The sequence below is a fragment of the Pedobacter paludis genome (assembly GCF_003173575.1).
Lineage (GTDB): Bacteria > Bacteroidota > Bacteroidia > Sphingobacteriales > Sphingobacteriaceae > Pedobacter > Pedobacter paludis.
The window spans coordinates 286,608-517,293 of record NZ_QGNY01000003.1 but is presented as its reverse complement, the minus strand read 5'-3'; the positions used below and the strand labels follow the sequence as shown (position 1 = coordinate 517,293).

The 230,686-nt window shown below is 36.6% G+C and carries 224 protein-coding genes and 4 tRNA genes (1 of these 228 running past the window's edge); 113 read left to right on the top strand and 115 right to left on the bottom strand.

All coding sequences use genetic code 11. The features are described from left to right. The 10 genes from DF947_RS10475 to DF947_RS10430 all read left to right on the top strand — a co-directional run. Positions 1 to 451, top strand: partial view of a hypothetical protein gene (locus tag DF947_RS10475; protein WP_109929789.1) — the 3' portion only. Its footprint begins 197 nt before the window's first position; 451 of the gene's 648 nt are visible here — the last part of the coding sequence; the start codon falls outside the window, past its left edge; the stop codon is at positions 449 to 451. A gap of 4 nt (positions 452 to 455) precedes the next feature. Further along, positions 456 to 1,694, top strand: coding sequence for a conjugative transposon protein TraJ (traJ, locus tag DF947_RS10470; RefSeq protein ID WP_109929634.1), 1,239 nt, complete (start codon positions 456 to 458; stop codon positions 1,692 to 1,694). A 107-nt stretch (positions 1,695 to 1,801) separates the two neighbouring features. After that, positions 1,802 to 2,422, top strand: coding sequence for a conjugative transposon protein TraK (traK, locus tag DF947_RS10465; protein WP_205940778.1), 621 nt, complete (start codon positions 1,802 to 1,804; stop codon positions 2,420 to 2,422). Positions 2,423 to 2,426: 4 nt separating this feature from the next. Continuing rightward, positions 2,427 to 2,888, top strand: a complete 462-nt coding sequence (locus tag DF947_RS10460) for a hypothetical protein (protein ID WP_109929632.1) — start codon at positions 2,427 to 2,429, stop codon at positions 2,886 to 2,888. 21 nt (positions 2,889 to 2,909) lie between these two features. Beyond that, on the top strand, positions 2,910 to 4,205 hold the full coding sequence (gene traM / locus DF947_RS10455) for a conjugative transposon protein TraM (RefSeq protein ID WP_109929631.1): 1,296 nt from the start codon (positions 2,910 to 2,912) through the stop codon (positions 4,203 to 4,205). 24 nt (positions 4,206 to 4,229) lie between these two features. Continuing rightward, positions 4,230 to 5,069 (top strand): conjugative transposon protein TraN, encoded by an 840-nt coding sequence (traN, locus tag DF947_RS10450; RefSeq protein ID WP_109929630.1) that lies wholly within the window; start codon positions 4,230 to 4,232, stop codon positions 5,067 to 5,069. A gap of 31 nt (positions 5,070 to 5,100) precedes the next feature. Further along, positions 5,101 to 6,015, top strand: a complete 915-nt coding sequence (locus DF947_RS10445; RefSeq protein WP_109929629.1) for a hypothetical protein — start codon at positions 5,101 to 5,103, stop codon at positions 6,013 to 6,015. A gap of 46 nt (positions 6,016 to 6,061) precedes the next feature. After that, positions 6,062 to 7,138: a hypothetical protein gene (locus DF947_RS10440; RefSeq protein WP_109929628.1), complete on the top strand. Its 1,077-nt coding sequence runs from the start codon at positions 6,062 to 6,064 to the stop codon at positions 7,136 to 7,138. Between the two features lie 11 nt (positions 7,139 to 7,149). Next, positions 7,150 to 7,434 carry a hypothetical protein gene (locus DF947_RS10435; RefSeq protein ID WP_109929627.1) on the top strand — a complete coding sequence of 95 codons (285 nt, stop codon included), beginning with the start codon at positions 7,150 to 7,152 and terminating at the stop codon, positions 7,432 to 7,434. A gap of 25 nt (positions 7,435 to 7,459) precedes the next feature. Continuing rightward, positions 7,460 to 7,738: a helix-turn-helix domain-containing protein gene (locus tag DF947_RS10430; RefSeq protein ID WP_167398009.1), complete on the top strand. Its 279-nt coding sequence runs from the start codon at positions 7,460 to 7,462 to the stop codon at positions 7,736 to 7,738. 322 nt (positions 7,739 to 8,060) lie between these two features. On the opposite strand, the gene DF947_RS10420 is transcribed toward DF947_RS10430, so the two are convergent. The 5 genes from DF947_RS10420 to DF947_RS10400 all read right to left on the bottom strand — a co-directional run bounded on the left by DF947_RS10420 (position 8,061) and on the right by DF947_RS10400 (position 12,788). Further along, complete coding sequence (locus DF947_RS10420) at positions 8,061 to 9,446, bottom strand: site-specific integrase (RefSeq protein ID WP_109929624.1); 1,386 nt, start codon at positions 9,444 to 9,446, stop codon at positions 8,061 to 8,063. Positions 9,447 to 9,881: 435 nt separating this feature from the next. After that, positions 9,882 to 9,966, bottom strand: a tRNA-Ser gene (locus tag DF947_RS10415). A gap of 22 nt (positions 9,967 to 9,988) precedes the next feature. Beyond that, positions 9,989 to 10,708: a hypothetical protein gene (locus tag DF947_RS10410; RefSeq protein WP_109929623.1), complete on the bottom strand. Its 720-nt coding sequence runs from the start codon at positions 10,706 to 10,708 to the stop codon at positions 9,989 to 9,991. A gap of 79 nt (positions 10,709 to 10,787) precedes the next feature. Then, positions 10,788 to 12,218 (bottom strand): pyruvate kinase, encoded by a 1,431-nt coding sequence (gene pyk, locus DF947_RS10405; RefSeq protein WP_109929622.1) that lies wholly within the window; start codon positions 12,216 to 12,218, stop codon positions 10,788 to 10,790. 150 nt (positions 12,219 to 12,368) lie between these two features. After that, positions 12,369 to 12,788, bottom strand: coding sequence for an IPExxxVDY family protein (locus tag DF947_RS10400; RefSeq protein ID WP_109929621.1), 420 nt, complete (start codon positions 12,786 to 12,788; stop codon positions 12,369 to 12,371). A gap of 158 nt (positions 12,789 to 12,946) precedes the next feature. On the opposite strand from DF947_RS10400, the gene DF947_RS10395 reads away from it, so the two are divergent. The 3 genes from DF947_RS10395 to rnc all read left to right on the top strand — a co-directional run bounded on the left by DF947_RS10395 (position 12,947) and on the right by rnc (position 15,280). Beyond that, positions 12,947 to 13,183, top strand: a complete 237-nt coding sequence (locus DF947_RS10395; protein ID WP_008508386.1) for an acyl carrier protein — start codon at positions 12,947 to 12,949, stop codon at positions 13,181 to 13,183. Between the two features lie 21 nt (positions 13,184 to 13,204). After that, complete coding sequence (fabF, locus tag DF947_RS10390; RefSeq protein WP_109929620.1) at positions 13,205 to 14,458, top strand: beta-ketoacyl-ACP synthase II; 1,254 nt, start codon at positions 13,205 to 13,207, stop codon at positions 14,456 to 14,458. Positions 14,459 to 14,551: 93 nt separating this feature from the next. Beyond that, a complete protein-coding gene (gene rnc / locus DF947_RS10385) occupies positions 14,552 to 15,280 on the top strand; it encodes a ribonuclease III (protein ID WP_109929619.1) in 729 nt (242 codons plus the stop codon). A gap of 60 nt (positions 15,281 to 15,340) precedes the next feature. Here the strand turns inward: rnc and DF947_RS10380 are convergent, their stop codons facing one another. After that, positions 15,341 to 16,057, bottom strand: a complete 717-nt coding sequence (locus DF947_RS10380; protein ID WP_109929618.1) for a hypothetical protein — start codon at positions 16,055 to 16,057, stop codon at positions 15,341 to 15,343. A 1-nt stretch (position 16,058) separates the two neighbouring features. After that, entirely contained in the window at positions 16,059 to 16,775 is a 717-nt protein-coding gene (locus DF947_RS10375) for a hypothetical protein (protein ID WP_109929617.1), read from the bottom strand. Between the two features lie 130 nt (positions 16,776 to 16,905). On the opposite strand from DF947_RS10375, the gene DF947_RS10370 reads away from it, so the two are divergent. The 6 genes from DF947_RS10370 (at position 16,906) to nadD (ending at position 20,346) form a co-directional block, all read left to right on the top strand. Continuing rightward, positions 16,906 to 17,592 (top strand): lysophospholipid acyltransferase family protein, encoded by a 687-nt coding sequence (locus tag DF947_RS10370; RefSeq protein ID WP_158526255.1) that lies wholly within the window; start codon positions 16,906 to 16,908, stop codon positions 17,590 to 17,592. Positions 17,593 to 17,641: 49 nt separating this feature from the next. Next, the gene (locus DF947_RS10365; RefSeq protein WP_109929615.1) at positions 17,642 to 18,505 is read left to right on the top strand and encodes a YicC/YloC family endoribonuclease; all 864 of its coding nucleotides are present in this window, start codon (positions 17,642 to 17,644) and stop codon (positions 18,503 to 18,505) included. 69 nt (positions 18,506 to 18,574) lie between these two features. Further along, a complete protein-coding gene (gene gmk, locus DF947_RS10360; protein ID WP_109929614.1) occupies positions 18,575 to 19,144 on the top strand; it encodes a guanylate kinase in 570 nt (189 codons plus the stop codon). A 39-nt stretch (positions 19,145 to 19,183) separates the two neighbouring features. After that, complete coding sequence (gene vapB / locus DF947_RS10355; protein WP_109929613.1) at positions 19,184 to 19,387, top strand: type II toxin-antitoxin system VapB family antitoxin; 204 nt, start codon at positions 19,184 to 19,186, stop codon at positions 19,385 to 19,387. Further along, complete coding sequence (locus DF947_RS10350) at positions 19,387 to 19,770, top strand: type II toxin-antitoxin system VapC family toxin (protein ID WP_109929612.1); 384 nt, start codon at positions 19,387 to 19,389, stop codon at positions 19,768 to 19,770. Before vapB (DF947_RS10355) ends, DF947_RS10350 begins: the two co-directional genes overlap by 1 nt. A 3-nt stretch (positions 19,771 to 19,773) precedes the next feature. Continuing rightward, positions 19,774 to 20,346: a nicotinate (nicotinamide) nucleotide adenylyltransferase gene (nadD, locus tag DF947_RS10345; RefSeq protein ID WP_109929611.1), complete on the top strand. Its 573-nt coding sequence runs from the start codon at positions 19,774 to 19,776 to the stop codon at positions 20,344 to 20,346. A gap of 110 nt (positions 20,347 to 20,456) precedes the next feature. Here the strand turns inward: nadD and DF947_RS10340 are convergent, their stop codons facing one another. Next, positions 20,457 to 21,158: an SAM-dependent methyltransferase gene (locus DF947_RS10340; protein ID WP_109929610.1), complete on the bottom strand. Its 702-nt coding sequence runs from the start codon at positions 21,156 to 21,158 to the stop codon at positions 20,457 to 20,459. 278 nt (positions 21,159 to 21,436) lie between these two features. On the opposite strand from DF947_RS10340, the gene DF947_RS10335 reads away from it, so the two are divergent. After that, the gene (locus DF947_RS10335; RefSeq protein WP_205940777.1) at positions 21,437 to 23,113 is read left to right on the top strand and encodes a DUF6600 domain-containing protein; all 1,677 of its coding nucleotides are present in this window, start codon (positions 21,437 to 21,439) and stop codon (positions 23,111 to 23,113) included. Between the two features lie 47 nt (positions 23,114 to 23,160). On the opposite strand, the gene DF947_RS10330 is transcribed toward DF947_RS10335, so the two are convergent. Next, entirely contained in the window at positions 23,161 to 23,784 is a 624-nt protein-coding gene (locus DF947_RS10330) for an HAD family hydrolase (RefSeq protein ID WP_158526254.1), read from the bottom strand. A 78-nt stretch (positions 23,785 to 23,862) separates the two neighbouring features. On the opposite strand from DF947_RS10330, the gene DF947_RS10325 reads away from it, so the two are divergent. From DF947_RS10325 to DF947_RS10315, 3 genes are read left to right on the top strand one after another with little or no spacing between them, the layout of a single operon-like run. Then, positions 23,863 to 24,090 (top strand): YtxH domain-containing protein, encoded by a 228-nt coding sequence (locus DF947_RS10325; protein ID WP_109929608.1) that lies wholly within the window; start codon positions 23,863 to 23,865, stop codon positions 24,088 to 24,090. A gap of 60 nt (positions 24,091 to 24,150) precedes the next feature. Continuing rightward, positions 24,151 to 25,593: an MBL fold metallo-hydrolase RNA specificity domain-containing protein gene (locus DF947_RS10320; RefSeq protein ID WP_109929607.1), complete on the top strand. Its 1,443-nt coding sequence runs from the start codon at positions 24,151 to 24,153 to the stop codon at positions 25,591 to 25,593. Positions 25,594 to 25,625: 32 nt separating this feature from the next. Next, positions 25,626 to 26,369, top strand: a complete 744-nt coding sequence (locus DF947_RS10315; RefSeq protein WP_317046762.1) for a class I SAM-dependent methyltransferase — start codon at positions 25,626 to 25,628, stop codon at positions 26,367 to 26,369. Positions 26,370 to 26,420: 51 nt separating this feature from the next. Here the strand turns inward: DF947_RS10315 and DF947_RS10310 are convergent, their stop codons facing one another. The 8 genes from DF947_RS10310 to DF947_RS10275 form a co-directional block, all read right to left on the bottom strand. Beyond that, entirely contained in the window at positions 26,421 to 27,497 is a 1,077-nt protein-coding gene (locus tag DF947_RS10310; RefSeq protein ID WP_109929605.1) for a DUF5694 domain-containing protein, read from the bottom strand. 179 nt (positions 27,498 to 27,676) lie between these two features. Further along, positions 27,677 to 28,816, bottom strand: a complete 1,140-nt coding sequence (locus DF947_RS10305) for a M28 family metallopeptidase (RefSeq protein ID WP_109929604.1) — start codon at positions 28,814 to 28,816, stop codon at positions 27,677 to 27,679. Between the two features lie 39 nt (positions 28,817 to 28,855). After that, a complete protein-coding gene (locus DF947_RS10300; protein ID WP_109929603.1) occupies positions 28,856 to 29,053 on the bottom strand; it encodes a hypothetical protein in 198 nt (65 codons plus the stop codon). 121 nt (positions 29,054 to 29,174) lie between these two features. Continuing rightward, the gene (locus tag DF947_RS10295; protein ID WP_146202896.1) at positions 29,175 to 30,113 is read right to left on the bottom strand and encodes a DUF6607 family protein; all 939 of its coding nucleotides are present in this window, start codon (positions 30,111 to 30,113) and stop codon (positions 29,175 to 29,177) included. 26 nt (positions 30,114 to 30,139) lie between these two features. After that, entirely contained in the window at positions 30,140 to 31,345 is a 1,206-nt protein-coding gene (locus DF947_RS10290) for a PepSY-associated TM helix domain-containing protein (protein ID WP_109929601.1), read from the bottom strand. 69 nt (positions 31,346 to 31,414) lie between these two features. Further along, positions 31,415 to 32,125 (bottom strand): DUF4198 domain-containing protein, encoded by a 711-nt coding sequence (locus DF947_RS10285; protein ID WP_109929600.1) that lies wholly within the window; start codon positions 32,123 to 32,125, stop codon positions 31,415 to 31,417. 62 nt (positions 32,126 to 32,187) lie between these two features. Next, the gene (locus DF947_RS10280) at positions 32,188 to 34,608 is read right to left on the bottom strand and encodes a TonB-dependent receptor (RefSeq protein ID WP_109929599.1); all 2,421 of its coding nucleotides are present in this window, start codon (positions 34,606 to 34,608) and stop codon (positions 32,188 to 32,190) included. 190 nt (positions 34,609 to 34,798) lie between these two features. Then, a complete protein-coding gene (locus DF947_RS10275; RefSeq protein WP_109929598.1) occupies positions 34,799 to 35,506 on the bottom strand; it encodes a DUF4397 domain-containing protein in 708 nt (235 codons plus the stop codon). Positions 35,507 to 35,807: 301 nt separating this feature from the next. Between DF947_RS10275 and DF947_RS10270 the strand changes: the two genes are divergently transcribed. The 12 genes from DF947_RS10270 to DF947_RS10215 all read left to right on the top strand — a co-directional run bounded on the left by DF947_RS10270 (position 35,808) and on the right by DF947_RS10215 (position 47,070). After that, on the top strand, positions 35,808 to 36,350 hold the full coding sequence (locus DF947_RS10270; RefSeq protein ID WP_109929597.1) for a hypothetical protein: 543 nt from the start codon (positions 35,808 to 35,810) through the stop codon (positions 36,348 to 36,350). 367 nt (positions 36,351 to 36,717) lie between these two features. Beyond that, entirely contained in the window at positions 36,718 to 37,419 is a 702-nt protein-coding gene (locus DF947_RS10265; protein ID WP_109929596.1) for an N-acetyltransferase, read from the top strand. Next, the gene (argG, locus tag DF947_RS10260) at positions 37,419 to 38,612 is read left to right on the top strand and encodes an argininosuccinate synthase (RefSeq protein ID WP_109929595.1); all 1,194 of its coding nucleotides are present in this window, start codon (positions 37,419 to 37,421) and stop codon (positions 38,610 to 38,612) included. Before DF947_RS10265 ends, argG begins: the two co-directional genes overlap by 1 nt. Before the next feature lie 83 nt (positions 38,613 to 38,695). Continuing rightward, positions 38,696 to 39,025, top strand: a complete 330-nt coding sequence (locus DF947_RS10255) for a four helix bundle protein (RefSeq protein ID WP_240615362.1) — start codon at positions 38,696 to 38,698, stop codon at positions 39,023 to 39,025. A 44-nt stretch (positions 39,026 to 39,069) separates the two neighbouring features. Then, positions 39,070 to 40,047: an N-acetyl-gamma-glutamyl-phosphate reductase gene (gene argC / locus DF947_RS10250; protein WP_109929594.1), complete on the top strand. Its 978-nt coding sequence runs from the start codon at positions 39,070 to 39,072 to the stop codon at positions 40,045 to 40,047. Positions 40,048 to 40,072: 25 nt separating this feature from the next. Further along, on the top strand, positions 40,073 to 40,441 hold the full coding sequence (locus tag DF947_RS10245) for a four helix bundle protein (RefSeq protein WP_109929593.1): 369 nt from the start codon (positions 40,073 to 40,075) through the stop codon (positions 40,439 to 40,441). A 30-nt stretch (positions 40,442 to 40,471) separates the two neighbouring features. Beyond that, positions 40,472 to 41,602, top strand: coding sequence for an aspartate aminotransferase family protein (locus tag DF947_RS10240; protein ID WP_109929592.1), 1,131 nt, complete (start codon positions 40,472 to 40,474; stop codon positions 41,600 to 41,602). 193 nt (positions 41,603 to 41,795) lie between these two features. Continuing rightward, positions 41,796 to 42,773, top strand: a complete 978-nt coding sequence (locus DF947_RS10235) for a Rossmann-fold NAD(P)-binding domain-containing protein (RefSeq protein WP_109929591.1) — start codon at positions 41,796 to 41,798, stop codon at positions 42,771 to 42,773. 94 nt (positions 42,774 to 42,867) lie between these two features. Continuing rightward, a complete protein-coding gene (locus DF947_RS10230; RefSeq protein WP_205940776.1) occupies positions 42,868 to 43,956 on the top strand; it encodes a PDDEXK nuclease domain-containing protein in 1,089 nt (362 codons plus the stop codon). Next, positions 43,946 to 44,740: an acetylglutamate kinase gene (argB, locus tag DF947_RS10225; protein WP_109929590.1), complete on the top strand. Its 795-nt coding sequence runs from the start codon at positions 43,946 to 43,948 to the stop codon at positions 44,738 to 44,740. Before DF947_RS10230 ends, argB begins: the two co-directional genes overlap by 11 nt. A gap of 365 nt (positions 44,741 to 45,105) precedes the next feature. Then, the gene (proC, locus tag DF947_RS10220) at positions 45,106 to 45,918 is read left to right on the top strand and encodes a pyrroline-5-carboxylate reductase (protein ID WP_109929589.1); all 813 of its coding nucleotides are present in this window, start codon (positions 45,106 to 45,108) and stop codon (positions 45,916 to 45,918) included. A gap of 81 nt (positions 45,919 to 45,999) precedes the next feature. After that, complete coding sequence (locus tag DF947_RS10215) at positions 46,000 to 47,070, top strand: M20 family metallo-hydrolase (RefSeq protein WP_205940775.1); 1,071 nt, start codon at positions 46,000 to 46,002, stop codon at positions 47,068 to 47,070. Between the two features lie 100 nt (positions 47,071 to 47,170). Here the strand turns inward: DF947_RS10215 and DF947_RS10210 are convergent, their stop codons facing one another. Beyond that, positions 47,171 to 50,002: an alpha/beta hydrolase family protein gene (locus DF947_RS10210; protein ID WP_109929588.1), complete on the bottom strand. Its 2,832-nt coding sequence runs from the start codon at positions 50,000 to 50,002 to the stop codon at positions 47,171 to 47,173. Between the two features lie 188 nt (positions 50,003 to 50,190). On the opposite strand from DF947_RS10210, the gene argH reads away from it, so the two are divergent. From argH to DF947_RS10185, 5 genes are all read left to right on the top strand, one after another. Then, positions 50,191 to 51,522 (top strand): argininosuccinate lyase, encoded by a 1,332-nt coding sequence (gene argH, locus DF947_RS10205; protein ID WP_109929587.1) that lies wholly within the window; start codon positions 50,191 to 50,193, stop codon positions 51,520 to 51,522. Between the two features lie 21 nt (positions 51,523 to 51,543). After that, positions 51,544 to 51,732 carry a hypothetical protein gene (locus DF947_RS10200; RefSeq protein WP_109929586.1) on the top strand — a complete coding sequence of 63 codons (189 nt, stop codon included), beginning with the start codon at positions 51,544 to 51,546 and terminating at the stop codon, positions 51,730 to 51,732. Next, positions 51,732 to 52,064, top strand: a complete 333-nt coding sequence (locus DF947_RS10195; RefSeq protein WP_109929585.1) for a type II toxin-antitoxin system RelE/ParE family toxin — start codon at positions 51,732 to 51,734, stop codon at positions 52,062 to 52,064. Before DF947_RS10200 ends, DF947_RS10195 begins: the two co-directional genes overlap by 1 nt. A gap of 29 nt (positions 52,065 to 52,093) precedes the next feature. After that, the gene (locus tag DF947_RS10190; RefSeq protein ID WP_109929584.1) at positions 52,094 to 53,347 is read left to right on the top strand and encodes a pyridoxal phosphate-dependent aminotransferase; all 1,254 of its coding nucleotides are present in this window, start codon (positions 52,094 to 52,096) and stop codon (positions 53,345 to 53,347) included. A gap of 87 nt (positions 53,348 to 53,434) precedes the next feature. Continuing rightward, positions 53,435 to 54,289: a hypothetical protein gene (locus DF947_RS10185; protein ID WP_109929583.1), complete on the top strand. Its 855-nt coding sequence runs from the start codon at positions 53,435 to 53,437 to the stop codon at positions 54,287 to 54,289. A gap of 133 nt (positions 54,290 to 54,422) precedes the next feature. On the opposite strand, the gene DF947_RS10180 is transcribed toward DF947_RS10185, so the two are convergent. The 4 genes from DF947_RS10180 to DF947_RS22225 all read right to left on the bottom strand — a co-directional run bounded on the left by DF947_RS10180 (position 54,423) and on the right by DF947_RS22225 (position 58,450). After that, a complete protein-coding gene (locus DF947_RS10180) occupies positions 54,423 to 55,847 on the bottom strand; it encodes an RtcB family protein (protein ID WP_109929582.1) in 1,425 nt (474 codons plus the stop codon). An 11-nt stretch (positions 55,848 to 55,858) separates the two neighbouring features. Further along, positions 55,859 to 56,689: a hypothetical protein gene (locus DF947_RS10175; protein ID WP_109929581.1), complete on the bottom strand. Its 831-nt coding sequence runs from the start codon at positions 56,687 to 56,689 to the stop codon at positions 55,859 to 55,861. Positions 56,690 to 56,882: 193 nt separating this feature from the next. Further along, positions 56,883 to 57,980, bottom strand: coding sequence for a slipin family protein (locus DF947_RS22505; protein ID WP_109929580.1), 1,098 nt, complete (start codon positions 57,978 to 57,980; stop codon positions 56,883 to 56,885). A 408-nt stretch (positions 57,981 to 58,388) separates the two neighbouring features. Next, positions 58,389 to 58,450 (bottom strand) — tRNA-OTHER (locus DF947_RS22225). Positions 58,451 to 58,965: 515 nt separating this feature from the next. Between DF947_RS22225 and DF947_RS10165 the strand changes: the two genes are divergently transcribed. Then, on the top strand, positions 58,966 to 59,991 hold the full coding sequence (locus tag DF947_RS10165; RefSeq protein WP_109929579.1) for a helix-turn-helix transcriptional regulator: 1,026 nt from the start codon (positions 58,966 to 58,968) through the stop codon (positions 59,989 to 59,991). Positions 59,992 to 60,011: 20 nt separating this feature from the next. Further along, positions 60,012 to 61,532, top strand: a complete 1,521-nt coding sequence (locus DF947_RS10160; protein ID WP_109929578.1) for a glycoside hydrolase family 32 protein — start codon at positions 60,012 to 60,014, stop codon at positions 61,530 to 61,532. A 233-nt stretch (positions 61,533 to 61,765) separates the two neighbouring features. Here the strand turns inward: DF947_RS10160 and DF947_RS10155 are convergent, their stop codons facing one another. Beyond that, positions 61,766 to 63,346, bottom strand: a complete 1,581-nt coding sequence (locus tag DF947_RS10155) for a peptide chain release factor 3 (RefSeq protein WP_109929577.1) — start codon at positions 63,344 to 63,346, stop codon at positions 61,766 to 61,768. Positions 63,347 to 63,966: 620 nt separating this feature from the next. Here DF947_RS10155 and DF947_RS22640 point away from each other — a divergent pair. The 5 genes from DF947_RS22640 to DF947_RS10130 all read left to right on the top strand — a co-directional run bounded on the left by DF947_RS22640 (position 63,967) and on the right by DF947_RS10130 (position 67,995). Continuing rightward, a complete protein-coding gene (locus DF947_RS22640; RefSeq protein WP_205940774.1) occupies positions 63,967 to 66,234 on the top strand; it encodes a helix-turn-helix domain-containing protein in 2,268 nt (755 codons plus the stop codon). 41 nt (positions 66,235 to 66,275) lie between these two features. Continuing rightward, positions 66,276 to 66,680 (top strand): GxxExxY protein, encoded by a 405-nt coding sequence (locus tag DF947_RS10145; RefSeq protein ID WP_109929576.1) that lies wholly within the window; start codon positions 66,276 to 66,278, stop codon positions 66,678 to 66,680. Between the two features lie 77 nt (positions 66,681 to 66,757). Further along, positions 66,758 to 67,366, top strand: coding sequence for a SprT-like domain-containing protein (locus DF947_RS10140; RefSeq protein ID WP_205940773.1), 609 nt, complete (start codon positions 66,758 to 66,760; stop codon positions 67,364 to 67,366). Between the two features lie 48 nt (positions 67,367 to 67,414). Beyond that, the gene (locus DF947_RS10135) at positions 67,415 to 67,651 is read left to right on the top strand and encodes a DUF433 domain-containing protein (protein WP_109929575.1); all 237 of its coding nucleotides are present in this window, start codon (positions 67,415 to 67,417) and stop codon (positions 67,649 to 67,651) included. Continuing rightward, positions 67,651 to 67,995, top strand: a complete 345-nt coding sequence (locus DF947_RS10130; protein WP_109929574.1) for a DUF5615 family PIN-like protein — start codon at positions 67,651 to 67,653, stop codon at positions 67,993 to 67,995. Before DF947_RS10135 ends, DF947_RS10130 begins: the two co-directional genes overlap by 1 nt. A 1-nt stretch (position 67,996) precedes the next feature. Here DF947_RS10130 and ade read toward each other — a convergent pair whose 3' ends face one another. The 19 genes from ade to pdxA form a co-directional block, all read right to left on the bottom strand. After that, on the bottom strand, positions 67,997 to 69,634 hold the full coding sequence (gene ade / locus DF947_RS10125; protein WP_109929573.1) for an adenine deaminase: 1,638 nt from the start codon (positions 69,632 to 69,634) through the stop codon (positions 67,997 to 67,999). 91 nt (positions 69,635 to 69,725) lie between these two features. Beyond that, positions 69,726 to 71,702, bottom strand: a complete 1,977-nt coding sequence (locus DF947_RS10120; protein WP_109929572.1) for an alpha-ketoacid dehydrogenase subunit alpha/beta — start codon at positions 71,700 to 71,702, stop codon at positions 69,726 to 69,728. Between the two features lie 39 nt (positions 71,703 to 71,741). Then, positions 71,742 to 73,130 carry a LutB/LldF family L-lactate oxidation iron-sulfur protein gene (locus tag DF947_RS10115; protein ID WP_109929571.1) on the bottom strand — a complete coding sequence of 463 codons (1,389 nt, stop codon included), beginning with the start codon at positions 73,128 to 73,130 and terminating at the stop codon, positions 71,742 to 71,744. 91 nt (positions 73,131 to 73,221) lie between these two features. Then, positions 73,222 to 73,608 (bottom strand): type II toxin-antitoxin system VapC family toxin, encoded by a 387-nt coding sequence (locus DF947_RS10110; protein WP_205940772.1) that lies wholly within the window; start codon positions 73,606 to 73,608, stop codon positions 73,222 to 73,224. Next, positions 73,608 to 73,835, bottom strand: a complete 228-nt coding sequence (gene vapB, locus DF947_RS10105; RefSeq protein WP_205940771.1) for a type II toxin-antitoxin system VapB family antitoxin — start codon at positions 73,833 to 73,835, stop codon at positions 73,608 to 73,610. The genes DF947_RS10110 and vapB (DF947_RS10105) overlap by 1 nt, the downstream gene beginning before the upstream one ends. A gap of 95 nt (positions 73,836 to 73,930) precedes the next feature. Further along, positions 73,931 to 75,568 (bottom strand): M28 family peptidase, encoded by a 1,638-nt coding sequence (locus DF947_RS10100; RefSeq protein ID WP_109929568.1) that lies wholly within the window; start codon positions 75,566 to 75,568, stop codon positions 73,931 to 73,933. A gap of 31 nt (positions 75,569 to 75,599) precedes the next feature. Next, complete coding sequence (gene rpiB, locus DF947_RS10095) at positions 75,600 to 76,037, bottom strand: ribose 5-phosphate isomerase B (RefSeq protein ID WP_109929567.1); 438 nt, start codon at positions 76,035 to 76,037, stop codon at positions 75,600 to 75,602. Between the two features lie 45 nt (positions 76,038 to 76,082). Then, positions 76,083 to 76,964 (bottom strand): twin-arginine translocase subunit TatC, encoded by an 882-nt coding sequence (tatC, locus tag DF947_RS10090; protein WP_109929566.1) that lies wholly within the window; start codon positions 76,962 to 76,964, stop codon positions 76,083 to 76,085. Between the two features lie 179 nt (positions 76,965 to 77,143). Beyond that, positions 77,144 to 78,352: an LVIVD repeat-containing protein gene (locus DF947_RS10085; RefSeq protein WP_109929565.1), complete on the bottom strand. Its 1,209-nt coding sequence runs from the start codon at positions 78,350 to 78,352 to the stop codon at positions 77,144 to 77,146. A gap of 214 nt (positions 78,353 to 78,566) precedes the next feature. Next, complete coding sequence (accC, locus tag DF947_RS10080; RefSeq protein WP_109929564.1) at positions 78,567 to 79,910, bottom strand: acetyl-CoA carboxylase biotin carboxylase subunit; 1,344 nt, start codon at positions 79,908 to 79,910, stop codon at positions 78,567 to 78,569. Positions 79,911 to 79,952: 42 nt separating this feature from the next. Beyond that, positions 79,953 to 80,426 (bottom strand): acetyl-CoA carboxylase biotin carboxyl carrier protein, encoded by a 474-nt coding sequence (gene accB, locus DF947_RS10075; protein ID WP_109929563.1) that lies wholly within the window; start codon positions 80,424 to 80,426, stop codon positions 79,953 to 79,955. Between the two features lie 146 nt (positions 80,427 to 80,572). Continuing rightward, on the bottom strand, positions 80,573 to 81,568 hold the full coding sequence (locus tag DF947_RS10070; protein WP_109929562.1) for a beta-ketoacyl-ACP synthase III: 996 nt from the start codon (positions 81,566 to 81,568) through the stop codon (positions 80,573 to 80,575). 9 nt (positions 81,569 to 81,577) lie between these two features. Beyond that, positions 81,578 to 82,516 (bottom strand): phosphate acyltransferase PlsX, encoded by a 939-nt coding sequence (gene plsX, locus DF947_RS10065; RefSeq protein ID WP_109929561.1) that lies wholly within the window; start codon positions 82,514 to 82,516, stop codon positions 81,578 to 81,580. 101 nt (positions 82,517 to 82,617) lie between these two features. After that, positions 82,618 to 82,809 carry a 50S ribosomal protein L32 gene (rpmF, locus tag DF947_RS10060; RefSeq protein WP_025143959.1) on the bottom strand — a complete coding sequence of 64 codons (192 nt, stop codon included), beginning with the start codon at positions 82,807 to 82,809 and terminating at the stop codon, positions 82,618 to 82,620. Between the two features lie 15 nt (positions 82,810 to 82,824). Then, positions 82,825 to 83,355 carry a YceD family protein gene (locus tag DF947_RS10055; protein WP_109929560.1) on the bottom strand — a complete coding sequence of 177 codons (531 nt, stop codon included), beginning with the start codon at positions 83,353 to 83,355 and terminating at the stop codon, positions 82,825 to 82,827. A 193-nt stretch (positions 83,356 to 83,548) separates the two neighbouring features. After that, a complete protein-coding gene (locus tag DF947_RS10050; protein ID WP_109929559.1) occupies positions 83,549 to 84,388 on the bottom strand; it encodes a sulfurtransferase in 840 nt (279 codons plus the stop codon). Beyond that, a complete protein-coding gene (locus tag DF947_RS10045) occupies positions 84,357 to 85,574 on the bottom strand; it encodes an MFS transporter (protein ID WP_109929558.1) in 1,218 nt (405 codons plus the stop codon). Before DF947_RS10045 ends, DF947_RS10050 begins: the two co-directional genes overlap by 32 nt. Positions 85,575 to 85,660: 86 nt before the next feature. Next, positions 85,661 to 86,161 carry a DUF3828 domain-containing protein gene (locus DF947_RS10040; protein ID WP_109929557.1) on the bottom strand — a complete coding sequence of 167 codons (501 nt, stop codon included), beginning with the start codon at positions 86,159 to 86,161 and terminating at the stop codon, positions 85,661 to 85,663. A gap of 357 nt (positions 86,162 to 86,518) precedes the next feature. After that, positions 86,519 to 87,598, bottom strand: a complete 1,080-nt coding sequence (gene pdxA, locus DF947_RS10035) for a 4-hydroxythreonine-4-phosphate dehydrogenase PdxA (RefSeq protein ID WP_109929556.1) — start codon at positions 87,596 to 87,598, stop codon at positions 86,519 to 86,521. 156 nt (positions 87,599 to 87,754) lie between these two features. On the opposite strand from pdxA, the gene rsmA reads away from it, so the two are divergent. Continuing rightward, positions 87,755 to 88,534 (top strand): 16S rRNA (adenine(1518)-N(6)/adenine(1519)-N(6))-dimethyltransferase RsmA, encoded by a 780-nt coding sequence (rsmA, locus tag DF947_RS10030; protein WP_109929555.1) that lies wholly within the window; start codon positions 87,755 to 87,757, stop codon positions 88,532 to 88,534. Between the two features lie 419 nt (positions 88,535 to 88,953). Here the strand turns inward: rsmA and dapF are convergent, their stop codons facing one another. Further along, positions 88,954 to 89,736 carry a diaminopimelate epimerase gene (gene dapF / locus DF947_RS10025; protein ID WP_109929784.1) on the bottom strand — a complete coding sequence of 261 codons (783 nt, stop codon included), beginning with the start codon at positions 89,734 to 89,736 and terminating at the stop codon, positions 88,954 to 88,956. A gap of 245 nt (positions 89,737 to 89,981) precedes the next feature. On the opposite strand from dapF, the gene DF947_RS10020 reads away from it, so the two are divergent. The 11 genes from DF947_RS10020 (at position 89,982) to DF947_RS09970 (ending at position 101,880) form a co-directional block, all read left to right on the top strand. Continuing rightward, positions 89,982 to 91,532: a trypsin-like peptidase domain-containing protein gene (locus DF947_RS10020; RefSeq protein ID WP_109929554.1), complete on the top strand. Its 1,551-nt coding sequence runs from the start codon at positions 89,982 to 89,984 to the stop codon at positions 91,530 to 91,532. 363 nt (positions 91,533 to 91,895) lie between these two features. Then, entirely contained in the window at positions 91,896 to 92,402 is a 507-nt protein-coding gene (locus tag DF947_RS10015) for a hypothetical protein (RefSeq protein ID WP_109929553.1), read from the top strand. A 58-nt stretch (positions 92,403 to 92,460) separates the two neighbouring features. Beyond that, entirely contained in the window at positions 92,461 to 93,648 is a 1,188-nt protein-coding gene (locus tag DF947_RS10010; RefSeq protein WP_109929552.1) for a sensor histidine kinase, read from the top strand. A 17-nt stretch (positions 93,649 to 93,665) separates the two neighbouring features. Continuing rightward, the gene (locus tag DF947_RS10005; protein WP_109929551.1) at positions 93,666 to 94,370 is read left to right on the top strand and encodes a LytR/AlgR family response regulator transcription factor; all 705 of its coding nucleotides are present in this window, start codon (positions 93,666 to 93,668) and stop codon (positions 94,368 to 94,370) included. A gap of 6 nt (positions 94,371 to 94,376) precedes the next feature. Further along, on the top strand, positions 94,377 to 94,619 hold the full coding sequence (locus tag DF947_RS10000) for a PqqD family protein (protein WP_109929550.1): 243 nt from the start codon (positions 94,377 to 94,379) through the stop codon (positions 94,617 to 94,619). 20 nt (positions 94,620 to 94,639) lie between these two features. After that, a complete protein-coding gene (locus DF947_RS09995; RefSeq protein WP_109929549.1) occupies positions 94,640 to 95,707 on the top strand; it encodes an ATP-grasp domain-containing protein in 1,068 nt (355 codons plus the stop codon). Positions 95,708 to 96,380: 673 nt separating this feature from the next. Further along, positions 96,381 to 97,688: a type III PLP-dependent enzyme domain-containing protein gene (locus DF947_RS09990; RefSeq protein ID WP_205940770.1), complete on the top strand. Its 1,308-nt coding sequence runs from the start codon at positions 96,381 to 96,383 to the stop codon at positions 97,686 to 97,688. Positions 97,689 to 97,695: 7 nt separating this feature from the next. Next, positions 97,696 to 99,846, top strand: a complete 2,151-nt coding sequence (locus DF947_RS09985) for an urea transporter (RefSeq protein WP_109929547.1) — start codon at positions 97,696 to 97,698, stop codon at positions 99,844 to 99,846. Continuing rightward, positions 99,825 to 100,967: a hypothetical protein gene (locus tag DF947_RS09980; RefSeq protein WP_109929546.1), complete on the top strand. Its 1,143-nt coding sequence runs from the start codon at positions 99,825 to 99,827 to the stop codon at positions 100,965 to 100,967. Before DF947_RS09985 ends, DF947_RS09980 begins: the two co-directional genes overlap by 22 nt. After that, a complete protein-coding gene (locus DF947_RS09975; protein WP_109929545.1) occupies positions 100,955 to 101,578 on the top strand; it encodes a tetratricopeptide repeat protein in 624 nt (207 codons plus the stop codon). The genes DF947_RS09980 and DF947_RS09975 overlap by 13 nt, the downstream gene beginning before the upstream one ends. A 110-nt stretch (positions 101,579 to 101,688) precedes the next feature. Further along, positions 101,689 to 101,880 (top strand): cold-shock protein, encoded by a 192-nt coding sequence (locus DF947_RS09970; RefSeq protein ID WP_010599638.1) that lies wholly within the window; start codon positions 101,689 to 101,691, stop codon positions 101,878 to 101,880. 105 nt (positions 101,881 to 101,985) lie between these two features. On the opposite strand, the gene DF947_RS09965 is transcribed toward DF947_RS09970, so the two are convergent. Genes DF947_RS09965 through DF947_RS09955 form a run of 3 tightly spaced genes read right to left on the bottom strand, consistent with a single transcriptional unit; the run spans position 101,986 to position 103,321 of the window. Then, positions 101,986 to 102,252, bottom strand: coding sequence for a hypothetical protein (locus DF947_RS09965; RefSeq protein WP_146202895.1), 267 nt, complete (start codon positions 102,250 to 102,252; stop codon positions 101,986 to 101,988). Between the two features lie 34 nt (positions 102,253 to 102,286). Next, entirely contained in the window at positions 102,287 to 103,096 is an 810-nt protein-coding gene (locus DF947_RS09960; RefSeq protein ID WP_109929543.1) for a DUF695 domain-containing protein, read from the bottom strand. Positions 103,097 to 103,099: 3 nt separating this feature from the next. Then, the gene (locus DF947_RS09955; protein WP_109929542.1) at positions 103,100 to 103,321 is read right to left on the bottom strand and encodes a hypothetical protein; all 222 of its coding nucleotides are present in this window, start codon (positions 103,319 to 103,321) and stop codon (positions 103,100 to 103,102) included. A gap of 382 nt (positions 103,322 to 103,703) precedes the next feature. Between DF947_RS09955 and DF947_RS09950 the strand changes: the two genes are divergently transcribed. The 3 genes from DF947_RS09950 to DF947_RS09940 all read left to right on the top strand — a co-directional run bounded on the left by DF947_RS09950 (position 103,704) and on the right by DF947_RS09940 (position 107,235). Beyond that, positions 103,704 to 104,384, top strand: a complete 681-nt coding sequence (locus tag DF947_RS09950) for a succinate dehydrogenase cytochrome b subunit (protein ID WP_109929541.1) — start codon at positions 103,704 to 103,706, stop codon at positions 104,382 to 104,384. A gap of 17 nt (positions 104,385 to 104,401) precedes the next feature. Next, on the top strand, positions 104,402 to 106,381 hold the full coding sequence (locus DF947_RS09945; protein ID WP_109929540.1) for a fumarate reductase/succinate dehydrogenase flavoprotein subunit: 1,980 nt from the start codon (positions 104,402 to 104,404) through the stop codon (positions 106,379 to 106,381). 83 nt (positions 106,382 to 106,464) lie between these two features. Then, positions 106,465 to 107,235, top strand: a complete 771-nt coding sequence (locus DF947_RS09940; protein ID WP_109929539.1) for a succinate dehydrogenase/fumarate reductase iron-sulfur subunit — start codon at positions 106,465 to 106,467, stop codon at positions 107,233 to 107,235. A 400-nt stretch (positions 107,236 to 107,635) separates the two neighbouring features. Here the strand turns inward: DF947_RS09940 and DF947_RS09935 are convergent, their stop codons facing one another. The 9 genes from DF947_RS09935 to DF947_RS09895 all read right to left on the bottom strand — a co-directional run bounded on the left by DF947_RS09935 (position 107,636) and on the right by DF947_RS09895 (position 114,440). Further along, a complete protein-coding gene (locus DF947_RS09935) occupies positions 107,636 to 108,334 on the bottom strand; it encodes an energy transducer TonB (RefSeq protein ID WP_109929538.1) in 699 nt (232 codons plus the stop codon). 119 nt (positions 108,335 to 108,453) lie between these two features. Next, positions 108,454 to 108,849 carry an energy transducer TonB gene (locus tag DF947_RS09930; protein WP_109929537.1) on the bottom strand — a complete coding sequence of 132 codons (396 nt, stop codon included), beginning with the start codon at positions 108,847 to 108,849 and terminating at the stop codon, positions 108,454 to 108,456. A gap of 22 nt (positions 108,850 to 108,871) precedes the next feature. After that, positions 108,872 to 109,522, bottom strand: a complete 651-nt coding sequence (locus DF947_RS22410; RefSeq protein WP_109929536.1) for a TonB-dependent receptor plug domain-containing protein — start codon at positions 109,520 to 109,522, stop codon at positions 108,872 to 108,874. 25 nt (positions 109,523 to 109,547) lie between these two features. After that, positions 109,548 to 111,518 carry a M56 family metallopeptidase gene (locus tag DF947_RS09920; protein ID WP_109929535.1) on the bottom strand — a complete coding sequence of 657 codons (1,971 nt, stop codon included), beginning with the start codon at positions 111,516 to 111,518 and terminating at the stop codon, positions 109,548 to 109,550. Beyond that, positions 111,515 to 111,892, bottom strand: a complete 378-nt coding sequence (locus DF947_RS09915) for a BlaI/MecI/CopY family transcriptional regulator (RefSeq protein ID WP_109929534.1) — start codon at positions 111,890 to 111,892, stop codon at positions 111,515 to 111,517. Before DF947_RS09915 ends, DF947_RS09920 begins: the two co-directional genes overlap by 4 nt. 112 nt (positions 111,893 to 112,004) lie before the next feature. Beyond that, positions 112,005 to 112,646 carry a response regulator transcription factor gene (locus DF947_RS09910; protein WP_109929533.1) on the bottom strand — a complete coding sequence of 214 codons (642 nt, stop codon included), beginning with the start codon at positions 112,644 to 112,646 and terminating at the stop codon, positions 112,005 to 112,007. A gap of 2 nt (positions 112,647 to 112,648) precedes the next feature. After that, the gene (locus tag DF947_RS09905; protein WP_109929532.1) at positions 112,649 to 113,440 is read right to left on the bottom strand and encodes a sensor histidine kinase; all 792 of its coding nucleotides are present in this window, start codon (positions 113,438 to 113,440) and stop codon (positions 112,649 to 112,651) included. Next, complete coding sequence (locus DF947_RS09900) at positions 113,407 to 114,060, bottom strand: hypothetical protein (protein ID WP_109929531.1); 654 nt, start codon at positions 114,058 to 114,060, stop codon at positions 113,407 to 113,409. The genes DF947_RS09905 and DF947_RS09900 overlap by 34 nt, the downstream gene beginning before the upstream one ends. A 2-nt stretch (positions 114,061 to 114,062) precedes the next feature. Then, entirely contained in the window at positions 114,063 to 114,440 is a 378-nt protein-coding gene (locus DF947_RS09895; protein WP_109929530.1) for a hypothetical protein, read from the bottom strand. A gap of 226 nt (positions 114,441 to 114,666) precedes the next feature. Between DF947_RS09895 and DF947_RS09890 the strand changes: the two genes are divergently transcribed. After that, entirely contained in the window at positions 114,667 to 114,930 is a 264-nt protein-coding gene (locus tag DF947_RS09890) for a response regulator transcription factor (RefSeq protein WP_109929529.1), read from the top strand. A gap of 89 nt (positions 114,931 to 115,019) precedes the next feature. Here the strand turns inward: DF947_RS09890 and DF947_RS09885 are convergent, their stop codons facing one another. The 4 genes from DF947_RS09885 to DF947_RS22220 all read right to left on the bottom strand — a co-directional run bounded on the left by DF947_RS09885 (position 115,020) and on the right by DF947_RS22220 (position 118,739). After that, positions 115,020 to 116,585 carry a M28 family metallopeptidase gene (locus DF947_RS09885; RefSeq protein ID WP_167398008.1) on the bottom strand — a complete coding sequence of 522 codons (1,566 nt, stop codon included), beginning with the start codon at positions 116,583 to 116,585 and terminating at the stop codon, positions 115,020 to 115,022. A 273-nt stretch (positions 116,586 to 116,858) separates the two neighbouring features. Continuing rightward, a complete protein-coding gene (locus DF947_RS09880; RefSeq protein ID WP_109929528.1) occupies positions 116,859 to 117,659 on the bottom strand; it encodes an ABC transporter permease in 801 nt (266 codons plus the stop codon). A 1-nt stretch (position 117,660) separates the two neighbouring features. Continuing rightward, on the bottom strand, positions 117,661 to 118,569 hold the full coding sequence (locus tag DF947_RS09875) for an ABC transporter ATP-binding protein (RefSeq protein ID WP_109929527.1): 909 nt from the start codon (positions 118,567 to 118,569) through the stop codon (positions 117,661 to 117,663). A gap of 5 nt (positions 118,570 to 118,574) precedes the next feature. Continuing rightward, positions 118,575 to 118,739, bottom strand: a complete 165-nt coding sequence (locus tag DF947_RS22220) for a hypothetical protein (RefSeq protein ID WP_158526253.1) — start codon at positions 118,737 to 118,739, stop codon at positions 118,575 to 118,577. Positions 118,740 to 118,984: 245 nt separating this feature from the next. Between DF947_RS22220 and DF947_RS09870 the strand changes: the two genes are divergently transcribed. Both DF947_RS09870 and DF947_RS09865 read left to right on the top strand, forming a co-directional pair. Continuing rightward, positions 118,985 to 120,016, top strand: a complete 1,032-nt coding sequence (locus DF947_RS09870; protein ID WP_109929782.1) for a sensor histidine kinase — start codon at positions 118,985 to 118,987, stop codon at positions 120,014 to 120,016. A 59-nt stretch (positions 120,017 to 120,075) separates the two neighbouring features. Further along, complete coding sequence (locus DF947_RS09865) at positions 120,076 to 120,825, top strand: LytR/AlgR family response regulator transcription factor (protein WP_109929526.1); 750 nt, start codon at positions 120,076 to 120,078, stop codon at positions 120,823 to 120,825. A gap of 14 nt (positions 120,826 to 120,839) precedes the next feature. Here DF947_RS09865 and DF947_RS09860 read toward each other — a convergent pair whose 3' ends face one another. From DF947_RS09860 to DF947_RS09835, 6 genes are all read right to left on the bottom strand, one after another. Further along, positions 120,840 to 121,721, bottom strand: a complete 882-nt coding sequence (locus tag DF947_RS09860) for a TraB/GumN family protein (RefSeq protein WP_109929525.1) — start codon at positions 121,719 to 121,721, stop codon at positions 120,840 to 120,842. Next, positions 121,708 to 122,457, bottom strand: coding sequence for a lysophospholipid acyltransferase family protein (locus DF947_RS09855; protein WP_109929524.1), 750 nt, complete (start codon positions 122,455 to 122,457; stop codon positions 121,708 to 121,710). The genes DF947_RS09860 and DF947_RS09855 overlap by 14 nt, the downstream gene beginning before the upstream one ends. A 61-nt stretch (positions 122,458 to 122,518) precedes the next feature. Beyond that, on the bottom strand, positions 122,519 to 122,980 hold the full coding sequence (gene tnpA / locus DF947_RS09850; RefSeq protein ID WP_109929781.1) for an IS200/IS605 family transposase: 462 nt from the start codon (positions 122,978 to 122,980) through the stop codon (positions 122,519 to 122,521). Between the two features lie 944 nt (positions 122,981 to 123,924). Continuing rightward, entirely contained in the window at positions 123,925 to 124,479 is a 555-nt protein-coding gene (locus DF947_RS09845; RefSeq protein ID WP_109929523.1) for an NUDIX domain-containing protein, read from the bottom strand. A 248-nt stretch (positions 124,480 to 124,727) separates the two neighbouring features. Next, positions 124,728 to 127,109: an outer membrane beta-barrel protein gene (locus DF947_RS09840; RefSeq protein WP_240615361.1), complete on the bottom strand. Its 2,382-nt coding sequence runs from the start codon at positions 127,107 to 127,109 to the stop codon at positions 124,728 to 124,730. A 98-nt stretch (positions 127,110 to 127,207) separates the two neighbouring features. Beyond that, the gene (locus DF947_RS09835) at positions 127,208 to 129,700 is read right to left on the bottom strand and encodes an outer membrane beta-barrel family protein (protein ID WP_109929521.1); all 2,493 of its coding nucleotides are present in this window, start codon (positions 129,698 to 129,700) and stop codon (positions 127,208 to 127,210) included. A gap of 231 nt (positions 129,701 to 129,931) precedes the next feature. Here DF947_RS09835 and DF947_RS09830 point away from each other — a divergent pair, with 231 nt between their 5' ends. Together DF947_RS09830 and DF947_RS09825 are read left to right on the top strand one after the other, a co-directional pair. Next, a complete protein-coding gene (locus DF947_RS09830; RefSeq protein ID WP_109929520.1) occupies positions 129,932 to 130,855 on the top strand; it encodes an NAD(P)-dependent oxidoreductase in 924 nt (307 codons plus the stop codon). Positions 130,856 to 131,991: 1,136 nt separating this feature from the next. Beyond that, positions 131,992 to 132,468 carry an OsmC family protein gene (locus tag DF947_RS09825; RefSeq protein ID WP_109929519.1) on the top strand — a complete coding sequence of 159 codons (477 nt, stop codon included), beginning with the start codon at positions 131,992 to 131,994 and terminating at the stop codon, positions 132,466 to 132,468. A 57-nt stretch (positions 132,469 to 132,525) separates the two neighbouring features. Here DF947_RS09825 and DF947_RS09820 read toward each other — a convergent pair whose 3' ends face one another. After that, a complete protein-coding gene (locus tag DF947_RS09820; RefSeq protein ID WP_109929780.1) occupies positions 132,526 to 134,406 on the bottom strand; it encodes a M1 family metallopeptidase in 1,881 nt (626 codons plus the stop codon). 269 nt (positions 134,407 to 134,675) lie between these two features. Here DF947_RS09820 and greA point away from each other — a divergent pair, with 269 nt between their 5' ends. Next, positions 134,676 to 135,149 carry a transcription elongation factor GreA gene (gene greA / locus DF947_RS09815; RefSeq protein ID WP_029276724.1) on the top strand — a complete coding sequence of 158 codons (474 nt, stop codon included), beginning with the start codon at positions 134,676 to 134,678 and terminating at the stop codon, positions 135,147 to 135,149. Between the two features lie 86 nt (positions 135,150 to 135,235). Beyond that, positions 135,236 to 135,634, top strand: coding sequence for an HIT family protein (locus DF947_RS09810; protein WP_109929518.1), 399 nt, complete (start codon positions 135,236 to 135,238; stop codon positions 135,632 to 135,634). Positions 135,635 to 135,699: 65 nt separating this feature from the next. Here DF947_RS09810 and DF947_RS09805 read toward each other — a convergent pair whose 3' ends face one another. After that, positions 135,700 to 136,548: a hypothetical protein gene (locus tag DF947_RS09805; RefSeq protein ID WP_205940769.1), complete on the bottom strand. Its 849-nt coding sequence runs from the start codon at positions 136,546 to 136,548 to the stop codon at positions 135,700 to 135,702. Between the two features lie 183 nt (positions 136,549 to 136,731). On the opposite strand from DF947_RS09805, the gene DF947_RS09800 reads away from it, so the two are divergent. Next, a complete protein-coding gene (locus DF947_RS09800; RefSeq protein WP_240615360.1) occupies positions 136,732 to 137,376 on the top strand; it encodes an RNA polymerase sigma factor in 645 nt (214 codons plus the stop codon). Then, on the top strand, positions 137,373 to 138,569 hold the full coding sequence (locus DF947_RS09795) for an outer membrane beta-barrel protein (protein ID WP_109929515.1): 1,197 nt from the start codon (positions 137,373 to 137,375) through the stop codon (positions 138,567 to 138,569). Before DF947_RS09800 ends, DF947_RS09795 begins: the two co-directional genes overlap by 4 nt. Before the next feature lie 15 nt (positions 138,570 to 138,584). On the opposite strand, the gene DF947_RS09790 is transcribed toward DF947_RS09795, so the two are convergent. The 4 genes from DF947_RS09790 to DF947_RS09775 all read right to left on the bottom strand — a co-directional run bounded on the left by DF947_RS09790 (position 138,585) and on the right by DF947_RS09775 (position 141,630). Then, positions 138,585 to 139,055, bottom strand: a complete 471-nt coding sequence (locus tag DF947_RS09790; protein WP_109929514.1) for a hypothetical protein — start codon at positions 139,053 to 139,055, stop codon at positions 138,585 to 138,587. A 1-nt stretch (position 139,056) separates the two neighbouring features. Beyond that, on the bottom strand, positions 139,057 to 139,947 hold the full coding sequence (locus DF947_RS09785; protein WP_109929513.1) for a pirin family protein: 891 nt from the start codon (positions 139,945 to 139,947) through the stop codon (positions 139,057 to 139,059). 265 nt (positions 139,948 to 140,212) lie between these two features. Then, positions 140,213 to 141,313, bottom strand: a complete 1,101-nt coding sequence (locus DF947_RS09780) for an NADH:flavin oxidoreductase (protein WP_109929512.1) — start codon at positions 141,311 to 141,313, stop codon at positions 140,213 to 140,215. Between the two features lie 14 nt (positions 141,314 to 141,327). Then, positions 141,328 to 141,630, bottom strand: a complete 303-nt coding sequence (locus tag DF947_RS09775) for an ArsR/SmtB family transcription factor (RefSeq protein WP_109929511.1) — start codon at positions 141,628 to 141,630, stop codon at positions 141,328 to 141,330. 174 nt (positions 141,631 to 141,804) lie between these two features. Here DF947_RS09775 and DF947_RS09770 point away from each other — a divergent pair, with 174 nt between their 5' ends. From DF947_RS09770 to DF947_RS09745, 6 genes are all read left to right on the top strand, one after another. Next, positions 141,805 to 142,383, top strand: a complete 579-nt coding sequence (locus tag DF947_RS09770) for an RNA polymerase sigma factor (RefSeq protein WP_109929510.1) — start codon at positions 141,805 to 141,807, stop codon at positions 142,381 to 142,383. A gap of 1,119 nt (positions 142,384 to 143,502) precedes the next feature. Then, a complete protein-coding gene (locus tag DF947_RS09765) occupies positions 143,503 to 144,678 on the top strand; it encodes a FecR family protein (RefSeq protein WP_109929509.1) in 1,176 nt (391 codons plus the stop codon). 150 nt (positions 144,679 to 144,828) lie between these two features. Next, positions 144,829 to 148,248: a TonB-dependent receptor gene (locus DF947_RS09760; protein ID WP_109929508.1), complete on the top strand. Its 3,420-nt coding sequence runs from the start codon at positions 144,829 to 144,831 to the stop codon at positions 148,246 to 148,248. Positions 148,249 to 148,256: 8 nt separating this feature from the next. Next, positions 148,257 to 149,768 carry a RagB/SusD family nutrient uptake outer membrane protein gene (locus DF947_RS09755; RefSeq protein ID WP_158526252.1) on the top strand — a complete coding sequence of 504 codons (1,512 nt, stop codon included), beginning with the start codon at positions 148,257 to 148,259 and terminating at the stop codon, positions 149,766 to 149,768. Positions 149,769 to 149,779: 11 nt separating this feature from the next. Then, positions 149,780 to 151,201, top strand: a complete 1,422-nt coding sequence (locus DF947_RS09750) for a PKD domain-containing protein (protein WP_109929506.1) — start codon at positions 149,780 to 149,782, stop codon at positions 151,199 to 151,201. Positions 151,202 to 151,273: 72 nt separating this feature from the next. Continuing rightward, positions 151,274 to 152,158 (top strand): glycoside hydrolase family 16 protein, encoded by an 885-nt coding sequence (locus tag DF947_RS09745; protein WP_109929505.1) that lies wholly within the window; start codon positions 151,274 to 151,276, stop codon positions 152,156 to 152,158. A gap of 540 nt (positions 152,159 to 152,698) precedes the next feature. Here the strand turns inward: DF947_RS09745 and DF947_RS22405 are convergent. From DF947_RS22405 to DF947_RS09730, 3 genes are all read right to left on the bottom strand, one after another. Next, positions 152,699 to 153,235 (bottom strand): hypothetical protein, encoded by a 537-nt coding sequence (locus DF947_RS22405; RefSeq protein ID WP_205940768.1) that lies wholly within the window; start codon positions 153,233 to 153,235, stop codon positions 152,699 to 152,701. Positions 153,236 to 153,354: 119 nt separating this feature from the next. Then, positions 153,355 to 153,738: a winged helix-turn-helix transcriptional regulator gene (locus DF947_RS09735; protein ID WP_109929504.1), complete on the bottom strand. Its 384-nt coding sequence runs from the start codon at positions 153,736 to 153,738 to the stop codon at positions 153,355 to 153,357. Between the two features lie 114 nt (positions 153,739 to 153,852). Beyond that, a complete protein-coding gene (locus tag DF947_RS09730; RefSeq protein ID WP_109929779.1) occupies positions 153,853 to 154,047 on the bottom strand; it encodes a hypothetical protein in 195 nt (64 codons plus the stop codon). 157 nt (positions 154,048 to 154,204) lie between these two features. Here DF947_RS09730 and DF947_RS09725 point away from each other — a divergent pair, with 157 nt between their 5' ends. Both DF947_RS09725 and DF947_RS09720 read left to right on the top strand, forming a co-directional pair. Next, positions 154,205 to 155,080 (top strand): oxidoreductase, encoded by an 876-nt coding sequence (locus tag DF947_RS09725; protein ID WP_109929503.1) that lies wholly within the window; start codon positions 154,205 to 154,207, stop codon positions 155,078 to 155,080. A 619-nt stretch (positions 155,081 to 155,699) separates the two neighbouring features. Beyond that, a complete protein-coding gene (locus tag DF947_RS09720; protein ID WP_109929502.1) occupies positions 155,700 to 156,503 on the top strand; it encodes a helix-turn-helix domain-containing protein in 804 nt (267 codons plus the stop codon). Position 156,504: 1 nt separating this feature from the next. Here the strand turns inward: DF947_RS09720 and DF947_RS09715 are convergent, their stop codons facing one another. The 3 genes from DF947_RS09715 to DF947_RS09705 form a co-directional block, all read right to left on the bottom strand. Continuing rightward, on the bottom strand, positions 156,505 to 158,766 hold the full coding sequence (locus tag DF947_RS09715) for a T9SS type B sorting domain-containing protein (protein WP_146202894.1): 2,262 nt from the start codon (positions 158,764 to 158,766) through the stop codon (positions 156,505 to 156,507). Positions 158,767 to 159,034: 268 nt separating this feature from the next. Further along, on the bottom strand, positions 159,035 to 160,963 hold the full coding sequence (locus tag DF947_RS09710) for a carbohydrate-binding domain-containing protein (RefSeq protein WP_109929500.1): 1,929 nt from the start codon (positions 160,961 to 160,963) through the stop codon (positions 159,035 to 159,037). Between the two features lie 138 nt (positions 160,964 to 161,101). After that, positions 161,102 to 161,548 carry a GNAT family N-acetyltransferase gene (locus DF947_RS09705; RefSeq protein ID WP_109929499.1) on the bottom strand — a complete coding sequence of 149 codons (447 nt, stop codon included), beginning with the start codon at positions 161,546 to 161,548 and terminating at the stop codon, positions 161,102 to 161,104. 25 nt (positions 161,549 to 161,573) lie between these two features. Between DF947_RS09705 and DF947_RS09700 the strand changes: the two genes are divergently transcribed. Next, entirely contained in the window at positions 161,574 to 161,753 is a 180-nt protein-coding gene (locus tag DF947_RS09700; RefSeq protein WP_109929498.1) for a hypothetical protein, read from the top strand. 62 nt (positions 161,754 to 161,815) lie between these two features. Here the strand turns inward: DF947_RS09700 and DF947_RS09695 are convergent, their stop codons facing one another. Both DF947_RS09695 and DF947_RS09690 read right to left on the bottom strand, forming a co-directional pair. Further along, complete coding sequence (locus DF947_RS09695) at positions 161,816 to 162,268, bottom strand: hypothetical protein (RefSeq protein WP_109929497.1); 453 nt, start codon at positions 162,266 to 162,268, stop codon at positions 161,816 to 161,818. After that, positions 162,268 to 162,897 carry an alpha-ketoglutarate-dependent dioxygenase AlkB family protein gene (locus DF947_RS09690; RefSeq protein ID WP_109929496.1) on the bottom strand — a complete coding sequence of 210 codons (630 nt, stop codon included), beginning with the start codon at positions 162,895 to 162,897 and terminating at the stop codon, positions 162,268 to 162,270. Before DF947_RS09690 ends, DF947_RS09695 begins: the two co-directional genes overlap by 1 nt. Positions 162,898 to 163,208: 311 nt before the next feature. On the opposite strand from DF947_RS09690, the gene DF947_RS09685 reads away from it, so the two are divergent. Beyond that, positions 163,209 to 164,099 carry a DUF4349 domain-containing protein gene (locus DF947_RS09685; protein ID WP_109929495.1) on the top strand — a complete coding sequence of 297 codons (891 nt, stop codon included), beginning with the start codon at positions 163,209 to 163,211 and terminating at the stop codon, positions 164,097 to 164,099. A gap of 26 nt (positions 164,100 to 164,125) precedes the next feature. Next, entirely contained in the window at positions 164,126 to 164,455 is a 330-nt protein-coding gene (locus tag DF947_RS22215; RefSeq protein WP_109929494.1) for a hypothetical protein, read from the top strand. On the opposite strand, the gene ruvC is transcribed toward DF947_RS22215, so the two are convergent. Further along, positions 164,445 to 165,032: a crossover junction endodeoxyribonuclease RuvC gene (ruvC, locus tag DF947_RS09675; RefSeq protein WP_109929778.1), complete on the bottom strand. Its 588-nt coding sequence runs from the start codon at positions 165,030 to 165,032 to the stop codon at positions 164,445 to 164,447. The genes DF947_RS22215 and ruvC overlap by 11 nt on opposite strands. A gap of 41 nt (positions 165,033 to 165,073) precedes the next feature. Between ruvC and DF947_RS09670 the strand changes: the two genes are divergently transcribed. Genes DF947_RS09670 through DF947_RS09660 form a run of 3 tightly spaced genes read left to right on the top strand, consistent with a single transcriptional unit; the run spans position 165,074 to position 168,307 of the window. Beyond that, positions 165,074 to 166,051: a lysylphosphatidylglycerol synthase transmembrane domain-containing protein gene (locus tag DF947_RS09670; protein ID WP_109929493.1), complete on the top strand. Its 978-nt coding sequence runs from the start codon at positions 165,074 to 165,076 to the stop codon at positions 166,049 to 166,051. After that, positions 166,029 to 167,165 (top strand): glycosyltransferase family 2 protein, encoded by a 1,137-nt coding sequence (locus DF947_RS09665; RefSeq protein ID WP_109929492.1) that lies wholly within the window; start codon positions 166,029 to 166,031, stop codon positions 167,163 to 167,165. Before DF947_RS09670 ends, DF947_RS09665 begins: the two co-directional genes overlap by 23 nt. After that, positions 167,165 to 168,307 (top strand): ABC transporter permease, encoded by a 1,143-nt coding sequence (locus DF947_RS09660; protein WP_109929491.1) that lies wholly within the window; start codon positions 167,165 to 167,167, stop codon positions 168,305 to 168,307. Before DF947_RS09665 ends, DF947_RS09660 begins: the two co-directional genes overlap by 1 nt. On the opposite strand, the gene DF947_RS09655 is transcribed toward DF947_RS09660, so the two are convergent. Next, entirely contained in the window at positions 168,304 to 168,675 is a 372-nt protein-coding gene (locus DF947_RS09655) for a TfoX/Sxy family protein (protein WP_109929490.1), read from the bottom strand. The two genes, DF947_RS09660 and DF947_RS09655, sit on opposite strands and share 4 nt — an antisense overlap. After that, the gene (locus DF947_RS09650) at positions 168,672 to 169,271 is read right to left on the bottom strand and encodes a hypothetical protein (protein WP_146202893.1); all 600 of its coding nucleotides are present in this window, start codon (positions 169,269 to 169,271) and stop codon (positions 168,672 to 168,674) included. The genes DF947_RS09655 and DF947_RS09650 overlap by 4 nt, the downstream gene beginning before the upstream one ends. An 88-nt stretch (positions 169,272 to 169,359) precedes the next feature. Here DF947_RS09650 and DF947_RS09645 point away from each other — a divergent pair, with 88 nt between their 5' ends. The 4 genes from DF947_RS09645 to DF947_RS09630 all read left to right on the top strand — a co-directional run bounded on the left by DF947_RS09645 (position 169,360) and on the right by DF947_RS09630 (position 173,235). Next, complete coding sequence (locus DF947_RS09645; protein ID WP_109929488.1) at positions 169,360 to 169,968, top strand: ribonuclease HII; 609 nt, start codon at positions 169,360 to 169,362, stop codon at positions 169,966 to 169,968. A 22-nt stretch (positions 169,969 to 169,990) separates the two neighbouring features. Beyond that, positions 169,991 to 171,193: a glycosyltransferase family 4 protein gene (locus tag DF947_RS09640; RefSeq protein ID WP_109929487.1), complete on the top strand. Its 1,203-nt coding sequence runs from the start codon at positions 169,991 to 169,993 to the stop codon at positions 171,191 to 171,193. 183 nt (positions 171,194 to 171,376) lie between these two features. After that, on the top strand, positions 171,377 to 172,456 hold the full coding sequence (gene gcvT, locus DF947_RS09635) for a glycine cleavage system aminomethyltransferase GcvT (protein WP_109929486.1): 1,080 nt from the start codon (positions 171,377 to 171,379) through the stop codon (positions 172,454 to 172,456). Between the two features lie 62 nt (positions 172,457 to 172,518). Beyond that, positions 172,519 to 173,235, top strand: a complete 717-nt coding sequence (locus DF947_RS09630; RefSeq protein ID WP_109929777.1) for a 2-phosphosulfolactate phosphatase — start codon at positions 172,519 to 172,521, stop codon at positions 173,233 to 173,235. A 76-nt stretch (positions 173,236 to 173,311) separates the two neighbouring features. On the opposite strand, the gene DF947_RS09625 is transcribed toward DF947_RS09630, so the two are convergent. Next, positions 173,312 to 174,115, bottom strand: coding sequence for a patatin-like phospholipase family protein (locus tag DF947_RS09625; RefSeq protein ID WP_109929485.1), 804 nt, complete (start codon positions 174,113 to 174,115; stop codon positions 173,312 to 173,314). Positions 174,116 to 174,219: 104 nt separating this feature from the next. Then, the gene (gldB, locus tag DF947_RS09620; RefSeq protein ID WP_109929484.1) at positions 174,220 to 175,254 is read right to left on the bottom strand and encodes a gliding motility lipoprotein GldB; all 1,035 of its coding nucleotides are present in this window, start codon (positions 175,252 to 175,254) and stop codon (positions 174,220 to 174,222) included. Positions 175,255 to 175,280: 26 nt separating this feature from the next. Here gldB and DF947_RS09615 point away from each other — a divergent pair, with 26 nt between their 5' ends. The 3 genes from DF947_RS09615 to DF947_RS09605 all read left to right on the top strand — a co-directional run bounded on the left by DF947_RS09615 (position 175,281) and on the right by DF947_RS09605 (position 178,405). Continuing rightward, the gene (locus DF947_RS09615; protein WP_109929483.1) at positions 175,281 to 175,961 is read left to right on the top strand and encodes a porin family protein; all 681 of its coding nucleotides are present in this window, start codon (positions 175,281 to 175,283) and stop codon (positions 175,959 to 175,961) included. A gap of 36 nt (positions 175,962 to 175,997) precedes the next feature. Beyond that, entirely contained in the window at positions 175,998 to 177,638 is a 1,641-nt protein-coding gene (locus DF947_RS09610) for an NAD+ synthase (protein WP_109929482.1), read from the top strand. 80 nt (positions 177,639 to 177,718) lie between these two features. Further along, on the top strand, positions 177,719 to 178,405 hold the full coding sequence (locus DF947_RS09605; RefSeq protein ID WP_109929481.1) for a helix-turn-helix transcriptional regulator: 687 nt from the start codon (positions 177,719 to 177,721) through the stop codon (positions 178,403 to 178,405). Positions 178,406 to 178,450: 45 nt separating this feature from the next. Here the strand turns inward: DF947_RS09605 and DF947_RS09600 are convergent, their stop codons facing one another. From DF947_RS09600 to rsmI, 5 genes are all read right to left on the bottom strand, one after another. Continuing rightward, a complete protein-coding gene (locus tag DF947_RS09600; protein WP_109929480.1) occupies positions 178,451 to 178,867 on the bottom strand; it encodes an OsmC family protein in 417 nt (138 codons plus the stop codon). A gap of 103 nt (positions 178,868 to 178,970) precedes the next feature. Continuing rightward, positions 178,971 to 179,504: a signal peptidase II gene (gene lspA / locus DF947_RS09595; RefSeq protein ID WP_109929479.1), complete on the bottom strand. Its 534-nt coding sequence runs from the start codon at positions 179,502 to 179,504 to the stop codon at positions 178,971 to 178,973. A gap of 10 nt (positions 179,505 to 179,514) precedes the next feature. Continuing rightward, a complete protein-coding gene (lnt, locus tag DF947_RS09590) occupies positions 179,515 to 181,146 on the bottom strand; it encodes an apolipoprotein N-acyltransferase (protein ID WP_109929478.1) in 1,632 nt (543 codons plus the stop codon). 102 nt (positions 181,147 to 181,248) lie between these two features. Next, a complete protein-coding gene (locus tag DF947_RS09585; protein ID WP_109929477.1) occupies positions 181,249 to 181,899 on the bottom strand; it encodes a PH domain-containing protein in 651 nt (216 codons plus the stop codon). Positions 181,900 to 181,944: 45 nt separating this feature from the next. Further along, the gene (rsmI, locus tag DF947_RS09580; RefSeq protein WP_109929476.1) at positions 181,945 to 182,664 is read right to left on the bottom strand and encodes a 16S rRNA (cytidine(1402)-2'-O)-methyltransferase; all 720 of its coding nucleotides are present in this window, start codon (positions 182,662 to 182,664) and stop codon (positions 181,945 to 181,947) included. Between the two features lie 109 nt (positions 182,665 to 182,773). On the opposite strand from rsmI, the gene serS reads away from it, so the two are divergent. Continuing rightward, entirely contained in the window at positions 182,774 to 184,045 is a 1,272-nt protein-coding gene (gene serS / locus DF947_RS09575; RefSeq protein WP_109929475.1) for a serine--tRNA ligase, read from the top strand. Positions 184,046 to 184,154: 109 nt separating this feature from the next. Here the strand turns inward: serS and DF947_RS09570 are convergent, their stop codons facing one another. The 5 genes from DF947_RS09570 to fabV form a co-directional block, all read right to left on the bottom strand. After that, on the bottom strand, positions 184,155 to 184,466 hold the full coding sequence (locus tag DF947_RS09570; protein WP_109929474.1) for a hypothetical protein: 312 nt from the start codon (positions 184,464 to 184,466) through the stop codon (positions 184,155 to 184,157). 98 nt (positions 184,467 to 184,564) lie between these two features. Further along, complete coding sequence (locus DF947_RS09565; protein ID WP_109929473.1) at positions 184,565 to 185,251, bottom strand: SIMPL domain-containing protein; 687 nt, start codon at positions 185,249 to 185,251, stop codon at positions 184,565 to 184,567. A 489-nt stretch (positions 185,252 to 185,740) separates the two neighbouring features. Beyond that, complete coding sequence (locus DF947_RS09560; protein WP_109926476.1) at positions 185,741 to 186,193, bottom strand: cold-shock protein; 453 nt, start codon at positions 186,191 to 186,193, stop codon at positions 185,741 to 185,743. Between the two features lie 172 nt (positions 186,194 to 186,365). After that, the gene (locus tag DF947_RS09555) at positions 186,366 to 186,899 is read right to left on the bottom strand and encodes a GNAT family N-acetyltransferase (protein ID WP_109929472.1); all 534 of its coding nucleotides are present in this window, start codon (positions 186,897 to 186,899) and stop codon (positions 186,366 to 186,368) included. Between the two features lie 109 nt (positions 186,900 to 187,008). After that, positions 187,009 to 188,202, bottom strand: coding sequence for an enoyl-ACP reductase FabV (gene fabV / locus DF947_RS09550; RefSeq protein ID WP_109929776.1), 1,194 nt, complete (start codon positions 188,200 to 188,202; stop codon positions 187,009 to 187,011). 214 nt (positions 188,203 to 188,416) lie between these two features. On the opposite strand from fabV, the gene DF947_RS09545 reads away from it, so the two are divergent. Both DF947_RS09545 and DF947_RS09540 read left to right on the top strand, forming a co-directional pair. Then, positions 188,417 to 189,163, top strand: a complete 747-nt coding sequence (locus DF947_RS09545) for a DUF2490 domain-containing protein (RefSeq protein WP_109929471.1) — start codon at positions 188,417 to 188,419, stop codon at positions 189,161 to 189,163. A gap of 84 nt (positions 189,164 to 189,247) precedes the next feature. Further along, positions 189,248 to 190,138, top strand: coding sequence for a hypothetical protein (locus DF947_RS09540; protein WP_240615359.1), 891 nt, complete (start codon positions 189,248 to 189,250; stop codon positions 190,136 to 190,138). A 350-nt stretch (positions 190,139 to 190,488) separates the two neighbouring features. On the opposite strand, the gene DF947_RS09535 is transcribed toward DF947_RS09540, so the two are convergent. The 4 genes from DF947_RS09535 to DF947_RS09520 form a co-directional block, all read right to left on the bottom strand. Beyond that, positions 190,489 to 191,637 carry a sensor histidine kinase gene (locus tag DF947_RS09535; protein ID WP_109929470.1) on the bottom strand — a complete coding sequence of 383 codons (1,149 nt, stop codon included), beginning with the start codon at positions 191,635 to 191,637 and terminating at the stop codon, positions 190,489 to 190,491. Between the two features lie 4 nt (positions 191,638 to 191,641). Then, positions 191,642 to 192,385 (bottom strand): LytR/AlgR family response regulator transcription factor, encoded by a 744-nt coding sequence (locus DF947_RS09530; RefSeq protein ID WP_109929469.1) that lies wholly within the window; start codon positions 192,383 to 192,385, stop codon positions 191,642 to 191,644. A 464-nt stretch (positions 192,386 to 192,849) separates the two neighbouring features. After that, positions 192,850 to 193,725: an alpha/beta fold hydrolase gene (locus DF947_RS09525; protein ID WP_240615358.1), complete on the bottom strand. Its 876-nt coding sequence runs from the start codon at positions 193,723 to 193,725 to the stop codon at positions 192,850 to 192,852. Between the two features lie 108 nt (positions 193,726 to 193,833). Beyond that, positions 193,834 to 194,280 carry a DUF1569 domain-containing protein gene (locus tag DF947_RS09520; RefSeq protein ID WP_109929468.1) on the bottom strand — a complete coding sequence of 149 codons (447 nt, stop codon included), beginning with the start codon at positions 194,278 to 194,280 and terminating at the stop codon, positions 193,834 to 193,836. Between the two features lie 193 nt (positions 194,281 to 194,473). Between DF947_RS09520 and DF947_RS09515 the strand changes: the two genes are divergently transcribed. Continuing rightward, entirely contained in the window at positions 194,474 to 194,779 is a 306-nt protein-coding gene (locus tag DF947_RS09515; protein WP_109929467.1) for a hypothetical protein, read from the top strand. A gap of 3 nt (positions 194,780 to 194,782) precedes the next feature. Here DF947_RS09515 and DF947_RS09510 read toward each other — a convergent pair whose 3' ends face one another. Both DF947_RS09510 and DF947_RS09505 read right to left on the bottom strand, forming a co-directional pair. After that, a complete protein-coding gene (locus DF947_RS09510; RefSeq protein ID WP_109929466.1) occupies positions 194,783 to 195,964 on the bottom strand; it encodes a glycosyltransferase family 87 protein in 1,182 nt (393 codons plus the stop codon). A 207-nt stretch (positions 195,965 to 196,171) separates the two neighbouring features. Next, a complete protein-coding gene (locus DF947_RS09505; protein WP_109929465.1) occupies positions 196,172 to 196,387 on the bottom strand; it encodes a hypothetical protein in 216 nt (71 codons plus the stop codon). A gap of 251 nt (positions 196,388 to 196,638) precedes the next feature. Here DF947_RS09505 and DF947_RS09500 point away from each other — a divergent pair, with 251 nt between their 5' ends. After that, positions 196,639 to 196,959, top strand: coding sequence for a hypothetical protein (locus DF947_RS09500; protein WP_109929464.1), 321 nt, complete (start codon positions 196,639 to 196,641; stop codon positions 196,957 to 196,959). Between the two features lie 61 nt (positions 196,960 to 197,020). Here the strand turns inward: DF947_RS09500 and DF947_RS09495 are convergent, their stop codons facing one another. The 4 genes from DF947_RS09495 to DF947_RS09480 all read right to left on the bottom strand — a co-directional run bounded on the left by DF947_RS09495 (position 197,021) and on the right by DF947_RS09480 (position 202,821). Further along, positions 197,021 to 197,752, bottom strand: a complete 732-nt coding sequence (locus DF947_RS09495) for a head GIN domain-containing protein (protein WP_109929463.1) — start codon at positions 197,750 to 197,752, stop codon at positions 197,021 to 197,023. Between the two features lie 77 nt (positions 197,753 to 197,829). Next, the gene (locus DF947_RS09490; protein ID WP_109929462.1) at positions 197,830 to 198,927 is read right to left on the bottom strand and encodes an AI-2E family transporter; all 1,098 of its coding nucleotides are present in this window, start codon (positions 198,925 to 198,927) and stop codon (positions 197,830 to 197,832) included. Positions 198,928 to 199,132: 205 nt separating this feature from the next. Then, on the bottom strand, positions 199,133 to 200,788 hold the full coding sequence (locus DF947_RS09485) for a M1 family metallopeptidase (protein ID WP_109929461.1): 1,656 nt from the start codon (positions 200,786 to 200,788) through the stop codon (positions 199,133 to 199,135). A 161-nt stretch (positions 200,789 to 200,949) separates the two neighbouring features. Continuing rightward, a complete protein-coding gene (locus tag DF947_RS09480; RefSeq protein WP_109929460.1) occupies positions 200,950 to 202,821 on the bottom strand; it encodes a CocE/NonD family hydrolase in 1,872 nt (623 codons plus the stop codon). Between the two features lie 197 nt (positions 202,822 to 203,018). Here DF947_RS09480 and DF947_RS09475 point away from each other — a divergent pair, with 197 nt between their 5' ends. From DF947_RS09475 to DF947_RS09460, 4 genes are all read left to right on the top strand, one after another. Then, complete coding sequence (locus DF947_RS09475) at positions 203,019 to 203,912, top strand: DUF6515 family protein (RefSeq protein ID WP_109929459.1); 894 nt, start codon at positions 203,019 to 203,021, stop codon at positions 203,910 to 203,912. A gap of 234 nt (positions 203,913 to 204,146) precedes the next feature. Further along, positions 204,147 to 205,169, top strand: a complete 1,023-nt coding sequence (locus DF947_RS09470; protein WP_109929458.1) for an esterase-like activity of phytase family protein — start codon at positions 204,147 to 204,149, stop codon at positions 205,167 to 205,169. A gap of 107 nt (positions 205,170 to 205,276) precedes the next feature. Beyond that, on the top strand, positions 205,277 to 206,683 hold the full coding sequence (gene lpdA / locus DF947_RS09465; protein ID WP_109929457.1) for a dihydrolipoyl dehydrogenase: 1,407 nt from the start codon (positions 205,277 to 205,279) through the stop codon (positions 206,681 to 206,683). Between the two features lie 443 nt (positions 206,684 to 207,126). Then, a complete protein-coding gene (locus DF947_RS09460) occupies positions 207,127 to 208,329 on the top strand; it encodes an MFS transporter (protein ID WP_109929456.1) in 1,203 nt (400 codons plus the stop codon). Between the two features lie 135 nt (positions 208,330 to 208,464). On the opposite strand, the gene DF947_RS09455 is transcribed toward DF947_RS09460, so the two are convergent. The 5 genes from DF947_RS09455 to DF947_RS09435 form a co-directional block, all read right to left on the bottom strand. Beyond that, the gene (locus tag DF947_RS09455) at positions 208,465 to 209,268 is read right to left on the bottom strand and encodes a hypothetical protein (RefSeq protein WP_109929455.1); all 804 of its coding nucleotides are present in this window, start codon (positions 209,266 to 209,268) and stop codon (positions 208,465 to 208,467) included. Between the two features lie 414 nt (positions 209,269 to 209,682). After that, complete coding sequence (locus tag DF947_RS09450; RefSeq protein ID WP_109929454.1) at positions 209,683 to 212,877, bottom strand: efflux RND transporter permease subunit; 3,195 nt, start codon at positions 212,875 to 212,877, stop codon at positions 209,683 to 209,685. Between the two features lie 66 nt (positions 212,878 to 212,943). Beyond that, the gene (locus DF947_RS09445; RefSeq protein ID WP_109929453.1) at positions 212,944 to 214,011 is read right to left on the bottom strand and encodes an efflux RND transporter periplasmic adaptor subunit; all 1,068 of its coding nucleotides are present in this window, start codon (positions 214,009 to 214,011) and stop codon (positions 212,944 to 212,946) included. Between the two features lie 2 nt (positions 214,012 to 214,013). Further along, a complete protein-coding gene (locus DF947_RS09440; protein ID WP_109929452.1) occupies positions 214,014 to 215,354 on the bottom strand; it encodes a TolC family protein in 1,341 nt (446 codons plus the stop codon). A gap of 204 nt (positions 215,355 to 215,558) precedes the next feature. Then, a complete protein-coding gene (locus tag DF947_RS09435; RefSeq protein ID WP_109929451.1) occupies positions 215,559 to 216,164 on the bottom strand; it encodes a TetR/AcrR family transcriptional regulator in 606 nt (201 codons plus the stop codon). Between the two features lie 165 nt (positions 216,165 to 216,329). Between DF947_RS09435 and DF947_RS09430 the strand changes: the two genes are divergently transcribed. From DF947_RS09430 to DF947_RS09415, 4 genes are all read left to right on the top strand, one after another. Then, positions 216,330 to 216,767 carry a sterol desaturase family protein gene (locus DF947_RS09430; protein WP_240615357.1) on the top strand — a complete coding sequence of 146 codons (438 nt, stop codon included), beginning with the start codon at positions 216,330 to 216,332 and terminating at the stop codon, positions 216,765 to 216,767. A 51-nt stretch (positions 216,768 to 216,818) separates the two neighbouring features. Further along, a complete protein-coding gene (locus DF947_RS09425) occupies positions 216,819 to 217,451 on the top strand; it encodes a DUF4369 domain-containing protein (RefSeq protein WP_109929450.1) in 633 nt (210 codons plus the stop codon). A 165-nt stretch (positions 217,452 to 217,616) separates the two neighbouring features. Beyond that, a complete protein-coding gene (murB, locus tag DF947_RS09420; protein ID WP_109929449.1) occupies positions 217,617 to 218,633 on the top strand; it encodes a UDP-N-acetylmuramate dehydrogenase in 1,017 nt (338 codons plus the stop codon). 134 nt (positions 218,634 to 218,767) lie between these two features. Further along, positions 218,768 to 219,298 (top strand): RNA polymerase sigma factor, encoded by a 531-nt coding sequence (locus DF947_RS09415; protein WP_109929448.1) that lies wholly within the window; start codon positions 218,768 to 218,770, stop codon positions 219,296 to 219,298. 456 nt (positions 219,299 to 219,754) lie between these two features. Here the strand turns inward: DF947_RS09415 and DF947_RS09405 are convergent, their stop codons facing one another. Beyond that, complete coding sequence (locus DF947_RS09405) at positions 219,755 to 221,236, bottom strand: phytoene desaturase family protein (protein WP_109929446.1); 1,482 nt, start codon at positions 221,234 to 221,236, stop codon at positions 219,755 to 219,757. 250 nt (positions 221,237 to 221,486) lie between these two features. Here DF947_RS09405 and DF947_RS09400 point away from each other — a divergent pair, with 250 nt between their 5' ends. The 3 genes from DF947_RS09400 to DF947_RS09390 all read left to right on the top strand — a co-directional run bounded on the left by DF947_RS09400 (position 221,487) and on the right by DF947_RS09390 (position 223,232). Further along, positions 221,487 to 222,020, top strand: a complete 534-nt coding sequence (locus DF947_RS09400) for a hypothetical protein (protein WP_146202891.1) — start codon at positions 221,487 to 221,489, stop codon at positions 222,018 to 222,020. Further along, entirely contained in the window at positions 222,021 to 222,758 is a 738-nt protein-coding gene (locus DF947_RS09395; RefSeq protein ID WP_109929444.1) for a lycopene cyclase domain-containing protein, read from the top strand. Between the two features lie 240 nt (positions 222,759 to 222,998). Next, positions 222,999 to 223,232 carry a cytochrome b5 domain-containing protein gene (locus DF947_RS09390; protein ID WP_109929443.1) on the top strand — a complete coding sequence of 78 codons (234 nt, stop codon included), beginning with the start codon at positions 222,999 to 223,001 and terminating at the stop codon, positions 223,230 to 223,232. 83 nt (positions 223,233 to 223,315) lie between these two features. Here DF947_RS09390 and DF947_RS09385 read toward each other — a convergent pair whose 3' ends face one another. Beyond that, positions 223,316 to 224,236, bottom strand: coding sequence for a PfkB family carbohydrate kinase (locus DF947_RS09385; protein ID WP_109929442.1), 921 nt, complete (start codon positions 224,234 to 224,236; stop codon positions 223,316 to 223,318). Positions 224,237 to 224,381: 145 nt separating this feature from the next. Here DF947_RS09385 and DF947_RS09380 point away from each other — a divergent pair. The 3 genes from DF947_RS09380 to DF947_RS22675 all read left to right on the top strand — a co-directional run bounded on the left by DF947_RS09380 (position 224,382) and on the right by DF947_RS22675 (position 225,441). Then, positions 224,382 to 224,455: transfer RNA gene (locus DF947_RS09380), tRNA-Asn, on the top strand. 334 nt (positions 224,456 to 224,789) lie between these two features. Next, positions 224,790 to 224,866, top strand: a tRNA-Asn gene (locus DF947_RS09375). A gap of 278 nt (positions 224,867 to 225,144) precedes the next feature. Beyond that, on the top strand, positions 225,145 to 225,441 hold the full coding sequence (locus tag DF947_RS22675) for a GIY-YIG nuclease family protein (protein WP_109929441.1): 297 nt from the start codon (positions 225,145 to 225,147) through the stop codon (positions 225,439 to 225,441). A 2-nt stretch (positions 225,442 to 225,443) separates the two neighbouring features. Here DF947_RS22675 and DF947_RS09365 read toward each other — a convergent pair whose 3' ends face one another. Both DF947_RS09365 and DF947_RS09360 read right to left on the bottom strand, forming a co-directional pair. Beyond that, entirely contained in the window at positions 225,444 to 226,328 is an 885-nt protein-coding gene (locus DF947_RS09365; RefSeq protein ID WP_109929440.1) for an alpha/beta hydrolase family protein, read from the bottom strand. 195 nt (positions 226,329 to 226,523) lie between these two features. Then, positions 226,524 to 227,090 carry a dihydrofolate reductase family protein gene (locus DF947_RS09360; RefSeq protein WP_109929772.1) on the bottom strand — a complete coding sequence of 189 codons (567 nt, stop codon included), beginning with the start codon at positions 227,088 to 227,090 and terminating at the stop codon, positions 226,524 to 226,526. A gap of 178 nt (positions 227,091 to 227,268) precedes the next feature. Between DF947_RS09360 and DF947_RS09355 the strand changes: the two genes are divergently transcribed. Together DF947_RS09355 and DF947_RS09350 are read left to right on the top strand one after the other, a co-directional pair. Further along, the gene (locus DF947_RS09355; protein ID WP_109929439.1) at positions 227,269 to 228,150 is read left to right on the top strand and encodes a helix-turn-helix domain-containing protein; all 882 of its coding nucleotides are present in this window, start codon (positions 227,269 to 227,271) and stop codon (positions 228,148 to 228,150) included. A gap of 79 nt (positions 228,151 to 228,229) precedes the next feature. After that, positions 228,230 to 229,354, top strand: a complete 1,125-nt coding sequence (locus tag DF947_RS09350; protein WP_109929438.1) for an FAD-dependent monooxygenase — start codon at positions 228,230 to 228,232, stop codon at positions 229,352 to 229,354. A gap of 68 nt (positions 229,355 to 229,422) precedes the next feature. Here DF947_RS09350 and DF947_RS09345 read toward each other — a convergent pair whose 3' ends face one another. Together DF947_RS09345 and DF947_RS09340 are read right to left on the bottom strand one after the other, a co-directional pair. Further along, positions 229,423 to 230,028, bottom strand: coding sequence for an HD domain-containing protein (locus DF947_RS09345; RefSeq protein ID WP_109929437.1), 606 nt, complete (start codon positions 230,026 to 230,028; stop codon positions 229,423 to 229,425). A gap of 37 nt (positions 230,029 to 230,065) precedes the next feature. Next, positions 230,066 to 230,566 (bottom strand): GNAT family N-acetyltransferase, encoded by a 501-nt coding sequence (locus tag DF947_RS09340; protein ID WP_109929436.1) that lies wholly within the window; start codon positions 230,564 to 230,566, stop codon positions 230,066 to 230,068. Positions 230,567 to 230,686 lie beyond the last annotated feature (120 nt).

Genomic DNA, 230,686 nt, shown 5'->3' with positions numbered 1-230,686 from the left:
TGTAACGCAGGGGAATTTCAGCCTGCACAAAGTTTTTCTTGATGGACTGATGGAAGTAAGCCCTAGCGTAAAGAAATACTACAAAATTCCAAAAATCATCGAGAACCAGATTTTCCTGGTCGAGGAGTATAAAAACGCCAATAGGAAATTCCGTTCCTGGGACAGCTTCACAGTTGAAGAGTTAAGCTACATCGCCTCGGTATATAATAACCTTTTTGATGAAAGCCTACAGAATCTCGATGAGCTGATCACGGTTACCACCGCAGGAAAGCTCAGGATGTCTGATGATGAGCGGCTAAAGACCATTGATAGGATCGATGCCGACATGCAGGACAAACTGGACTTTCTCAGAAGTTTTAACCAGCGTGCATCTCTGTTGGCTGTAGAACGGGTCAAAGAAAAAAGAGAAATAGAATCGGCAAAACGTTTAAGGGGGATTGAAAAACAATAAGTAAATGAAAACGAACATAATATGCAAGGGATTGGTCGCAGCTGTGCTGATCACCCTTGGCAGCACAACTATTCTGCATGCACAGGGAGTTGCGGACAACATCAAAGGGCTATCACCGGTGCTTGAAAAATTATACACGACCATGATGCCCAAATGCGAACAGTTGAGTAAAGCTGGCCGCGCCATTGGGGGATTTGCCGCGTTATGGTATATCTCTTCAAGGGTATGGAAGTCCTTGGCCAATGCCGAGGCTATAGATTTTTACCCACTCTTCAGGCCCTTTGTACTTGGTTTCTGCATCACATTTTTTCCCATGGTCATGGCGCTTATCGATGGCATACTTCAACCAACTGTCTCCGCTACAAATGAAATGGTCAAGAACTCTGACGACGCAATTGCCAAGATGCTGTTAGAAAAGGAAAAAGCACTGAAGTCCAGTAAAGTGTGGCAGATGTATGTAGGACAGAATAGCGAAGGCGACAAGGAAAAATGGTTGCGTTATACGCATAACGTCAAAGATGGGGAGGAAACACCGGAGGAGTCTATCATTGGAAGCCTGGGTTCTGACATCAGCTTTTCCATGGCTAAGGCGACCTACAGGTTCAAGAATTCGGTAAAAGAGTGGTTGAGCGAGATATTGAGGATTTTATTCGAAGCGGCTGCGTTGTGCATCAATGCGATCAGGACTTTTCAAAGGGTAATCCTTGCCATACTCGGGCCCTTTGTATTTGCGATCGCCATCTTCGATGGGTTACAGCACACATTAACGGCCTGGCTGGCAAAATACATCAACATTTTTCTTTGGCTTCCTGTCTGCAACATATTAGGGTCGATGCTGAACGAGGTCCAGGTAGAGATGCTCAAGCATGATGCGTCTCAGATCTATGAAACTGGCGATACTTTCTTCTCGCCAACAGACAGCGCGTTCCTGATATTCATGGTCATCGGCATTGTCAGTTATATGACCGTCCCCACTATAGCTGGATATATCGTGCAGGCAGGGGGCGGCGGCGCCTTGACCTCCAAAATTACCAGTCTTGCATCATCAACAGCAAGCGGAGGGATGTCCCGGGTCGGCGGCGGTATGGGCAACATTGCAAATGCTCCTGGTGATATGCTTGACGGATATCGCGGCAATACAAAGCCAAGTGGCATTAGCGGCGCAATGGGCACTGCTCTAGGTAATATCGGGAGCCCTTCGATGGCGGATAAGCTGAGTGGAAAGACTGATGAGAAATCTTAGGGTGATTCATCGAGCGGAGGAAAAATTATTCCGATGAAGCTGACTTAGTCTGTTTACCGCCATTAGCCCAAATAAATAGAGTGTAAAATTAATTCAACAACATTTCAATGAAGTTTACGAAAATGAAAAATATCGACGGTGCCTTTCGGTCGATCCGTTTGTTCACCCTCGCCGTAATTGTCGGCTCGCTGCTATTTTCTGGGCTGGCGCTGGTCAAAAGTTTCAGCGCTGTTACCCAATCACAGCAACGCGTGTATATTCTTGCTAACGGAAAGGTCTTGGAGGCCTATGCAAGTGATCGTAGGGATAACATCAGTGTTGAGGCAAAAGATCATGTCAAAACATTCCATCAGTTATTCTTCACTCTCTCACCAGATGAAAAAGCGATTGACGAGAATATCAAAAGATCATTATATCTCGCAGATATATCTGCAAAGCGGGCTTATGACAATCTGAGGGAAAGCAGTTACTACAGCAACATCATCAGTGGGAATGTTAACCAGACGATACACGTCGACAGCATTTATCTGGATACCAATAAGAGCCCTATCTACTTCCGGTGCTATGCAACCCAACGATTAACAAGGCCAACTTCGCTTGCGGTCAGGAGTCTGGTAACAGAGGGCTACCTGCGAAATGTGATGAGATCTGAAAACAACGCTCACGGATTTCTGATCGAACGCTGGAACACAATTGACAACCGCGACATATCTGTCTCGAAAAGATAAAAACATGAACAACCCTTTTAAAAGAAAATCTGGAGCAACAAAGTCGTCGGGAAGGGAGCGTATGGCAAACGCAGTTGTCGGTTCCGTCCTAAAGATGCAACGTGCATGGGCAGCATGGATGGATAAAAGCATCAACAGGTACTCGGTGCGGAAACGAAAATTTTTCCTTGTCTTGTTCTGCGCTTTGGGCACAAGTTATTTTTCCAGTCAACTCGTGATGCTTTTTGTATCAGATAGTCCTTTGTCAGTGCCCGCAAAAACTTCCCTCCAGGTACAGGTTGAATTGAAGCCCAATACCAGCAACTCGGAAGACCAAATTAAGCTAAAAGCAAAGATCGAACGGTTTAAAGATTACCTGAGGACACTCGATTCAACAAGCCAGGGAAGGCAAAAAAAAAGCGACCTGCTGAAACGCAGACCGGGCCTTCTGGACAGTATTGCAGCCTATGAGAAAATGAACCAATAACAGTTAAATAAATACCACATTATGGAAATTACAGAAAAGCAGCCCCATACAAGGGCTTATCAAAATCAAAGGAAGCTGATGGTGATGCTTCCCATCATCATTGTTCCGTTTATGACAATCCTGTTCTGGCTTTTCGGAGGTGGAAGTGGCGAGGCTTCGGCCAAGGCCGAGAAACACGTCGGCATCAATACTTCCCTTCCTGGGGCGGAGCTTAAAACAGAAGGTAAACTCGATAAGATGGCTTTCTACAAATTGGCCGAAAAAGATTCTGCCGATCAGGAAAGCATCAGTAAACGTGATCCATATATGGACATGTTCAATAACCGTTACGCAGCTGATTCTTCCATGTCGGGCCAAGCAATTCCAGAGCGCCCCGTAGGACCATACATCTCTCCTTCACCGTACGGTAATAGGTTTGGCGAACAAAACGAGGCGAGGATTCAGGAAAAGCTCAACGCATTGAGTATTGCTCTTAATACTCCCCCGCAAGCCTCCCAGAACGCTCTTGGCGAACAGGCATACAGGCCCGCTTCGCCAGTTATGAACACAAGCGATATTGACCGGCTAGAGGCAATGATGAACCAAGCGAACGCAGGGGGTGAGCGGGATCCGGAAATGCAACAGATCAGTACCATGTTAAACCAGATCTTGGACATACAGCATCCCGATAGAGTGAAACTCAAAATTCAGGAAGCCTCCTCCAAGGAAAGGGGAAAAGTTTTTCCCGTGAGCGCCTCGGCCAAACCGATAAACGTATCAGTTTTGGAAGCCAAGGAAAAGGATAGCGGCACAATCAGAAACGGTTTTTATTCCCTGAACGAGCAGATCGAATCCGCAGGGGATCAAAATGCTATCCAAGCAGTGATCCATGAGTCACAAACATTGGTCAATGGCGCAACCATCAAGCTTCGGCTATTGAACGATATATACATCAATGGGCAATTGGTGCCCAGAAACACCTTTGTATACGCCATAGGCAATATAAGCGGCGAACGAATGACCGCAGAGGTTGCCAGTATCAGAAGCGGTAATTCGATTTTTCCTGTAAGGCTTTCGGTCTTTGACTTGGATGGCATAAACGGAATGTATATCCCAGGGGCAATATCCCGTGACGTTGCAAAAGGCTCAGCTGACCAGGCTTTGCAAAATATAACCCTCGGGGCCAACACGATTGATCCATCCATGGGAATGCAGGCCATGAGCATGGGAGTCGAAGCTGCCAAAGGCCTGATGAGCAAAAAGGTGAAGCTTATAAAGGTTACTGTCAAGGCCGGGTATAAAGTGCTTTTGAGAGACCAAAATAACAAGACTGAGTAATGGCAAACAATTAATAAATAGAACATGAAAACAATTAAAATTATCTGGCTTTTTTGGGCGCTGCTTTTTGCATCCACAAGATTATTTGCACAGGAGGCAAGTATCACAATCAAAGACGATCAAGCTGCACTTCCGCTGCAGATCGCATTTACGAAAACAACGAACCTGATTTTTCCTTATGCCATAAAAAGTGTGGACAAGGGAAGCCGAGAAGTATTGGTACAAAAGGCACCCGGGGTTGAAAATGTTATGCAGGTAAAGGCTGGCAAAGAAAACTTTCAACAGACTAATCTCACTGTCATCACCGCAGACGGGCAGCTGTATTCCTTTATTTTGAATTATGTTGCCCAACCATCGATCCTAACCATCAGGCTGGAAAAAAACGGCTCTGAAAAACCTCTTGTCCAGTTTTCCCAGGAAAACGACAATGAGGCGGTCATGAAAGAAAGTGCCTTCAAAATCAGCTCTAAAGACCCGGTAATGGGCCATTTAAGGTCAAAGAAATTTGACGTTGGGCTAAGGCTCAACGGTATCTATATCAAAGACGATAAATTTTATTTCCAATTACAGCTCAATAACTGGTCGAATATCGGTTATGATGTCGAGCAGCTTCGGTTTTTCATCAGAGATTTGAAAAGATCCCGCCGAACAGCATCCCAGGAGAATGAGGTCATTCCAGATTACGTGAATGGAAACAGCAAGGTTATCTATTCCAGATCCGGCCAGGTGGTGGTTGTGGCAGTTCCAAAATTCACCATTCCAGATCAGAAAGTCCTGATGATACAACTAATGGAGGCCAATGGAGGACGTAATCTGGAGATCAGGATCAACAACCGCGATCTTATAATGGCAAGACGTTTCTAAAATAGATTTATTCACAGTTAATGTTAAAGTTATGGATGAAAATAATTTAAAGTACCTGAGCAACAAACTTTTTGGCATTGGTATGGACGATGATTTAGAAGGCCAGCTGAAGGTTGGTGTTCAAGCAGGACATAAAGAATTCTTTGTATCAAAGGAATTCAATAATGAAGGAGATAAACAAAAGGTGAATGTAAAATTGGAAAGGAAGGAGAACCTGGGTCATGAATTCTATAGTATAAAAAACATTCATCACCGCTTCGAAAACCAAGGGCAAGCGGTTTTGGAGTATACGTTCCCATATATTCCGCAAATGGATTTCAAAAACGGCGAAAAGCCGTCGAAAAGCAGGACGGTAACGGTTAAGGAAGCCTATAACCTTTCCAAAGAAAGGTCGGTGCTAAAGCAGGACGACTTTGGCAATCCCAAGTGGATGGTAGGCTCAATCTATCAAAAGGAGAATGTACCTGCCCTAGGCATACAAAGTTATACCGGATACAACCACCGCGAAGTTTTAAAGAACTTTCCGCTGGACGTATTTCAAAACAAGGAAAGGGAAGAACGGTTCTTTAACTCTATTGAACGTGGAAATCAACAGAGCGTGAGTTTTATGGTGGGGAATGAAAAGATTCCAGTGTATGTCGAAATAGCAGCAACCTACAAATCACAAAACTTCTTTGATGAAGGGAAGAATAGGTTATATAAGGAAGATCTTGAAAAGATTCTTGGAACAGCTATCCCTTTGGGCCCCCAGAACTTACGGGAAAATAAGGAAAACAATGTCTCTAAAAATATTTCAGCTGATGGGCAAAGTGTCGTCAACGAAAAAAAAAATAGTCAAGTAAATCCTGTTGATGCGATTCCCCAAACCAAAGAAAATTCGGCAGCACAAACGGAGAAAACAACCCGGATACCAATAAAACGGAATAAGAATAATAGGGGCATGTAACTATTTCATTGGGAGAAATTCCCAATGAAATTTTAATAAGTACGTTATGAAAGCAAATATAGATGAACCGGTTAACCGAATAGCAGATGCACTGTCCATAATCACTGAAAGGGAAGCAAGAGTCAGAACGATATTCGAAGGCGTCGATAGCAAAAGGATAACTGAAACAAACCTATTGAAGGAACGGCGTAATTTTTACAATAAAGTAGAAACAAAGTTCTCCCGTCCAGGTGTGGTACTCAATGCTGATGAAAAAGCGTCACTACGTAATTTAAGGACCCTCCGTAATAAGCTGGACAAACAGGTTTGGGGAAATACCTTCGGCAAGATCGCCACTTTTTTTAGAAGAACATTTGCCTCAACACGACATCGTCGAATGGAAAAAGCTGTTAACACCGACATGGCTAAGTTATCCAAACAGTTGATCGTTATGGGCATACCTAGCGCTTTAAACCAGATGAAAGAAAAGTTGGCTGGAGGTTATTCAAACTTCGAGGTTAATGTTTTTGAATATGATAAAGGTAAGCTGATCAACTACAACCTGAAATATAAAACCGGTAATGATGGGAAGGTGGCTTTACATCAGACCCGCATAATTGTAAAATCCCGCTTGGGGGGCGCGCTTATTCAGGATCACAGATTTGATTCACTTAAATATGAAGGCCTTAACAGAAATCAAATGCTTAGCCTCATGGCGGGCCGTCCGGTGTTCATGCCTACCGGCGCTGTCGGGATCGAGGGGCCTACGGGAAACTGGCTCAAAGTAGATTTTAACGACAAGGACATTAATAGAGTGCCCAAGATTATGGAATTTCAGGGCAATAACCTGGCACAATTGAGTATGCAGTTTACTGCATTGCCCCACACTGTTCCAATAAATTCTTCCTCGCACGCCAGTATGATGCGCATGGTTCTAGATGGTATCAGGGTACCATTGAACTTGACGATCGATGGCCAACCTCAGATGGTTTCAATGGAAATAGGTGATACACTGGACAATTTAAAATTCTACAATGCAAGGGGGGAGAAAATTGATATCAACGGTAAGGCAAAGCAGGAGCCTAAAATTAAGAAGATTATTGCCAACAAACGCCAGATTATGCGTCGGGCATCCAAGATTTAAAGCTATTTAAGATGGACACAGCACAATTACTTGCCGATTTTTTCAAGGCCATACGTACCGATCCAAGAATCAATACAGCCCATATCGGTCTGTACATCTCGATCGTACATTACTGGCACACGCACCAATCTGTTAATCCAATCAGGGCCTTTAGCAGGGAACTGAAAGAGCTGGCCAAAATATCTGGAAACCATACGTACCATAAATGTATGCGCGATCTACATGATGGAGGCCATATCCGTTACGAGGCATCCTACAACAGGCACCTGGGCAGCAGGATATATCTAAAAATTTAATACGCAACAAAACGTGAGGTTGACTATGGAGCAAGGGATAACAAAAGAAGATCTACATCAATTTGGAATGTTGCTAATGAACAACATTCGCGAAGAAGTTAAAAAGGTTGCCGGTCAGACTGGAAATGTCGACCCATTACAGGAGTGGATTAAAACAACTAAGGTCCGCAAACTCCTGGATATGTCTCCAGGAACGGTACAGAATTTAAGGATTGAAGGAAAAGTAAGATATAAGAAAATTATGGGAACCTATTATTACAACCGTAGTGATCTTGAAAATTTATTCAAGCAGCAAAAGGGATGAGCAGTAAGGAAATGGTGGAAAAGATCAGTATTGTTATTTCCGACACTCGCTTGAACGTATGGCATCTTGCCATTATCATAGCCATAATTCAACTTGGCCACGATCAACTGAAAACGGACAATATCAGGGTAAGCAGAGGTAGGATTATGACTTTGGCACATATCACCAGTGTACCAACCTACCATAAATATTTTAAACAGCTGCAATCATTGGGGTACATCGAGTACTATCCATCCTACCATCCTGGATACAGGAGCACGGTCAGAATAACCTTTTAAAGGAAAAGCCAGGACATAAATCCGGGCTTTTCCATTTCACTAGCCTACACCGCTTTTGCAAATAACAGGCGATCAAGTTTTTTCTGCAGTACTGCCATCTCCATCATTATCTCTTCGATGGTGTTTTCTTTTTCCACAGTTGCCTGTTGCTGATTGTCGCGCTTGATCCGCTCATCTATTTTTTCCTCAAGTGTCTGCATTGATGAATGCACATACTCTCTTTCCGTTATAGCATAATCCTCTGTCTGTTGTACGGTTGAATGACCGAGCATTTCCTTTACCACCACTATAGGTACCCCGTTGTTTAGTGCGACGGTACTGGCAAAAGTCCTTCTTGCCATGTGGGTATTCAACTCCGGGAATACATATCGGATACCTAACGCTGTACTTAATGCTGATCCGCAAAGATCCCCAATCTCCTTTAAATAAGCGTTCATCTTTTGATTGGAAATCACAGGAAGTACTTTATTTGAAGCCAAAGTATCTGGATGGTTGGCATATCTATTCATTATCTTTATAGCGGTCGGCAGCATCGGTACGATGAAGTCGGATTTACTTTTAACCCTCCTTCCTGCAATGTAAAGTTTTCCGGTATTGTCTCTACGAATGTTATCTCTTGTTAGCCCCCTTACATCGGCATATGCTAGGCCTGTATAGCATTGAAAGATAAAGATGTCTCTCACAAGCGCTAAGCGTTCGACATTGAAGGCATAATCCTCGATTACCCGGAGCTCTTCCCATGTAAGGGCTTTCTTTTTTATTTTTTGCCTTTTTGGCTTATATCTGGCAAAAGGGTTGTCCTTGATAATTTTTTTCTCAATCGCGATCAGTACAATCTTTTTGAAATTTGCTATGTACTTCAAAGTCGTATTGTGGGCACAGCTTCTAACCGTTTTCAGATAGAATTCATAATCTTTTGCGAATTGGTAATCCAATTGCGAAAAGTGGATATCATCCCTATTATATTTGAACTTGATAAAATCCTGCACATGGGATCGGGCTGTTACATAACGTTCGTGTGTTCCTTTGGCATAATCTAGGTCAGTTTTATCTTCGGAACGCAATAAAGCCTTCATTTGATCATTATGAATCTTAAATTCTTCTAGCACTGTAGTTTTACAGGTTCCCCGCCCATCAAGGCGTTCAAAAATTTCTTGGGCCGTTATCGGCATGCTTTCATTCAAAAGGTCCAGACGCGCTTTATGCACCTCTGCTTCCTTGGAATCCAGATAGGCGTTAAGTATTTTTGCATCTTCCTTAGTACCTGTTGCCCTTCCTAATTTTTGATCCCAACGGTCTGCGGACCACTTTCGCTTAGTAGATTTCTCTCTTGGGGTTCCATCAACGGTAATGCGTAAGTACACATACCTGATTTTTTGTGGAGTTTTGGGTGTTTTCTGGAAAAAAAACACGCTTACATCATTTGACATACATTCTAATTTATAGGTGAATAAAGTTAGAATTATGTGCATTGAACGTCAAGATGTTAACCTCAATTACGGGTTGGTAATCAATGGATTACAGTGTATTTTGTGGCACTTTTTTATCATTTTCCAGAGTGCCACAAATATGCCACAAACTTTTTGAGTGATTTTACAAATTTTGAAATGCTTGGGATAAATAAAAACAGCCTGCAAATTCACATTTGCAGGCTGTTAGCATGTTTCATGATGTCTTTTTGAAGATTCACACGGGAAATTGCAAATTTTCAAATCGTTCTGCGGAGAGAGAGGGATTCGAACCTTACCCTCTAATGCCGCTAAAACCAAGCAATTTTAACTTCATTTTCGTGTGTGCCACAAATATGCCACAAAACTAAAACGCTTCGAACCTTTACTTTTTAAAAAGCCTAAAAAGTTGAGATGCGGAGAGGGCGGGATTCGAACCCGCGGTACCTTGCAGTACACACGCTTTCCAAGCGTGCTCGATCGACCACTCTGACACCTCTCCGAATGGACGGCAAAGATAATTATTACCATCGAAACTGCTCATCTGGCAAATACTTTTTTTCATCAGGGATTTCGAAGTCTTTAAAATCTCTTAAGTTATCCGCATTGTAAATAATCCGCTCGCTAAGGGGCACAAATTTTAGTTTATAAATGTATAATACAATGTTTTCTTTAAACTGTCGAATCATTGAAGCTTCACCAAGTTCTTCTTTGGGAGCATAAAAATCGCTTTGCTTAACAATTAATTTAATTCTTTTTCCAGATTTGGCCCAAAAGTAATTAAAAGGAACTTTGCTAGAATCAAGGTTTTTATGCGCACCAAAATCTTTGGTTATGTTTGCAATTAATTTATCCGTTTCGATTGGATTAATCTTTTTAGCTGTACATCTAATAGCAAGTACGCTATCCTTCTCACTCTCAAATAAATTAAAAGAAGTAAAATTTAAATTTCCCCATTTTGCTAGTTCTTCTGTTTTGAATTTCTCATTGCCTATACTAATGCTATTATATTCTCTACAAATAAGAGAATCTTGTGTAAATGAGTTGGCTCTAAAATCATAGGTATCCGTTGTGTATGGAACATGCAGTGAGTCTCTGGGATTTGCCGGATAAAATGTTTTTGCATTGATTTCAAAATCAAATCTTTGCAGATCATAAGGTTTGTCTCCCAGGTTCTTGGGCTGGCTACATGTGGATAAAAATATTAATAGGATCAGGGATGAAAAGATATGTAATCTGTTCATGCTTTAAAGTTAATCGAAATCTTTTGAACAAAAAAAGCCGACACATAAGCGTCGGCCTTAAATTTATATTCGTTTATAATTAATCTATAACCGTAATTTTTAACATGTTGGTTTTACCTTTAGCTTCCATTGGAATTGCTGCGGTATTGATGATGATATCACCCTGTTTAACCAATTTCTTGCTTTTCAGGAATTCGTTAACCTCGATAATCGTGTTGTCTGTACTTTCGAATTTATCGTAGTAAAAACCTCTAACACCCCAAAGCAAACTTACCGCATTTAACAAAGCTCTGTTACTGGTGAAGATGAAAGTTAAGGCTTCTGGTCTGTGGCTCGAAATTTCAAAAGCAGTGTAACCGCTCAATGTCATCGAAACGATACCAACAGCATTGGTTTGTTTAGCTAAGAAACAAGCAGAATCGCAAATTGCGTCACTTAAGAAAGATGGAGATTTTGGTTTTAAAAATTTATCAGGGTTGAAAGGATAGTTGTTCTGTTCAATGTTCTGAATAATTTTTTGCATGGTTTCAATAACGATTAATGGAAATTCTCCAACTGAAGTTTCACCGCTTAACATTACTGCATCTGCGCCGTCTAATACTGAGTTTGCCACATCATTTACTTCCGCACGTGTTGGGCGTGGTGTGGTAATCATGCTTTCAAGCATTTGAGTTGCAACAATTACAGGTTTCGAAGCCGCTCTACATTTAGCAACAATCATTTTCTGTAATAACGGAACTTCTTCCATCGGGCATTCAACACCTAAATCGCCACGGGCAACCATAATACCATCCGTAACAGCAATAATTTCATCAATGTTGGCAATAGCTTCTGGTTTTTCTATTTTGGCAATTACACGAGCAGTTTTACCACGCTCTGCAATTATTTTTTTAAGTTCGATAATATCTTCAGCCTTACGAACGAAAGATAAACCAATCCATTCTACATCATTTTGCAAAACAAATTCTAAATTCTCACGATCTTCTGGGGTTAGCGATGGAATAGAAACTTTTGTGTTTGGAAGGTTTACACCTTTTCTTGAAGTTAAAATACCACCGTGAACAATTTCGCAAACTACTTCGTCTTTTAAATTTGTAGAAATTACCTTCATCTGCAGTTTACCATCATCCAAAAGAATGATTTCGCCAGCCTGAACATCCTGAGGGAAGTTTTGGTAAGTAATATAAATACGTTCTTCATTACCAATGCACTCTTGGGTAGTAATGATGGTTGTTTTTCCGTTAATAAGGTTAATGCCACCTTCTTTTACTAAACCGATGCGAATTTTTGGGCCTTGCAAATCGGCAAGAATACCTACATTATAATCGTATTTTTTATTGAGTTCGCGGATGGTATCCAAAACCGCTTGATGATCTGCTTGTGAACCGTGAGAAAAGTTTAAGCGGCAAACATCTAAACCTGCGTTAAACATACTATATAATACATCTGGTTTAGCGGATGCTGGGCCTAAAGTGGCAACAATTTTAGTTCTAGAATGAAAAGGTTTCATTTAATAATTGATTTTAGCAATGCAGTTTAAGAAAACGCCAATTAATTATCTAAAATAATCAAACTGCATTAATATTTATATATTTTGTTTTTTTGTTCGTTGTTTGTAACCCTCAAATATAGTGTATTTAATACACCAAGTATATAATTTTTATATTACCAAATTTTCCCTGCTCTTTAACTTAGCTGGGTCTATTTTTGCAGCTACTTGTATATCAGGTAGTTTGTTTAAGCCAGAGAGCAAATAATCCAAATCTTCCTTATCAATAAATTCTTTTATGATCATGAAAAAATCAACATTTCCCATTTCAGGGATCAGAATTCCATCGCTACTTCTGTTGCTGATTAAGTAATATTCTACCTCGCCTTGCTCAACAAAAAAATAATATTTCGAAAAAGACCATGCAGGTTCATCAATGTTAAAAAATATTTCGTGGTCTTCTATTTTTTCAAAATGTAAATTTAATCGCGTATTAATTTTGTGGCAAAGTACATAGTCTTTTAGGGGCGCAGTGATCGCAATCAGTATAAAATCAAGGTCTAAGGTTAACTTTAGGTAAGTTCTATTCAAGGCGAAATAAATTATTTACAGAACGAAATTAAAAAACTAATTCTATATTCGCTGTGTTATTTAGATACCAAAAATACGTGTCGAAATAAAAACATTTGAAAATTGTAAGAATTTATTTTTCTTTGCACAGAATTATTTAACCATTAAATTATAAAATTATGTCTGATATTGCTTCAAGAGTTAAGGCTATTATCGTAGAAAAACTAGGTGTTGACGAAAGCGAAGTTACGCCAGAGGCTTCATTCACCAACGATTTAGGTGCAGATTCTTTAGATACCGTAGAGTTAATTATGGAATTTGAAAAAGAATTTAATGTAGCTATTCCTGACGATCAGGCTGAAACCATCGGTACAGTTGGTCAAGCGATTGCTTATTTGGAAAAAAACGTTAAATAGAATTACGCTTTTTCAGTATAAATGGAATTAAAAAGAGTAGTAGTAACAGGGTTGGGTGCGCTCACTCCTATAGGCAATAATGTTCCCGATTTTTGGGAAGGATTGACTAACGGGGTGAGTGGCGCTGCTCCTATTAAGGGTTTTGATACTGAAAAGTTTAAGACCAAATTCGCTTGTGAGGTAAAAAACTTTAATCCAGAAGATTTTTTGGAGAAAAAGGAAGCCCGTAAGCTAGATCCGTTTGTACAATATGCTTTAGTGGCTACAGATGAAGCTGTGAAGGATGGTGGTTTTGATTTTGAAAAATTGGATACCAACCGAATCGGTGTAATTTGGGGTGCGGGCATAGGTGGATTGAAAACTTTCTTGGATGAAATTTCGAATTTCGCTAAGGGAGATGGTACGCCAAGATACAATCCATTTTTTATTCCTAAAATGATTATTGATATTGCTCCAGGGCATATCTCAATCAAGTATGGCTTACGTGGGCCAAATTTTGCAACTGTTTCGGCATGTGCTTCTTCAACCAATGCAATGATTGATGCATTTAACTATATCCGCCTGGGTATGGCTGATGTAATTATTAGTGGCGGTTCTGAGGCAATTATTAACGAAGCAGGTATGGGTGGATTTAACGCCATGCATGCATTATCTACACGTAATGATGATCCGGCTACGGCTTCCCGCCCTTTTGATAAGGATCGTGATGGTTTTGTGGCTGGTGAAGGTGCAGGAACCATTATTTTAGAAGAACTTGAACACGCAAAAGCAAGAGGTGCAAAAATTTATGCCGAACTTGTAGGTGGTGGAATGAGTGCTGATGCAAATCACATCACAGCTCCACATCCTGAAGGTTTAGGTGCTAGAATGGTAATGACAAACGCACTTAAAGATGCAGGGTTAACAACTGCAGATATCGATTACATTAATGTTCACGGAACTTCTACACCGCTAGGTGATATTAGTGAAACAAAAGCGATTGGCGCATTATTCGGAGAAGATGCTTATAGATTAAACATTAGCTCAACGAAATCAATGACTGGTCACCTTTTGGGTGCAGCTGGTGCTATCGAAGCAATTGCGGCAATTTTAGCTGTTCAAAATGATATTGTTCCTCCAACAATTAATCACTTTACAGATGATCCTGCTTTTGATCCTAAACTGAATTTTACTTTTAACCAAGCTCAAAAACGTACCGTTAGAGCTGCGCTAAGTAATACTTTTGGCTTTGGTGGGCACAACGCTTCGGTAATTTTCAAAAAGTACGAAGATTAATTAAACAGCCTTGCTATATAATTTTGTATGCTAATTAAAAATAGATAACTTAGTTAAATATGCTAGTTAGCCGTTAATTGTGTTATTTATTTAATGCCGATCTTAAAATTATATAAACTTTATCTATCTCCCGAAAAGGAGTTTGTTAAAAAGCTGAAAAACATTTTGGGCTTTGTGCCAGGCAATGTTACGTTATATAAAATGGCGTTTAGGCATCGCTCTGTTGCCAAAGTTTTAAAAAATGGAAGTCGAAGCAGTAACGAACGCCTAGAGTTTTTGGGCGATGCTGTTTTGGGATCGGTTATTGCCGAATTGCTTTTTAAGCATTATCCGTATAAGGAAGAAGGTTTTCTAACAGAAATGCGCTCTAAAATTGTAAATAGAGCCAATTTAAATCAGCTTGCAAAAAAGATCGGCTTTGATAAAATGATTCAATTTGATCAAAGATCGGTTAGCATTCAAACCAAACACAACTCTATGTTGGGCGATGCTTTCGAAGCCATTATTGGCGCAATCTATATGGATAAGGGTTATAACTTTACAAAAGAATTCCTGCTTCGTAGAATCGTTAAACCGCATATAGATATCCATACATTAGAACTTACCGAAACCAACTTTAAAAGTAAATTGATAGAATGGTGCCAACGCCATGGCAAGGATATTCTTTTTGAACTTGCTGAAAATGGAGAAGGAGAAAGTGCTAAATTGTTCACCATCAGCGCAGTTGTAGAAGGTGAAAAAGTTGGAACCGGTAGAGACTATAATAAAAAGAATGCCGAAAAATTAGCGGCCGAAAAGGCTTGCGAAACACTGTCTATCTAAAAACAAAATGTTTATTTGATTAACTGTTAAATCGGTTAATTGAGAAGCACTAGCCAAAATTTACTTTCCTTTTCCAAGCGTATCCGTGAAATTTTTGGAAGATTCCTTAATGTATTTTATGTAATCGTAACTGTTCCAGTATTGTGCCTTTTCAAATTCAGGACGGCAGTTTAACATGTATTTTTCCAGCGTATCGCCTCTTAATTCAGTGTTGTTTTTAATGATACTTTGATTGAAATACACATCGATTTGAGATTGTTTAATCTCGTTATCTGCATATCTTCCAAATCGGCGGGCATTTTTGGGATCTTTCCCAATTAAATTATATAAAGCATTTAACGGACTAAAAATTGAAGAAAGTATGGAAGATTTTCCGCCATTGTAAACACCCTTATTTTGAAATTCGCGTCTTATTTCATCAAGATCCTGTTTTTTGGTATTTCCTCTAATCGTTACATCATCTAACATTGTTGTTCCTCTAATTAGGTAAACAATAATATCCTGAGGCCCTTTAACCACGACTTCTTGATCAATCAAACTTCTTTTCGTAATAAGCAAGGTGTCGCCAACACTGGCTTTAATCTGGAAAAAACCTAAATCATTACTTCCAACTCCGAGTTTTGTGCGTTTATTGGTAATCTCAGCTAATGCAATCCGAATATTGGATCCTTTTTCTATAATTACTCCCTTGGCAATAAAATCCTGAGCCTTTAAACCAAAGCCGATTAAAATTAAAATGATTTGTATTGTCGCGAATTTTAAAAATTTCATCTGCATATTAATTTTTCAAGGTATCGGTATATTTTTTGGCTGAAACCCTGATGTAATTTACGGCATCGTAATTGTTCCAATTTTTAACCATTTCAATAGTTGGGGAATAATCTAGCATAAACTTATCTAAATTCCTGCCTTCGAAATCCGTGTATTTTTGAATTAAGGTTTTATTAAAAAATCGGTCAATTTGCATTAATTTTATTTCGTTGTCGTAGTATTTTCTAAAACGCCGAGCTTTTGCTGGGGTTTTCCCAAAAAGCTCGTAAAAGAATGTTAATGGACTTCCGCTTATGGGATTAAGCAACATTAGTGGTGGCTTTCCTTCATAAAATGATCCTTGTCGCTTAAATTCTCTTCTTATTTCATCCAAATCCTCTTTTTTGGTTTTGCCTTTTATTGTTACTTCATCTAGCGTTGTACTGGCTCGAACAAGATAAACAATAACATCCTTGTGGTCTCTAACAATAATTTCCTGATCAATAAAATTTCTTTTTTCAATTAACAAAGTATCGCCCACTTCAGCTTTGATTTGATACATGCCCAAATCGTTACTTCCTACGGCTTTTTTTGTGCGCTTATTGGTTACAACACACAGGGCTATTCTAATGTTCGTTCCTTTTTCAATTATAACACCTTTTGCTAAAAAATCTTGGGCATGAGAGAAATTTGCTCCAAAAATCAAATAAATGAAAAGTATAATTGGCAAAGAGAAAGCTTTCATATCTATCAGATATTTTTTGTAAAATTAACATTTGTTAACCTTTTTAATTGTTAAATAAACGTTAATGCGAATTCGAAAACTTATAGGGATACTTTATTTGTTGTACTCTGGAATAATTTTTTTCGTGTTAATGCTATTCGTTTGCCCTTTTATCATTCTGTCCACTGCGGTATTTAAAGAAAAAACAGGCAGAAAGATTTCTTTCTTCTTTCTTAAACTGTGGGCTTGGGGTTTCAGTATTTTCACATTATTGTGGTTTACAAGCAAAGGTGATGATCGAATCGATACATCGAAGGCATATATTTATGTGGGCAACCATGGCTCTTTTTTAGACGCTGTTGCTATTGTAATCTGTATACCGCAGGCATTTAGTCCATTGGGTAAAATAGAAATGCTCAAAATCCCTGTTTTTGGTTGGATTTATAAACGGTTGGTTGTTATGATAGATAGAAGCAGCAGAACAAGCAGAGATCATTCGGTGGCCGAGCTTCGAAAAGATTTAGCAGAAGGACAATCAATATTGATTTTTCCGGAAGGAACGATGAACAAAACTTCTGAGCCTTTAAATCCATTTTTTGATGGTGCATTTCGCTTGGCGATAGAAACGCAAACACCAATTCTGCCATTCGCAATTTTGAACAGTAAGGCACATTTACCCAGAATAGATCCTTTACTTGTAAAACCCGGGATAATAAAAACTTCTTTTGGAGAAGCAATTAACGTAAAGGGAATGGTTGCCGAAGATTTAGAAATGTTGAAACAGAAAACATTCAGTTCTATCCTTTCCTTGTTAGAGAAGCGCAAAACTCCAACCTAGCAACTTAAACTCCAAACTTATTTTTCTATCTTTGCGCATGATAAAATCCATGACAGGATACGGCTTAGCAACAGCCGATTATGCAAATGCAAAGTACAGTGTCGAAATCAAATCGCTCAACAGTAAATTTCTGGAGCTAAATTTAAAATTTCCAAAAGCTTTTTCTGATAAAGAAATTATTCTGCGCAACGTGTGCAGTAAAGATATAGAGCGTGGCAAAGTTAGTTTAAGTATCAATGTAGAACGCTCTGCTGCGGAAGTTACAGGTGCAACTATCAATACAGCCTTATTGGCTCATTATTACAATCAATTAATAGCCGTTAATGATGAATTAAGCGCAAACAGCAGTAACCTATTGCAAACAGCCTTAACCTTTCCCGATGTTATAAATTACAAAGAGGAAAGCGTATCTGAAGATGAATGGAATCATTTATATAAAATATTTACCCAGGCCGTTGTAAGTTTCAACAAATTTAGAGAAGACGAAGGTTCTGTTTTAAAATCCGATCTAGAATTACGAATCAAAAATATTCTTTCTTATTTCAAATCGGTAGAAGAATTAGAACCCAAAAGAATTTCGGCCATTCGTGATAAATTTACCCAGTTTTTAGATGATGCAGTAGGTAAAGTAAATATCGACCAAAACCGTTTTGAGCAGGAATTAATTTATTACATCGATAAGATTGATATTACCGAAGAAAAAACACGTTTAAAAAGCCATTGCGATTACTTTTTGCAAACGTTAACCAGTAAAGAGGCCAACGGTAAAAAGCTAGGTTTTATCTCACAGGAAATTGGTCGAGAAATTAACACCATGGGTGCAAAGGCGAATGATGCACAGATGCAACAATTCGTAGTTGGTATGAAAGAAGAGTTAGAGAAAATTAAAGAACAGTTATTAAACGTATTATAGAAAGCTTAAAGCTTAAGGCTCAAAGACTAAAGCTTTGGACTTTCAGCTTTAGCCTTTAGTCTTATTAAAATGAAACAAGGCAAATTAATTATATTTTCAGCCCCATCTGGAGCAGGTAAAACAACTATAGTACATCATTTACTATCTAAATTCCCTGAGCTCAGCTTTTCTATTTCTGCTACCACACGCGAATTACGTGGTGCAGAAACGCACGAAAACGATTACTATTTCATCAGTAAAGAAGAGTTTTTGCATAAAGTTGCACGCCAGGAATTTGTAGAGTTTGAAGAGGTTTACAATGGCACCTTCTACGGAACCTTACGTTCTGAAATTGAGCGGATTTGGAATGAGGGAAAGCATGTAATTTTTGATATTGATGTAGAAGGTGGAATAAGATTGAAAAGAAAATATGAAGAAGATGCTTTGGCAATTTTCGTTCAACCACCATCTTTAGAGGTTTTAAAAGAGCGTTTAAGTGGGAGAGGAACAGACAGTGCAGAAAAATTGCAAGAGCGTTTTATTAAAGCTGAAAAGGAGTTAACCTACGCCGATAAATTTGATGTAATTTTAAAAAACTACGATTTAGAAACGGCTTGCGCTGAAGCTGAAAAGTTGGTTGGAGATTTTTTGGGTAAGTAATCCCAAACTTATCCATCAAAAAATCTTATATTTACTTCTATGACTGATATTCAATTATATAGCCAAATTTCTTCGTTACCTTCTGAAATGAAAAAACAGGTTTCGGATTTTGTTGCGTCTCTGAAAAAAAAGTCAGCATCAAATAAAAAGATAAAGGAAAGAAGCTTTGGGTACGCTAAAGATTTTTTTAAAACGAGTGCAGATTTTGATGAGCCTTTAGAAGATTTTAAAGAATATATGTAATGCCCTTTTTATTAGATACGCATACATTTATTTGGTTTATTAATGGCGATTCTACCTTACCAAAGGAAGTTATCGCTAAGATCAAAAATTTAGATAATCAATGTTTCCTAAGTATTGCTAGCATATGGGAAATTGCAATAAAGATTGAGCTAAATAAGTTAGCGCTTATTTCGGGTTTCGATAAAATTGAAGATTTCCTTACCGAAAATCAAATTGAAATTTTACCAATTACATTCGAGCACATTCTCTCACTTAATAATTTAGAGCTTCATCATCGCGATCCTTTTGATAGGATAATTATTGCTCAAGGTATTTCTGAAGAATTAATAATACTAACTAAAGATCAGAACTTCTCTTTATATGAAGCTAAAATATTCTGGTAAATTATGAAAACTGGACTCTTCTTCGGCTCATATAATCCCATCCACACCGGGCATTTAATTATTGCCAATTATATGGCAAACCATACCGAACTTGACGAAGTTTGGCTGGTGGTTTCTCCCCACAATCCCTTAAAGGATAAAAGCGGATTAACCAATATGTACGATCGATTGGAAATGGCCAAGTTGGCTACCGAAAATGCCGAACACATTCGGGTTAGCGATATCGAATTTGCGTTGCCTCAGCCATCTTACACCATTGATACATTAACTTATTTGCACGAAAAATATCCTGAAAAAGAATTCGTGTTGATTATGGGCGCAGATAATTTGGTTTCTTTTAAAAAATGGAAGAACTATGAAGTGCTTCTGAAAAATTATCAGATTTACGTTTATCCCCGTCCAGAGGCCAATGTTTCAGAATGGGAAAACCATCCATCAATTACCTTTACCAAAACGCCTTTAATGGAAATTTCTTCAACTTTTATCCGCAAGGCAATTAAGAAGAATAAAAACATTCAGTTCTTTTTGCCAGACAAAGTAATTGATTTTATTGAAGGAAAAGGAATGTATAGATAATATAAACCTCGCAGGTTTTTAAAACCTGCGAGGTTTCAGCTAGTTGTACGCATATGTTAGTCGGGGTTTGTAATCCCGTCTTCTGAGGTAAGGATTTGTAATCCTTTTACTTAATACAACAAAAATATTGTTGGCTTTTTATGCAGATCTATCGTTTCCTTGCGCCATAAATAAATGGTTTGGGTTTTAATAAATTCATCTTCGCCCGTTAGGTTACTTGCAATACAAAGCTGAGAACTTGGCTTGCAACTTTTCAAAATTTCTTCGAGCATTTGGTTGTTGCGAAAAGGTGTTTCAATAAAAATTTGAGTTTGTTTATAACGACTGGCCGATAAATCTAAGTCTTTAATCCTTTTGGTTCGTTGTTCTTTATCAATGGGCAAATAACCCCAAAATGCAAAACTTTGACCGTTAAAGCCTGATGCCATAAGTGCCAACAAAATAGAACTCGGACCCACCAATGGTACCACCTTAATTCCTCTTTTATGCGCTTCGGCAACAATATCTGCCCCTGGATCTGCAATGCCCGGACAACCGGCTTCGCTCATTAAACCAACATCTTTCCCTGCTAAAAGTTCAACAAAAAACTGACCCAAGTCTGTACGATTATGTTTGCCATAATCATGAACAATTAAATCTTTTTGAGGCGTTTTTAAACCTGCCTCTTTTAAAAACCGACGAGCTGTTTTACTATTTTCTACAATATAAGTATCAATCTGGTTAATGGTATCAACCAAATACGGTGTAAAAGTTTTGTGTGCTACCTCTTCAGCAAGAGGAACAGGAATTAAATATAAAGTGCCGTTCTGCATGTTGCAAAAATACTTACAATAAATAGAATTTAAGTTCTAAAGTTTGATGGAAGTACGATATTATCTTTTTTGTAAACACTTGTGTAGCAAATTTTATTTCCAGTTGACTCATTTTCTGCACAATTATATCCTACTTAAAACGTTAAATAATAGTTAAATATGCCATTTGAAGCAATATTTGGCATAAATGAGAAAAACTATGCAAGCATATTAAACCTTGGATAATTTTGGTTCTCTAATTGATACACACAAATCAGGTTATTAAAATAAACACACAAATGAAAACACTGAAATTTACGGCTATTGTGCTGGGGCTTTTTAGTCTCCTTGCCGGAACCACAACCCTAGTCAGGGCACAAGACTACCAAGACAGTTACCAGGATGATGGTTACAGCACTGGAAACGTTTCTTTACAAACTTTTTATGATGAGCTATCGCCTTATGGTACATGGATTCAAGATCCACAGTATGGTTATGTTTGGCGCCCCGATGTAGATCAAAACGAATTCCGTCCTTATTATACCAACGGGCGTTGGGCGATGACGGAATATGGTAATACCTGGGTTTCTAACTACGATTGGGGATGGGCGCCGTTTCACTACGGCCGTTGGGTAATTAATAGTTACAGACAATGGATTTGGTTACCGGATACCAATTGGGGACCAGCCTGGGTAGACTGGAGAAGTGGAGATGGTTATTATGGTTGGGCTCCAATGGCACCAAGCATTAGCATTAATTTAAGCTTCGGCCGTCGTTACTCGGTGCCAGAATTCTGCTGGAACTTTATCCCTCAGGCAAGTATCTATGTTAATACTTTCCCAAGGTATGATTATGGCCGTAACAATGTTTATATCCGCAACACAACCATTATTAACAACACTTATGTTTACAACAGAAGAAGTTATTACGGTGGACCAAGAATGGAAGACATTAGACGCGCAACCAATCGCGATGTAAGGGTTTACAGATTCGACCAAAGCAATAGACCAGGTGCAAGTAGAATTGACAGTAGAGCGGTTTCTATTTACAGACCAAGACCAGAACGTAATGCGGTAGATAATCGCAATGCAGCACCAAGAAAATTTGAACAAGGCAATGCTGGTTTTGCTAGAAACGGACGAGGAAACGATAATGCAACCCGTGGAGGAAACAATAATACCGATAACAGATTTGGAAACAGGAACGATAATAGAACTGGCCAAGCTGATGGGCGTAATAACGGGACTGTAGATAATAGAGGCAATAATAATAATCAGCCAAATACCAGAGGTGGCGTTTATAATAGAGATGCAAACGGTAGAGGCGATAGAATAGGCCAAAACAATGGTCAAGCTAATGTTGATAGAAATCAAGATCAGCAACGTGCCCAGCAAGCACAGCAACAAAGAGCAGAGCGTGGTGGTCAACAGGATCGTATGGGTCAGGATCAACAACGTGCTCAACGTGGTGTGCAAACGCAACAACAACGTGGCCAACAAGCAGATCAACAACGTGTTGCACAAATGGAACAACAAAGAGCGCAAAGAGATGCTCAAATACAGCAACAACGAGGTCAGCAAGCAGATCAGCAACGTGCACAACAGGCACAACAACGTTCTGCGCAGATGGAACAACAAAGAGCTCAACGCGATGCGCAGGCTCAGCAACAACGAGGTCAGCAAGCAGATCAGCAACGTGCACAACAGGCACAACAACGTTCTGCGCAGATGGAACAACAAAGAGCTCAACGTGATGCTCAAGCGCAACAACAACGCAGTCAGCAGGTAGAACAGCAACGTGCACAACAAGCACAGCAGCGTGAAGCACAAGTTCAACAACAAAGAGCTCAGCAACAACAGCAGCAACAACAACGTACAGAACAACGAAGAGTTGAAGCACCACAACAACAGCAACAAAATCGTGGAGGCGAAAGAAGCGGCTCTGAAGGAAGACCATCAAGAGGTGGTAGAGGATAGATTGAAAAGTCCCGATGAAAATCGGGACTTTTATTTTTTATTCCCCATTATTCCCCGGCTGCGCTTGGTAAATTACTTAAATCTATTCCTTTATAGGTGCTTTCGGCATTAGGGTGTAAATTTTCCGGATCTAAAAGAAATGTTTCGATTCCCAATTCTAGCCCGAATTTAATTTCTGAATCAGCATCATCGCCAATTATCAAAATTTCTTCCTTACTCAACTTATATTTTTCAATTAAATATAAAAATGCTTCCTTTTTGTTTGATGATCCTGCATCTACTACAAAAACTTCTTCAAAATCTTCGGCTATGCCCAACATGGCTACTTTTGAGTTTTGTTGTTTTGGAAAGCCGGCTGTAACAATAAATTTTCTGCCTTTTAAGTTTTTAATATAATGATAATCTTCGCTTGGAATTAATGGCGCAGTAACAGACCTATTGCTTAAATAGGCTATGGCTTGTTCTGTAGCTTCTGGTTTAAATCTATATTTTTTGGCCACCTTTTGAAAAGGTGTTCTTAACATTTCTTTTTTGGCGAGTTCTTTCTCCTCTTCCGCAATTCCTAAGTCCAACTTATCGAGTAGACTGTAAATACCATTCATTAATTGCGCTTCGTTGGGTTTTGTAAAATAAATGGTATTGTCTAAATCAATAAAAAATGTGTGCTTCATTGTGGATTGGTTTTTGTAAGATAAAAAAAAGTAAAACACCATTAGTTTAAATATGTTTATTAACTAAAGATCAAGATCATGAAGAAAGAAACAAAAATTATAGTAGGCGTATTAGCCGGAGCAGCACTAGGAGCAACAATCGCATTGGCATTATCATCAGATTCTACCAGCGATCTTAAAGGTAAATTATCAGATTTTCTTGCTGATTTGCTAGATTCATCGAAAGATAAACTGGCTGGCTTGGCAGATAAAGCCTCTAGCGTAGCGGATAAGGTTAAAGATAAAATAGCAGATATTAATGCTTAAAGAATAGGAAATGCCGGAAATATCCGGCATTTTTATTCTAATAACTTCTAACCATCACAAATGAAAATTGCTTTTCACGGTGCAGCCCGTACAGTTACAGGCAGCAAGCACCTCATCACATTAAAAAACAACACCCAAATATTATTAGATTGCGGCCTTTTTCAAGGCATGGGGCATGTTACCGACAAGTTAAACGGTTATTTTGGCTTCAGCCCAGAAAAAGTTACGTATCTCATATTATCACATGCACATATAGATCATTGCGGTTTATTGCCCCGTTTGGTTGCAGAAGGCTTTAAGGGGAAAATTTTCTGTACGTCGGCTACTATGGATTTGGCTCGCATCTTAATGATGGATTCTGCTAAAATTCAGATGCAGGATGCAGAATTTTCTAATCGCCATTTACGCAATGGGGAAGAAAAAGAAGAACCGCTGTACACAGACGAAGATGTTACGCAAACTGTTGGCCAGATGAAAATTGTAGAGTATGAGGAAGATTTCGAAATCGAACCCAATATCAGGTTAAAATTTACTGATGCTGGCCACATTTTAGGAAGTGCTGCAGTTCATTTAACCATTACCGAAGATGATCAGCCCACGCGAATTACCTTTAGTGGTGATGTTGGGCGATATGGAGATTTGTTGCTGAAAAGTCCACAGCAATTTGACCAGGCAGATTATATTTTAATGGAATCTACTTATGGCGATTCCCTTCATAAAGATCTTGATCCGATTGAAGACATGCTGTTGGAAATTATTAGCAACACCTGCAATATTAAAAAAGGTAAGGTTATTATTCCGGCTTTTAGCGTAGGCAGAACTCAAGAATTGTTGTATGCTTTAAACGGATTGGAGCTTAAGGGCAAATTGCCCGATGTACCATATTATGTTGATAGTCCCTTATCATCAAAAGCCACCGAAATTTTAAAAAATCATCCAGAGGTATATAATAACGGAGTTAAAGAAACTCTAAAAATTGATCACGATGTTTTTGCATTTACGGGTTTGCGCTTTATAGAAAGTGTAGAAGAATCTAAGGCATTAAACGATGACCCTAGACCCTGTGTAATTATTTCTGCTTCGGGAATGGCTGAGGCGGGAAGAGTAAAACATCACATTAGGAACAACATTAGCAATCAAAAAAATACAATTCTAATGGTTGGTTATTGCGAGCCAAATTCACTTGGTGGAAGATTAATGGCCGGGCAAAAAGTTGTAGAAATTTTTAGAGATGAGTATGATGTGAAAGCTGAAGTGAGATCTATAAAATCTATGAGTGCGCATGGCGATTACGAAGATCTACTTAAATTTTTATCCTGTCAAAATCCAGAAAAAGTTAAACAGTTATTTTTGGTTCATGGAGAGTATGAAGTGCAGCAACATTTTGCAACAACATTAAAAGAACATGGGTTTAAACATGTTGCTATTCCAGAATATCACCAAGAGTATAGCCTCAATTCTGCCCTTTTCGAAGGCGAAGGAGCGCAAACAGTAATGGTCTAATAGCTTATTTTGGGTGTTTAACTTTGAGTTTAGTGTTTGCCATTGGTATTTTGCTTTGGGCTTTCAGCTTTCTCTCTATCTTTGTAGCTATGGACGTTTTTGGGAAAGCGCTTACTGATATTTATAGAACTGGCGAAGCCGATGTGCTTTGGCTGCATAATTCTTACGGCGAACCGGAAGAAATGCCTTTAGAATTTTTCTTTCGTGATGATGAAGATATGCCCGTGCTGGAACTTCAGGCTTTACACATGTGTGAAGGAAAAGTTTTAGATATTGGTGCAGGCGTTGGTAGCCATGCTTTACTTCTACAGGCTTTTAATATTGATGTTACGGCGATAGATATATCGGAAGCTGCGGTAAACATTATGAAGGATCGCGGCGTAAAAAAAGCCCATGTACAGGATATATATACTTATAAGGAAAAATTCGATACCATTATTATGTTAATGAATGGAATTGGTTTAACTGGCACATTGCCTGGCTTTAAAGATTTTTTGATTAAAATAAAAGATTTGTTAACTCCAAGCGGACAGGTAATTTTCGATTCATCCGATATATCCTATCTATATGAAGATTTACCAAAACCTCAGAATCAATATTATGGCGAGGTTTCATACCAATATGAGTATAAAGGTGAAAAAGGAAATTGGTTTAACTGGATTTATATAGATGAAGAAACAATTAAAGCCATAGCAGAAGAAACTGGGTGGAATTGCGAACTTATTTTTGATGATGGCGAAGACCAATATTTAGTTAGATTGACTCAAAAGACATAACAAAATTTCAAAAAAGAGAGAAGCTTTATTAAGGGCTTCTCTCTTTTTTATTTAATGTAAATTATTGTAATTGATGATTTTAACGTTTGGATTTTTGGCCAAGATTTCTTCCATCCAAATTCTGTGTGATGCACCAACACCTACAACAATTCTTTTCGCATCTTTTGCTTTGGCCTGATCTATTATGTTTTTGCACATTCCTTCATTTCTTAAAACCCATTGCGCAACCATTTCTTTTAATGCATCTGTAGGGAAACCAGGGTATCCATAAAAATGACGGCCTCCATACAAATTCCATGCTTCATCAAGTTCTCCATATTTTTTAGAATTCATGCCAGCGTAGGGATCGGCATTAAATGTTTTTGCTTCTTCTGGCGTAAAATTCCAATATAAATCTATCGCTTTAACGGTTTTCGCTTCATCCGAGGTAGAATCTGCCTTGGCTTTTGCCAGCATAATTTTATATAACGAATCCATTTTTCCCCATGCCTGTCCCCAAGGTTTATCATAGGTCTGGCAGTCCATCTTGTAAATTTGATCTTGTTTTAATTGATAGATTAAAGGGAAATAAATTTTACTGTATTCGGTTCCTGGACGATATAATCCAGCTTTTTTTAGTGAATCGACACTCCCGAACATTTGATTGTATTTTGCAGTTTCTTCTTTGCCAAACTTGCTTTTCATATAATTTTCTAAAAGAAAAATCTGATATTCTGCGTTTCCTCTATCCCAGATTTTAGCATAGTTTACTGCCAAATCCATTCTGGTTTTATGATAATAATCAAAAGATGCTAAAGCGTTTTTATCTCTTTTGATCTGTAATAAAGGATTTTTGACAGCTTCAGAATTTAATTTCTCTAAATAATCATGTCCCTTTTTAAATGCCTTTTTTGCCCAATGATTATCTTCTAATTTAGCATAATCGGTTTCTGGTAAATATTCGCCAAAAACCATATCGGGTTTAAAGTTTTCCAGTTTATCAATAATAGCTTGAAAATTTTGAGTAGAATTAGAATTGTCGTGACTCGAGCCAACAACTACAATTTCGATTTGATTCTGAGCATTTGATTTTATTGCGATACTGAATAAAATTAATAAGGCTAGGCTGATTTTTTGTATAGTTTTCATAATGAATCTTGTTTTCGTTTTTGTTGATTCAAAGATGGTTATACAGACATGGGTGATAAATTTAATTATCCCAATGGCTTAAAATATTATCCCAATAAATGGATTAAGAAATATGGTGTTGGTCATTTCAAATGCAGGCTTTAGATTCTGTTTTAAGGCTTTCGTCCTAAAAACCTAGGCTACTCCATTAATTTTTTATTAAAATCAATAATCAATTTAAACAGATCATTGTATTCTGTAAGAGGCAAAGTTTCAGGCCGATCAAATACATCGTGATAGGCAGTTGGACCACCTTGCGTATATATAAAAAATGCCGGAACATCTTTTTCGGTAAAGAAATAATGATCGCTGTTGGCTGCTTTACCACGAGAATTAATCTTGGAAATATACTTATGCTCGTTGTTTATTTTATTTAAAATCGCGAAAGCTTTAGGGTAAACACTTGCATTTACAACGGTTATTCCACTTTCTCCAGTGCCAACCAAATCTAAATTAATTAAGAATTTAATTTTGTTTAAGGCAACTAGCGGGTGCTCTGTAAAGTATCTAGAACCCAATAGCCCTGCTTCTTCTCCAGCAAAACAGATAAAGCCGATAGAATAGGGTTGTGGCTTGTTGGCGTAATATTTGGCCAGGCTTAATAAGGTTGCTACACCTGCAGCGTTATCATTTGCGCCAGGGAAATAGGTTTCAGCACCCATTCCACCCAAATGATCGTAATGTGCGGTAATAATTAAAATCGAATCTGGATATTTGGTTCCTTTTACAAATCCGCAAATATTCGAAGCATCGAAATTCGGCACAAATTTGTTTTCGATTTCTGCATTTATACTTTTGGGTGTTTCGGTAAAATTTTTTCTATTAACCTGAACAGTTGTATAATCTGCAACTTCTGTAGCTACAGACCAAGTGAGTTTATCTTTTAAAACAACCTTTAAATTTGAATTGCCCTGAAAATTAAGGCTATCAATTTTTTCCAGATTCGAACTTATTTTTAATCCTGCACTTTCATTATCAACAATAAAATCTTTTCCAGGAATAAGTTTTCTGCCATTTACCTCAACCATCATTTTGCCTGGGAACGTATTGACAGGAAAACTAAAGTGCTGTTTGTAATCTGTAGAGAAAGGAATTAAGCCCAGCTTTTTATATTCAGCAAAAATATAATCTGCGGCCTTCTCCATTCCATTTTTAGTGTAGCCTCTTCCCCAAAAATTTTTGGAGGTTAAAACATTTATTATTTTTCTGGTATAGGTAGAATCTTGTGCGAAACCATTAATAGAAAAAAATAAAATGAAAATTAAGACAAATCTCTTCATTCGGAAATAATAAGTCTTAAAGTTAAGATTAATTGGTAATTATAATTTTTCGGTATTCACACCTTTCGCATTATCAAAAAGTCTGACAATTGCATAAGCCAATGGCAAAATGAGTGTAATGATAATTTCTTGACGCTGAAAGTTTAATCCAAAAGCAAGTATCGAAAAAGCCGATAATAACCAGATAATTCCTGTAGCCAGAAAAAAGTTTTTTAGAAAATTTAAGGAAGAGCTCATTTAGTAGATTTTAGGTGATGATTTATAACAAATATAATATTTATAAGCTGAGTTAATAATCTGTATAATCAAAAAGCCATTTAGTTTTTAGGCTAATGGCTTAGGATGTGATCTTGAGCGTTTATTTTACTAAATATGGTTGTAAAGCTGTTTTAATTTTTTCTTTGTTTTGAGCAACTGTCCATTTTTCTTTAATAGATTGATCGCCTAAGCTGAATAGTGTTTCGTAAAGCAGTTTTCCATTTGCCATTGTTTGAACTTTGAAAGTGTTGTTAGAACCAATTACATCAGCCCAAACCGAGCGTACATCTGCCCAATAAGTATGCTGGCTTGCCCACCATTTTTGTGCATAAGCAAAAGTTTTCGGGTCTATTTTGGTAAATTCTTCATAACCTTTTTCCACTGCCAATAATTTATCGCCAGTAGGAGTCCGCACAATTTTTTTGTTGTCTTGTTCAAACATCCAGCCATCTTTTGTAATGGTAATCCGGCTTCTGCGGTTTAAAACATTATAATCTTTACGTACGGTAGATTCTCTTCTTGGTAACGGCGAATCGGTTTCGCTTTGCCAAGAATCATGGCCACCAACATGGCTCCAAGTTCCATAACCCTGATAACGCGGACTATCATCAACCTGATAAACCTTTTGCGTCCATTTGCCTTTTACATCAGCTGCAGTTAAATTGCCTTTTTTCCATGCATTATCCTGTGTATACAGCATAATATTGGTGTCTTCATAAGTCCAATCCTGGCGCCAGTGCTTAATAACAGTAGTATCATTAATAGCCAGCATATGCTGAATGACAATTTTTTTAGGCTCATCTACAATAATTTCTGCCCATTCGCTCCCATGGCTTTCGTAAGGTTTGCTAAATTTATAATCAGGATTTGGAGCGGTAACTTCCCCATAATTGAAGTTTACTTCATAAAACCCTGCGAGCGATTTTATTGCTTTTCTATCTTTTTCAAATTTTTCATCTGCACTTTCTATTTTTGTTTGTGCACTTGCATTAAGGGCAACCAAGCCTGTTAATACTAAGATTAGGTTTAAAAATCTCATTTTGTTTATTTTTATTGAGGTATTATTTAATTTTCCGCAATTGCGGGATTTTTCTTTTTCTTCTTCTTGCCCCACCAAATGATAAATCCGGTAATGGGTAAACTTGCTGCGATAAAACTTGCAAAAAAGGCCATAATTTTTCCGGGTAAGCCTAAAACAGCACCAACATGGATATCATAATTCATCGCCACTACAACTTCTCCAGCATTCTTCTCTGATTGATTTCTGCGGCTAAGTAATTTTCCGGTGTATTGATCAAATTGCAGAGCATCAAAATTCCAATAGGTTTCATCTCCACGGTATCCGGTGGCATATATTACCCCGTCGCCCGTTCCCGATGCTGGCGACATACCAATTCTATCGGCGTTTTTAAATTCTTTTTGAGCGGTAAAAAAGGCAATGTCAAATGGATTTGCAAGAATTGCTTTTGTTGAATCTGATTTGCCCGTAACGTTTTTAGGTGGGGTAATACTTCTAGAAGCCACAACATACACCGTTGCCTGAAACCACTGAAAGGCGAACACCATCCCGGTTAAAGCCAGCATTAAACAAATGATCATAACATAAAAGCCCAAAACGTTATGCATATCATAATTAATCCGCTTAAATTTTGCCTTCCACTTTATTTTAAAGCTCTTATCGAAATTAGATTTTTTAAGGTTTTTTGGCCACCACATAATCATTCCGGAAATCAAAAGAAAAACAAAAATGAATGTAGACCATCCCACAATTTGTTGCCCGATTGGATGGTTAATCAAGAAGCTCCAATGCAACATTTTAATCACTGCAAAAAACTCATATTTGTGATCTGCAACCAGAGTTACTTTTCCTGTGTACGGATTAACGAGTACCAGATCGTAGTAATCAATGGAGTCGAAATACCAAAATGCTTTTGGATTTCCGGCTTTATAAGTTCCAAATTCCCAAGCTCGATCTGGCACTTTATAAGTTGAAATGAACGAGACTTTTTTCTTTCCGCCTAAGGCTTTTTCTGCATTAGCGGTTAAAGTACTTAAGGGTAAAGTTTTGAGGTTGGAAGGCACTTCAACATAGATTTCTTTTTTATGAATCAGCTCCGTAATCTCTTTTTGAAAAGCAAAAATGCAGCCTGTTACACCCAGCATAAAAACAACCAGACCAGATGCAATCCCGAGCCATAAATGCAACCAATCGCTAACTCGTCTAAGCTTCGTTTTTTTAGGTTTTTTCTGAATAGGTTTTGTTAATGCCATCAAGCTTGCTTTAATAAAAGAACCAATTGGAAACTAAATCCAATTGGTTAAATGTTTTAATCTATTAAACTACTTAACTTCAGTAGTGTAAGTTACTAAATGCCAAACTTTTTCGTAGTCTTTGCCATTTAGTTGTCCTGGTGTTTTATCTTCTGTAAAAGCTTCTATAAAGTAATTGCCTTTTTGTTCTGGCTTAAAAGTAAACTTCCCATCTGCATCAGTTTCAGGTTGTTGTGCTTTTCTATCTGGTCCAACTAAGGTTAGTTTTTGTTTGGCAAATGGTGCTTTGTTATAAATTACCTGATGGACAGAGGCATCACCGGTTTTTAAAGCATTTTTATCTGGTCTTACCGTTAATGCAGCAGCAACAGGATAATTTGAATTTACTTTTCCATTTCCTACTGAAACATCGGCAAATGCATAATATTCGATTTTAGCATGTTCAAAAACTGCCGCAACTTCGTGTACGATTGATAGTTTATAAGTTCCATCTTGATCTGGCGTAAACGTGGTTTTAAAGAAATGTACATCAGGCGAAGCTTTTAAAATTTGCGTTTTACCATCTGGAGCAGTTAAAACCAAACTGAACTCCTTCAAGTTACTAAACCATTTTGCTGCAGAATCTGGCTCATTACTTTCGTATTCTCCAAAAAATACTTTTACTTCTTGTGCTTGCCCTTTTTTTCCGTTGGATAATGTTTCAATCCATAAGGCATGAGCAAAAGCGCTCGATACACTAAAAGCTAGAAAGAAAAATAATAGGGATAATTTAGTTTTCATGGGTTTTTATTTAGGGTTAAAACGGGCAAAAGTTATCTGACTACCTTCTGCCCATTTGTAAATTAGAATTTATAGGCTACGCTTACTCTGTAGTTTCTTGGTGCTTCGGCTTGCCAAGAATATACTGCTTGCGTATAATCCGGAGCATTAAAATAACCTGTATAATATGCACCGCTGTATAGATATTTATCTAAAACATTAAACACATTTGCGGTTACTTTAACTTTCTTGTTCCCCCAGAATAAACCTCCATCTAGTTTAAAATAATTTGGCAAGTTTTCGTTCGCATTTACGCTGCTGTAATTTTGAACAGCTCTTCCTGCCAAATAGGTAAAACCACCAGAAATTCCAGCGCCTTTTAGCGTACCATCCTGAATTGAATAAGTAAGCCAAGCGTTAGCAGTATGTTTTGCAAAGCCTGGAACAACCTGGCCAACATATAAAACATCAGAAGAAACACCATCAGCCACTTTAGTTACCTTTCCATCGGTATAAGCATAGTTGGCAATTAAGTTTAGGCCTTTAGCCAATTCGCCACGCAAATCAAATTCCACGCCTTGTGCTCTTTTTTCTCCAACAACGATACTGTAAACTTCTCCTGCCTTATTGCTAGGATCAGATGTAAGCTCATTCTGTTTCATTATTCTGTAAACAGAAAGGGTGGTATTCCATTTACCATCAAACCAATCTTTTTTAAATCCAATTTCCTTATTGTTACCTGTAATTGGTTTTGGGGTTTCACCAGAACGCAATAAGCCAGATTGTGGTGTAAAGGCTTCATCGTAAACGGCGTAAAGTGAAGTGTTTTTATCAATTGAAACACTTAGGCCAACTCTAGGCGTAACGTGTTTTGCCTTATCAGGTGAGCCACCCCAAGATGATTGACTTACATATGTATACCTACCTGCTAAGGTTAAACGTACAATGTTATTGAAAAACCCTAATTCATCTTGAACATAGGCACTTAAATACTTTTGATCCATTAATCCGCCAGCAGCAATTGCTCTTTGTTCTAGTGAAGTTGTACGATCAAAATTCGGGTAACCATTTGAAGGGAAACCGTAATTAGGGCTATTTACATTAAATGGTGCGCTTGCTAAATCCAAATCGTGAGATTGACCCCAATCAGCAATGTAATTTTTCTTTCCTCCATCAAAACCAGCCAAAATGCGGTGCGCAATGCTTCCTGTTTTTACTGTTCCGTTAATAAATAATTGCGCCAGTTTCATTGTACTTTCTGCATCCCAGATACCAACATTACGGATAATTGTACCATTAGAATAAACAGCTGAAGGCCAAGAACTAGAACCGGTTTGCAGATACTTATAGTAAGCCGCTTGACCAGTTAATTTCCAGTTTTCGCCAAGTTGTTGTGTTACATTTAATGTTAAACTGTGGTCGTTTATTCTAGTAGGGTCTACGCCAGGTTGTGTAAAAGTAAATTCTCTGGGCAGTGAAGCATAACCATTAGTGCTAAAAATATAGTATGAACCAACTTCGGTCATTTTTGCATTCTGCAACACATATTCTGCTGAAATTTTTGTACTTGGCGTTAATTGATAGCTTAATACGGGAGCAAAGCTATAACGATCATTGTGCTCAAACGCTCTAAAAGATGCTTTGGTTTGTGCTGCTGCATTTAAGCGAAGCAAAAATTTGCCATCGGCAGTAAGTTTGTGATCTAAATCGATAGCTGTACGATATAAATCATAACTGCCCGCTGTGAAGGAAACCTCACCTTGATTTAATCCGGTAGGTTTTTTAGTCACCACATTATACATTCCGCTTGGGTCGCCATTACCGAGCATAAAACCTGCAGGGCCTTTTACAAACTCAACGTGATCTACAAAACTCATGTCTTCTGTTAATGGACCCCAATATGATGAAACCACATTAAAACCATTACGCATGGCTTGTATCTGCGATCCACGCATTTGAATATTGGTGTACATATCGCCCCAATGTTCTAATCTAACAGCACCACTAACATTTCTGATTAAACCATCACTCATGCTAATAATTTGCTGATCTTTTAGAATCTGACTACTTACGATTTGAATATTTTGAGGTGCTTCTAAAAGAGGTTCGTTAAGCCTTAAAGTAGCTGATGGTAAACTAATTTTATACTTTTCGTTTTTCCCTGCAATGGTTACTTCTTCTAAAGCCTGATCGTTTTCTACCAATATAAAATTAATAACTTTTGTTTCTCCTGCAGCAACCGTAACGGTTTTCTCGCTAGCATTTATGCCAACTGCTGATGCTTTAATGATATAAGTTCCTGGTTTTACACGGTGAATGGTGAAATTCCCATTATCATCGGTTGTGTTTCCCAAGCCCTTATCTTTAAGTCCAATAGAAATAAATGCAGCAGGTTTGCCATTTGACGTTGTAACCGTTCCCTTAATTGTGGCAAATTGCTGTGCAAAAGAATGGTAGCTAAAAACTGATAATAAAATTGATAGGCTAATAAATATTTTATTCATTGTAAATTTATTTGGATTAATTCTAAACAGCGCAAAATAACGGCGTTAAACTTTATAATCCAAATTATTTTTAATTATTCTAAATAAGAAAGTGTTAAATCTACAATAAGTACCTCTGTGCGAAGAGATGAGGAAAAATAAAAGCCAATCTCCGTTGTCGAAAATTGGCTTACAGTAGAATTTTAAGATTTTACTTAATTAATAGCGATTGAAGAGATAATGCTCTTTCTGTATCATTTGCTGGGTTTACTAAGCCTCCACAAATTACATCGTAATGGTAGCCGGCAATAAAAGTTGCACTGCTTAAAGTGGTTTTAACCAATCCGGTCGAAGTGTCTTTTGCATCGAATGAATATGTTCCGGGATCAATAGAGATAAAACCGCTTGCTACTTTAAAAGCCTTATTGGTAATTAAAGCGCTTGTTGCACCTGTTTTTGCAAGATCTAATGCCGGAGCATCGGGAGATAGATTTACAAACCTGATGTAAGCTTTATCTGCTGAAGCAACACTCAAGTCATCGTTCACATATAAACCATCTAAGGCACCTGGTTTATTAATCAGGAAGAACGATTGATAAATACTTTGACTCATCGTAATGCTCTTGGTTAATAAACTTTCTACTGAACTGCCGGTTGTAAATTTTAAACTATATGCCCCTGCGGTTTTTTGCACATAAGAAAGTGATCCGGCAAAAGGAAGTTCTGCTGAGTTTATCTGGCTGCCACTTAGATATACATTATAGGTAGCAGCACTCGGCGATGCGTTTACAACACGTAGGGCAGAAAGTGTTGGATCTACCGTATCCGTTTTTTTGCAGGCACCAAATGAAAGTGCAATAAAAGCTGCAACTATAAAATGTAGTCTGAAAGGTAGAAATTTGGAGTTAAAATTGTTCATAATAGTTTGATGATTATTCTTTTGTGAATGAATTGAACTTTAGTTTTTTTTAAGGCAAATATTGTATTTAAAGCGTAAAACAGAGTGTTAAATGATGTTAAAGGCATGTTAAATATTGTTTTGGAATTTAACAATGTTAAAATATCGATTGGTAGAGATTGTAATAACGACCTCATAGTTAAGCCGAAGCAAACAAAAAATTAATTCAACTGTTCGATAAAAGTTTACAAATTCAATCAAAAATCTTAATGATTAGATAATAAGTAGACCTCTATATTTGAAAACCTTTAAACCTAGAAAAATGATTAAAAACAGTTTGAATTTCGCTTTAATGTCAATAGGTATTATAGCCATCTCATCTTGTGGTTCATCTAAAAAAGATCAACCGGCAGATACTACGATTACTAAAACAGAAACTACGGTAACCGTACCCGCAAAAACAGAAAATGCACCAGAAAGTGTTGATTATTTGGTTAGTCCTGATACTGCAATTCTTGGAAAAAATAAAGAGGCATTAGTTAAAGTAACAGAAGCAAAATCCGTTGTTTTGCAAGATGCAGATGGAAAAGCTACCGGTGCAGAACTTACTGTTAAGTTATTGGTAACAAACAAAAGCACCCTAGATGCCAAAAAATATTTTTCAGTTTCTGCTTCCGATGCAAGATTAGAATTGGATAATAAAACTTCTATACCAGGTAGAAAAGATACAGGAAGTACCGAGCCAGAAGCCGAAGCCTCTACCGAGGCGGTTTGGATCTTTCAGCTTCCAGCTGGAACCAATCCAAGTAAACTCAACTTCTTTTTAGATGGAACTAGAGTTTCAGTCGGACTAGCAAAAAAATAATTTTTTAAAGCCTTCTCCATTTTTGAGAAGGCTTTTTACATTTTACAAATAGTATAAAAATGTAAAAAAGTTAAAAAATATTGTGTAACTCGATTATTATTTAAACCTTTGCACCTCAATAGAGTTAAAGCCGTTTTAATACGCAAGAAATGATTAAACAATTTTTATATAAACTTTCTGATTTCACAGCACAATTAGTGACTGGGAAAAGTTTGTTTATTAATCGTTTTCAGCCTGTATTTTACTATCCCACAAGTCGGCAAAATTTTACTCCGCGTATTTAGTACATCTTACTAATACTATGAGGAATTGATCCTCTCTAAAAACCCAATTAACAAGAATACCTTAATTTTTCGTTAGAAAACGAATGGATATTAATGAATTTATAGTACAAGTCGCAATTGCTGAGCATCATGTCTTTGCAGAGCAGATTGTTACTGAGATGGCAGAATCGGCTAAAGCTCGTGGAACTGGCATTGCCAAGCGCTCTCCTGAATATGTTGCAAACAAAATGAGGGAGGGAAAAGCTGTTATTGCTTTTCATAAAGACGGCACTTGGGCAGGTTTTTGTTATATCGAAACTTGGAGCCATGGCCAGTTTGTAGCCAATTCTGGCTTAATTGTAGCGCCTGAATTCAGAAAAGCAGGCTTGGCACATGCCATAAAGGAGAAGGTTTTCGAGCTTTCCAGAACACTTTATCCGAAAGCTAAAATTTTCGGGCTAACTACTGGTTTGGCTGTTATGAAAATAAATTCTGATTTGGGCTACGAACCCGTTACTTATTCTGAATTAACACAGGATGAGGAATTTTGGAAAGGTTGCCAAAGCTGTGTAAACTTCGAGATTTTGAAAATGAAGGAGCGTAAAAACTGCATGTGCACCGCTATGCTTTACGATCCGGCTACTCAAAAACACGATGCAGCTAAAAAATTTGCCGAAGAATTACAAAAAAGACCGAAGTTATATGAGCGTTTTATGCGCATTAAACAAAGTTTAGTTGTTAAACCAAAGCCGAAATCTGGCTTAAAAGTATTGATGTTTTTATTCACCCTGTTATTTAATAAGTAATGAAAAAAGTTGTTTTAGCTTTTAGCGGAGGTCTTGACACCTCATTCTGTTGTATTTACCTTGCTCAAGATCGTGGGTTAGAAGTTCACTCTGTAATTGTAAATACTGGTGGCTTTTCTGATGAGGAGCTTCAGGAAATAGAAAAACGTGCTTACGCTTTGGGTGTTAAATCTCACGCAGTTGTAGATGAAACGGAAAGCTATTATGAAGGATGTATTAAATATCTGGTTTTTGGCAATGTATTAAAAAACGCTACATATCCACTTTCTGTTAGTGCAGAACGTGTTAGCCAAGCTACGGCAATTGCCAATTATGTTAAAAAAATTGGTGCAGATTACGTTGCACATGGAAGTACCGGTGCAGGTAATGATCAAGTACGTTTCGATATGATTTTCAATATCCTTATTCCGGGTGTTGAAATTATTACTCCCATTAGAGATTTAAAACTATCTCGCGAAGCTGAAATAGAATATTTAGCTGAGCATGGTGTTGAATATAGCGCAGAAAAGGCTAGATATTCAATTAATAAAGGTTTGTGGGGAACTTCTGTAGGCGGAAAGGAAACTTTAACGTCCCACGAAACTTTACCAGAAAGCGCTTGGCCAACTCAGGTTTCAGAAACAGAATCGCGTAAATTAGAATTAACTTTTGAAAAAGGTGAATTGGTGGCTATAGATGGCGAGCAATTAGATCCAGTTAAAGCGATTCAAAAATTGCAAGCTATTGCCCAGCCTTTCGGCATAGGCAGAGATATTCATGTTGGCGATACAATTATTGGAATAAAAGGCCGCGTTGGTTTCGAAGCTGCAGGACCAATTATTATCATTAAAGCACACCATACTTTAGAAAAACATACACTCACCAAATGGCAGTTGAGCTGGAAAGAGCAGTTATCTTCTTTCTATGGCAATTGGTTGCACGAAGGTCAGTTCCACGACCCAATTATGCGGAATATCGAGGCTTTTTTAGCTGATACACAAAAAGTGGTAAGCGGTAAAGTATTTGTAGAATTATTGCCTTATCGTTTCCAGATCATTGGTATAGAATCTAACCACGATTTAATGAGCAATAAATTTGGCAGCTACGGCGAAATGAACAATGCTTGGAGCGGAGAAGACGTAAAAGGATTCTCGAAAATTTTTGGCAACCAGGTAATGATTTGGCATAAAGTTAATTCTGAAGTTGGGAGTTAAAAGTTTAAAGTTTAAAGTGAAAAGTCTTAAGTGGAAAGTTTAAAGTAGAGCAGTGCCATGCAGAATTATAAAGATTTAATGGTTTGGCGAAAAAAGCACATGAATTTACATTAACAATTTATGCAGTTGTAGCTACTTTCCCTAAAGAAGAAACTTATAACTTAACAAGTCAGATTAAAAGATCCTCTTCTTCAATCGGAACTAACATTGCTGAAGTTTGTGGAAGATTTACACAAAAGGATTTTGCAAACTTTTTACAAATAGCTTTAGGCTCAAGCCTCGAATTAGAGTATCAATTATTATTAGCAAAAGACTTGAAATTTATTCAAGAAGAAAAATATTTAGAATTAGAAAAGGAAGTTGGAGAAATAAAAGCGATGTTAATTTCCTTAATTAAAAAGGTTAGAATTTAGCATTTGCTTTAGAACTTTATACTTTCAACTTTACACTTTTAACTATGATTAAAGCCGGAATAATTGGTGGCGCAGGATATACAGGTGGCGAAATGCTCCGTATTTTGGTTAACCACCCTAATGTTGAAATTGCTTTCGTAAATAGTACCAGTAATGCTGGCAATTTAATTTCTGATGTGCACACCGATTTAATTGGTGATACTGATTTGAGGTTTACAAATGAAATCCCTCAGGACATTGATGTGCTTTTCCTTTGCGTTGGGCATGGAGATGCCAAAAAGTTTTTAGAGGCAAACCCAATTGATGAGCATATTAAAATCATCGATTTATCTCAGGATTTTAGATTAAACCGTAATTCATCAATCAATAATCGTCAATTTATTTACGGACTGCCGGAGCTAAATCGTGACGCGATAAAGTCTGCAAAAAATATTGCAAATCCGGGCTGTTTTGCAACCTGTATTCAATTAGGTTTATTGCCATTGGCAAAAGCTGGATTAATCAAGAATGAAGTTCATATTAATGCAACAACTGGCTCTACTGGTGCCGGACAAAGTTTATCTACAACATCTCATTTTAGTTGGAGAAACAATAACTTGTCAATTTATAAAGCATTTGAACACCAACACTTAAATGAGATTGGAGAAAGTTTATTGCAATTGCAACCCACACTTTCAGATGCTTTGAGCTTTATTCCACAACGTGGAGATTTTACTCGAGGAATTTTAGCCGCAATGTATTTGGAAAGCGATTTAACTTTAGAGGAAGCACAAAAACTTTACGAAGATTACTATTTTGAACATCCTTTTACACACGTTAGCCGGAAAAATATCGATTTAAAACAGGTTGTGAATACCAATAAAGCGCTGGTTCATGTAGAAAAGCATGAAAATAAATTGTTCATCATCAGCATTATTGATAACCTATTAAAAGGCGCCAGCGGACAAGCGGTTCAGAATATGAACTTAATGTTTGGCTTGGACGAAAATAGTGGTTTGCGCTTGAAAGCGATAGGGTTCTAAGTTTTAAGTAATACGTTATAAGTGTATGCAAAATTTTAAAGATTTGAAAGTTTGGGAGAAGGGGCATCAGCTAACACTTGGTATTTATAAAGCTAGTGCTAACTTCCCAAAAGAGGAGATTTATAGTCTCACGAATCAATTACGGCGGGCATCGGCATCAATACCTGCTAACATTGCTGAAGGTTGTGGCAAAAAATCACAAGCAGACTTAGCAAATTTTTTAAATATTTCTTTAGGCTCAGCTAATGAAACTGAATATTTTTTGATTTTATCAAAAGATCTGAACTACCTGACTGAAGAACAATTCATAATTTTATCAAACAGTATCAATGAAGTTAAGGCAATGCTGATCAGTTTAATTGGAAAAGTTAGAACTAAGCATCCAAACCTATAACTTAAAACGTACAACTTATAACTCATTACCATGCAACTATTCGACGTATACCCGCTTAACAATATAGAAATTACCAAAGCATCCGGCAGCAATGTTTGGGATGCCAACGAACAAAAATATTTAGACTTATATGGTGGCCATGCTGTGATCTCAATCGGTCATACCAATCCACATTATGTAAATCGATTAACCGATCAATTAAACAAAGTTGGTTTTTACTCAAACTCGGTAAAAATTCCTTTACAGGTTCAATTGGCTGAAAAATTAGGACAGGTTTCTGGTAAAAGAGATTTCCAGTTGTTTTTGGTAAACTCTGGTGCAGAAGCAAACGAAAATGCTTTAAAATTGGCATCTTTTTACAATGGCAGAAAGAAAGTAATCGCTTTTTCGGGCGCATTTCATGGAAGAACCTCTTTAGCTGTTGCGGTTACTGATAATCCTAAAATTGTTGCGCCTGTTAATCAAACCGAAAATGTAATCTTCTTGCCTTTTAACAATGAAGTAGCTTTAGAAGAAACTTTCAAAGCGCAGGGCAATGAAATCTCTGCGGTAATTATCGAAGGCATTCAAGGTGTTGGCGGTATTAAAGAAGCTTCAAAAAGTTTCTTACAAAAAATACGTTCACTTTGTGATGAATATAATGCCGTTTACATTGCAGATTCCGTTCAGTGTGGTTACGGCAGAACAGGTTTGTTTTATTCGCATGATTATGCAGGCGTTGAAGCCGATGTTTATACCATGGCAAAAGGGATGGGCAATGGGTTTCCGGTGGCGGGAATCTCGATCGCACCAAAATTTAACCCTTGGCATGGCGAATTGGGTACTACTTTTGGCGGTAATCACTTGGCTTGTGCTGCGGCTTTAGCCGTTTTAGAAGTTATGGAAAAAGATAACTTGATGAAAAACGCTGAAGAAGTAGGCAATTACTTAATAGCGGAATTAAAGAAATTTGAGCAGGTAAAAGAAGTTCGCGGTCGCGGGTTGATGATTGGTATAGAACTGCCCGAAGAACTGGCACACGTTAAAAAAGAATTATTATTTAAACATTTTATCTTTACCGGAGAAGCAAAACCAAACGTAATTCGTTTGTTGCCAGCCTTGAATCTAACCAAAGCACATGCTGATGAATTTTTGGCTGCGTTTGGTAAGTTGGTGAAATAGCATAATACACTCGTCATTGCGAGGCACGAATCAATCTTAATGCGGTAACCACCCATAGTTGTTAGATTGCTTTGTGCCTAGCAATGATGGAAAAAATTGAAAAATTGAGGCAATGCTGATTTGTCTCTTGAAAAAAATTAGAAAATAGAACAGGAAAAGCTTTATACTTTCCACTTTTAACTTTCCGCTTAAAATGAAACTTTTCACTTCCGTACACGATGTGCCTAGCATCAAACAATTTGTAAAAGATGCGCTCGAATTAAAGGCGAATCCTTATGCGCACCAAAGTTTGGGCAAAAACAAAACTTTAGGTTTGGTTTTTATGAATCCTAGTTTACGTACCCGTTTAAGCACTCAAAAGGCCGCTTTAAATCTAGGTATGAATGTGATGGTAATGAATTTGGATAAAGAGGGCTGGGCTTTAGAAACTCAGGATGGTGTTGTGATGAATGGCTCAACTGTGGAGCACATTCGCGAAGCAGCTGCCGTTATGGGTCAATATTGCGATATTTTAGGATTACGTTCCTTCCCGAAATTAAATAACCGTGAGGAAGATTATAGCGAAGATTTCTTTAACAAGTTTGTAAAATATTGTGCAGTTCCCGTAGTCAGTTTAGAAAGTGCAACACGCCATCCGTTGCAAAGCTTTGCCGATATTATTACCATCCACGAAACTTGGACGAAAAAACCCGATGGCAAAAAACCAAAAGTAGTTCTGGCTTGGGCACCACATGTTAAGGCGTTGCCACAAGCTGTTCCAAATTCTTTTGCAGAATGGATGTGTAAAGCACAAGCAGAAGGCATGATTGATTTTACAATTGCGCAACCAGAAGGTTACGAACTTTCAGAAGATTTTACGCCCGGTGCTGATATTCAATATAATATTGAGGAGGCTTTGGCTGGTGCTGATTATGTTTATGTGAAAAACTGGAGCAGCTATAAAGAATACGGTAAAGTTTTAACCTATCCTGATGGCTGGATGATGAACAACGAGAAGTTGAAATTCACTAACGACGCAAAAGTAATGCACTGTTTGCCTGTGCGTCGCGATTTGGAACTTTCTTCTGAAATTTTGGATGGACCCAACTCATTGGTTATTCATGAGGCCGGAAACAGACTTTGGGCAGCGCAGGCCGTAATTAAGGCAATGTTGGAGGAAATGAATAAATAAAATCGTCATTGCGAGGCACGAAGCAATCTTTCAATAAAGCTTAGTTCGTGTCCAAATAAAATATTTGTGTAAGAATTAATAGTTAGTTTTATACATGACTAAACCAATTAAAAATATAAATACTGATTTTGAGCAAGTAATTTTGCTCATTACTGATGCCCGAAATAGGGTTTACAGTAAGGCAAATGCCGAATTGGTAATGTTGTATTTTAATATTGGAAAAATTGTTTCTGAAAAAGTTTTAGCAGGAAATTGGGGTGATGGAACTGTTAACGATCTGGCAGATTACATTACCGAAAATCAACCGCTTTTAAAAGGTTTCAATCGCCGTGGACTTTATAGAATGAAGCAGTTTTATGAAGTTTATAGTGACGTAAAATTACTTCAATTATTTAATGCCGAGCATAAGAATCTAATTGTGTCACCAGTGATGACACAATTGCAAGATACTGAAGAGCAGGTTATTAAATTTGTGTCAACAGTGTTGACACAAATACCATGGTCTTCTCATTTGCATATTTTATCTAAAACAAAAACCATTGAAGAAAAAATTTTTTATCTTCATAATTCGATTAAAGAAAGGCTTTCGGTAAGAGAATTCGAACGCCAATTAAACTCCGCTACCTTTGAGCGTACCATGCTCGGAAATAAGTTTAGTACAGCAATAACTTCAAAATTACCTGCAGGAATTTTTAAAGACCCTTATGTTTTTGAATTCTTGGCATTGCCAGAACTTCATTCTGAAAATGATTTGCAACAAGCATTGATTAAAAACCTTCAAAATTTTATTTTGGAAATGGGAAAAGGTTTTACTTATATGGGTAGCGAATACCGTTTGCAAGTTGGAAATAAAGATTATTATACAGATTTGCTATTTTACCACCGCGATTTGCAATGCATGGTTTTATTTGAGTTAAAGATTGAAGAATTTCAGCCTGAGTTTTTAGGTAAACTAAATTTTTATCTTGAAGCTTTAGATAGAGATGTAAAAAGACCGCATGAAAATCCAAGTATCGGTGTATTATTATGCAAGGGTAAAGATGAAGAAGTGGTAGAATATGCGCTATCTAGAAATGTTTCCCCTGCATTAATAGCCGATTATGAAACCAAGTTGATTGATAAAAAACTGCTTGCGGAAAAATTGAATCAGCTTTCAGAAATTTTTTATAAAAATGAACAATAAACAACTCACAATCATAAAAATCGGCGGAAACGTAATTGATAACTCAGCCAACCTACATCAATTTTTGTTAGATTTTACAGCCCTACCAGGCGATAAAATTTTGGTTCATGGCGGTGGTAAAATTGCAACCGAACTTGGCGAGAGCCTAGGCGTTGAAGCCAAAATGGTTGAGGGCAGGCGAATTACCGACATAGAAACCTTACGCATTGTAACCATGGTTTATGCTGGATTAATCAATAAAAATATGGTTGCCCAGTTACAGGCTACAGGCAGCAATGCAATTGGTTTAACAGGTGCCGATGGAAACATAATCAAAGCAAAAAAACGCCCTGTAAAGGAAATTGATTACGGTTTCGTGGGCGATCTTGATGAGCATTCCGTTTCTGCTGAAACTTTAGATAGTTTGTTAAAAGCAGGTTTGGTCCCGGTTTTATGCGCAATTACCCATGATGGAGATACACAACTATTAAATACCAATGCAGATACCATTGCGTCGTCTGTTGCGGTCGCCATGTCTCAATTATATGAAACGCGTTTGGTATATTGCTTTGAGAAAAAAGGTGTATTGAAAGATGTAAATGATGATGATTCTGTTGTTAGAGAAATTAAAACGAGTGAATTTGAAGCTTTGAAAGCCGATGGAACCGTACAGGGTGGAATGATTCCGAAATTGCACAATGCTTTTGAAGCAATAAAAAAAGGTGTTTCTGCAGTTTATATTGGCAAAGCCAATGAGCTTAATGAACTTGCAGGCGGAACTTTCGGAACGAAAATGAACCCCTAAATCCCCTAAAGGGGACTTGGCATAGAGCATAGGCTTATTACAAAATACAAAGTGCAAAGAAAAAGTATAGCTTGGTGTTCTTAGTCCCTTTATGGTAAAATAGTTTAGCGCTGGATGATTTTGCTTCGTTCTTAGCAATGACGAGAGTTATTTAAACCTGATAGAAACGGAAATACTTTTTATTGAGCAGAGCGAGAAAGATTGCCACGTCGTTTCTCCTCGCAATGACGACATGGGAGCACACGACAAGCTTAAAAAGATTGAAGTGAATAGCAGGACTGACATTAATAGTATTGCTGAAACTGCTTTTCAAATAAATATTAATTGATTAAAATCGGTGAAATCACCAAAATCTTTATAATCAAATGAATAAAAAAATAGCCATAATTGGTAGCGGAAATATCGGTTTATCTTTAGCCAAAGGATTGGTGAAAGCCGATTTTGCTCAGGCAGGCGACATCATACTTACCCGAAGAAATATTAATCATTTAAAGTCTTTCGCCGAGGCAGGATTTGTGGTGAGCAACAATAATAATCAGGCAGTATCGAATGCAGATGTGATAATTCTTGCTGTTTTGCCACAGCAGTTAAATGCGGTTTTGGATGAAATCAGCTCATCGATTGACTCTAAAAAACATTTGGTAATTTCGGTTATTTCTGGCGTAAGCTGCGTTGCGGTTCGGGAGAAGTTAGGCGATGATGTGGAAGTGATTCGCGTGATGCCAAATACGGCAATCGCGATTGGCCAATCGATGACTTGCCTAGCCAGCGATAATGCATCGGATGAAAATATTATCAGTGTGACCAAAATGTTTGAAACCGTAGGTTCGGTAGTGAAAATTAATGAAGATTTAATGACTTCGGCTACGGCACTTTGTGCGTGTGGAATAGCCTTCTTTTTAAGGGCGATTAGAGCCGCGTCACAAGGCGGAGTAGAAATAGGTTTCCATGCGGATGAAGCATTGAAAATGGCCGTTCAAACGGCAAAAGGAGCCGCCGATTTACTTTTATTACATGGCACACACCCAGAATCAGAAATAGATAAGGTAACTTCGCCGAAAGGTTGTACCATTGCTGGTTTAAACGAAATGGAACACAATGGCTTTAGTTCATCATTAATTAAAGGAATTAAACTTTCGGCCTTAAAAGCCGGGAATTTATATACTAAGGAGAGCTAAGAGCTGAAAGACAAGAGCAAATTAAAAAGTGGCAAGTTTAAGGCTAAATGTCTTGATACTTGATACTCAGTACTTGATACTATGTTGTTAGAAAATATACAAAAAGAGAGTTTAGATTTATTGCGCCAGTTGATTCGCATTCAGTCTTTTAGTAAAGAAGAAGATAGAACAGCGAATTTAATTGCGCAGTTTTTAGAAGAACGCGGCATTAAAACGCAACACAAAATGAATAATGTTTGGGCTTATAACAAGCACTTCGATGCGAGTAAACCTACAGTTTTATTGAATTCGCACCACGATACCGTTAAACCAAATTCGGGCTATACCCGCGATCCGTACGATGCCGCAATTGAGGGCGATAAATTGTTTGGCTTGGGCAGTAACGATGCGGGTGGCTGTTTGGTTTCGTTAATCGGAACGTTTTTATATTATTACGAACAGGAAAATTTAAAATATAACATTTGTTTGGCAGCAACTGCCGAAGAAGAAATTTCGGGTAATAATGGATTAGAATTGGTGTTGCCAGATTTAGGTGAATTAGAGTTTGGGATTGTAGGAGAACCAACTGAAATGCATTTAGCCATTGCAGAACGTGGTTTATTGGTTTTAGATTGTGTTTCTCATGGTAAAGCTGGCCATGCCGCTAGGGAAGAAGGCGAAAACGCAATTTATAAAGCTTTAAAAGATATCGAATGGTTTAGAACGTATCAGTTCCCAAAAGTATCAGAAGTTTTTGGTCCGTTGAAAATGACAGTTACCATTATTAATGCGGGCTCTCAACATAATGTGGTTCCGGCGAATTGTACTTTTACAGTAGATGTTCGGGTAACGGATGCCTATACAAACGAAGAGGTTTTAGAAATTATTCGAGCAAATGTCGATTGTGATGTTGCTCCCAGATCTATTCGTTTAAAACCATCATCAATTGATAAAAATCATCCTGTGGTTTTGGCTGGAGTTGCGCTCGGAAAAACAACTTATGGCTCTCCAACTACCTCCGATCAGGCTTTGTTAGATATTCCATCGGTAAAATGTGGTCCTGGTTTTTCTGGTCGCTCACACATGGCTGATGAATTTTTATATGTTCGGGAAGTGGCAGAAGGTGTAGAAGGTTATGTAAATATGTTAAAGCCAGTTATAAACGGAAAATAGATTAAAAGTAAACCACAAAAGAAACAAAAAATGACAAAATTGGGGTATAAAATTGCGTTCTTTGTTCCTTTTGTGGTCAACCAAGCGAGATGACTATAGCCTAGTTTTCTTCATCTTCATCAAAGGCTCTTGTTTCTAAGTGTTTTTCCATATCCAAACGGTTAACCCCTTTGCTCCACCATTCTGGTGCTGGTTTTCCTTTTAACATATAATCGAAATATTCCATCATCCGTACTGCGTAATCCTTACGATTGGGCAGTTTTGCAATTCCATGATTTTCACCTCGATAAGTTATCATCACCACGGGTTTATTCAATCTCCTTAAACCATTATAATATTCAATTCCTTGAGTAAAATCTACTGCACCATCTTTATCATTGTGCAACAGTAATAAAGGTGTTTGTACTTTTTTGATGTGGTATACTGGCGAGTTTCGGGCAAATGCATCCCAATTATCCCAGTAACCTGGCGTTAGTCTGCCTTGACTGGCTTCGAAAATCGCTTGGTTAGTACCACCGCTATTCCAATAGATTAAACTGTACATACTAATCATGTTGGTTAATGGTGCACCAGCTGCGGCCGCTTTAAAAATATTGGTTTGTGTAATTAAAAATGAAGTTTGATAACCTCCCCAAGAGTGACCATGAATGGCTACATTCTTTTCATCAACTATTCCAGTTGCAATTGCGGCTTTAACAGCAGGAACAACACAGGCAACTGCAGACATGCCCGGATCGTTCAATTTGTATTTAATATCTGGCATTAATACAGCATAACCGTTGCTTAAATACATGGCTTTATTAAATCCACCGCCAGGAAATGTGGGCATGGTATACGTATTCAAATCATCGGTTAATCTTTCGTAAATGTAAGTAATGGTTGGATAAGCTTTTCCGGGAACATAATTAGCCGGTAAATAAATTGCAGCTTGTAAGCTGTCGCCGTTTGCACTAACGTAATCAATTAATTTTACACCTGAAGTCCATGCATATTTGCTTTGGTCAGGTGTATTGGCTGTCACTTTTTTTGGCGCATTCAAATCACTCACCGTACTTACATAATAATCTGGAGCCTGTGCAAAATTGCTTTTTGTGTAGGTAAAAACTTTTCCCTGTTCAGCTTTTGCAAAATTGGAATACGCATTATCATCCATAAACAAAATGTTTATTTTTGATTTTCCAGCCGGTAGTAATCCAATACCGCTTTTTTTATCTTTAGTATTGAAAACACCAAAGTATTGATCTTTACTCAAATCGGCTCCTTTTTCGTTAACATCTGTACGGAACCTTATTGTAACTTCTACTTTTTTGCTTTTCCAGTTATCAGATAATGCGGTAACACTGCTTCCATCAGAAGAAATTTTCCAAAGATCGTAATTGTCTTTGATCATGGCATATTTAGAATCAGCAGACCAGCCTAAATTCTGAGTTGCAGGTTTTAACACATTATGGTCGTCCAGTTCATCAACAAAAGAAGCTTTTATTTTTCCTGTTAAATTGGCTGTTTTTCCGGTTTCTAAATTAATTCTGTAAAATACTCCATCTACATAATAGCTCGCTAAAGTTCCATTTGGTGCCACCACCAATCTGCCACCGTTTGTGGCATACATTTTTTCGAAAAGCAATTTCTTGGCAAATGTTTTCAAGTTAATTAAATAAACATCTACATAACTTTGTCCATCTAAATTGCCCATTAATTCATACTTGGAGTTATCGTAACCGATAGCATATAAACTTTTAGGGTTAACGTTTACCGATCTCATGTTACTATCTGCAAGCTGAAAAAACTTTTTATCGGCTATGCGATAAGCGCTTAGATAGCTGAAGTTTTTATCTCTTGTTTCCTGTGTTTGCTGAGCAGATTGTAATCTTTTATCCTGCCAGTTCCAGATAATCATATCGGGTTTTTCGATGTCATCTTTTTTAACTTCGGGTTTAGCTTTTGCTAAAGAATCAGTTTTTTTCTCTTCTTTCTTTTCTTCTTTTTTGGTTAAGGTATTAATTCCGATAAATAAAATGCTTTGATCATCCGACCAAAATGGGGTTGCATTAGTATTAATTCCCATGTTTTTTGGAAAAATTGAATCGTCAATTCCATTGTAAACAACCTTATTTGTTAAGTCGCCATTAATTTTATTGAAGCCGAGCATGCTGTACACTTCATCTTTGTATTTATCATTTTTATTCGCCTTAAGTAAGGCAAATGCAGTTCCTTCTTCATTCCAACCTAGCTTTTGGTAAACAGCCTGATCATTATCTAAAGCCGTTGTAACACCAGTTTTCATATCCCGAATAAAAATGCCATTTCCGTTTTGCCCGGCAGCATCAATAATATAAGCCAGTTGAGTTCCTGCTTTATTAAAGGCAAATTCTGAAACATTTCCAATATTATAGCTTTTTTTGGTGATCAAGTTATATAGCAGCACATCGGTACCTTTTGGCGCATCTTTTTCTTTCGATGCATTTTCTGCAGGCGCAAATTGGATGGCAATCCACGTAGGAGATTTTTCTGAGAAGTTAAAGCTCTTAACCTTCTCAAAAGTGGTTTGTTTATTATCGCCTAGGGAAACCAAAAGCAATTTGTCATAAACAGGCTTATTGGTTTTTTTGGCTAGCTTGGCGTCAGCATCTTTAAGCGCAACTTTAAAAGCCGCAAATTTCGAATCATCAGAAAATGAAATTGTGTTCGCAATAGCCCCAATGGGGTAAGTTCGAGATAACGTATCATTCGTTTTTCTGATGGTCATTTTTAAATCGCCCTCAACAGGTCCGCTTGCTAAAGCGATCCATTCTCCATTTGGCGAGAGTGTTGCATTTCTATTGAAGTTCCATTTGGAGACGTCTTTCCAGCTTAAAGCCGGCTTTTCTTGAGCTTGCAGATTCTGTAGAAATAGCAAGAAGAAAACAGTTGAAAATAGTTTGAGAGATTTCATAATAGGGTCTTAGTTTCTACTAAAATAATGTTTTAAAGGAAGAATAATTAGATCCTTTGAAAAAATGATTTCAATAAGGCGTAAAAGTCTTTTGATGAGCTAATCTCATTGCCAATTCTAATCTATTTATTGTATTTTTGCGGTTATTTAAATAGCCTTTGTTTGGGCATAAAAACAGCAAATCAAAAATGAAAATCTGGCAGAAAAATATAGATGTGAACCAATTTGTAGAAACATTTACCGTTGGTAAAGACCGCGAATTGGATTTGCAAATGGCGAAATTTGATGTATTGGGCTCTTTGGCACATACTCAAATGCTAGAAACCATCAATTTATTAACTGCAGAAGAATTGAAAACCGTTCAACAGGAGCTTAAAAATATCTATGCTGAAATCGAAGCCGGAAATTTTACGATAGAAAACAGTGTTGAAGATGTACACTCGCAGGTAGAATGGTTATTAACTCAGCGAATTGGCGAAGCAGGTAAGAAAATCCACAGTGGGCGTTCGCGTAACGATCAGGTTTTGGTTGATTTGAAATTATTTTTCAGAGCATGTATTCAAGACATGGTCGAACAAACTTCAACTTTGTTTAATCTACTAATTAAATTGAGCAATACGCATAGAGATAAATTGATGCCAGGTTATACGCATTTGCAAATTGCAATGCCATCATCTTTCGGTTTGTGGTTTGGTGCCTATGCAGAAAGTCTTGCCGATGATATGGAACTGATGCTTGCTGCCTGGAAAATTACCAATAAAAATCCATTGGGTTCCGCAGCGGGTTATGGCTCATCTTTTCCGTTAAACAGAACTTTAACAACAAAATTATTGGGCTTTGAAAGCTTAAACTACAATGTTGTTTATGCCCAAATGGGTCGTGGAAAAACGGAAAGAATTTTAGCACAAGCCATGAGTGCCGTTGCGGCAACTTTAGCCAAAATGGCAATGGATGTTTGTTTGTTCATTAATCAGAATTTTGGTTTTATTAGTTTTCCTGCCGAATTAACCACAGGTTCTAGTATAATGCCACATAAGAAAAACCCTGATGTTTTTGAGTTGATTCGCTCACGATGCAATAAAATTCAGGCTTTGCCGAATGAAATTGCCATGATGATTACCAATCTGCCATCAGGCTACCACCGCGACTTGCAGTTATTGAAAGAAAATCTTTTTCCTGCAATCACCTCATTAAATGAATGTTTGGAAATCGCAACTTTTATGTTTCAGAACATTACGATTAAGGATGATATTTTAAAGGATAAAAAATACGATTATTTATTTAGCGTAGAAGTGGTTAACGATTTGGCTTTGCAAGGTGTTCCGTTTAGAGAAGCATATAAAATTGTTGGCGAACAAATAGAAAATGGTACTTTTGCCCCATCAGGCCAAATACATCATACACACGAAGGAAGCATTGGCAACCTTTGCAACGAGGAAATTTCTGCATCAATGCAAGCTGTTTTAGCTCAGTTTGGTTTCGAAAAAGTGAACAAAGCAATAGAAGAATTGGTTAAATAAAATTTTGCTAATTTTGTAATTATGACAACTTTAACAATTGAAATTAAGGATAAGGATGCTGGATTCGTCAAGGAATTCCTTAGCAAAATAGGTGCTAAAGTTAAAGCTGAACCAACCAGTCAAATTACTTCAGAAATTGCTCAGGCTTTGAAAGAAATTAAAGAAATGCAACAAGGTAAGCGCAAGCCATTGAGTTTAAATGATATTTAATGGTTAACAGCATCATTTATTCTTCTGTCTTTATCAAGAAAGCCAAAATTTATAAAAAGAAATATCTTTCCTTAGTTGAAGACCTTCACGAATTAGAAGAAAAACTTCTTGAGAATCCAGAACAAGGGAATGATTTGGGATCAGGGCTTTTTAAAATTAGATTAGCCATTAAAAGTAAAGGAAAAGGCAAAAGTGGTGTGTTTAGAATTATTACCTATTTAGTTTCAAATACCGTCGAAGGAACTATTATCAATATGTTGACGCTTTATGATAAATCTGAAGAAAGCAGCATAGATAAGAAAGAACTTCAAAAAATAATAAAAGGACTTTAATTGCTGATTTCAGCATTCAATTTACATATATGAAAGTTTCAGTATTAGCCAGCGCATTAGTTGGCTCAGAAATTATAAAAATCGGTAACGAGGTTAACGAAATGAAACGCAAAGGCGCATCAATCGCTAACTTAACCATCGGTGATTTCGATTCGAATATCTACCCCATTCCAACCGAATTAAAAGCTGGAATTGTAGATGCTTACAATGCAAATCAAACCAACTATCCACCTGCAGACGGCGTTTTACAATTGAGAGAAACTGTTTCTGAATTATTGAAAGATAGATTTGGGCTAGAATATAATACCAATAGTATTTTGGTTTCTGGTGGTTCTCGTCCGTTAATTTACGCTACATTTTTAGCGTTGATAGATCCGGGTGATACCGTTGTTTTCCCGGCACCATCTTGGAATAACAATCATTATTGCCATTTAACTTCTGCAAATGCAATAGCTGTAGAAACGGATGCAGCTCATAATTTTATGCCAACGGCTGCGCAGTTGAAACCGCATTTAAAAGGCGCAACTTTATTGGCTTTGTGTTCTCCACTAAACCCAACAGGAACCATGTTTGATGCAGATTCTTTAACTGAAATCTGCGATGTAATTTTAGAAGAAAATGCATCTCGCAGTGCAAACGAAAAGCCTTTGTACTTAATGTACGATCAGATTTATTCTCTTTTGACTTTCGGTAAGGAGCATGTAAACCCAGTATCATTGCGTCCTGCGATGCGAGAGTTTACTGTTTTTGTAGATGGAAGTTCGAAGTGTTTGGCGGCTACTGGAGTTCGTGTAGGCTGGGGTTTTGGTCCAGAAGATATCGTAAACAGAATGAAAGCATTGGTTGGCCACATGGGCGCTTGGGCACCAAAAGCTGAACAGGTTGCTATGTCGAATTACTTCAATGATAAAGCACAGGTTGATACTTTCTTAAATGGTTTTAAAGGTCAGATACAAGATAGCTTAAATGCCCTTTACAATGGGTTTAACGAATTAAAAGGTGAAGGTTTTAATGTTGATGCCGTTGAGCCAATGGGTGCAATTTACTTAACCATTAAAATTGATTATATCGGGAAAACTACACCAGATGGTCAACTTTTAAAAGACAGTGCAGATGTAAATTTTTATCTTATTAAAGAAGCTGGGGCTGCTTTGGTTCCTTTTTCAGCTTTTGGAAACAAACATAGTATGCCATGGTTTAGGGCTTCTGTTGGAGCTTGTACCTTACAGGATATTAAAGACATGTTGCCAAGAATTAAAACAGCATTGAGTAAGTTAAAATAATTTTATTTCTTCCGAAAGTTTTAATATTCTTCGGAAGAAATCTCAATCATTCCTAGTATTAAACAAGAAATTAAAATCCAATACTATATGAATGATCTTTACTACAAACCATCTGGCACAGTGCCCATCGCAGGAATTATTACAGCTGTTGTAATCAGCCTAATAACATCAATTGGTTTAACCATTGCCTATATTGCTTTACAATGGTTTATCCCTTTTATTTATTTTAACTTTTTTATAACCTTTGGTTTAGGTTTCTGTATTCCCTTGGGCGTAAACTTAGGCTTAGGCATAGGAAAAGTACGCAGTCCGAAAACGGCAACAATATTGGCAACCATCTGCGCACTATTTGTTTTTTATGCGCAATGGGTATTGTTTATCTCACTTATGTATAATGCCTCGGGCAGTATGGGTGGTGGCACATGGGTTCGTTCCTCGTTTAATCTTGATGGATTTCTCTATGCTTTTTCACACCCAGAAATTATATTTAAGGCCATACTCGAGCTAAATGAAGTAGGTACAATCTCTATTAAACACAATATTATTTCTGGTGGGTTTTTATGGTTTATATGGGTGATTGAAGCCGTTTTAATCATTTTTATTCCAATGCTAATGGCCAGTTCGGGCAAAGCATCCCAACCTTTTTCTGAGCAAAACAACAAGTGGATGAAAAAACGCGATTTAGATGGTAAAATCAAATTCGTAGAAAATAAAGGGGAACTGGAACGCGAATTAAGTAGCGGAAATTTTAAAATTTTAAAAGAACATTTAACCGAAGTTGGTGATGCTTACGCAACTGTAAGTATTCATGAATCACCCGGCGACCAAAAACGATATTTAACAGTTACCAATATCTCACATACTGTAAATTCTAAAGGCGAAACCAAGAAAAACGATAAAGTGATTATAGAACATTTTTTGATTACGGATTTGAGCTTTTAATTGTTTTGAAAAGCTCAATTGTGCTAATTTACTATTATAGTTTTGTAATGATATTAGATTAAAAAACCACGCAGCTATTGAAAACCTGCGTGGTTAAACTTCGTAATTAAAATCTATGTTAACAGTTTGAGGTTTAATCTTCCCTACTTCCATCATCAGCCATTCTTACCATTTTTGGTTCAAATTTGGCAATTACATCTACAAGTTCGGTTTGTGCAGACATCACTTTATTAATATCCTTATAAGCCATCGGTGCTTCATCTAAACCTGCTCCAATTAAGGTAACATTATGATCTTTCAAAATTGCTTTCATATCCGATTTTGTAATCGATTGAATGGCTTTCGTACGACTCATTTGTCTGCCCGCACCATGCGATGCAGAATTGATTGCGCTTGTCTCGCCTTTTCCTCGAACCAAAAATCCCGGTGCTGTCATACTTCCAGGGATAATTCCCATTACCCCTTTTCCAGCTGGTGTTGCGCCTTTTCGATGAACAATTACTTCTTCGCCATTTAGCATTTCTTTCCATGCAAAATTATGATGGTTTTCTACTTTAGCCAAGACCTTTGCCCCAATGGCTTTGGTTAATCGTTTATGAATTACCTCGTGACAGGCTGAAGCATAATCGCCTGCTAAATTCATGGCAATCCAATATTCCTGTCCCTCCGCAGAATTCAAATCCAGATAAGCCAAATTCAAAGCCTCTTTCGGAAGTTTGCAAATGTCTTTCGCCAGTTTGGTATAATGCCCTGCAATGGTTGCACCAAAACCACGGGAACCCGAATGCGTTAACAAAGCCACATAACGACCTTTATCTATATTCAGGATTTCATCTCGCTCTGCGAAATCGATAATGCCCCATTCTACAAAGTGATTTCCACCACCAGATGTACCCAATTGTGCCCAAGCTTTACCGTGTAAATTTTTAAGAAAAGGCGTCGAATTAAAAGCTTCATTTTCTAAAACTTCATGGTCGGCACGTTCTAGATTTCGAAATTCTTTTCCAGCACCAAATTTGGTGAAGGCAATCAGTTCGCGTTTGTACATGGCATCTTTCCCGAAATAATATTTTTCCGGAATATCGAAAATACTCAAAGCCATTCTGCAACCAATATCAACACCTACACCATAAGGAATAATCGCATTTCGGGTGGCTAAAACACCACCAATCGGCAATCCATAACCTTGGTGTGCATCGGGCATTAATGCTCCAGCAATTGAAACTGGTAGTTTCATGGCAATATCCATTTGGTTTCTGGCGCCTTCTTCAATATAATCTTCACCGAAAATGGTATAATCTTTTGCGTTTTCAACCAGTTCTATTGTTCCATTCGATTTAGGATTTGCCTCTTCAATAATGGCAGTTGCTAATTCGCTCAATACCTTATCATCCAAAAAACTTTCTGGATAGTCTTTTACCTTTTTAAGTAACATTTGGACTTCATTGTCCTCCACATCTTTGAAGTTTTCTTTTAAAATGTCGAGTGCCAATCCTAATATTTTTCCTTCGGTATACCCTAATGCAATTAAGGTTTTACCTGTTATGTTGTGTTTCATTTTTTAATCTTTTAATTCATTCCCAAGAATTTTAAATCATTTTCATCAAACATGCACTGAACAATGTGTAATGAAAGCGAATTAAAGTAACTTATAAAACCTGCATATTGTTGGTTATTTGGTTGTAGATGCCAAAGTCCGATTTCATCCTGGTTGATTGAAAAATGTCTTTGAAATATATCTTTTGCTTTTGATTTTATTTCATTTTGCGTGTCGAGACTAACGATGGTTCCTTGATGAGCAACTACGTTTCTTAATATTGAAATCAGTTCAAAAAAATTTTCCCAGTTGGTGGTAATGTCAATATTCATTCGATGCTCTAAAAATATAGTAACATTAGATGACTTGTTTTTAAGGAATTGAATAATATGTCTATTGTTTTTTGTGTCAATGCTCAAATTATTATCCAATAGATAAGTTTTAATTTCATTATTCAACTTATCAATAGCTTTTTTACTTCCTACTGCATGTTTGTTTTCAGGGAAATATCTAATATGGATTGCTTGTAGAATAAAGTTTTCTAAAGCATTATATATTTTCAATATTGCAAGATTAGATATCCAAGAAATAAAATCATTTTTATATGTTTCAAGATTACTTGTTTCAATTGAACGACTTTTTTGGTGCCCCTTTAAAAGACCATTGTACTTGGAATTGTATTCATATACATAGAATCCAGCTTCGTATAACCCAACTTGATTTGGATTATTTATTTTATAACTATTAATTGATGTATCCAAAAATGATTTCCAAAAACTCAAATCTGTATCTGTCGCAAATACAATATTTCGATAAATATCAAAAGCTTTTAATATTTCAGTTTTGTTTTCGTCTATTTTCATTATTCTCTAACTAATCCTCGGCAGGCATCATTCACCTAGCCGAGGGGTTTCTAAATTTAATTTATTTTAAGTGATTTTTCTCACCATTTCCGTCATTGCGAAGCACGAAGCAATCTTAAAGCGATAGTTTTTCTAGCCTAGCGATAGTAGTAGGATTGCTTCGTGCCTCGCAATGGCAATACGCTTAAAATGTTTACTTTACGAAGATTTGCTTCAATTGATCTACAATTTGACCGCTTCCAGATAAACTGATGGTATTGATTTTTTCTGCAATTTTCTCCACGTATTCCATTTCTTTCAATTTGTACAACATGGCATTCTCTTCCATTAATTTGGCGGTATTCAACAAACTTCTGGTTGATGCAGTTTCCTCTCTTCTCGTGATCATGTTGGCTTGAGCTTTTTTCTCAGCAATTAAAACTTGGTTCATAATGTCCTTAATCTCACCAGATAAAACGATATCTTTAACACCACAGTTTGCCAATTTCACACCTAACTCTTCGGCTTTGTTAATTGTGCTTTCTAAAATTGTAGCTCCAATTTTTTCTTTGCTCTCCATTAACTCATCAAAAGTTAATAAACCTACAGCTTCTCTTAAAGCCAATTGAATAATGATATACAATTGTTTCTCAAAATCTTTATTTACCAATAACGCTTTAACAATGTCTTCTACCTTGTATTGAATGGTAAAGTTCATTCGTAATTGTGCTTTATCTCTTGTTAAAATCTCCTGACCGATAATCTCCATATTTAATTGTCTCATATCGGTTTTTAAAACTTGGATATCAATGTTGTTTTTCCAGAACACATAAGTTCCTGCGGTTAATAATTGTCTGAAAGCGCCATTAACAAATAACAATCCTTGCTCTTGAGCCTCTACTTTATAAATTCTGATGTAGTTCATTAATGTGGCTTTTAAGAATAAATTTTCATCTATAGTTTCATCAATTTCTATTTTGCTGATATCAGCTTTAATAAACTCATATTCAGACAAGCCTTTCCAAATTGCATACCTGCCTGCTGTTAAAACATTTTTGAAGTTTTTATTTTGATAAACCAATGCCAATTCATTATCGGCAACGCTTACCAAATAAATTAATTTAGCAAATTCGGCATTCAACAACAATACATCTAACTCTGCAACAGTGTAGTAATATTCTTTACTCATGTCGTAAATGGTGATGGTTTCGCTAAAACCCAACCAGTAACTACCTGCTGTTAATACTCTTTTTAATTCTCCGTTTTTAAACACCAATCCAACATAATTGGTGTTAATGGTTACTCTTTTCATGTTTTTTTGATGTTAAACCCCACCTAAATTCTCCCCTTAAAAGGAGGATTTTAATGAGTATGGTTAATAATTATTTAATTTTATACTTTACAAAGCACTGCGAAAAACATTAATTTGTTTTCTGCGGAAGTAAATTGAATCTTGATGTTTTTAAGAATGAAATCTACTTTTAGTTTCGGCGATATTCTTTGTCGAATACTGCTTTCTCCTGCCAGAAGACTTGATTTTTAAATCAGCTCTTTCATCGTTTTTACTTTCAAAGCAAAAGGCAAATTTGCTTTTGAAGATTTTACAATCCTTTAAGCCGAATGCATTTCGCAATGCTAATTTTAATGAGAAATTTGAAGTATCTCTTCTTTCTAAGATGGAACCCTAATCCATTGCATTACCATTTTGCTATTCCAGTTTTGGTTGGAAGCAGGATTCGAACCTGCATATTGGTGTTGTTACTCTACCCCTGAGCTATTCCGGCCTTGGCCGGAAGTGGGATTCGAACCCACGACACACAACGTGTTTTAGACAATCTATCATAATTTCCATCAGAATATTCTGCGCAACGGCGTGAATACTTTGGAGCCATTTCGAAACCCACAACTTTGGATAGTCGTTATTTAGTATTGCCATCCCTTTCGGGATTTCTTTATAATAATTTTATTGCTCAAAGAACTATTCCTCAGCAGGCATCAATCACCTGCCGAGGGGCCTTAATCATGAGAGCGATTTAACAATCTCATTTGAGTTATGTACCTCATAACCAACATTACAAAGATGCTACCACCACTACGCGAACGATTTGCGCAGTAAAAAATAATTTTTAGATAAAATATTAACTGTTTTATTATCAATTAAATAAAATTTTAAAATCACAATAATAACAATGTCGTTGTTTCAATTGCGCAATTGTATTGCGTAGTTGCTAAAGACTTTTCTATATTTAGGTGAGCTAAACCATCAGATTTTTAGCTGAAAACCAAATTCATTAAAAATGGCTGTAAATAAATTAGCGCTTATCCGATACAAAACCATAGATGATTGCTTGAAAAACCGTTACAGAAAATGGACTTTAGACGATATTATAGAAAAGGTTTCGGCAACGCTTTATGAGTTAGAGGGCATTACTTCTGGCGTAAGCAAACGAACCATTCAGGCTGACATTCAATTGATGCGAAGTGATAAGCTGGGATACAATGCACCTATTGTGGTTCAGGATAAACGCTTTTACGCTTATGAAGATTCGAGTTTCAGTATTACAAAAGCACCAATTAATAATGCCGACGTAGATAAAATGAAAGAAATTGTAGGTGTATTGAAGCAATTTAACGCCTTTAATTATTTCGATGAGATGAGCGATATGATTGCCCGTTTGGAGAATAACCTGTATAAATCGACCAAGCAAAGTGGCAATAACATCCAACTGGAAAGCAATAAGCTAGTAAAAGGTTTAGAATGCATTCCGCCATTGTATCAAGCGGTTTTAAATAAACGTTCGCTGTTAATCGAATATAAATCGTTCAAAGCCCAACAGGCACAACAGGGAATTTACTATCCTTATTTGTTAAAGGAATACAGAAACCGTTGGTTTTTAATCTGCAAAGCCAAGAAACGACCTGGAATTTTAAATTTAGCCTTAGATAGAATTGAAGAATTTCAAGAACTGCCAAATGAAGAATTTGTTGGTTATCAAGGTGTAGACTTTGACAGATATTACGATGATTTAATTGGTGTAACAAAGACTGAGCGAGATCGGGCACAAAAGGTAATTTTAGAGTTTACCAACGAACATGCACTTTATGTTGTAACTAAGCCCCTACATTCATCGCAAGTGGTGTTAAGTAAAAACGAAAAAACCACTACCTTTAGAATTGATGTTGTGCTAAATTATGAGCTGGAAAGAGAAATTTTAGGCTTTGGAGAATGTGTTAAAGTGCTTTCGCCAAGGTTACTGATTTATAAGATCAAGAAAAGACTGGAGCAGACTTACAGTCAATATCAAAGCAAAGAAGAACAATAACGCCAACCAAATATACCCTTATGAAAAAAATTAAAATCATCACTGCTTTTTTATGGTTAATTACATTAAACGTTTTAGCCCAGCAACCAACACCACAGTGGCGACCGGTTTATCATTTTACTTCGCCTACCAATTGGCTAAATGATCCTAACGGTTTAATTTACCTAAACGGAGAATTTCATCTCTATTTTCAGTATAACCCCTTCGAAAATAAATGGGGCCATATGAGTTGGGGCCATGCAACGAGCAAGGATTTGGTGAATTGGAAAAATCTACCTGTTGCGATTCCTGAAAAGATCACAAAGGATACAACAACCATGATTTTTTCTGGTTCTGCAGTTTTAGATAAAAATAATGTAAGCGGTTTGGGGAATGGTAAAGCACCAATTTTGGCTTTTTATACAGCCGACTTGCCTAAACAGCACAACGAATCGCAATATATGGCCTACAGCAATGATGGCGGTTTAACTTTTACCAATTATGCCAAAAATCCAATAATCGATTTAAACAAAAAGGATTTCCGCGACCCAAATGTTTGGTGGCATGAGGCCTCTAAACAATGGATTATGACGGTGGCAATGGTAGATGAACATCAGGCAAGATTTTATGGTTCAAAGAATTTAAAAGATTGGACGATGCTAAGCGATTTCGGGAAACAGGGTAGCCAGGGAAGCGGTTGGGAATGTCCTTTTATGGTTCCTCTAGCTGTAAATGGAAATAAAAGCAATACCAAATGGATCTTGGTTATTTCATTATTTGGTCCTAAAGGCCCTACAATGCAATATTTTATAGGCGATTTTGATGGCAAAACTTTCAAAAATGATAATGATGCAAAGTTGACCTTATTAATTGATGAGGGTGATTCTTTCTATGCCGGAATCCCATGGAATGATGCACCGAAAAACCAAAGAATTTTATTGGGCTGGTTACAGCCGGGTGGAAAGGAAACTTTTCCATGGAAAGGCCAGATGTCCATCCCAAGAGATTTAGCATTAAAAACTACTCCAGACGGCGTAAGGTTGTTTCAACAGCCAACCTCATTTATTACCGATAATCTTAAAAAACATTCAGCAGGCAATTTCATAACCAAGCAAAATGTTAGCTTAAATGGAAATACTGATTTAGGAACGAGTAAAAACACTTACTGGATCGATGCAGAATTTTCTGTTAGCGACGCAAAAAATATCGGTTTCAAAATCGCTCAGTTAAAAGATGAAAAGGGAAACATTTTGAAGGAAATTGAAGTCGGTTATGATGTGGTCAAGAAGCAAATTTATGTAGATTGTTCTCGATCTGAAAAAGGGATTAAGAACGACAAAAACATCTTTCAATCTGCAAATGTAAATCCTTCTAAAGATAAAATTAAGCTTCAAATTTTGCTTGATAAATCTTCTTTAGAGGTTTTCGGAAATGGTGGCGAAAAAGTAATTACGACCATGGTTTTTCCTGATGAGCGAGCAATGGGTTTCTCTGCCTTTGCAACTGGCGGAAAAGCAATATTAAATAATTTAAAGGTTTGGGATTTGAGTAAAGGGAAATAAGAGAATGAGTGAATTTTGAATTAGAGAGTGTAGCAAATAGCCATTCAATCATTCAAAACTAGTATTTTAATTTTGTCTCTGATACTAAACAAGAATGATCATCATGGCGAGGCATGAAGCAATCTAACAGCGATGATGCCTCTCAATAACGGAAGCACACAAAAAAACCTCGCAGGTTTTGAAAACCTGCGAGGTTTGAATATCGCCAGTAAAGCCCCTTAAGGGGTTTGTGGTCATTTAAATTCGCTCGTTTTATGGAAATCAATATCAGGATAATCCTGTTTAGTTAAATTGATCATGTATTCGCTATCCGATAAATAAACTGGATTGGCCTCTTTATCAAAACCAATGTGCTGTTGTTTGCGTTTCACAAATTCATCCAATTTTTTTCTATCTGAAGAAGTAACCCAACTAGAACGCGTATAACTTAAAGTACGGAAACGGCATTTTGCGCCATATTCATGCTCTAAACGGAAGTTGATAACCTCAAACTGAAGTTCACCAACGGCACCAATTACCTTTCTATTTCCGGGTTGCATGACAAATAATTGCGCAACACCTTCATCAGTTAACTGTTCTATACCTTTTTCCAATTGTTTGGTACGCATCGGGTCCATATTTTCTACTTCCTTAAAAATAGATGGAGAGAAACTTGGGATACCTTTAAACTGCAATTTTTCGCCCTCGGTTAAAGTATCGCCGATTTTGAAGTTACCGCTATCGTACAATCCGACAACGTCACCAGGCCAAGCCTCTTCCACAATGCTTTTTTCATTGGCCATAAAATCCATCGGGTTAGAGAATTTTAGTTTCTTATCCTGACGGGTGTGGTAATAAAATTTATTGCGTTCAAACTTACCCGAGCAAATACGTAAAAAAGCAATTCTATCGCGGTGCTTTGGATCTAAGTTGGCATGGATTTTAAATACAAAGCCACTAAAGTTTTTCTCATCAACCAAAACATCGCGTTCTTCGGCTTCTCTATGTCGTGGGCTTGGAGCGATGTCGATAAACGTATCCAGAAGTTCTTTAATCCCGAAGTTATTAATTGCACTGCCAAAAAATACAGGCGCCAACAAACCATCGTTATAGAGGTCCTTATCAATTTGGCCATAAACGCCGTCAACGAGCTCTAAATCATCTTTTAGGTTGCTAATTTCCTTTTCTTTTAAAAAGTTGGTCAGGTTATTATCATCCAAATCTTCAACGGCAATTACCGAATTGGAGATTTTGGTTTTATCGGGCTGAAATAAATTTAAATGTTTGTTGTAAATACTATAAACACCTTTAAAAGTATGCCCTAAGCCAATTGGCCAAGAAAGTGGACATAAGCTGATATTTAATTTTTCTTCAATTTCATCCAATAAATCGAAGGCTTCTTTACCTTCTCTATCCATTTTATTAACGAAGATAATTACAGGCGTATTTCGCATTCTACAAACCGACATTAGCTTTTCGGTCTGTTCCTCTACACCTTTTACACAATCTACAACTAAAATTACACTGTCTACTGCAGATAAAGTTCTGTAAGTATCTTCCGCAAAATCTTTGTGCCCTGGTGTATCTAAAATATTAATGCGTTTACCGCTGTACTCAAAACCCATTACCGATGTTGCAACCGAGATGCCACGTTGTTTCTCAATTTCCATGAAATCGGAAGTATTGCTCTGGTTTGCTTTGTTACGTTTTACCGCACCGGCCGTATTAATTGCGCCACCAAAAAGCAGGAATTTTTCCGTCAGCGTGGTTTTGCCCGCATCGGGGTGACTAATAATGGCAAAGGTTTTACGTTTTTCTATTTCAGGGTTAAGCATAATAAATTGTGGGTAAAAATGGGCGATGAAACCTAGTTAAAGGAATTTAACTGCGATAAGATTTGAATAATTTTGTTTCATCAGGTTGCAAAGATAAGAATTTTGATTAACTGTTCTAACTGGTTAATTGTTTAATCGAAAATGGATTGGATAAAGTCATATTAAGGAATATTCTTCTTTTTATTGGGACTAGTTTATCCCCTCAACCCATCCTAAAATGGGAGGGAGTAGCAAAGTGGAATGTCGGATTTTCTGAATTTAATATTGGATTTTAGGTTAACCCAGCAACCAAAATTTTTATGCAAATTCTGAATAAACATAGTACAGCTCCCATCCTTATTTTCAAGGAGGGATTGGGAGTGGTTTTTTGCCAAAAGCACAAAACTTAATTCATTAACCTGATGGCAGTGAGCATCCCGATATTTCATCGGGATAAAGCGGACAGCAGGACTGTTATTCCCGATGAAAGCTTAGCGTACATTTCCAAATGATAAATACTCGCAACAGAAAATTATTTTTTTTACGAAGGATTTTTTTTACAAATCATACCTATTTTTGTGCTAAAATTGTTAGCTTTATTTTATCCCTCCAAAACAACCCAACCCAAAATATTATTGCCGATGCCAGAATTAGAAGAAACATCTATGGCCGCTGAAATCGCGGCGAAATTTATTAATTACACTTCAAAACATGTGTTTTTAACAGGAAAGGCGGGAACAGGAAAAACAACTTTCTTGCGAAAGCTGATAAAATTAACACACAAAAAAGCGCTGATTTGTGCACCAACTGGAATTGCTGCGATTAATGCTTCGGGGGTAACTATTCATTCGCTTTTTCAATTGCCATTTGGGGCTTTCTTTCCAGATTCTGCAGGGAATATCATTAATCAAAACATCAGTTTTAATTTCAATACGCCAAAAACAATTGTAAAGCATATGAATATGCAGGGCAATAAGCGTAGAATGTTGCAAGAGCTGGAACTTTTGGTAATTGATGAGGTAAGTATGTTGAGGGCCGATATGCTTGATGCGATTGATTTTGCTTTGCGCTATGTTAGGAGAAATAGAAATGTGCCATTTGGCGGTGTTCAGGTGCTTTTTATTGGCGATTTGCACCAGCTTCCTCCAGTAGTAAAAAACGATGAATGGCGGGTGATGGCTGGTTTTTATAAAAGTATTTACTTTTTTGATGCTTTGGCTCTGCAGAATAATCCACCCATTTACATTGAGCTGGATAAAATTTACCGTCAGGATGATGCTGTATTTATCGGCCTTTTGAATAACCTGAGAAACAATAAAATTACTCCAGAAGATACAGCCTTATTGCGCCAGCATTTTAAGCAGGATTTTAAACCATCAACAGATGAAAACTACATTACGCTCACTACACACAATAATAAAGCTGACAGCATTAATCGAGAAAGATTAACCCAGCTTAAAAATAAATCTTACTTTTTTGATGCAAAGATTCAAGGCGAATTTAATGAGTATGCATATCCAAACGATAAAAGTTTAGAGCTGAAAGTTGGAGCACAAGTAATGTTTATAAAAAATGACATGACTGCCGAAAAGCGCTATTACAATGGCAAAATTGGGGTGGTGCACCACATAGAAAAAGATGTAATTGAAATTGAGCTTCCTGAAGAAAAAACTGTAATTGAAATTTCGCCTTACACTTGGGAAAACGTAAAATATAAACTTAATGAAGCTACTAACGAAATTGCAGAGCATGTTGCTGGTTCGTTTATTCAATATCCAATTAAATTGGCATGGGCAATTACAGTACATAAAAGTCAGGGTTTAACTTTTGATAAGGCGATTATTGATGTTGGTGATGCATTTGCTCCCGGTCAGGCCTATGTTGCACTATCGAGATTACGTTCGTTAAAGGGTTTGGTTTTAACCTCGCATTTGCGTGAAAGTGGTTTGCAACAGGATCAAAATATCCACTATTTTTCTAAGTCTAAACAAACTGCAGAAGTTTTAACAGAGCAGATTAGTGCTGAGAGTTACGATTTTATTAGAACCTATTTACTGACTGCATTTGATTTAAATCTGATTCGATATTACATTAAAGAACATCTCCAGACTTTTGATAAGGGAGAGAAATCTGTAAAGCAAAAATATGATGATTGGACAATGGAGATTTTTAGGGATTTCCAAAAAATAACGGCGACGGCAGATACTTTTGTAAATCAACTTAAAGGTCTTTTTGCTGAACAAACGGAACACACATTTTTTAATGTTTCGAAAAGAGTGGAGGCTGCTTTAAAATATTTTAATCCTTTAGTTAAAGGTATTTCAGATAAGTTTTTAGCACATATTGAATCGGTTAAAGAAGAAAAACAGATTAAAACCTATTTAACAGAATTGCTTGAGCTGGAGATTTTAGTTTACGAACAGCTTAAAAAAATGCATAAAAGCAAAGCCTTGTTGCAAGCCATAATTGAAGGTAAAGAATTTAGCAAAGCTGATACCGATGCCTTATTAAATACTGCTGAGCGCAACGAACAACTGCAGAAGGCAATTCGGTTAAAAGGAGAGGTATTAAAGGTAAAATCGGCTGTTGAGAAAAAGAAAAAGGAGCCAAAAATTGACACTAAATTATTGAGTTTTGAACTTTATGAGCAAGGGAAAAATCTTGAAGAAATAGCCAGGGAAAGAGGTTTTTCTGTTGGAACTATCGAAGGGCATTTAGCTTACTATGTTGCTACGCAGCAATTGGATGTTTCTAAATTGGTTAAGGCTAACAAAATCAAAAATATTACCGATGCTGTAGAAAGCCAAAAAACAAAATCGATGGCTACTATCCGAGATTTTTTAGGAAAGGATTATTCTTTTGGTGAGATTAAATTGGTGCTGGCCTCTTTGTTTCCTAGCGAGGAGTAGATTGTTTAAACCACATAAGAAATGTAAGACCATATAAGCCTATGGATAAGGAATATTTGAAAAACTTAATTTATAAAGTTAACGGTGCCGTGATTGAAGTTCATAAAGCTTTAGGCCCCGGTTTACTAGAAAGTATATATCATAAATGCCTTAAGAAAGAATTAACTTATCGCAATATTAGTTTCAAATCAGAAATGCTAGTGCCAGTTTATTATAGAGAAGAATTGGTCGAGACTGAATTATTTTGTGACTTGTTTGTAGAAAATTGTTTGGTTGTAGAGCTAAAAGCGGTTGAGAAGGTATTACCTATTCACGAAGCTCAGCTTTTGACTTATATGAAATTACTAGAGGTACCTATGGGATTGATTATTAATTTCAATTGCTTAAATATTTTTGAGAGTGGACAAAAAACATATGTTAACGATTTATATAGATTTTTGCATTAGTTTATAAATTGTAATCTTAAATGCTCTTACATCTCTTATATGGTTAATTTATTTTGCAAATTCTTACCTTCGCTATCGTGGAAAAAGTTAAAGTTTTAGCGCAATACATGCCAGAACCAGCGGCGCCGCTAATTGCAAAATGGATAGATTATTTTCAATGTGAATTTAAAATCGCCAAAACCCGCTCTACAAAACTTGGCGATTACCGCCATCCATATCGTGATAAAGGTCATCGGATTTCTGTAAATTTTAATTTAAATAACTATGCTTTCTTGGTTACTACCGTACATGAGTTTGCGCATCTGTTAACCTGGAATGATTTTAAAAATAAGGTAAAACCCCATGGTTCAGAATGGAAAAAAAATTTCCAAAGGATGATGGTTCCATTTTTTGAAATGAATATTTTTCCTGATGATATTCATAAGGCTATTGATAATTACATGTCGAACCCGGCAGCTTCCAGTTGCTCAGATTTACATTTATCAAGAGCTTTAAAAAAATATGATTCCAGTAAAATAGAAACTTTACATTTAGAGCAGTTGCCTATAAATACCATCTTTAAAATCAAAGATGGGAGAAGATTTACTAAGGGCGAACGCATCAGAAAACGTTATCGTTGTGTTTGTTTAGATGATAAACGGATTTACCTGTTTAATCCTTTGGCGGAGGTTTTTGTAGTGGAGTAGAGGTGTCAAATTAGCAAAAGCTAAACTATTTCTTTAACTTTAGGTATTATGGAACAAATTTTTGACCGGATTTATATTGACAGTGACGTTTGTAATGGGAAACCAATTATTAGAGGTAAACGGATTACTGTGCAATCGGTTATGGAATTTTTGTCGGCTGGAGAATCAGCAGAAGAAATTTTAAAACAATATCCATCTTTGGAAGCCGAAGATATAACTGCCTGTATGCGCTATGCAACTGAATTAATGAATCATAGTTTTATTATTAAACAAGCCGTTGCTTAATGGAATGCGAGTTTCTTATTGATGTAAATCTTCCTCGATATTTTTCTTTATGGAATAGTGAAAAGTACATTCATCAGTACGAATTAGGAGATGAATGGAAAGACTCAGAAATTTGGAAATATGCTGAATCAAATAATTTAACAATTATTACAAAGGATAGTGATTTCTCTACTCGCATATTGCTTCATAACCCTCCTCCAAGAGTTATTCATATTAGACTCGGTAATATGAAAATGAACAAATTTCATGATTCAATTGATAAAATTTGGCCTCAAATAATTGAGCTAAATAAAGAGTATAAATTGGTAAATGTATTTTCTGATCGGATTGAAGGGATGAAGTGATTTAAATAAACTCAAACTTATCGCCATCAAACAAACCCTTATCGCTCAACTTTAAATGTGGGATAACCAACAGGGCCATAAAAGAAAGTGTCATAAACGGAGCGATTAAGTTAGAACCCAATTCTTTCGCAAATTTATCAATCGAAGTATAGCATTCGGCAACTTTAAATCCGTTTTGATTGCTCATTAACCCCGCTACAGGTAAAGGTAAAATTTCTTCTTTCCCATTGCCTAAAGCAACCACGCCACCAGTTTCTTTGATGACCAAATTAACCGCATCACAAATGCTTTTGTCATCTACGCCAACAGCGATAATGTTGTGACTGTCATGCGCCACGCTCGATGCAATTGCCCCATTTTTCAATCCAAAATTTTTAACAAATGAAATGGCAATCGGGGCATTGTGATATCGGTTTACGACGACCATTTTTAAAACATCATTTTCTAAATCACTGATTATATTTTTGTTTGAAACCTTTGGTATTGCAGAAAGCCTGTTAGTAATTAATTGTCCGTCTAATGCTTCAATTACAGGAATTTCTTTTTGTCCTGTAAAACTGTAAGCGAAGTCTTCTTCATTTTTTAAACTGCAATCAAAATGGTTAACAGACTCTTTATCTTTAGAATGTTTAACCCAATCGCCAACCATTTTACCGTTTTCAGCAAGCAAAATCCCATCAATATAAGTCTGTTTAACTTTGAAGTTTTTCAAATCTTCAAGCACAATAAAATCAGCGAAATCTCCAACCTGCAATTGTCCAACATCTAAGTTATAATGAAGAATAGGATTAATGCAAGCTGCCTGAAGTACGTTAAAAATATCGATTCCCTTAGCTACGGCTCTAGCGCAAAGCTGATTAATATGACCTTCTACCAAGCTATCAGGATGTTTATCATCGCTGCAAAACATCATCATTTCAGGCCAATCATTTAACAGATGGATTAATGCTTCGAAATTTTTTGCCGCACTTCCTTCCCGAATCAGAATTTTCATGCCACGTTGCAATTTGTCTAAAGCTTCATCAGCAGTAAAACACTCGTGATCTGTCGAGATTCCTGCATCAATATACTGTTGAATAGTGTCTCCTCTTAATCCTGGCGCATGACCATCTACAGGTTTACCCAATTCGTGGGCTGCAGCGATTTTTTTTAAAACTTCTTCATCTTTATAAAGCACACCAGGAAAATTCATCATTTCGCTGAGGTATTTTATTTCTGGGCGTGCTAAAAGTGCTTTAACATCATCATGATTTAACTCTGCTCCAGCAGTTTCAAAAATCGTAGCCGGGACACAACTCGGCGCACCGAAATTGAATTTAAATGGAACGGTGTTTCCATTTTCAATCATAAACTCAACGCCTTCCATTCCACAAACATTAGCAATTTCGTGTGGATCGCTAATGGTAGAAACCGTTCCATGCAAAACAGCGAGCCTCGCAAATTCACTGGGAATTAACATGCTGCTTTCTATATGAACGTGGCTATCGATAAAACCGGGAGTAATAAAATGAATGCCATCTTTAACCTCGGATATTTTTTGGATGGATTTGATTTTACCCATTTCAACCTCAACCTCTCCGAAGAAAATGTTTCTGTTTGTAATGTTAACTATGTTCCCTTCGATTTTGAAATTGCTCATGTGCTGTTAACTGTATAAATGTTTAATCGGTTAATTGTTTAATTTGATCAACCGGTTTATACAGTTACCCAATTCATACAATTAACCAAAATCAATATTTCAATAATTTTTCAATGGTTTCTGCTAACCTAGATTTGGCAAGGAAATCTTCTTCTAATACCTTGCTCATCGGAATGGCTGTATCTAAACTTGCGCATCGCAAAACCGGTGCATCGAGATGTTGAAAGCAATGCTCACCAATCCATGCAGAAATTTCTGCGCCAAAACCGCTGGTTAGGGTATCTTCGTGTAAAATTAAAACTCTGCCCGTAGCTTTTACGGCACCTCTAACGGTTTCCTTATCCCAAGGCTGAAGTGTACGTAAATCAATCAAAGTAGCATCACTTTCAGAATTATTTTTTAAATAATCTAGTGCCCAATGAACGCCCAAACCATAAGTTATGATGCAAAATTTGCTTCCTTTTGCCAACGTAACTGCTTTGCCAATTTCGGTTGTGTAATAACCATCGGAAACAGGAGCCATTAAACTTCTGTACAAATATTTATGTTCGAAATATAAAACCGGATTTGGATCTTCAATCGCCGCCAACAGTAATCCCTTTGCATCTTCGGGGAAGGCTGGATATACAACTTTTAATCCCGGCGTTTTCGTAAACCAGGCCTCATTGCTTTGAGAGTGAAAAGGACCGGCACCTGTTCCTGCACCTGTTGGCATTCTGACTACTACATCAGCTTTCTCTCCCCAGCGATAATGTGTTTTGGCTAAATTATTTACAATTTGATTGAAACCGCAGGTTACAAAATCTGCAAATTGCATTTCTACAACGGCCTTGTAACCATTAATAGATAAACCTAAACCAGACCCAACAATTGCCGATTCGCAGATTGGAGTATTTCTAACCCTGCCTTTTCCATATTTAGAAGTGAAACCATCCGTGATTTTAAATGCCCCGCCATAATCGGCAATATCTTGCCCCATTAAAACCAGATTGGAATATTTTTGCATGGCAAGGTCTAAACCATCGGTTATGGCGTCTAAATATCTTTTTTCTGTTGATCCTTGTAACGGTTTTGAAACCTCTTGCTCGTAAGGGAAATACATATCACTTTCCTCTTGGGAAGAGTCGGCTTCTGGTTCAGGCTCTTCAAATGCTTCTTCAACTTCTAGCTCAAGATCTCTTTTAATTTGAATTTTAAGATCGATAGCCAGATCAGATGTAAGAATTTGTTGCTCGATTAAATAAGATTCAAAATTATTTAATGGATCTTTTTTCTCCCATTCATCAAACAGTTCTTGTGGAACATATTTTGTGCCCGAAGCTTCTTCATGTCCACGCATTCTAAAGGTTAGACATTCAACTAAAACCGGCCGCGGATTTTTTCGTAAATCAGTAGCTAAGCGATCTATGGTGTCATAAACCTCTAGAATATTATTTCCATCAATTTGCACACCTTCTATTCCATAACCAATCGCTTTATCTACTAAATTTTTGCATTTAAATTGTTCTGATTTTGGGGTCGATAATCCATAACCATTATTTTCAATTAGAAAGATAACTGGCAAATCCCAAACAGCGGCTACGTTAACCGCTTCATGAAAATCGCCCTCACTTGTTGCACCCTCTCCGGTATAAACTAAAGTAACTTTTTGTCTTTTGGCTAAAACATCAGCCAGTGCAATTCCATCAGCCAAAGCCATCTGTGGACCGAGATGTGAAATCATCCCGATAATTTTATAATCCTGCGTACCGAAATGGAAAGACCGATCTCGACCTTTGGTAAAGCCCGTTACTTTGCCTTGCCATTGCGCCATCAATTTTTTTAAAGGAATATCTCGCGTTGTAAAAACACCCAGATTGCGGTGCATAGGCAAGATATATTCATCGCTTTGCATAGCCAGAGTACTGCCAACGGCAATAGCTTCTTGACCAATACCCGAGAACCATTTGCCAATTCTGCCCTGGCGCAAAAGTTTCAGCATTTTGTCTTCAACCATTCGAGGGTAAAGAAGTCTTTCGTATAAATTCAATAAGAATTTGTCGTCTTTTGCTCCGCGATTGAATTGCATATGAATTTCAGTTTACAATTAGCAGTTTTAACACGATGGTTAAGAATCTTTATTTTTTTTCATTTCCTCAAATTGCTTTGCGAACGATTTATCGGCAACTTTTGGCATCTCACGATATTTGCCCCAACTTTTTTTGAAGAATGTTTTCAGTATGAAGTTTTTAAACCTTCCACCGAAAAAGTCCATCCATTTACGGTTCTGCATCATTCTGTTAAACATGCCCCAACCAATCTCTTCAACTTTTCCATTATCATGCGCTGTTGCTGCATCTCTGCGATTAAGCAACAGCATTTTATGGATATCGATTTTAACCGGGCAAACTTCAGAACATTTACCGCAAAGGCTAGAGGCATAACTTAAATGCTTAAACTCTTCCATGCCTTTTAAATGTGGCGTAATTACCGATCCAATTGGGCCACTGTAAGTTGTATTGTAAGTATGGCCACCAATGTTTTTATAAACCGGACAAGCATTTAAACAAGCACCACAACGGATGCAGTATAAGCCTTGTCGCTGATCCTTTTGTGCCAGCAAATTTGTACGTCCATTATCCAAAAGAATCACGTACATTTCTTCTGGTCCATCGGTTTCGTTGGGTTGGCGTGGCCCGCTCAAAATTGTATTGTAAACGGTAAGATTTTGGCCCGTTCCGTGCGAGGCCAATAATGGCCAGAACAGATCCAAATCTGCCATTGAAGGAATAACTTTCTCTATTCCAACAATTGCAATATGAATTTTAGGAAAGGTGGTACTTAAACGAGCATTTCCCTCATTTTCGGTTAAGGCAATACTTCCGGTATCGGCAATTAAAAAGTTTCCACCACTAATTCCAATATCCGCGTTTAAATATTTATCACGAAGCAATTCTCTTGCTTTTTGTACCAATTGAGGAGGAGTTGCATCAATAGGAGTTCCAAATTTATCATGGAATAATTGTGCAATGTCGGTTGCACTTAAGTGCATGGCAGGTGTAACAATATGATATGGTGCCTGCCCCAATAACTGAACAATATATTCGCCTAAATCACTTTCTAAGGATTCAATATTATTTTTCTCCAGAAAATCATTTAGATGAATTTCTTCGGTGGTCATCGATTTTGATTTGATAACCGTTTTACCGTTGTTTCTTTTAATGATGTTGAGGATTTCCTGTTGTGCTTCCTCGGCATCGTTTGCCCAGATTACTTTGCCTCCTCTGCGCTGGAAATTCGATTCAAATTCTGGCAGGAATTTATCGAGGTTTTCCATAACCCGCCACTTAACAACATGAGCTTTCTTTTTAGATGCTTCTAGGTTTTCGAATTTAGATAATCCGCGTTCAACAGCTGCATTGTACTTACCAATATTATAATTTATGGTTTTACGATGCGGTAAATCAAAAGCTTTTTCATCGGATTTTTCTAAAAATTCCTCGGAGGTTTTCATCATATTTCAAAGATAGGAATTTCTATTGCCAGCAAAAGTATTGTGCATAAAAAAGCCCCGATGAAATGTCGGGGCTTAGATATTTTTTTCATAACTACCAAACTAGCTTAACATCGTATTTATGAACATTTATATCTTTAGTGATAAGACTAAAATTCATATCAACTGCTGTAGAAACAATGATCCTATCAAAAGGATCTCTGTGCAAAAATGGCAAGTCTTTAAGTATATTAAGTGCACTTATTTGTATTGGAAGAATGAGAATGCTATTTGCAGAACAAGACTCCGAAAGTTCATCTAAAGTATATTCTAGTTTTAGTTTGCCTAGTGATTGTTTTATAGAAATCTCCCAAAAACTGGCTACACTAACATATAAATTACAGTTGCTATCTTCAAGAATTTCTCTTGCTTTATTAGAGAGCATATTGCTATCATCCTGCATCCACAATAAAGTATGCGTATCTAAAAGATATTGCTTCACTAGATGTAATCCTTAAAATCATTTAGAGGTTCGTCAAAATCGGGGCTCATTTTCATTTTTCCTTTAAGCAAACCAATTTTTCTTTTTTTATTTTCCTCTGATTCTGTTTTTGTTTTTTTCTGTAAAATAAAATCGATAAAATCTTCTACTTCTTGTTGGTAAGCAACAGGTATCATCTTTATTTTTTCGAAAATTTGCGCTTGACTCATAAGTTTTGATTTAATCAAAAATAATATTTTAAAATTAATATGTCAAACGGATTACGATAAGATGATAAAACAAAAGCCCCGATGAAATGTCGGGGCTTAAATTTTTTAACTTTTTATTTCTTTGGATTTCCTTTACCATCCATATCAACTACCGGACGTTTGGCCTGATTGGCCAACTCCCAAGCAATATAATAAGTTAGGTGTGCTCTTTTTGCCAATAAGGGAAAGTTTATTTTGCTTATTTCATCACCCGGTCTATGATAATCTTGTTGTAACATACCGTCGTAATAGAAAATGATTGGAATGCCCAGTTTAGCAAAATTGTAGTGATCCGAACGGTAATAAATACGTTCTGTATCTTTTGGATCATCATATTTAAAATCCAGTTTCATTTTGGTGTAGGTTGCATTAACTCTATCTTGTAAAGTAGCCAAATCGCTGCTCAACATTTTTGAACCCACTGAATATATATAGTTTGCAGAATCTGGCTTGCCCAAATATTCTTCACCAATACGGCCAATCATATCCGTATTTAAATCGGCAATTGTATTTTCTACGGGGAACACCGGATGCTCAGAGTACCATTCAGAGCCCCAAAGTCCTTTCTCTTCTCCAACTACAGTCATGAATAAAATGCTGCGTTTTGAGCCTTTGCCAGCCTTCTTCGCGTCAGTAAAAGCTTTAGCCATTAACAATACGCCTGTTGTGCCAGATCCATCGTCATCAGCCCCATTGTTAATTTTGTCTGGGCCTTCAACTTCTGGTGTAATACCAATATGGTCGTAGTGGCCAGTTAAAACTAAGACTTCTTTCTTTAAAACAGGATCTGTTCCTTCTAAAAATCCCAACACGTTTTCGCAACGTACTGGAGTTTCTTTTTTCATTGCACTAGCTGAAACAGCAACATTTAAAGTTTGCGAAGCAGGTTTAGTCGTTTCAGCAATTTTTTTCTGTACAGCTTCAACCGAGGTATTGGCTGTTTTTAAAATTTCATTTGCTGTAGCAGTAGAAATGGAAATCGATGTAAAAGGATTTTGCTTTTTCATCCGATCTATATTTTCCTGCGTTTTCATCACATTAGATCCTGCAGTGTACGAGGCTTTGCGGTCTTCTGTCATGTTATCCAAACTAGGATCGATTAAAATAACTGCCTTTGCTTTGCTTTGAGCCAAGAAAGTCATCTTTCTTGCACGAGCCATCATGGCCTGGCGTCTATCTACTTTATCGCCAGCTTTAGCCGTTGGATCTCCAGTAGCAAACATTAAAACTATTTTTCCTTCAACATTAATGCCTTCGAAATCGTTGTAGCCATCTTTTGTTAAACCGTAACCAACAAAAACTACATCATTAGAGCTAAAAGTGAAGCCGTTTAATCCAACTGAATTACTTGGAATAACGAAATCTTTATACGCTTCTTTTGGTTGACCATTAATGGTGAACATGCTTTCGCTTACGCTATAATTTGCCAGATCGATTTTTTGAAAATAGCCCCCGTCAACCGGTCCTTTTAAACCCAAAGATTTAAAATAGTCGCGGATATAATCTGCAGCCATCCAAGCGCCTTTTTTTCCGGTTTCGCGACCTTCGTATGCATCAGATGCCAGTACAGAAAGATGCTTGTAAGCATTTTCCGGATTAATTGCCTTACCAAACTTTATTGCATCCTTATTGGCTACAAGCGGTTTAATTTGAGCAAAGCAACCAGCACTAAGTATAGATGCCAAGCCCAGGGTTAGAAATTTTTTATTCATTTTTTATAAAAAGTTAGTTGATTTGTTGTTGCTAACAAGATATCTTATCAACCCTGTTTTGATGACGACCGCCTTCAAACGCAGTGTTTAAAAAAGTTGTTGTAATCATTTTAGCAAGTTCTTCTGATACAAATCTTGCCGGAATGCATAAAACATTGGCATTATTGTGCTTGCGGACTAAAGATGCAACTTCGTTTTCCCAGCATAAACCTGCTCGTATATTTTGATGCTTGTTTGCTGTAATGGCTACACCATTTGCAGATCCGCAAAGTAAAATGCCGTACTCAAATTCTCCACTTTCTACTGCAGAAGCAACAGGATGGGCAAAATCTGGATAATCTACAGAATCAAGCGTATAGGTTCCAAAATCCTTAACCTCATAATCACTAAGGAAATTTTTTAAAACCTCCTTATAATCAAAACCTGCATGATCAGCACCAATAGCAATTTTTATTTTTGTATCAGACATTGCCAAATTTATAGAGAATTATGAAATCTATTCGTAATGTTTTTGTTAGCTAGCGTAAAATGCCGCTTCATCTTTTTTCTTCTTTCTTTCGATGTAAGCAGACACAAAAATACTCAATTCATAAAGTAAAAACAGAGGAGTTGCTACAATTAACATGGTCATAATATCCGGTGTAGGCGTTACGATAGCTGCAATAATTAAGATGATAACCGCTGCATACCTTCTGCTTGACCGCATTAATTTAGGTGTCATTAATCCTAATTTGGAAAGAATAAAGATGATTACCGGAAGCTCAAAAATAATTCCTGTTCCTAATGTTAAAGTAGAAACTGAAGACAAGTAAGAATCAACAGTGAAAGTGTTCTTAATTTCTTCACTTACTGTATATCCGGTTAAAAAGTTAACCGATAATGGACAAACTACAAAATAACCAAACAAAATACCAATGATAAAAAGTACTGATGCGAAAAAAACAAATCCGCTGGCAGATTTACGTTCATTTTCATGCAATGCTGGCTTAATAAAGCGCCAAATTTCCCAAAGCAAATATGGAAAGCCCGCAACAATACCACACATTACACATACATTTAACTGAAGGTTAAACTGTCCGGCCATTTCGGTATTGATAATCTCACCGTTAATTTTGGTAATGCACATATCCTTACCAAGTGACGGAAAATGTTCAACCAGTTTACACATCATGCGGTAAGTCCAAAAATCTGGTTTTTTCGGACCAAAAATTACTTTGTCTAAAATTTCTTCATTGAAATAAAAAGCGATGCCGGTGAATACGCCAATTGCAATAACTGCTCTAATTAAATGCTTACGCAATACGTCTAGGTGATCAAAAAAAGACATTTCTGCCTCTAAAGTTGTGCCTTTATTCCCGATCGCTTTTAAAAGGGATGATTTTTTAGTGTCGCTCATGTTGAAAACAAAAATACCATTCTAAATGAATAGAATGGTATGTACGTGTTAAATATAGAAATAGTTTATATTAATATGAGAAATAGCTTTAAAAATAGAATTTAACAATAAGCAAATTAAGAGATTTAATGCTTAAAGTAATTGAATATTAAAGCGTTCCGGTTCTGTTAAATAATAAACTAGATTTTCACTTTGATTACACTTAACTGCTTTAAATTTTTAGGATCTTTATAATTAAATTGATATATCCCATCTTCTCCGGTTACAATTAAAGATTTTGGGCCAGCAATTACATCGAAACTTTTAATATTGTTAAGATGTTGCAACAGGTTATCGCTTATTTTGTAATTATCATCAATGCTGAAACTCTTTAAGCCAAAATTACCTTCACAAAGAAATAAATTATCGTTACTTACGCTTAATCCATGTGGATTTTGCATTGGATAAACGGAAAGCTGTTTAGGTTTTGTTGGGTCTTCAATATCTACAACTTCTAATTGGTTACTTGCCTGCCTGCAATTATTGCCGGTTCGTAAAGTAACGTAAGCATATTTTCCTTGTACAACAACGGGATCGCAGGCAAAAACATGGCTATAAGTAGAGAGTTTGATAGGATTTGCAGGATCAGCTGCACTAAAAATATGCATACCGGTACTCGTTCCGATAAACAATTTGTTCTCGTAAGGAAATATTGTTTCAACGCCCCATCCCAAATTTATCTTTTTAACAAATGATGGGTCTGAAGCAACTCTTAGATCAAATAAACCCAAATCAACATTGCCAACCGTATATAAATAGTTGCTCATTATGGTAAATCTGGCCATAGAACCACCCTGTCCGGAGGCGCTAGGGCTGCTACTGCTAGAAATATTATTATATGAATCGGCGTACATAAGCTCTTTTCTATACGTTTCCTTTTTTACCAGCGTGTCTTTATAGATGTAAAGATATTTTTCTGAACCTACTGAAAACGCCTTCTGAAAAACATCAGTTACTCTTTTAACTTGTTTAATATTATTCATGTTGGAAATATCAAAAGCAAGTAAATCAATAAAATTGTCGGCGTAGAGAATGTTGTTGTAGATGGCTAGGTCTACATTTCCTGGGATTTGTAAAAAACCTACATTAACAGGTGCACTCGGATTAGAATTGTTATAAATATGAATACCTTCATTAGGTTCGTTTATAAAAAGATAATCATTGTAGACGTATATTTTTCCTGTTTTTTTAGCCTGAACCGCTTTGGTTATTCCTACAGGTAAAGCTCTCATCTCTTTAACAGAAATCATTTTTGCAATCTGTATCAGTTCATATTCATCCTTTTTACATTGAGTAAATAATACGACAACAAATAGAAGGACTAGTGCGTTAATTAGATTTTTTTTCATAATACGAGGGTTTTAATGTAGAAACGAGGTCTATGGTTAAAACGCTACAAGATAGGCTGTTATTTGTCGATTTTATTTAACAATTAAAAATAATCGAGAAGTTTCCGTATTAATAAATCACGATATTATAGAGGTCATTTGGAAACCGATCAATAAAAAAAGGCTGTTCAGTATATTTGAACAGCCTTTCATATTACTAGATATAATTATTGTTTTATTTTTCAATAAATTCGAATGTCTCCATAAACTTTGTAGTGAAATTTCCAGCTCTAAAGTTCGGATCTTTCATCAATTGTAAATGGAATGGAATGGTTGTTTTAACACCTTCAATTACGAATTCGCCTAAGGCACGTTCCATTGTGCAGATCGCCTCTTCACGAGTTTGAGCAACGCAAATTAACTTGGCAATCATCGAATCGTAGTTTGATGGAATTTGGTAACCTGCATAAACATGTGTATCAACCCGAACGCCGTGGCCACCTGGAGAATGAAAATTAGTAATTTTACCTGGCGATGGACGGAAGTTGTTTGCCGGATCTTCTGCATTTATACGGCATTCAATCGCATGCATATCAGGGAAATAGTTTTTGCCTGAAATTGGAATTCCTGCAGCAACCTTAATCTGTTCTTTAATTAAATCGAAATTGATTACTTCTTCCGTAACTGGGTGTTCTACCTGGATACGGGTATTCATTTCCATAAAGTAGAAATTACGGTGTTTATCAACCAAAAATTCGATTGTACCTGCACCTTCATAATTTACGGCTGTTGCACCTTTAATTGCAGCTTCACCCATTCTAACACGCAGTTCATCCGTCATAAATGGAGAAGGAGATTCTTCAACCAACTTTTGGTGACGGCGTTGAATGGAACAATCGCGTTCCGATAAATGGCAGGCTTTACCAAATTGATCCCCAATAATCTGGATTTCAATGTGGCGTGGATCTTCAATGTATTTTTCTAAATATAAACCATCATTACCAAATGCTGCGCCAGATTCCTGACGGGCACTATCCCATGCGTTTTCAAAATCTTCGTCTTTCCAAACTACACGCATCCCTCTACCGCCACCACCGGCAGTGGCTTTAAGAATAACTGGATAGCCCATTTCATTGGCAATCGCAATTCCTTCTTTAACGCTGTTTAATAAGCCTTCAGAACCTGGAATTGTAGGTACGCCTGCAGTTTTCATGGTTTCTTTAGCCGAAGCCTTATCGCCCATTCCGTTAATTTGCTCAGGTGTTGCACCAATAAATTTAATACCATACTCACGGCAAATATTTGAAAATTTAGCGTTCTCTGATAAGAAACCGTAACCAGGGTGAATGGCATCAGCATTAGTTAATTCTGCTGCTGAGATAATATTTGGAATATTTAAATAAGAATCTTTACTAGGAGGGGGGCCAATACAAACAGCCTCATCAGCAAAACGTACGTGTAAACTTTCGCGATCTGCGGTAGAGTAAACAGCAACTGTTTTGATGCCCATTTCCTTACAGGTACGGATAATACGCAAAGCGATTTCACCCCTGTTGGCAATTAGTATTTTTTTAAACATATATTTTAAATTAGCTAATTGGCTAATTAGTTAATTAGCTAATTAGATAGGTTCTACTAAAAATAACGGTTGATCGTATTCTACAGGAGATGCATTATCAACCAATATTTTAACAATACGACCTGAAACTTCACTTTCAATTTCATTGAAAAGTTTCATCGCCTCAATAATACAAACAACTTTACCAGTACCGATTTCATCTCCAACATTAACGAACATTGGCTTATCCGGACCTGCAGAGCGATAGAAAGTACCGATCATTGGCGATTTAACTGTAATGTAGTTTGATGTATCTTCTGCAGCTGGAACAGCAGGAGTTGGAACTGGCGCTGTTGGAGCTGTAGCTACCGGAGCTGCTGCCTGTACAAGTGGCGCTTGTGGTACTGTAGCATGCACAACTGTTGGTGCCTGGTTTGTTTTAATGGTGATTTTAAAGTTTTCTTGCTCAATAGCAACTTCGTTTACACCAGAACGAGAAACAAATTTAATCAGTTCCTGTATTTGTTTGATATCCATTTTTTAAGCTTGTTATGTAAAAAATAGTGTTAATGAATTAACTAAGTTATACTTTTTTTGTTTTAATTTTTTGGTTGTTTAGTTTTTTCGATGTTGTTGTTTGGATAGGCTTTCTAAAAAAACTTACCACCTAACAAACCAAAAAACTAACTATTGTAAGCCCATTTAAGGTAGATTGATCCCCATGTAAACCCACCACCAAAGGCAGCCAATACAATGTTATCACCTTTTTTCAACTTACTCTCCCATTCCCATAAACATAAAGGAATGGTTCCATTTGTTGTGTTGCCATAACGTTCAATGTTAATCATAACTTTATCCGTTGTAACACCCATTCGGTTTGCAGTAGCATCAATAATGCGTTTATTTGCTTGATGTGGTACCAGCCAGGCAACGTCTTCAGCGGTTAGGCTATTGCGTTCCATAATTTCTGCAGCTACATCGGCCATATTGGTAACGGCAAATTTGAATACGGTTGGGCCTTCTTGGTGTGCATAATGCAATCTCGCATCAATTGTTTCGTGTGTGGCAGGCATTACCGATCCACCAGCTTTCATGCCCAAGAAATCTCTTCCGGAACCATCAGTTCTTAAAATTGAATCTAAAACACCAAAACCTTCTTCGTTTGGCTCGAGTAGAGCACATCCGCAGCCATCGCCAAAAATGATACAGGTTGTACGGTCTTCGTAATTGATAATTGACGACATTTTATCGCCACCAACAACCAACACTTTTTTGTGTCTTCCCGATTCGATAAATGAAGCACCTGTTGATAGGCCGAATATAAAGCCAGAACATGCCGCCTGTAAATCGTAACCCCAGGCATTTGTTGCCCCAACCTTATCTGCTAAAACATTTGCCGTAGCAGGGAAAGTGAAATCTGGAGTGGTGGTGCAAAAGATAATTAAATCGATTTCCTTGGCATCAATACCTCTCTTCTTAAGCAAGCCGTTTACTGCATGAACTGCCATATCGGAAGTGCCTAAACCTTCGCCCTTTAAAATTCTACGTTCTTTAATTCCTGTTCTGCTGGTTATCCATTCATCCGAAGTATCAACCATGGTTTCTAACTCTGCGTTTGTAAGCACATAGTCTGGGACGTAACCATTTACTGCCGTAATAGCAGCGTGAATTTTACTCATTTTAATAAATTATTTAAATGCAATTCTAATTTTTTCTACCAATCCGGTAGTAATCATCTCTCTAGATTGGAGCACCATATTTTTAACCGCTAATGGGCTAGAAATACCATGGCCAATAACCACAGGAGCATTAACACCTAAAACCGGACTTCCTCCATATTGTTCGTAATTAAAACGATCAAAAAATTCGTCCTTTAATCCTTTTTTAATGGTTAGTACATAAAAAGACTCTGCTAGTTTAAGCATTACATTTCCTGTAAAGCCATCACAAACAATAACATCGGCTTTATCGTTAAACAAATCCCGGCCTTCTACGTTTCCTACAAAATTAAATAGATTGGTTTCTTTCATCAAAGGGAAGGTAGCCATACTTAGCATATTTCCTTTTTCATCTTCTTCACCTATATTCATCAACGCAACTTTGGGGGTATTTATTTGTAATAAATTTTCTGCGTATAAACTTCCCAAAACTCCAAATTGAAGTAAAATATCAGGTTTGCAATCCGCATTTGCACCTACATCCAGGAGTAAACCCGTGCCACCTTTAATTTTTGGAAGTATTGTACATAAACATGGGCGGATAATGCCCGGGATAGTTTTAACGCTAAAAACAGCGCCAACTAACATCGCACCAGAGTTGCCAGCACTTGCGAAAGAATCGATTTTGCCTTCTTTTAAAAGATTAAAACCAACGGCTATGCTCGATTTTGGTTTCTGAACGATTGCTTTGGTGGGGTGTTCGCCCATACCAATTACTTCATCAGTATGAACGTATTCAAAATGATCCGGATTAAAGCCCTCTTCTGCTAGAATGGGTTTAATCTGTTCGGTATCGCCGATAAGAACTAAATGTTCACCAGCGTTTAGCGATTGATGAGCTGCTATTGCTCCCAAAACAATTGCTTTGGGAGCATAGTCTCCGCCCATTATGTCGAGGCCTATTTTCATAGAAAAAATCTGTTTGTGTTAGTTCAGGTGTAATCCTGAATTTTTCAGTTGACTAAGGTATGACTAAAGCCGCTGAAAACACAAACAATTTTTTAAGAAAATTACCCGATTTGAGTATTTTCGATAACCAATTTACCGTTATAGTATAGGTTACCATCAACGTTGTAAGCACGGTGAGGTACGTGTATAGCACCTGTTGCCGAGCATGTTGCCAAAGAAGGAGTCACAGCTTTATAGTGCGTTCTTCTTTTATTTTTTCTCTGTTTCGAGATTTTCCGTTTTGGATGTGCCATTGGTATATAATCTAATTATTTTTTTAACTTATTAAGTGCTTCCCAACGTGGGTCGCTATTTTCTTCATTTTCTTCGTGCTGTTTGTCGATTGATAATTTCTCCAAACGATCAATCATTTCCTGATCACAATCTTTATCAGCTTGCTCACAGTTTTTTATATAAGGCACCGCTACGTTAATCATTTCGTATAAAGGACCTGATATGTCAATTGAAGTTTCTTTACGGCTTAACGAGATAATTTCATCGTCATCGCTTTCCAGTTCAGCTTCTGCAAACTTTACAATCTGTCTTTCGTACAAATTTATTGGTAGCGGAAATTCAGATAAGCATTTATCGCAATCTAAATTTACTGTTCCAATTACTTTGAATTTTAAAAGCATCATGGTCTCTTGTTTCTCAAGTTCCAGGTCTACTTTCAAATTTCCACTTTTGATTAACGAATACTCAAAAGCATTAAAAAAGGTGTCATCTAGCTCATATTCAAACTGATGAATGCCCAATTTTAATCCGGTAAACGGTAATGAAAATTGTTTTAGTGGGTTCAAAGTACTGTAAAATTTTAGCCTGCAAATGTAGGGATAAAATTATTAGATTAAAAATGTTTTTTAAAAATTGTTGGGTTTGAATTTCTGGTAATTAAGAATGGGGGCATAATCAAATCGACTTACGAAGTTTTATGGCCTGTGTGCACGGTAAACTTCGACAGTCTCGGATACCATAACCTTAACTATTGAATTTTTACACAGCCAACACCATTTCCTTGTTATTTCTGCTCCATTCGCTCCAAGATCCAACGTAAAGTTTGGGAATTGGCAAACCCGCATAATCCATCGCCAAAAGTGTATGGCAAGCCGTTATACCCGATCCGCAATGCACAATGATGTTTTCTGATTTAAAATTTTCTAAAGCTTTTAAATATTTTTCTTTTAAAACTTCTGGTGCGAGAAAAAATCCTTCCGCATTCAAATTTTCTGTAAAAGGGATATTTGTTGCGCCTGGAATATGCCCAGCAATAAGATCGATGGGTTCTGTTAAACCTGCAAATCGATTCGCATCTCGAACATCAATCACCATGTATTCATCCGTTTTGTCAACTTTTTCTACTTCATCAATATTAGAGAGGGGCAAATCCCAAGCTGTAATTTTGTATGGCTCAACGTTTTTTGCAACTTCTATTTTATTACTTAAGGGGAAGCCTGCTTTAACAGCGGCGTCAAAGCCACCGTCAATTACCTGCACTTTTTTATGCCCTATCGCTTTCAACATCCACCATAGCCTAGCCGCTGCGTTTCCACCATTTTTATCATCATAAACAACAATGTGGTCGTTTTTTGAAATTCCAAATTTTTGCAAAACCTGAGCGAATTGGTCGAAACTTGGAAGTGGATGTCTTCCGCCATTGGCAAAATCACCAATGTTTGCCAAATCCTTGTTTACATCAGCGAAGAGCGCACCTTCCAAATGCTGTTCATCATATCTGGCTTTTGATCCTGCACTGGTATCAATAATAACAATTTCTTCTAACTGACTTAATTCGATTAAATCTTTAGGTTTTATAATTGGGGAAATTGGATTCATTTTGTAAAATTTTTTGGTTCGATTTTTTGATTAAAGCCAAAAGCCCTAATGCCGGGCCAATTGCCAATACCATATAAAGATATTTACTATTAATCTGTTTTGATAAAATATTGAGGAGCTGAATGCTAATTATGGTAATTGCAAAGCCAATGCAATTTACGATTGTTAAGGAAGTTCCTCTAGTTTCTGCAGTTGAGTATTTTGCAATCAGCGATGAGAACAATGGAGAGTCGGCTGTTGCGGTTAACCCCCAAATAGATAAAAAGATAAGGACTACAGGCATTGAACTTGTTAATACAATGGGAGATAATAAACAGCATATTCCCGAAATGCATAAGGCAGCTGTGGCAATTTTTTTGGCACCAAGACGCTGAGATAATATTCCGCCAAAAGCACAACCTAAACTGCCTATTCCAATTACCATGAAACTAAGCAGAGATACGTTGAAACTCAGGTGATTTTGAGATCTATAAAAATTCAATACCAATGGAAGAAATGCCCAAAAAGCATACAATTCCCACATATGGCCAAAATAACCAAACGCAACTGATCGGAACTGTTCATTTTTAAAACCCAAAATAAAGTGTGTGAAATTTACCTTGTAACCTGCTTTTCGAAAAGGCCCATCTGGTATAAAAATAAACAATATAAAGCCACCACCTGCAGCAAGAAAGGAGGTTGCATAAATGACATATTGCCACGGAAAATTAAAACTAAAACTCTTTATCAAGTGTGGAAATGCTGTTCCCAAAACCAAAGCGCCAACTAAAAATCCTAAAGATTTTCCCAAGCCTTCTTGATAGTAATCCGAAGCTATTTTCATCCCTACTGGATAAATTCCGGCAAGCATAAAGCCCGTTAAAAAACGACAAGTCATCAAAAATTCGATTGGAATTTTTGTGTAGCAAATCCCAAGGTTAAATATCCCGGCAATAAGTGCGCAGGTGCCAAAAACTTTTGATGGGGAAAAGTAATCGGATATAGCAAAAATGGCAAAAACCAACGTTCCGGAAATAAAACCAAATTGAACCATGCTGGTTAAATTGGCTAAAAGATTGCCCTCATGATTGTAGCTTTTGGCGATATCACCTAAAACGGCATTTCCAGCAAACCATAAAGAAGTGCAGAGAAACTGCGAAACCACAATGATTGGTAAAACAAGTTTTAGTGTGGGACGTTTTTTCATTACTGGTAGGACCTAATTCGGGGGCCAATATACTAGATTTTCAAAAATTAAAATCTAATGTGTGCTAAGCCAAAAGCTTTCGCGGACTATCCGCCCTTAATAAAATCCTTTAAAACTTTTTTGGCATCCGAGCCTATTGGTGATTCTCCTTTATAAATGATGTTGTCAATTTTCCAAGATTTCTCCTTTATTAGAAGAATTTCATCTTGCCACGAAGTTTTGTAGGTAACGTTTTTAAAATTTGCAGTTACGCTCAATGTATCTCTATCTATTTTTATTTTTTCAACAGAAACGGAGGTTGGACCTTCATATAAACTCGAAAAAATGTCGCCTTCAATTAAATCCGGTTTATCGGTTGGATGTGTGCTTTTTAAAATCGCTTCTTCGCTAGCTTTCTCCTTTTTTATTGTACCAGATAATAATTTTGATAGATTGGCACTTAAAAGGGATGTTTTTGCCGAATTATGGTCTGCAGTGTAATTCTTGTAAAAACTTTCTACAACAGTTTTAATTTCCTGATTTGCATTGTTGCAACCAAGCATACCTACCGTAAAAACCACTAACGCGAATAAGGTTATTTTTTTCATCTTGTTTAATTGAAACTCATTTTTAATTATTTGCTATACTGAATCCACGAAGCGGTACTAAAATTGATTATTTTAGAGCAAAAGCGTAGTTCAGTAAATTTTAGGATGTCGCCACAGTGGCAGAATAGGAGTGATGTGCGAAGATAGTAATCTTAGTTTATTTTCTTTGCAAATTGTATTTAGGCTTTGGGCAGAAGTTATTGCATTGCCCTAACTAATATAAACCTGATTGGACGAAAAGCGCCAATTTTTTATTGGGCTTGTAGGGAAAGCAGGACTTTTGGAACCAATGGAATACTGGACCTTGCTTTACAAGTAATAAAATACTAAACCTTAACTTAGATTTTGCTTTTGTTTTTACGAAGCATCATCCTTAATATCGAACTGAGTTTCTACAACTTTTCCGCCACCGCGTAATTGATTGCTTAACAGTTCCTCTTGCTCTCTACGGTTTTTTACAATGTGGATTGCCGAAAATAAGGCTTCGGTAAACGAAGTAGAGTCAGCTAAATCTTTACCTGCAATATCGTAACCTGTTCCATGATCTGGAGAAGTTCGTACAAAGTTTAAACCAGCAGTATAATTAACGCCATTATGGAAAGCCAAAGTTTTAAAAGGAATTAGTCCTTGATCGTGGTACATGGCTAAAACGGCATCAAACTGTTTGTAACTGCCATTGCCAAAGAAGCCATCGGCAGGATATGGCCCAAAACAAACAATGCCCTTATCATAAGCTTCCTGAATAGCTGGAGCAATAATTTCTGCTTCTTCAGTACCTAATAAACCATTATCACTAGCATGTGGATTTAAGCCCAAAACTGCAATTTTTGGTTTTTCAATCCAGAAGTCTTTTTTCAAGCTTTCATTAATCAGCTTTAATTTGCTTAATATTTTTTCTTTGGTGATTGATGTTGGAACATCTTTAACAGGAATATGTCCGGTTACCACACCAACACGTAAATTTTCGCTGATTAAAAACATCAGTACATCTTTACTTCCACTTTTTTCTTGTAAATATTCAGTGTGCCCAGGAAATGCAAATGTTTCTGATTGGATATTATGTTTGTTAATCGGAGCGGTTACCAAGGCGTCAATATCTCCATTAACTAGATCTGAAGTTGCCCTTTCTAACGATAGTAGAGCATATTTTCCTCCTGTTTCGGTAACCTGACCAAGTTCTATTTTTACATCTTCTTCCCAGCAATTAATCATGTTTGCTTTTTTTACCTGAGCTTGGTTGGCATGATTGATTACGTTGAAACTGAAATCGCCAAGGTTGTTCGCTTTTCTGTGGAACGATGAAACCTTGGTATGGCCATAAACAATTGGAGTACAATAATTTAAAATAGCAGGATTGGATAATGTTTTGATAATTACCTCTAAACCTATGCCGTTCACGTCGCCTATACTGATGCCAATTTTAAGTTTATTGCTCATAATTACTGGAAAATTTTAGCGCAAATTACTGATTTTCGTTTAAAGACTTTAAAAAAAATGAAACCACAAGGAACTCGAAGTGATTTGCAAAGAAATATTAAGCCTATCTTTGCAATATAATTTAATTTTAAAAGTTCCGATTCTCGGGATTGAGGTATGAGTTTAGTAAAAGCGAAAAAACATTTAGGTCAGCATTTTTTAACAGACAAAGGCATTGCCAACCGCATTGTAGAAAGTTTGGTAAATACCGATAAGTACAAGCAAGTTTTAGAAGTTGGGCCTGGAATGGGAATTCTATCTGATTTTTTGTTGCAACGCGAAGATTTAGAGACTTACTTAATTGATATTGATACAGAATCTTTTCATTTTTTAAACGAGAAATATCCGCAATTGGGTAATCGCTTAATTAATGGGGATTTTTTGAAATTAGATTTCGACGCTATTTTTCCAAATCAATTTGCGATTATTGGAAACTTCCCCTACAACATTTCGTCTCAGATTTTATTTAAGATTTTAGATAACCGCAATAAAGTTGTCGAAATGGTTGGCATGTTTCAAAAGGAAGTTGCCCAGCGCTGTGCTTCTCCATCAGGAACAAAAGAATATGGCATTTTAAGTGTCTTTCTTCAGGCCTATTATAAAATTGAATATCTGTTCACCGTTAAACCCGGAACTTTCAACCCACCACCTAAAGTAAATTCTGCGGTAATTCGTTTAACCCGAAACGATGTAGAGCAATTGGATTGCGATGAAAAATTATTTTGGCGTGTTGTGAAAGCTGGATTTAACCAACGAAGAAAAACTTTGCGTAACGCACTATCTGCAGTTATGCCACGAGATAAAATGGATGACCATATTTATTTTGAAAAAAGAGCTGAGCAGTTAACGGTAGCGGATTTTATTGCGCTAACGAAGCATGTAAGTTCCTTAATATAAATTGATTTTTTTCATTTGAGTATTCATTGCCGTCCTGCTTCACCCAGGCATTTGTTTAAATTTTGTTTGAAGCTTAACAAAACCTTCCTTATCCTTATGTTCGACATGCCCTTGGGAACATGTTAAACCATTTTGTTTATTCATTGCCGTCGTGCTTCAGCCAGGCATTTGTTTAAATTTTATTTGAAGCTTAACAAAACCTTGTTTATCCCCATATCGACATGCCCTTGGGAACATGTCTAATCATTTTGCTTATTCATTGCCGTCGTGCTTCAGCCAACGGGCATTTGTTTAAATTTTATTTGAAGCTTAACAAAACCTTCCTCATCCTTATGTTCGACATGCCCTTGTGAACATGTTTAATCATTTTGTTTATTCATTGCCGTCGTGCTTCAGCCGACGGATATTAGATATGTACCTTACCCTACTTCGCCTTCAAAAACCAGTTTGGCAGGCCCGCATAAAAACACATTGGTAAATTTTTGGCCGTCGTAATCAAATTCTATTTTAATATCGCCACCTAAAACTTTAATATCGGTTTTAATATGTCCGGTTTGATTTTTATGTTTTGCCATGGCCATGGCTACTGCAGTAACGCCCGTGCCACAGGCATAGGTTTCATCCTCAACACCGCGTTCGTAAGTGCGCACAAATAAATGATCACCATTGTCTTCAACAAAGTTTACGTTGATGCCCTTTGCATTATAAGTTTCGTTATAGCGGATGCTTTTTCCTGCATGATAAACATCGAAATCTTTTAAATCTTTCTGTAAAATTACATAATGTGGCGAGCCTGTATTTAACACAAATGCGTCTCCATCGTTGGTTATGTTGTCAACATCAATCATCTGTAGATCAACCCATTCGCCATTTTCTGAAATTCTGGCATAATGTGGGCCATCAACTGCCAAAAAGTTTGTTTCTTTATCTATGATTCCCAATTGTTTAGCAAAGGCAACAATGCATCGGCCACCATTACCGCACATACTTCCCAATTTACCGTCGGCATTGAAATAGTGCATTTCAAAATCATATTGATCATGTTTAGTTACGAACATTAATCCATCTGCGCCAACACCAAATCTTCTATGGCAAAGTTGTTCAATTAGCTCATTATCAATTGTTTTTAACGGACTCATTGTATGGTCTATCAAAATAAAATCGTTTCCTGCACCTTGATATTTAAAGAAATTAATTTTCATGAAAGCTTCATTTTTAAATGCAATATTTGAATTGTAAAAAGCAACCAAAGTTAATGGTTTTTTGATTTAACATTTTTTAACACAAAACCAAGTGCTTTAGTTATACAAATATCGTTTATATGGTATTAAATTTGAATAAACTAACGAAAGAAATTTAAGCAGATAAAAACTGCTGGGGCATTCTGCTTAAATCAAAGACGAACACAATGCTCTCGCGACCTTTATTAAAAATAAATAATTAACACATGAAAAAAATATTAGGAATCACAGTTTTGGCTGCGTTTATAGGTGGTGCCGCAGCCATTGGGGGTTACAAACTTTTTGAGCGTAACCAATTAGGAGGTACAATTTCTGAAAAACAACAGTTGTATTTTGCCAATAATCCATTAAAAGTTTCATCGGCTGGTGAGGCAGACTTTACCCAGGCAGCAGCAGCGGTTGCGCCAGGAGTAGTACACATTAAAACAACTTATGCAGCATCAAGCAAAGCACAGGGCGGTTCATCTCCGTTTGATATGTTTGATGATTTTTTTGGTGGGGGTGGTCGCCAAATGCAACGCCAGCCTAGAGCAGCATCGGGTTCTGGTGTAATTATCAGTCAGGACGGTTATATCGTTACTAATAATCACGTAGTTGAAAATGCGGATAAGGTTGAAGTAATTTTAACAGATAGACGCAAGGTTGAAGCCAAGGTTATCGGTCGCGACCCAAACACGGATTTGGCTTTAATTAAAGTAAATGCAACAGGTTTGCCGGTTGTAAAAATGGGTAACTCAGATAATGTGCAAGTGGGCGAATGGGTTTTAGCAGTAGGTTATCCGTTAGATTTAAATACAACGGTTACAGCAGGTATTGTAAGCGCAAAAGCCCGTAGTATTGGTATTATTGGTCGCGAGCAACAGCAAGGCAATCAACTAACTGAAGAAGAGTATGAGGAGTATCGTCGTACTGGCAAAAGACCACAACAGGCTCCAAATTCAAGTATTGAAGCATTTATTCAAACAGATGCGGCAATTAATCCTGGAAATAGTGGTGGTGCTTTGGTAAATGCAAATGGCGAATTAATTGGAATTAACTCTGCTATCGCTTCTCAAAGTGGTTACAATCAAGGTTATGGTTTTGCAATCCCAGTTAACTTAGCCAGAAAGATTGTTGATGATTTTATGAAATATGGCTCAGTAAAAAGAGGTTATATAGGTGTAAACTTTGTGCCTTTAAGTGCTGATAATCCAGAAGAGATTAAAACAAGTGAAATTAATGGCTTGTATGTTAATGATGTTGTTGCAGGTGGTGGAGCAGAAGCAGCGGGATTAAAATCTGGCGATATCATCAAAAAAGTTGATGGTGCTACAATTTACGATTCACCAGATTTACAAGAGAAAGTTGGCCGTTTAAATCCTGGCGATAAAGTGAGGTTAACGGTTTTAAGAGATGGTGCCTTGAAAGATTATACAGTAACCTTAAAAGGCGAAGCCAGCGTAGGTGTAGTTGCTAAAAACAATGCAGCTAAAGGTGCTGAGATCTCTAAATTGGGTGCAACATTTGCTCCAGTTTCTCCGGCTCAAAAATCTAAATTTGGTATTGCTAACGGTGTTGTGGTTACTGGTGTAGCAGCAGGTAAAGCATTTGATAGTTACGGAATACCAAAAGGATTAATTATAACCAAGGTAAATGGCTTAAACGTAAACAGTGTTGCTGATGTACAAAAAGCATTGCCACAAACCAAAAACAACATCATCAGAATTGCTGGTGTAGATGAACAGGGAACTTATAATTTCAACTTCCCGATTCAATAATTAAAATAGTAAAGCTTAAAAAAATGCTCCCAAATTTTGGGAGCATTTTTTTTGGGCCAATAATTGATAAAATGCTTAAATGGTTACCCAATAATTAAGATATTCCAATATAGTTCCAATAAAATCGTTTTAATCTTGACTTCTTAAGATAGAACTTAATTAAACATTCATTCGATAATGATTAACCAGCAATTTTAAACTGTTTTAAAAAAAACCACTCTATTCTGTTTTACAAGTTCATCTGTTTTTCATAATCAAATTTTAGTTTCGCTATTTACCGATTGATAATCAGTGTTTACCGATACACTATAATTTAATTTTTAATAAGTATTCATATTTGAATTAGCAACTAACACCAACATTATGGCATTAGCGTACATTAATCTTAGCTCGAAACAGTATTTCAATTTTATGTGTAAAAATGATTTTGAAAGAAGAATCTATCACGATACGTATAAGGAATTTCAGAAAAAATCAAAAATTTATAGCCTAAATAACAGTTTAAATACCTTTGCTGATATGGTTCAAGCAAATGAAAGGGCAAATTCGCTTCATCAAAAGCTTAATTATTCTATCATGAATACAGTTGAGGCATTGGATAACCAAATGCCCATACTTAATGATGAGGACGGAAATTCTATCTTATTTGATTTTGCCGAACTGAATATTTATGCTTCTGATTTATTAAATAAAGCTGGCCATGTAGTTTCCCTTACCTATACAAGTCCGAAATTAGTTTTGCATGAAATAGTTGACGATACGTTGATTTTAAGTTACGATGCAGGAAACAATAATGAAACCTTTATGGTAAAAATGAATAACGATATTGTAGTAAAATATGAGCAAAAAAGCGAACTGGTTTATAGCTAGTTAATTCTCAAAGCAAAATCTTACCAAATAGCCGAGAAAAATATTATTAATTTGTAGCATGCAACGCTTTAAAACTCCAACTTTCATTATTCATGCAGCAGGTTGGCTATTGTTTTTAACTTTTCCGTTGCTCTTTATTAATAACGAACAATCTGGTCAGAGTAGTTTTTTGTTGCTGGCTTCGCCATATTACTGGCTTTTTTGCCTTACCTATATGGTTATGTTTTATTTTAATGCCTTGGTTTTAGTGCCAAAGCTAATGTTTAAAAAACGGTATTTTATTTATACGGCGGTTCTTCTAGGCTTATTTAGTTTTGTATATTATTCGCAACCGTATGATAATTTATTGGGGCACAATAAAAGTGTAATCGCAGCCTTAAAGGGATTTCAAGATGGCCAGCCGAAAGGTTTAAACCAATCTTTGCAGCCCGGAAAAGATACCACGATGGGGCCTAATATCGCAATGCCATTTGGACCTTTGCCCAATCAAGATCTGCGGATGCAAGATCCTAACCTTAAAAGACAAAAAGGGATTTTGGATTTGCATCAATCAGAAAATATTGATGTAATCAGCCTATTTATTTTTATGATGATTATGGGCTTGAGCATTGCCACAAGTACCGTTCAGCGTTGGCAAAATGCCGAGTCTAAAGTAGTAAAAGCCGAGGCCGAAAAAGCCACAGCCGAACTTTCTTTTTTAAAAGCACAAATCAATCCTCATTTTCTGTTCAATACTCTGAACAATATTTACACTCAATCGGTAATCAATAGCGAACACACGTCAGAAAGCATTATGAAACTTTCGAACATTATGAGATATGTTACAGATGATGTTACCCAGGATTTTGTAATGCTGAAAGATGAAATTGACTGTGTTAGAGATTATATTGAATTGCAGAGATTGCGTTTGGGCGCTGATGCAGAGTTAAATTTTAATGTTCAGGGAAAACCCGATGGGAAAAAAATTGCGCCCTTAATCTTTATGACCTTTATAGAAAATGCTTTCAAATACGGGGTTACCAAAAAAGAGAAAACCATAATAAACATTAACCTAAGCATCGAAGCTAATAAAATTGATTTTTTTTGCCAGAATAAAATATACCCATACAAATCAAATTTAGAACGTAGTGGAATAGGTATCGCGAATACAAGGCAACGATTGGAACATTTATATCCTCAGCGCCACCAGCTCAATATCAGTAACGAGCAGGAAATGTTTTCGGTTAATTTGTGTGTAAATTGCTAACGCTTTAAAATTAAATTATGGCTTTAAAATGTGTAGCTATTGATGATGAGCCTTTAGCGCTCGAACTAATAAAAACTTATGTGACTAGGTTTCCGGGATTGCAGTTGGTACAGGTTTTTGAGGATGCACTTTCCGGTGCCGAGTATTTAAAGCAAAACCCTGTAGATTTACTTTTTGTGGATGTAAACATGCCCGATATTACCGGAGTTGAACTGGTTCGCAGTTTGGTAAACAGCCCGATGATTATTTTTACAACGGCTTACAGAAATTATGCATTCGAAAGTTATGAGTTACAAGCTATAGATTATCTTTTAAAACCGATTGATTTTACGCGTTTTACCGCTGCGGTAGAAAAAGCGATAGATTTTCATAAGTATAAAAACTCGATCCAGGAAAGCACAAACGACGAAAGTATTTATGTGTATTCTGAATATAAAATGATTAAAATCTTGCTTCGTGATATTGAATATATTGAAAGCATGGGCGATTACCTTAAAATTTATTTAAGTACAAGCGATAAACCAACGCTAACCTTAATGACAATGAAAAAGGTTTTGGAGAAGCTTCCTACCGATCAGTTTGCAAGAATTCATAGAAGTTATATCGTAGCATTGAACAAGATAAAATCCATTCATAATCGGAAAGTTAAACTGGCTAATTCTGAATTGCCTGTTGGCGATGCTTATGCCGATTTTATCAATCAGCAGAAAGGAAATATTTAAATAGATATGAAACTAAAATCGAATATTGCAACAAGCGAAAATGGATTTATTTTCAATCCGGCAACGGGCGATTCCTTTACGAGCAATGGCATTGCGGCAGAAATTTTGGCCTATATGAAATTGGCGGAAACCGAACAGGAAATAAAAAAACGAATTTTAGATAAATATGAAGTAGAGCCCAGTCAATTGGAACGAGATTGGGACGATTATATGTTGCAATTAAAAGAGGCTAATCTTTTAGATTTATAAGCCAAAAACCCAAACTAATCATGTACGTTTCTCAAGATCAGCAAAAATCTAAAGCATTAACTATAGCGGTTACAGGCTTAAATGCGAACGATAATCCAGGTCCTGGGTTGGCGGTGATTAGAGCTTTGCGAGAAGGTTTTCGGGATGAGTTAAGGATTATCGGCTTAGCTTATGAAACATTGGAACCTGCTATTTATTTAAAAGATCAGATAGATAAAACATATCAGATTCCATATCCTTCTGCTGGTGTTAAGGCATTGGTGGAACGATTAAATTATATTCAGGAAAACGAAAATATCGATGTGCTGATTCCAAATTTTGATGCGGAACTTTACAACTTTATTAAAATAGAAAAAGAGTTATTATCCGTTGGAATTAAAACATTTTTGCCATCGCATAAACAGTTAGAAGAAAGAGACAAAGTAAATTTAAAGGCTTTTGGTGATAAAAATAACTTTAAAATACCTGCTGATGAAGTTATTTTTAAATCATCGGATATTGAGGCTTCAGCAGAGAAGTTTGGTTATCCTTTATTGGTTAAGGGAAAATTTTACGATGCTTATGTTGTTCAAAATGCTTCAGATGCACATAAGGCCTTTCATAAGTTGCATGCAAAATGGGGCTTGCCAATCATTATTCAGGAGTTTATAAAGGGTACTGAAATTAATATTGCAGGTTTGGGAGACGGCAAGGGAAACGCAATTAGTGTAATTCCAATGCGGAAAATGTACATCACCGAAAAAGGTAAGGCATGGGCAGGAATTACCATTGAAGATGAAAAGCTAATTGCGCTTGCTCAAGATTTTGCGAAGGCTACAAACTGGAAAGGTGGTTTCGAACTAGAAATTATGAAAAACGATAAAGGCGATTTATATATTATGGAGGTAAATCCGCGATTTCCAGCATGGATTTATCTAACGGTTGCTTCGGGGCAAAACCAGCCAAAAGCATTGGTAGATTTAGCTTTAGGAAATCCTATTGATGAATTTTCGACTTATAAAACGGGAAAAATGTTTATTAGATATGCTTGGGATAACGTGGTAGATGTTGAAGAATTCCAGAAATTTTCCGCATTTGGAGAGTTGTAAAAAGGTATCAATTTTTAGTTGTAGATCTCGCTACAACATAAGAGAAGTTTGAACATATAAGAAATATAAAAACATATAAAGTTTGAGTCAGAAAGAAGTGGGTAGTAGCGAGACACTACAACCAGTATAGTGAGTTTAGAATAATTAATGAATTATGGGTACCTATTAGAGCTTAAATCCCTAGTTGTAGCGTCTCGATACGACATAAGAGAAGTTTGACCATATAAGAAATATGAGAAAATATAAGTTTGAGTCAGAAAAAAGTGGGTAGTAGCGGGACGCTACAACCAGATAGTGCGGTTGGAATAATTAATGAATTATAGATACTTAGGGCTTTAAATCTCGCTACGACATAAGAGAAGTTTGACCATATAAGAAATATGAGAAAATATAAGTTTGAGTCAGAAAAAAGTGGGTAGTAGCGGGACGCTACAACCAGATAGTGCGGTTGGAATAATTAATGAATTATAGATACTTAGGGCTTTAAATCTCGCTACGACATAAGAGAAGTTTGACCATATAAAACATACGAGAAAGAAGTGGTTTTTTTAGCGAGACGCTACGACCAGTAAAGAATTGGATAATATAAGGGATATAAGAAAACATAAGTTTGAATGCGTGTCTTGATACTAACTAAATGAAACAAAAATACGAACGGCCAACAATCAAAAAAATGAATACTGGACTTATGAATAAGTTTGGTACGCGTACTGATTTTGATCCTGTTAAAGATATTGACGGTGTTCCAGTTAAAAATTTAATTGCGGAATATGGTTCGCCTGTATTTGTATTGTCTGAAAAACAGGTTAGAAGAAACTACCAATCGGCAGTTCGTTCTTTTAAAACCAGATATCCAAAAGTTCAATTTGCATGGAGTTACAAAACCAATTATCTAAATGCAATCTGCAAAATTTTTCATCAAGAAGGCAGTTGGGCAGAAGTGGTTTCGGGTTTCGAATATCATAAGGCACTTGGTAATGGGGTTCAGGGCAATCAGATTATCTTTAATGGACCAGATAAGAAAGAGGCTGATTTAGTTTTTGCAATCGAAAATCATTCGCTCATTCATATCGATCATTTTGATGAGCTTTATCTGCTCATCCGCATTTGCGAACAGAACAATAAAAAAGCTAAAGTAGCCATTAGAGTAAATTTTGATACTGGTGTTTATCCAATCTGGGATAGATTTGGGTTTAACTACGAAAATGGTCAAGCTTGGACAGCGATAAATAAAATCGCTTCGGCAAAAAATCTAGAATTGATCGGTTTGCATTGCCACATCGGTACATTTATGCTTTCAACATCTGCGTATTCCGTTGCTTCTAAAAAGCTTTGCGATTTAGCTAAGCGTTGTAAGGTTGAACTTCAAAATCCAATTGAATATATAGATTTAGGGGGTGGGTTTCCATCAACCAATACTTTAAAAGGCGCATACTTGCCTGGTATAGATACAGTTCCATCTGTAGAAGATTTTGCTGAAGCGATTACGAGCACCATTCTTGATTTTGGCTTTACTTCAGATGAACTGCCAACTCTGATTTTAGAAAGTGGTCGGGTTTTAATAGATGATGCAGGTTATTTATTGGGGAGCGTAATTGCCAATAAAAGGTTAAGCGATGGTAGACGAGCAACTATAATGGATTTTGGAATCAATATTCTGTTCACTTCTAATTGGTACGATCATAAAATAAGTCCGGCGCAAGAAGGTTCTCAATACACGGAGGAAACCGTGCTTTTTGGCCCGCTCTGTATGAATATAGATGTGGTTAGAGAAAGTATAAATTTACCGCTTTTAGAAACTGGAGACCAAGTTGTGGTACATAAAGTTGGAGCATATAATATGACACAGTGGATGCAGTTTATAAATATGCGGCCAGCAGTTGTTTTGATTGATCAAAATGGGCAAAGTCATCAAATTAGAAAACCAGAAACTCTAGAATATTTAGAGATGATGGAACAAATACCCGAACATTTGAAATAAAATATACTTGAAAAAACAGCTTCAATATTACCTAAATGCTGGCCTAAACAGCTACGCGATTTTGTTTTTTTCGCAGAACAAAATTTTGGGTATTTTATTGTTTGTGGTTTCCATGTTCAACTTAACTGCCGGAGTAAGCGGACTAATTTCTGCTGGCTTTTCTATTGCACTGGTTACCATTTTGGGCTTTGATAAAGAAGATATTAAATTAGGATTATACAGCTTCAATTCCTTGCTTTTAGGCATCGGTTTTGGAACTTTCTACAACTTCAATTATGCATTCTGGTTCTGGCTTTTCGCATCAACATTGCTTTGTATAATGCTAAGCGTTAACCTAAAAGCACTTTTTGCAAAATATGCCCTTCCAACTTTATCTGTTCCGTTTATTATAACCTTTTGGATTGTCCTGATCGCCGTAAATGGCTATGCAGGTATGGGCTTAATGCAAAAAAGCAGCTATGTTATTTTTGAATTGAATACCAGTGGGCCATCTCATTTTACTCAGCTTTGCAGGTTTTTTGATGATTTAAACATGTCGCCTTATTTGGCTTTGTTTTTTAGATCGGTAAGTGCCGTATTATTTCAGAATAGCGTTCTTGCAGGCATAATCATAAGTATCGGTTTTTTCATCCATTCCCGAATCGGCTTCAGCTTATTGGTTATTGGTTTTATTGTCGCTTGTCTTATAAATCATCTTACAGGAACTTATCCAGAAGGAATTAGCAATTACCATTTGGGTGCAAACTTTATGATGGTGAGTTGCGCAATCGGCGGATTTTTTCTGATCCCATCATGGCGCTCTTATTTATGGGCTGTAATCGCCATTCCATTTACATTTTTATTGGTCAATGGCCTTTCCCGGATTCTCGGTTTATACAATTTGCCTGTATTTTCAATGCCATTTTGCTTCGCAACCATTGGGCTTTTGTATTTTTTTATGCTTAGACAGAAACCCGGTAAACTGCAACTTACCCCACTCCAAAATTATTCTCCAGAAACCAATTTGTATCAATTTGTAAATGGAAAGGAAAGATTAAAAGATTTGAGATATTTAAATCTGAGTTTACCTTTTATGGGGGCATGGACGGTTTCACAGGGTTACGAAGGTTTGATTACCCACAAAGGAGAATGGAGCCAGGCATTGGATTTTGTATTGAAAGATCTGGATAATAAAACCTATCAGTTACCGGGTATTAAACCTGAAGACTATTTTTGTTTTAACAAACCAGTTTTAGCAGTTGCAGATGGTACTGTGCAAGAAGTAATCAGTCACCTAGACGATAACGTTATTGGACAGGTTAATCTCCAGGAAAATTGGGGGAATACCATTGTGATTAAACATGCTGATAATTTATACTCGAAAGTTTCTCATTTAAAAAAGCATTCGGCTAAAGTAAAGGCTGGAGATTTTGTAATGCAGGGAGAAATTATAGCAAAATGTGGCAATTCGGGCCGTTCGCCTGAACCGCATCTTCATTTTCAAGCGCAGATTACACCATTTATCGGCTCTAAAACTTTAGCTTATCCCTTTGCATATTTTGTAAATGAACAAAATCAGCTTCAAAATTTTGAGATTCCTAAAGAGGGCGAAACCATTCAATCGCCAGATATTAATGCTTATTTAAAACATGCATTTAATTTTCAGCCAGGTTATCAAGCAAAAATTAAAGGCGAAAACGGACAACAGGAAACTTGGGAAGTTTTTACCGATAGCCTAAACTATAACTATTTTTATTGTCACGAAAATCAGGCAGTTGCTTATTTTATCAGTAACACCCACACGTTTTATTTTACGCGGTTTTATGGAAGCAAGAAATCTCTGCTGTATCATTTTTATCAAAGCGCATATAAAATTAATTTCTCGGCACATCCGGTTAACGATGTTTATGCAACAGATTCTGAAAGCTTTAAGCCAAGTATATGGTTACAGGATTTGATTTCCCCGTTTTTCACTTACATCAAAACAATTTATTCGAATGTTTCCATCTTACAAGGTGATGGGCTAATCGTTAAAGTTGGCGTAAAAGACAAAATATTTGGACGGGATAAAAAAATATTTGATGCCGAAATTAAAATCAGCAACAAAGGAATTAACGATTTAGAATTGCAGTACAAAAACAAAAAAGTTAAAATTAAATGGGAAACAGACTTAAGTTAACGGCCCTTCTTTTAATTGTTTTTGTAACAATTGGCAAGGCTCAAACCGGATTTCAACAAACAGATAGTATTTCCTTATCCTTATATAATTCAGCAGAATGGCAAAAACTAATCATTTTTGGAAAAGATGCTCTTGCCAAGGGCGACGATTTTCCGCTTTTGAGGTTGCGAATTGGTTATGCATCTTTTGTAAGAGGAAATTTTTCTGATGCATTGGTTCAGTACAATAAAATTTTAGAAACTGATCAGTTTAATCAAATAGCACTTTATTACGCTTATTTATGCAATGTTTATCTCAATAGACTAGAAGATGCCGGTTTTTTGGCTAAACGTTTAGAAGATAAAACCGTTGCCGGCAAGAAAGTAAATCGCTTCAGTTTATTATCTGCAGGAGCAGAAACCGGAATAAAGTTTACCAATATTTACGAGCGTGGAAATTCTTCTTATTCGAGAGCGTTTGTTGATATGCGATTGGGTTACGGATTAAGTTTGTCTCAGTCTTTTACCTACTTTAATCAACCCATCCATAATGACAATATTGAGCAACCTGGGTATTATGCCAAAGTAAACTACACGCCATTTCGAAAAATAAATATCATTGGTGCTTATCATTACATGCGCTCAAATCTGCGCCAGCTGGTTTATCAAAATAATGTTGGTTTGCTTGGACTGAGGTACGCAGATGCAGGAAGCGATTTGCAAGGCGATTTTATTTTATCGCAGATTGGCGATGAAAAAACAAGACAGTATAATTTAAAGTTTACAAAATATTTAACAGGGAACTTAAACTTCTATAGCATATCAAGATTAACACTGATGGATGTTTTAAGTAATGAAAATCTGGTTTTTCATCAGTTGATCGGTTTTAAGCCAATTAGAAATCTTTGGTTCGAAGAGGGTGTTACCTTCGGGAATCAATATAATTATGCCGAGGCTGATGGTCAATATATCTATAACGGTTTCGACAAAACTAAGTTCAAGATTGTCTCCAATTGTTATTTTTTGTTAAAACAGCACATACTTTTAGGTTTGAATTATACATTTGAGCGTAAATCAGATAATATTTTTAAATTTAATTATTTACAACACTCAATTAACGGAGGCATTACATGGAATTTTTAAAGCGTATTTTATTATTTTCTGCTATTGGCTTTTCTGTATTTGAGGCAAATGCACAGGCGAATTCTGCCTTGCAAAAAGCTTTTCAAAATAGCTATAACGATGAAGGAAAGAAAAATTACAGCCAGGCCATAAGTGATGTAATGCCTTTTTATGCTGAGAATAATTATGAGCTAAACCTTCGAATAGGCTGGCTGTATTATCTGGCGAAGAACTATACTACATCTCAAAACTATTATTTAAGAGCTGTAAATATTCGACCAAATGCAGTAGAAGCAAAATTTGGATTGGTAAAACCACTTTCTTTAATGAGCAGTTGGGATAAAGTTTTAGAACAGTACAATAACATTTTAAAACTCGATCCGCAAAATACGCAGGCCAATTATTGGGCTGGCGTAATTATTTACAACAGAAAACAATATGCTTCGGCAACAAAATATTTTGCAAAGGTGGTAAGCTTGTATCCCTTTGATTATGATGGAAACCATATGCTGGGCTGGTCTATGCTTTTTTCTGGCAGAAAAGCCGAAGCAAAAGCTTGTTTTGAGCGGGCTTTGCTCATCAAACCTGGAGATACATCAAGCATTGATGGAATAAATCGCAGCATTAAATAGGGCTTAAAACGCAATCAATCAATGTATTTAGGAATAAATTACCCACAAAAAAATAAAAAATTGATTTATAGGGATTTAACTGTACCTTTGGAGAAATTAAATACAATATAATGCAACAAGGAACAGTAAAATTTTTTAATGAAACTAAAGGTTTCGGATTTATCACTCCATCTAATGGCGATGCCGAAATTTTTGTTCATGCTTCAGGCTTAATTGATAACATTCGTGAGAATGATACCGTAAACTACGATGTAGAAGAAGGTAGAAAAGGCCTAAACGCGGTAAATGTTAAAGTAGCTTAAGAAAACTCGAACACATAAATCGTAAAAAGTCCCGATGCAAATCGGGACTTTTTTTGTGGGATGAATTTTAAGAATTTTTGAATCAGGGATGGATTTTTAATCGAATTACTTTCTTGTACAGTTGATTGTGCTTCCGGTATTTAGAGCTCTGAAAGTTGCCTCGGCTGAATTTACATCTGCTGTACTGCCACAGTTTTCCATCGAACTTGTAGTTAAATTACCCGCATTGCCGGAGCTCTGAGTAACACTTGCACTACATTGAATGCAAATATTGTCATCTTTTTTGCCACAAGAAGTAACAAATACAAAGGCCAAAAGCACAGCTGATACGCCCATTGCAATCGTTCGAAATTTTACTTTTTTTAAATCCATGATTCTTTTTAGGTTTGGTTTATAATTATTATGACTATTTTTCAATCGGGCATCCCCAGCCATCGTAATAGCCATGAAAATTCCGGGCTTCTTCGGCAAGCTTGATTGTGGTTTCGTTTATGGTGTCATAATCCACCGGCTCTATTTTGGTTAAATGAAGAGAATAAGAGTATTCGAATTGAGAACCCTCCCCTTCATTTTCTATTGTAAAACCTAACCCCTCAATTTGTTTAATAAAAGCTACCCGATCAGACAATGCTTTGAAATAAAGATAATGATCCACTTTTCTTGGTAGATCGTGATTGTCGCCAGATTTTCGCAAACTTTCCAAAACCTTTCGGTTGAGCATAGTCTGGTACTGATTAGGTAAGGGGTATAGGAAATTTAAATAAGCTGTCCAATTGGTATCTTCTTTAATTCCAAAATCGTATTGGTAATTAGGATAAGCAACCATAACTTCAGAAATGGTTTTATCAAATAATAAGCTATCGCTGAAATAAAAATATAAATCTCGATGTCCATTGGAAGTTAAGCGACCGGGATAAACGCAATCAAATTTTTTAGTTAGTGCATTAACCAAATTGTCTTCTATTTCATAGAGTTTATCACTTTCTTCTGCAGAAGATAAGCCATCTTCTCTTGGATTATTCATCTGAATGGAAATCCAGATTAAACTAGCCTTATCTTTTATAGGGGCAATTGATTTGAAGCCAAGATCGATCAGAATTGAACCTAATTTATGATCTACATTGGTAAAGTAGGTGTCCCAATCTTCTTTGTGTGTAGGCAGTTTCTGAATTTCGCTTTTTGACGATGAGCCGAATAAATTTTTAAATAATCCCATATTTTAAAAAGGTGTTGGTTGCTGATTGTTGCTTGCTTGTTTTTGTTGCTCATTTCGTTTAAGTACATAACCCAATAAACCAAAAATGGTTAATACTAATGGAACTAGCCAACGTGTAAAGCCTGTGTTAACCTGGCCGGGAGAAAAATGTAAAATATCATTAGCGATAACAACTGCGGCTAGAATTAAAAATAGAAATGGGTAACGGAAGAATAATCTTTTCATTTTTTTATTAGAATTCAACAAATAAGCTAAGGGTGCTTTAACTCGCTTTGGGATAAAAAATGAATAGGGATTTGCCAACCCATGGTTTGCATGAGCTAAAATAAAAATTTTATGATGAAAATGAAATGTTTTTGAGATTTCAGTCCATCACTATCTCGCATTGAAAATATAATGAATTATATAGCAATGGAATTTTGTAGATACACTAAGTATAAAAGTGGCCAAATAAAACCAATAATAATTCATATTCTTTCGATTTTTTGCGATATAGCTTTAGAATGTTTCTAAATAAATACTTTATCGCTGTTTTGTCATAATGCTTTATAAATTAAAGCTATAATTAAATACTTTTGCAAGAAATTTAGATATTAATCCTAATCAAATGAGTGGTTTCGGAAATGCTTTTTCTTCTTCTATTGGGAAGAAATTCATAATGGGTATTACAGGTTTGTTCCTGATACTTTTTTTAATTGTACACTGTGGCATTAACGCGTTAATCTTTTTGGATGACGATGGCTTAAAGTTTAACATTGGTGCACACTTTATGGCAACAAACTGGATCATCAGAGCTGGTGAATACGTGTTGTTTATTAGTTTATTGGTTCATATTTTCCAGGCTTTGCGTTTAACGTTGCAAAACCAAAAAGCTAGACCAGTTAAATATGCTGTAAACGATGGTCAGGCAAATAGTAAATGGTATAGCCGTTCAATGGGTTTGCTAGGTACTTTATTGCTTATTTTCCTGGTAGTTCACTTAAAAGATTTTTGGGTTGTTTCTCGTTTTACAGGCATTCCAACTATTGATGCCAATGGCAACGAAAATCTTTATGGCGTAATGAAAGAGAAATTTCAGGATCCGGTAAGAGTTGCGGTTTACATATTGGCGATGGTTTCTTTATGCTACCATTTATTGCATGGTTTTGCATCTGCATTTCAAACAATGGGTTGGAATCACTCAAAATATAACGGTATAATTAAAAACGTTGGCGTTTGGTATTCAATTATCATTTCATTGCTTTTTGCGGCAATGCCAATTGCAGTTTATGCAGGTTTAATTAAATAATTTTAAGCACGAAAGATATGTCAGAAATTAATTCAAATATACCGGAAGGCGAATTGACCCAAAAATGGACAAAATTTAAGTCATCTGTGGCTTTGGTTAATCCATCGAATAAAAGAAGTATAGAAGTAATTATTGTAGGTTCTGGTTTAGCAGGTGCTTCGGCAGCAGCTACCTTAGCCGAAATGGGTTATAAAGTTAAATGTTTTTGTTTTCAGGATTCTCCGCGTAGAGCACACTCTATCGCTGCTCAAGGAGGTATCAATGCGGCAAAAAATTATCAAAATGATGGTGATAGCACTTATCGTTTATTCTACGATACCATTAAAGGTGGCGATTACCGTGCCCGCGAGGCCAATGTGCATCGCTTGGCAGAAGTTAGTGCCAACATTATAGATCAATGTGTGGCTCAGGGTGTTCCCTTAGCCCGCGAATACGGTGGCTTGTTAGATAACCGATCTTTCGGTGGTACACAGGTTCAACGTACGTTTTATGCTGCAGGTCAAACCGGACAGCAATTATTATTAGGTGCATATTCTGCTTTAGAACGTCAAATTGGTATGGGTAAAGTAGAAATGTACACGCGCCACGAAATGCTTGAGGTTGTTAAGATTGATGGTAAAGCTCGTGGTATTATTGCCCGTAATTTAATTACCGGAGAAATTGAACGTCACTTCGGCCATGCTGTTGTGCTTGGAACAGGTGGCTACGGAAACGTATTCTATCTGTCTACAAACGCAATGGGCAGTAACGTTACGGCAGCTTGGAAAGCACACAAACAAGGTGCTTATTTTGCAAATCCTTGTTACACCCAAATTCACCCAACCTGTATTCCAGTTTCTGGTGATCATCAATCTAAATTAACCTTGATGTCTGAATCGTTACGTAACGATGGACGTATCTGGGTACCTAAAAAGAAAGATGATACACGTAAAGCGTCTGAAATTCCAGAAGATGAAAGAGATTATTATTTAGAGCGTCGTTATCCTGCTTTCGGTAACCTGGTTCCTCGTGATGTGGCTTCGAGAGCAGCCAAAGAACGTTGCGATGCAGGTTATGGTGTTGGTGCTTCTAAATTGGCTGTTTACTTGGATTTTAAAGCAAACACCGAACGTTATGGTAAAATTGAAGCTTCTAAAGCTGGTAACCATAATCCTGATAAGGAAACTTGTATGCGTTTAGGCACAGAAGTTATCAAGGAAAAATATGGTAACCTGTTCGATATGTATGCGCAGATTACTGGCGAAAATCCATACGAAACACCAATGCGTATTTATCCAGCAGTTCACTACACAATGGGTGGATTATGGGTTGATTATAACTTAATGACCAGTGTTGAAGGTTTATATTGTACGGGTGAAGCTAACTTCTCAGATCATGGTGCCAACCGTTTAGGTGCATCTGCTTTGATGCAGGGTTTAGCCGATGGCTATTTCGTTCTCCCTTATACTATCGGTGCTTATTTATCAAAAGAAATTTCGGTAAAGGCAATTTCAACAGATCATCCAGCATTTGTTGAGGCTGAAGCTAAGGCAAAAGGTATTTTAGATACTTTGATCAATATCAAAGGAACTAAATCAGTGGATCATTTCCATAAACGTTTAGGTCACATTATGTGGGAAAAATGTGGAATGGCTCGTAACGCACAAGGCTTAAACGAAGCTATTCAGGAAATTAGAGCCTTACGTGCCGATTTCTGGAGTAATGTCCGTGTACCTGGAACGGCTGATGAATTAAACACCGAATTGGAAAAAGCAGGTCGCGTGGCCGATTTTATCGAGCTTGGCGAATTAATGTGTATTGATGCATTAAACCGTAACGAAAGCTGTGGTGGTCATTTCCGTGAAGAATATCAAACTGAAGAAGGTGAGGCATTGCGTGATGATGTAAACTACGCATATGTTGCCGCCTGGGAATTTAAAGAAGGTGTAAACTTCGAGCTTCATAAAGAAGAATTGAAGTTTGAAAATATTAAAGTAGCACAAAGAAGTTATAAATAGATGGAAAGATGTGAGATGTGAGATGTGGGATGTAAATTCTCAATTCTCATATCTAATGTCTCAATTCTCAAATCTGAGATACAATGAGTACAGGAAATATGAACTTAACGCTTAAAGTATGGCGTCAAAAAAATAACAAAACCAAAGGTGCTTTGGTAGATTATAAATTGGCCGATATTTCGCCGGACATGTCTTTCTTAGAGATGTTCGATGTGTTAAACGAGCAATTAATTAACAAAGGCGAAGAACCAGTTGTATTTGATCACGATTGTCGCGAAGGAATTTGCGGAATGTGTTCAATGTTTATCAATGGTAGACCTCACGGACCAAAAGATCTTGTTACAACGTGCCAATTGCACATGCGTTCTTTTAAAGATGGCGATACTATTGTTGTAGAGCCATGGAGGGCAGCTGCGTTTCCGGTTGTTAAAGATTTAACGGTAGATCGCTCTGCGTTTGATAGAGTTATCGCTGCGGGTGGTTTCATTTCTGTAAATACAGGAAATGCGCAAGATGCAAACAACTTACCTATTCCAAAAATGCAAGCAGATGCGGCTTTCGAAGCAGCTGCCTGTATTGGTTGTGGTGCATGTGTTGCAACCTGTAAAAATGCATCTGCAATGTTATTCGTTTCAGCTAAAATCTCTCAGTTGGCATTATTGCCTCAAGGTCAGCCAGAACGTTACCGCCGTGTTCAAAGCATGGTAGCGCAAATGGATGCTGAAGGTTTTGGTAACTGTACCAATACCGGTGCTTGCGAGGCAGAATGTCCTAAAGGAATTTCTTTAGAAAACATCGCTCGTATGAATCGTGATTTTGCATCAGCAAAATTCATTTCAGAAGAAACGGTTTAAAAGTATACTGTGCATCCAGCTTAAACGCTGGGTCTTAAGCCTTCACCTAGTGAGGGCTTTTTTTATGGCGGGTAAAAAATATTATCTGGAAACAATTAATGGATCTTAATACTAATCTTTAACCAAGAATTTACCATTTGAAAACATATGAAAGTGGTTTATTTGCAATCGAAAGATCGAATAACAGATCAGGTACAAAATAAAAGTTTGCGAAACCGATGATAATCCTATGTTAGCATAATGAAATTATCGCTATTAGAAATTTTATTCTGTAAAATTTGTATATACATTAAAGATTTTATAAATTTAGACTTCCGAGACAGGAGAGAAATCATAAAACCCCGACTATTTTAGCTGGGGTTTTGTGGTTTTTAATAGATTATATTATTGTCAACATTTATTAATTAAGATTAAAATTAACGTTGATGTTGTACTTTACCCTTACAGGTACACCAAATTGAATACCTGGACTCCATTTTGGTGATCCCGATACTACTCTAATGGCTTCGGCATCTATATCTGAGCTTACACCCCTTATCAATTTTATATTTGATAATTCACCATTTTTTTCAACAATGAAAGAGAGAAATACCCGCCCAAAAATTTTGTTTTTTTGAGCTTCTTTTGGGTACTTAATATTCTCGCCCAAGTATTGATAAAAAGCTTTAATCCCTCCAGGAAATTGTGGTTGCTTCTCGATACTCACAAAATCGAAAGTTCCGCTGGCGATGGAATCTTTTGAAGGTTTTTTCAAAGTTGGATTTATTGCCATTTTCGGAGTCCCAGCAAAATTGATTTTTGAGAGTTTCTCTCTAAGCGCAACATTTTCGGGTTTGTTCTTATTGGCCTTTGTAATTACAATTAAAAGCATTTGCTCATCGTTTACACCAAAAATTGCCTTATGTTCGGTATCCTTTATAACTGTTGCATAGTCTATATCATCCTCCTTAAAGTGCTTTAATGTATCCGTGTCTATAGGCAGAAGCTTCCCATCTAAAATGATGTGCGCATTAATTTTGCCAAGGGGTTTCGATTCTTGTGCGTGTACAGCAAAACCGAAGAATAGGATGGAAAGGAGCGTTAAATAGAGATTTTTCATTTTATAGTTTAAGCTTCAAATATAGGTACAAACCTTTAATCTGAAGATAATATAGTCCAAAATAAAACCCCAGTAATTATTACTGAGGCTTAATGAATGGCTTTATAATTTTCAGTTAATTATCCAAGACTAAAATTAACCGCGATATTATATTTAACCCTTACAAGCTGTTTGTTTAGCTTTGCTGGGTTCCATTTTGGAGAAGATTTTAGAACCCTTATAGCTTCCTGATTTAAGGACTGGCTTAATCCCCTAATAACCTGTAAATCTGTTAGGGAACCATCCTTGTTAACGATGAAAGACAAGAATACTTTACCTTGTTCATTGTTCTTTTTAGCACTTTCTGGATACTTAATATTTTTGCTTAAGTAGCTGTAAAATGCCATTATTCCTCCGGGAAATTGTGGTTGTTGCTGTACAGATACAAAATCATAAACTTTATCTTTATGTTGCGCCTTTGCAAAATTAAAGAACATGGCAATGCCCAATAGGGCTAAAATCATTAGCTTTCTCATTGTTTTTTTATTAAATGTTTAATTAATTTTTCTTTGGAGCGGTTTTCGCTTTTTTGGTTCTGATAATTACAACACCACCATTTGCCTTATCACCATATTGGGACTTTGAAGAAGCATCTTTTAGTACCTCGATCGATTCTATATCTTCTGGCTTAACTGTCTTAAAATCAATGTCTGAAGCTTCTTTTCCATCAATTATATATAGAGGTTTTAGTTGAGAATTCGAGAGTGAATCTCCAAAAATCAATAACCTCTGAGCATCTATTTTAGCTGATGCAGTTGGATTCTGTTTTCTTAAACTAATACCAACTTCTTTTCCATCTATCTTATCGTTTGGAACCCTTGGGGGCATAGGGGCTTCTACTGCGCCTTTTCCCTCTTTGGTTTTTATGATCACAACGCCGGCCACACCCTCAATGCCATAAAGTGCCGTAGCAGAACTGTCTTTTAAAACAGTTACAGATTCTATTAAATTTGGGTCTAAGCCATTTATAGAAGATATACCTCGAACAAACTGTTTATTGCCATCAATTACAATAAGCGGCTCTCTAACAGATAATGGATTCGAATCTCGAAGTGTAATTTTTACGGTTTTGGTGCTGTCAGCTTTTTGGGCTAAAACGTTCAGTGCTAGGCCTAAAAATATAATGGATACTAAAAGTAATTTTCTCATGGAATGATTCTTTTAATGCTAAATTTTATCTAATACCTTGATCATAAGCTTTTTCTATTATTAATTCTTTGCCTTCTAATTTTTTAAACAGATTGTTTTTAGCCTGTTTTGTAGTAACTAGAATTACTCCATTTTTAGCTTTAAAACCATAGGAATTAGTAGCCAATTGATCTTTAAGTACAGAAATCGACTCTATATCATTTGGATTAATAGTATTTAATAGCATGTTATTCGAAAGTTTAACGCCATCAACCACAATGAGTGGTGCTGTTGCACTATTAAGGGGTACACCATCGAATTTTATAGGGATTTTTACACCAGCGGTTTTCTCTGTTGCTGTGGGTTTATCATTAGCCAAAGTAAAGTTTACATTAATGTTGTATTTAACCCGCACTGCTTGCCCGTTTTGGATTCCAGGATACCATTTTGGACTTTCCGTTAGCACTCTTATTGCTTCTTCATCCGTTCCGCTTCCCAACCCACGAGTTATTTTAATATCCGTTAGGTCGCCATTTTTTTCTACATTAAAGCTTAAAAAAACTTTTCCCTGCACATTATTTTCAATTGCCAGTTCGGGATATTTGATTGCTTTACCTAAATATTCGTAAAACTTCTTTATACCGCCTGGGAACTCAGGTTGTTTTTCTATTGAGACAAAATCGTAAACTTTATCGTCATCTTTTTCAATTTTGGGTACCGGATCATTGTAAGCAGTAACCATTACGTTGCTTAAATCTTGATATCCGATTATCGATTCGATATTGTTGTTTTTAAATTTGCTTTCTGTGTCAGCAATAGCAAACGAAACTTTAAGGGCGTATTTTCCGTTGGGTATAGTTTTATAGCCTTTGTAGGATAAAATGGCTTTCATCACCTCCTCGTCGCAGCCTTCGCCTAAATCTACACTTGAACTGAGGTTATTTATCCGCCCGTTTTTTAAAGTGAATTTGATTTGCGTATTGCCCTGAAGATTACTTTCCTTAGCCTCGGTAGGGTAGTTTATATTTTTAGAGAGAAAATTGTAAAATCCTTTCCAATTGGCATCAGTTTCGCCTTTTACAATTGTTTTAGATGCTGGCAAAACGACTGGATCTGTTTGCGAAACAATATTCTGAACAAGTTCTATTGGTTTTTCCATTGGAATCTGATCGGTAATGGAAATTAATTTTTCATTTTTTCTAATCGTTGCTGATGAGAATACAATCAGAATGGCGAATAGAGGAATAAAAATTCCATACTTTACCACAGCAGTTTTTTTGGAACGCTCTTTATGCAACATGAAAATTCTTTTCTTGATCAAAGACTTATCAAAAAAACCATTGGTTAAGCTATTTGGTGAGATTCCAAAAGACTTACTTAAAATTAATAGTGCATATTCTGCTTTATCGCCCTGAAAATCTGCAGCCATTTCATCAGCTAAAAATTCATGAATGTTTTTAATTGCTTTTTTGTAGAGATAGATTACTGGATTTAGCCAGGTTAAAATACCCAAAATCTCAAAAAACAGAATATCCAAAGTATGCCACTGCTTAATATGAGCTTCCTCATGGATGTCGATCACATCCATTTGAGGAAGTTCTTTATCAATTATTTTTTTGCTAAAGAATGAAAAGGCTGAACCAGACTTAGCATTCTTAATTAATTTTTTTACGGCAAATAGGTTAAACACTAACCTTCCCAGAAAAAACAATATACCTGCACAGTAGATTGATACCAAAACACTTCCCCAGCTAAAGCGAGAGTTGTTTTCGGTAATTATCGTTGCTTGCGCTAATACGGCATCCCAATTAACCGATGCATAAACTTGTTGGGCTGCCTTTTGTTCTGTTAGCCATTCTAAACGAATAAAAGGAATGCATAACGATAATACGCCGGCAGCAACAAGGTAGATACGGTTTAAGGTAAAGTATGTTTCTTTATCTAAGAGCAACTTATAAAAACCATAAAAAACTATTAAGTATAAGTTTACCTGTAATAGGTAGTGGGCAAAACTCATCTTGGTCTGTGTTTAATTTTGTTAATCATTTTTAAGATTTCATCTACATCGCTTAAATCAAGCTTTTCTTCTTTCACAAAAAATGAAAACATGCTTTCTACAGAGTTTTCAAAATAATTGCCTAAAAGCTTTTCTGTGGCGTGGCGCTTGTATTCTTCTCTACTGATTAACGGATAGTACTGATGGGCTTTACCGAATGCCTCATGGCCAATAAAACCTTTTGTTTCTAGAATCCTGATAATGGTTGAAACTGTGTTGTAAGCTGGTTTTGGGATGGGTAATTCATCAATTACATCTTTAACAAATGCTTTTTCCAATTGCCACAACACCTGCATAATCTGCTCTTCGGCTTTGGTTAAATCTTTAATTTCCATAATAACTTTAATAATAAGGATAAGGGCAAAATTATTGCCTAAATTAAAGTTAAAACTAATTAATTAGTTATGCAATTTTTTTCTGATTTATTTTATGCAGAAATTGAAATAATTAAATGGTAATCAGATTGTTCTTAATTCCGTAAACCACAAGACCGGTTCTAGATTTTATATTAAGCTTTGCAAAAAGGGATTCGCGATAGTTATCGACTGTTCTTGGACTTACATTCATCAAATCTGCAATTTCTTTGTATGTTAAATCGCTGCTGCAAAATTGGAGAAAAGATAGTTCTCTTGCCGTAAATAATGGTTTGGTGTCTCCATCTTTAAGTGCAACAAGCAACCTTCCCGAAACCATTTCATTTACAAAAAAACCTTTGGCAACTATTGTTTTTATTGCGGTAAGCAAATCTGAAGGGGTAGATTCTTTAAGCATGTAACCTACGGCGCCTGCTTTGAGCATTCCGATAATTGCTTTTTCATCTTCGAACATGCTTAATGCCAGCACATGAACGCTTGGGTGATTGTCTTTAACCCATTTTGTAGCCATGTAACCATCCATTAAGGGCATGTTTATATCCATTAAGATAATTTTTACTTCAGCATTTTTAGTGATTTTGCTTTGTAAATCAACACCATTGGTGGCTTCGAAAATAACTTCAATTTCGTCAAATTCTTCTAAAAGACTGGCTAATCCAGAACGAAAAAGCGTATGGTCATCAACAATTGCAATAGGTATGGTTGGCATCTGCATAATTATGGGTAGGGGATTTCGATTAATATTGTTGTGCCGATTTGAGGTGACGAATTTAAGTCTAATTTCCCGTTAATCATGTCGATTCTTTTATGAATGGAATTTAAGCCCATACCTGTTTTTTTTGCCTTAGTTTCAACGTAATCAAAGCCAATTCCATTTTCTTTAACTTTCAGAAATAGCTTTTCATCACTAAAATAAGTATCTATTTGAATAACTGTGGCTTGGGCATGTTTAATTATATTGTTTATAATTTCCTGAAGTAATCTAAGAATAATCAAATCTTTATCCGGTGAAGATACCTGAACATCAAAAAGATCATTAGAAACTTTAAGTTCGTATGCGCCAGTTTTACTCAGCCAGCTTATTTCCTGATCAATGGCATGGCCAATTCCATGTTCTACAATTTGTTCGCCATGGAGTAATTTAGCCAGCTCTCTAAGTTCTTTTATGGATTTACTTAAAAGCGAAAGTGAGTTTTCTATTTTTTTTCCAGCCTTTTCTTGGTCTGTTAAGTTGATGGAATTAAGGGTGAGCGATGTTAAGCTGAGTAACTGGCCAACATTATCGTGTAATTCTGTAGCAATACTCTGCATGGTTTGATCCTGCACTTCGACCAGGGTTTTTAAAATCTCCGAATCAAATTTCTGTTGCATGTTTTGTTTTTCGATAACATGATTTTTCTTATGCTGATTGTATAGCCTAATGTAGATGATTAAAAATACAGGCATTAAAAGAAAAATGAGTGTTGCTAAAACAATTAAAGATGTAACCTGCGTTGTCGAGCTCTGCATATAAAGGAATATGACCAAAAACTATATAAAAGTAGATTAAGTAGGATGTAAATATACCATCTTAAATAATGACTTGTGCTTACTTTAACAAACAATACCTCGTTAAATAAGTTAATAATTGTGCCACCAAAATAGTAGAAAAGTACACCAACTACCCACCAGAATTGAGGGTGAAACTTTAGCCTGATAAAATTGTCGTCTTTTAAAAGGAGCAGAAAATAATATAAACCATAAACAACAAATATTATGGCAGATACATTTATGGTTATGTTGTGCAGCTCTGCTATGCCATGGCTGTACAGGTCGAAGCAATAGGATATAAACATTAACCCCGAACCGACTATAATAATCGGTTTGGGGTTTGTGTACTCCTTCAAAAATTTGTAGAGACCGTAGCTAACAAAGCTGTCTTCAACCAAAATATAAAGATTGTATAGCCATACATTATATTGATGGAATATCTTACTCATTATAGATGCTACTGTTTCGGTTGTAAAAGTAATTGCCATGTATATAATGGCAATTTTCCAAAACAAACTTTTGTCTTTAGCTAAGCAAAAAATCGCTATAATTAAGCAGATTAGCTCTACGGTATTTGAAGGCGTTATTATTTTAATCATTTTTATAAAGCAGTACCATCACATGCCTGTGGACAAATTTCGCCTTTATTTTCAGGGTCTGTGCCTAAATCATCATCATGAATTGGATCTCCATAGCCTTTGGCTTTTGTAGTTGGAACAAAAATTACTGTATTTCTTCCGATGTAATAATCTGGCAAGCCTGCAGCAGCTTCTTTGGTATACTGCCCAAAGTAAACCCTTAAACCATCTGAATTTCTTTCTTTGAGCGAATTGTAAATGCGTTCTATTTGTTCTAATGGAAACCAAACTGCTTTGGTATAAGCCTCAGCCGGGCATTCTTTGCTGTATTGAGTGTATGCATCAACCATTTGTCTGGCTACTTCTACTGGAATAGTTCCAGTGTTTTTGTCATCGTTCATAATTTGTTTGGGATAATTTTTATAAAACTCGTTAATAATTAAAGTATTGGCAATAGTTAGTGTTTATTTTTAATACCGTAAAAACACCTTTTTAATTAAGGCAATTTGCGCTGTACTTTAATTAAGCTAGCTGTTACTTTTGATTTGTAATCTGAGGCACATCTACCTATGGGTTACATAAAATAATTGTCTATCCTATTATAAAAATATTGAGAAGTGATTCGTTATGGTGAATTCTTTACATCCAAAATCGTTAAAAGAGATGCACAATATTTTCGCTGGCGATAGTCAAAATTCTATAAGTGAGCGAGAGGTAGAAATTGTAAAGCTTCTATCGCTTGGTTACAATAGTAAAGAAATTGGTGAAATGCTTTTTATAAGTGAACATACCGTAAATACCCACCGTAGAAATATGGTGAAAAGGCTAGATCTTAAAAATTCGTATCAATTAATTGTTTGGGCATTTAAAAAGAGAGTATTGTCCTTCTAAAAAATATTAGTATTTAACGTCTCTATCTCTCAACCGCAATAAAGCCTGCCACTATCTAATGGCAGGCTTTTGTTTTTAAATGATATGGTTTATGGTCTTGCGGGTTGTGGTGTCGGCAATTCCTTTCTTGGGATTTGTGCTTCGCGTTGCGATGTATTGTAAACAAAAGATGCAATTATTGTAGCAGCTTGTTTTAAATCATCTTCCACCAACCTATCATAAGTATCCATATTGCTGTGGTGCGTACGTGTATTGTAATCTGCAGGATCTTGAATAAACTGGAAGCCTGGAATGCCAACAGCATCAAAAGCTTGGTGATCGGTGCCTCCTGTATTGTTTATGGTAATTGTTGCGGCACCTAAATCATTAAATGGCGTTAACCAGCTCTGGAAAATCGGACCTGCTGCTTCATTGCCCTGCAAATAAACCCCACGAATTTTTCCTGTTCCATTATCCAGATTATAGTAAGCCGATATTTTTTTCTGATCTGGTGTTAGCACCATCGTTTTAGGATCTCCAAAATGTTTTGCAACATAACCTCGAGACCCAAATAAACCTTGTTCTTCTGAACTCCAAAGCGCAATGCGGATGGTGCGTTTTGGTTTAAAATCTATAGCTTTCAAAATTCTCATGGCTTCCATCATAACAGTAGAACCAGCGGCGTTATCTGTAGCCCCTGTTGCTGCATGCCACGAATCGAAGTGACCACCTATCATCACCACTTCATCCTTCAATTTTTTGTCTGTTCCTGGAATTTCAGCAATAACATTGTAACCTTGTGGATCTTGGTCATAAAATGATGTCTTAATATCGGCTTCCACTTCTACGGTTTTTCCCGCACGAAGTAAACGTTGAATGTGCAAAAAGTCTTCGGCAGAAACTTCTAATTCTGGTGATACGGGCTTGGCATCCATTGCATAAGAGGCACCATTGCTGGTGAAGAAAGTTCCCTGTCCGCCACGTGCGTACGTTAAAATTAAGCCCACTTTTTCTTCTACTAACATTGCACTAATCGCAGCTCTAACCTCACGCATTTTCATCATCTGCGCCATTCTATCTGCCATTGGTCCGCCGGCTGGGCGTTGCCTTCCAGGTGCCCCAGGTTTTGCGGCTGCCATTTGAGCTAAGCTTGTATCGGCATAACGAGAAAAATCTGGTTTTACGCCACTAGTAAGAGGTGTGCCTTGATCTAACATAATTATTTTGCCAGCTAATTTTCCTTTGTATTTGGTCAAGTCAGAAACACTATCTGCTTTAATTAAAATTACATCAGATTTAATTGGTCCGTTTGTTCCCGGTGTCCATGCTTTGGGCGAAGCAATAATGGCATGATAGTATGGAAGTGTGGTTGCCGCATAATATTTATCTATTTGCCAGCCTTTTCCAAAAGTCCCCCAAGCTTCTAAATGTGCATTTTTTAATCCCCAATCTGTAAGTTGTTTAACAGCCCAATCTTGTGCTCTCTTTAGTCCTGGAGAGTTTGATAAGCGTGGGCCTGTAACATCAGTTAAGTTAAAAGCAATGTTCATTGCTTTGGAATTTTCCAATCCTTCTTTTCTGATTTTTTGTACCACCGAAGCATCGGGCGTATCTTGTGCGTAAGCAGAAAGGCAGAAGCTGATAGCCAATGCAGTTATTGTAAATCTTTTAATCATATTCTTAGTTGTAAGTTGGTTTGATTTTATCTAAAAATACGGTTTAACTTGTTTTAAAAACGTTTACAATGAGATTTTTACAATGAAGCTTTTTTGCATTTATTTTTGTGGTTAGCCGGAAACGCAATGAGTTTATTGCACAGCCTTTTGTTAAATAAACCTTATTGAAACGGAAAGCCCGCAATCCATTTTTTATGGAGCGGACTTACAGTGTAAAGAAGGACTAACTTTAAAATGAAATGCAGGTATTGCTTTTCTAACAATAGATGAAGGTTATTTTATACTTTTTTTGGTTACAATGAAATAGCCAATAATGAATAGTACTAAAGCGTAAACTAAACTGGTATAAATTTCTTGCGTAAAAATTGGAAAATCTGCCGGATTTGTTAATTTTTTAGCAGATGCACTGCTGTTTAAAACCAGTGAGGGGTGGCTGTAAGGAATTAGATAAGCGTATTTCCAACCTACATTTCCGGTGATAATACCCATTATGGTGCCGATGAAACCGATTCCCATTGGTTTTAAAAAATCGCCCCAAAGCAAGCTTAATATAAACTGAATGGATAAAATTCCTAATGAGGCAAGAAAAAGCTTGGAATAAAATTTAACAAGAATTAATGATGGATCGTATTGGTTAAAATTATACTTGGGTACCAAAACCTGAAGCAAATGGCCAAAGGCAAATGTTAACGCTGCGAATAGAAAAAGACAGATGAAGATTAAAATTACCGCATACAGATACTTTGCCGCATAGATAGAAAATTTGTTTAATGGCTGTGCAAAAAGGGTTTTCCAGGTGTCGTTTTTGTGCTCGATGTTGTTAACCGAAAAGGCCATAAAAATTACATAAAATGGCAAAATTAAAACACCCATAACGCCAAGCGCTGCGCCAAGGTAGCGGAACCACAACATAATTGGTGGATAATGCATGTTTAGCACTTTATCTGAACCCGAATAAAAGCCAAATGCAACTAACGAGCAAATAACAAAAGGTAATATGATGGCTGCCCAAAAAGCAAGAGTTTTTCTTGATTTGTAAAATTCGGATACTAGAGAAATGTATAAGGAGCGCATTTTAGTTGTTTTTTGTAATGTCTAAGAATAGGTTTTCTAGATCTTTTTTCTGTAGATACAGACTGCTAACAGTAAAGCCGTTCTGTACTAATAATGTATTTAAAGCACCGCTATCTTGCGGAGAGGTAAAGGGAACAGTTATCTTTTTATCTGTTGTTTCTAAAATTTCATAACCTGCCTGTGTTAAAAAAGCAGTTGCATTGCTTATGTTGTTCACTTCGATTTCTAGCATGGGTTTGCTTAATAAATGAAGTTCGTTTATGGTGCCCTGAAATAACAACTTGCCTTTATTTATTATACCAACATGGGTAGCTGTTCGTTCTATTTCGGCTAGTAAATGGCTGGAAACCAGAATGGTTTTTTTGTGTTTTGTTGCAAGCTCGATCATTAGATTTCGAACCTCGATAATCCCATTTGGATCTAAACCATTGGTGGGTTCATCTAAGAGCAACAATTCGGGATCTGAAACCAGCGCCAGCGCAATGCCCAAACGTTGTTTCATACCCAGAGAATATTTTGTGGATTTTTTGTTCGCCGCTTCTGTTAAGCCGACTAAAGCTAACATTTCGTCAGCTTTAGTTTTTTTGATGCCCAATAAAAGGCAGCGATTTATTAAGTTTTCTTTACCGGTTAGGTGCCCATAAATAGCAGGTTGTTCTACCAGTGCACCAACTCTTTTTAGGGTTGCAATACGATTGTGGTTAATTTCCTTTCCAAAAATAAAAACCTGATCGGCCGGTGATTTTAGCAGATTAAGCAATATTTTTATTGTGGTGGTTTTACCTGCCCCATTCGGACCTAAAAAGCCATAAATACTGCCTTTTGGTACCTGAAGCGATAAATCTTTTACAATGGCCTGATTGCCAAAGTTGAAGTTTAATCCAACGGTTTCGATTGCGTAATTACCCATTGTTCTTATTTGAAAATGGCTTTAACAATTGAAGTAGATGTTTTAGCTGGTTTTACAACTATTTCGCCGTTATCATTTTGATTGGTATTAACGGTAAGCGTTAATATGATCATCATAAATACTGGTAATAATAAAAGTAAAAATGGAGAGGTGTTTGCTAACTTTTTCATGGTTGTTTCGTTTTGATGATTCAAAGGAACTGAAGAAAAAGTTGCTGCTAAAATCTATTATACCAAGTGTCTAAGATTCTAGATAAACAGCCATTTTTGGCGTTCGTCGATAAATTTTGCCTATTGGGCCGTTGGTAGAAAAAAAATGCCCGTTGGTAGATTGTGTTATTTAATGCATAAAAGTTTATTTATTTTGGATGCATTAAACGATGGCCTTGCATAATTGGCAATCACAAGTATATATTATGAAGAAAAGTAAAGGTCCATTAATACTACATACCATTTTTTGGGTGGTGATATTGTTATTTATCGCAGCTGCAGTTTTCTTTGAAAAGGGCAAGCATACACTTAAAGATTATTTCCTGTCTTTTGGAGTACTGGGTATGATAAATGTATCGTTGTTTTATATCAATTATATTTTTTTAATTCCGAGTTTGATTAAGAGAAGAAAAAAATATTGGTTATTTATAATCTCATTTTTCTTGCTCATTATTGGTGGTATGCTAATTAAAACGGTTATCGCTGTCCTTAATCCAGCAGAACTATTAACCTATACCATGAACGGGAAAGAGCATGAATTTACGGTTAATCAATTTGCAATTAACAGCGTATTTTCGGCAGGTTTTTTCTTAATATGCAGTTGCATTATAAAATTCACGATCGATTGGTTTTCTAACGAACGTATCCAGCGCAATTTAGAAAGTGAGCGTAGAGAAATGGAACTGCAGTTTTTAAAGTCGCAGTTAAACCCACACTTTTTATTTAACTCGTTAAATAATATTTATTCTTTGGCTTATCAGAAATCAGATAAAACAGCTGATGCCATTATGAAGCTTTCGGAAATTATGCGTTACATGATTTATGAAAGCAATACACCAACTGTTGCATTAAGCAAGGAAGTGGATTATTTAACAAACTACATAGAGTTGCAAAAGATAAGATTTAAGGATGGGGCTTTTATTGAGCTCAGCTTAAATGGCGAAATCGATAATCAGAAAATTGTTCCGTTGATGCTGATTTCGTTTGTTGAGAATGCTTTTAAGCATGGTGTTGTTAATGATCCTGCAGAACCAGTTAAAATAAATATTATTGCGAATCAGAAAATTTTGCATTTTAGCGTAATCAATAAAAAAAGCCAGCATAATAAAGATGCACAGGGTGGAGTTGGTTTAACCAATGTAGAACGCAGATTACAGCTAGTTTATCCAGATAGATATAAATTAAATGTTGTAAATTCGGCTACTCATTACACTTGTGAACTGATGATTGATATATAATTCGCGAACCAAGAAAATCGGATTATAATCTAAAACTTAAAAAATTAATAGCTACCAAAATGAACCTAAACTGTATTGTTGTTGATGATGAACCTTTAGCGCTTGATATTTTAGAGGATTATATTTCTAAAGTTCCGTTTTTAACAATGGTTAAGCGTTGCGAAAATCCAATTGAAGCTTTACAGATTGTTCAGGCAGGTGGAATTGATTTGGTGTTTCTTGATATCCAAATGCCAGAGTTAACGGGGATCCAGTTTTTAAAAATTGCCGGTAACAAATGCCACTATATTTTAACTACTGCTTATCCACAGTATGCTTTGGAAAGTTATGATTTAAACGTTTCTGATTATCTATTAAAACCAATTGCCTTCGATCGTTTTTATAAAGCAGTAGAGAAAGTTCACAATCAGGTTAAGCCGGTTGAAACTCCGGCTAGTGTAGCCCAACCGATTGTTACGCCTGCGGCTTTTTCTAGTCCGCCAAACCCCGTTCAGGATTTTATTTTTGTAAAAACGGAGCATAAAATCCAAAAAATCTATCTCCATGATATTCTCTTTATCGAAGGTTTAAAAGATTACATTTCGATTTTTACCAAAGATGAAAGGGTAATTACTTTGCAGAGTATGAAAAAAATGGAAGAAGCTCTACCACCAAGCCAGTTTATTCGCGTACATAAATCTTACATTGTGGCCATCGATAAAATTGAAAGTATAGAGCGCAGTAGGATAACCATAAACAAGAAAATTATACCTGTTGGCGATACTTACCGCGATGAATTCTTCAAGGTTATCGGCAATAAAAATATTTAATAAAAGATATTGGATTAATTTGTAGGGAGAGGCTTAACGGTGTATCCCTTTTCTTTTAGCAAAGTAATTAAGCTCCATTTATCAACCAGATGGCCAACTCCAACAGCAATAAAGGCGCTTTCATTTTTAATCATTTCGGGCAGTTCCGCAACCCAAATTTGATTTCTGTTTTTAATTAAGCGTTCAAATTCCTCTTCTGTGTAGCCATCTTTTTTTGCGAAAAGATTTTTAATGGCCTCAAGGTTTTGATGAATATAAAACTGATATAAGTCTTCGCCCTGTTTTTTATATTTTTCTTTATTTTTTATGTTATCGAGCAATTGCTCTTTCTGTCTTTCTAATGTTCCTCCGAAAAGTGTTTTTCCTTGATCTTCAATGGTTTCTAATCCCAGTATTTTCTTTTTATGGGCTGTAGCATAATCTTGAAAGTAAATATCGAGGGCAGGATTGTCCTTGCCAATTGTTTTGGGTGCAGTAAACTGTAAAATCATCATTTGCACTGCAGCAGGATTCATTCCATTCAAAAATTTCAAATCGTAACCCGAAATTTCCTGTAAATAATTTGCAACCACACTGTATTCTTCTCCAGTTAAAATCTTATTTAGCGTGGTATCTTTTAACTGCATAAAAGGCATAAGTTTTTGTGGCAATAGGCTATCGTTTAGCAAAAGTTCGCCAATAACAATGTCGCTACTGGCTAGTTTGGCGTTAACATTTTTCATGCTATCCAGAAATGCCTTGCCCGCAAAATGATAGGTGCCAAATAAATAGGATGGCTTTTTTAAGCCGTTACCAGATATTTCCCAGAGCAGGGTATTTGTTTTGAGCGATTTCTGTGCCTGCGCACCTAACCCAACATATAAGAAAAGGATTAAAATGTATTTAAAGTGTTTCATTTTCTTGATTTAATACCTTTCTGATTTCTGATTCTACTTCTAAAGTAATATCATTTGCATTTTTCTCTGTAGGCTCAATCGGTTTTAAAACCGTCCACTTAAGTGCGTGTCCTGTTGTTAGGGGAAACATACCATAACGTACAATTTTCCAAGAGTTTTCTATGGCAATCGGAACAATCAAAGCATTTGGAGCTGTTTTTAAGAGCGTAGCAATTCCTCCAAACTGGAAGGTTTTTAGCTGGCCATCTTTTGCTCTGGTACCTTCGGGAAAGATAACCGTGCTCCAGTTGTTGTCTTTCATCCTTCTGCCCAATTTTATAATTTCAGAAATGGCCTGTTTATTATCTTTTCTATTGATGTTTGCCCCACCGCCTAATCTCAAGTTAATCGAGATTGATGGAATACCTTTGGTAAGCTCTATTTTAGAAATAAATTTAGCATGATGTTTTCTTAAAAACCAAATTAATGACGGAATGTCGTACATACTTTGGTGGTTGGCCGCAAAAATAATTGGCCTATCGGTTGGTAAGTCGTATTCGTTTTTAAAATTGATGGAGTTAAACAAAAAAATCTGGCAATAGGTTAAGAAAAAGTTTAAAATATCTACCGAAACTTTATGGGCTTTGTAACCGAAAAGCTTAAAGCACATCCATTGTATAGGATGAAAGATACAAAGTGATAAGCCAAAGAAAATATAAAAAACAGGACTTAAAATATATCCAAAAAATTTGCTCATTGAATTGGTTTAATGGTTGAAAACCAAAGATAGGAATTATGCTGATTTTTATATTAAAGTACTATTCAAGTGGTTTGAAAATAAAGTGCTTGTCATAATCAATCTCGAATGCCTTTAAAAATTCTTCATACTCATCTAAAAATGTTTTTTTCTTATGATGATTTTCTTGGTCTTGAATATATTTTATAACATTATTTACATGGCTTTTTGAATAGGAAAACGCTCCATATCCTTCTTGCCATGAAAATTTCTGCTTATTAAAACCTTGCTCATTTACCCATTTTGAGCTTTCTGTTTTTACATTCTGGATTAAACTTGAAACGGATTGGTGGGGACGCATTCCAATAAATATATGAATGTGATCTGGCATGCAATTTATTTGCAATACCTTATGATTATTGTTTTGGAAAATCCCTGTAATGTATTGCAATAATCTATCTTTCCATTCTTTGGAAATTAATGATTCTCTATATTTTACGGCAAAGACAAACTGAATATGGAGTTGTGTGTAGGTATTTGGCATAAATAATTTTTTAATTAATGTAACTAAATACATCATGCATTCCTAATGGAACGATATTTCTACCCAGCAAATGTTCCTAACGGAACATCCGGCTAAATGCATAAACAAAAAATAAAACGGAATTGATCTGATATTATGATCGCTAAAAATCAAACGTTCCTATTGGAACGAAGAGATTCTCTCCAAATTATTTTCTACCCAGCAAATGTTCCTAACAGAACATTAGGCTAAATGCATTAACAAAAAATAAAACGGAATGATCTGATATTATGAGCGCTAAAAATCAAACGTTCCTATTGGAACGAAAAGATTCTCTCCACATTATTTTCTACCCAGCAAATATTCCTAACAGAACATTAGGCTAAATGCATTAACAAAAAATGAAACAGGATTAACCTGATATTATGATCGCTAAAATATCAAATGTTTTAACGGAAGGATTTAATTCTATTTGCTATTTCTACCCGGAAATCGTTTAATTCTATTTAGCTAAATATAAAAACATTCCTATTGGAACAAATTCCAATTTTGAATTCATTAATCACAAGGTTTTGAATGTCCCATCGGGACATTTGCTGGGTAGAAATAATGTAATCAATTTTTTTTGTTCCGTAGGAACATTTGATTCTCTGTTATAATTATAAAAGGTACTGCATAATTATCTATAATAGCTAATAAATGAGGGTTGATCCTATATCTGATATTATGATCACTAAAATATCAAATGTTCCAAACGGAACATCAGACTAAATGCATAAAAAAAATAAAACGGGATTGATCTGATATTATGATCGCTAAAAACCAAACGTTCTTATTGGAACAAATTCCAATTTTTGGAATTCATTAATCACAAGGTTTTGAATGTCCCATCGGGACATTTGCTGGGTTAGAAATAATGTAATCAATTTTTTTTGTTCCGTAGGAACATTTGATTATTCAAATTATTAAACCAGTTTTTCGGCAATCATCAGCTTTGCTTTTAATATTGCGGCAACGCTCATAGAATCTGTAATCTCTCCCTTCAAAACCATTTCATAAGCCTCTTCAAAAGGGACTTTTTTAACAATTAACTCCTCCGTTTCTTCTGGCATCGCAATACCTTGAATTAAATCTGTTGCGATGTAAATAATCGATAATTCATCACTAACAGAGTTGGAAAGATGCATACGCTGAATCTCCTTCCAGTTTTTAGCGCTCATTCCTGTCTCCTCCAAAAGCTCTCTTCGGGCACTTTCTAATGGTTCTTCATTTAATGGACCACCGCCTTCAGGAATTTCCCAGCTGTAAGCATCTAAAGCGTATCGGTATTGGCCAACCAACCAGGTATTATGATTTTCGTCCAATGGTAAAATGCCTATAGCATAGTTTTTAAAATGGACTACACCATAAATCCCTTTGCCACCAGACGGATTAATTACCTGATGTTCGGTAAGTTTAATCCAATTGTTATCGTATTTGATTTCGCTCTCTAAAGTTTTCCAGGGATTTGTTTCTTCCATATTGCAAAGTAAGTAATAATGCTTTAGAATACTATTTTCAGTTTGATTAGTGATTCTTGAGAACGATGGTATAAGCACCGTGTCCGTCATTGCGAGGCACGAAGCAATCTATTTAAGCAAAAGAGATTGCTTCAGCTCGCTCAAGTCCGGCTTCGCTACATAGTAGCCCCTTTGGGGCAATGACGATCGATCTATAAAAATGCTAATAGCGATTGTAAAATCAAGTTTTAACTATCGAACTCAGATTGCTATTGTGCTTTAACCGGAGGCGGAGGAATTTTGTTAACCGTTATTTTGGTAAAACGATAATTTAAACTAAAGGTGAAGTTTTGCGTATTGTTGGTAGAAAAATTTTCCAGCCTAAAGTTTTGTCCTTCGTTGTAAAAAGTGTTGCTTCTATTTCCAAAAACATCGTTAATAGTAACCCTGAAATTTAATCGGTTGCCAAAAAACACTTTCCTTGCCGAAAAATTAGAAGTCATTGAGCCTTTGTTTCTTCCTTGAGCATTCGTGTTGTTTGCATAATTCAAGTTTGATTCAAATGCCGTTTTTAAAGGCAGTTGCATAGAAAGCCCAATGGCTGCCCTAAAGCTAAGTCCATCTCTATTTAAAGAACTGTTTAACTTCGATTTATAGTTGCTTTGAATGATACTGACATTGCTATTTGCAGATATTTTATTCGTTGGACGATAATTACCAACCAAGATTAATGCCAGGGAGTTGTTGGTTCCTACATTATCAAAAGTACTTTCAGATCTCGCTGAACTTGTTCCCGGAATTAAGGTTACCGTTCGGTAGCGTTCTATTACACCTTGACTTGTAGAATATGAAAGCCTTGGATTGAAAGACCATTTTTGTCCGAATACACCAAAATTAATTTCCATTTGATGTGTGTAAGCAGGCGATAAATTTGGATTTCCATAAGAAATATTTAAAGTATCTACGTTGTTTACCTGAGGATTTAGCGTGTTCTCCCGCGGTCGGTTAATGCGAATGTTATACGTTGCCCCAACACTATAGCGCTTTCTAAAAAATCGATTTAATGATAAATTTGGAAACAAACTTAAATAAGGTTTTACATGATAACTCTCTCCATTCGATAAGTCAAAGGCTACATCCGTAAGTTCTGCCCGGACACCGGTTTTTACACCCCAGCCAACATTTCGATAATTATAAGAAGCATAACCCGCCGCAATGTTTTCATTGTATAAAAACTGATTAGAAAGCTTAACATTAGTTATAAACTGCTGGGTGTTGAAATTAAAATTCTCGATCAACAAATCATTATCGTTTTTTCTGTAATTGTAAGCAAGCCCCATTTCTATCCGATCTCTTTTCTTAAAAACCGGTTTTTCGTAATCCAGATTTAACGTAATGCCGTCATTTCCAGTATCGTTGTTGTTTTGTTGTAGGGAAGGGGCAGAAGTACTGGGTTGCGCATAAGTGGTGCTGTAATCCCGGAAATCTAAATTATGGTTGTTATTTACCGTTGCACTGAGCGATAATTTACCACCGCTGGTATCAGTTTGCAAATCGTAATCAATATTGAATACAAAATTGTTGCTCTTTCCATTCCCAGTATTTAATTGATTTCTTAGGCGTTTTTCAATCAATTCTTCGCTTAAATAATGAAGATCGTTAGTTGAATTTGAAGTGGAGTTATTATTGTTGTAATTGGTAGAAAGTCTTAAGCTTTGTTTTGGAGAGATGGTCCAGTCGAAGCCCAGTCTAAAATTCCCGCCAGTATTGTTATTTTTAAAACCCCCATACTGATCGTAATAAAATGTTGTATCGGGAAAGAAGTTTTCTCGATAATTGTGGCTATTTCCTTTGCCAATGTTGTATCGGTAAGCGGCGCTTCCATTAACTGAATAGGATTTTCCCCGATAGGAAGCGTTAGCATTTGTATTTCCATTTCCCTGCAAACCGCCAGAGACACCAACATTGCCATTAAAGCCAACCTTGAAACCTTTCTTCATTACAATATTAATGATGCCTTCGCCATCACCACTGTATTTGGAGGGCGGATTGGTTAACACTTCAATTTTATCGATTGCATCGGAGGGAAGAACATTCAGTAAATCAGAAATATTCGAGGTCATATAATCAGATGGCTTTCCATCGATAAAAATTCTGGTATTCCTTTTACCGGCAATGGTCGCATTTCCATCAATATCAACCTGTACCAAAGGCACATTTTTCAATACGTCGGTTGCTGTACTTCCTTCGGCTAAAAGCGATGAGCCCACATTATAAGTAACGCCATCGGCACCAAATTCTATAGGTGGTTTCTGAACGGTAATGGTAACTTCCTGAAGGGAATTTTGATCGGAAGAAAGCTTTAATGAACCTAAGTTTTTGTCGTAATCTTTCTCGGTTAAAATAATTCCGTTTACAATTAAAGGCGCATAACCAACAAAACTTATTTTAATGTGATAGTTGCCCGGCTTCAAGTTTTTTATACTGAAACGGCCATCTTCATCAGTAGAAGATGTAATTAAAGGCTGTTCGGTTCCATCTACATAAACTGAGATTATAGCTGATGGAATAGACAAACCGCCAACCTCTTCAATAACGCGTCCGCTAATAACACCCTTTTCCGCAGCGATTAGCAAAAGGCTGTTGAGCAAAATTATTATTGTAAGACAAAGTTTAAGGAGAGGTTTTTTCAATATCTGATTAGTTAAAAATAGGCGCTTAAAAATAATTTTTTAGGCGCCTATTTCAATTAAAATGAACCTTCATCAGGTCTGTTATCTTGCTGGTCGTCTTTTTTCTGTTTTTTAACGTTATTAAATGTTGTTTTTCCGAAACGGTAAGAGAAGGTTAAATTTCCCATTGTGCCCTGCATCTGGCGTTGAAAATCTATGTAAGTAAAATTATCATCGGTTGTCATGCTCCATTTTCTTGTGTTAAAAATATCTCTAACATTAAAACTAAGCGAGGCTTTCTTGTTTGGAAAATCGTATTTGGCTCCTCCATCAATTCCGTACATTGCATTACGTTTTCCTTGTGCCATAACTTCTGGAGCTCTGTAATCGCCACGTAATTGCAACGATACATTTTTAACCACGGTTAAGTTTCCGGTTAAATTGGCATTCCAGCTAAAACCACTTCTATCGGCAATGTTATATCTGGCATCGCCATCAAATTTACTTTGGTACAAATTAACATTCGTGGTAAAATTCAGGGCTTTTATCAAATCAAAACGACCAATTAATTCCAAACCACTGTTAATCTGTTGGGTTAAGTTTTGAGGTGTTGATGTGATAATACCGGCAGAATTTGGCACACTTCTAACTCTTTGAATCACATCATTGGTTTGACGGAAATACAAACTCGAAGTTAAAGTTACCTTTTTCCAGTATTTGCTATAACCCAACTCAAAAGAGTGAACATCTTCTGGCAATAAGTTTGGATTACCCGCTCTATAATTTAATGGGTCTGAAACATCTAAAAATGGATTGGTATCCCATGGTCTGGGACGATTAACACGACGGGTATAACTCAATTGAACCTGCTGATCACCTTTAAGTTTTTGAGTTAAATATACACTTGGATAAAGTCTCTTATAATGTATTTGTCCGTTTGCAGGCGTCAATACATTATTTGTATAACCTTCTAAATAAGTATCTAATCGGGCATCTTCAGCTCTCAAACCAATTTGGTAGCCAAAGTCTTTAATCTGGTTTTGATAGTTTAAATACAGGGCATGTACCTGATCTTTACTGTCGAAATTGTTGATCAGTTTATTGTTCTGAACATAAACATTGGTGCTGGTTAAGATAGAATCGGCATATTGATCGTTATTTCCCAAACGGATCTGGCTGCGGTATCCCGCTTCAACTTTTCCTGCCTTACCTACCGGAAGGGAATAATCGGCCTGAATATTATAATTAGTATTGTCGCCAGTGTTAAAAGTACGCTGTAAACTTGGATTTAAGTTTACGCTTGAACCATTTAAGTTGGTTACATTGGTATTATACGTTTGATCATTATTGTTTGTTCCGTAAGAATAACCGAAGTTGAAAGTTAATTCTTCTTTAGGCTTGTTAAACTTCTGAACAAAATCTAAATTCAGATCATAACTATTTCCATCGCCAGTGTTTATGTTGTTTCTGTTGCTCAGTAAAACAGGACTTTGAGAACTGTTTAATTGTCTGATGTTAAGCAATTCGTTGCGGTCGTTTTCTCTTGAGTTAAAACTTCCGGATAAACTGATTACACTCTTTTCGGCTAGGTAATAATCTAATCCCGCTTTAGCATTATGGCCTTTATCTAACGAAGTTGAGGCTGTGTTCTGATTAGCGAAAGCCGTAGAACTGGTTGTGTTTTTATAGGTAATATCTTGGTAACCACCACCAACACGATTGCCATAACGATAACTGTAGTTTCCATAAAGGTTAACTTTGCTGTTTTGGAAACTTAGATTTGTATTGGCATTATAATTATCGCGGTTACCTGCAGTAAGCGCAACAGAACCATTAAAACCCAGTTTGGTGTTTTTCTTTAAAATAATATTTATAATTCCCGATTGGCCTTCAGCATCATATTTGGCCGATGGATTGGTAATTACCTCTACACTTTCAATTGAACTGGCTGGTATAGAAGCTAAAACCTGAGCAACATTTCCCCCTGCAATTAGCGATGGCTTACCATCAATTAAAACCTTTACACCAGTAGAACCACGTAAACTTACGTTGCCATCAATATCTGTAGAAACCGATGGTACGTTTTGAAGTAAATCTCCAGCAGAACCTCCTTCGCTTACCAAACTTTGATCTACTGAGAAAACTTTTTTGTCAATTCCCATCTGCATGGTTGCTTTTTGGGCGGTCACGGTTACTTCGCTTAGTACGTTTCCTTTAGCTGCATTCATTTTAATTTCGCCAAAATTTAATGTTCCAGTTGTTGCCGTAATCACCACGTTATCTCTAACCATGGTTTGGTAACCCACAAAGCTAATTTTAAAGGTAAATGCTCCAGCAGGCAGGTCTGCCATTACAAATGCACCGTTTAAATCGGTTTGAGCAATTTTAACGTTTGCTTTTGTAGTTTTGTTAATTAAAACTGCTGTTGCAAAAGGAATGGTTTCCTGTGTTTTCGCGTCTTTTAAAATTCCGGTAATTTTGGCCTTTCCGCCAGTTTGTGCAAATAAAGAAAAGGAAATACTTAAAAATAAAAGGGTAATTTGTATTGTTTTTGATTGTAATACTCTCATTAAAAAAAATAAATTTTATGTGTTTTGTTAAAGGGAGACAAAGTAACGGCACGGAAGTTTAAAAAAGAGCCCGTAACTATTTTATTACAGCCATTTTAGGGTAATATTTTTGTGGTTTAACTACTCGTTTACAGCAACCTCCAGCTACTTATGTAAAGTTGATTAAATTATTAAGCACTTTGCCCATTTAAACTCTTAACAAAAATCTTAAAATGCTACTTTTGCCTTATCATGAGTAAAAAAATATTAATTGTTGATGACCTGCACCCAACCTTTAAGGAACAGTCCATTGCAATGGGCTATCAGGTGGATGATGAACCGCTAATTACGCGTCAGCAAACTTTAGAGAAAATAAAAGACTATGTAGGGATTGCAGTACGAACCAAATTCAGAATCGATGCCGAAATTTTCGATGCAGCTCCAAATTTAAAATTTGTTGCCCGGGCTGGTGCTGGTTTGGATAATATAGATGATAAAATTGCTTTCGATAGGAATATTCAATTAATTAATGCCCCAGAAGGAAATTGCGATGCCGTTGGAGAACATGCGGTTGGGTTGCTTTTATCGCTCATGAACAACTTCCGTAGAGCAGATGCCGAAATTAGAAATGGCATTTGGGATCGCGAAGGCAATCGAGGTTACGAGCTTAAAGGCAAGAAGGTAGGCATCATCGGTTATGGTTTTATGGGGCAAAGCTTCGCTAAAAAGCTTGCTGGTTTCGAGGTTGATGTAATGGCTTATGATAAATATAAAACGGGTTTTAGCGATGCTTTTGCCCGCGAAGTAAGCATGGAAGAAATTGTGAAACACAGCGATGTTTTAAGTCTCCATATTCCCTTAACTACCGAAACCAAACTTATGGTTGATGATGAGTATTTCTTCCATTTTAAAAAGCCAATCTTTTTTATCAATACTGCAAGGGGTGAAATCGTTCATGTATCTGCAGTTCTCAACGGCATTAAATCGGGTAAAATTTTAGGTGCAGGCCTGGATGTTCTACAGACTGAAAAATTCCCGGCGCTGAGCGAACAAGATTGGTACAATGAGCTGAAATTAAACAATCAGGTTATTTTAACGCCCCATGTTGGCGGATGGACCTTCGATTCTTACCGTAAGATTTCGGAGGTTTTGGCTGATAAATTAAGGGATCTGTAATTGTTTTATTTTAAATATTAGAAAAGCAAAACTTGTGCTAATAGTTTGAGTCCGGTCCCGTTTTTTGTTTCAATAAAAGCAGAAAAGCTTTTGATTTTCACTTCAACCGGGTTTAGATGGTTTAAGACAGAAGAAATATTAAAGGAGGATGGCAGGATTTATAAATCAGCAATCTTAATCAAACGTTCCTACGGAACGAAAATAAATGTCCTTTTTTTTCTACCCGGCAATCGTCCCGATGGGACGAAATATAATTCCGATCTTCTTATGTCTCAGCTGGCTTCATTGTTTCCATCTTAACTTCTGGACAATTGCACGATAGCCTATTTTGGTTAATCCAAAAGGGAATATTAAAGGAGAATAGCAGGATTTATAAATCAGCAATTATAATCAAACGTTCCTACGGAACGAAATAAATGTTTCTTTTTTTCTACCCGGCAATCGTCCCGATGGGACGAAATATAATTTCGATCTTCTTAGGTCTCAGCTGGCTTCATTGTTTCCATCTTAACTTCTGGACAATTGCACGATAGCCTATTTTGGTTATCCAAAAGGGAATATTAGTGGAGAATAGCAGGATTTATAAATCAGCAATTATAATCAAACGTTCCTACGGAACGAAAATAAATGTTCTTTTTTTTTCTACCCGGCAATCGTCCCGATGGGACGAAATATAATTCCGATCTTTCTTAGATCTTAATCGACTCCATTGTTTCCTTCTTAACTTCTGGACAATTACACGATAGCCTATTTTGGTTATCCAAAAGGGAATATTAAAGGAGAATGGCAGGATTTATAAATCAGCAATCTTAATCAAACGTTCCTACGGAACGAAAATAAATGTCCTTTTTTTTCTACCCGGCAATCGTCCCGATGGGACGAATGGGGAAGCACAATGTTTAAGTATAAACTTTAGAGATTAAGAAATTTATTCTTTCGTCCCGTTGGGGACGATTGCTGGGTAGCATATTTTGGCAATTGAAAGGTACGTTCCTTCGGAACGTTTGAAGATCTGTATTTATTTTAATTTTTAGATTGAACAACCAACAAATTATCTCCTATTTGAAAATCAATTAATCTTTAAAAAGGATGATTTTATTTTCTTAAATTGGCAATACATTCTAACCAATTATATCATGCCGAAAGATCACTTATATTCAACTACTGTAACCTGGACGGGCAATAAAGGCTCTGGCACAATGGATTACCGTTCTTACGATCGCGATTATTTAATTTCTGTGAAGGGTAAAGCCGATATTTCAGGTTCTTCAGATTCTGCCTTTCTTGGAGATAAATCGAAATACAATCCCGAAGATCTGCTTTTGGCATCCATTTCGAGTTGCCACATGCTTTGGTATTTACATTTATGCTCGAAAAACGAAATTGTTGTGATCGATTATAAAGACGAGGCCGTTGGTACAATGGAAGAATCGGCAGATGGAAGTGGCAAATTTAAAGAGGTTACCCTGCATCCGCAGGTTTTAATCGCAGATAAAGCCCATTACCAACTGGCAGCATCACTACATGCAGAAGCAAATAAAATGTGCTTTATTGCAAATTCACTAAACTTTCCTGTAAAGCACGAACCGACTTGTAAGGCTGAAAATAGCTAAGCCATGTAAATTTTCAGTTGACTGCAAATACATCAACTGAAAATTTATAATTACAAACTATTTTACTTCCCAAATATTGTCTTTTGGAGTTGCATCCATAAAAATACCACCATCTAAAACTGCTGATTTTACTTTCTTGGAAGTATTAATCGTCAGGGTGATTTCTTTTTCCGTGCCTTGCCAAACCTCTGGACTTTTATGAATAATATCGGTTTTTCCATCTTCGTAAGTTAATACCACATTAAATGGAATGGCAAAGCCACCTGTGTTTTTAATATTTAGAACATATTTTCCGTTTGATGCCGTTGCTTTACCAATGGCCAAATCGATATAGTTGTTGGTAAAGAACCAGTTTTTGAAGAACCAATTTAAGTTTTTGCCAGAACCTGAATTCATCGAATTAAAATAATCCCACGGAATTGGGTGCTTACCGTTCCAATTGCTCATATAATTATGCAATGCCTTTTTAAACAATTCATCGCCGAGCATATCTTTTAATGCCAGGTAAGAAAGGGAAGCTTTTCCATAAGAATTATTTCCGTAGCCCGTACCAGAAACCTGATCAGACATAGAAATTACAGGCTGATCTTCTTCTGTTGATTTATCGTTGATGTACTGATTTACCCTAAAGTTTTTGTAAAATTTATCAGCCGCATCTTTTCCATGCTCGGCAATTCCAATTAAATATTCAAAAGTAGTTGCCCAGCCCTCATCCATGTAGGCGTAACGGGTTTCATTAATGCCCATATAAAATGGAAAATAAGTATGTGCTACTTCGTGATCTTGAACCAGTTGTGCAAACACCGGATCGCCAAAGTTAGAGTCGTTTACCATCATTGGGTATTCCATATCGGCAAAGCCTTGGAAAGCAATGCTTTTAGAAAAAGGATATGGAACACCAGGCCAGTTATTAGAAAACCAGGCCAGCGCATAAATATTATTTTTTACCGAATTGATAAAATCTTTTCCGATTGCTGGATTGTAGGCGGCCTGAGCACTAGCTCTGCGGTTTGCCTTGCTATCTACAATTACACTTCCACCATCCCAAACGTAATGATTGCTCATCGCGAAGCAAACATCTGTAATGTGATCGACAGAAAACTTCCATGTATTCCATTCTTTTTGTAGGGTTACTTTTCCATCTTTTAATTCCTGTTCGTTCGCAATGTGAATGACTTCATCGCTATTGTAAGATTTTTTTAAACGGGCAGAAATTTCGGGTTGTAAAACTTCATCAGGATTTAAAAAATCGCCTGTAGCATAAACTACATAATTTTTAGGTGCCTTAACAGAGAATACATAATCGTTAAAATCGTTATAAAACTCGGCTCTATCGGTATGCGGAATTCTGTCCCATCCATTGTAGTCATCATAAACCGAAATGCGAGGATAACTGTAAGCAACGAAAAATGAATTTGGATCGATCTGACCTTCACGTCCACTTTCTTTTGATAATGGATAATCCCATTCTATTTTAACTGTGATTTTTGATTTTGGCACCAACGGCTTTTTTAACCTCACACTACCAACCGTTCCCCAGCTTTTACTGTCTACTTTATAGGTTTCCCCATCAACAGAAAACGAAGAAATGTTTAAACCTGTGGTTAAAAAGTCTTCGCTCACATTCCCGTTGCGTGGTGCAGTTGGTTTGTGCAAATTGTTTACAAAGCGAATGGCTAGGTTTCTTAAAGTATCCGAACTGTTGTTGCTGTATAAAATTTCTTCTTGTCCACTTACAACTTTGGTTTCGGCGTCAACTTTAATATCCATGTTGTAACGCCCATGATTTTGCCAGTAATTTGGCCCAGGTTTACCATCCATAGATCGGGTTCCCTTTTCATAGGCCGCTTTAATGTTCCGTGGCATGTAAAGTTCTTGCGCTGAAACTGCCTGAAGCCCCAAATAAGAAATAAGGGCAATAGAAAATATCTTTTTCATTTTTGTCTGAATAATTTTAGCTAAAATATAATTAATGAATGAATTTTGAGTGAGTGTATGATTTAATGTTACTATTTGTGACGGAATAGCCGTTTTAAATAAATGATTTACAGTTCTATAAATCCTTAAATCATAAAAATCCTGTTCTTTTATTTGCTTTTGTAATTTCCACATTTTATCTTCGTTATAATTGAAGCAAGACTATGTAGCAAACCAACTATATAGTCTTGTTTGTTTTTTATAGAGTTTGAATAAAAATTAATAGAGCAATGACAGAGGTAACATACTACACCCAAGAGGGGTTAGATAAATTAAAAGAGGAAGTACATTACTTAACAACCACCGGCCGTCAGCTAATATCTAAAGCAATTGCAGAGGCGAGGGATAAAGGTGATTTATCGGAAAATGCAGAGTACGACGCGGCGAAAGAAGCGCAGGGTTTGCATGAGGCGAAAATTTCGAAACTGAAAAACACTTTGGCAAACGCACGTTTAATTGATGAATCTAAACTGGATTTATCAAAGGTGCTTGCCTTGTCTATAGTTAAAATAAAAAACGTTAAGAATGGTGCAACGATGACTTACCAATTGGTTGCAGAAACAGAAGCAGACTTAAAAACAGGAAAAATTTCTGTTAAGTCGCCCATTGCACAAGGTTTGTTGGGTAAATCTGTTGGCGAATTTGCCGAAATTGAAGTGCCAGCAGGTAAAATGCAATTCGAAGTATTAGAAATATCTAGATAAGGTTAAAGGTGGAAGGTTGATGGCGTAAGGCTTTACTTTCCACCTTACAAAACCCTTCGCCTTACACCTCAAACCTTATACCTCAAATGACTATATTTTCAAAAATTGTTGCAGGAGAAATTAGCGCACATGTTGTAGCTGAAACTGTAGAATATTTAGCTTTCTTAGATGTTCAGCCATTAACTGCAGGGCATGTTTTGGTGATTCCGAAAATCGAAACCGACTATATTTTCGATATGGAAGAGGATTTATATGTGGGCCTCTGGATGTTCGCTAAAATTGTGGCTAAGGGTTTAAAAGTTGCTTTCCCGTGTAAAAAAGTTGGCGTTTCGGTAATTGGCTTAGAAGTTCCGCATGCGCATATTCACTTAATCCCAATGAATAATGTGAGTGATATGAATTTTAGTAAGGAAAAATTAAAACCTACCGATGAAGAATTGGCTGAGGCTGCCGAAAAAATTAGACAAGCCTTGCTAGAAGTATAAAAAAAGCCGGCTGACCTAAATCAGCCGACTACTCTACCCGCCTAACTCAAAACATTCCTATTATTTTATGGTGCCACCGGTGCAACAGCAGTGGCTGTAGAAACATAAGGCCAAGTTGTACCAATTCCGCCAATGGTAATGCCTTTATTATCACCTCTTTTTGCATCTGAGGCAAAGTAATACAATGGCCATCCCTTATAAGTCATCTGTTTTTTTCCAAATACATCGATTACACTAATTAAATCCTTGGTAATTACAGATGGAAGACTTTTTAACTCCGCTTCATAAACTGGCCAAATGGTATTGTTGCTCAAATCTGCCTTGGTGTAGGTGTTTTTGTTGTTCTTGTCAGGGCCGAAAGCATAAAGCGTTCTACCCAGCGCATCGGTAAAATATTTTGTATTTCCCGTTCCTTCTACATAAGCACTGGTATAGCTTTTACCGTTTGCTCCAATTAATTGTGCGTTTGCCAACATTAAGGAATAATCGGGCTTTGCCACGAACCAGATTCCACCAACGCCATCACCCTTTACATCTCCTGCGGTGGCATCCGTAGCATAATAATACAAAGGATAGCCCCGATAAGTACTTTGCTTGCGACCATCGGCTCTGGTTATTTCTCCAACTTCCGTTTTGTTTAAGTTCAGATCTGTACTGGCATCGGCAGAATAGTAGAGCGGCCAAACTGCTTCGCAACCGCCTGTACAATTAGCAGTTCCGGCAACATCAGTAGCAAAAAAGTAAAGTGATTTGCCGTCTTTGTCTGTAAGTATGGTTCCAAATTTGGCATCAGTTGCCAATTGAATTCCCATTTTTTCTGCAACGGGCTCAACCGTTTTTTTCTTGCAGGCAGTTGTAAATATCATAGCGATACAGACCATCGCCATTAGGTTTCTTTTTAAGTAGATTAGCATAAGTTTTAGTTTTAGATTTTTATCTTTAATTATATTATGCCTCTATTACGCTCTCAAGTTGTAAAGGGTTGCTTAACAGAAAGCGATTTTCTAAATGATTTTAGGCCAATTGATACCAAACAAAAAAAATAAAAAATATATTTTCTTCAGGCAACCTTTTGTTAAAACCTACCGTAATGTGTTTTGAAAGGAGAACTAGTGACCACTAATCGCGATAGTGAACATATAATACAAAAGCACATCGAAGGATGTATTAGAAATGAAAGAGAGAGCCAAAAAGCACTGTACAAACATTTCTATAGCTTTGCTATGGGCATTTGTTTACGTTACGCAAATAATCGGTTGGATGCTGCTGGGATACTAAATGACGCATTTTTTAAAGCTTTCAAAAACATCTCTAAATACGAATCTACCAAGGCTTTTATGCCATGGTTAGGTCGTATTATAACCAATACCGCAATTGATTATTATCGGGCCAACCTAAAGTTCGCCGATCATGTTGACGTGAACGATTATGAAAACGTTGCGCACGAGGCCTCGGTTTACGATAAGCTCGCCTATAGTGATTTACTTGAATTGGTACAGAATTTAAGTCCTGCCTATAGAACGGTTTTTAACCTTTATGCCATTGATGGATATACGCATGAGGAAATAGGTGATATTTTGAAAATATCCATCGGTACGTCGAAATCTAATTTATTTAAGGCTCGGCAAAAATTACAGGAAATGTTAAAGGCAATTGATATTAAAACTTATGTGGTGAGGACATCGCCAATAGAAAAAGACCGGAATTTTATTCAGGTTAGATTAAACCCAAATATGCAATGAAAGAGGGAAGAGATATAGATAAGTTGTTTAAAGAGGGACTGGAAAATCCAGATCTCCCTTTTAATGATTTGGATTGGGATAATTTGGAAGAGAAACTGCATCCGAAGCAGAAACGGAGAATAGTGCCCGTAATTTGGTTTGCTGCGGCAACTGGGATTGCCGCAATGTTATTAATTGTGTTTTTATTTTTGAAATCGGATGTAAACGCACCAACTAAAAACAGTGTGGTTAAAGTTAATGGAAATAAAAAGATAGAAACAGAATCTGAAGATAAAACCAGGTTGAATGATTCTACAGCTCAAATAAATAACCTGGCCGAAAATGGTATTTCTAACAAAGAAAACCTAAGGCGATTTGAAGCGCAGCATTCCGTTAATTCAATTTCAAATACATCATTTAAAGGCGATTTCAATAAAATTAATGATAACGATAGATTGCCACTATCTAGCGATGTAATTAATGGAAACTTGCTGGCAAATGTTAATTATGGTTTAAGCTTAAATGCTGAAGTTAATCCGGTTCAGTATCAAAGCCAAAAGCTAGTTAATAGTCCTGGCCGTACCAAATTGGATAAGGCATTCAGTCCAGTTTTTAAATCCAAACCACGTTTGGTGTTAAGTATTTTGGCTGCGCCAGATTTAACTAGTGTACAATCATCGGGTGAAAGCGATTTGAGTGCAAGTTTCGGTGCCGAATTAACTCTGTTTTTAAACAAAAAACTAAGCATAACCTCTGGCGCAGCGTATGCCAAAAAGATTTACGATTCTGATTTTAGCTTATATCGACCAAATTCTACATATGTTTTTAAAGTAGATCCAACAAACGTGCATGCCAATTGCGATGTAATTGATATTCCGTTAAATGTAAATTACAAGGTTTTTGACAACAACAGAAATTCGATTACGGTAAGTACAGGTTTATCGAGTTATCTAATGTTGAAAGAAAAATACAGCTATACCTATCGTGATGAATATCAAAAGCCTTTAGATTATGAAGTGAAAAATCAAAATCAGCATTATTTAGGAATTGCTAATGTTGGCGTGGAGTTTCAGCATAAAATTAATAACAACTTAAGCATTAGCGCCAGGCCATTTATGAAAATTCCACTTACCGATATTGGTTGTGGTAATTCTAAATTGTCATCAACAGGGGTAGCGGTTTCACTTAATATGAATTTATTTAAGAAAAATTAAAGATCATTAGACATGTTAAAACCGCCTTTTAAAAATTCTAATCAAGCCAATGCTTCTTGCAAATTTGTTAAAGAAAATATCTAAAATCAATGATTTCAATTTGTTTAATTGAAAATCATTATTAGTCAGATATTCAAGATATTTTTCTTTACAATCAGCATTGTCCCCGAAAATTGCCATGAGTAAATGATGCGGTTCTACTAATTTTTGACTAGTTATCCAAGCATGAAAATGGCAATACAAAAGGGCCCTTTCAAAATCTACCGTTAATGGAAAATTCTTAGAAGTATCTACAGGTATTTTACTTATAATACTTGAAATAAATTCTTTTTGTTGTGAAATAGAAACCTTAAAATCAGCTTCATTTTTTCTATATCTATTGTAAACTAAGAAAAAGTGTGATAATGAAATATAATCGTTATTATATCTTTCTGCTACTTTTCTACAATCGGCAATCAAATTTCGAGTTTTTTTTGAAAGCGACATTTTACTTTTTTTGGTAATGGCTTTGATCGGGTAAAGGCACAAAATCAGTTTCACCGGGAACAGGCTTAAAAGTTTGTTCCAACCATTTAACTTTGGCTTTTTCGATTAATTCCTTATCAGATGCCACGAAATTCCAGTAAATGAAACGCTCTTCAGGAAAAGCATCACCACCAAAAATGTAAACGGTTGTGTTTTCGTGCATGGTAAATTCACAAAGCTTAGCATTGTTGGCAATTAAAATTAATTTGGGCTCGTACAAATGTCCGTCGCTTTCTATTGCACCTTCCAAAATATACAGCGCACTTTCGCCGAAAAGATAATCGCCGATATTGATTTTTTGGCGTGTCGTGCCCTTCAGTTCTAAAAAATATAATGGGCTATAAACAGGAACTGGCGATTTTCGCCCAAAAGCTTCACCGGCAATAAGTTTAAAATTGATGTTGTCCTGTTCCCAAGTCGGGATTTCTGTTTCGTCGGCATGAAAAAATGATGGCTTCATTTGTTCCAGATCTTTTGGTAGGGCTACCCAAATCTGTAATCCATGAAGCATTTTATCGGTATGGCGAAGATATTCTGGCGTTCTCTCGGAGTGCACAATACCACTTCCAGAAGTCATCCAATTTACCTGTCCAGGCTTTATAACTACATCAGAACCTAAACTGTCTTTATGAGTAATTTCTCCTTCAAACAAAAACGTTAAGGTAGATAAACCAATGTGCGGATGTGGCGGAACATCAAGATTTTGATGATCTTTCATCGCCGTTGGGCCCATGTGATCAATAAACGAAAAAGGACCAACCATTCTTTTTTCGCGAAATGGCAACATCCGACCAACCATAAAATTGCCAATATTAGCAGGCCTTTCTTCTATAATAAGCTTAATGTTCGACATAGTTTATGGGATTGTTTTATGAGGACAATTTAAGGAAAATGTGCGAAGTTTTATGTTCGTTTAAATGATTAGCAACCATTTTTTATGAACAGTCGTCATTCTCGCGTAGGCGGAATCTTAATGCTTTTGAAAGTTGGCGCAACAGAATGTACGATTAGATTGGGATGGATTGAAACAAAAAAGCATTCCTTTCAGAATGCTTTTTTTATATGTAATCATTGCACAATTGCTTCACGCCACGAAGTGACAAAAGCCTTAGAATTAATTAAATCAATTCTGCCAAAGCTTCTTTGCTAAAACCTTTCAATTCGCTGGTGCGGTTATTTTTGATTTTTTCTACCCAGTTCGGATCAGCTAAAAGCGGTCTGCCAACAGCTACCAAATCAAAATCGCCACGATCCATTCTGCGAACCAATTCATCTAAAGAGCTTGGTTGAGAACTTTGACCTGCAAAGGCTCCGAAGAAATCTCCATCTAAACCAACCGATCCTACAGAGATGGTTGCTTTCCCGGTTAGTTTTTTAGCCCAACCCGCAAAATTCAAGTCAGAACCTTCAAACTCAGGCTCCCAGAAACGGCGTTGAGAACAGTGGAAAATATCAATTCCTGCATCAGCTAAAGGCGTTAACCATTGCTCCATCTCACTTTCATTTTTGGCTAATTTGAAATCGTATGCTGCAGGTTTAAATTGTGATAAGCGAATAATCAAGGCGAAATCTTCACCAACTCTTTTGCGTATTTCTTTAATTACCTCAACGCCAAAACGGGTACGTTCTGCCAAGGTTTTACCACCATAAATATCGGTGCGGTTATTTGTGGCATCCCAGAAAAACTGATCAATTAAATATTGGTGCGCACCATGGATTTCAACGGTGTCAAAACCTAAAGCTTTTGCATCAGCTGCTGCTTGTCCGAATGCTGCAATGGTATCGGCAATTGCCGAATCTGTCATGGCAACACCGTTTTCAAACCCAGGACTGTTAAAAGTAGATGGTCCTTCAAAAGGCGTATTTGGCAACCAACCAGAAGCATGATTTGCATGAATGCCCTGGTGCCAAATTTGTGGACCCATTTGTCCGCCTGTTGCATGTACATTATTAATTACCTTTTGCCAGGCGGCTAAAGCTTGGTCGCCGTAAAAATGAGGTATGTTTGGATCTGCAGATGATGACGGCCTGTTAATTACCGTACCTTCTGATAAAATTAAACCCACTTCACCTTCAGCTCTTTTTGCATAATAAGCAGCTACATCATCTGTAGGGATTCCGTTTGGCGAGAAAGACCTCGTCATTGGGGCCATTACGATTCTGTTTTTGGTATGTAACGTTTTAAGGCTAAAAGGCCTAAATAAACTATCTGTGTTCATAATATATTCTGATTTTATAATTCTTGATTAATTAATTTTCCCAACGCTTCAAAGCCTGCCTCATTGCGTTTGTAATACGTCCACTGCCCAACACGGGTAGAATTGATCAACTCGGCACGTTGTAAAATGGAAAGGTATTCGGAAATGGTACTTTGAGATAAGCCACTTTTAATTTGAATCTGCCCAACACAAACACCAACATTTTCAAAATCTGCATTTGGCTGATCGGGAAAATTTGCTGCCGGCGATTTAAGCCAGTTTAAAATTTGTAAACGGGTTTTGTTAGATAAGGCTTTGAAAACTTCTACTTGATCCATGACACAAATGTATATCGACTTTTCCCGATATGCCAATTAAAAAACCAAAGATTACAATTGTATGTAGAAAGCTAATAATCGTTACTTAAACGTTTTAAATTAGTTTTGATAATTAAAATTTAGTTAGGATTTAATTTAAACTATTCCTTACATTCGTTTAATCATTCTAACCAAATGTCTACTTATAAATCATTAACTGATAACGAACTCTTCGGTCTTATGCAAGACGGGGATAAGTATGCCTTCGAAGAAATTTACGAGCGCTTTAATGGTTTGCTATATATTTATGCCTGTAAACTGGTTTCTGATAAGGAAGATGCCCGCGATATTGTTCAGGAAATTTTTGTTTATCTGTGGAGCAATCCAAACATCAAAATAAAATCTCAGTTATCTTCTTACTTATATACTGCCGTTCGATACAAGATTTTCGATTGGCTGGATAAGAATAAATCGAAATCAAATTATCTTTTATCCTTGGAAAAATTTGTAGATCAAGGCGATTGCATTACCGATAATTACATTCGAGAAAAAGAGTTTGCTTCTATTATTGAAAAAGAGGTGAGCTTGTTGCCTCCAAAAATGCGGCAGATTTTCGAAATGAGCCGTCAGCAACATTTATCTCAAAAAGAAATTGCCGAACTGCTTCATCTTTCTGATAAAACCGTTAAAAAGCAAATGAGCAATGCGCTCAAGGTTCTCCGGTTAAAACTGACTTCTTTTTTAATTCTTGCGATTATTTTATTGCTTTCTTAACATCAACTTACGAAGTTTAATAGGGCAAGAGCGTTAGAAGAACTTCGTCAGTTTAAAAAGTTATTTCTTTAAGACTGGCGAAGTCTCCCCCTTGCACAGGCTTTCAAAACTTCGCAAGTCGGGGATCATCAACTTACGAAGTTTCTACAGGTAGGAGCGTTAGTAGAACTTCGTCAGTTTAAAAAGTTATTTCTTTAAGACTGGCGAAGTTTCCCCCTTGCACAGGCTTTCAAAACTTCGCAAGTCGGGGATCATCAACTTACGAAGTTTCTACAGGTAGGAGCGCAAGAAGAACTTCGTCAGTTTAAAAAGTTATTTCTTTAAGACTGGCGAAGTTTCCCCCTTGCACAGGCTTTCAAAACTTCGCAAGTCGGGGATCATCAACTTACGAAGTTTCTACAGGTAGGAGCGTTAGAAGAACTTCGTCAGTTTAAAAAGTTATTTCTTTAAGACTGGCGAAGTTTCGCCATTGCACAGGCTTTCAAAACTTCGCAAATTGGAGGATCATCAACTTACAAAGTTTCAAAGGGTAGGAGCGTTAGTAGAACTTCGTCAGTTTAAAAAGTTATTTCTTTAAGACTGGCGAAGTTTCGCCATTGCACAGGCTTTCAAAACTTCGCAAATTGGAGGATCATCAACTTACAAAGTTTCAAAGGGTAGGAGCGTTAGTAGAACTTCGTCAGTTTAAAATGTATCTTAATTTGAAAAGCAATACTCATGCTCATCGGTTCTTATAGTCCCGCTCTTTGCTATAATCTTTTTGATGATGTTTCTGCTAGCTTTTGATGTTTTTGTAATAAAAAGGATTACCGCTTCGATCGGGTTTAGCTAACCTTAAACAGTGCGAATAACTTAATTTCTTAAACCCGACATAGCGGATACCGGCCTTTAAGTGTAAGGCCTGCAGGCGTATGAGCATGTGGCGGGAACAAACATTAAAATGAAAAACAGGTTTTGTTTTACTAATTCTTAATTTATTGATCCAAAGACTTGCGAAGTTTTCCCAACACGCAACCCCTTAAAACTTCGCAAGTCAATAAATAAAAATATTTTCATTCCATCTACTACCTAAGCTTTGCTTAACCTACATGTATTTAATTAGCCAAATATATTGTAGTGATGAATAAAGCAGAAGTTGAAAAACTTTTACAAAAATACAGGGACGGACTGTGTACCGAGCAAGAAAAGGCTTTGGTAGAGTCGTGGCATCTAGCTGAGCTTTCAGCCAAAAAATCTGAATTAAATCATACAGATTTAATTGAGGCCAAAAACCAAATCTGGAATGCAATAGAAGAACAAACTGAATTTAAAACCGGTAATAAATATGTTTTGTGGGTAAAAATTGCCTCAGCTGCGGTAGTATTATTCTTCATCGGTTTTGTTATCAATAACCAAATTAAAAAGCAAATTCCGGCAGAACAAGATTTTAGTAAAACTACAACTAAAACAATTAAACCTGGAGGCAATAAGGCCACACTAACCTTGGCCGATGGTTCTAAAATTTCTTTAACAGATGCAACAAATGGAATTATAGCGAAGCAGGCCGGAATCAACATTACCAAAACCAATAAAGGCGAATTAATTTATACTGTTGCCTCAGCTTCGAGTGCAAAAGCAAAAGATTTATTTAATACGATAGAAACGCCCCGAGGTGGTCAATACCAAGTTAATCTGCCAGATGGCACAAAGGTATGGTTAAATGCAGAATCATCTTTAAAATATCCTGCAGTTTTTAACCAGAGCAATAGAGTGGTTGAATTAAAGGGCGAAGCATATTTTGAAGTAGCCAAATTACTTAACAGAAGTGGCAAACGTGTTCCTTTTAAAGTTAAAAGCAATTTGGGCGAAGGCAGAAACCAGGAGGTTGAAGTATTGGGAACACATTTTAACATTAATGCTTACCAAGATGAACCTTCCAATAAAACAACCTTGCTTGAGGGAAGTGTCCGAATTTTAAATGTGAGTGCCTCAACTTCAAATCTGTTAAAACCTGGCCAGCAATCGATTATCCGTTCCTCATCGCCATTAATTTTGGTTAAGGATGTAGATGCGGAAGAAGCTGTTACATGGAAAGACGGATTTTTCAGCTTTAATGATGAAAACCTAGAAACCATTATGAATAAAATTTCGCGTTGGTATAATGTAGATATCGAATACCGCGGAAACAAAATAAATAAACTTTTTGGAGGTCGCATTTCTCGTTTCAACAGCGTTAACGAGGTATTGGAAACCTTACAAACTACGGGCGATGTTCATTTTAAAATTGAAGAAAGGAGGATTTTAGTTATGCCGTAACCTATACTTTCTTCATCATAAAAATGATGTTTTGGGATAGAGCTTAACTAAAAATCGGAAGCGCGGCAACGCTCCCGACCATAAACTTAGGGCTTTATTCTAATCGTAAAATTGTGAGATACAACTATTCTAAACCTAATAACCAAATATATGAATTTTTATACTGAATGGTTGCCCCAACCTAAGGGTCGCCTGTTTAAATTTTTGTTGATTATGAAATTGACTTTTGTCTTATTAATCACCACCTTTCTTCAAATCAGTTACGGAGCACGAGCACAAAACGTAACGCTTTCAGAAAAGAACACTGCCTTACTCAAAGTTTTTCGCAAGTTAAACAAGAGCATTGGCTACAGCTTTTTATACAATACCGAACTTTTAAAAGAAGCTAAACCGGTAACTATCGACATTAAAAATACAGACATTAAAGAGGCGCTAAGACAGATTTTTAGCGAACAGCCTCTGGGTTATACTATAAAAAACAATACGATCATCATACACCGAAAATCTCTGGATGGTTCTCCTTTATTGCTTCGTGCTTATATAGATATCCGCGGAAAAGTGGTTGATGAAAACGGCGCACCAATGATTGGTGCCAGCGTAAAAGTAAAAGGATCTAACCAAGGTGCGGTAACCGATGCCAATGGTATTTTCGTTTTAAAAACCGTTGAAGATAATGCCACACTTGTGGTTTCATTTATCGGATATGAGAATAAAGAAGTTAAAGCACCTTCTTCTGGTGAATTAACAATACAATTGGCACCACAAGCAGGTTTACTTGCCGATGCCGTGGTTATTGGTTACGGTACACAAAAGAAAAGCGTGGTAACTGGCGCTATTTCTCAGGTTAAGGCAACCGATCTAGAAAATATGCCAGTTGTACGTATCGAGCAATCTTTACAGGGCCGTACCTCGGGTTTAACCATCACAACATCCTCTGGTCAGCCAGGAGAAGGCGCAACTTTGCGTATTCGTGGTACTACTTCAATTAACAATAGCGAGGCTTTGTATATTGTTGATGGTGTGCAAGTTGGAGGCGGTATCGATTATTTAAATCAAGCAGATATCGAATCGATCGAGGTTTTAAAAGATGCGGCATCTGGCGCTATTTACGGTGCAAGAGCAGCAAATGGCGTAATCATCATTACCACCAAAAAAGGAAATAAGAATGGTAGAATGAGTGTAAACTACAACACTTATTTAGGTACACAAGCACCTTCTAGAAAGCTGGATTTATTAAATGCAACGCAATATGCTACCATTTACAATGAGGCAGAATATGCTAAAACTCCCGGCTTAACAACTCCAAGATTTCCAAATCCGTCGCAATACGGAGTAGGAACAGATTGGCAGGCTGCAGTATTTAACAATGATGCAAGAATTCAAAACCACGAGTTAAGCATTAGTGGCGGAAACGAAAAATCTACGTACTACAGTTCTTTCGGTTATTTTGATCAGGATGGAATTGTGGCAACGAGTAATTCTCAATACAAAAGATTTACTGCTCGTTTTAACTCTGAACATCAATTAACCAAAGCAATCAAATTCGGTCAAACCATTGGTTATACCCGTACAAATTCTGTAGGTGTTGGCACCAATACCGAATATGGTTCGCCTTTAAACAGAGCAATCAATATTGATCCGATTACGCCAATTGTAGAAACCGATCCGGCAAAATATGGCGCTGCACCTTATATTGGCAATCCAGTTGTAAGAAACGAAGCTGGTTTTCCGTACGGAATTTCCCCATATGCGCAATCAGAAATCTTAAATCCGGTTGCAGCGTTACAAGTTGCACAAGGAAACGGTTGGTCTGATAAAGTAGTTGCAAATGCTTTTGTTGAGGCAGAAATTATCAAAGGATTAAAAGTAAGATCGCAGGGTGGTGTAGATTTAGCCTTTTGGGGCAGTGAAGGTTTCACACCAATCTTCTACTTAAATTCTATTAATCAAACTACTATAACTTCTTATAATAGAAATTCGAATAGGGGTTTGTTTTATTCTTTAGAAAACACCATTAGCTATAACAAGCAAATTGCTAAACATAATTTCACCGGATTAATTGGTTATTCTTTCCAAAAAAATAGAGGCGAAACCCAAGGTGGAACCAAAGAAGGAATTCCGGTTAACAACATTAAAGATGCTTCATTACAGTTTCCGGTTTCTAGAGCGAACGATGTGTTTTATGGTGGTGAATATTTAAACACCTTAAACTCGGCCTTTGCCCGTTTAACCTATAACTACGATGAGAAATATCTATTCACAGGTATTGTTCGTAGAGATGGTTCTTCCCGCTTCGGCCCGAATAACAAATTTGGTTATTTCCCTTCAGGATCAGTTGGTTGGGTAGCCAGTAGAGAAGATTTCTTCCCTAAAAACGATTATGTAACCTTCGTTAAATTTAGAGGCTCTTATGGTGTTGTAGGTAATGATAATATTGGAGATTTCAGGTATTTATCAACCGTAAGCGGTGGCAGAAACTACACGTTAGGTACTTCTGCAGGTTTAAATAATGGTGTAAGCCCTGATGCCTTATCAAATCCAGATTTGAAATGGGAGCAAACTTCATCAACTGATATTGGTGTAGACATGAACCTTTTCGGCAACTTTACCTTAACTGCAGATTGGTACAAGAAAAAAACAACAGGTATGTTGTTGCAAATCGCTGTTCCAGGTTATGTGGGTAATGCTGGCCCAATTGGTAACATTGCCGATTTATCAAACAGAGGTTTCGAATTGGAATTGGGTTATAGCAAAAGGTTCGGAGAATTCTCTTTAAAAGTGAATGCAAACGGTGCCTTTGTTAAAAATAATATCGATTTCTTAGGTGATGATAAAGAATACTTAGGTGGACAAACCGTTACGCCTCAATCTTTAGAAATTACACGTACTAAAGTTGGTTATGCAATCGGATCGTTTTATGGTTACAGAAGTGATGGTTTATTCCAGAATCAGTCGCAAATTAACAACTATAAAAATGCTGGTGGAACGTTAATTCAACCAAATGCTAAGCCGGGTGATATTAAGTTCGTTGATTTAAATGGAGATGGTCAGATTAACAATGATGATAGAGAAATCATCGGTAATCCAACTCCTGATTTTACCTACGGTATGACTTTTAATTTGGCCTACAAAGGGTTTGATTTAGTTGTATTAGGACAAGGTGTTGCAGGTAACCAAATCTTTAACGCATTAAGACGATTCGATTTGCCAACTGCAAATTATACCACTTCAATTTTAAATAGATGGACTGGCGAAGGAACAAGTAATACCATCCCGAGGGTAACTTTAGATGATACCAACCAAAACTACAGTCGGGTTTCTAGTCTGTTTTTAGAAAGTGGATCTTATTTCAGAATCAAAACTTTACAGGTTGGATATTCTCTTCCAAAAAACCTAATCAAGAAAGCTGGTTTGGATAAAGTAAGATTTTATGTAATGGCCAACAACTTGGTAACCTTTACAAAATATACAGGCTACGATCCAGAAATTGGTGGTGGAAGTTATGGGGTCGATCGTGGTTTCTATCCACAGGCAAGAACTTTCTTTGCAGGGATAAATGTTGGTTTTTAATAATGGAAATGATGAGAAATAAAAATATTAAAAGTGCAATCGCAATAGTTGCGGTTATGCTGGTTTTTGTATCATGTAAAAAGGATTACCTAGAGCTAACCCCAAGAGGAACCGCTCTAGAAGATAATTTTTATCAAAATGAAAAAGAAGTAATGCAAGGTGTGCTTGCTGTTTATGATGTAACACAATGGGGAACTACTGGTGGTTATACCATGAAAATGCCTTTGTTAAGTGCCGCCTCTGATGATTGTTTTGCTGGTGGAAGTAACGCTTCCGATCAGCCAAATTGGGTAGCATATGATAATTTTAACATGAATTCTAGTTTGGGTCCGCAGGTTGGATTGTGGAACAAAAATTTCACGGGTGTTAATCGTGCGAACTTAATTCTAAGTAAAATCGAAAAATCGACTACGCTTAGCGCAGCATTCAAAACGCGGGTAACGGCAGAAGCTAAATTTTTAAGAGCCTATTTCTATTTTGATCTGGTTCGTTTTTTTGGCAATGTTCCATTAATTACAAAGGTTTTATCAACAAGCGAACTTTACGCTCAGGTACAATCTACTCCCGCACAAATTTATGCGCAGATAGAGAAAGATTTAAGAGAAGCAGGACCAGGTTTGCCAACCACAATTCCTGATGCAGACAAAGGAAGAGTATCTCAGGGTGCAGCAAAAGCACAATTGGCCAAAGTTTTATTATACCAAAACGATAATACCAAAATGGCCGAGGCTGCAACAATTTTTGAAGATGTAAACCGTGTTGGTAATCCATACGGATATTCATTGCTTCCAAATTATGCTGATATCTTCAATCCGGCAAACAAGTTTAATGCGGAATCTATTTTAGAAATTCCACATTCAAACAATGCTGCCTGGACAGATTGGGGTTATATCAATGGTGGCGAAGGTAATGTTGGTACTCAATTTATCGGCATGGACAGCTACAATGGCGATACCTACTCAAGCGGTTGGGGCTTTTGCCCGGTAACATTGGATCTGGTAAATGTGATGAAAAATGATCCTCGCTTTGCGGCTACCATTATAGATGGAGCGGCGTTAAAAGCTGCGGGTGCAACTTACAATGCCCGTTACCAAAACACCGATTATTTCATTAAAAAGTATGCGCCGTTAAAGGCATTCCGCTCGGCAAGTGGCGTTGCAGAACAAAACTGGCCTATTGATGAAATTGAAATCCGTTTGGCTGATACCTATTTAATGCAGGCAGAAGCTTTGTTAAGAAGCGGAGGCAGTGCTAGCCGTGCTAAAGAATTGCTAGATGCAGTTAGAGCAAGAGTTGGACTGGCTTCTATTCCAGCTACGCTTGATAACATTTATGCAGAACGTAGATTAGAATTGGCTACAGAAGGACACCGTTTCTTTGATTTGGTTCGTACAGGAAAAGCAGTTGCCGTTTTAGGCCCCTCAGGCTATAAAGCAGGCAAAAGCGAGTATTTGCCAATTCCTTTAAACGAAATCGAAGTTACCAAAGGTGGTATTAAACAAAATCCAGGTTACAATTAATCCGCACTGAAATGAAATTATTTAAAAACACCATAAAAACATCTGTCCTGCTTAGTCTGGGCTTAGTGTTTAGCGTAATCGTTTCTTGTAAAAAAAGTGAAACTGTTAAGGATATCGGCACACCGCCAACCGCAGCAGAAATTCAGTTTACAACAACACCAACGGCTACGAATCCGAATATCATCAATTTTAAAAGTCTGTATAATGGGATTAATGCCCATTGGGATTTTGGAAATGGCGCAACTGCAGATGGTAACGATGTGCAGTCATCTTATCCAATTGCTGGAACCTATACCATTAAATTAACTGTTTTAGCCGATGGTGGTTCGGTATCAACAACTAAAACGGTGGTTATTGCAACTACAAATACCAGTATGTTAAGCGATCCGGCTTATACGTTGCTTTCTGGCGGATTGTCAAATCCGGCAGGTAAAGTTTGGGTAATTGATCAAACACAGCCTGGTCATTTAGGCGTTGGGCCGATCACTTCTCAAGGGCCAGATTGGTATCAGGCAGGACCGAATGAGAAAACGGGAACAGGTTTTTACGATGATGAAATGACCTTTACAATGGGTGCAACTTCATTAAAATATACCTACGCAAATAACGGAACAACCTTTGCAAACGCATCAAATGCGCCAGGTATTGGTGGCCCCGTTGGAAGTAATGATCCAACGGTTAATTATACACCACCAACCAACTTAACCTGGATTTTGAACGATGTTAACGGAACAAAATACATTAACATCAGCAATAATGGTTTTATATCGTACTATTTAGGTGTTTCATCTTATCAAATCTTATCGCTTACAGCTGATGAAATGTGGTTAAGGTGTTTGGATAAATCTAACGCAGGTAATGCCTGGTATTTAAAACTGATTAGAAAAGGATATGTAAGACCAGTTGTTCCGCCTGTTCAAAAGCCTATTCAGGCTGCTAACTTGGCTGATGATTTCCAGGCAGCAACAGGTATGGCTTGGGTTGCAGAGAATATGGATTACATCAGAAACTATGATAATCCTTCTAAATTCCCTTTAAACACATCATCTAAAGTAGCTTATTACGAGAAAAGAACTGGTCCAGATGGGCAATATGGAAACCTAAACATTACGCTTCCATATCGTTTTGATCTTGCTGCTAAAAATAAAATAAGGTTAAAAGTGTTTATTCCTGGCGGCAATGACTTTACTAAAGTAGCGCCTACGGTTTCGGTTAAACTGCAGAACTCTTTATTAGGTGGAAATGCATATACCACTCAAATTGAGATTGTTAAAACCATTACACCAGCTCAATACAATACTTGGGTACAGTTAGAATTCGATTATTCTGCTTCTGCAACTCAAACATTATACGATAAAATTGTTGTTCAGTTAGGTGGTGAAGGTCATCCAAATCCGGGCATATTTTATATAGATGATTTTGAGTTTAAGTAGTAGAATTATACTCTAAAATACAGAGCAGTTTGGAGCACATACATTCCAAACTGCCCTTTTAAAAGTTATAAGATGATAGATTTAGTGAAGTATTTTAAAAGAGAAGTTTTTACAGCATGTGCAATTGCTGTAGTTGGTTTAAGCGGTTGTTCTAAAGGTTCGGGAGGAGATGAAGGACCTGTCTATGTTCCACCTGTAGTAACAACTCCGGTTGATAAAGGTTGGACATTCGAAGCAACGCCAACTTGGAGCGATGAATTTACCAATACCGGAGCGCCATTAAGCAGCAATTGGGATTATGATACCGGAGGCGGTGGCTGGGGAAACAATGAACTTGAATATTACACGAATACGACCAATAACGCAAATGTTGCCGGCGGATTTCTAACCATTACGGCCAAAAAAGAAAGTATGGGCGGAATGGGTTATACCTCATCGCGTATGGTAACCAGAGGTAAATTAGATGCGCTTTATGGCCGTTTTGAAATTAAAGCAAAACTCCCATCGGGTAAAGGAACTTGGCCAGCCATTTGGATGTTGCCAACGGATAGAGCTTATGGCGATTGGCCAAAATCTGGTGAGATCGATATTATGGAGCACGTAGGTTACGATCAGGATAATGTGCATTTCAGTACACATAGCGAAGCTTATTACTTTAAGATAAACACTCAAAAAACCATTACAAAAAAGGTTGATGGAGCCAGTACCGCTTTTCACGTTTACCGTGTAGATTGGACGCCTTATGCTATTCGTGGTTATTATGATGATGTAAAGGTTTTCGATTTCGCAAATGAAGGAACAGGTTACAAAGTTTGGCCATTTGATAAGCGTTTCCATCTCTTGTTAAACCTTGCAGTCGGTGGCGATTGGGGTGGAGCTCAGGGAGTTGATGATTCAATCTGGCCTCAAAAAATGGATGTAGATTACGTTCGATATTATAAAATGATTGATAAATAGATTAATCGTGATTGCGAACTGAGAAACTGGCTTGCGAGTTGGGGTGAAGCAATCTATTTAAAAATATGTTAGTTTGATTGTTAAGTCACTGAGAAATCAGTGGCTTTTTTTTGTATCCTCCAGTCCGTGTTATCACAAACCAACTCTTGAAAACTATCATCAAAAGAAACGGGGATAAATCATACCGACCTATCCCCGTCATCTAAATTAACGCTCTCGTATATATAAACATCTAAAAAGTTGTTTTATTGTCTGCAGAAGATTTTTTTTATTTTTTCTTTTAGGTGGTGTTATCATCAACGAGCTATAGATCTTCGACATGCCCAGACTGACAGCAGATTTCTCTAAACTTAATGATATTCTTATACGAATTTTAGAATTTTGCTATCACGCCCTTCGAAACTTCGCGAGTTGGGAATATGAAAAATCACTAAAAAAGAACGGGGATAAATCATACCGACCTATCCCCGTCATCTAAATTAACGCTCTCATATATATAAACACCTAAAAAGTTGTTTTATTATATGCGGGCAAATTTTTTTATTTTTTTGTTGCAGGTTTTTTTGCAACAGCCTTTGGTTTTTTAACTTCAGTAGTTTCTTCAGCTTCGGCAACCACTTTTTTCTTAGCAGGCGTTTTCGCTTTTTTTACCTCTGCTACAGGTTCTTCTGTAGTTTCTTCAGCTTTCTTTTTTGCAGGTGCTTTTACTTTCTTGGCTTCAACTGCTGGAGTTTCCTCAGTAACTACAGCTTTTTTCTTAGCTGGAGCCTTAGCTTTTTTAACTTCAGCTACTTCTTTCTCAATTTCAGGAACTGGAGTTGATTCGGTTTTAGGTGCATCTGCCTGTTGCAGGTAAATTGCCAATACTTGTTTAAGATAAATATCGGGTTTTGGCATATTAATTACTGATCCAGGTTCTTTGTCCTGAGATTGTTTAATGTATGCCGATTTTATTTTGCCCCAATCTTTAGAGTAAAGTTTAATAAACATCTCTATAAATTGTTCGTGTGTATATTTTTTTGGCAACCTACCCAACGTTGCCTGAATTTTTTCTTCTTTTTTATGTAATACTGCCATTTACTTTTTATTTCTGCAAAGATAGCCGATATTACAGATAATCGTGTAACTAAGGCGGTTAAACTTTTTATAGCCCACCAACTGCATCTATAAGGCTAAATATTAAAGAAAACAATCTATTATTCAGCCACTACAGGTTCCGAACGCCTGCTGGCAACCAATCTTTCTCTATGTTGGATTCCCCAATTTCTAAGTTCGGTAATTACATTATCAAGCGTTTCGCTGTATGGGGTTAATTCATAAGTAATGGTAACCGGTGTTGTAGCGAAAACTTTTCTAATTACAAATTCGTTAAGCTCCAGCTCTTTTAATTCTTTAGATAAAATTTTTGGAGTAATGTCTTCTAAATTCTTTTGTATTTCGTTAAAACGCATAGGGCCATCTTGCAGGCTCAAAATTAAAGGCAATTTCCATTTTCCGTTTAGTACATATAAAGCATCCTTTACAGCGGTCATGCTCGCAGTACAGGCCGATTTATCTAAATGTTTTCTGTTAAATCCCATGATGTCAAAAATACGAAGGTTTCGTAAAGGATATCACTATCCTTTTGGATACTAGTATCTTTTGGATATTAATTTACTTAGCTTTAACATTATTCGTCTAATCGAAAATCAAATTTACTTCTTCCAGCCTTTTTGCATTTTCTTATAAGCTTTCTTACTAATCTTCGATTTCTTTTTTGAACGAGATTTACCTTTCTTTTTACGGGCATTTATGTTGTTAACAAGGGAATTTTTTACACCAAGTTTATTTTTTTTCTTCCCTTTCTTTTTGTCCTTTTTCTTTTTGCCTTTTTTCTTTTCTTTAGCCATGATTATATTTTCTAGGTCAATTCTAAAATACAACATCTAAAAAATTAAATGGTTCTATAAAATGTAATTATGAGCTTTTTAACAAAGTATATTGAGCCTTATAACAAAACATTGTCTTTAAATTCCATCTACCTTTGGATAAATAAAAATGAAAACAATGACAAAAATTTGGTTTATAACAGGCAGTTCTCGCGGGTTAGGACGAAGCCTTACCGAGGCAGTATTGGCTAAAGGAGATAAAGTTGCCGCAACTGCTAGAAATTTAGATGCGCTGAAAAATTTGACAGAGAAATACCCAGCACAAATTTTTCCTATAAAATTGGATGTTACAGATTACGATCAGGTACATTTAGCTGTAGAATCGGCAATTGAGCATTTTGGACATATTGATGTATTGGTTAATAATGCAGGTTTCGGAATTGTTGGCGCCGCAGAAGCCTTTACCGATAAACAGGTTCGAAGTCAGCTCGAAACCAATTTGTATGCACCTATAGAAATTACGAGAGCCGTTTTGCCTTACATGCGCAAACAAGGTTCTGGTCGGATTTTACAAATAAGTTCCATCGGTGGACGCGTTGGCAATGCTGGTGTAAGCATTTATCAGGCCGCTAAATTTGGATTAAGTGGCTTTACCGAATCGTTGGCTAAGGAAGTTAAAGATTTAGGAATCTTGGTTACCAGTGTAGAGCCTGGCGGTTTCCGTACCGATTGGGCTGGAGCATCTATGACTTATGCGCCAAAAATAGAAGGTTATGCATTAGTTGATCAACGAAGTGAATTTTTCCAAAACGGAAGCTTTCTTCCAACCGGAGATCCGGAAAAGGCGGCGCAAGTGATGATTGATTTGGTCGAAAATCCAGAACCTCCAACTCATTTGGTTTTGGGCAGTGAAGCAATTGGAATGTTGAAATATACTGATGCCACCAGAACGGAAGAAATGGAAAAATGGATGCAAGTAAGTCTATCTACAGACCATGATGAGGCAACCAACTTTTTGGATACAGAATTGGGTAAGTCGTTCACTAAAAAATAGGATTTGCTTTAACTTCTGATCAGTCGGGATTTGCAATCGTCTTATGAGTTAAGGATTTTCCAATCCTTTTATGGGTGGATTTCAAATCCACAGCTTAATGGACAAGATTATAAATCTCGACCAGCAACTCGTATTTAGTTAGTCGGGATTTGCAATCCCGTCTTATGAGTTAAGGATTTCCAATCCTTTTATGGGTGGATTTCAAATCCACGGCTCAATGGACGAGATTATAAATCTCGACCAGCGATCAAGTATTACTCTTATGAGTTAAGGATTTGCAATCCTTTTATGGGTGGATTTCAATCCACAGCTCAATGGACTAGATTATAAATCTCGACCAGCAACTCGTATTTAGTTAGTCGGGATTTGCAATCCCATCTTATGAGTTAAGGATTTGCAATCCTTTTATGGGTGGATTTCAATCCACAGCTCAATGGACGAGATTATAAATCTCGACCAGCAACTCGTATTTAGTTAGTCGGGATTTGCAATCCCGTCTTATGAGTTAAGGATTTGCAATCCTTTTATGGGTGGATTTCAAATCCATAGCTCAATGGTCGAGATTATAAATCTCGACCAGCGATCAAGTATTACCCATTATTTTATAAATTTGATTTAGATGCAAGAAGAAAAAAAACGTCCTAATATTTTATATTCCTGTTACTCGCAAAAAAGCAGTGAAGGCGAACAGTTTATTGAAAGCCATAATTTCGGGTACATCATTGCTGGGATTTCTGAAATGTTTATTGGCGGACAAAAATTCGTTTTTAAGCCAGGCGATTTTAGATTTTTCAGACGCAACCAATTGGCTCGTTATACAAAATACCCGCCAGCTGATGGTGGCGAATACCGTTCTGTTTCCATCTCAATTGATCAGGCAACATTACACAGCATCAGCGAGGAATTTAATTTAACAATGGATCATCCCGAGCCTGAAATTAATTCGCTGCTTTTGAAACCGAATACACTTTTTACCAATTATATAGATTCTTTAAAGCCTTATTTAGATGGCGTAAATGAACTGAATAGCATGCTTACCAACCTAAAAGTTAAGGAAGCTGTTATGATTCTGCTTCAAACCAATCCTGAGATTAAAAATATACTTTTCGATTTCACGGAACCAGGGAAAATAGACTTGGAAGCATACATGAATGCGCACTATAAATTTAATGTTGATATTAGCCGTTTTGCCTATTTAACGGGGAGAAGCTTGGCTACATTTAAAAGAGATTTCGAGAAAATTTATAACACGTCTCCAAATAGATGGCTCCAACAAAAGCGACTAAATGATGCGTACTATCTTATTAAAGAAAAGGGATGGAAATCAACTGATGTATATCTTGAAGTTGGTTTTAAAGATCTTTCACATTTTTCCTTCGCCTTTAAGAAAGCATACGGAATGGCACCCTCAAAAATTGCATAGCCTATCTTAAAATGGTAACAGAGCCAGAATCTTTTTTGGTTCCCTTTTCTGAAATAATTAAATAATAGTAGGTGCCAACAGGTACCGATTTGCCATTTATATTTCCATCCCATGGTGTTTTATAGCCAATAGATTGGTAAATGATTAAACCGTTCCGGTTAAAAACCTTAATCAAAGCATCATCACTAACGGCATTAATGTGCCAAAAATCGTTAACACCATCGCCATTTGGCGTAAATGAATTGCGAACCAAAATTTCGCAATCGTTTCTAATGGCAACTGTAATTGGATTTGAATAGGTAATTGGATTGGTTGTACATGCATTTTCGGTTTGCATTTTTACCGTTACCACATCATTATTGTTTAAAGTTGATGAAGTGAAAGTGCTTTCGGTGATACCAGTGTTTTTATTGTTAACCAACCATTCGTACGTAGGTGTAGATATTGAATTAGAAGTTGGCGTTGCTATAAAGGAAATCGGTAAACCGGGGCAGATAGGTTCTACTGTAGAGGGAGTAATCTCAACGGTTGGTGTTGTATATTCTTCAATGCTGAGTCTGATTTGGTTTGAGATATCCGAAATTACAGGTATGCAATAATCTGTATTTATGATTTGGCAGGTTACTAAATCTCCATCCCTAGCATCAACCGTAGAAAATGTTGATGCATTAATGTTGATATTTACACCATTTACAAACCAGTTAAAACTGGGATTAGCGCCAGCACTGGTTACAATTGCCCTAAAAGTTATTTTTACGCCTTGGCAAGCCTTTGTTGCATCGGCAGTTATTACGGCAAAAGGTTTTTGGAAATCGGACACTACAAAATTTTGAGTTGCGGTTTCGATACCATTCGAAGCCGTAATTGTAGTGATACCCGGCGCTATAATGTGAATTTTGCCGGCAACAATTGTTGCTACCTGCAAATTACTACTGGAGTAGGTAATCGGCATGCCACTAATGGCGCCTGGATCAAAATCTGGTTCACAAATGTTGGCTGTCGGAATTTCATCAAAAACAATTTTACTTGCCGAAACCACCTCAATGCTTACCGTTTCTGAAGCACTTCCATACAAATTGTATGCAGTAATTACATAATTTGTTTTAGTCCAGGTTTCGGTTGGCATGCCAGAAATGATTCCAGTAGTGGCATCAAATGTTAATCCGTTTGGAAGCAATCTATCAATGGTATAACCTGTTAAGCTTATTTTTCTAATTAGGTTATTGTTAAAATCGGTTACAAACAAGTTGCCAAGTTTATCAAAAGCAAGCATTATAGGGCTATTAAAACTGGCACCTTTTCCAACACCATTCGTACTGCCAATATTTCCGCCACCGGCTAAAGTACTTACTTCGCCATTAGGTGTTATTTTTCTAACCTGATAGTTTCGATAATCAGCTACATAGAGAATGTTGTTTGGGTCGATGGTTATTCCCGTTGGGTAATAAAGTCTGGCACTAGTTCCATTGCCATCAACACTTCCGGGTGTACCGCTTCCTGCAAAAGTACTAACCAGGCCAGCGGGCGTAATTTTTCTTATTTTATTGTTGCCTGCATCTGCTACATAAATATTAAATTGATTATCTACAGCTACACCATCTGGCCGATTAAAAGTTGCAACATTTGCATTTCCATCTAATGAAGAAGCTTGTCCGGTTCCGGCAACTATCGTTAATGCGCCACTTGGTGAAATCATTTTGATTTGATTACTGCCCTGATCGGCAACATATAAATTTCCAGCGCCGTCAAAATTCAATCCCCCAGGATTTGAAAACCCTGATGCAAAAACAGTTTTTACTCCAGCAGGCGTTATCTTATAAATTACTTTATCCCAAGAGCTCGAAACAAATACATTTCCGGCATCATCAGCAGTTAATCCCGTCGGATCAGTTGCGTTGCCAATGGTCGTAACTACACCCGCTGGAGTTACTTTTCTTATTGCCCCACTACCGAAATCACAGATGTAAATATTGCTGTTTGCATCTAAGCCAATACCCGATGGAAGATTAAAACTCGCACTCGTACCTGTGCCATTGCCCGATGAACTTGCCCCACTCCCTGCAAAAGTGCTTACCTGCCTGTAAATATTGGCTGGAACAGTGCCACCTTGATTGGTTGGAACAAGAGGTGAAATGGTTGTGCCCATTACATAAGTTTGTGGACTAGCATAAGTGATATCGGGTTTTTGAGCCTCAGCATTTGTAAAGCTGAAACAGAAAAACATCAATAAAATATAGAGGAATGGTTTGGTTATGGTTTTCACGTATTTAAACGATTGAGCAATTAATCGCTTAAAATTACGGAAATTAATGAGATTGAAAACTGCTTAATGAAATGATTACATAAAGCGATTATTGAATTAACTTGTTAAAACGTTTAAAAAAAGAGGCGTATCATAAATTGATTTTCCCATCGATTTATCACATTGCGCTTGTCGAAATGCTTGAAATACATTTTTATTATTCCTTCGACAGGCTTAGGGTGACAATTGAGATTTATGATACGGTCTCTTTCAATAAAATTTATCTGAATTATTTGCTCACATTGGTCAGGATAGAACTTGTAGTAAATGTTGTTGCCGTTGATGCTTTTGTATACGTAGCACCTGTGTATAAGCCATAAAAGCTAGTGCCTCCAGTTAAACTACCACCTGTATAAACTGAGTAACTTGTATTCGCTGTTAGGCCTGGCATGCTAAATAACATGGTTAGTTTAGAATATGCTCTTGGCACTTTAAACGTAAATACTTCCGCCCCTGTTGAGGATTCTACATGTACAATTTGATCTGCCGTAGCAGTTGTACTTAATATAACCGCCCTTTGTGTAGTTACACTTGTAGTTGGATTACTCGTTGCGCCACCAACACCAATTAAGGTTCCTCCAGTAATTTTAAAAGTATTGTTGTCGCAATCGAAACCTTCTTCTGGCGCAGTAGTGCCCGAAGAAATGATTAATCCGCCTGTAATGGTCATGGTTCCGTTCGAGTCGATGCCATCATTTGTGGTACTGTAACAATAAATATTTCCACCGTTAATTACAATTTGTTTAGATGCGTTTAAGCCGTCATCGTAAGCCAAGGATACGATCGTTCCTCCATTTATGGTTAGTATGGTTTTGCTTTCAATCCCTTCAGCATCTTTTCCCGTAGTTTTTACAGAAATATTTCCGCCGTTAATGGTTAAATCGCCATCGCTTTTGATGGCTTTTGCTGATGTATCTTCTGATCCATAGGTAAAAACACCGCCTGATGTAGTCACGGTAATAATTCCATCATTAATAATCAAGGTGCCATCTGCGTTAATGCCTTTACCACCGCTACCCGAGCTGGTGATGGTTACAGTGCCTTTATCCATTTTAAAATTGCCCCCACTTTTAATGCCCGATGCCGAGGAAATATCTTTATCAGCCGTGTCGTAAAAAGCATCTCCCGAGGTGGTAATATTAAGGTTTGCGTTGGTTATGGTAAAATCTTTTCCACTGGCTAATCCTTTTGCGCCCTTGCCCGAAACGGTAATCTTTATGGCATCCGTTGTGTTTATGGTGGTTGCACCTTCGCTTTTTACTCCCATCCCTTTTTCGCCAGTAGTGGTAATGGTTAGTGTACCACCATTAATTTTTACTGAGGGATCTATGCTGGTATCCGTACCTTCATAAGAAGCAGAAATTCCATCATCAACACTGTTAATTACAATTGTTCCTGCTGTAGTTTGAATATATCCTTCCTCCGCTTCAATTCCATCTCCAGCAGAAGTTATGTTTAAAGAACCGCCTTCCATGGTGAAATAATCGTTGGCATGAATGCCGTCTGATACCGCTCCGGTAACGGTTATCGTTCCGCCTTTAACATCAACATAATCATCGCTACAAATGGCGTGCTTATAATTTCCTTTTACAATTAATCTTCCGTTACCGGTAAAAATTAACTGACCATTGCTGAACAATGTCCCTTTCATATCTTCCGTTCCGTTTGCGGTATAGGTTGTGCCATCAATTAAACGATTATTGGTAGCGCCCACCAAGGTTACGGTTGCTTTTTTACCCGATTGGATATTAATTGCAGGCCCATCTTTACTGATGATGTCTGCTCCGTTTAATACCAATCCAAATTTATAATCGCTGTAAATTTTTACTGCTCCACTTGATGTACTGCCAGAAACTACATAATTTACCTCTGTACTTGGGATGGTTGATGTGATGGTTACAATTCCATTTGCATTTGCAACAGAAACGCCGCTGCTTGCATAAGGATTGGTTACAGTTGCTACATTATTTGCATAAGTAATTAATACTGCGTTTGCTACTGTAGTGTCTTTAGTATTCGTTACAATGGTTCCGTAACTCGTTGTAGTTTCAGTTGTGGTGCTTTCATCATCAGTCGAATCGCTTTTCTTGCAGGAGACCAAGTTTAAAGAAAGAATGGCAAAGCCGATTATAGCCGGTAAAAATTTAAATAACCTCATCTGTTTTAAATCGTTAATTAATAAAGACGGGAAATTATTATCAATAAAGACAAAATTGTGCCTTGAATCTACGAATGGCAGAATTGACTCGATTAAAGTGTTAAAATTAAGTTAAAGGCAAAATTGATGATCGAAAAATTAATTTTTCCTTAATTCCATCGATAAAATTGGATAGGGTTTGCCCACAGCATCATGTTCATAACGGTCGGTAACCTGAAAGCCTAAATGTTTGTAAAATCCAAAAGCCTGTTTGTTCTGTTCATTTACATCAACCTTGGTTATGTTTTTGTTTTTTATCGCAAAGCTGATCAACTGTTTGCCTACACCCTTTCCTCTAAAGTTTGGATGAATAAAAAGCATTTGTAGAAAATCTTCGGATAAACCCATGAAGCCAATAATTTCATTGTCGTGCTTAAGGCAAAACAATTCAACCTGATCTAAATATGTATTGAAGATCAGTTTTTTGTACGATTGAATATCAGCTTCTGATAAAAAATGGTGCGTAGCCCGAACAGAAGATTCCCATAAGGAAATTAATGCTGGATAATCTGATAAATTGGGTACATAAAGCTTAAAGTTCTCCATTGGTATGCAAAGCTAACCAGAATACTTGGTTACGTGTTTAATTTTAGCCTTATTTAAAGCAAGCTCTCTGGGGCATAACAAAAGCAAAACAGACTTTTCGCCGATGGTGGCTGTTAAAACTACTGGAAGTTTTGGTGCGAAAATTACAGCCCCAGGTAGTGATATTGGTGCTTATCAAACGGATGGTTCTGGAAATCAACATTAAATTTTACCTCTTGTTATAAAATACTAAGCCTGCCTGTAAGCAGGCTTTTTTTATTGGATTACCTAATTAATTATTACCTCAAAATTTGCGCTGAAATTGGCATTGTAAACCTTAAATGTAATCTGCCATTCTTCCTTAACCAAACCTTTAATATAGTTCCTAAAAATTTTTTCGAAACGTTCAAAGGCAATATCCGTTTTGGTTACCAATAAATAAACTTCATCGCTTTGTACAATTACTTCTTCTATCCAACCCGGCCAATGCTTTTTAAATTCTGTAGGCAAGCGCCTATAAAGCTGGCTATCGATAAATTTTCCAATGGATAAAATTGTAGCCTGATCTATTAAGCTTTCGGAAAGCGATTTCCATTCGCCTTCTATTTCATCAATGGTGCAGATAATTTCGTCATCATCCAAAATCAAAAAAGGTTCATTGCTTTGATTTTGCACCAAAACATAATTTGTAAATGCATAAGGTTCGTTTTGCTTTTCTAGCAGATAATTAAGTTTAATCATTAAATTGGATTTAAAGATGGTGCAATAATTCGGCGAAAGGTCAAATTTATTCGGGCATGCATTGGCAATGTAGATTTTGCAATTCGATGGTCCCATTTGGTTTGCAAATCGCCTTTCATTAATAGGAGCGAGCCATGTTCTAGCCTAACGGAATACTTTTGTTTATGATCGGTTTTAAGTCGAATATCAAAGCTCCGCACCTGACCAAAAGAAACCGAAGCAATAATTGTGTGCGAACCCATTACGGTTTCATTATCGCTATGCCAAGCAACTGAATCTCGTCCATCACGGTAATAATTTAGTAAAACACTATTAAAGGAAATGCCAGCCAATGGTTCGACTTTTTCTTTTAAAGCCAATAATTCTTTTGTCCATGCCAAAGGCTGGGTTTTTCCAACTGATGTATAATCTATCTGATCTGCATCGCCATACCAGGCTGTTAAGCGAGGGGTAATTACTTCCTTATCGTACATTTTTACCGTACGCTGTTGCCAAGGAGTATTCGCAATTAATTTTTCAAATATTAAATCACTTTCGCACTTCGGAATAAATCCTGCCTGATAATCTAAAACCGATTTTGGCAAACCGCTCGATTGCCCAGAAAATGCAAAAAAGCTTAACTGTTCCATTCTTCTCCAGCATAATATAAACCGACCAACAAATTTATGCTAAAATTTTTAGTATTTCAAATGTTGAGAGTTTTTTTTTACACTCATAATTGTAGGTAAGAAAGCCAAAATCTCTTGTGGAGAATTTTTTTAGACTATTAATTTTAAACCTAAATATTAGGTTTAAACGTGTTGTGGCGAACCAAAAACAGAATTGGGTTACCTAAATCAATTAGTTGTATTAATAGAAAAACAGCATTATAAATTTGCTTAAATTCTAATGGCCATTAGATAATATTTAAAAATGATTACACACTTAGAACCACTAAATCATGAAAAGGAATATTATTGCTATAGCCATAATTATAGGATTATTTGGCTGTAAAGGAGAAAACAAATATGCTACTGCCGATACAGTAAGTACTGCCGAGTTGCAAAAGGAAACCGCCGACACTACAGTAGCTGATAAAATTATAAAAACTGCAGATATGCGGTTTAGAGTAAAAGATGTTCAGAATACCAAAGAACAGCTTAGCAAAACCATTAAAGGGCAGGGTGGAACCGTTTCCGAATTCTCCATCCAAAGTTCCATCCAAGAAACCGATAAGGTTAAACAATCTACAGATTCATTAAAAGAAATAACTTCGTACAGAACAGAAGGCTATTTGGTAGCCAAAGTTCCATCAGAAAAGCTGGATGATTTTACAAACACGATTGCAAAAATGTCGGTATTTGTTGACAATCAATCCATGAAAATGGATGATCAGAGTATCGCTTATCTGGCCAACAAACTAAAAGCTGTAAACAGGGTTGATGCCATTAACAAAATTAACAAAGTAGCATCTAAAAAAGGCGCAAATGTAGAAACCTCCTTATACCTTAAGGATGATTACGTAGATAAGAAAATCGAAAATATGCAGATTGATAGTCGTGTAAAATTCAGCACGATTACGCTAAATTTCTATCAAGACAATACCGTTAAAACCATGATTGTTGCCAATGATAATCTTTACGATTATCGTCCCCCGTTTGTTAACAGACTTTGGCTTGCCTTTGTAAACGGCTGGACACTTTTTAAAGAAATTATTATCGCCATTTCCAATTTATGGATGCTGATGGTATTGGGAATCGGAATATTCTTTATTGTTAGATATTACAATAGAAAGAACAAGTTGGCAATAATCGAAGCGGCCAAAAATTTCGTTGACCCAGCCAATAAATAAAACCAATTAACATAATATTATAAGAAATGGAAATGCTGATGTTTGTATTGGTTCTGATTTTATTTTTTGCACCTTACCTTGTAGTACCAATAGCACTGGGGTATCGCAATATTAACCGTAGCAAAATGAACGTAGGATTTCCATTTCTAACCACTGCATTAATACTTTTTATTTGGCCTTTTGCTTTTTTTTGGTTTAGTGAAATTACAGCTCCATATGATAAGCCGAGAAACTGTTATACTGGGGAGGCCGGCTTTATAGTTCTTAACGTAGTTTTTCTTATCCCTATAAGCCTATTAATCCAATTTATTGGTATCAAGGTTTTAAAACATAATAACGTTCGTATTACTTCTTAACCTTTACTGCCAATCCTTTAACCTTGGTTTTATTATCGCTTACAAAAGATTCCCAACCAGAATAGGTTTTGGATTTACCTCCAGTGGAAATTTTCTGAAAAGAGTGACACATCGCAACAGCCAATCCATCAGTAGCATCTAAAAATTCTGGTGTTTCCTTAAAATTCAGTAATCTTTGCAACATGGATGCAACCTGTTCTTTGGTGGCATTGCCATTGCCTGTAATGGATTGTTTAATTTTTCTAGGAGAATACTCTGTTACTGAAATATTTCTAGATAGTGCGGCCGCAATTGCAATCCCCTGAGCCCTTCCTAACTTTAAGAGTACCTGAATGTTTTTACCATAAAAAGGAGCTTCAATGGCAAGCACATCGGGTTTGTATTGATCAATAAGCACTACAGTTTTTTCGAAAATTCTTTGAAGCTTTAAAAACGGATCATCCAAATGGGTCATTTTTACAACGCCTAAACTGATCAATTCTGTTTTATTTCCCTTCTCTAAAATTACGCCATAACCCATCACCGCCGTACCCGGATCGATGCCCATAATTACGCGTTCTTTTTTTTCGTTCAACATTACAGCAATATTAAGCATATTTGCAAACTAAAAGGAAAATCTTGACAGCTAAGCACAAAAAAATATTATCAATCTTAATAAAAGCTGCAATAATAGTTTTTGCCTTTTGGTTTATCTACCATAAAATTGTAGCCAATAAAAATCTTCAAAATTTCGAGAGTCTATTAAAAGATATTCAATGGCCAGAAATTGTAGGCGTTATTGGATTTGTTTTTTTATTGATGCTGGTAAACTGGTTTTTGGAGGCTGCCAAGTGGAAAAGATTGATGAGCCATATCGAAAGTATCAGCTTTTGGCGGGCAATAGAATCTGTTTTCTGCGGCTTAACTTTAGCCATTTTTACTCCAAACCGATTGGGCGAATATGGAGGAAGGGTTTTCTTTTTATCACCCAAAAGGAGAATTGTTGGTATTGTAGCTATGACGGTTGGCAACATTGGCCAGCTGGTTTTAACCAATGTTTTTGGGGCAATTGCGGCTTGTTTCTTTATCTATAGATTTATTCCGATAGATCATTTAATGTTTACAGCTGTCGTGGTTTTGGCTTCGGCTTTTTGTCTGTTTTTTATCGTTTTCTACTTCAACATTCAATGGCTTAATGGCATTTTGTTATCCTTCAAATTCACAAGGAAATACAAGAAATTTTATAATATTTTAGGCCGATATAGAAAAGGCGAACTTTTTAAAATTATCCTTTTCTGTTTGGCGAGATACATGGTATTTAGCTCGCAATATTTTATATTATTTGTGTGGCTCGTACCCGGATTGCATTATGCAGATATTGTGATGATGACCTGTTTGCTGTTTTTAATCCAATCGGCTTTGCCCTCGTTAGATCTTTTTGATGTTGGCGTAAGAAGTGTTACCGCTGTAGAATTATTTAAGCATGTAACCGATCAGCATGTGGCAGTTATTGCATGTACCGCAAGTATTTGGCTTATAAATATTATTATTCCTGCTATATTAGGCACTTATTTCGTTTTTAAACTCAATTTTTTTGGAACTCCTAAAACTCATTAGTCTATTATCTGCTGCATTAACCTTAATTTATGGTTTTTTGGTCTTAAGTTTTATTAGAGGCTGGCATAAATTAATTTACTTTAACCCAAAAAATTTAGGTCCAAAAACGAAGGTTTCGATTATTGTTGCCGCTCGAGATGAAGAAGATAATATTACCAAAACCATCGAAGATTTAATTGCGCAGAAATATCCGAAAGTATTAACGGAGATTATCATAATCGACGATCATTCTACCGATCGAACAGCAGATATTGTGCTTGGTTATTCAGATCGAAATGTTAAGTTAATTAAACTTAACGAAGATAGAGCACTTAATTCCTATAAGAAAAAAGCGATTCAAACTGCTATTGGAACCTGTACTGGAGACTTAATTATTACCACTGATGCAGATTGCAGAATGGGTCAAAACTGGCTTTCTACAGTTGTAAGTTTATATGAAGAAAAAGATTATAAAATGATTTCTTCTCCAGTTGCCTACTTTCAGGAGAAAAGCTTTTTCGAAAGATTACAGTCGTTAGAATTTCTATATCTGATTGGTTTAGGTGCGTCTACCATTGGTAACAAGCAACCATCAACCTGTAATGGAGCCAATCTTGCATACGAGAAAAAAACCTTTTACGAAGTTGGGGGCTTTCAGGGCATTGACGATTTAGCTTCTGGAGATGATGAATTGTTATTGCATAAAATTGCCGCTAAATATCCAGATCGAATCGGTTTCCTTAAAAATAGAGAAGCAATTGTATATACGCACGCAAAGGAAAATCTGAGTGCTTTTATCCAGCAAAGAAAAAGATGGGCCTCAAAGAGTACGCGTTATAAAAATAAGGCAATTATAGTTTTGGGGGTTTTAATCTGGATCTTTAATTTAAGCATTCTCGGAAATTTTATAGCAGGCTTGTTTTTTCCTGGGTTTTTAACCGTCACATTTTATCAGTTATTGGTTAAAATGATTTTAGAAACCCTATTTTTATGGGATGTAACAGGTTTCGCAAAGCGCCGAAGCTTACTTATTTTAATCCCTGTTTTAAATGTATTACATGTTCTTTACATGGTTTATATCGGCATTGCTGGAAACAGTGGGAAGTACAATTGGAAAGGCAGAATGGTTAGATAATGGATAATAGCCCATCTAAAAAAGTTTGGTTAAAGTTTAAGCGGAACAAATTCGCTTTTGGTGGCCTGATTTTTATTTTATTATTAATGTTGATGGGGATTTTGGGCTATTTAATTATGCCCGATGATTCGCCGAGCGCAAACGTTCAGAGAGTTCAAATTGCCAAATTGAAACCTGGCACTCAGTTCAGGTTTCTTATCATAGAGCGCTACGATCATATTAAAAAAGTCGGTTTTTTTGAGCGAATGTTAAACGGGCAAAAGCCAAACTTTAAAAGCATTCCGATTACATCTTATAGAATTGAAAATAATCATGTCTTTGTAACGGAATATATTGGTGAGGATGAAAAAGCCGAAGAACGCAAATACGAATTAAAAGATCTCTGCCAAAGTTGTGTATTGCCTTCTAAAATCGGAACGCCACAGGCCATTTTCGAAGAACAAAATATCTATACTCAAACTTTTCTTTTAGGCACCGATATTTATGGAAGGGACTTATTGAGCCGTTTAATTTTAGGTATCAGGGTTTCCCTATCCGTTGGATTAATGGCTGTTCTAATTTCTCTATTTATCGGGGTTACCTTAGGCGCAGTTGCAGGTTATTTCGGAGGACGGATAGATGCTGCAATCAGCTGGTTTATGAATGTAGTCTGGTCTTTGCCCTCGTTACTTTTAGTTATTGCAATATCTTTCGCACTTGGAAAGGGATTTTGGCAAATCTTTATCGCCGTTGGATTATCTACCTGGGTTGATGTTGCAAGATTGGTGCGTGGCCAGGTAATGGCCTTAAAAGAAGTAGAATTTGTTGAGGCTGCGAGAGCATTAGGCTTCGGAACCGCCAGAACCATAATAAAACACATTTTGCCTAACATAGCAGGGCCAATTTTAGTGGTTGCTTCTTCTAATTTTGCATCAGCCATTTTGTTGGAAACCGGGTTGAGTTTTTTGGGCTTTGGTGCCCAACCCCCCATGCCAAGCTGGGGAAGTATGATTAAAGAACATTATGGCTATATTATTATGGATGCCGCTTATCTGGCTATTCTGCCAGGATTAGCCATTATGCTTACGGTTTACGCATTTAATGTTTTGGCCATTGGATTACGCGATGCTTTTGATGTAAAAGGACAGAATGTAACTGTTTAATCAGAATGATTTTTCGATTTAACGTTTATCTTTTTCTTTGATGCTTTTGCAAAGGGATTAAATTCTAGAGCTAAATCCAACCACCAATGTAATTCCCTATTTTGATTTACAACATCTTCGGAGACAAGGATATAACCTTTCATTACTGTTGTTTTCATTACCATCTGCTCCCAGCCGTCTTTATCTTCTAATGTTGGTATGGTTTCTGGATCAAGCCTAAGCATGATTTTGTCCTTCATTACACCGATGCACATTTTTCCATCCACCATAAAAACTAAGCCACCAAACATCTCTTTCTCCTCAACATTTGGTAGTTGCATTAATTTCTCGGCTATTCTGTCGGCTAATAAATGATTGTATTTCTTCATTTGGTGTAAATGTCTTCGCTCGATAATTTGGTCACACCATTTTTCAGAAAGAAACTTTTTAATAGGGTAAATTTTTCAGTACAATTTTCACCAAGATTGAGTTTTTCAACATTTGATCTGAACTTCTGGCAATCAAAACAGATCTCAATGAAGTTATTTACATGTTTATTCTCGTCATAAAAAAGAATTCCGTTGTGCGGATCGTAGCATTGGAAGTTTGTAATTAATCTGTACTTAATTTTGGTTTTGAATCCATAATTAAAAATTAGATCGGTTAACTGATCTACCTCTTTTTGGGTAAGCACTTTTTCTTCGAGCACTAAACCGCTGTCTAAAACAGCATCCTTGATAGGAATTCGACTGACCATGAATGAGGTGGTATCTCTGAAAGAAATAATGGAGACTTTTGTAGCGCCTTTAAATGGAAACATTAATCTTCTTTTATCTACTGAATAGGTATTTCGCTTTAGGCATTTCGAACTGGCTTGAATTTGAGCATCATACTCTTCCAGCGTTAGTTTATGTCTTTGGGTCTGCTGTGCATTAGCGAAATTAACTAGGTACAAAAGTGATAGCATACAAATGAACTTGAGCATCGGTTTATTAGGTTAATTGTTTAAAACTAATTTACTCAATCTATATCCGTTTAACAAAAATCTAGCGTTTATATTTAAATTTGCATCAATGTTGTTAAACTGTTATCAAGAAGAATTTTTAGAAGCTGGCTGTGATGAGGCCGGAAGAGGATGTCTTGCCGGACCGGTTTTCGCGGCTGCGGTAATTTTACCTAAGGATTTTAAATTTGAAGGTTTAAACGATTCAAAACAGTTAACCCATCAACAGCGTGATGAATTGCGCCCTATTATCGAACGAGAAGCATTGGCATGGGCAGTTGCCTCCTGCGATCATGAAGAAATCGATCGAATCAATATTTTAAATGCATCATTTTTAGCCATGCACCGAGCGATTGAAAAATTGCATACCCAGCCTCAGTATCTGGTAATTGATGGAAACCGATTTAAAGCCTTTCCCCAAATTCCACACAGCTGTATTATAAAAGGTGATGGGAAATATTTAAACATCGCTGCGGCATCTATTTTGGCCAAAACGCACCGCGATGAGTTTATGACCAATCTTCATATCGATTTCCCGCATTATAACTGGCAACAAAATAAAGGTTATCCAACAATTGCACACCGTAAAGCCGTTATCGAAATCGGTTTATCGCCATTCCATCGCAAAACTTTTAACGTTAGCGATCCTCAACTGGAATTGTTTTCAAAAAACGCCTAAATTTTCGTATTTTCACAACATTGTGAAGATTCTATTGATTACTAAGCGGGTTCCCTTTCCGCCAAATAGTGGTTATCCAATTGTGGTCTACAATACCATGAAAGGCCTGCTGCAACTTGGTGCAGATATTACTTTGTTTAGTCTAAACCCCATAAAAGGCAGAATAGATAGAGAAGAAATTTACGATCCGGTTTTCGACAAAATCAATTTCCACAGCTACGAACTCGATACAAGCGTTAATGTATGGTCGGCTTTTTTTAATATTTTTACCAACGAATCTTACAACGTTTCCAGATATTACAGCGAAGAAGCCGCTCGGCAGTTGGAAAACATCTTACGTGAAAATGTATTTGATATTATTCAATTTGAAGGACTTTTTGTAGTTCCTTACCTCGATGTAGTTAAAGAAAACAGCAACGCAAAGCTGATTTATCGTGCGCACAATATAGAATTTACTTTATGGGAAAGACTTTCTCATTCCGAAAGTTTTTTAATTCGCAGAAAATATCTGGCCTTTCTTGCCCAACGTTTAAAAGCTTACGAAACAGATCAGATTAACAGATTTCATCAAATATTTGCCATTAGCGAACCCGATCGGCAAAGCATTTTAAGATTTGGTTGCGAAATACCAATGTCAGTTTTCCCAGTTGCTATAGATTTTGATCGGTATAAGGTTGATAAAAGTAAAACCAGTTTCCCTACCTTGTTTCATTTAGGAGCGATGGATTGGAGGCCCAACCAAGAAGGGCTAGAATGGTTTTTGGATGATATTTGGCCTGATATTGAAAAATTAAACAAGGATTTGAGGTTTTATATTGCAGGAAAACATATGCAAAGGCATTTCTTCGAATACGATTCTGATAATTTAATTGTTGAAGGAGAAGTTTTCGACGCGATAGAATTTATGAATTCGAAAGCCATTATGATTGTTCCCTTGATTTCTGGAACGGGTATGCGGGTGAAAATAATCGAAGGTATGGCGATGAAAAAATGCATTATTGCCACTACTACTGCCGCTGAAGGCATAAACTGCAAACATGGGCATGATATTTTAATTGCAGATTCTGCGGATGAGTTTTACCGCTCTATACTGCAGTGCATCATCAACCCAAAAAAATGGATGGAGATTGGCGATAACGCTCGCAAAACCGTAGAGAATGATCACGGAATCCAATTGATTACGACTAAAATGTTGAAGATTTACGAAGGTTTGGTAAGTGCATAATCGAAAGCCTGCTCATCTTCGTAAGAAATATGGAGATAAAATAGAGGCTTTGCCCTTTAACATAATAAACCCATGCAAGCATTAAATGCGATATTTTATTTTCGAAATCTTTACAACTCCCTTCAAAATTTCCCGTAAAATTTCGCCTTTTTCTTAGTACTTTTGCCCGCAAGAAAACGAAGAATGAAAAACACCGCATTAACTGAAAAACACATCGCTTTAGGCGCTAAAATGGTTCCATTTGCAGGTTACAATATGCCTGTTACTTACGAGGGCATAAACGCAGAACATGCAACTGTTCGTAATGGAGTTGGTGTTTTTGATGTTAGCCACATGGGCGAATTTATTTTGAAGGGCGAAAATGCCTTAGATTTAATTCAACGTGTAACCAGTAATGATGCATCAAAATTATATGATGGAAAAGTTCAATACTCTTGCCTGCCAAATAAAGATGGCGGTATTGTAGATGACCTTTTGGTTTATCGCATTGATGAGAAAAGTTATATGCTGGTTGTTAATGCCTCGAATATCGAAAAAGACTGGAACTGGATTCAGCAGTTTAATGATAAAGGTGTTGAAATGCACAACATTTCTGATAAAACATCTCTTTTGGCTATCCAGGGGCCAAAAGCTGCTGATGCTTTACAGACCTTAACTGATGTTGATTTGGCATCGATGGAATACTATACTTTTGTTAAAGGTAACTTTGCTGGAGTAGATAACGTGGTAATTTCGGCTACAGGTTATACTGGTGCTGGAGGTTTTGAAATCTACTTCGATAACGAACACGCTGATAAAATCTGGGATGCAATTTTCGAAGCAGGTAAAGCGTATAACATTAAGCCGATTGGTTTAGGTGCCCGTGATACTTTACGTTTGGAAATGGGCTTCTGTTTATACGGCAACGATATAGATGATACAACTTCGCCAATTGAGGCCGGTTTAGGCTGGATTACAAAATTTACCAAACCTTTCACAAACTCTGAAGCTTTACTTGCGCAAAAAGAAGCTGGGATTCAAAAGAAATTAGTTGGTTTCGAAATGATTGATAGAGGTATTCCTCGCCATGATTATGAAATTGCTGATGCTGAAGGAAATATTATTGGTAAAGTAACCTCGGGTACTCAGGCACCATCCTTGCAAAAGGCCATTGGTATGGGTTATGTTGCTAAAGAATTTGCTAAAGAAGGCTCTGAAGTTTTCATTCTAATCCGTAATACGCCAATTAAGGCCAAAATTGTTAAGTTTCCTTTTTATAAATAGGGCTTAGGGTTTAGGGCTGAAACACCCAAAACTTTAACCTTATGCCTTCAACCTTTTTTCTTGTGTCAAAAAAAATAGAAGTTTGTTTAACACCTGCTCTAATCGATTTGTACGATATCGAGGAAAGCATTGTAGTGGTTATTGATATTTTAAGAGCAACATCATCTATAACTTATGGAATAGATAATGGTGCAGAAGCCATAATTCCAGTAGCCAATGTTGAAGATTGTTTAGCTTACGCTGATAAGGGTTTTTTACTTGCGGCAGAACGCAATGGAGAAGTTGTGGCAGGTTATGATTTTGGTAATTCTCCTTTCTCTTACACCAAAGAAAAAATTGGTGGGAAAACAGTTGTACTGACCACAACCAACGGAACAAAAGCACTACATTTAGCCCAAAAAAGAGCTTATCAAGTTGTTATTGGCTCATTTTTAAACCTCGATTCGCTTTGCGATTATTTAAAAGCCCAAAATAAAAATGTGCTTTTATTGTGCGCAGGTTGGAAAGATCAGTTTAATTTAGAAGATACATTATTTGCCGGAGCAGTGGTAGAAAATCTACGTAAAAGCTTTGAGCATTATGATGATTCTAGCGTAGCTGCCGAAGATCTGTACGCTTTAGCCAAAGCTGATTTAAGGAAATATCTACATAAATCCTCACACAGCCACAGACTTGCGCAATTGAATATAGAAGAAGATGTTGTTTTTTGCCTGCAGTTAAATATCTGTAAAACAATCCCTGTATTGGAGGGTGAAAAATTGGTAAGACTAAAACCCTAAACTTTCTAAAAGGATCTTAACAAAAAACAGGAAGGTGGATGTTTTGTCAACGATGTTTAGACTAATAAATAGTGCCTTAACGTTTGGAAGACAAAGCCTCTTTCAGGGGTTTGGGCGTAATCAGCTCCCGAATTGTAGGACTATTTTTAATTACATTTAAAGCCTCTTCGTGTGCCAGCCAATAAATATCTTCAGCACGTTTCATATCGAAGGTACTAATGGCACCCAGGCCTTTTGGCTCAATTAACACATTACAGAATTTAGCTTTACGCTCCATATCGTGGTTAATGGACATAACGCCGGCTCGGCCCATTAAATTGGTAATTCCTGTAATTTTATCAACGGGTTTTAAATGGTTGCAGGAAGATCCAATTATAAAATCGCATTCATCCATCAAAGGTTCAACGGGGAAGTTGTTTAAAATTCCACCATCAACATACATTTGTCCGTCAATCATTATGGGTTTAAAAATCCCCGGAATACAACTTGATGCGTGTATGGCTCTAATTAATGGTCCTTTAGTGAAATAGATTAATCGGCCTTCGCTGAAATTAACCGCGGCAATGGTTAGTGGTATTTTTAATTTTTCAATACTATCTTCCGGGAAATATTCCTTTAAAATTAGTGAAGTATTTTCGATGTTAATTAAACCAAGAGAACCAACTGCCGGCCGAACAAATCGCCAGAGTTTGGTTTTCAAAAATATGTTTAAACCTTCTTCTGGATCGATACCAGCGGCAAAGAAAGCGCCAGCAATTGCCCCGGCACTTGTTCCGCTTATGTGGCTAAATGTAATGCCCAAATTGCTAAATGCTTTAAGAACGCCTAAATGCGCTATCCCTCTTATTCCTCCGCCTGATAATACGATGCCAACTTTCATTTATGTAGATCTGAGATGTAGCTATTAGATTTTAGAACGGTTAATTGTTACAATTTGTTTTACCTAATCTCCTAAGGTAAGACTTATAACATCCAACTTTTAAGCTATTTCTGTTTAGGTTTATATTTCGATTGATTTAAAATTTTCTGTCCATCGTTATCAGCCATTAATTGCTGTAGCGTAACCTCTGGGTGTGTTTCCATATATTTTCTAACGATTTGCCAGCCTGTAAAAACGCCCAATTTGGGAGCAGAATTTCGGTCTTCGCCTAAGCCTGGTGTAAAAGGGCCTTCAGCCAAATAAACCTGAATTTTTTGATAATCGGTTTCGTAAAGCGAATTGTTTTCTAAGAAATATGCCCATATATCGCCTTCGTAAGTTTTTGCCCAATCGAGTTGTTTGGTTGTGTAGCCTATTTTTATAGAATCAGCTGTGTTTTCTGGTAAAACCTGATCTAAAAAGTATAAAATTTTGCCTTGAAAAATCATTTTTGATAGGAGTGTTCTGTTTTCATCGGGCTCTGCAAAAAGTTCTTCATGCGCATAAGTTTCCGCAACTCTCGGTACAATATATTCTGGCGCAAAACGTCGCGATAAATACATTGGAACGCTCTGAATAATCGCCCTGTAAAACTTACTGTCTTTGCCCAGAAACATATCCAAGCCAATGCCCAAATAATTATCACCAACTGGCATCTGATAAGAAAAGCCTGAAACGAAAGCTATAAATTTCGGAATCTTTGCTTTGGGATAATAATATTTAATGTATTTAAATGTTTCTGTTAAGCCTTCTTCCTGTTTTTTTAAATCTGGATAAACCGTATTAACTTCTTTTGTTAAATCTGTATAGGCTTGATCTTTGTAAAGCGTTTCTAAAACAGTTTGACTGTCATATTCTGGAGTACCAACCATTTTATGGATGTAATCGTCATAAAATAAGCCATAACTTTTGCTGAGAAAATCGTTGGTTTGCGTTAGGCTTTTTCCTTTCCCATTATAGAGCTGTTGATCAAACCTTTCGACCCTTATTCTGAGGTTAACATTGCTTACATCCGGTCTGTTACTTTGCTTGCACGAAATAAATACGATAGCAAAAAGAAAAAATAGATAAATTTGGCTGTGTTTTACGTTATACATCATGTACAACAAATATAATCACATAAAGCATGAAAAAAATATCGGCTATTTTAATTTTAACATTTTTAAGTTTTGGCGCTTGGGCACAAAATTTGCCCTTAACCAATTATGGTTTTAGGTTGGGTTTAACTGCAACGCCAACAATTGGCTGGATAAAACCCGAACAGGGAAAAACCAATGGCGTTTCTTTAGGCTTTTCTTATGGCTTAATAGGCGATTTTAACTTCGCACCGAATTATAGTTTTTCTACTGCCTTAACGGTAACTACTGTAAACGGTAAAAGTACTGAGGCAGACCCTCTTTATATTAAAAGCTTGGATAATGCGGCCAACCCGAATATCCCCGTAGCTTACGATTTAAAATACAGAATTCAATATCTGGAATTGCCTTTAACCATAAAGCTAAAAACCATTAAAGCCGATGGTAAGCGATATTATGGTCAATTTGGATTATCAAATTCCTTTATGTTAAGTGCCAAGCAGGATGCTGTTAGTGGAAGCACTAAATTAGAAAACGTAAACATTTCGGATTATACAAAATTTTATCGTGCAGGATTGGTAATTGGTGGAGGTGGAGAATTTGATATTTCTGGCAATACCAGTATTGTTGCCGGCTTGACTTTTAACAATGGATTTACGAATATTACAACAGATAAAAATAGGAATGTTAAAAATTATTACCTAGCCCTTAACTTTGGTGTTTTCTTTTAATCCTGATCCGATATTCATTACCCTGATACAATAAACATGAAAATAGCGCTTGCACAACTCAATTATCACATTGGAAATTTTGAGGCAAATACAAAAAAAATAATCGAGCATATTGCTTTGGCTAAAGCGAAGGGAGCCGATTTGGTTGTTTTTGCAGAATTGGCCATTTGTGGTTATCCGCCAAGAGATTTTTTGGAGTTTGATGAGTTTATCTCGCTTTGCGATGATGCGACCAAAGAGATTGCAAAACACTGTATGGATATTGCCTGTATTGTGGGTTTGCCAATAAAAAATGATGTTTTGCAGGGTAAGGATTTATTTAATGCAGCCTACTTTATTGAGGGTGGAAAAGTTAAAGCCATAACCAAAAAGGCACTTTTACCTACCTATGATGTTTTTGATGAGTACCGTTATTTTGAGCCCGCAACAACGTTTCAATGCATAGATTTTAAAGGCAAAAAGATTGCGTTAACCATCTGTGAGGATTTGTGGAACATTAATGATAATCCACTTTATGTATCTAATCCAATGGATGAGTTGATTAAAGAGCAACCCGATGTTATGATCAATATTGCGGCCTCTCCATTCTCCTACACGCATGATGATGAACGGATAAAAGTGCTTTCAGATAATGCCAAAAAATATCATTTACCTGTTTTTTATGTAAACCAGATTGGTGCACAAACCGAAATTATCTTCGATGGTGGTTCTTTGGTTTTTGATGCAGAAGGTGAAATGAAGGCCGAAATGAAATATTTTGAAGAAGATCTTCAGGTTTTTGATTTGGATGAAGTAGAAAATGTTCGCAATAAGTACCCTAAGCCAGAGCGGTTAAAAGATATTGAACAGATCCATGATGCATTAATTTTAGGTATTCAAGATTATTTCAGGAAATCGGGATTCAGCAAGGCAGTTCTAGGTTTATCTGGCGGAATAGACTCTGCTGTGGTTTGCGCCTTGGCCTGTAGAGCACTCGGAGCCGAAAATGTTATGGCTGTTTTAATGCCGTCAAAATTCTCGTCTGATCACTCTGTACAAGATGCTTTGGATTTAGCCAACAACATTGGCTGTATGCATGAAATTGTTCCAATAAAAGAAGCTGCAGAAGCTTTTGATAGTATGCTTGCCCCAGCTTTTAAAGGTTTGCCTTTTAATCTGGCAGAAGAAAATATCCAAGCTCGGATTCGCGGAACAGTTGTTATGGCTATGAGCAATAAATTTGGATACATTTTGCTTAATACATCAAACAAAAGTGAATGCGCAGTGGGTTATGGAACACTTTATGGCGATATGTGCGGTGCAATTGGCGTAATCGGCGATGTTTACAAAACCCAGGTTTTCGAACTTGCCAAATACATTAATCAGGAGAGCGAAATTATTCCGATCAATACAATAGTAAAACCACCATCAGCAGAATTAAGGCCTGATCAAAAAGATTCTGACTCACTTCCTGAATATGATATTCTGGATAAAATCTTATATCAACATATCGAATTAAAACAAGGCTCGGCTTCGATTATTGCACAGGGATTTGATGAAAATCTTGTTAAGCGGATTTTACGAATGGTAAATATCGCCGAGTTTAAACGCTATCAAACCCCACCAATACTAAGAGTTTCGCCAAAAGCATTTGGTATGGGAAGAAGAATGCCAATTGTGGGCAAATATATGATATAAATCAAAAGAAATGGGCGGGCTTTATTTCCGTAGGTACTTAGTTTTAAGTAATTTAGGCCTACAGTTAACGCTCGTTCCTCATGGTTTCATTCCCAAACAAGCTCACCGAAGAGATGCGTCAAAAAATTTTTGAGCATCAAGCTTCCTTTAATTTAATTTCTGGTGTCGTTATCCTTCATGATATTCGCGATTGGTCGATCGTGTTTATGAGTGAGCGAGGATTAAATGATTTGAAAATCTCGGAAGAGGAGCTTTATTCCATGACTAATGAAGTTTATCATGCGAGGTTTTTCAACGCTGATGATGCTGCGGACTACGTGCCGAAAATTAGTGCATTAATGCAAAAGAATAGCGATACAGCTACTGTGAGTTTTTATCAGCAACTAAAATTTCCGGATTCTCCGCAATGGCGATGGCATTTATCCAGTATAAGGATTTTTATGCGGGATGATGATGGTAAGCCCTTAATAACCATTACCATTTCGATTCCTGTTGATGCCATGCACCATATGGCTGCCAAGGCTGATCGGCTTTTAGAAGAGAATAATTTTTTAAGAAACAATTACACAAACTTTTCAAAGCTTAGCAAAAGAGAACAAACCATTTTACGCGAAATCGCTTTGGGCAAGAGCTCAATAGAAATTGCCGATGAACTTTGTATTTCACCAACAACTGTAGATACGCATAGAAGAAATATTAGGGAGAAATTAAATACCAAATCATCATTCGAGATTTCGAAATATGCGAGGGCTTTTGATTTGATATAAAAAACCTCGACAGTCTAATGATAAACTGTCAAGGCTCGTTTTATATTAAACTAAAGTAGCATCAACAGAAATTGTTGTATCTAATAATTTGGAGATTGGGCAATTTTTTTCAGCATCTGCAACCAACTCATCGAATTTTTCTTTTGATAAACCGGGAACTGTTGCTGTTAAGGTTAAATGAGATTCGGTGATTTTACCTTGTGCCGGATCTAAGTTAATAACACATTTAGTTTCTAAGTTTTCTGCGGTAAAACCTGCTTCGTCAATTTTAAATGATAAAGCCATAGTAAAACAACCTGCATGTGCTGCCGCAACTAATTCCTCAGGGTTTGTACCTATGCCTTCGGCAAATCGAGAGCCAAAAGAGTATTGAGTATTATTTAATGTAGTACTTTGGGTAGTCAAATTACCTTTACCTTCTTTACCAGATCCTTGCCAAACGGCTGTTGCATTTCTTTTCATTTTGAGGGTTTTATTTATTGATTTATGTTAAATTTTAAACACCTAAATATAAATATATGTTTGTTGTTAAAATGCAATTATAATATTAAGAATATGTGTTTATTTAGGCTTCGGTTGATTCAGTTTCTTCTATTTGAGGTTCTTTTCTGATCATCTGCGCTTTTAACGATTGAATCAATAAAATGCCTACACCAACCATGATGGAGATGTCGGCAAAATTAAAAACACCCGTTTGGAAGATATAAAAATCCATGTGCATAAAGTCTGTCACCGAACCGTGAACTATGCGGTCATACAGATTCCCGATTCCTCCTCCAATTAAAAAGCATAGCGCAATTTGCATGGTTCTAGAAATGTTTGGCTTTGTATAAAGAAAATATAATCCGAAGCCCAAAACAAGCATTGGCAGTCCTGATAAAAGAATGAGCCTAAATACATAGGGCATATCATCGCCGAGGCTTAAAAAAGCACCACTGTTTTCGACCTTTGTAAGGGTAAAACGATCTTTTATAATACTGATGTGTTCGTATTCGCTTATTTTATTGCGAACAATATTTTTAGATACTTGATCACAACCGATATTTAATAATAAAAGGAGTGTTAGGATAATTAATCTAATTGAATTTTTATTTGCCATCTTATAATTTTTATCCTTTTTGAGCGGATTTACCTACCCATTTTTTATAAGGAATAATTAAAGCGATTAATATAGCTAAAGCACTTAACAGTTTTGCAATTACATCTCCGCTTTTAACGTAAAAGGTAATTTCATCATTTAAATTAATATCGGCTTTTAGCGCTGTTCTGGTCCACCATTGGGTTCTTTTAACTACATCGCCTCGTTGATTAATGAAGCAGGAAATTCCTGTATTTGCCGATCGTGCAACATCCCGATGCGTTTCTATGGCACGTAATTTCGCATACATTTCATGCTGATCTTTACCCGAAGTATTGCCCCACCAGCCATCGTTGGTAATGATTGCAATAAACTGGGCACCGCTTTTAACCGATTTGCCAATCCAATCTCCCCATAAACTTTCGTAGCAGATAACGGGAGCAACACCTATTCCGCTCTGCGCATAAAGAACACTTGGCTCTTCCTGCCAGCCCCAGCCGCTTACGCTCCCCCCGAGTTGCGAAAATACCCCATCCATAAAAGAGAAAACTTTTGGGAAAGGCATTTTTTCGGCACCTGGTACGAGTTTCGATTTATGGTAAAACTGAACATTTGCGGAGTTTTCTACCTGCATTGCGGTATTAAAATTATCAAGATAGAAGCCCTGATCTGGATAGTGCTTTGCTGATACTGTTTTCTTATCCGGATAGATTTTAATTGTTTCAATTCCGGTAACCAATGTTCCGTTTTTGTACTTGCTTAAGAAGTTTTGCAACGAAATAAAATCGGGATTGCTGCGAATTCTATCCTCATCAGCATAATTTGGAATTGCCGTTTCCGGCCAAATGAAGTACTCTGTATTGGTTTGTCCAACGGAATCAGAGAGGTGCGTTAGTATGCTAATCTGTTCAGAGGTTGGAATGTTTTCTAGTTTTTGGTAAGGATCGATATTGGGCTGAACGACAACTACATTGGATGGAGTGCCCTGTTGAGTTGCAGTATAATATTTTGATAAAGAAATTCCAGCTGGAATAATGACAATTAAAACCCATACCAAAATCGGTCTTAGTTTTTGATAACCATTTTCCGATTTGAGTTTTTTGTAGGCCTCAAAGGCTAAAATATTGCTAAGTAAAATCCACAACGAACCACCGTAAACTCCTGTATAATCATACCATTGTGCCAATTGATGCATGGATGCCAAGCCATTGCCCAAAGTCATCCATGGGAAAGCCAAATCCCAAGTCTGCTGCAAATATTCTAGGGCAATATAAAAAGAAACTAATCCCACATAGGCTAAAGTTTTACTTACATATTTACCCAAGCGATAGTATAACCAAAAGGCAAATGTCATTAAGAGTGCTCCTAATCCATAAGGGATAAGAGAAACAGGAATGGCAGTTTCCCAACCATTATAAGCACTTATTGCGTTGAAAACCCAATAAATGGAAGCCGTATTCCAAATTAAAAAGGTTAGTCCTGCTGTTAAAAATATTTTTCTACCGGCTTTCTTAACATCGCTTTTAGCAATATTATCTAATGCTATAAACAAAGGTACCAGCCCAATTAACAACAGCGGTGCTGTAAATGGCATGGGTGGCCAAGCTAGCCAAAGTAATAGTGCGCTTAATAAAGCGAGTAGGTACGTTTGTTTTTTGTTCATGTTTTATGCTGACTTGGAGGATGTCATCCTGAGCTTGTCGAAGGGATAACATTAAACGAAAGCGTTTCGACAGGCTCAACGTGACAAACTGGTATATCCAGTCTACAAACTATCTAAAATATTCGCTTTTTTGGCTTCGTATTCTTCCTGAGTAATCAAATGTTTATCGTAAAGGTTTTTTAGTTTACGCAACTTCAAAGTCGTTTCATCTTCTGGCTCCTCTACAACTTCAGCAATCTGAATTACAGGTTGTTCAGGCTCTGGTGTTTGTTCTGCAATTTCTGCAAATGGTTGTGGTGCCGAATAATTTACCGCGGCTGCTGAAGCTCGGTTTTCTTCAAGCAATTGTTGCCTCATCATTTCTTTGTAGGCTTCCAGTTGCTCGTTAGCGGCTTGATGTAATTTTCTAGCCTGAACTTTCGGGATAAATTCGGTTACAATGTTTTCGCCATGTTGAGGTACACAGATAAATTTTGAACCAAAAAATTCTTCTTTAAACGAAACCTCCTTAATGCTTTTCCAAGAAATATCCTTAAAGTTCATGGTTAAGCCTAAATTTCCTGGTTCACAATAAAAAATTCTTTTGTTTGAAATGGCAATGCTATCTGGCAACAAGTTAACCGCTGGTTTTTTTTGTACGGCTAAATATAAAATCTCCTCGCCTGTAGTTAAAAGATCGTTTAATTTTCCAATAACCTTTTCAACCGCTTTTGGGTCTTGTTCGTCACTTAAAAATCTATCTATGCTAATCATATTCTTTTTTAAAATTGTGTGTGTTAATTTAAGATGTTATTCGTACTATTCATCCTTATACCTTGCTCTTTTATCCTTGTTCTTTGCTCCTTGTTCTTTGCCCGCTATGCAAATTACAAATTCTCCTTTTAAAGTGTTGGTTTCAAAATGTGTTTTTATTTCAGTCAACGTTCCACGAACAGTTTCTTCAAACATCTTGGTTAATTCTCTACTAACCGATGCCTGTCTATCCGCACCTAAATACTGTGCAAACTCTTCTAAAGTTTTTAATAAACGGTGCGGACTTTCATAAAGTATAATGGTACGATCTTCTTCAGCAAGTTTCTTAAATTTAGTCTGCCTACCTTTTTTAACAGGAAGAAAACCTTCAAAGCAAAAGGCATCTGCAGGTAAGCCAGAATTTACCAAAGCAGGTACAAAAGCAGTTGCCCCAGGCAAGCATTCTACGTCAATTTCATTTTTAATCGCTTCGCGAACAAGAAAAAAACCGGGGTCAGAAATTGCGGGTGTTCCGGCATCTGATATTAATGCAATTTTTTGCCCTTCGTTTAAAAACTTGATAATCTCAGATGTTGCCTTATGTTCGTTATGCTGATGATGTGAAAATACTTTTTTATCAATGCCAAAATGTTTAAGCATCGGGGCACTGGTGCGGGTATCTTCAGCTAAGATCAAATCGCACTCTTTTAAAATCCGGATCGCCCTAAAGGTCATATCCTCTAGGTTGCCTATTGGTGTAGGTACGAGAAATAGTTTGCCATTCATCAATTTCAGATTTTAGATTTACGAAGTACGATTGGAAGTGGCATATAAAAATCCAAAATCGTAACTCGTAATTCGTAATTCAATCTTATCTTTGCTAAAAATTAAAATAATGCTGCAAGTTAACTATATCCGCGAAAATAGAGAGAAAGTTTTAGAACGTTTAAGTATCCGTAATTTTAAACTACCAGAATTGGTAGATGAGATCATTAAAATTGATGAAGATCGCCGCCAAACCCAAACCTCTTTAGACAGTCTTTCTGCAGAAGCGAATGCGGCCGCTAAACAGATCGGCGATTTAATGCGTGCAGGTAAAAAGGATGAAGCAGAAGCTCTAAAGGCTCAAACTACAAGCCATAAAGAAAACATTAAGAACCTAACAGAAAAGTTAACAGAGTTGGAAATAGCACAGTTTAACTTAGTTGTGCAGTTGCCTAACTTGCCTTATGATTTAGTTGCAAAAGGCTCAACAGCCGAAGAAAACGAAGTTGTTTATTTACATGGCGCACCTGCAGCATTACCCACTAAAGCTTTGCCACATTGGGAATTGGCTGCTAAATATGATATAATCGATTTTGAATTGGGGGTTAAGATAACTGGTGCAGGTTTTCCAGTTTATAAAGGAAAAGGTGCTAGATTACAGCGTGCGTTAATTAATTTCTTTTTAGATCATGCTACAGCGGCAGGATATAAAGAAATGCAGGTGCCTCATTTGGTTAATGCGGCTTCTGGTTTTGGAACCGGGCAATTGCCAGATAAAGAAGGACAGATGTATCATTCAACAGTTGATGATTTATATCTGATTCCAACGGCGGAAGTTCCGGTTACCAATTTATATCGTGATGTAATTGTTAAGGAAGAAGATTTGCCGATTAAAAATACCGCTTATACACCATGCTTCCGTAGAGAGGCCGGTTCATATGGTGCACATGTTCGCGGTTTAAACCGTTTGCACCAATTTGATAAAGTAGAAGTTGTGCAGATTACGCACCCAGATAAATCTTACGAAACTTTGGAAGATATGAGCCAATACGTTCAATCTTTATTGCAGGAACTGGGTTTGCATTATCGCGTTCTGCGCTTATGTGGTGGCGATATGGGCTTTACATCGGCCATGACTTACGATATGGAAGTTTGGAGCGCAGCACAGGAACGCTGGTTAGAGGTATCGTCAGTATCAAACTTCGAGACCTATCAAGCTAATCGATTAAAATTAAGGTATAAAGGTAGAGAGGGTAAAGCTCAATTGGCACATACATTAAATGGCAGCGCTTTGGCCTTGCCTCGTATTGTGGCTTCAATCTTAGAAAACTACCAAACCGAAAACGGAATTAAAATTCCAGAGGTGTTGGTAAAATATACTGGCTTTGATATGATTGATTAGTATAAATAAATCGTCGTTCCTCGCAATGACGAAAAAGTCCGGCCAACAAAAAGCTTTGCATCACTGCAAAGCTTTTTGTTTTTATAGATAGATGTATTTTGTATTCTGATTACAAAATCAAGATCAATAATAAGATGATGATAATGATTGCACCAACTGAAAGATACACACCGCCAGAAACTGCACGAGCTTGATTTTTCATCTCTCTTAATTCTTTACGCAAAGCCTTACGTTCTGATTGTGTTAAGTTAGATTTATCCATGTCTCTAATCTCTTCGACACGGGTTTTAATTCTTTCTAATTGAGCCGATTGTTCAGCTGTTAACTCAGTAGGATTTTTTGCAGGCTTAGCAGCTTGAGCTGAATTAAAACTAATGCCTAATGTAAAAATCAGGGCTAAAGTGTAAATGAATTTTTTCATAATATTTTAATTTTTAGTGTTCTTTCCATACATAACAAAAAACCTACCAAAATGTGTTGGTAGGTTTTTAAAAAGAATTATTTTAAATGTTAAATCATCTATTTGATTTCAAAAACGGCATTTACTGTAAAATTCAGCTTAATTTTTTTGAAATCTATTTCTGGTGCAGCTTCTGTATCTGCTACGGCAGATTTCATCATGTAGTTTCTATAAACAGGTTGTATAACATTGTCGCCACCATCCTGTATTTCAATTACACCAGCTAACTTATTGCCAAGTGCCTCCACCATGTAAGTTGCTTTATCTTTAGCGGCCAATAAAGCTTTAATTTTGAGCTCCTTTTTTAAAGTTTCAATTTTCGAGTAATCATAACTTTCTATGTTGGTGCTTACAATTCCTTTGGCATCAATATCATCTAATATCCCATTGAATTTGTTTAAATCGCTTACTTTTAATCTGTATTGTTTGCTCGCCAAAAAATCTGGATTTTTCTTTTTCTCTGTGGCGTAATTCCAGCTGCTTAAATTGCTAATGGTTAAGTTTTCTTTGGCAATGCCGGCTTTTTGAACAGCTACATAAAGTTGCTTTTCCAGGTCAGTAATTTCTACTTTTTTCTTTCCGTTTAAATATTCTTTAAGTGAAATGCTGATGTAAATAATATCTGGTGTAACCTCGGTTTCTGCCGATCCGCTTGTGCTAATCTTTTTGCGTAAATCTACTTGTTGGGCCATCACTGTTGATAAACCTAAAAATGCAACGAGTGCAATTGCTATTAACTTTTTCATAATGTATTTTCTTTGTGTGTACTGTAATGATGTATACAGCGCACAAATTCCACACCGAGATTGAAATATTTTTATTTTTTTTTGAAAATGGAGCTTAGAAATCCATGCAAAACGTTGTCCATTAAGACCCTTTCAGAAATAATTGTGATTAATATTATTGGCGTTTTAACACGTAGCAAAGCCACCCCTTTGAGGCTGTACGCTTTATCCCCGATGAAAAATCAGGAGATGCCCCTCCATTATTGTCAAGGATAGCAATCTTAAAAAGCTAAAACTGCATTTTTTACAGGACCAAGATTAGTCTCTTTCTAAAATTAGAAAAGCTTAGTTCAATTAATAAGAATTAGAAAGAAAAATTATGCGCAAGGTTTTATTCTTAAATAGACGGAATTATAAATGGTTATAAAACCTAGCGCAGCAGAACAAATTTTCTGCAAAATTTTAATCATGTTTTGCAATATGAGATCGCAAAAAGAGAATTGGATGGTGTTAAACCTTAGATACTTTAACAGCAGTTGGACCTTTTTGTCCCATTTCCACTTCAAAAGTTACTTTATCGCCTTCTTTAATTTGAGTTACCAAACCATTAGCGTGAACAAAAATACTATCTTGAGTTTCAGTGTTTTTGATAAAACCGTAACCTTTGCTATCGTTAAAGAAAGTAACTGTTCCTTTTTTAACCGGGTTTTCGTCGATTATATCTTCTTGTCTTGTAATACCAATTTGCACATCCTCAATATTGAATACTTTCTTCTTTTTAGGATCTGGTGGAGTAGACGAAATGTTACCATTTTCATCAACGTATGCAAACATTTCTTCTAGAGCTAAACCTTTTTTTGCATTAGATTGACGCTCTTCTTTTTTCTCTTGTTTGTCTTTTTGTTTTTTTAATCGTTTTTTTTCGTTCTCTTTTTTACTGTACGTTGCTTGAGATTTAGCCATATTTTATTTAATTGTTTTGTTTTATGCGTGATGAGTGCGTGGGAATTATACAAATATAACAATACTTAAGCATAAACACGATTTTATTCCAGCTTGTGATGCATTTCAATAGGTCAGCCCAATGACATAACTTTTATATTTACAGCAAGTTAAGTTTATAATACAACTAAATTTATCTCTTTTCCCAGTTTGCTTTATCAACCTGATAAATAAAATTTAATTTTATTGGTTCGCCGTAATAAGCAACTTCTAGCTCACCAATTTTCGATGCACCTAATTTTTCAGTCGCCTTTTGCGATCTGAAATTTGTTGCACCAATATGTAAGATTATTTTATCTACGAACTGGAAGGCATAATCCAGCATTAATTTTTTTAAGGCAGCATTGTGGCCCTTACCCCAAAAATCTCTTCCTATAAAAGTATAACCTACTGCTACAGAATTATTTTCTTCATCCAATTCGTAATACCTCGAACTGCCAACAACATTGCCGGTTTGCTTATCGTAAACAATAAACGCTCCACCAGATTCTATAGCGCCTTTAAAAAAGGTTTGAAATACATCTCTTTGGTAACGATTCTTGTTTGGATGTTGTTCCCAAACCAAAGGATCGGAGGCTACTGCATATAAAGCTTCAAAATCTTCCTCTTTAACGGGAACAACTTTGATTACTTCATTTTCTAAGGTAGGCTGTAAATCGAAAATCATATTACTTTACATTAAAAACGGCCGGCGAAAACGCCAGCCGTTATGTTTAATTTATTGTTTAGACATCATTTCTCTATTCCGCATGATCCAGTCGAAATGACGAATTTAATTAGTCTACCAATCCTTCAATGGCTACAACTTCATTTGCTTCTTTTTGATAATCAACCTGATCAACTTCGAAACCGAATAAACTTAAGAAATCGGATCTATATCCAGCTAAATCGCCAATAGCAGGTAAAGTTTCAGTTGTTGCCGCTTTCCAAAGTTCGGCAACTTTAGCCTGAACATCTTCACGCATTTCCCAGTCATCAATTCTAATTCTACCTTCTTGATCTACAGGAACTGGACTTCCTGTGTATAATCTATCGGCATATAAACGTTGTATCTGCTCTATTGTTCCTTCGTGTATTCCCTCGGCTTTCATCACTTTGTACAACAACGAAATGTATAATGGAATTACCGGAATAGCCGAGCTTGCTTGTGTAACCAATGCCTTGTTTACAGAAACATAGGCTTTTCCATCAATATCCTTCAATTTATCGCTGATTTTAAAGGCAGTTGCCTCTAAGTCATCTTTAGCTCTGCCAATTGTTCCTTTACGATAAACTGCTTCGGTTAAAGCTGGGCCGATGTAAGAATAAGCTACTGTAGTTGCGCCTTCGGCCAATAGGTTTTCAGCTTTTAAAGCATCAATCCACATTGCCCAATCCTCGCCACCCATTACCGCAACTGTATTTGCAATATCTTCTTCGTTGGCAGGTTCGATAGAAATCTCCGATACGTTGCCGGTGTGGAAATCTACTGTTTTGTTTGTATAGGTTCCGCCGATAGGCTTTAATGTAGAACGATGTAAAACTTCAGTATCTGGATGTTTTCTTACCGGAGAAGCCAAGCTGTAGATTACCAAATCAACCTGACCTAAATCTGCCTTAATGGTGGCTATGGTTTTTTCTTTTATCTCTTTTGAAAAAGCATCGCCATTTATGCTTTTCGCATATAAGCCTGCAGCATGTGCTTCCTTTTCAAATGCAGCACTATTGTACCAGCCCGGAGATGCTGTTTTGCCCTCCGAAGGTGCTTTTTCGAAGAACACACCAATTGTTGAAGCGCCAGAGCCATAAGCAGCCGTAATTCTAGATGCCAAGCCAAAACCCGTTGATGCACCAATAACAAGTACTTTTTTAGGGCCATTAATAGCACCTTTTGATTTTACATATTCAATTTGATTCTTTACGTTTTGAGCGCAGCCATCTGGATGTGCCGTTAAACAAATAAAGCCCCTCATTCTCGGTTCAATAATCATTTTGTCTTTGATTTTATGTTTTGTAATGTTCAATTTGCTAATGGATTAAATTATCATCCACTATCCAAATCTTTAACGAAGATAAATTTTTAATCGCTTTCCGCTAAATGAAATTTAAATAAAGCGTCTTTAAAAGCGGTAGATTGAATTATAAAATTTTGTGTTTATTATTTTTCCTTTATTTTCGCAGGTACAGATAAGCCGGATTTCCCCTATGAAAAGAATATGTATACTCTTTGTAATATGTTTATTTGCCTTTTTTAAGGTAAATGCACAAACTCAACATCAAAGTTCTGGATGGTTGTTTTTTTTAAATAGCACAAAGTTTAATGATAAATGGGGCTTACACCTGGATGTGCAAGTACGTTCTGCAGATAACTGGGATTACGTTAGAAATACTTTATTTAGGCCAGGCTTAACGTATTACATTAGCAAGAATCAAAATGTTACTTTAGGGTATCTTCTTGCACAAACCTATTTTACAGATTTAAATCTTTTTGATACAACACCCGGTGTTGTTGTAAAATCAACAATAAACGAGCATCGCATTTGGGAACAATATATTCTCAATCATAAAATTAAATCGATATTTGCTGCCCACAGGTTTAGATTGGAACAACGTTTTGTAGAACGTAATTTTGTTGCGCCAAATACAGACCCTAATTATTTCTCTCAGCGTTTCCGTTATTTCTTTAGGTTGATTCAGCCTTTACAAAAAACACAAGCAACGTTTACCAAGGGTGCTTTTGTTGCACTACAAAACGAAGTGTTTTTAAATATTCAGAATAAGGAAAAAGTAAACAATAGTGTATTTGATCAAAATAGATTATACATGGCTGTGGGCTATCGGTTTTCTAAATCATTTGATTTAGAAGCAGGATATCTAAATCAGGCACAACATGGAGCACAAAACAATACCCTAAATAACGTGGCTCAATTGGCCATTTATACTCGGTTTTAACGATTTAAAGTCATATTAATTAGAGTTGTTTCTCCAAGTTGTTAAATATTTGTAAATCACGATGCTTTTTGCTCAATTTGCGCCGTGAAAAAAATTTCTATATTATTCTTGGCATTTTTATTTGGCAAGCGGATGCAAGCCCAAGAAATTAAAACCTCATCAGTAAATACAGAGCCTACTTCAAAAAGTTTATTCAATCCAGAACACAAAAGAAATTTTTCCCGTAAAGGCGATTTTTTTTTCCATTGGGGATATAATCATTCCTGGTACGATAAAAGTGATATCCGCTTTCAAGGGCCTAATTATGATTTTACGCTGAAAGATGTAGTTGCTCATGATAGACAATCGAAATTAAGCTGGGATTATTTAAACCCGGGTTTAATTACGGTACCTCAATACAATATTCGCGTTGGTTATTTTATTAAAGATAATTACAGCATTTCCATTGGTTGGGACCATATGAAATATGTAATGGATATTCCTCAAAAAGTTGCTATTAGTGGGCATATTGGAGCAAATATTACTCCAGAGAATGTTCCAACAGGCTCGTTGGCTGGAGATTATAACGGACAGACTATCGACGTAAAAGAAAGTATGTTAACTTTCGAACACACGGATGGATTTAATTATGCCAATATAGAAGTAGAGCGTTATGATGATATATGGGTTGCACCCGGCGGAAATACTTCATTAACCTTAGAAACAGGCCTAGGCGGCGGATTATTGGTGCCACGTTCTGATGTGCGGTTATTTGGCTTAGGCAGAAACAATCATTGGAATATTTCAGGTTACGGCATTTCTGCTAAAATTGGACTTAAATTTTATGTTTGGAAAAATGTTTATTTGCAAAACACAACCAAATTTGGTGCGACTAATCTAACACAGATCCATACAACGGGCTGGGATGAATATGATAAGGCCAGCCAAAAAATTAATTACATCGAAAACATGTGGGTAATTGGTGTGCAGTTTTAGTTTTTAAATAATATAATACTGATGGCTTCATTTGAGTAATACTCTTATAGAAGCCATTTTTATTTCGTGGGAAGCCGATTTGTATGCCAATTTGATTTTCCGATATAGGTAATTTAAAAGGGAAAAGCATAATGTATGGAGCGTAATCATTGAACCAGATTTTAAATAAAAAAAGAAGGGCACATGAAACGAATCTCATGCGCCCAAATCTAAATTAACGCTCTCAGGGGCCAAGATAATAGCTTAGATCCGATCTACCAAATCTTTCTTAATATTTAACATTCCCAACTTATTGCCAATTTGTGTGGGATGTAAATTATCCAATTGGTATTGAATGATTTAAGTGATAATTAGCTTGTTTTATATTGTTGTAAAACTTCTAGTGGATGGTTGTTGCTTAAATTTAATGCGCTTTTTTCTACTCTTATAACCAGCTTAAAAGTATCGCCAACATTTTCATAGTGCAAAACTGCCTGAGCGCCATACGCATATTCAAGTCTGTATTTAATGTTATCTAGTCCAGATGAGAGCCCCTTTCTGTGCGGAAAAACTCTATTTGCATTGATGCTTTCTATAACCAGAGCATCATTATCGAGGTAAATACTCAATTCTGCCCTAACCGTGTCGCTTTTCAAATCTCCGTGTTTAAACATGTTTTCGAGTACAGTTACCAAAACCAAAGGAATAAAAGCAAGCTCTTCAACATCTGGTGCATAAGCAAATCCGGTAAAAAGTTCTCCTTCTGTAATTCCGTGTAAAGAGATTAAGTTTTCACATTGGGCGATTTCCTGTCGTAATGAAAGAAAAGCCTTTGTTCCATCGGCTGATGCCGCATAACGCATAACCTCAGACAGGTATAGCATCGCTTGAGCATCGTTAGGTGAAATATTTTTTAATTTTTGATAAATAAATTCTAATGTATTAAATAACAAGTGAGGATTAATCTGAGCCTGCAATAGTGCGTTACGGGCCAATGCCAGTTGTTTTTCGGTTTTCTCCTTTTCTAAAAGAACCTTAAACCTTAGTTTATCAATGCGTTGCTTTTCTTTCTTTTCGGATAAGTAAGTAATTAGAAAATAATAACCCGTACCAAAAAATATAAAAAATAAACACCTCCATAAAAGTGTTAGAATCCGTATTTTATCAGATGCATTGGGTTTTCCCTCAAGTATATTGGTGTATATGTATAAAAAGCTGTCTAAGTAAAATACAAATCCAATATAGGCTAAAATTTCAATCGCGATAAATAGGGGCAACTTCCAAGCGGTGCTATTGGGAAATTGCAGTGCTTTTCCCAAAAGATAAGCATGAATATAGAATAGGGAAATATTTATTGCGTAATGAATTGAGTAATTGGCAATGGTTCCGAATTTCCCAAAAATTAGACCGACTATTACCGCCTCCCAAGTGATAAAAATGGCCCAGGAAATAAAATGAACCTTACGACCGTAAAACCAGTGTATTATAGATTTATTCAAAATTGATTTTTGAGCATCCATTGCCTTACTTTTTTCGGTTGCTGGTGATGATTTTATCAGAAAGAAATTCTCGGAATTCTGTTTGGTAAATATCGCCCACGTTGAAATTAATTTTATTGCTTAAGGTAATCTTATTGCTCTCAATATGTTGAATATGGCCAACCGCAATAATGTAGCCTCTATGTAATTGGATAAATCGCCCATCTAAATCGAGCTGTTCCCTAACATCCTTTAAACTTAGGTAAGCTATAATTGTCTTTTTTATGGTGTGAATCTTAACATAATTATGAAAACTTTCAAAGGCTACAATTTCGTCATAGCGTACCAATACGGTTTTATGTTCCTCTTCCTTGTTTTTAACGAGAAAATAGTCATCTTTCTTTTCGGTTTCCTTTATTATTGGCTCTTCCAGTATTTCATAAAAAAGTCGGTTAATGGTTATAAGAAATTTGCCATAACTGTAGGGCTTTAATAGATATGCATCCGCTTCTGCTTCAAAAGCCTCAAAAGCGTACTCTTGGTGCGAAGTAGTAAAAATGAGTTTTTTAGTTTTGGCCCGAATCACTTTGGCAAGTTCCAAGCCAGAGATGTTAGGCATATTTATATCCACAAATATCGCGTCGACTTTTGGGTTTTTTGGAATTTCCTTTAATGCTAAAAGAGGATCGGTGTAACTGGCAATTAAATTTAGATTGGGGGTTTCAGAAATATATTTCTTTAATCCGTTTATTGAGTTCTCCTGGTCATCTATTGCAATACACTTGATCATCCTTGTTAAATTTGGTTTTCCGCAAACTCGAAATTACACCTTTCAACTTAAAAAGTAGTTATAAGAACGAAAATCTTTCAATTATAATACAAATACAATAGATTTATACTACATAATTATTCCAAAGTGAGTATTTATACTTAGTGATTATCATCTAACTGTTCAGGATTAAATGGCTTTTTAAAACGATAATTAAGCTATACGTAACGAAACTAAGCCGATTTATGTAAATGGGTAAGGATTTCGATTATCAAATCTGATATTTGAAAAAGAAAAGATCAAAAATACGGTATCGGAGGCTAATTTATAGCCATAGTTACAAAAGATATAGCTTCCCTGCATAATCTAAATTAATGTTCTCAAATTAGTTTATGGCCTTCTCCAAACGGAGAAGGCTGAATCTTCTTTCGCTTAAGTTGATTTTCTATTAGTATACACTGTAAAACCAATAAGTGTTGATGCTTTTACTGATGTAAAAATTCATCAATCAGATTTGCGGTAATTACAACGGCCTTGCTTCCTTCTTTTGCTGTACAGATTTCTCCGATAAAGGAACCATGAATGCCGGGCAATACAACCAGTTGTGCATTCTGAATTAATCGAGATATTTTCACCGTATGCTCAATTGTAATCACATCATGATCGGCAACCATTATCAGTGCATTCGCCTTAATTTTTTTTATGTCTTCATCGGCATAATCCTTAAAGTTGATCATCCTGTTTTTATCTTTATTAAACATGGCTATCAAGCCATCCTGATTTGGATTTACCTTTAAATAAGATGTTTTTAACGGATCTGGCATGTTGTCTAAAGAAGCATGCTCCATCCCTTCAAAGAAGCCAGCAATCATTCCGTCTCTTTTATATGTGCCAGAAATTACAACGATTTTATTTACGAGCTCGGGGTGCCTGATGGCGATTTGCAGGGTAGTTGTACCACCATTACTGAAACCAAGAATATTTGCTTTTTTAACTTTTAGGTGTTTAAGCAAAGCAGCAACATCATCAGCATCTTGCTCGAAAGATTCTGGTGCATCGCGATCACTTGTACGGCCATGGGCTTGGAGCTCCACTGCGATAATTTTGCCCGTAAGTAATGGTAAAAGGTTGGAGAACGAAGTTTCAATTGTAGAGCCTCCGCCATGAATTAGAATTAATGGAATCTCGCCCTCGCCATAAATTTCATAGTACATTTTAAGCCCATTTATGGGTGCGTAACCCGAAGTTTTAAAAGTTTCCATTTTTTTATTCTGCTGAGCGTTTACCGAAATTGTCCATGCAATAAGAAGTGAGTCTACTAGCATAAAAATAATCAAGTTATTGATAAATTTCTTCATCATTTGTTTTAACTAAAAATTAATAAATAAATATACGCCCTTAATGATGAGAAATATAGGCGTGAAAAAGACAATTTAAGGGGGCGCTTAAGTCTCTAAATTTAGAGTGTATTAACAATTAAACTGGCGGAGATGATGATCGGCATGTTTGTAAACAAAATGGCCTACCTGTTCATTTGTCATTTTCCCGAAAAACCAATGCATTAAACCTTGATTAGGATATTTGGCATAATCTTCAATCAAAGCCACCCATTTCAGTTTGTCTTCTTGAACATGACCAGTTGTCTCCGCAATTTTAAAATGGCTACTGGTTGGTGCGTTTTTATGAAGCGGTTTATCATCTTTCATTATGCCTTTAAGCGCAATTCGTCCAATCAAGTAACCTAATATGGTTCTGTTGTATTGCACATTACCCAGATACATTTCTTCTGCACGGATGCAGTGCTTTAACATTTGGCAAATATTCATTTTTCCCCACAAGGCCTCACTATTTTCATCAAGCTTCTGAATGCGACTTATAACTTCTTGCCTCGTATTGTCATTAAATATGGTTTTCATACATGTAGTTAAGATGAGATAAAATTAGATGATCCGAGTGGATAAACATCGGTTAGATTAAGACAAATTAAGGGCTTAAATGAGACAAGCTTTTAGCTTTAAATTGTTAGGAGATTATTCTGTATACTATCTGTTACAATCGATTTTTTTTGTAATTTTTAATTAAATTAGGTCATCCAAAACCTGAAAGCTTATGGAAAACCTAAAAGAATCCCCAAAAATTTATGCATTTCTTAATCGAATCCGTTTAGAATGGCCAGAAGTTGTTGAGCGTTTCGAATTTAAAACGGCGAGTGTAATTTATATTCACTTAAAGGAAGGAATTTCTAGCATCGATTTTCAAATTAATCTTTCTCAAAAAATAGATTCACTGGTTGATTTTACTGCACCGATAATTTTATATCACATTGAAAGTGATCGGCTGAACTTAAGATCGCATCCCATAAATTGGTACTCGGAAATAAATAAAAATGCTCCGGAATCTGTAAGTTCATATTAGAAATTAATAGGCCAGTTCTGAAGTATATTCATTTGCAAAAATTTTCTTGTATCTAAATGCTTTGTATAATACCCTGATCCAAACCAAGAAGTAGGGAAAGCTGAGCATGGATAGTAGGATGGGATGACTTTTGGCAAATACTGGAAAAAACAGCATTGGGAAATCGCAAGCCGTAATTAAAAGAACTGGCAACAGGATGTTTTTTAGTTTTTTATTTTTTTCCAATACATACCAGATTCCAACGCCGGCAATGGATATAATGAAAGTACAATCTTCTGCGCCAGTGCTAAACAGTATTGGAAATAGAAGAGAAGATGCAAGAATAAGCAATTGAAATCTTCTTTTGCCATAGGCACTAAAGTTGATAAAAGGCAACATAAAAAGAACGGCGCCGATAGAAATGCAAATGCTATTACTTATATATGTAGAATTAAAGAGCGTTCGAAAAAAACCCATAATAGACATATCCGTTCCCGCACCCATTACGTTTATCGAATTTTTCTCTGCTAATGAACCTATCCATTCCTGATAAGATTCAAAAACAAATAATGGAGAAGAAAAAAACATTGGGAGCAAGAAGAAAACCATGGCCCAAAAAATTGAAAATAATATGTATTTCGGTTTATTTTTAACAAAGAAAAAGAAGGCCAGACCTATTATCCCATAAAGTTTAACAAATATGCCCAATACCATAAACATACTTGAGAAAAAACCCTTTGCCTTATTAAGCTGGGTGTAATTTAAAATGATCAGTGCGCCAGCAGCAGCATTAAACTGTTGGTTTAACATAGATTCAATTAGGCATGGTAAAGCGATAAAACCGAATGTGATTCGATCTTTATTGCTCATTGGTAAGGTCTGAATCGCCTTGAAGAGAAATAAGCAATTAAAAAGATTCCAAAAAAGAAGGCCCAACCAATTTGGCAACGAAGCGAACGGTGCTACTATTAAACTGAAAACTGGGCCATAATGGTTTGAATCTTCATGAAACTCTGGATAGGCAGCATAAAAAGATTGTTGATGAAGAAGATTCCTAAATGTATTTTCAAATATTAGATAGTTGTTAAATCTATGGGTAATCCACGAATCCACTACAAATATTAACGTTACTGCAAGCCACATCAGTAATACTAAACGATTATCTTCAGGAAGTTTAATTTTTTTGGTTAGAGAGAAAGTGGGCATTTGTAATATTATTGTTGCACAATAATAATATTTAATTTAGAATTTCAAGCACTCTATCCCAATTAAGAATGCTTTCTTTTAAATATTTATAATACTGCATCTTTTAAACATAAAAATCATTTTTCGGTCTAGGGTTTGTATACCCACCACTCACAAAAAAGCCAAATAATCTGATAAATACGCTATGGTTTTAGCAGGATCATAGTCCTATTGAAAATTAACAGGAGGGCGATCTATTGAAGAAGTTAAGAAGAAAATTTTACCAGAATCTAGAGATATTTTGAAGAGTTTGCCAGATGATGCGTTTAGCTTATCAATCTGGGCAATGGATCCATTAATTCCTCTTCCATCAGTAACGAAATCTCCAATTTTTAAATTTTCTAAAATGTGTAAACTGGTATCTTTATTTAAAATAATTGGCATCCCTAAATTTTAACTGAGTCTGAAATCAACAAAAATAAGTTGGCTTTGTTTTAATTTTCCAAATACCCTGATACTGTCACATTTTGTTCAGTTCCGATTGAACCCATATTTAAATTGTATCTTTAGCAACAACGAAAACAACTTTCATATAACTTTTCTCGCCATATTTCTTTCTTGGCCTTTCACTGTTGTTTATTGTTGGTTATTATTATTTCAAATGGCAACTGCAATTTGTTGCTTAATTAATTTAGATGAAAAAAGAAGATGTGGCCCTACAGGCTAAAGTGTATTTGTACCACTTAAACAATGCAAATAAGGAAAATGGGATTAAAAAGGGAGAAGGCTGGAAATTTAGCCAAGTAACAGATGCTGGAAGATTGGCGATTGAGCACGACTATTACCCAACGGTATCGCACAAGGTAGAACATAAAGAACTGCAAAATTTTGCCGATAATGTTATGTTGTATTTAAAAACTAACCATCCTGATATTCAAGTTCCAGACTTGTCTATCCCTATAGAAAAAGACTCTGAGTATTTAATTGCTTATAGTCCGGAAAGAATTCGTAGATAGTTAATAAAAAAAGGCATCAATCTAGTTTATGATTGATGCCTTTTTTTTTGATGTTGCTTTGTTAAATTTTTCTAACCGTTCCAGATCCTATAACTGTTTTTTCTACTGTTGCGTTTCCTGAATAATTTACATTTCCAGAACCACTAATTACGGCTTTAATTTTTTGATCGGCTTTAATGTTTACTGTTCCTGAACCACTTACTGTTGTTGATAAATCATTCACAGTTAGTCCCTTTCCCGAAAAGTTTCCAGATCCACTGATTACAACTTTAGCATCATCGGCACTGCCATTTACCATTAAATTGCCAGAGCCACTAATAACACCGCTAAAATCATCAACATTAGCTGTTGCTTTTATGCTTCCAGAACCGCTTAAAGTTGCTGCAAGTGCTTTAGAATTTATGTTGCCAATTACAGACATGCTTCCCGAGCCACTCATGGTTAAGCTAGAAATACTTTTTGCAGTAACATAAGCCGTAATTTTTTTGTTTTCGTATTTTCTTTCCCAGCTCGTCCAGCTATTTTGAGGACGAATAATTAAAACACTTCCTTTAACTTCTGTAATTAAAGTAGCAATTGCATCGGCATCGCCTTCAAAACGGCAGCTTTCTTTGCTTCCTAAAGTGATGACAACATTTATTGGGCCACCTGCAGCCACACCGCTGAAATTTTTTACCTCTCTTTCATCATCTAATTTTGATGATGAACTGATGTGGATTTGATCTTTTGCAATAGCATTAATGCTTGTAGTTAAAGTTAATGCTGCTAATAAAATTGAAAATATTTTTTTCATTGGATAGAATTTTAAGGCCCTTGAGGTAATTTCTAAAGGCGGGTTTAATTGCTTTTATTTATAAGACGATTGTTTTACTAAAAAGTTGCACCAGCAGTAAATTCTTGTTCAGATTTTCTTTTTTCCAGCCACTTTGTAAATATGGTATAAAACACAGCCATGATAATTGCGCCCTTAAACATCCCGGTAAATCCCCAGGCAATCATGCCACCAACTACACCTAAAAACAAAACAAGAAAGGGTAGTTTACCTCCACTTTTTGCAATTAGAATGGGTTTTAAAATGGTGTCGATTATCATCACCCCAGTGGCATAAATGATTAGAAAAATTGTCCAACCGGTATGGCCTTGTGTAGCGTACCAGATGATAAGTGGAATCCAAACCAATAATGGGCCAACTTGGATTACAACCAGAAAAAAGACTAAAGCAGCCAAACCCAAAGCAAAAGGAACACCTGCAATGGCAAAACCAATCCATGAAATTAATGCGGCGAAAAAAGCCGTTCCCATAACTCCAATTGATACGCCTTTTACCGCCTGCCCAGTTGCATGCAATAACTCAATTCCGTCTCTAGCACCAAGAAGGTGTTTCATTGCCGCTTTTACCGGAAGAAGCATTTTTTCTCCTCCAGCTAAAAAGAAAGCAGAAATAATTATTCCCAATACAAACTGAAAAGTAGCGCCAAGCATGCCCATGCCGGTGGTTAAAACATGATTAAATGCGGCTTTTATTTGGGGCTCATGTGGACCAAGAGTTTCTTGTGGATTGATTAATATGTTTTTCCAGAAAGAAGTAATCTGATCTCCTACTAAAGGCAAGCTTGCAATTTTAGGCGAGAGTGGTGGTAAGCCATGTTCCTTAACGTTTGAAATAAAAATAGATGCTTCCTTAACGTGATTAGCAATGGCCGAAATTATAAATACAAAAGGTAAAGTTATGATAGAAATTAGAAGAATGGCATAAATTGTTGCTGCCAATTTTCTTTTGTTTTTTAAAAGTTTAACCAGTTTTTCGTAAGGTTTCGAAAATGAAACTGCGAAAATAAGGGCGAAGGTAAAAACTCCAAAAAAGGCTCTTAAAACATCATACAAAGCAAACATTAAAGCCAGCAAAAGGAGCATAACTAAAACGGTTTCAATAACACTGCGGGATGAGGTTTTTGAATTGTCGAGCATAGCAAGAAGTTTGGTTACACAAATTAAGAATAATCTGTGAGAAAACTTAAACTAATTTCGGGAACGAACCTAATTGAATAGATCTCAATTTAAAAAAGGTTGTAGAATAAAATCAAATATCCTCATTTATTTAGTAGAACAACCTACGAAAGGCTTTCCGCAAAGTTTGAGAATAATCAAATCTATCATACAACCCTCTAAATTTCTAATCTACTTTTTTGCTATCTACGTAATAAAGCGGATCTATTTTGAAATTTTCTGGAGTGATGTCTGCGTTTATTTTAGTAGATTTCCACTCGTTGGTGGGCATAATTAAACTATAAGTTCCATTTTTTAAGGTTACTTTAATTGGCATATCAAAACCTTTAACATCAGTAATCCAACGGTGAGAGAGAGTGCCATTTTTTATTTTATATTCCAGTAATGGAATTTTTGTGTAGCGTAAATACTGATTAAAAATCTTATCTAATTTTAGTCCGCTTTGTTTGGCTATATAATTTTCTATTTCAGCAGTAGTTACGGTTTTATGATAAAATGTTTTGTTTAAACCACGAAGAATCGGTCTGAATTTTTCATCATTGTTTATTAACTGTCGGATGGTGTGAATTAGGTTTGCACCTTTATAATACATATCGCCAGAGCCCTCTTTATTAACACCATAAGGCCCAATTATAGGGATATCATTTTCAATATTTTTGCGCAGACCAATTACATATTCATTTCCTGCCTGCTTGCTTTCCGAGCATTCGGTAAACAAGGTTTCAGAATAATCGGTAAAACCCTCGTGAACCCACATGTCTGCAATATCTTTCGAGGTAATATTATTGCCAAACCATTCATGTCCGCTTTCATGGATGGTTATAAAATCCCATTTCAGGCCATGACCTGTACCGCTTAAATCTCTACCCAAGTAACCCTTTTTAAAACCATTTCCATAAGCAACAGCACTTTGGTGTTCCATTCCTAGATGCGGTGCCTGTACCAATTTGTAACCATCCTTGTAAAATGGGTATGGGCCAAACCAGTATTCGAAACATTTTAGCATGGGTTTTACATCAGCATCCCAATGTGGACGGGCCTTGGCGCTATCTGTTTGCAGAGCCCAGTAATCAATGCTCAGTTTTCCACCTTCTCCAGCATAGCTATCTTGCCAATGTGAATATTTTCCAATGTAAAAAGCCACATCGTAATTGTTGATTGGATTGCTTACAAACCAGTTGTATTTATTTGATCCATCGGGCTGTGGTACAACGCTTCTAAGCCTTCCGTTAGAAACATCCTGTAGTCCTTTTGGCGCTGTTATGCTAATCAGCATGCTGTCAACCTCATCGCTTTGATGATCTTTATTTGGCCACCATACACTTGCACCCAAGCCTTGGCATGCTACTGAAGCCCAAGGATTTCCAGCTGAATCTTTTCTAAAGATAAAGCCACCATCCCAAGGTGGATTTTTAGCCACTGTTGGATTTCCAGAGTAGAAAACGGTGAATTTATCTTTAACTCCCTTTTTAATTGCCTTTGGAAAGGTTATAAAAACAGCGTTATATTCCCTTGTAAATGGCAACTCGGATCTATTATAAACCACTTTTTCGACCTTTAAATTCGAAAACAAATCGAATTGAAGTTTAGTGAAATCTTGAGTTGCGGTAAACACGAACTCGTTACTTCCACTAACCGATTTTTGATCGATATCTATTTTCACATCTAAATGATAATAATTGATATCATAACAGGTTCTTAATGGCGTTAATGTTCCTCGTAAGCTATCGGCTCTGGAGTTCGCCTGATTTTTACCAAGCATCTGGGCATTTGATGCTGAGATACCTAGTGCAAATACTAATAATAAAATGAGTTTGTTCATTTGAATTTTATTTAACCACCCCTTTGCCCTCCTAAATGGATGGGAGTTGTACAGTGGTTTGTATTTTAATATGTGCTGTTATTAAAGTTGGTATTTACAATATGCCTAAATCTAGAGAACGGCGCTCCCCTCCTTTTTCGAGGAGGGGTGGGGGATGGCTGCTACTTCAAAACTGAAACTGTAATAAACGAACTATTATTCACATCGTGATAAATTCTCTGCGTTGCTTTTTGGAAATCTCCTTTTTCAGCTTGATAAATATCCATGAATTTTTGCGGATTTCTATCGGCTAATGGGAACCATGAATTCTGTATTTGGATCATTATTTTATGTCCTTTTTTGAAAGTATGAGCCACATCAGGCATTGGGTAATAAACTTTAGTTACTACGCCTGGAACAAAAGGCTCTGGTTTTTCGAAGCTATTGCGATATTTTCCTCTCAGAATTTCACCACGCACCAACATTTCATAACCACCCATTACCAAATTTTTAGGATTAGGAGTTGGGTTAGGCGCATCTTCAGGGTAAACATCGATCAGTTTCACTACGTAATCTGCATCAGTACCTGTGGTAGATACAACAAGGTTTGCCAAAACGGGTCCTGTAATCGTAATATCTTCTGTCAATGCATCAGTTTGATAGGTTTTTACATCCGGCCTACGGGATGCGAAACGCTGATCATCAATCATATATTCTCGCGGACGCTTTACCTGAATCCCATCTTGATAAGGAACTGGATTATTTGGATCGCTTACATATTCATCCCAGCTATCGGTTCTGCCAACTTTTTCAAAACTCAGTTTTCCGTTAGGCTGTAAATACAGATTTTTAGTATCTGTATCTTTTGGTGGCCAGGTTTCAAATTTTTTCCATTGATTGCTTCCTGTAATAAAGATGTTGGCTTCTGCTGCATTAAAATCTCCTTCGCCTTTTAAATAATGCTTAAAGAAAGGCAATTCGAAATTCTCCTGATAGTAAGTACTTGTTGGCTGACCAAATTCTATATCTCCAAAACTGCTTCCGACACTTCGTACCCACCCACCATGAAACCATGGTCCGGCAACTAAAATGTTGTTTGCACTTGGGTTTTGCTTTTCTATAGCTTTATAGGTTGCAAAAGTTCCGTAAGCATCTTCTGCATCAAAGAAACCGCCAACAACCATAACTGCAGGTTTTACGTTGGTTAAGTGAGGCAAAATTAAACGTGCTTTCCAGAAGGTATCCAGATTGGGATGTGCAAATAAATCGTTCCAAAACTTAATGCTATCAGCAAAATATTTGTCTTTTAAATTCTTAAGCGAGCCTGCTTCCAAATAAAAACGATAATTATCCTGAATAGGGAAATTAAAACTTTTTGGGCCCTTATCTGGTGTGATCGGTTTTGGTCGAGGTACACCAAAAGTGGTCATAAAACTAAAAGCATCCATAACAAATAAAGTTCCACGATGATGAAAATCATCTCCTACATACCAATCGGTAACAGGTGCCTGGGGCGAAACTGCCTTAAGTGCTGGGTGAGCATTTGGCAACGATGTTGTAGAATAAAAACCAGGATAAGAAATCCCATAAATACCCGCGTTGCCATTGTTGTTCTTAATATTTTTAACCAACCAATCTATTGTATCATAAGTATCGGTACTTTCATCTATCGAAGTTTTGGTTTTTTTGCCTACAATCTGCGGGCGAACATCCTCAAAATTTCCTTCACTCATCCACTTTCCTCTAACATCTTGATAAACAAAGATATAGCCCTCACGCATCATGGCGGGGAAATTTCCTAAACTTGTCTTGTATTTATCCTCACCGTAAGGTTGTACCGTGTAAGGTGTGCGGTTAATTAAAAAAGGATATTTTTTGGATTGATTTTTGGGTATATAAATCGAAGTAAACAGCTTAATGCCATCTCTCATAGGTATTTGGCGTTCAATTTTAGTATAGTTCTCCCTAACATATGCTGAATCGGTTTGCTGAGCCAACAATTCGTTTGAAATGAACAGGAAAATTAAAAGATAGAAAAGTTTGTTAAGGTTCATTGATTGTGGTGATTTGAGGAATAAAATTTAAATATAGAGATAAGGATGTGATAAGTAAAAAAACATCCGTAAAAGGTTTGTTAGTAATTGAACCTGAAATCGTCATCCCTTTATCAAAATTTAGTTAAATAATGTTAAGCGATAATCTTTTAAGGATTTTCATCGTCATATAAATAATTGACTTTAAACACAAAAAAATGAATAGGTTATTAAATAAAAGTTTGGTTGTTTTTGCTGTAGCAGCATTGGTAGCAACCCTTAATGTAGAAAATGCTTCTGCTCAAAGACCAAGTAGAGGAGGTAGTTCTGGTGGTGGCAGATCTGGAGGAAGCATTGGTGGCGGTAGATCAAGTTCTGTATCACCTTCACGTGGCGGCGGCTCAACTTCGAGACAGCCATCTATGCAGGCACCATCAAGAGGAGGAATTCAAGGCCCAAGTAGAGGAAGTTATAGACCAAGTCCAGGCATTAGTGGCCCAGGTGGTCGCCCTGTTCGTCCAAGTTATGGTTATAACAGACCAGGTTATCGCCCGGGCTACCGTCCCGGTGGTGGTTATATCAGACCAGGATATGGTTATCGCCCTAGCTATGGATATTATGGTTATCACAACTATTACAGGCCTTTTATTGGTTTCCGTTTAAATGTTTTGCCTTACGGATATTATCCATTTTATTTTGGTCCTGACCAGTATTACTATTCTGGAGGTTTATTTTACAGACAATATGAAAATAACTATCAGGTAGTTGTTCCGCCAGTTGGTGCAGAAGTTCCAAACTTACCATCTGATGCAAATTTAGTTACCATTGATGGCGTGGATTATTACGAATACAAAGGTGTTTATTATACCCAAGGCACTAACGCCGATGGGAAAACAGTTTATGTTGTAGCGGGTAAAGATGGCGTATTAAATACTACCGATGGCCCAGTTGATACACATCAAATTGGCGATATCATTAATCAATTGCCAGAAGGTTGCAGAGAAGTAACCATTAAAAACGAGAAATATATTGTTTCTCCGGATGATGTTTACTACGAAGAAGTAATTAATGGAAACACAACCAGTTACAGGGTTATTGGAAAGCTTTTTTAATTTAGTTGGTAATTATAATTTCAAACCGCTTCGATTTAACATTGAAGCGGTTTTTTATTTAAACGAATTCCATATTTTTACAAAAAACAAATCGATTTGAAAAAAGCAGAAGCCAAAATCTCCCTCTTATACTTAGTTGTCATTATTTTTCTTTCGTCTTGTTCTACTGCAAAATTCGCTGTCAAAACAAAGGCAACATCCATCTCGTCTATTAAATTTTTGAACAGCTATATTATGCCTCTAAACAGTGTTTATCAAAACACTTTAGTTGGAGGTTTATCAGGGATTGATTACGATACTAAAAACGATCAGTATTATTTAATTAGTGATGATCCTTCTCAATTTAGTCCGGCAAGAATTTATACAGCAAAAATTGAAATTAAAGAAAATAAAATCGATACCATCCAGCTTACTGGAGTTAAATTTATTATGCAGGAAAATGGCTTGCAATATCCAAAATATCAATACGGAAAAAATTCCAAGGCTGATGGGGAATCAGTAAGATTTGACCCAAGTCGGAAACGTTTAGTTTGGGCTAACGAAGGTGAACGTTTGTACCGCCCAACAGATACTACCATCGTACAGCCTGCTTTAACATTTATATCAACCGAAGGAAAATTTTTAGATACGGTTCCACTTCCAAAGGGATTTGAAATTACCAAGCAAGCGTTCGGTGTGCGCAAAAATGCATTTTTTGAAGGTTTAAGTTATGCCGATAATTACAAAACTTTATATGCCAGTTTAGAGGAACCCCTTTATCAGGATGGGATGCAGGCTTCATTTGGGTACGGTAAGGCCCTAACCCGTATTCTAAAATTTGATGTTTCAAGTAAGAAAAATACAGCTCAATATGCCTATAATTTGGGTGAGTTGCCCGTAAACCCATCGGTAGAAAGCGATTGGAATATTAATGGAATATCCGAAATCTTGGCTGTTAACAACCATACCTTGTTGGTTATGGAAAGGGCTTGGGCAAAAGGACATGACGATCATACCTTTATAAAACTTTATCTGGTCGATTTAAATGGTGCAAAAAATGAAATCAACAACACATCTTTTATTAAAAATCCTCCTAGACCTTTAACAAAGAAATTACTTTTCGATTTCGATAGTTTGAATATGCATATCGATAATTTTGAAGGCATAACTTTTGGACCGAAATTGCCAAACGGGCACGACACTTTGATTTTTTGTGTGGATAATAACTTTGCGAAAAATCAAATTCAGCAATTCTTTTTGTTTGAAATAGTGCCTTAATCAGTTTACGAAATTTTACGGCCTCATGTCATTTGCCTTCACCCTTCTGCCTTTCACCTTCAACCTTTTTTAGCTACCTTTGATCAATCAAAAATTCTTAGAAAATTATGCAATACGATGTCGTTGTTATCGGTTCAGGGCCGGGCGGTTATGTAGGCGCAATCCGTTGTGCTCAGTTAGGCTTGAAAACAGCTGTTATAGAAAAATATAAAACCTTTGGAGGTACCTGTTTAAATGTTGGTTGTATTCCGTCAAAAGCGTTATTGGATTCATCAGAACACTTTCACAATGCAGCACATACTTTTACAACGCATGGTATCGATTTAAAAGATCTTAAAGTTAACATGCCACAAATGATTGCTCGTAAAGACGATGTTGTTGCACAAAATACCGCAGGAATTACCTATTTATTTAAGAAAAACAAAATTGATTCTTTTGAAGGAGTTGGTTCATTTGTAGACAAAAATACCATTTTGGTTACCAAAGCGGATGGTTCTACTGAAACCATATCAGCAAAGAATGTAATTATTGCAACAGGTTCTAAGCCTACTGCTTTACCATTTTTGCCAATCGATAAAAAACGCATTATTACTTCAACCGAAGCTTTAAATATTAAGGAAGTGCCTAAATCGATGGTTGTTATCGGTGGAGGAGTAATTGGTTTAGAATTGGGCTCTGTTTACGCCCGCTTAGGTACAAAAGTTTCTGTTGTTGAGTTTTTACCATCTATAATCGGTACCATGGATGCCGGTTTAGGCAAAGAACTTCAACGTGTTTTGAAGAAAAACCTAGGTATGGAGTTTTACATGAACCATAAAGTTACTGGCGCTACCGTAAAAGGTAAAACAGTTACTGTTAAAGCGGATAATGCAAAAGGCGAATCTATTTCTCTAGAAGCTGATTATTGTATTGTTGCTGTTGGTAGAACTGCCTATAGCGAAGGTTTAGGATTAGACAAAATCGGAATCACGGTAGAAGAAAGAGGTAAAAAAATTCCGGTAAACGAACATTTAGAAACTTCGGTTAAAGGGGTTTATGCCATTGGTGATGTGATTACAGGCGCAATGTTAGCCCACAAAGCAGAAGATGAAGGAACATACGTTGCGGAAACAATTGCTGGTCAAAAACCGCACATCAATTATAATTTAATTCCAGGTGTAGTTTACACTTGGCCAGAAGTTGCATCTGTTGGTTTAACAGAGGAGCAATTGAAAGAAAAAGGTACAAAATATAAGGCTGGTTCATTTCCGTTCAAAGCCAGCGGACGCGCAAAAGCAAGTATAGACACCGATGGTTTCATTAAAGTTTTGGCTGATGCCGAAACAGATGAAGTATTAGGCGTACACATGATTGGCCCACGTGCTGCGGATATGATTGCTGAAGCGGTTATTGCAATGGAATTCCGTGCATCAGCAGAAGATATTGCCCGTACTTGTCATGCTCACCCAACTTACACTGAAGCTTTAAAAGAAGCTGCTTTGGCTGCAACTGATAATAGAGCAATACATATTTAATAACGAACGTCATGCTGATCATTGTTTCCAGCGTCTATCAGTTAACACGCTGAAATAAACTTAGAGTGACGAACAACTTAAAAGCCGATAAGAAATTATCGGTTTTTTTTTGTGATTAAATAATTTGGGCATGCCCCAAGCCGCGCAAGGGTCGGGCTATTGTTTCAATCTTTTTTGTAGAAAAAACAAAAAAGTATTTCCACGTCTATCCCTCATGCAAACCCAAAATTGAAACAAAAAGTTACAAAAAGCCAAGTTCGGTCACTAATTTTAGGATTTATCTCGTTATAAAGAATTTTATTTTTTTTAGGCTTAAAAACATTAATAAACCAACAATGAGACCGTTTTTTTTAAATTAAAACGTTTTAGTATGGAATAAACTTTATATTTCGGATAGATTTAAAGAACTTTGCAAATCATCAACTATACCATTAGTATAAATTTTGGAAGAAATAAACGCAAATCAGGAACTCTCGAATAATATAGTAACTAAGCCTGTAGTAGCAGTAAGTTCACCAAATCGTATTCGTTTAGCGGTATCATTATTTTATTTTGGTCAGGGGATAGCTTTTGCATCCTGGGCAAGTCGAATTCCCGATCTTAAACACAGCTTAGGCCTTTCTGATGGCACATTGGGCAGTATTCTCTTGGCACTGCCACTGGGCCAGTTGCTTACTATGCCCGTTTCTGGTAGGTTGGTTACCAGTTACGGTAGTAAAAAAATATTGACAATAACCGCACCTTTATATGTGCTTGCCCTGAGTAATTTAGGCTTGGCAACAGCTCCCTGGCATTTGGCTGTATTCTTATTTTTATTTGGAGTAATTGGTAATATGTGCAACATCGCAGTAAATACGCAAGGCTCTGAAGCAGAAAAATTGTTCGGTAGACCAATCATGACTTCTTTTCATGGCGCTTGGAGCATAGCTGGCTTTTCGGGTGCGTTAGTGGGATTGTTAATGGTTAACCTGCATGTAATTCCATACTATCACTTTTGGATTATCGTAATACTCATTTGGTGTAATGTTCTTTTAAATCATAAACATCTCGTTCCAGGAAAGGGATCGCCAAATCAAAGCAAAACCAAACTGTTTACAATGCCAGAAGGCGTATTGCTCCAACTGGGCATTATTGGTTTCTGTAGCATGGCAACAGAAGGGGCAATGTTCGATTGGAGCGGTGTTTACTTCAAAGATATCGTAAAAGCACCATCCTCGCTAGTTATTTTAGGTTATGCTTCTTTTATGGTCATGATGGCAACTGGTCGCTTTGTAGGAGATAAAATTATTGCAAAGGTGGGCAGAAAGCGAACAATTCAAATAAGTGGCTTAATTATATCAACAGGAATGTTTCTATCTGTTTTCTTTCCTTTTGTAGTTTCTGCAACAATTGGTTTTATGTTAGTCGGGATTGGGGTTTCAAGTATTGTACCAACTGTTTATAGTGTTGCGGGTAAAAATGGTAAAGTGGCACCGGGCATCGCCATTGCAATTGTTTCTAGTGTAAGTTACTTTGGTTTTTTAATGGGGCCACCATTAATTGGATACATTTCTCAACTTTCAAGCCTACGTTATTCCTACGCTGTTATTGGCTGTTTTGGTTTGCTGGTCAGTTTTCTGGTAACCAAAATTAGTGCTGTAGATTAATCCGCTCAACTTACGAAGTTTATATAGGGCGAAGCATTGAAAAACTTCGTTAGTTTAATCAAAAATAATGTAAGTTGATCTTTGAGACTTGCGAAGTTTCCCTCGCCGATATGGCCTTTAAGGCTTCGGAAGTCATCAAGGCTTCTTAACCAATCCGTGTTCTTTTAGTGCAGCTACAGCAATTTCAATCAACCTTAAATGCTCGTCTAAATGCCCATGCTGTACTTCTACATTAATATATGGAATGTTATTCTGCATTGCATAAACGGATAATGATCCATCGTTTTCTACAAATTTGGATTGCAGAATCACATTTACGTTGGCTTTTTTTAAGCTAGAGAAAAGCCTGGGTTCAGTTACATAGAGCAAATCATCTCCATCCATTGCAAAGTTAATGTAAACCGAATCTGCGGTGCTGGATAAATCATAACCTGGGAGATAGGATGAAATTCCAAAGCCACCATCGGCATTATTGTGAAGCGTTAAAATGTAACCGGTAGATTTTGGGTCGTAAAAATCTACAATCTGTTTTCCTGCTTTTAATATTGCTTTTTCTACTTCATTTGAGCTATAAGCATTTTTTTTAAGGCGACTATTTACGCCAACTTCAGTGTAAATTGCATTAGGATCAATTCTATAACTATCATCCATATAGTTAAAGTTATAATCTCTTACACTTCCATATTGGCTATCAATAAGTTCGCCTCCGCTCCAACGGATGTAATCGAAACCTGCTTTTACGCCTGTATCTTCATTATCATGCACAACAAGAAATTTTATCCCGTTGGGTTTGTAACTGTACCTAACCAGTGTAACATTTAAATCGTAAATTTTTATGAATGAAGAATCAGTGGTCATTGCGCCAAAAACTGGAGGATGCTGGGCGCTGGCGGTGAAAACAAAAAGAGCAAGGAAAACTTGAAAGACAACTTTAAACATATTAGCTAATATACAATTATTGCGAATATTTTGTTTTTTGGGCAGATAAAATTGGCCATAAACTATTGGTTATAAATTTGTTCTATAGTTTTTAATATAAAGGTGGATTATGATATTTAGGAGAACCAAGGTTAATTAAATGGGATGGAAGCGGCATCCTCCGATTCTTTTTCATCGGTGATAGAGCAAACAGCCCGACTAACATTAAAATGAAAAACTGCCATTGCTTTCCAAAATAATCCGTTGCTGTCGAGATGGTTAAATTAATGTGTTTAAACCTGAGTAATTCAATTGCTATGTATAAAAAATGCCGAACTAAATTCAGCATGATGATTGCGTTAAAACTTTTCTTGCAAAAAAAAAAGCTGCCCTTGGGTAAAGGCAGCTTAGTTTGATTGTTAATCTGGATGTTTATTAATGACCGTGATCTAGATCGTATTCGTTAACATCAACATGTTTATAAGGTTCTTCCATTAATTCTTCAATGGTTTTGCCTTTTTTGTTTAAACCTAATCTTTCTAACATTCTATCGAACATTAAATAAACTACGGGTACAACAATAAGGGTTAAGAATAATGAACTGGTTAAACCACCAACAATAACCCATGCCAAACCATTTTTCCATTCGGCACCTGCACCACTCGCTAACGCGATAGGAAGCATACCGAACACCATGGCTATGGTTGTCATTAAAATTGGTCTTAAACGTGCGTGGTTAGCTAAAACAAGTGCCTCTTTAGTTTCCTTGCCCTCAGCTTTTAGATGGTTGGTAAAATCGACCAAGATAATCGCATTCTTGGCAACCAAACCCATAAGCATAATTAAACCTAAAATGGTAAAGATACCGATAGAGTTATTGGTTAAAGCCAGTGCAAGTAATGCGCCGATTACTGCCAATGGAAGCGAGAACATTACCACCAGTGGATAGATAAAACTATCGTAAAGTGCAACCATAATTAAGTAAACCAAAACGATGGATGCCAATAAGGCGATACCCAATGTACCGAAACCCTCTGATTGGTTTTCTTGATCTCCAGCCCATGAATAGCTTACACCAACAGGAGCTTTCAGTTTACCGTTCTTTTGCATTTCCTCCAGTTTTGCCTGGAATTCTGCAACCACTGTTCCGGTAGGTCTACCTATGGATTGAGCTTTAACAGAAACAGATGTAGATTTATTTAAACGCTCCAACTGACTAGGGCCTGAACCTTCTGTAATGGTTGCGAACTGAGATAACTTAATCTGGGCGCCAGCATTATTTATAAATATCAAATTACGAACATCATCAATATTTTGTCTGTTGAAGTTTTGGTATTGAATATTGATGTCATACTCATATTCGCCTTTTCTGTATTTACCATCGGTATTACCCGCAAAAGCAGTTTGCATGGTAGAACCAACCGTTTGCAAGGTTAAGCCAACAGCCGACATTTTATCCCGATCTACCTGAACATTAATCTCAGGCGTTCCTTTTTCTACTGATAATTTAATCTCGGTAGCACCAGGAATCGAAGCCAACACTTTTTGAGCACCTTCTGCATATTTCAAAGCGCTGTCCAAATCAGAACCCATTACAACAAGTTGGATTGGTGCATTTTCAGCAATACCCAAAATACTAATCGGAACTGTTTTTACTTTTGCACCAACCAGTTCTTTTGCCAGCGCACGACTCATTTTCGTAGCGAAAACGTCTGAAGAAACACCCTCACGTTTATCACGCTCAACAAGTTTTACGTTAATTTCAGATTTGTATGCGGTTGCTTGCGTTCCACCGAAATCGCCGGTTGCTTGTCCAACTGTGGTAATCAACTGTGTAATTTCCGGTTGTTTGTCTAAGTAAGCTTCTGCTTTTTGAGTTAAAAAGTTCGTTTGTTCTAACGATGCATCTTTTGGCAATTCTAACTGAACCAAGAACTCTCCTTTATCCGATTTAGGGAAAAACTCCGAACCGATAAAACCACCAACCAATAATCCGCATGAGCTTAAGAACATTACAAAAACAATAAGTAATGTTAAAAATTTGTGACTTAGCGACCAAGTTAAAATACTGGTAATCCAAAGGGTAAATTTCTTTAATTGTTTTTCAAACCAAAGGATAAAACGACCGAACATGTTTTTGCCTTCTATATGCTCCAACTTACCAAAACGAGAGAAGATAAGCGGAACAATGGTAAACGAAGCCAATAACGAGAGTAAGGTTGCAATAATTACCACGATACAGAACTGACGGAGAATGTTCGAAACCAAACCAGTACTTACCGCAATTGGGAAGAATACCACCACAATTACGAAAGTAATGGATACTACCGTGAAACCAATTTCTCTTGTCGCATCAGATGCTGCCCGAACTTTGTTTTTGCCCATCTCCATGTGTCGCTGGATATTTTCCAGTACCACAATTGCATCATCCACAAGGATACCTACCACGAGTGATAATCCCAGTAACGACATTAAGTTTAAGGTAAATCCAAATAAGCTAATTCCAATAAACGTAGCAATTAACGAAACCGGAATAGATACCATTACAATTAATGCATTACGCAAACTGTGCAAGAAGAAAAGCATTACAAAGGCCACCAGGATAACCGCTAAAATTAAATCGTGAATTACCGCATCGGCAGATTCTAAAGTAAAAATAGAGCTGTCGTTAACAATTCTGATATCCAGTTTGTTGGCTGCATATTCGGTTTTAAGCTTTTCAATAATAGCATGTACGCCCTTACTTACTTCTACCGCATTCGCATCACTTTGTTTAATAATTTGAATTGCAATTGAAGCCTTACGATCGATACGAGCCAATTTTTCTGTTTCCTTTTGCGAATCCTGAACATCGGCAACATCACCCAAACGAATTTGAGCGCCATCTTTTGAAGTAGTTAAAACTAGGTTTCTTAACTCGTCCATGCTTCTATACTTACCCGATAAACGGATTAGTACGTCTTGGTTTTGTGTTTTAACACTTCCTGTAGGGAAATCTAAGTTAGAACTCAAAATTAATTGTTGAACCTGAGGAACGGAAAGATTATAACCTTGTAATTTATCTGCATCTAACGAAACCTGAATTTCACGCTCCGAGCCACCAACTAAATTGACCTGAGCAATACCACTAACCCTAGAAATTACGGGAGCAATACGCTTATCAATTAAATCATAGAAAGTAATATCATCCATGTTTGCTGATGCAGACATGGTGATTACCGGTAAATCATCCAAAGAGAATTTACTTAGTGATGGTGTTTTAACATCTTCTGGTAACTCAGAAAGAATCGCATTTACTTTACGTTGCGCATCATTTAATGAAATATCAATGTTTGCTTTATCCGTTAAGGTGATGGTAACAGTTGATAAACTCTCAAAAGATACCGAGTTTATTTTTTTGATGTTTTCCATCGATGATACCGCATCCTCAATTTTTTTGGTTACGGTATTTTCAACTTCATTTGGTGATGCACCAGGGTAGATGGTTGAAATAGATACTACGTTGTTCGAGAATTTTGGAAGTAATTCATAGCCCAACGAAAAGTAACTTAATAGCCCAAGTAAAGTAAGTGCGGTAAACACCACAATTACCAACGAAGGCCTTTTTATAGATATGTCTGTTATCTTCATTTTCTTTTTTTATTGCGAATAGCTTTTTGGCTATTGCGTTTTTGACTCACAACTATAAACTTTGACTTACTTAACTATGGTAACAGCAGTTCCTTCAGTTAAGTTAATTTGTCCGCTGGTAATTACAGTTTCTCCTTCTTTCAAGCCGTCAAGAATTTCTACGTTATCGCCCAGAATACGACCAGTAACCACAGTACGGGTTTTTGATGTATTGTTTGCTTTATCTAATACAAATACTTGATTACTACTTACACTACCTACAAAAGATGTACGCGGAATAAGTATGCTTGGTGCCTGTTTAGGGAAGTTGAATACCGCAGTACCATACATTCCGGCTCTTAGGCTATTTTTAGCATTGTTGGAAACTTCAATTTCTACTGGGAAGTTTAAGGTAGCATCTGCTTTAGCTGCAATAAAAGTTACCTTTCCTGAGAATTTTTCATCCGGAAAAACCGAAGATTTTATATTAATCTGATCGCCAACTTTAAGACTTGCCACCTGCGATTCGTTTACATTTACCTTTAGTTTCAACTTAGAAACATCAACCAGTTCGAATAACTGAGTACCCTGCGTATTTACAAAAGCACCAACTTCAATATATCTTTTGTTTACGATTCCGTTAATTGGCGATTTAATGTTTGCATCACTTACTTTTCTTTGTGAAGCCTGCAAGCGCAATTTTGCGTTTCTAGTAGCCAGTTTAGCTTGATCCAGTTGTTGTTGTGTTACGCCACCTGTTTCATAAGAGCTTTGATATCTAGCCTCATCTCTTTGTGCGTTTTGATAAGTTGCTTGAGCAGTTTCTCTGTCTGTGTTGATAATTTCTGCATCTACACGGGCCAAAACCTGTCCTTTACTTACACGGTCGCCCTCATCTACATAAATTGCAGTAACACGACCAGCGTTTTCTGATAGGAAATTAAGTTCCTGCTTAGGGATGAAATTTCCATTAGCGCTGAAATCTAAATCAACTATTTTTTTCTCTACTGAAGCAACGCGAACTGCAACAGCACCACCACCTTTAGCAATGAAAGCAGTTTTCTCTTCGTTCTTCTTTTTGTTGTTGCTTAAAACGTATGCTATTGCACCAAGGGCAACAACAACTACCACGATTATAATAATTACTCTTTTCATTTCTATTGTACTAGCGATTTAATATTTCCGTTTGATTTTATTAATTGTATTTCGGCTATTTTGTAATTTAACAGAGCCTGTGTATAACTGTTTTGTGCTTGGGTTAACGAGTTCTCGGTATCAAGCAAATCAGTTAAAGAGGCTAAGCCGTTGTTATAGTTATTTTGTGTGCTTTTATAAATCTCTTGCGCCAACTCTGCATTTTTACGTTGAGAATTTATGGTATTTAGGTTATTGCGAAGCTGAATTTTTGCATTCTCGTAAGCAAGGTTTAACGAGTTTACAGATTCTTTTCTGTCTTCTTTAGCCTTTTTAATGTCTACATCTGCCTGGCGTATTTTTGAACGTGTTAAGAAGCCGTTAAAAATTGGCACCCTTAAAGTTAAACCAACTGCCGATGCTCCATAACCAATTGCTGCTGCATTTGATTTTAAGAAGTCGAAACTATCGCTCTGGCTAGAATACGTATAGTTGCCTGTTAAGGCTAAACTAGGATAGTATTCTGCAACATAAGCCTTTCGTTGAAGCGATAAGAGCTTATCTTGGGTATCTAATATTTTAACTTCTGTTCTGTTGGCAAAATCGATAGCTTCTGAAAATTGTGGCAATTGACTCACCTCAGTTAACTCTGTTTTTGGCAATTCTATGGCCGTAGTTACAGGCATACCCATTGAGTATTTCAACTGATTTTCTAACTGAGTTATGGCATTAAGCGTTTGCTCGCGTTGTGTAGTTAAATTGGTAATGTTTACATTAATTCGATCTACATCAATTTTTCTAGCCAAACCATTTTTGTACTGATTGGAAACAATTTTTTCTACAACCTTAACATTTTTAATGTTGGTGTCGATTACGTTTAATTGCTGTCTATTAACCAATACTTGATAATAATTGTTAGCAACCAATTCAATAATCTGTTCTTCTGTTAACTGAGAAGTTAAGTTGTAATATTCTTCGCTAGACCTAGCCGCTTGCAAACCTGTAAAAACCTGTTGGTTAAACAATTGTTGCGAAAGCTGAACGCCAGCAGATGAATTCCAGTTTTGGCCCAACTTAATGGCCTGTGTTTGCCCACCAAAGTTTGCAACCAATTGGCCAATAATAGGATTGTAAGTTAATCCTGCGGTACCTGTAAGTTGAGGCAAAGCCTGCGCCCTTACTTCCTGAACCTTATATCTTCCGCCTTCAATATCTAATTTCGATTTACGAACATTTGTATTGTTTTGGAGCGCATAGGTTAGCGCATCTTTTAAGGTAATCTGCTGCTGAGCCGATACCAGTTGCGGTAAAGCCATGCCGGTAATCAGGATGAGCATTAATTTTACCATTTTTACTCTAAGCATAATGTATTGTTTTTTTGTTTTTGGGTTCTTATCTATTTAGCCTTGTCGCAACCTTTCTCTAAAAAGGGATTTATAAGGTTTGTTTTAGTATTTGATCTAGTGGCGAAGCCTTGGTTTTTCAGGCTTGAGCTTTTAATCTTTAATCTTTAATCTTTTTTCCTTGCTCCTTAATCTTTGTTCCTTGCTCCTTAATCTTTGTTCTTTTCAGCACTTTAGTCCTTTTGCAAAAATTGTAGAAAGATCTTTTTGTTTCATGGTCATTCTATTTACAGCTTTTTTATCTGGAAGCAAATCTTTTCCAAGTTCCATAATGCACATATTGGTTAAGCCTAACAGGCTTTCTAGATATAGCTCGGCAACGTGTGCCATGTTTTCATGTTTAATTTCGCCCTTTTCCTGTGCTCTGGAGAATATTTGAGCGTAAAAATTTTTTTCCGAATCTTTTAGTGAAGTAAACTTTTTCTTCATCGTTTCATCGCTAAAGATATCTGGAACTCCTTCCGAAATTTTTAGCATAAAATATTTCATAAAAAAAGTATTACGAATGTCTATCGTTTGAAAAAGAACAGTTTCCAACGGTGCATCCGGATTATATTTCTTTTTTAATTGTTCAAAATAGTCGGTAAATACTTTTTCTATTACACCAACAATAAGGCTTTTCTTATCTGGGAAATAATAATAAAGAGATGGTTTCGAAACCGAAAGATCCTCAGCAATATCGTTCATGGTTGTTTTGCCAATACCGAAATGGCTAAAGCGTTTTATAGCACCTTCAATAATCTGTTCTCTCTTTTTATCAGCTACAATCATTTTACTTTTCTACTTTCTGACTTTTTTAATATTTTAGTCAAAAATAGTGCTAATAATTTAATTTATTAATCAAGTGATTGAAAATCCAATCAAAGCTTACAATTTTATGACACTTTAAGGCCTTCTATTTGGTTTATATGTAATTATGATGTTAATTTATTAAGCGTGTCAGCAATTATCAATTTTCTAACGGTCTTAAGTACCATTGTTTTAATGGAATGTGTATCGTGGTTTATCCATAAATATCTGTTCCATGGTCCGCTTTGGTTTATGCATAAAACTCATCATCAGAAATCGAATTCGTTTTTCGAATGGAATGATTTATTTGCCATTCTCTTTGCAGTGATTTCAATTTATCTGATGTACACTGACCGAGATAATTTTGGAATTAAATTTTTTATAGGCTTAGGGATTACACTTTATGGTTTAATCTATTTTATAGTTCACGATTGGTTTGTGCACCGCCGAATCAAAACTTTTAAAAGCAACAATACTTACCTGCAGGCCATTCGCAAGGCCCATAAAATTCATCACAAAAATAGGGGAAAGGCAAATGGGAAAGCCTTCGGGTTATTGTTTGTAAAAAAAGGGATTTTGAATTGAAAAACTAATTAGTTAGTTTTATTAAACAGCTAACAATCAATTCAAAACTTTATGAAAAATTTCTGGTTTTATTTTGCCCTATTTATTGCCACATCCGCATCAGCTCAAACGTATACTATTAAAGGCCATATTAAAAATCAAGGATACAATAAGTATGCATTTTTATATAGCTATGCAGATTCCAGCACAAAAGTTTGTCCTATTGTTAATCATGAATTTAATTTTGAAGCAGAAGTTAAACGAAGCAACAAACTATCTGAAGGAGGTGTAATTTATTTAGGTGCGAGCCAATCTGTTAGCTATGAAAGTGTAAAAGCTTTGAGAGCAGTGCCACCGTTTATCGATTATACTCGGCCAGTTGGGATCGAAAATTTTACTATAGAAATTGATGATGAGGAAAATATAAAGAATGCAGTTGTAATCGGGGGTGATTTGAATAAACAGCGAGACGATATGCAGGCCACTATTATTTCGAAAGATTACGAGGGGTTCTTTAAACGAAATCCTGATGCATCGATTAGTGTTTCCTTTCTTATGGCGCTCAATAGAATGTGGAAGTTTAGTGGTATGATTCGATTTAAAGATTTAAGTAATGATGATTTTTTAAGAATTTATAATTCCTTAAGCGAACGTTTAAAAAACTCAGAGGATGGCAAAAAACTTTCGCTGGAACTTTCTAAGTAATGGCAAATATCTTAGTTTAAATTTCTTTAAATAAATTGTTTGATTGTAAGGGCAGTGATTTTAACGCATTGGCAAGTTTTTAATCTGTAAATCTGTGGCTTTTTATTAACGAATTTCATTGCTCGGGCTAAATAATTACTTTTGTGCGCACCACACAAAATAGATATGCTTCAAATACAAGAAAATATTTCGCTTAAACCTTATAACTCATTCGGTATTGATGTTAAGGCCAAATTTTTTGTCGAAATTTTTAATGAAGATGATTTAGCGAAGCTTTTCGAAAATGATTTGGCTCACAAACAAAAGCTATTAATTGTTGGTGGCGGGAGCAATATCCTTTTTACTCAGAATTTTGATGGTCTGGTTATCAAAATGAGTATTAAAGGCATCGAATCGAAAATTGAAGAAGACAAAGTTTTAGTTACTGCAGGTGCTGGCGAAGTTTGGAACGATTTTGTAAATTATTGTGTAGCGCATGGTTTTGCGGGTGTAGAAAATTTAAGCTTAATTCCCGGTACAGTAGGGGCATCGCCAATTCAAAATATTGGCGCTTATGGTGTAGAATTAAAAGATGTTTTTGAAAGTTGCACAGCTTTTGAGATTAGAACAGGTATAATTAAAACCTTTGCTTTTGCCGATTGCCATTTTGGGTATAGAGAAAGCATTTTTAAAAGCGAGTTAAAAGGGCAGTACATCATTACTTCGGTAACATTTAAATTGGCTACAGAGGCAGAAATTAATACTTCTTACGGTGCAATAGAAACAGAATTGCAAAAAAGAGGTATAGTAGCGCCAAACATTGCAGATGTTTCTGTAGCAGTATCGCACATTAGAGTGAGTAAACTTCCCGATCCATCTACAATAGGTAACGCCGGCAGCTTTTTCAAAAATCCGGTAATCGAGAAACACGAATTTGCAGATGTTGTAGCAAAACACCCCGATGTGGTGCATTATCCTACGGCAGATGATAAAATAAAACTCGCCGCAGGTTGGTTGATAGAGCAATGCGGCTGGAAAGGAAAAATTGTGGGCGAAACCGGTACTTGGAAAAATCAGGCTTTGGTTTTAGTTAACCATGGAAACGCAACTGGCACAGAGGTTTTTAATTTTTCTGCACAAATTATAGACAGTGTTAAGTCTACTTTTGGAGTCACATTGGAGCGAGAAGTAAATATTCTGTGACGAAAATACGCTTCTGCGTACTTTTACGCTTTTGGCACGGTGCATTTATTTTTTGGTACTAAGTTTGTTTATGTTTTAGTATAAATGAAAACAAATCATTTGTTTTTTTAAATCTTATCCTAAAGCTAAACATCATGACAAAATTTGAATTCAACCATCTTGTTAACCATCACTCGGTATCTCTTAGATCTTACGCGTTAAACTTTACAAAAGATGCAGAAGATGCAAACGATCTTGTTCAGGATACAATGCTTAAAGCCATTACCTACTATAATAAATTTAAAGAAGGTACAAACTTAAAAGGCTGGTTGTTCACCATCATGAAAAATACGTTCATTAACAACTATCGCCGTTTAGTTAAAACAAATACATTAATTACACAAAGCGAAGATATTTCTTCAGCAAATCTTTCTTACAGCGCAACTAAAAACCAAGCTGAAAGTAAATTTGTAATGGGCGATATCGATAAAGCACTGGCACAATTGCCTCAAGAATATTATGTTCCATTTATCCGTTATTTCGAAGGTTATAAATACCATGAAATTGCAGATATGTTGCAAATTCCAATCGGAACAGTAAAAACTAGAATCCACGTAGCCAGAGGGATTCTTAAAAAATATCTTAAAACATATTCTAAAGATCTTGCCATTGCAGAAATGGTATAAAAACACATCGATTGAAAAACTAGAGGCTCAGATTTATCTGGGCCTTTTTTATTTCATTTTTTTGAAGAGCAATGTCTGTGGTTCTCAGGTTGGTTTTAGTGCCGCTTTTCCTTTTGCCGATTGCTTCCAGGGCCGATTGCTCGGTAAAGAATCAGCATCCGATCAATCGGGGTTATTTTAATTTAATTAGGTGGTTAAGCACCTACAATAAAATTGACTGCTAAAATGGTTTAGAATTTTCTGGGATAAAAAAGCTGTAAAAAGCAAAAGGCTTGGGAACTCCCGAGCCTTTTTGCTTATCATATATTTGGTTAGTTGATTCTTATGTTTTATTTCAACAATTCGCCTTCTCTCTAATTCCGAAACAAATGCAAACCTTGATTGATTATGTGTTTCAAGTAAAAATTGCAGTGTTTTTGTTTTGTGGTTATAAAGATAAGCGAAATTTTAATTTTGTCAAGCTTTTTTTAACTTTTTTTTTATTTCTTTTGCAACCACCTGTCCCGATATGATTGCAGGGGGCACGCCGGGGCCTGGAACGGTTAATTGCCCGGTATATAAAAGATTTGTTACTTTGCTTTTCATACTGGGTTTAAGAAAGGCCGTCTGTTTCAAAGTGTTAGCTAAACCATAGGCATTACCCTTAAAAGCATGGTAATCTTCAACGAAATCGTTCATCGCATAACTTCTCTTAAACAAAATAGCGTCATTAATATCGTTTCCGGTTAAATCTTTGAAGCGGTCTATCAGCAAATCGAAATATTTTTCGCGTTCGCTTTCGTTATCTTTCAGTCCCGGAGCAATGGGGATCAAAAAAAACAAATTCTCACAACCCTCTGGCGCAACGCTCGCATCGGTAATTGAAGGGCAACACGCATAAAACAAAGGTTTTGATGGCCATTTTGGGTTGGTATAGATTTCTTCTGCATGCGCATCAAAGTTTTCGTCGAAAAACAAATTATGATGAAGTATATTATTTAGCTTTTTATTTAAGCCGATATAAAACAATAAACATGATGGTGCCATTGTTCTGCTATCCCAGTATTTGGCAGAATAATTTCGGTAAGGTTTATCTAAAAGATTCTGATCTATATGGTGGTAATCTGCATTGGCAACAATAAAATCTGTTTTATAAGTTCCGTTGTTGGTTGATACTTCTTCAGCAAGACCTTCTTTTACGATTATTTTTTTTACTTCTGTGTTAAAAATAAATTTTACCCCTTGTTCTTCAGCTATCTTTTGCATGGCCGAAACAATTTTATGCATTCCGCCCATTGGATACCAGGTGCCCAAAACTAAATCGGCATAATTCATTAAACTATACAACGCCGGGGTGTTTTGTGGTGTTGCCCCCAAAAAAAGAACTGGAAATTCTAAAAGCTTTCTAAGTTTCTCGTTTTTAAAAAGTTTATAAACATGCTTGCGCATGTTTCCCAAAAGCTGAAGCTTTATACCGCTTACTGCTAAACGGGGATCAAAATATTCCATTACGCTGTGCGAAGGCTTGAAAACATATTCGTTCATGCCAACATCATATTTGTATTGGGCTTGGGCCAGAAATGAATCTAAATTTTTCGTACTCCCGGGTTCGAGTTCTTCAAACAGTTTGTATAAATTTTCTAGTGTTGCCGGAACATCAATAGTGTCGTTTTTACCAAAATATATACGGTATGATGGATTTAATCTTTTCAGTATGTAAAAGTCTGAAGTAGTTCTATTAAATAACTTAAAATAGTTTTCAAAAACATCTGGCATCCAGTACCAACTTGGTCCCATATCGAATAGAAAGCCATCTTTTTCCCATGTTCTAGCACGACCACCAGCCATTTCGTTTTTTTCTAAAACAGTAACTTCAAAACCATCTTTTGCTAAAAGAGCGGCTGCAGACAGACCAGCAAAACCAGCACCAATAACCGTAATTTTAGGTTTTTTATCCATTGTGTAAATAAAGCGATTTTTGAGGATTTTGTTTAAAGTATTTGTGCATTGAGAATGATTTTAATGTTTTGTTAGATTAAATCGACTGCTTAGCGAGCATGATGACAAATCTCGACCAGCAATCCATGAATGTTAGTCGGGATTTGCAATCCGTTTAATGGAGCTAAGGATTTTTAATCCTTATTCATTGCCAAAGCGTTTACAAGCGTCCCAAAAAAACCGATTCCCTTTTCTTACCTTTGCCACACACATGCTTAAACTTAAATTTCTATTTTTTTTAATCTTTGTTCTGGGATTTCAATTGGTTAGGGCTCAATTGTCATCAAAAGAAATCGCCAATCTTAAGGTCGATTTGGTCAAAGCCGTAGAAGATCCGAAGCTTACAGATTCTTTGTCTAATAAATTGAATAAACTCCAAAATAAAAACGGCCTTATTACAGCTTACGCAGGTACGCTCGAAGCATTAAAAGCGAAGCATGCCTGGAATCCATATAATAAAATAAAGTATGTAAAGCTTTCGCTTAAAACAATGCAGAAAGCAATCGATTTGGATAAAGAAAATATGGAAATCCGGTTTATGCGTTTTTCGATTGAACACTTTACGCCTGGTTTTTTGGGCTTTAGCAAAGATTTAACTTTAGATAGGAAAGAGATTGTAAAGCATTACCAAAGCAATAACTTTGGTGTGGCCAACGCTGAATTAATAAAAAATGTAGCCAAGTTTATGATTGAAAGTAAACGTTGCACGCCTGCCGAAATTAAAATTTTTAAGAAATATATTTAAATGAACTACACCTACCTGCTCATAAACATCGGCGTAATTTTCTTTCCGTTAATTTTATCTTTTGATAAAAAGGTTCATTTTTTTAGTAAATGGAAATTTGTTTTGCCAGCCATTTTAATTACAGGAATTGTTTTTCTGATCTGGGATTTACTCTTTGTAAAATTGAATGTTTGGTCGTTTAATTCTGATTATATCATTGGTATTAAGTTATTTGGTTTGCCCTTAGAAGAAATTCTATTCTTTTTAACAGTTCCTTATGCCTGCATTTTTATCTATGAATGTTTAAATGCCTATTTCCCTGCAAATACTTTACAGAAATACAGTTTGGCCATTAGCAATCTATTTTTAGGCCTTTGCATTGCAATTCTATTTTTCGGCTATAGTAGGTGGTATACGCTAATAAATTTCGGTTTTTTATTTTTGGTTTTGGCCTATATAGAATATGTAAACATAGAATTTAGATTTATGTACAAGTTTTTTAGGGCTTATTTGGTTTCTCTAATTCCTTTCTATATTGTTAATGGATTTTTAACGGCAATACCTGTTGTTATTTACAATAACCAAGAAAATTTAGGCTTTAGAGTTGGAACCATTCCTTTTGAAGATCATTTTTATTTAATGGGACTTTTGTTGATGAATGTTTATTTATATGAATTTTTTAAAAGTAAAAAAAGCAATCAAGGCGAAAGCTCTTTAGTTTCTGAAAAGGAAAGGTTAGGAGTTCTTGGAGGTTTTTAGTCCTGCTTTGCATTACAAGTCCGCACTCGTGCCTCGCTTGCGGGCTTTTCATTGCAATCAGGTTTAGGTAATTGTGGGTCTTGCACCCTGCAACCCCAAAAATGAAATGCAGTTTTTGCCCTTTGGCCCCGATTGAAGCGCTACCCTGCAATAAGGAGGAACGACGATTGAACGGTAAAAGCGTAAAGCGGGATGAAATTTATTATTTTGCACAGGCATTGCGCTTCAAAAAAAATACCAATGGATTTACCGGTTTATACCAAACAACAACTTGCTTTAAGAAACGGACAGGATAAACCGCAGATTTGGGTCGCCTACAAAGGTTTTATTTACGATATGACCGAAAGTCGCTTATGGCGAAATGGTAAACATTACGAACATTGGGCCGGGCAGGATTTAACAGATGAATTGCCAGATGCACCGCATACTGAGGCAGTTTTTGAAAAATTTACCCCGATTGGAAAAGTAAAATAGCCACTGATTCACGATTAAATTAAATGTGAATCAGTAGCCAAATTTTATGATTTAATAGAGGTTAGCTTCTATTTGATGATGGATTAAAGTTCGATGGTGAAAGCGCTTAAGCTTACAAATTCCTGAATTCTAGCCGCAACCTCATCATCGGTTAGGTTTAATAATTTTTCTGTTCCAAATTTCTCTACACAGAAAGAAGCTAGTGCTGAACCATAAATGATAGCGTTTTTCATATTATTGAAGTTGACGGTTCCAACTTTGGCCAAGTAACCGATAAACCCACCGGCAAAAGTATCGCCTGCGCCTGTTGGATCAAAAACTTCTGCCAAAGGCAATGCCGGAGCAGAGAAAATCTGATCTTCGTGGAATAATAAAGCACCGTGCTCGCCTTTTTTAATGATTAGGTATTTTGGCCCCATGGTTAAAATTTTCTTGGCGGCTTTAACTAAAGAATATTCTCCAGATAATTGGCGAGCCTCTGCATCGTTAATGGTTAAAACATCAACCAATTTAATGGTTTCCAATAAATCGTCCATCATAATGTCCATCCAGAAGTTCATGGTGTCCATTACGATTAGCTTAGGGCGGTTTTTAAGGCGTTTAATAACCGTTTGTTGTACCTGTGGAGTTAAATTGCCCAACATAAGGTATTCGCAATCCTGATAGCTATCGGGAATAATTGGGTCGAAGTTTTCCAATACATTTAATTCAGTAATTAAAGTATCGCGGCTGTTCATGTCGTTGTGGTATTTTCCCGACCAGAAAAAGGATTTTTCGCCTTGTTTAATCTGCAAACCTTCGGTATCAATTCCGTGTTGGGTAAAAGTATCAATATCCGATTGTTGAAAATCATCACCAACTACTGCAACAATTTTTGCTTTATTATAGAAGTAAGAAGCAGCCAAACTAGCGTAAGTTGCGGCGCCACCAACAATTTTATCCGTTTTTCCGAATGGAGTTTCAATAGCATCAAAAGCTACAGTACCTATGATTATCAGGCTCATATATGTTTATTTATTTTTTTTTGAAAATTTTTCACTGCAAATATTGCATAAATAATTTAAAAGCCCTAATATTGCATTCCCAAAACGAACAAGGGTATATGTACTGCAAAGCACAAATAACCTCGTTTTAGGAAACGACCAGTACTCCTTCTTAGCTCAGCTGGTTAGAGCATCTGACTGTTAATCAGAGGGTCGCTGGTTCGAGCCCAGCAGAGGGAGCAAAATCCCCACAGCAATGTGGGGATTTTTTTATGACACAATTGCCAGATGATTTTGGCAAAATATATTAAACCAGAATAAATATTCCTTCTTAGCTCAGCTGGTTAGAGTCCCGATTTGTCGGGATTAATCAGAGGGAAAGAGAAAGAAAATTGAAAGTATAAATACTCCTTCTTAGCTCAGCTGGTTAGAGTCCCGATTTGTCGGGATTAATCAGAGGGAAAGAGAAAGAAAATTGAAAGTATAAATACTCCTTCTTAGCTCAGTTGGTTAGAGTCCCGATTTGTCGGGATTAATCAGAGGGAAAGAGAAAGAACATTGAAAGTATAAATACTCCTTCTTAGCTCAGCTGGTTAGAGCATCTGACTGTTAATCAGAGGGTCGCTGGTTCGAGCCCAGCAGAGGGAGCCAATGTCAAGAACAAGCCTTATCACGCCCGATAAGGCTTTCTTGTTTTTAAAATATTTATTTCAGCTGGTTAGAGTCCTAATTCATCGGAATTGATCAGAGGGTCGCTTGGGAGTAAGATCCCGATTTTCATCGGGAAGCCCAGCAGAGGGAGCAAGATTTACAAGCCTTACCGCATTCGGTAGGGCTTTGTTGTTTTGTAAAATTAAATTTATCTTGTATTAGCATCGCAAAACTCCCTGTTTTGTTTTCATCCCAGTAATTTTACCGAATGATGTACCATGTTTTACCTATATATTCTTTACTCCGTTTCTTCTAATAAATATTACGTGGGTTACACTGATTGTATCGAAAGACGGCTCTTTGAACATAATAACAGTAATAGAACAACTTATACTTCCAAACATCGTCCGTGGGTTTTAAAAAAATCAATTGAACTTACCAACAATCGTGGTTTAGCTCTGAAGATTGAGAAAGCAATAAAAAAGCTAAAAAGTCGGAAAATTATAGAAAGTATAATTACAACCGTATCCACCGTTGAGGAACTGGCCAAGCTGGTTAATATTATAATTTATTGAGATTAATTCTGCCTACTTTCACTAAAGTCTTTAATCCATTGAATAGCAAAATTAATAGGCTCTGGAGATTTTGTAGAAGAGGTATTGTGTCCAAATTCAGAGAACAATTTGTACTGATATAATTTCCCTTGCGCTTTAAGTATATCAAGGTTTTCCATTGATAAATGAACAGGCGCTTGTATGTCTTTGCCTCCAAAAAGCCAAAGACCAGGGATAGAAAGTTTGGAGAGTGCATCCCGAGGATCGGTAGCAATAAATTGATAGCGGTCTGGATCATTCTTGATGTGTTCTCGTGCTTCAGCTTCTGTGTGTTTTTCCCAAAACTTAGAATTCCCTGCTGTGTAAAACTGAAATCGCAACTGCTCTAAGGTTGTAACCACAGGACAACTGAACAAAACGATAAAATTAATATTGCGATTTTTTTGAGCGGCTATCGGAATAATCCAACCGGCCTGACTAAATCCCATTAAACCCATTGGCATGTGATTGGGGAGTTGCGCCGATAACGTTTTGGATGCGTTGCCTGCATCTAAAGCCAATAAGTTAAGGTTGGCAGAATCTATATTATTGGTTCCTACTTCTGGGCCAGCATATACACCGCCCGATTTTCCTACACCGCGTTTATCATAAGTTAATACCGTGATCCCGTTTTTCGCCAAAAGCGATGCCATCCCCGGCATTCTGGTTTCTTGGCCAGAACCATGTATCAAAACTACAGCTGCATAACTGTGTTTTGGCTTGTAAAGCGTGCCTTTTAGCTTTGCATTAGCGCTTTTAAAGCTTATGTTTTTTACGGTGAAGTCTGGTCGATAAGTAGAATCGGGAATAGTTTGTTCAAACAATCTATTGCCTAAGCAACAGATTAATAGAAGTAAATATGGTTTCATTTGATGTCTTATTGTCAATTATAATTATTTAATTTTAAGACAAGATACCCTAACGGAAACCTGCGTAGGGATAAATGTGACGGAATGGGGGATAATTGTGATGAAAAGATTGTTAATTAATATCCCGCTGATTTAATAACACAGTTTTTAATTAGGAAACCCAGCTGGAGCTAAATTAAAATGATCCATTTAAAATTAAGCTGGCACATATTTATCGATTACCTTGCCTCCTTGATAAACGGTCGATTCCTCTAATTTTAAAACTGTCTGATCGTGAAAAATAGAAAGCCCTTTTCCAATGGCAACCGGACTTCTGAAAATAAAGTATTCATCAATCAAATTTAAACGGATGAGTGAACTTACAAAATCAGCTCCTCCATATACCAAAAGATCTTTCCCGTCTTCTGCTTTTAGTGCTTGAACAGCAGTAGCCAAGTCGCCATTTTCCACTTTTAAATTTCTACCTTTTATATCACTTTGTGTATGGCTAAAAACGATTTTACGCATATTAACCATTCGTTGTGCCAAGGGTTGTTCGGGGCTATCGGGTATATTATCGACTACATTTTCCCAATGTTTGATAAAATCAGAAGTCATTTTGCGGCCCAATAAAATTATATCAGAACTATCTGCCAATTCAATTACTCTAGTAAACACGGCTTCGTCTCGTGTGCCATTCATCCACATCCAATCCAATTCGCCATTTGGCCCAGCTACAAAACCATCTAATGTCATTTGTACTTGTAATTTTAGTTTTCTCATCACAATTATTTTTAAGTTGATTAAGATTTTATTGTACATCAAATATCGATAGTAAGCCTGCGAAAATATGGGTACGATCGCGACAAAATAAGAGGTGGTTTACGCAAGAAGCTTCGGAATTATTGAAAGACAATGCATACTTTCGTAATTCTGAAAACAAATCATTTGAACTAAAGCAATGTCGAAAAAAGCAAAATCCATTCCTGTAAACCCGATGGTGAATGATTTTGATACCGATATTTCTATAGAAAGAATTGTTATTGAAGATTTACTCGCTTTGGATAAGAAGAATTTAACGGGTTTTGAGGCAGAAAATCAATCACATCGGCACGACCGTCATTCATTCTTTTTGCTAGAAAGTGGAACAGTTCAGCTAGAAATTGATTTTAAAACATATACGATTGAACCTTCAACAATTATTTACATCCATCCAGATCAGGTACATCAAACAACTGCATTTAAAAATGTTATTGTAAGCAGCTGGGCGATTAATAACGAGCGTTTAAATCCCGAATACCTAAAATTGTTAGAGGGTTTAAAACCTGTAATGCCATTGGTTTTGGAAAAAGAAATTGCATTGATTTTTAGCGAAACGGTATCGCTTTTCTTAAAATTTGCTAAACGAAATACAGATAAGCTTTATCATGATTTACTTAGAGATAGTTGTAATGCACTGGTAGCGCTAGTCATTTCTCAATATTTGGAGCAAGCGAAACCAACTGACAAAGTTTCTAGATTTGAATTGGTAACCAGCGCTTTTAGGGAAGTTTTAGAGCAGAATTATGCCGCCGTTAAAAGTCCGGCAGCATATGCCGAAAAATTAAATTTATCTACAGCTTACTTAAACGAATGTGTAAAAAATGCAACAGGTTATCCGGTTTCATACCACATTCAGCAACGCGTAATTTTAGAGGCAAAACGATTACTTTATCATTCAAGCAAATCGGTAAAAGAAATTGCATTTGAATTAGGCTATAACGATTATCCATATTTTTCGCGTCTGTTTGCCAAGCTTGTTGGAACAACCGCGTTGGCATTTCGAAACAAAAACCTCGATTAATCCAATACTTACGTTGATTTGCCATTTTTTATCCTTTCCACCTAATGTTTCTTTGTGTCCTCAAATAAATTGAATAACAATGGAACCGTTTAAAAATAAAAGGATACTTATTTCTGGTGCAAGTATGGCCGGACTTTCAGCAGCACATTTATTAAACAAACTAGGATATCAGGTTACCGTTGTAGAGATGGCTAACGAGCCTCGAATTAATGGAGCTGCGGTTGATATTAAGGGAAATGCAATCAACACGGTAAAGCGAATGGAAATTTTTGAGGAATTGAAATTGAACAGGTTACAGGTAGAACGGGTTGAGTTTAAAAACGCAGAAAATATTACAGAAGGGTTAATAGATTTAAAAGCACTAGCAGATGAAACTAATGATGATGAGCTTGAAATTGAAAGAGATAAATTTGTAGCTGCTTTATTTGGCAGGTTGCAGAACAATGTCGAATTTATTTTTAACAATAGTATTACAGCTCTGGACGAAACAAAAGCTGAAATAGCGGTCAGTTTTAAAAATGGAGAGCAACGTGCATTCGATTTGGTACTTGGATGTGATGGAATGCACTCCAAGGTTAGAAAAATCTGGTTTGGCGAGGAGCATGGATTTACACATTTTTTAGGCGCTTATTTTTCGATTACAATTGTAAACAAGCTGTTAATCGAACAAAAAACCATGCAGATGTTTAATCTGCCAGGCAGAGCCATTACACTTAATGCTTATAATGGTAAAACAGATATTATTTTTTGCTTTCTCTCCGAGAATCAAATTCTTTACAACTATCGCGATGAGGCGCAACAGCGAAAAATTATTATGGAGGAATTTGCAGATGCCGGGTGGAGAACAGTTGAATTGATGGAAGAACTGAAAAATACAAAAGGTTTTTATTTCGATAAATTTTGCCAGATAAAAATGCCAACTTGGACAAAGGGTAGAGTAGCCTTGATTGGCGATGCAGGCTATTGCGCTTCGCCAGCTGCGGGGATGGGTGCATCATTAGCGATAGAAGGTGCCTCAGCGTTAGCCGATGCCTTACAAAAACATAATGGGAACTTTGAATTGGCTTTTTCGGATTATAATAGAAATCTCCGCCCGTTTGTAGAAGAAATTCAGGCAATGGCCGAATTAAACGTTAAAGAGAATTTTATTCCAAAAACCGAGGAAGCCATTCGCGTTAGAAATGCACAAAAAACTCCATTCTAGAATCTTGTATTTATAGAAAGTTAGTCAAACAAATCCTGAGGAAATTAATGCTTAATGGATTTGTTTGACTAATTCCTTTTCGCTTTCTTTAGCAGACCACTATCCAAACTTTCGTTTATTTTTTGTTCGGCATAATTCCAAAGATTGGTGGAACCTAGCTTTATGGCACTTTTTTTCTCGTAGACTTTCTCATAAGGCACATCAAACTCTTTCCAAGTGCCGCCATTATTGCTTAAATTTTGTAGTAATGGCTCCAGTCTGTCCATTGCTCTCGCGAATTTGGCTTCGGCAGTTTTACCTTCTTCAAATTCCTCCCAAATGCTCAACAAATCAGCGGTTTGGTTGGCGGGTAGCAAACCAAAAATACGCTCTGCTGCCAATCGCTCATTATCTGTATTGTTATGATTAAGTTCATTATCGTATAAAAATACATCGCCTGCATCAATTTCAACAATATCATGAATCAAAACCATTTTTATCACTTTTAGCAAATCAACTGGTTCATCAGAATGTTGAGCCAGCACAATTGCCATGAGTGCCAAATGCCAGCTATGTTCGGCGTCGTTTTCATTGCGATCACTTCCAAATAACTTAGTCTTGCGATTGATGTATTTTACCTTATCAATCTCTTTGATGAAGTTTAATTGATTCTGAAGATCATTCTCGAATTCCATATGTCCTAACTAAATTATATATCTCTTTTTTGGGTTTTTATAACAATTTTTCATAGCAGAAAAACCGAAGATTTGGTCGTTTTGCAAGGCCAATTTCGCCACTAAAAGTATAGCCCAATTTTGGGAAAAGTGCTTTGGTGGCTAAATTTTCGCTGTTGGTATCAACCCTTAAAATTTTAATGCCTCGATCTTTGGCAACAATTTCAGCTTGTTCCATAAGCGCTCTGGCAATTCCTTTGCCCTGGCAGTCTGGATCTACTGCCAATCTGTGTGTTACAATTGCCTCTTCGCCAATATCCCAACCTGCATCTGCATATTCAGGATCCTGATCTGTAGTAATTGCCGAAACACCAGCCACTTGACCATCAATTTCAGCCACCCAAAGTTGCCCAACAGCAATATCGGCATTAAATACTTCTGGATTTGGGTAATCGGTATCCCATTGAAAATTTCCAATGGCATGCATCAATGGAATTACTTTTTTTACCAAAAGCATAATTTTAGAAACATCATCTAAATTGGCTAGTCTTATTATCATTGCGCAAATATAAAAGAATGCCCAGAAATTGTAATTCTGAATCCATTACCTTCCAGATTTCTATGAAGTCTTCATTTTAAATTATCCCATTTCCTTTCTATATTAGTTAACAATAAGCAA

Bases quoted from the DNA above. Each gene is read 5' to 3' on its own strand.
- DF947_RS22410 (WP_109929536.1), bottom strand. From the start codon at position 109,522: ATGAGAAAATTACTTTTAGTATCCATTATATTTTTAGGCCTAGCACTG.
- DF947_RS09495 (WP_109929463.1), bottom strand. From the start codon at position 197,752: ATGAAAAAAATATTTTCAATTTTATTAGCAGCATTAACTTTAACTACA.
- DF947_RS09415 (WP_109929448.1), top strand. From the start codon at position 218,768: ATGACAAAATTTGAATTCAACCATCTTGTTAACCATCACTCGGTATCT.
- DF947_RS09610 (WP_109929482.1), top strand. From the start codon at position 175,998: ATGAAAATAGCGCTTGCACAACTCAATTATCACATTGGAAATTTTGAG.
- gcvT (WP_109929486.1), top strand. From the start codon at position 171,377: ATGAAAAACACCGCATTAACTGAAAAACACATCGCTTTAGGCGCTAAA.
- rpiB (WP_109929567.1), bottom strand. From the start codon at position 76,037: ATGTCTGATACAAAAATAAAAATTGCTATTGGTGCTGATCATGCAGGT.
- DF947_RS09945 (WP_109929540.1), top strand. From the start codon at position 104,402: ATGTCAGAAATTAATTCAAATATACCGGAAGGCGAATTGACCCAAAAA.
- gldB (WP_109929484.1), bottom strand. From the start codon at position 175,254: ATGATGTATAACGTAAAACACAGCCAAATTTATCTATTTTTTCTTTTT.
- DF947_RS09345 (WP_109929437.1), bottom strand. From the start codon at position 230,028: ATGGAATTCGAGAATGATCTTCAGAATCAATTAAACTTCATCAAAGAG.
- DF947_RS09930 (WP_109929537.1), bottom strand. From the start codon at position 108,849: ATGAGAAAGCTAATGATTTTAGCCCTATTGGGCATTGCCATGTTCTTT.
- DF947_RS09625 (WP_109929485.1), bottom strand. From the start codon at position 174,115: ATGAAAGTTGGCATCGTATTATCAGGCGGAGGAATAAGAGGGATAGCG.
- DF947_RS09650 (WP_146202893.1), bottom strand. From the start codon at position 169,271: ATGCTCAAGTTCATTTGTATGCTATCACTTTTGTACCTAGTTAATTTC.
- DF947_RS10340 (WP_109929610.1), bottom strand. From the start codon at position 21,158: ATGCAGAACGGCACTTTATATTTAATTCCTGTTCCTCTTGCTGAAGAG.
- DF947_RS09960 (WP_109929543.1), bottom strand. From the start codon at position 103,096: ATGGGATTATTTAAAAATTTATTCGGCTCATCGTCAAAAAGCGAAATT.
- serS (WP_109929475.1), top strand. From the start codon at position 182,774: ATGCTGCAAGTTAACTATATCCGCGAAAATAGAGAGAAAGTTTTAGAA.
- DF947_RS10285 (WP_109929600.1), bottom strand. From the start codon at position 32,125: ATGAAAACTAAATTATCCCTATTATTTTTCTTTCTAGCTTTTAGTGTA.
- DF947_RS10395 (WP_008508386.1), top strand. From the start codon at position 12,947: ATGTCTGATATTGCTTCAAGAGTTAAGGCTATTATCGTAGAAAAACTA.
- traN (WP_109929630.1), top strand. From the start codon at position 4,230: ATGAAAACAATTAAAATTATCTGGCTTTTTTGGGCGCTGCTTTTTGCA.
- vapB (WP_109929613.1), top strand. From the start codon at position 19,184: ATGACTGATATTCAATTATATAGCCAAATTTCTTCGTTACCTTCTGAA.
- DF947_RS09505 (WP_109929465.1), bottom strand. From the start codon at position 196,387: ATGCCAATTATTTTAAATAAAGATACCAGTTTACACATTTTAGAAAAT.
- DF947_RS22405 (WP_205940768.1), bottom strand. From the start codon at position 153,235: ATGGCAGTATTACATAAAAAAGAAGAAAAAATTCAGGCAACGTTGGGT.
- tnpA (WP_109929781.1), bottom strand. From the start codon at position 122,980: ATGCCAAATACCTACACACAACTCCATATTCAGTTTGTCTTTGCCGTA.
- dapF (WP_109929784.1), bottom strand. From the start codon at position 89,736: ATGAAAATTAATTTCTTTAAATATCAAGGTGCAGGAAACGATTTTATT.
- ade (WP_109929573.1), bottom strand. From the start codon at position 69,634: ATGAGCAATTTCAAAATCGAAGGGAACATAGTTAACATTACAAACAGA.
- DF947_RS10380 (WP_109929618.1), bottom strand. From the start codon at position 16,057: ATGCAGATGAAATTTTTAAAATTCGCGACAATACAAATCATTTTAATT.
- DF947_RS09360 (WP_109929772.1), bottom strand. From the start codon at position 227,090: ATGAGAAAACTAAAATTACAAGTACAAATGACATTAGATGGTTTTGTA.
- DF947_RS10135 (WP_109929575.1), top strand. From the start codon at position 67,415: ATGGAACAAATTTTTGACCGGATTTATATTGACAGTGACGTTTGTAAT.
- DF947_RS10050 (WP_109929559.1), bottom strand. From the start codon at position 84,388: ATGAATCCAATTTCCCCAATTATAAAACCTAAAGATTTAATCGAATTA.
- DF947_RS10310 (WP_109929605.1), bottom strand. From the start codon at position 27,497: ATGAAAACTATACAAAAAATCAGCCTAGCCTTATTAATTTTATTCAGT.
- DF947_RS22640 (WP_205940774.1), top strand. From the start codon at position 63,967: ATGCCAGAATTAGAAGAAACATCTATGGCCGCTGAAATCGCGGCGAAA.
- DF947_RS09510 (WP_109929466.1), bottom strand. From the start codon at position 195,964: ATGCCCACTTTCTCTCTAACCAAAAAAATTAAACTTCCTGAAGATAAT.
- DF947_RS09535 (WP_109929470.1), bottom strand. From the start codon at position 191,637: ATGGATGCTCAAAAATCAATTTTGAATAAATCTATAATACACTGGTTT.
- rnc (WP_109929619.1), top strand. From the start codon at position 14,552: ATGCCGATCTTAAAATTATATAAACTTTATCTATCTCCCGAAAAGGAG.
- DF947_RS10410 (WP_109929623.1), bottom strand. From the start codon at position 10,708: ATGAACAGATTACATATCTTTTCATCCCTGATCCTATTAATATTTTTA.
- DF947_RS10070 (WP_109929562.1), bottom strand. From the start codon at position 81,568: ATGAGTAAAATTCACGCTGCTATTACGGCAGTAAATGGTTACGTCCCA.
- DF947_RS10000 (WP_109929550.1), top strand. From the start codon at position 94,377: ATGAAACTAAAATCGAATATTGCAACAAGCGAAAATGGATTTATTTTC.
- DF947_RS09905 (WP_109929532.1), bottom strand. From the start codon at position 113,440: ATGCAGAGCTCGACAACGCAGGTTACATCTTTAATTGTTTTAGCAACA.
- DF947_RS09545 (WP_109929471.1), top strand. From the start codon at position 188,417: ATGAAAAGAATATGTATACTCTTTGTAATATGTTTATTTGCCTTTTTT.
- DF947_RS09560 (WP_109926476.1), bottom strand. From the start codon at position 186,193: ATGGCTAAATCTCAAGCAACGTACAGTAAAAAAGAGAACGAAAAAAAA.
- DF947_RS09935 (WP_109929538.1), bottom strand. From the start codon at position 108,334: ATGAAAAATCTCTATTTAACGCTCCTTTCCATCCTATTCTTCGGTTTT.
- argC (WP_109929594.1), top strand. From the start codon at position 39,070: ATGATTAAAGCCGGAATAATTGGTGGCGCAGGATATACAGGTGGCGAA.
- DF947_RS10370 (WP_158526255.1), top strand. From the start codon at position 16,906: ATGCTATTCGTTTGCCCTTTTATCATTCTGTCCACTGCGGTATTTAAA.
- DF947_RS09975 (WP_109929545.1), top strand. From the start codon at position 100,955: ATGGAATTTTTAAAGCGTATTTTATTATTTTCTGCTATTGGCTTTTCT.
- DF947_RS10200 (WP_109929586.1), top strand. From the start codon at position 51,544: ATGACAACTTTAACAATTGAAATTAAGGATAAGGATGCTGGATTCGTC.
- DF947_RS09350 (WP_109929438.1), top strand. From the start codon at position 228,230: ATGGAACCGTTTAAAAATAAAAGGATACTTATTTCTGGTGCAAGTATG.
- gmk (WP_109929614.1), top strand. From the start codon at position 18,575: ATGAAACAAGGCAAATTAATTATATTTTCAGCCCCATCTGGAGCAGGT.
- DF947_RS09940 (WP_109929539.1), top strand. From the start codon at position 106,465: ATGAGTACAGGAAATATGAACTTAACGCTTAAAGTATGGCGTCAAAAA.
- DF947_RS09990 (WP_205940770.1), top strand. From the start codon at position 96,381: ATGAATACTGGACTTATGAATAAGTTTGGTACGCGTACTGATTTTGAT.
- DF947_RS09725 (WP_109929503.1), top strand. From the start codon at position 154,205: ATGACAAAAATTTGGTTTATAACAGGCAGTTCTCGCGGGTTAGGACGA.
- lspA (WP_109929479.1), bottom strand. From the start codon at position 179,504: ATGGCAAATAAAAATTCAATTAGATTAATTATCCTAACACTCCTTTTA.
- DF947_RS09785 (WP_109929513.1), bottom strand. From the start codon at position 139,947: ATGTCGAACATTAAGCTTATTATAGAAGAAAGGCCTGCTAATATTGGC.
- DF947_RS09395 (WP_109929444.1), top strand. From the start codon at position 222,021: ATGAACTACACCTACCTGCTCATAAACATCGGCGTAATTTTCTTTCCG.
- DF947_RS09735 (WP_109929504.1), bottom strand. From the start codon at position 153,738: ATGGGATTTAACAGAAAACATTTAGATAAATCGGCCTGTACTGCGAGC.
- DF947_RS09855 (WP_109929524.1), bottom strand. From the start codon at position 122,457: ATGAGCAAATTTTTTGGATATATTTTAAGTCCTGTTTTTTATATTTTC.
- DF947_RS09880 (WP_109929528.1), bottom strand. From the start codon at position 117,659: ATGCGCTCCTTATACATTTCTCTAGTATCCGAATTTTACAAATCAAGA.
- DF947_RS09845 (WP_109929523.1), bottom strand. From the start codon at position 124,479: ATGGAAGAAACAAATCCCTGGAAAACTTTAGAGAGCGAAATCAAATAC.
- DF947_RS09745 (WP_109929505.1), top strand. From the start codon at position 151,274: ATGATAGATTTAGTGAAGTATTTTAAAAGAGAAGTTTTTACAGCATGT.
- DF947_RS10155 (WP_109929577.1), bottom strand. From the start codon at position 63,346: ATGCTTAACCCTGAAATAGAAAAACGTAAAACCTTTGCCATTATTAGT.
- fabF (WP_109929620.1), top strand. From the start codon at position 13,205: ATGGAATTAAAAAGAGTAGTAGTAACAGGGTTGGGTGCGCTCACTCCT.
- DF947_RS10180 (WP_109929582.1), bottom strand. From the start codon at position 55,847: ATGAAACACAACATAACAGGTAAAACCTTAATTGCATTAGGGTATACC.
- DF947_RS10335 (WP_205940777.1), top strand. From the start codon at position 21,437: ATGAAAACACTGAAATTTACGGCTATTGTGCTGGGGCTTTTTAGTCTC.
- DF947_RS09445 (WP_109929453.1), bottom strand. From the start codon at position 214,011: ATGAAAAGAGTAATTATTATAATCGTGGTAGTTGTTGTTGCCCTTGGT.
- DF947_RS10375 (WP_109929617.1), bottom strand. From the start codon at position 16,775: ATGAAAGCTTTCTCTTTGCCAATTATACTTTTCATTTATTTGATTTTT.
- ruvC (WP_109929778.1), bottom strand. From the start codon at position 165,032: ATGTTGAACGAAAAAAAAGAACGCGTAATTATGGGCATCGATCCGGGT.
- rpmF (WP_025143959.1), bottom strand. From the start codon at position 82,809: ATGGCACATCCAAAACGGAAAATCTCGAAACAGAGAAAAAATAAAAGA.
- proC (WP_109929589.1), top strand. From the start codon at position 45,106: ATGAATAAAAAAATAGCCATAATTGGTAGCGGAAATATCGGTTTATCT.
- DF947_RS10100 (WP_109929568.1), bottom strand. From the start codon at position 75,568: ATGAATAAAAAATTTCTAACCCTGGGCTTGGCATCTATACTTAGTGCT.
- DF947_RS09970 (WP_010599638.1), top strand. From the start codon at position 101,689: ATGCAACAAGGAACAGTAAAATTTTTTAATGAAACTAAAGGTTTCGGA.
- DF947_RS22220 (WP_158526253.1), bottom strand. From the start codon at position 118,739: ATGAAAAAGTTAGCAAACACCTCTCCATTTTTACTTTTATTATTACCA.
- DF947_RS09865 (WP_109929526.1), top strand. From the start codon at position 120,076: ATGAACCTAAACTGTATTGTTGTTGATGATGAACCTTTAGCGCTTGAT.
- DF947_RS10010 (WP_109929552.1), top strand. From the start codon at position 92,461: ATGCAACGCTTTAAAACTCCAACTTTCATTATTCATGCAGCAGGTTGG.
- DF947_RS10435 (WP_109929627.1), top strand. From the start codon at position 7,150: ATGGACACAGCACAATTACTTGCCGATTTTTTCAAGGCCATACGTACC.
- DF947_RS10265 (WP_109929596.1), top strand. From the start codon at position 36,718: ATGGATATTAATGAATTTATAGTACAAGTCGCAATTGCTGAGCATCAT.
- DF947_RS10145 (WP_109929576.1), top strand. From the start codon at position 66,276: ATGGATAAGGAATATTTGAAAAACTTAATTTATAAAGTTAACGGTGCC.
- DF947_RS10045 (WP_109929558.1), bottom strand. From the start codon at position 85,574: ATGAAAAAACGTCCCACACTAAAACTTGTTTTACCAATCATTGTGGTT.
- DF947_RS10445 (WP_109929629.1), top strand. From the start codon at position 5,101: ATGGATGAAAATAATTTAAAGTACCTGAGCAACAAACTTTTTGGCATT.
- DF947_RS10165 (WP_109929579.1), top strand. From the start codon at position 58,966: ATGGCTGTAAATAAATTAGCGCTTATCCGATACAAAACCATAGATGAT.
- DF947_RS09655 (WP_109929490.1), bottom strand. From the start codon at position 168,675: ATGAAGAAATACAATCATTTATTAGCCGACAGAATAGCCGAGAAATTA.
- DF947_RS10190 (WP_109929584.1), top strand. From the start codon at position 52,094: ATGAAAGTTTCAGTATTAGCCAGCGCATTAGTTGGCTCAGAAATTATA.
- DF947_RS09720 (WP_109929502.1), top strand. From the start codon at position 155,700: ATGCAAGAAGAAAAAAAACGTCCTAATATTTTATATTCCTGTTACTCG.
- DF947_RS09585 (WP_109929477.1), bottom strand. From the start codon at position 181,899: ATGATTAGCATAGATAGATTTTTAAGTGACGAACAAGACCCAAAAGCG.
- DF947_RS10195 (WP_109929585.1), top strand. From the start codon at position 51,732: ATGGTTAACAGCATCATTTATTCTTCTGTCTTTATCAAGAAAGCCAAA.
- DF947_RS22215 (WP_109929494.1), top strand. From the start codon at position 164,126: ATGGAAATGCTGATGTTTGTATTGGTTCTGATTTTATTTTTTGCACCT.
- DF947_RS09440 (WP_109929452.1), bottom strand. From the start codon at position 215,354: ATGCTTAGAGTAAAAATGGTAAAATTAATGCTCATCCTGATTACCGGC.
- DF947_RS10330 (WP_158526254.1), bottom strand. From the start codon at position 23,784: ATGAAGCACACATTTTTTATTGATTTAGACAATACCATTTATTTTACA.
- DF947_RS09760 (WP_109929508.1), top strand. From the start codon at position 144,829: ATGAATTTTTATACTGAATGGTTGCCCCAACCTAAGGGTCGCCTGTTT.
- DF947_RS10295 (WP_146202896.1), bottom strand. From the start codon at position 30,113: ATGAGATTTTTAAACCTAATCTTAGTATTAACAGGCTTGGTTGCCCTT.
- DF947_RS09520 (WP_109929468.1), bottom strand. From the start codon at position 194,280: ATGAAAACCATATTTAATGACAATACGAGGCAAGAAGTTATAAGTCGC.
- DF947_RS09455 (WP_109929455.1), bottom strand. From the start codon at position 209,268: ATGTTTAAAGTTGTCTTTCAAGTTTTCCTTGCTCTTTTTGTTTTCACC.
- DF947_RS09830 (WP_109929520.1), top strand. From the start codon at position 129,932: ATGAGTAAAAAAATATTAATTGTTGATGACCTGCACCCAACCTTTAAG.
- DF947_RS09750 (WP_109929506.1), top strand. From the start codon at position 149,780: ATGAAATTATTTAAAAACACCATAAAAACATCTGTCCTGCTTAGTCTG.
- DF947_RS09450 (WP_109929454.1), bottom strand. From the start codon at position 212,877: ATGAAGATAACAGACATATCTATAAAAAGGCCTTCGTTGGTAATTGTG.
- nadD (WP_109929611.1), top strand. From the start codon at position 19,774: ATGAAAACTGGACTCTTCTTCGGCTCATATAATCCCATCCACACCGGG.
- DF947_RS10175 (WP_109929581.1), bottom strand. From the start codon at position 56,689: ATGAAAATAGACGAAAACAAAACTGAAATATTAAAAGCTTTTGATATT.
- DF947_RS09890 (WP_109929529.1), top strand. From the start codon at position 114,667: ATGGTGAATTCTTTACATCCAAAATCGTTAAAAGAGATGCACAATATT.
- DF947_RS09790 (WP_109929514.1), bottom strand. From the start codon at position 139,055: ATGTCGCTTTCAAAAAAAACTCGAAATTTGATTGCCGATTGTAGAAAA.
- DF947_RS10325 (WP_109929608.1), top strand. From the start codon at position 23,863: ATGAAGAAAGAAACAAAAATTATAGTAGGCGTATTAGCCGGAGCAGCA.
- argH (WP_109929587.1), top strand. From the start codon at position 50,191: ATGAAAATCTGGCAGAAAAATATAGATGTGAACCAATTTGTAGAAACA.
- DF947_RS09365 (WP_109929440.1), bottom strand. From the start codon at position 226,328: ATGAAACCATATTTACTTCTATTAATCTGTTGCTTAGGCAATAGATTG.
- DF947_RS09730 (WP_109929779.1), bottom strand. From the start codon at position 154,047: ATGGCTAAAGAAAAGAAAAAAGGCAAAAAGAAAAAGGACAAAAAGAAA.
- DF947_RS09500 (WP_109929464.1), top strand. From the start codon at position 196,639: ATGAAAAAAGAAGATGTGGCCCTACAGGCTAAAGTGTATTTGTACCAC.
- DF947_RS10300 (WP_109929603.1), bottom strand. From the start codon at position 29,053: ATGAGCTCTTCCTTAAATTTTCTAAAAAACTTTTTTCTGGCTACAGGA.
- DF947_RS10245 (WP_109929593.1), top strand. From the start codon at position 40,073: ATGCAAAATTTTAAAGATTTGAAAGTTTGGGAGAAGGGGCATCAGCTA.
- DF947_RS09685 (WP_109929495.1), top strand. From the start codon at position 163,209: ATGAAAAGGAATATTATTGCTATAGCCATAATTATAGGATTATTTGGC.
- DF947_RS09805 (WP_205940769.1), bottom strand. From the start codon at position 136,548: ATGCTAATCTACTTAAAAAGAAACCTAATGGCGATGGTCTGTATCGCT.
- DF947_RS10280 (WP_109929599.1), bottom strand. From the start codon at position 34,608: ATGAATAAAATATTTATTAGCCTATCAATTTTATTATCAGTTTTTAGC.
- lnt (WP_109929478.1), bottom strand. From the start codon at position 181,146: ATGAACAAAAAACAAACGTACCTACTCGCTTTATTAAGCGCACTATTA.
- DF947_RS22675 (WP_109929441.1), top strand. From the start codon at position 225,145: ATGTTTTACCTATATATTCTTTACTCCGTTTCTTCTAATAAATATTAC.
- DF947_RS09385 (WP_109929442.1), bottom strand. From the start codon at position 224,236: ATGAGCCTGATAATCATAGGTACTGTAGCTTTTGATGCTATTGAAACT.
- DF947_RS10460 (WP_109929632.1), top strand. From the start codon at position 2,427: ATGAACAACCCTTTTAAAAGAAAATCTGGAGCAACAAAGTCGTCGGGA.
- DF947_RS10230 (WP_205940776.1), top strand. From the start codon at position 42,868: ATGACTAAACCAATTAAAAATATAAATACTGATTTTGAGCAAGTAATT.
- tatC (WP_109929566.1), bottom strand. From the start codon at position 76,964: ATGAGCGACACTAAAAAATCATCCCTTTTAAAAGCGATCGGGAATAAA.
- DF947_RS09775 (WP_109929511.1), bottom strand. From the start codon at position 141,630: ATGGATCAAGTAGAAGTTTTCAAAGCCTTATCTAACAAAACCCGTTTA.
- DF947_RS09515 (WP_109929467.1), top strand. From the start codon at position 194,474: ATGGAAAACCTAAAAGAATCCCCAAAAATTTATGCATTTCTTAATCGA.
- DF947_RS09605 (WP_109929481.1), top strand. From the start codon at position 177,719: ATGGTTTCATTCCCAAACAAGCTCACCGAAGAGATGCGTCAAAAAATT.
- DF947_RS09645 (WP_109929488.1), top strand. From the start codon at position 169,360: ATGTTGTTAAACTGTTATCAAGAAGAATTTTTAGAAGCTGGCTGTGAT.
- lpdA (WP_109929457.1), top strand. From the start codon at position 205,277: ATGCAATACGATGTCGTTGTTATCGGTTCAGGGCCGGGCGGTTATGTA.
- DF947_RS10115 (WP_109929571.1), bottom strand. From the start codon at position 73,130: ATGATGAAAACCTCCGAGGAATTTTTAGAAAAATCCGATGAAAAAGCT.
- DF947_RS10235 (WP_109929591.1), top strand. From the start codon at position 41,796: ATGAAACTTTTCACTTCCGTACACGATGTGCCTAGCATCAAACAATTT.
- DF947_RS09810 (WP_109929518.1), top strand. From the start codon at position 135,236: ATGACTATATTTTCAAAAATTGTTGCAGGAGAAATTAGCGCACATGTT.
- DF947_RS09710 (WP_109929500.1), bottom strand. From the start codon at position 160,963: ATGAGGTTATTTAAATTTTTACCGGCTATAATCGGCTTTGCCATTCTT.
- DF947_RS09530 (WP_109929469.1), bottom strand. From the start codon at position 192,385: ATGATCAAGTGTATTGCAATAGATGACCAGGAGAACTCAATAAACGGA.
- DF947_RS10085 (WP_109929565.1), bottom strand. From the start codon at position 78,352: ATGAAAAAAAATCTAATTAACGCACTAGTCCTTCTATTTGTTGTCGTA.
- DF947_RS10320 (WP_109929607.1), top strand. From the start codon at position 24,151: ATGAAAATTGCTTTTCACGGTGCAGCCCGTACAGTTACAGGCAGCAAG.
- DF947_RS09755 (WP_158526252.1), top strand. From the start codon at position 148,257: ATGATGAGAAATAAAAATATTAAAAGTGCAATCGCAATAGTTGCGGTT.
- traM (WP_109929631.1), top strand. From the start codon at position 2,910: ATGGAAATTACAGAAAAGCAGCCCCATACAAGGGCTTATCAAAATCAA.
- DF947_RS09765 (WP_109929509.1), top strand. From the start codon at position 143,503: ATGAATAAAGCAGAAGTTGAAAAACTTTTACAAAAATACAGGGACGGA.
- DF947_RS09895 (WP_109929530.1), bottom strand. From the start codon at position 114,440: ATGAACGATGACAAAAACACTGGAACTATTCCAGTAGAAGTAGCCAGA.
- accC (WP_109929564.1), bottom strand. From the start codon at position 79,910: ATGTTTAAAAAAATACTAATTGCCAACAGGGGTGAAATCGCTTTGCGT.
- DF947_RS09910 (WP_109929533.1), bottom strand. From the start codon at position 112,646: ATGCAGATGCCAACCATACCTATTGCAATTGTTGATGACCATACGCTT.
- DF947_RS09900 (WP_109929531.1), bottom strand. From the start codon at position 114,060: ATGATTAAAATAATAACGCCTTCAAATACCGTAGAGCTAATCTGCTTA.
- DF947_RS09660 (WP_109929491.1), top strand. From the start codon at position 167,165: ATGGATAATAGCCCATCTAAAAAAGTTTGGTTAAAGTTTAAGCGGAAC.
- DF947_RS09405 (WP_109929446.1), bottom strand. From the start codon at position 221,236: ATGGATAAAAAACCTAAAATTACGGTTATTGGTGCTGGTTTTGCTGGT.
- rsmA (WP_109929555.1), top strand. From the start codon at position 87,755: ATGAGTTTAGTAAAAGCGAAAAAACATTTAGGTCAGCATTTTTTAACA.
- DF947_RS09885 (WP_167398008.1), bottom strand. From the start codon at position 116,585: ATGATTAAAAGATTTACAATAACTGCATTGGCTATCAGCTTCTGCCTT.
- DF947_RS09570 (WP_109929474.1), bottom strand. From the start codon at position 184,466: ATGAAAAAATTCATTTACACTTTAGCCCTGATTTTTACATTAGGCATT.
- argG (WP_109929595.1), top strand. From the start codon at position 37,419: ATGAAAAAAGTTGTTTTAGCTTTTAGCGGAGGTCTTGACACCTCATTC.
- traK (WP_205940778.1), top strand. From the start codon at position 1,802: ATGAAGTTTACGAAAATGAAAAATATCGACGGTGCCTTTCGGTCGATC.
- DF947_RS10185 (WP_109929583.1), top strand. From the start codon at position 53,435: ATGAATGATCTTTACTACAAACCATCTGGCACAGTGCCCATCGCAGGA.
- traJ (WP_109929634.1), top strand. From the start codon at position 456: ATGAAAACGAACATAATATGCAAGGGATTGGTCGCAGCTGTGCTGATC.
- rsmI (WP_109929476.1), bottom strand. From the start codon at position 182,664: ATGAATGGCAAACTATTTCTCGTACCTACACCAATAGGCAACCTAGAG.
- fabV (WP_109929776.1), bottom strand. From the start codon at position 188,202: ATGATTATTGAACCGAGAATGAGGGGCTTTATTTGTTTAACGGCACAT.
- DF947_RS09795 (WP_109929515.1), top strand. From the start codon at position 137,373: ATGAAAGAGGGAAGAGATATAGATAAGTTGTTTAAAGAGGGACTGGAA.
- DF947_RS10120 (WP_109929572.1), bottom strand. From the start codon at position 71,702: ATGCAATTCAATCGCGGAGCAAAAGACGACAAATTCTTATTGAATTTA.
- DF947_RS10020 (WP_109929554.1), top strand. From the start codon at position 89,982: ATGAAAAAAATATTAGGAATCACAGTTTTGGCTGCGTTTATAGGTGGT.
- DF947_RS09860 (WP_109929525.1), bottom strand. From the start codon at position 121,721: ATGAAACACTTTAAATACATTTTAATCCTTTTCTTATATGTTGGGTTA.
- DF947_RS10015 (WP_109929553.1), top strand. From the start codon at position 91,896: ATGGCATTAGCGTACATTAATCTTAGCTCGAAACAGTATTTCAATTTT.
- DF947_RS09425 (WP_109929450.1), top strand. From the start codon at position 216,819: ATGAAAAATTTCTGGTTTTATTTTGCCCTATTTATTGCCACATCCGCA.
- DF947_RS09355 (WP_109929439.1), top strand. From the start codon at position 227,269: ATGTCGAAAAAAGCAAAATCCATTCCTGTAAACCCGATGGTGAATGAT.
- DF947_RS10420 (WP_109929624.1), bottom strand. From the start codon at position 9,446: ATGTCAAATGATGTAAGCGTGTTTTTTTTCCAGAAAACACCCAAAACT.
- DF947_RS09995 (WP_109929549.1), top strand. From the start codon at position 94,640: ATGTACGTTTCTCAAGATCAGCAAAAATCTAAAGCATTAACTATAGCG.
- DF947_RS09390 (WP_109929443.1), top strand. From the start codon at position 222,999: ATGGATTTACCGGTTTATACCAAACAACAACTTGCTTTAAGAAACGGA.
- DF947_RS09485 (WP_109929461.1), bottom strand. From the start codon at position 200,788: ATGAACAAACTCATTTTATTATTAGTATTTGCACTAGGTATCTCAGCA.
- DF947_RS10430 (WP_167398009.1), top strand. From the start codon at position 7,460: ATGGAGCAAGGGATAACAAAAGAAGATCTACATCAATTTGGAATGTTG.
- DF947_RS09525 (WP_240615358.1), bottom strand. From the start codon at position 193,725: ATGATGAAGAAATTTATCAATAACTTGATTATTTTTATGCTAGTAGAC.
- DF947_RS10160 (WP_109929578.1), top strand. From the start codon at position 60,012: ATGAAAAAAATTAAAATCATCACTGCTTTTTTATGGTTAATTACATTA.
- DF947_RS09600 (WP_109929480.1), bottom strand. From the start codon at position 178,867: ATGAAAAGAAATGCAACAGCCGTTTGGCAAGGATCTGGTAAAGAAGGT.
- DF947_RS10365 (WP_109929615.1), top strand. From the start codon at position 17,642: ATGACAGGATACGGCTTAGCAACAGCCGATTATGCAAATGCAAAGTAC.
- DF947_RS09555 (WP_109929472.1), bottom strand. From the start codon at position 186,899: ATGATTTTCGATTTACAGCCTACCTTAGAAAATGAAGTAATCAAAGTT.
- DF947_RS10005 (WP_109929551.1), top strand. From the start codon at position 93,666: ATGGCTTTAAAATGTGTAGCTATTGATGATGAGCCTTTAGCGCTCGAA.
- DF947_RS10130 (WP_109929574.1), top strand. From the start codon at position 67,651: ATGGAATGCGAGTTTCTTATTGATGTAAATCTTCCTCGATATTTTTCT.
- DF947_RS10350 (WP_109929612.1), top strand. From the start codon at position 19,387: ATGCCCTTTTTATTAGATACGCATACATTTATTTGGTTTATTAATGGC.
- DF947_RS10210 (WP_109929588.1), bottom strand. From the start codon at position 50,002: ATGAAATCTCTCAAACTATTTTCAACTGTTTTCTTCTTGCTATTTCTA.
- murB (WP_109929449.1), top strand. From the start codon at position 217,617: ATGCTTCAAATACAAGAAAATATTTCGCTTAAACCTTATAACTCATTC.
- pdxA (WP_109929556.1), bottom strand. From the start codon at position 87,598: ATGAGCAATAAACTTAAAATTGGCATCAGTATAGGCGACGTGAACGGC.
- DF947_RS09695 (WP_109929497.1), bottom strand. From the start codon at position 162,268: ATGATTAAACTTAATTATCTGCTAGAAAAGCAAAACGAACCTTATGCA.
- DF947_RS09490 (WP_109929462.1), bottom strand. From the start codon at position 198,927: ATGCTCGACAATTCAAAAACCTCATCCCGCAGTGTTATTGAAACCGTT.
- DF947_RS09955 (WP_109929542.1), bottom strand. From the start codon at position 103,321: ATGAAAAGATTATTCTTCCGTTACCCATTTCTATTTTTAATTCTAGCC.
- DF947_RS09980 (WP_109929546.1), top strand. From the start codon at position 99,825: ATGGGAAACAGACTTAAGTTAACGGCCCTTCTTTTAATTGTTTTTGTA.
- DF947_RS09870 (WP_109929782.1), top strand. From the start codon at position 118,985: ATGAAGAAAAGTAAAGGTCCATTAATACTACATACCATTTTTTGGGTG.
- DF947_RS09690 (WP_109929496.1), bottom strand. From the start codon at position 162,897: ATGGAACAGTTAAGCTTTTTTGCATTTTCTGGGCAATCGAGCGGTTTG.
- DF947_RS10040 (WP_109929557.1), bottom strand. From the start codon at position 86,161: ATGAAAAAAATAACCTTATTCGCGTTAGTGGTTTTTACGGTAGGTATG.
- DF947_RS09920 (WP_109929535.1), bottom strand. From the start codon at position 111,518: ATGAGTTTTGCCCACTACCTATTACAGGTAAACTTATACTTAATAGTT.
- DF947_RS09480 (WP_109929460.1), bottom strand. From the start codon at position 202,821: ATGAACCTTAACAAACTTTTCTATCTTTTAATTTTCCTGTTCATTTCA.
- DF947_RS10440 (WP_109929628.1), top strand. From the start codon at position 6,062: ATGAAAGCAAATATAGATGAACCGGTTAACCGAATAGCAGATGCACTG.
- DF947_RS09435 (WP_109929451.1), bottom strand. From the start codon at position 216,164: ATGATTGTAGCTGATAAAAAGAGAGAACAGATTATTGAAGGTGCTATA.
- DF947_RS09400 (WP_146202891.1), top strand. From the start codon at position 221,487: ATGCTTAAACTTAAATTTCTATTTTTTTTAATCTTTGTTCTGGGATTT.
- DF947_RS09705 (WP_109929499.1), bottom strand. From the start codon at position 161,548: ATGGAGAACTTTAAGCTTTATGTACCCAATTTATCAGATTATCCAGCA.
- argB (WP_109929590.1), top strand. From the start codon at position 43,946: ATGAACAATAAACAACTCACAATCATAAAAATCGGCGGAAACGTAATT.
- pyk (WP_109929622.1), bottom strand. From the start codon at position 12,218: ATGAAACCTTTTCATTCTAGAACTAAAATTGTTGCCACTTTAGGCCCA.
- DF947_RS10240 (WP_109929592.1), top strand. From the start codon at position 40,472: ATGCAACTATTCGACGTATACCCGCTTAACAATATAGAAATTACCAAA.
- DF947_RS09965 (WP_146202895.1), bottom strand. From the start codon at position 102,252: ATGGATTTAAAAAAAGTAAAATTTCGAACGATTGCAATGGGCGTATCA.
- DF947_RS09820 (WP_109929780.1), bottom strand. From the start codon at position 134,406: ATGAAAAAGATATTTTCTATTGCCCTTATTTCTTATTTGGGGCTTCAG.
- DF947_RS09950 (WP_109929541.1), top strand. From the start codon at position 103,704: ATGAGTGGTTTCGGAAATGCTTTTTCTTCTTCTATTGGGAAGAAATTC.
- DF947_RS09615 (WP_109929483.1), top strand. From the start codon at position 175,281: ATGAAAAAAATATCGGCTATTTTAATTTTAACATTTTTAAGTTTTGGC.
- DF947_RS09475 (WP_109929459.1), top strand. From the start codon at position 203,019: ATGAATAGGTTATTAAATAAAAGTTTGGTTGTTTTTGCTGTAGCAGCA.
- DF947_RS09770 (WP_109929510.1), top strand. From the start codon at position 141,805: ATGTCTACTTATAAATCATTAACTGATAACGAACTCTTCGGTCTTATG.
- DF947_RS10305 (WP_109929604.1), bottom strand. From the start codon at position 28,816: ATGAAGAGATTTGTCTTAATTTTCATTTTATTTTTTTCTATTAATGGT.
- DF947_RS09875 (WP_109929527.1), bottom strand. From the start codon at position 118,569: ATGGGTAATTACGCAATCGAAACCGTTGGATTAAACTTCAACTTTGGC.
- DF947_RS09565 (WP_109929473.1), bottom strand. From the start codon at position 185,251: ATGAAAAAGTTAATAGCAATTGCACTCGTTGCATTTTTAGGTTTATCA.
- plsX (WP_109929561.1), bottom strand. From the start codon at position 82,516: ATGAAAATAGGCCTCGACATAATGGGCGGAGACTATGCTCCCAAAGCA.
- DF947_RS10275 (WP_109929598.1), bottom strand. From the start codon at position 35,506: ATGAACAATTTTAACTCCAAATTTCTACCTTTCAGACTACATTTTATA.
- DF947_RS09825 (WP_109929519.1), top strand. From the start codon at position 131,992: ATGCCGAAAGATCACTTATATTCAACTACTGTAACCTGGACGGGCAAT.
- DF947_RS10215 (WP_205940775.1), top strand. From the start codon at position 46,000: ATGTTGTTAGAAAATATACAAAAAGAGAGTTTAGATTTATTGCGCCAG.
- DF947_RS09915 (WP_109929534.1), bottom strand. From the start codon at position 111,892: ATGGAAATTAAAGATTTAACCAAAGCCGAAGAGCAGATTATGCAGGTG.
- DF947_RS09835 (WP_109929521.1), bottom strand. From the start codon at position 129,700: ATGAGAGTATTACAATCAAAAACAATACAAATTACCCTTTTATTTTTA.
- accB (WP_109929563.1), bottom strand. From the start codon at position 80,426: ATGGATATCAAACAAATACAGGAACTGATTAAATTTGTTTCTCGTTCT.
- greA (WP_029276724.1), top strand. From the start codon at position 134,676: ATGACAGAGGTAACATACTACACCCAAGAGGGGTTAGATAAATTAAAA.
- DF947_RS10290 (WP_109929601.1), bottom strand. From the start codon at position 31,345: ATGGCATTAACAAAACCTATTCAGAAAAAACCTAAAAAAACGAAGCTT.
- DF947_RS09470 (WP_109929458.1), top strand. From the start codon at position 204,147: ATGCCTCTAAACAGTGTTTATCAAAACACTTTAGTTGGAGGTTTATCA.
- DF947_RS09340 (WP_109929436.1), bottom strand. From the start codon at position 230,566: ATGATAATAAGACTAGCCAATTTAGATGATGTTTCTAAAATTATGCTT.
- DF947_RS10270 (WP_109929597.1), top strand. From the start codon at position 35,808: ATGATTAAAAACAGTTTGAATTTCGCTTTAATGTCAATAGGTATTATA.
- DF947_RS09780 (WP_109929512.1), bottom strand. From the start codon at position 141,313: ATGAACACAGATAGTTTATTTAGGCCTTTTAGCCTTAAAACGTTACAT.
- DF947_RS22505 (WP_109929580.1), bottom strand. From the start codon at position 57,980: ATGAAAAGAGTAACCATTAACACCAATTATGTTGGATTGGTGTTTAAA.